At 67.8% G+C, this 227,567-nt stretch carries 198 protein-coding genes and 2 tRNA genes (1 of these 200 running past the window's edge); 100 read left to right on the forward strand and 100 right to left on the reverse strand.

Annotated elements, in window-relative coordinates; genetic code table 11:
- Together ABLE38_RS15955 and ABLE38_RS15960 are read right to left on the reverse strand one after the other, a co-directional pair.
- Positions 1-10,708, reverse strand: a 10,708-nt coding sequence (locus ABLE38_RS15955; RefSeq protein ID WP_348975233.1) for a hypothetical protein, incomplete at its 3' end; no start/stop codon positions are given.
- 301 nt (positions 10,709-11,009) lie between these two features.
- A tRNA-Arg gene (locus ABLE38_RS15960) sits at positions 11,010-11,086 on the reverse strand.
- A 58-nt stretch (positions 11,087-11,144) separates the two neighbouring features.
- On the opposite strand from ABLE38_RS15960, the gene ABLE38_RS15965 reads away from it, so the two are divergent.
- From ABLE38_RS15965 to ABLE38_RS15975, 3 genes are all read left to right on the forward strand, one after another.
- Entirely contained in the window at positions 11,145-11,894 is a 750-nt protein-coding gene (locus ABLE38_RS15965) for a queuosine precursor transporter (RefSeq protein WP_348975234.1), read from the forward strand.
- An 83-nt stretch (positions 11,895-11,977) separates the two neighbouring features.
- A complete protein-coding gene (locus tag ABLE38_RS15970; RefSeq protein WP_348975235.1) occupies positions 11,978-12,805 on the forward strand; it encodes a lysophospholipase in 828 nt (275 codons plus the stop codon).
- 159 nt (positions 12,806-12,964) lie between these two features.
- Positions 12,965-14,305 (forward strand): methyl-accepting chemotaxis protein, encoded by a 1,341-nt coding sequence (locus ABLE38_RS15975; protein ID WP_348975236.1) that lies wholly within the window; start codon positions 12,965-12,967, stop codon positions 14,303-14,305.
- 85 nt (positions 14,306-14,390) lie between these two features.
- Here the strand turns inward: ABLE38_RS15975 and purQ are convergent, their stop codons facing one another.
- The 5 genes from purQ to ABLE38_RS16000 form a co-directional block, all read right to left on the reverse strand.
- Positions 14,391-15,056 (reverse strand): phosphoribosylformylglycinamidine synthase subunit PurQ, encoded by a 666-nt coding sequence (purQ, locus tag ABLE38_RS15980; protein ID WP_348975237.1) that lies wholly within the window; start codon positions 15,054-15,056, stop codon positions 14,391-14,393.
- On the reverse strand, positions 15,053-15,283 hold the full coding sequence (gene purS / locus ABLE38_RS15985) for a phosphoribosylformylglycinamidine synthase subunit PurS (protein ID WP_348975238.1): 231 nt from the start codon (positions 15,281-15,283) through the stop codon (positions 15,053-15,055). The genes purQ and purS overlap by 4 nt, the downstream gene beginning before the upstream one ends.
- A 309-nt stretch (positions 15,284-15,592) precedes the next feature.
- Positions 15,593-16,372, reverse strand: a complete 780-nt coding sequence (gene purC, locus ABLE38_RS15990; RefSeq protein ID WP_348975239.1) for a phosphoribosylaminoimidazolesuccinocarboxamide synthase — start codon at positions 16,370-16,372, stop codon at positions 15,593-15,595.
- A gap of 190 nt (positions 16,373-16,562) precedes the next feature.
- On the reverse strand, positions 16,563-17,468 hold the full coding sequence (locus ABLE38_RS15995) for a hypothetical protein (protein WP_348975240.1): 906 nt from the start codon (positions 17,466-17,468) through the stop codon (positions 16,563-16,565).
- A 172-nt stretch (positions 17,469-17,640) separates the two neighbouring features.
- Positions 17,641-17,958 (reverse strand): UrcA family protein, encoded by a 318-nt coding sequence (locus ABLE38_RS16000; protein ID WP_348975241.1) that lies wholly within the window; start codon positions 17,956-17,958, stop codon positions 17,641-17,643.
- 114 nt (positions 17,959-18,072) lie between these two features.
- Here ABLE38_RS16000 and ABLE38_RS16005 point away from each other — a divergent pair, with 114 nt between their 5' ends.
- The 3 genes from ABLE38_RS16005 to ABLE38_RS16015 all read left to right on the forward strand — a co-directional run bounded on the left by ABLE38_RS16005 (position 18,073) and on the right by ABLE38_RS16015 (position 23,333).
- Positions 18,073-19,008: a LysR substrate-binding domain-containing protein gene (locus ABLE38_RS16005; protein ID WP_348975242.1), complete on the forward strand. Its 936-nt coding sequence runs from the start codon at positions 18,073-18,075 to the stop codon at positions 19,006-19,008.
- Between the two features lie 307 nt (positions 19,009-19,315).
- Positions 19,316-21,556: a DNA topoisomerase IV subunit A gene (gene parC / locus ABLE38_RS16010; RefSeq protein WP_348975243.1), complete on the forward strand. Its 2,241-nt coding sequence runs from the start codon at positions 19,316-19,318 to the stop codon at positions 21,554-21,556.
- Between the two features lie 160 nt (positions 21,557-21,716).
- Positions 21,717-23,333: an EAL domain-containing protein gene (locus ABLE38_RS16015; RefSeq protein ID WP_348975838.1), complete on the forward strand. Its 1,617-nt coding sequence runs from the start codon at positions 21,717-21,719 to the stop codon at positions 23,331-23,333.
- Here ABLE38_RS16015 and ABLE38_RS16020 read toward each other — a convergent pair.
- From ABLE38_RS16020 to ABLE38_RS16035, 4 genes are all read right to left on the reverse strand, one after another.
- Entirely contained in the window at positions 23,273-24,493 is a 1,221-nt protein-coding gene (locus ABLE38_RS16020) for a CCA tRNA nucleotidyltransferase (protein ID WP_348975244.1), read from the reverse strand. The genes ABLE38_RS16015 and ABLE38_RS16020 overlap by 61 nt on opposite strands.
- A complete protein-coding gene (locus ABLE38_RS16025; RefSeq protein WP_348975245.1) occupies positions 24,481-25,071 on the reverse strand; it encodes a CoA pyrophosphatase in 591 nt (196 codons plus the stop codon). The genes ABLE38_RS16020 and ABLE38_RS16025 overlap by 13 nt, the downstream gene beginning before the upstream one ends.
- Positions 25,068-25,634, reverse strand: a complete 567-nt coding sequence (locus ABLE38_RS16030; RefSeq protein WP_348975246.1) for a DUF1285 domain-containing protein — start codon at positions 25,632-25,634, stop codon at positions 25,068-25,070. Before ABLE38_RS16030 ends, ABLE38_RS16025 begins: the two co-directional genes overlap by 4 nt.
- Positions 25,635-25,942: 308 nt before the next feature.
- The gene (locus ABLE38_RS16035) at positions 25,943-26,464 is read right to left on the reverse strand and encodes an N-acetyltransferase (protein ID WP_348975247.1); all 522 of its coding nucleotides are present in this window, start codon (positions 26,462-26,464) and stop codon (positions 25,943-25,945) included.
- A 181-nt stretch (positions 26,465-26,645) separates the two neighbouring features.
- Between ABLE38_RS16035 and ABLE38_RS16040 the strand changes: the two genes are divergently transcribed.
- Positions 26,646-27,020, forward strand: coding sequence for a dihydroneopterin aldolase (locus ABLE38_RS16040; RefSeq protein ID WP_348975248.1), 375 nt, complete (start codon positions 26,646-26,648; stop codon positions 27,018-27,020).
- A gap of 33 nt (positions 27,021-27,053) precedes the next feature.
- On the opposite strand, the gene ABLE38_RS16045 is transcribed toward ABLE38_RS16040, so the two are convergent.
- Complete coding sequence (locus ABLE38_RS16045) at positions 27,054-27,890, reverse strand: hypothetical protein (protein WP_348975249.1); 837 nt, start codon at positions 27,888-27,890, stop codon at positions 27,054-27,056.
- A gap of 231 nt (positions 27,891-28,121) precedes the next feature.
- On the opposite strand from ABLE38_RS16045, the gene ABLE38_RS16050 reads away from it, so the two are divergent.
- The 5 genes from ABLE38_RS16050 to ABLE38_RS16070 all read left to right on the forward strand — a co-directional run bounded on the left by ABLE38_RS16050 (position 28,122) and on the right by ABLE38_RS16070 (position 31,248).
- On the forward strand, positions 28,122-28,799 hold the full coding sequence (locus ABLE38_RS16050; protein WP_348975250.1) for an energy transducer TonB: 678 nt from the start codon (positions 28,122-28,124) through the stop codon (positions 28,797-28,799).
- Positions 28,800-28,882: 83 nt separating this feature from the next.
- Positions 28,883-29,647 carry a MotA/TolQ/ExbB proton channel family protein gene (locus ABLE38_RS16055; protein ID WP_348975251.1) on the forward strand — a complete coding sequence of 255 codons (765 nt, stop codon included), beginning with the start codon at positions 28,883-28,885 and terminating at the stop codon, positions 29,645-29,647.
- 89 nt (positions 29,648-29,736) lie between these two features.
- Complete coding sequence (locus ABLE38_RS16060; RefSeq protein WP_348975252.1) at positions 29,737-30,216, forward strand: biopolymer transporter ExbD; 480 nt, start codon at positions 29,737-29,739, stop codon at positions 30,214-30,216.
- Positions 30,217-30,241: 25 nt separating this feature from the next.
- Positions 30,242-30,667 (forward strand): biopolymer transporter ExbD, encoded by a 426-nt coding sequence (locus ABLE38_RS16065; protein WP_348975253.1) that lies wholly within the window; start codon positions 30,242-30,244, stop codon positions 30,665-30,667.
- Positions 30,668-30,882: 215 nt separating this feature from the next.
- Positions 30,883-31,248 (forward strand): tetratricopeptide repeat protein, encoded by a 366-nt coding sequence (locus tag ABLE38_RS16070; protein ID WP_348975254.1) that lies wholly within the window; start codon positions 30,883-30,885, stop codon positions 31,246-31,248.
- Between the two features lie 108 nt (positions 31,249-31,356).
- Here the strand turns inward: ABLE38_RS16070 and dcd are convergent, their stop codons facing one another.
- Positions 31,357-31,908, reverse strand: coding sequence for a dCTP deaminase (dcd, locus tag ABLE38_RS16075; protein ID WP_086129970.1), 552 nt, complete (start codon positions 31,906-31,908; stop codon positions 31,357-31,359).
- 97 nt (positions 31,909-32,005) lie between these two features.
- On the opposite strand from dcd, the gene ABLE38_RS16080 reads away from it, so the two are divergent.
- Entirely contained in the window at positions 32,006-34,585 is a 2,580-nt protein-coding gene (locus ABLE38_RS16080; RefSeq protein ID WP_348975255.1) for a glycosyl hydrolase 115 family protein, read from the forward strand.
- On the opposite strand, the gene ABLE38_RS16085 is transcribed toward ABLE38_RS16080, so the two are convergent.
- The 5 genes from ABLE38_RS16085 to ABLE38_RS16105 all read right to left on the reverse strand — a co-directional run bounded on the left by ABLE38_RS16085 (position 34,582) and on the right by ABLE38_RS16105 (position 37,880).
- Positions 34,582-34,950, reverse strand: a complete 369-nt coding sequence (locus ABLE38_RS16085; RefSeq protein WP_348975256.1) for a VOC family protein — start codon at positions 34,948-34,950, stop codon at positions 34,582-34,584. The two genes, ABLE38_RS16080 and ABLE38_RS16085, sit on opposite strands and share 4 nt — an antisense overlap.
- Positions 34,951-34,963: 13 nt before the next feature.
- Positions 34,964-35,728, reverse strand: a complete 765-nt coding sequence (locus ABLE38_RS16090; RefSeq protein WP_348975257.1) for an SDR family oxidoreductase — start codon at positions 35,726-35,728, stop codon at positions 34,964-34,966.
- 533 nt (positions 35,729-36,261) lie between these two features.
- A complete protein-coding gene (locus tag ABLE38_RS16095) occupies positions 36,262-36,702 on the reverse strand; it encodes a cytidine deaminase (RefSeq protein WP_348975258.1) in 441 nt (146 codons plus the stop codon).
- Positions 36,699-37,391, reverse strand: a complete 693-nt coding sequence (locus ABLE38_RS16100) for a GH25 family lysozyme (RefSeq protein ID WP_348975259.1) — start codon at positions 37,389-37,391, stop codon at positions 36,699-36,701. The genes ABLE38_RS16095 and ABLE38_RS16100 overlap by 4 nt, the downstream gene beginning before the upstream one ends.
- 3 nt (positions 37,392-37,394) lie before the next feature.
- Entirely contained in the window at positions 37,395-37,880 is a 486-nt protein-coding gene (locus ABLE38_RS16105) for a UPF0262 family protein (protein ID WP_348975260.1), read from the reverse strand.
- Positions 37,881-37,963: 83 nt separating this feature from the next.
- Between ABLE38_RS16105 and ABLE38_RS16110 the strand changes: the two genes are divergently transcribed.
- A complete protein-coding gene (locus ABLE38_RS16110; RefSeq protein WP_348975261.1) occupies positions 37,964-39,457 on the forward strand; it encodes a replicative DNA helicase in 1,494 nt (497 codons plus the stop codon).
- Between the two features lie 176 nt (positions 39,458-39,633).
- The gene (locus ABLE38_RS16115) at positions 39,634-42,108 is read left to right on the forward strand and encodes an ATP-binding protein (protein WP_348975262.1); all 2,475 of its coding nucleotides are present in this window, start codon (positions 39,634-39,636) and stop codon (positions 42,106-42,108) included.
- Here the strand turns inward: ABLE38_RS16115 and ABLE38_RS16120 are convergent.
- The 11 genes from ABLE38_RS16120 to ABLE38_RS16170 form a co-directional block, all read right to left on the reverse strand.
- The gene (locus tag ABLE38_RS16120; RefSeq protein WP_348975263.1) at positions 42,105-42,869 is read right to left on the reverse strand and encodes a phosphoadenylyl-sulfate reductase; all 765 of its coding nucleotides are present in this window, start codon (positions 42,867-42,869) and stop codon (positions 42,105-42,107) included. The two genes, ABLE38_RS16115 and ABLE38_RS16120, sit on opposite strands and share 4 nt — an antisense overlap.
- Positions 42,862-43,287, reverse strand: coding sequence for a DUF934 domain-containing protein (locus tag ABLE38_RS16125; protein ID WP_348975264.1), 426 nt, complete (start codon positions 43,285-43,287; stop codon positions 42,862-42,864). Before ABLE38_RS16125 ends, ABLE38_RS16120 begins: the two co-directional genes overlap by 8 nt.
- Positions 43,288-43,377: 90 nt before the next feature.
- On the reverse strand, positions 43,378-45,015 hold the full coding sequence (locus tag ABLE38_RS16130; RefSeq protein ID WP_348975265.1) for a nitrite/sulfite reductase: 1,638 nt from the start codon (positions 45,013-45,015) through the stop codon (positions 43,378-43,380).
- Between the two features lie 2 nt (positions 45,016-45,017).
- Positions 45,018-45,314 (reverse strand): DUF2849 domain-containing protein, encoded by a 297-nt coding sequence (locus tag ABLE38_RS16135; RefSeq protein WP_348975266.1) that lies wholly within the window; start codon positions 45,312-45,314, stop codon positions 45,018-45,020.
- Complete coding sequence (gene cobA, locus ABLE38_RS16140) at positions 45,311-46,096, reverse strand: uroporphyrinogen-III C-methyltransferase (RefSeq protein ID WP_348975267.1); 786 nt, start codon at positions 46,094-46,096, stop codon at positions 45,311-45,313. The genes ABLE38_RS16135 and cobA overlap by 4 nt, the downstream gene beginning before the upstream one ends.
- Before the next feature lie 224 nt (positions 46,097-46,320).
- Entirely contained in the window at positions 46,321-46,806 is a 486-nt protein-coding gene (locus tag ABLE38_RS16145; protein ID WP_348975268.1) for a PilZ domain-containing protein, read from the reverse strand.
- An 81-nt stretch (positions 46,807-46,887) separates the two neighbouring features.
- Positions 46,888-48,171 carry a cellulase family glycosylhydrolase gene (locus tag ABLE38_RS16150; protein ID WP_348975269.1) on the reverse strand — a complete coding sequence of 428 codons (1,284 nt, stop codon included), beginning with the start codon at positions 48,169-48,171 and terminating at the stop codon, positions 46,888-46,890.
- Between the two features lie 151 nt (positions 48,172-48,322).
- Complete coding sequence (locus ABLE38_RS16155; protein WP_348975270.1) at positions 48,323-48,583, reverse strand: zf-TFIIB domain-containing protein; 261 nt, start codon at positions 48,581-48,583, stop codon at positions 48,323-48,325.
- Positions 48,580-49,290, reverse strand: coding sequence for a Bax inhibitor-1/YccA family protein (locus tag ABLE38_RS16160; protein ID WP_348975271.1), 711 nt, complete (start codon positions 49,288-49,290; stop codon positions 48,580-48,582). The genes ABLE38_RS16155 and ABLE38_RS16160 overlap by 4 nt, the downstream gene beginning before the upstream one ends.
- A gap of 365 nt (positions 49,291-49,655) precedes the next feature.
- Positions 49,656-51,071, reverse strand: a complete 1,416-nt coding sequence (gene astD, locus ABLE38_RS16165) for a succinylglutamate-semialdehyde dehydrogenase (protein ID WP_348975272.1) — start codon at positions 51,069-51,071, stop codon at positions 49,656-49,658.
- A gap of 61 nt (positions 51,072-51,132) precedes the next feature.
- Positions 51,133-52,482 (reverse strand): protein adenylyltransferase SelO family protein, encoded by a 1,350-nt coding sequence (locus ABLE38_RS16170; RefSeq protein WP_348975273.1) that lies wholly within the window; start codon positions 52,480-52,482, stop codon positions 51,133-51,135.
- A gap of 18 nt (positions 52,483-52,500) precedes the next feature.
- Between ABLE38_RS16170 and ABLE38_RS16175 the strand changes: the two genes are divergently transcribed.
- The 3 genes from ABLE38_RS16175 to ABLE38_RS16185 all read left to right on the forward strand — a co-directional run bounded on the left by ABLE38_RS16175 (position 52,501) and on the right by ABLE38_RS16185 (position 56,091).
- A complete protein-coding gene (locus ABLE38_RS16175; protein ID WP_348975274.1) occupies positions 52,501-53,373 on the forward strand; it encodes an alpha/beta hydrolase in 873 nt (290 codons plus the stop codon).
- Positions 53,374-53,489: 116 nt separating this feature from the next.
- Entirely contained in the window at positions 53,490-54,623 is a 1,134-nt protein-coding gene (locus ABLE38_RS16180; protein ID WP_348975275.1) for a glycosyltransferase, read from the forward strand.
- Between the two features lie 64 nt (positions 54,624-54,687).
- On the forward strand, positions 54,688-56,091 hold the full coding sequence (locus ABLE38_RS16185; protein WP_348975276.1) for a nitronate monooxygenase: 1,404 nt from the start codon (positions 54,688-54,690) through the stop codon (positions 56,089-56,091).
- Positions 56,092-56,178: 87 nt separating this feature from the next.
- On the opposite strand, the gene ABLE38_RS16190 is transcribed toward ABLE38_RS16185, so the two are convergent.
- Both ABLE38_RS16190 and ABLE38_RS16195 read right to left on the reverse strand, forming a co-directional pair.
- Complete coding sequence (locus tag ABLE38_RS16190; protein ID WP_348975277.1) at positions 56,179-56,649, reverse strand: PilZ domain-containing protein; 471 nt, start codon at positions 56,647-56,649, stop codon at positions 56,179-56,181.
- A 122-nt stretch (positions 56,650-56,771) separates the two neighbouring features.
- Entirely contained in the window at positions 56,772-57,770 is a 999-nt protein-coding gene (locus ABLE38_RS16195) for a D-glycerate dehydrogenase (RefSeq protein ID WP_348975278.1), read from the reverse strand.
- Between the two features lie 98 nt (positions 57,771-57,868).
- On the opposite strand from ABLE38_RS16195, the gene ABLE38_RS16200 reads away from it, so the two are divergent.
- Positions 57,869-58,345 (forward strand): SH3 domain-containing protein, encoded by a 477-nt coding sequence (locus ABLE38_RS16200; protein WP_348975279.1) that lies wholly within the window; start codon positions 57,869-57,871, stop codon positions 58,343-58,345.
- A gap of 268 nt (positions 58,346-58,613) precedes the next feature.
- Positions 58,614-59,009 carry a lysozyme inhibitor LprI family protein gene (locus ABLE38_RS16205; protein WP_348975280.1) on the forward strand — a complete coding sequence of 132 codons (396 nt, stop codon included), beginning with the start codon at positions 58,614-58,616 and terminating at the stop codon, positions 59,007-59,009.
- Here ABLE38_RS16205 and ABLE38_RS16210 read toward each other — a convergent pair.
- Both ABLE38_RS16210 and ABLE38_RS16215 read right to left on the reverse strand, forming a co-directional pair.
- Positions 59,006-59,290, reverse strand: a complete 285-nt coding sequence (locus ABLE38_RS16210) for a hypothetical protein (protein WP_348975281.1) — start codon at positions 59,288-59,290, stop codon at positions 59,006-59,008. The genes ABLE38_RS16205 and ABLE38_RS16210 overlap by 4 nt on opposite strands.
- A 102-nt stretch (positions 59,291-59,392) precedes the next feature.
- Positions 59,393-60,580, reverse strand: a complete 1,188-nt coding sequence (locus ABLE38_RS16215; protein WP_348975282.1) for an acetyl-CoA C-acyltransferase — start codon at positions 60,578-60,580, stop codon at positions 59,393-59,395.
- A 39-nt stretch (positions 60,581-60,619) separates the two neighbouring features.
- Here ABLE38_RS16215 and ABLE38_RS16220 point away from each other — a divergent pair, with 39 nt between their 5' ends.
- The 11 genes from ABLE38_RS16220 to ABLE38_RS16270 all read left to right on the forward strand — a co-directional run bounded on the left by ABLE38_RS16220 (position 60,620) and on the right by ABLE38_RS16270 (position 75,826).
- Complete coding sequence (locus ABLE38_RS16220) at positions 60,620-60,928, forward strand: hypothetical protein (RefSeq protein WP_348975283.1); 309 nt, start codon at positions 60,620-60,622, stop codon at positions 60,926-60,928.
- Positions 60,918-61,685 carry a prepilin peptidase gene (locus tag ABLE38_RS16225; protein ID WP_348975284.1) on the forward strand — a complete coding sequence of 256 codons (768 nt, stop codon included), beginning with the start codon at positions 60,918-60,920 and terminating at the stop codon, positions 61,683-61,685. Before ABLE38_RS16220 ends, ABLE38_RS16225 begins: the two co-directional genes overlap by 11 nt.
- Before the next feature lie 28 nt (positions 61,686-61,713).
- On the forward strand, positions 61,714-62,460 hold the full coding sequence (locus tag ABLE38_RS16230; RefSeq protein WP_348975285.1) for an SIMPL domain-containing protein: 747 nt from the start codon (positions 61,714-61,716) through the stop codon (positions 62,458-62,460).
- Positions 62,457-63,872 carry a coniferyl aldehyde dehydrogenase gene (locus ABLE38_RS16235; protein WP_348975286.1) on the forward strand — a complete coding sequence of 472 codons (1,416 nt, stop codon included), beginning with the start codon at positions 62,457-62,459 and terminating at the stop codon, positions 63,870-63,872. Before ABLE38_RS16230 ends, ABLE38_RS16235 begins: the two co-directional genes overlap by 4 nt.
- A complete protein-coding gene (locus ABLE38_RS16240) occupies positions 63,869-64,102 on the forward strand; it encodes a hypothetical protein (protein WP_348975287.1) in 234 nt (77 codons plus the stop codon). Before ABLE38_RS16235 ends, ABLE38_RS16240 begins: the two co-directional genes overlap by 4 nt.
- Before the next feature lie 26 nt (positions 64,103-64,128).
- Positions 64,129-64,911 carry a hypothetical protein gene (locus ABLE38_RS16245; RefSeq protein ID WP_348975288.1) on the forward strand — a complete coding sequence of 261 codons (783 nt, stop codon included), beginning with the start codon at positions 64,129-64,131 and terminating at the stop codon, positions 64,909-64,911.
- Positions 64,912-65,111: 200 nt separating this feature from the next.
- Positions 65,112-65,561 (forward strand): MarR family transcriptional regulator, encoded by a 450-nt coding sequence (locus ABLE38_RS16250; protein WP_348975289.1) that lies wholly within the window; start codon positions 65,112-65,114, stop codon positions 65,559-65,561.
- 78 nt (positions 65,562-65,639) lie between these two features.
- Positions 65,640-67,673: a malate synthase G gene (locus ABLE38_RS16255; protein ID WP_348975290.1), complete on the forward strand. Its 2,034-nt coding sequence runs from the start codon at positions 65,640-65,642 to the stop codon at positions 67,671-67,673.
- Between the two features lie 110 nt (positions 67,674-67,783).
- Entirely contained in the window at positions 67,784-70,084 is a 2,301-nt protein-coding gene (locus tag ABLE38_RS16260) for a BamA/TamA family outer membrane protein (protein WP_348975291.1), read from the forward strand.
- Positions 70,084-74,307: a translocation/assembly module TamB domain-containing protein gene (locus ABLE38_RS16265; RefSeq protein WP_348975292.1), complete on the forward strand. Its 4,224-nt coding sequence runs from the start codon at positions 70,084-70,086 to the stop codon at positions 74,305-74,307. The genes ABLE38_RS16260 and ABLE38_RS16265 overlap by 1 nt, the downstream gene beginning before the upstream one ends.
- A gap of 52 nt (positions 74,308-74,359) precedes the next feature.
- Positions 74,360-75,826, forward strand: coding sequence for an NAD(P)/FAD-dependent oxidoreductase (locus ABLE38_RS16270; RefSeq protein ID WP_348975293.1), 1,467 nt, complete (start codon positions 74,360-74,362; stop codon positions 75,824-75,826).
- A 135-nt stretch (positions 75,827-75,961) separates the two neighbouring features.
- On the opposite strand, the gene ABLE38_RS16275 is transcribed toward ABLE38_RS16270, so the two are convergent.
- The 5 genes from ABLE38_RS16275 to ABLE38_RS16295 form a co-directional block, all read right to left on the reverse strand.
- Positions 75,962-77,176, reverse strand: a complete 1,215-nt coding sequence (locus tag ABLE38_RS16275) for an NAD(P)/FAD-dependent oxidoreductase (protein WP_348975294.1) — start codon at positions 77,174-77,176, stop codon at positions 75,962-75,964.
- Positions 77,173-77,628, reverse strand: a complete 456-nt coding sequence (locus tag ABLE38_RS16280) for a MaoC family dehydratase (RefSeq protein ID WP_348975295.1) — start codon at positions 77,626-77,628, stop codon at positions 77,173-77,175. The genes ABLE38_RS16275 and ABLE38_RS16280 overlap by 4 nt, the downstream gene beginning before the upstream one ends.
- A gap of 50 nt (positions 77,629-77,678) precedes the next feature.
- A complete protein-coding gene (locus ABLE38_RS16285; RefSeq protein WP_348975296.1) occupies positions 77,679-79,607 on the reverse strand; it encodes an acetyl/propionyl/methylcrotonyl-CoA carboxylase subunit alpha in 1,929 nt (642 codons plus the stop codon).
- Positions 79,608-79,731: 124 nt separating this feature from the next.
- A complete protein-coding gene (locus ABLE38_RS16290) occupies positions 79,732-80,040 on the reverse strand; it encodes a DUF3088 family protein (protein WP_348975297.1) in 309 nt (102 codons plus the stop codon).
- Positions 80,037-80,549 carry a nuclear transport factor 2 family protein gene (locus ABLE38_RS16295; protein ID WP_348975298.1) on the reverse strand — a complete coding sequence of 171 codons (513 nt, stop codon included), beginning with the start codon at positions 80,547-80,549 and terminating at the stop codon, positions 80,037-80,039. The genes ABLE38_RS16290 and ABLE38_RS16295 overlap by 4 nt, the downstream gene beginning before the upstream one ends.
- Positions 80,550-80,625: 76 nt before the next feature.
- Between ABLE38_RS16295 and ABLE38_RS16300 the strand changes: the two genes are divergently transcribed.
- Positions 80,626-81,057, forward strand: coding sequence for an endonuclease domain-containing protein (locus ABLE38_RS16300; RefSeq protein WP_348975299.1), 432 nt, complete (start codon positions 80,626-80,628; stop codon positions 81,055-81,057).
- A 23-nt stretch (positions 81,058-81,080) separates the two neighbouring features.
- Here ABLE38_RS16300 and ABLE38_RS16305 read toward each other — a convergent pair whose 3' ends face one another.
- Positions 81,081-82,682, reverse strand: coding sequence for a carboxyl transferase domain-containing protein (locus ABLE38_RS16305; protein ID WP_348975300.1), 1,602 nt, complete (start codon positions 82,680-82,682; stop codon positions 81,081-81,083).
- A 127-nt stretch (positions 82,683-82,809) separates the two neighbouring features.
- On the opposite strand from ABLE38_RS16305, the gene ABLE38_RS16310 reads away from it, so the two are divergent.
- Both ABLE38_RS16310 and ABLE38_RS16315 read left to right on the forward strand, forming a co-directional pair.
- Entirely contained in the window at positions 82,810-84,879 is a 2,070-nt protein-coding gene (locus ABLE38_RS16310) for a M13 family metallopeptidase (RefSeq protein ID WP_348975301.1), read from the forward strand.
- 123 nt (positions 84,880-85,002) lie between these two features.
- Positions 85,003-86,181 carry an SGNH/GDSL hydrolase family protein gene (locus ABLE38_RS16315; protein WP_348975302.1) on the forward strand — a complete coding sequence of 393 codons (1,179 nt, stop codon included), beginning with the start codon at positions 85,003-85,005 and terminating at the stop codon, positions 86,179-86,181.
- Positions 86,182-86,323: 142 nt separating this feature from the next.
- Here the strand turns inward: ABLE38_RS16315 and ABLE38_RS16320 are convergent, their stop codons facing one another.
- The 6 genes from ABLE38_RS16320 to hppD form a co-directional block, all read right to left on the reverse strand.
- Positions 86,324-87,121, reverse strand: coding sequence for a helix-turn-helix transcriptional regulator (locus ABLE38_RS16320; protein WP_348975303.1), 798 nt, complete (start codon positions 87,119-87,121; stop codon positions 86,324-86,326).
- Positions 87,122-87,123: 2 nt separating this feature from the next.
- A complete protein-coding gene (locus ABLE38_RS16325; protein WP_348975304.1) occupies positions 87,124-87,492 on the reverse strand; it encodes a hypothetical protein in 369 nt (122 codons plus the stop codon).
- Positions 87,489-88,643: an isovaleryl-CoA dehydrogenase gene (locus ABLE38_RS16330; protein ID WP_348975305.1), complete on the reverse strand. Its 1,155-nt coding sequence runs from the start codon at positions 88,641-88,643 to the stop codon at positions 87,489-87,491. Before ABLE38_RS16330 ends, ABLE38_RS16325 begins: the two co-directional genes overlap by 4 nt.
- An 80-nt stretch (positions 88,644-88,723) precedes the next feature.
- The gene (locus ABLE38_RS16335) at positions 88,724-89,077 is read right to left on the reverse strand and encodes a Rieske (2Fe-2S) protein (protein WP_348975306.1); all 354 of its coding nucleotides are present in this window, start codon (positions 89,075-89,077) and stop codon (positions 88,724-88,726) included.
- Positions 89,078-89,214: 137 nt separating this feature from the next.
- Positions 89,215-90,492, reverse strand: coding sequence for a homogentisate 1,2-dioxygenase (gene hmgA, locus ABLE38_RS16340; RefSeq protein ID WP_348975307.1), 1,278 nt, complete (start codon positions 90,490-90,492; stop codon positions 89,215-89,217).
- A gap of 238 nt (positions 90,493-90,730) precedes the next feature.
- Positions 90,731-91,768 (reverse strand): 4-hydroxyphenylpyruvate dioxygenase, encoded by a 1,038-nt coding sequence (gene hppD, locus ABLE38_RS16345; protein WP_348975308.1) that lies wholly within the window; start codon positions 91,766-91,768, stop codon positions 90,731-90,733.
- A 114-nt stretch (positions 91,769-91,882) separates the two neighbouring features.
- Between hppD and ABLE38_RS16350 the strand changes: the two genes are divergently transcribed.
- Both ABLE38_RS16350 and ABLE38_RS16355 read left to right on the forward strand, forming a co-directional pair.
- A complete protein-coding gene (locus tag ABLE38_RS16350) occupies positions 91,883-92,380 on the forward strand; it encodes a hypothetical protein (protein WP_348975309.1) in 498 nt (165 codons plus the stop codon).
- 95 nt (positions 92,381-92,475) lie between these two features.
- Complete coding sequence (locus tag ABLE38_RS16355) at positions 92,476-92,820, forward strand: hypothetical protein (protein ID WP_348975310.1); 345 nt, start codon at positions 92,476-92,478, stop codon at positions 92,818-92,820.
- A gap of 25 nt (positions 92,821-92,845) precedes the next feature.
- On the opposite strand, the gene ABLE38_RS16360 is transcribed toward ABLE38_RS16355, so the two are convergent.
- Together ABLE38_RS16360 and ABLE38_RS16365 are read right to left on the reverse strand one after the other, a co-directional pair.
- A complete protein-coding gene (locus tag ABLE38_RS16360; protein ID WP_348975311.1) occupies positions 92,846-94,192 on the reverse strand; it encodes an FAD/NAD(P)-binding protein in 1,347 nt (448 codons plus the stop codon).
- A gap of 4 nt (positions 94,193-94,196) precedes the next feature.
- A complete protein-coding gene (locus ABLE38_RS16365; protein WP_348975312.1) occupies positions 94,197-94,463 on the reverse strand; it encodes a DUF6356 family protein in 267 nt (88 codons plus the stop codon).
- Between the two features lie 281 nt (positions 94,464-94,744).
- Between ABLE38_RS16365 and ABLE38_RS16370 the strand changes: the two genes are divergently transcribed.
- The 5 genes from ABLE38_RS16370 (at position 94,745) to ABLE38_RS16390 (ending at position 100,372) form a co-directional block, all read left to right on the forward strand.
- On the forward strand, positions 94,745-96,373 hold the full coding sequence (locus tag ABLE38_RS16370; protein ID WP_348975313.1) for an MFS transporter: 1,629 nt from the start codon (positions 94,745-94,747) through the stop codon (positions 96,371-96,373).
- Positions 96,370-96,834: a YbaK/EbsC family protein gene (locus ABLE38_RS16375; RefSeq protein WP_348975314.1), complete on the forward strand. Its 465-nt coding sequence runs from the start codon at positions 96,370-96,372 to the stop codon at positions 96,832-96,834. Before ABLE38_RS16370 ends, ABLE38_RS16375 begins: the two co-directional genes overlap by 4 nt.
- A gap of 73 nt (positions 96,835-96,907) precedes the next feature.
- Positions 96,908-98,626 (forward strand): hypothetical protein, encoded by a 1,719-nt coding sequence (locus ABLE38_RS16380; RefSeq protein WP_348975315.1) that lies wholly within the window; start codon positions 96,908-96,910, stop codon positions 98,624-98,626.
- Positions 98,627-98,748: 122 nt separating this feature from the next.
- Complete coding sequence (locus ABLE38_RS16385; protein WP_348975316.1) at positions 98,749-99,282, forward strand: hypothetical protein; 534 nt, start codon at positions 98,749-98,751, stop codon at positions 99,280-99,282.
- A 34-nt stretch (positions 99,283-99,316) separates the two neighbouring features.
- Positions 99,317-100,372 carry an OmpA family protein gene (locus ABLE38_RS16390; RefSeq protein WP_348975317.1) on the forward strand — a complete coding sequence of 352 codons (1,056 nt, stop codon included), beginning with the start codon at positions 99,317-99,319 and terminating at the stop codon, positions 100,370-100,372.
- 68 nt (positions 100,373-100,440) lie between these two features.
- Here ABLE38_RS16390 and ABLE38_RS16395 read toward each other — a convergent pair whose 3' ends face one another.
- Complete coding sequence (locus ABLE38_RS16395) at positions 100,441-101,052, reverse strand: hypothetical protein (RefSeq protein WP_348975318.1); 612 nt, start codon at positions 101,050-101,052, stop codon at positions 100,441-100,443.
- A gap of 42 nt (positions 101,053-101,094) precedes the next feature.
- The gene (locus ABLE38_RS16400) at positions 101,095-101,253 is read right to left on the reverse strand and encodes a hypothetical protein (RefSeq protein WP_348975319.1); all 159 of its coding nucleotides are present in this window, start codon (positions 101,251-101,253) and stop codon (positions 101,095-101,097) included.
- Between the two features lie 129 nt (positions 101,254-101,382).
- Here ABLE38_RS16400 and ABLE38_RS16405 point away from each other — a divergent pair, with 129 nt between their 5' ends.
- Positions 101,383-103,809: a serine/threonine-protein kinase gene (locus ABLE38_RS16405; protein ID WP_348975320.1), complete on the forward strand. Its 2,427-nt coding sequence runs from the start codon at positions 101,383-101,385 to the stop codon at positions 103,807-103,809.
- Position 103,810: 1 nt separating this feature from the next.
- Here ABLE38_RS16405 and ABLE38_RS16410 read toward each other — a convergent pair whose 3' ends face one another.
- On the reverse strand, positions 103,811-104,353 hold the full coding sequence (locus tag ABLE38_RS16410) for an ECF-type sigma factor (protein WP_348975321.1): 543 nt from the start codon (positions 104,351-104,353) through the stop codon (positions 103,811-103,813).
- Between the two features lie 275 nt (positions 104,354-104,628).
- On the opposite strand from ABLE38_RS16410, the gene ABLE38_RS16415 reads away from it, so the two are divergent.
- Positions 104,629-107,232: a hypothetical protein gene (locus ABLE38_RS16415; RefSeq protein ID WP_348975322.1), complete on the forward strand. Its 2,604-nt coding sequence runs from the start codon at positions 104,629-104,631 to the stop codon at positions 107,230-107,232.
- A 45-nt stretch (positions 107,233-107,277) separates the two neighbouring features.
- On the opposite strand, the gene ABLE38_RS16420 is transcribed toward ABLE38_RS16415, so the two are convergent.
- From ABLE38_RS16420 to ABLE38_RS16445, 6 genes are all read right to left on the reverse strand, one after another.
- The gene (locus ABLE38_RS16420) at positions 107,278-108,819 is read right to left on the reverse strand and encodes a DHA2 family efflux MFS transporter permease subunit (RefSeq protein WP_348975323.1); all 1,542 of its coding nucleotides are present in this window, start codon (positions 108,817-108,819) and stop codon (positions 107,278-107,280) included.
- The gene (locus ABLE38_RS16425; RefSeq protein WP_348975324.1) at positions 108,816-110,081 is read right to left on the reverse strand and encodes an HlyD family efflux transporter periplasmic adaptor subunit; all 1,266 of its coding nucleotides are present in this window, start codon (positions 110,079-110,081) and stop codon (positions 108,816-108,818) included. Before ABLE38_RS16425 ends, ABLE38_RS16420 begins: the two co-directional genes overlap by 4 nt.
- Positions 110,078-111,508: an efflux transporter outer membrane subunit gene (locus ABLE38_RS16430; RefSeq protein ID WP_348975325.1), complete on the reverse strand. Its 1,431-nt coding sequence runs from the start codon at positions 111,506-111,508 to the stop codon at positions 110,078-110,080. The genes ABLE38_RS16425 and ABLE38_RS16430 overlap by 4 nt, the downstream gene beginning before the upstream one ends.
- Positions 111,505-111,915 carry a MarR family transcriptional regulator gene (locus ABLE38_RS16435; RefSeq protein ID WP_348975326.1) on the reverse strand — a complete coding sequence of 137 codons (411 nt, stop codon included), beginning with the start codon at positions 111,913-111,915 and terminating at the stop codon, positions 111,505-111,507. Before ABLE38_RS16435 ends, ABLE38_RS16430 begins: the two co-directional genes overlap by 4 nt.
- A 161-nt stretch (positions 111,916-112,076) precedes the next feature.
- Positions 112,077-113,435 (reverse strand): HAMP domain-containing sensor histidine kinase, encoded by a 1,359-nt coding sequence (locus tag ABLE38_RS16440; RefSeq protein WP_348975327.1) that lies wholly within the window; start codon positions 113,433-113,435, stop codon positions 112,077-112,079.
- Positions 113,428-114,099, reverse strand: a complete 672-nt coding sequence (locus ABLE38_RS16445) for a response regulator transcription factor (protein WP_348975328.1) — start codon at positions 114,097-114,099, stop codon at positions 113,428-113,430. The genes ABLE38_RS16440 and ABLE38_RS16445 overlap by 8 nt, the downstream gene beginning before the upstream one ends.
- Before the next feature lie 156 nt (positions 114,100-114,255).
- Here ABLE38_RS16445 and ABLE38_RS16450 point away from each other — a divergent pair, with 156 nt between their 5' ends.
- The 4 genes from ABLE38_RS16450 to ABLE38_RS16465 are packed head-to-tail and all read left to right on the forward strand — an operon-like array spanning position 114,256 to position 120,741.
- Positions 114,256-115,599 (forward strand): TolC family protein, encoded by a 1,344-nt coding sequence (locus ABLE38_RS16450; protein ID WP_348975329.1) that lies wholly within the window; start codon positions 114,256-114,258, stop codon positions 115,597-115,599.
- A complete protein-coding gene (locus ABLE38_RS16455; protein ID WP_348975330.1) occupies positions 115,596-116,624 on the forward strand; it encodes an efflux RND transporter periplasmic adaptor subunit in 1,029 nt (342 codons plus the stop codon). The genes ABLE38_RS16450 and ABLE38_RS16455 overlap by 4 nt, the downstream gene beginning before the upstream one ends.
- Entirely contained in the window at positions 116,621-119,674 is a 3,054-nt protein-coding gene (locus ABLE38_RS16460) for an efflux RND transporter permease subunit (protein ID WP_348975331.1), read from the forward strand. The genes ABLE38_RS16455 and ABLE38_RS16460 overlap by 4 nt, the downstream gene beginning before the upstream one ends.
- A gap of 5 nt (positions 119,675-119,679) precedes the next feature.
- Positions 119,680-120,741, forward strand: a complete 1,062-nt coding sequence (locus ABLE38_RS16465) for a hypothetical protein (protein WP_348975332.1) — start codon at positions 119,680-119,682, stop codon at positions 120,739-120,741.
- A gap of 63 nt (positions 120,742-120,804) precedes the next feature.
- Here ABLE38_RS16465 and ABLE38_RS16470 read toward each other — a convergent pair whose 3' ends face one another.
- From ABLE38_RS16470 to ABLE38_RS16500, 7 genes are all read right to left on the reverse strand, one after another.
- Complete coding sequence (locus ABLE38_RS16470) at positions 120,805-121,470, reverse strand: hypothetical protein (RefSeq protein WP_348975333.1); 666 nt, start codon at positions 121,468-121,470, stop codon at positions 120,805-120,807.
- On the reverse strand, positions 121,467-122,270 hold the full coding sequence (locus tag ABLE38_RS16475; protein WP_348975334.1) for a hypothetical protein: 804 nt from the start codon (positions 122,268-122,270) through the stop codon (positions 121,467-121,469). Before ABLE38_RS16475 ends, ABLE38_RS16470 begins: the two co-directional genes overlap by 4 nt.
- Positions 122,263-123,582 carry a hypothetical protein gene (locus tag ABLE38_RS16480; protein ID WP_348975335.1) on the reverse strand — a complete coding sequence of 440 codons (1,320 nt, stop codon included), beginning with the start codon at positions 123,580-123,582 and terminating at the stop codon, positions 122,263-122,265. Before ABLE38_RS16480 ends, ABLE38_RS16475 begins: the two co-directional genes overlap by 8 nt.
- The gene (locus tag ABLE38_RS16485) at positions 123,579-124,310 is read right to left on the reverse strand and encodes a hypothetical protein (protein ID WP_348975336.1); all 732 of its coding nucleotides are present in this window, start codon (positions 124,308-124,310) and stop codon (positions 123,579-123,581) included. Before ABLE38_RS16485 ends, ABLE38_RS16480 begins: the two co-directional genes overlap by 4 nt.
- A complete protein-coding gene (locus ABLE38_RS16490; RefSeq protein ID WP_348975337.1) occupies positions 124,307-126,055 on the reverse strand; it encodes a hypothetical protein in 1,749 nt (582 codons plus the stop codon). Before ABLE38_RS16490 ends, ABLE38_RS16485 begins: the two co-directional genes overlap by 4 nt.
- A gap of 215 nt (positions 126,056-126,270) precedes the next feature.
- On the reverse strand, positions 126,271-126,651 hold the full coding sequence (locus ABLE38_RS16495) for a hypothetical protein (RefSeq protein WP_348975338.1): 381 nt from the start codon (positions 126,649-126,651) through the stop codon (positions 126,271-126,273).
- 35 nt (positions 126,652-126,686) lie between these two features.
- The gene (locus tag ABLE38_RS16500; RefSeq protein WP_348975339.1) at positions 126,687-127,586 is read right to left on the reverse strand and encodes a hypothetical protein; all 900 of its coding nucleotides are present in this window, start codon (positions 127,584-127,586) and stop codon (positions 126,687-126,689) included.
- Positions 127,587-127,870: 284 nt separating this feature from the next.
- Here ABLE38_RS16500 and ABLE38_RS16505 point away from each other — a divergent pair, with 284 nt between their 5' ends.
- The gene (locus ABLE38_RS16505; RefSeq protein WP_348975340.1) at positions 127,871-128,965 is read left to right on the forward strand and encodes a hypothetical protein; all 1,095 of its coding nucleotides are present in this window, start codon (positions 127,871-127,873) and stop codon (positions 128,963-128,965) included.
- Here ABLE38_RS16505 and ABLE38_RS16510 read toward each other — a convergent pair.
- The gene (locus ABLE38_RS16510) at positions 128,944-130,722 is read right to left on the reverse strand and encodes a CHAT domain-containing protein (protein WP_348975341.1); all 1,779 of its coding nucleotides are present in this window, start codon (positions 130,720-130,722) and stop codon (positions 128,944-128,946) included. The two genes, ABLE38_RS16505 and ABLE38_RS16510, sit on opposite strands and share 22 nt — an antisense overlap.
- A 236-nt stretch (positions 130,723-130,958) precedes the next feature.
- Here ABLE38_RS16510 and ABLE38_RS16515 point away from each other — a divergent pair, with 236 nt between their 5' ends.
- From ABLE38_RS16515 to ABLE38_RS16525, 3 genes are read left to right on the forward strand one after another with little or no spacing between them, the layout of a single operon-like run.
- On the forward strand, positions 130,959-131,657 hold the full coding sequence (locus ABLE38_RS16515) for a VWA domain-containing protein (RefSeq protein WP_348975342.1): 699 nt from the start codon (positions 130,959-130,961) through the stop codon (positions 131,655-131,657).
- Complete coding sequence (locus ABLE38_RS16520; RefSeq protein WP_348975343.1) at positions 131,658-132,572, forward strand: PP2C family serine/threonine-protein phosphatase; 915 nt, start codon at positions 131,658-131,660, stop codon at positions 132,570-132,572.
- A complete protein-coding gene (locus ABLE38_RS16525) occupies positions 132,572-133,831 on the forward strand; it encodes a hypothetical protein (protein WP_348975344.1) in 1,260 nt (419 codons plus the stop codon). The genes ABLE38_RS16520 and ABLE38_RS16525 overlap by 1 nt, the downstream gene beginning before the upstream one ends.
- 94 nt (positions 133,832-133,925) lie before the next feature.
- On the opposite strand, the gene ABLE38_RS16530 is transcribed toward ABLE38_RS16525, so the two are convergent.
- From ABLE38_RS16530 to ABLE38_RS16560, 7 genes are all read right to left on the reverse strand, one after another.
- On the reverse strand, positions 133,926-135,107 hold the full coding sequence (locus ABLE38_RS16530) for an SGNH/GDSL hydrolase family protein (protein ID WP_348975345.1): 1,182 nt from the start codon (positions 135,105-135,107) through the stop codon (positions 133,926-133,928).
- A gap of 32 nt (positions 135,108-135,139) precedes the next feature.
- Positions 135,140-136,615 (reverse strand): alkaline phosphatase family protein, encoded by a 1,476-nt coding sequence (locus tag ABLE38_RS16535; protein ID WP_348975346.1) that lies wholly within the window; start codon positions 136,613-136,615, stop codon positions 135,140-135,142.
- Between the two features lie 88 nt (positions 136,616-136,703).
- Positions 136,704-139,283, reverse strand: a complete 2,580-nt coding sequence (locus tag ABLE38_RS16540) for a glycoside hydrolase family 95-like protein (protein ID WP_348975347.1) — start codon at positions 139,281-139,283, stop codon at positions 136,704-136,706.
- 4 nt (positions 139,284-139,287) lie between these two features.
- Entirely contained in the window at positions 139,288-140,172 is an 885-nt protein-coding gene (locus ABLE38_RS16545; protein ID WP_348975348.1) for a glycerophosphodiester phosphodiesterase family protein, read from the reverse strand.
- Positions 140,173-140,365: 193 nt separating this feature from the next.
- Positions 140,366-141,502, reverse strand: coding sequence for an ROK family protein (locus tag ABLE38_RS16550; protein WP_348975349.1), 1,137 nt, complete (start codon positions 141,500-141,502; stop codon positions 140,366-140,368).
- A gap of 62 nt (positions 141,503-141,564) precedes the next feature.
- On the reverse strand, positions 141,565-142,809 hold the full coding sequence (locus tag ABLE38_RS16555; protein ID WP_348975350.1) for an MFS transporter: 1,245 nt from the start codon (positions 142,807-142,809) through the stop codon (positions 141,565-141,567).
- A 125-nt stretch (positions 142,810-142,934) separates the two neighbouring features.
- Positions 142,935-145,619: a TonB-dependent receptor gene (locus tag ABLE38_RS16560; protein ID WP_348975351.1), complete on the reverse strand. Its 2,685-nt coding sequence runs from the start codon at positions 145,617-145,619 to the stop codon at positions 142,935-142,937.
- A gap of 615 nt (positions 145,620-146,234) precedes the next feature.
- Between ABLE38_RS16560 and ABLE38_RS16565 the strand changes: the two genes are divergently transcribed.
- From ABLE38_RS16565 to ABLE38_RS16670, 22 genes are all read left to right on the forward strand, one after another.
- Positions 146,235-149,432, forward strand: a complete 3,198-nt coding sequence (locus ABLE38_RS16565) for a hypothetical protein (protein WP_348975352.1) — start codon at positions 146,235-146,237, stop codon at positions 149,430-149,432.
- Between the two features lie 484 nt (positions 149,433-149,916).
- Complete coding sequence (locus tag ABLE38_RS16570) at positions 149,917-151,143, forward strand: FAD-dependent oxidoreductase (protein WP_348975353.1); 1,227 nt, start codon at positions 149,917-149,919, stop codon at positions 151,141-151,143.
- A 138-nt stretch (positions 151,144-151,281) separates the two neighbouring features.
- Positions 151,282-153,672, forward strand: a complete 2,391-nt coding sequence (locus ABLE38_RS16575) for a TonB-dependent receptor (protein ID WP_348975354.1) — start codon at positions 151,282-151,284, stop codon at positions 153,670-153,672.
- The gene (locus ABLE38_RS16580; protein WP_348975355.1) at positions 153,624-154,448 is read left to right on the forward strand and encodes an SDR family oxidoreductase; all 825 of its coding nucleotides are present in this window, start codon (positions 153,624-153,626) and stop codon (positions 154,446-154,448) included. Before ABLE38_RS16575 ends, ABLE38_RS16580 begins: the two co-directional genes overlap by 49 nt.
- Positions 154,449-154,568: 120 nt before the next feature.
- The gene (locus tag ABLE38_RS16585) at positions 154,569-155,810 is read left to right on the forward strand and encodes an MFS transporter (RefSeq protein WP_348975356.1); all 1,242 of its coding nucleotides are present in this window, start codon (positions 154,569-154,571) and stop codon (positions 155,808-155,810) included.
- Between the two features lie 97 nt (positions 155,811-155,907).
- Complete coding sequence (locus ABLE38_RS16590) at positions 155,908-157,056, forward strand: amidohydrolase family protein (protein WP_348975357.1); 1,149 nt, start codon at positions 155,908-155,910, stop codon at positions 157,054-157,056.
- 83 nt (positions 157,057-157,139) lie between these two features.
- On the forward strand, positions 157,140-158,009 hold the full coding sequence (locus ABLE38_RS16595; RefSeq protein WP_348975358.1) for a CoA-transferase: 870 nt from the start codon (positions 157,140-157,142) through the stop codon (positions 158,007-158,009).
- Positions 158,010-158,019: 10 nt separating this feature from the next.
- A complete protein-coding gene (locus tag ABLE38_RS16600; RefSeq protein ID WP_348975359.1) occupies positions 158,020-158,811 on the forward strand; it encodes a ketoacid CoA transferase in 792 nt (263 codons plus the stop codon).
- 121 nt (positions 158,812-158,932) lie between these two features.
- Entirely contained in the window at positions 158,933-159,823 is an 891-nt protein-coding gene (locus ABLE38_RS16605) for an enoyl-CoA hydratase (protein ID WP_348975360.1), read from the forward strand.
- On the forward strand, positions 159,820-160,908 hold the full coding sequence (locus ABLE38_RS16610; protein ID WP_348975361.1) for a nitronate monooxygenase: 1,089 nt from the start codon (positions 159,820-159,822) through the stop codon (positions 160,906-160,908). The genes ABLE38_RS16605 and ABLE38_RS16610 overlap by 4 nt, the downstream gene beginning before the upstream one ends.
- Complete coding sequence (locus ABLE38_RS16615; RefSeq protein WP_348975362.1) at positions 160,908-161,657, forward strand: enoyl-CoA hydratase family protein; 750 nt, start codon at positions 160,908-160,910, stop codon at positions 161,655-161,657. Before ABLE38_RS16610 ends, ABLE38_RS16615 begins: the two co-directional genes overlap by 1 nt.
- A gap of 2 nt (positions 161,658-161,659) precedes the next feature.
- The gene (locus ABLE38_RS16620) at positions 161,660-162,820 is read left to right on the forward strand and encodes an acyl-CoA dehydrogenase (RefSeq protein ID WP_348975363.1); all 1,161 of its coding nucleotides are present in this window, start codon (positions 161,660-161,662) and stop codon (positions 162,818-162,820) included.
- 2 nt (positions 162,821-162,822) lie between these two features.
- A complete protein-coding gene (locus tag ABLE38_RS16625) occupies positions 162,823-163,851 on the forward strand; it encodes an acyl-CoA dehydrogenase family protein (protein ID WP_348975364.1) in 1,029 nt (342 codons plus the stop codon).
- The gene (locus ABLE38_RS16630; RefSeq protein WP_348975365.1) at positions 163,838-165,463 is read left to right on the forward strand and encodes a class I adenylate-forming enzyme family protein; all 1,626 of its coding nucleotides are present in this window, start codon (positions 163,838-163,840) and stop codon (positions 165,461-165,463) included. Before ABLE38_RS16625 ends, ABLE38_RS16630 begins: the two co-directional genes overlap by 14 nt.
- Entirely contained in the window at positions 165,460-166,257 is a 798-nt protein-coding gene (locus ABLE38_RS16635; RefSeq protein ID WP_348975366.1) for an enoyl-CoA hydratase/isomerase family protein, read from the forward strand. The genes ABLE38_RS16630 and ABLE38_RS16635 overlap by 4 nt, the downstream gene beginning before the upstream one ends.
- A 5-nt stretch (positions 166,258-166,262) precedes the next feature.
- A complete protein-coding gene (locus ABLE38_RS16640) occupies positions 166,263-167,420 on the forward strand; it encodes an acetyl-CoA acetyltransferase (RefSeq protein ID WP_348975367.1) in 1,158 nt (385 codons plus the stop codon).
- Between the two features lies 1 nt (position 167,421).
- Positions 167,422-167,841 carry a Zn-ribbon domain-containing OB-fold protein gene (locus ABLE38_RS16645; RefSeq protein WP_348975368.1) on the forward strand — a complete coding sequence of 140 codons (420 nt, stop codon included), beginning with the start codon at positions 167,422-167,424 and terminating at the stop codon, positions 167,839-167,841.
- Between the two features lie 2 nt (positions 167,842-167,843).
- Positions 167,844-169,235, forward strand: coding sequence for a hypothetical protein (locus ABLE38_RS16650; protein WP_348975369.1), 1,392 nt, complete (start codon positions 167,844-167,846; stop codon positions 169,233-169,235).
- 11 nt (positions 169,236-169,246) lie between these two features.
- Entirely contained in the window at positions 169,247-169,414 is a 168-nt protein-coding gene (locus tag ABLE38_RS16655; RefSeq protein WP_348975370.1) for a hypothetical protein, read from the forward strand.
- Entirely contained in the window at positions 169,411-170,181 is a 771-nt protein-coding gene (locus ABLE38_RS16660) for a glucose 1-dehydrogenase (RefSeq protein WP_348975371.1), read from the forward strand. The genes ABLE38_RS16655 and ABLE38_RS16660 overlap by 4 nt, the downstream gene beginning before the upstream one ends.
- A 12-nt stretch (positions 170,182-170,193) precedes the next feature.
- On the forward strand, positions 170,194-170,979 hold the full coding sequence (locus ABLE38_RS16665; RefSeq protein WP_348975372.1) for an SDR family oxidoreductase: 786 nt from the start codon (positions 170,194-170,196) through the stop codon (positions 170,977-170,979).
- Positions 170,980-171,005: 26 nt separating this feature from the next.
- Positions 171,006-171,359, forward strand: a complete 354-nt coding sequence (locus tag ABLE38_RS16670) for a Rieske 2Fe-2S domain-containing protein (RefSeq protein WP_348975373.1) — start codon at positions 171,006-171,008, stop codon at positions 171,357-171,359.
- On the opposite strand, the gene ABLE38_RS16675 is transcribed toward ABLE38_RS16670, so the two are convergent.
- Both ABLE38_RS16675 and ABLE38_RS16680 read right to left on the reverse strand, forming a co-directional pair.
- The gene (locus ABLE38_RS16675; RefSeq protein ID WP_348975374.1) at positions 171,356-172,117 is read right to left on the reverse strand and encodes an SDR family NAD(P)-dependent oxidoreductase; all 762 of its coding nucleotides are present in this window, start codon (positions 172,115-172,117) and stop codon (positions 171,356-171,358) included. The two genes, ABLE38_RS16670 and ABLE38_RS16675, sit on opposite strands and share 4 nt — an antisense overlap.
- The gene (locus ABLE38_RS16680; RefSeq protein ID WP_348975375.1) at positions 172,114-173,244 is read right to left on the reverse strand and encodes an LLM class flavin-dependent oxidoreductase; all 1,131 of its coding nucleotides are present in this window, start codon (positions 173,242-173,244) and stop codon (positions 172,114-172,116) included. Before ABLE38_RS16680 ends, ABLE38_RS16675 begins: the two co-directional genes overlap by 4 nt.
- Before the next feature lie 203 nt (positions 173,245-173,447).
- Here ABLE38_RS16680 and ABLE38_RS16685 point away from each other — a divergent pair, with 203 nt between their 5' ends.
- From ABLE38_RS16685 to ABLE38_RS16705, 5 genes are all read left to right on the forward strand, one after another.
- Entirely contained in the window at positions 173,448-174,041 is a 594-nt protein-coding gene (locus tag ABLE38_RS16685) for an NAD(P)H-dependent oxidoreductase (RefSeq protein WP_348975376.1), read from the forward strand.
- Positions 174,042-174,193: 152 nt separating this feature from the next.
- Entirely contained in the window at positions 174,194-175,396 is a 1,203-nt protein-coding gene (locus ABLE38_RS16690; protein ID WP_348975377.1) for an acetyl-CoA C-acyltransferase, read from the forward strand.
- Positions 175,396-176,538 (forward strand): 3,4-dihydroxy-2-butanone-4-phosphate synthase, encoded by a 1,143-nt coding sequence (ribB, locus tag ABLE38_RS16695; protein ID WP_348975378.1) that lies wholly within the window; start codon positions 175,396-175,398, stop codon positions 176,536-176,538. Before ABLE38_RS16690 ends, ribB begins: the two co-directional genes overlap by 1 nt.
- Positions 176,539-176,595: 57 nt before the next feature.
- The gene (locus ABLE38_RS16700) at positions 176,596-178,332 is read left to right on the forward strand and encodes an amidohydrolase family protein (RefSeq protein WP_348975379.1); all 1,737 of its coding nucleotides are present in this window, start codon (positions 176,596-176,598) and stop codon (positions 178,330-178,332) included.
- 14 nt (positions 178,333-178,346) lie between these two features.
- Positions 178,347-179,207 carry a hypothetical protein gene (locus tag ABLE38_RS16705; protein WP_348975380.1) on the forward strand — a complete coding sequence of 287 codons (861 nt, stop codon included), beginning with the start codon at positions 178,347-178,349 and terminating at the stop codon, positions 179,205-179,207.
- A 65-nt stretch (positions 179,208-179,272) separates the two neighbouring features.
- Here ABLE38_RS16705 and ABLE38_RS16710 read toward each other — a convergent pair whose 3' ends face one another.
- A complete protein-coding gene (locus ABLE38_RS16710; RefSeq protein ID WP_348975381.1) occupies positions 179,273-180,190 on the reverse strand; it encodes a dihydrodipicolinate synthase family protein in 918 nt (305 codons plus the stop codon).
- 102 nt (positions 180,191-180,292) lie between these two features.
- Here ABLE38_RS16710 and ABLE38_RS16715 point away from each other — a divergent pair, with 102 nt between their 5' ends.
- Positions 180,293-181,078 carry an FCD domain-containing protein gene (locus tag ABLE38_RS16715; RefSeq protein WP_348975382.1) on the forward strand — a complete coding sequence of 262 codons (786 nt, stop codon included), beginning with the start codon at positions 180,293-180,295 and terminating at the stop codon, positions 181,076-181,078.
- 107 nt (positions 181,079-181,185) lie between these two features.
- Here ABLE38_RS16715 and ABLE38_RS16720 read toward each other — a convergent pair whose 3' ends face one another.
- Positions 181,186-181,779, reverse strand: a complete 594-nt coding sequence (locus ABLE38_RS16720) for a nitroreductase (protein ID WP_348975383.1) — start codon at positions 181,777-181,779, stop codon at positions 181,186-181,188.
- A gap of 132 nt (positions 181,780-181,911) precedes the next feature.
- On the opposite strand from ABLE38_RS16720, the gene ABLE38_RS16725 reads away from it, so the two are divergent.
- Together ABLE38_RS16725 and ABLE38_RS16730 are read left to right on the forward strand one after the other, a co-directional pair.
- The gene (locus ABLE38_RS16725; protein ID WP_348975384.1) at positions 181,912-182,211 is read left to right on the forward strand and encodes a hypothetical protein; all 300 of its coding nucleotides are present in this window, start codon (positions 181,912-181,914) and stop codon (positions 182,209-182,211) included.
- 55 nt (positions 182,212-182,266) lie between these two features.
- Entirely contained in the window at positions 182,267-183,226 is a 960-nt protein-coding gene (locus ABLE38_RS16730; RefSeq protein ID WP_348975385.1) for a LysR family transcriptional regulator, read from the forward strand.
- Here ABLE38_RS16730 and ABLE38_RS16735 read toward each other — a convergent pair.
- The gene (locus tag ABLE38_RS16735) at positions 183,223-184,134 is read right to left on the reverse strand and encodes an alpha/beta hydrolase (RefSeq protein WP_348975386.1); all 912 of its coding nucleotides are present in this window, start codon (positions 184,132-184,134) and stop codon (positions 183,223-183,225) included. The genes ABLE38_RS16730 and ABLE38_RS16735 overlap by 4 nt on opposite strands.
- 147 nt (positions 184,135-184,281) lie before the next feature.
- Here ABLE38_RS16735 and ABLE38_RS16740 point away from each other — a divergent pair, with 147 nt between their 5' ends.
- The 4 genes from ABLE38_RS16740 to ABLE38_RS16755 are packed head-to-tail and all read left to right on the forward strand — an operon-like array spanning position 184,282 to position 188,671.
- Positions 184,282-186,021 carry an acyl-CoA dehydrogenase gene (locus ABLE38_RS16740; protein WP_348975387.1) on the forward strand — a complete coding sequence of 580 codons (1,740 nt, stop codon included), beginning with the start codon at positions 184,282-184,284 and terminating at the stop codon, positions 186,019-186,021.
- Between the two features lie 18 nt (positions 186,022-186,039).
- A complete protein-coding gene (locus ABLE38_RS16745; RefSeq protein WP_348975388.1) occupies positions 186,040-187,080 on the forward strand; it encodes a phosphotransferase in 1,041 nt (346 codons plus the stop codon).
- 3 nt (positions 187,081-187,083) lie between these two features.
- Positions 187,084-188,322 carry an acyl-CoA dehydrogenase family protein gene (locus ABLE38_RS16750; RefSeq protein WP_348975389.1) on the forward strand — a complete coding sequence of 413 codons (1,239 nt, stop codon included), beginning with the start codon at positions 187,084-187,086 and terminating at the stop codon, positions 188,320-188,322.
- On the forward strand, positions 188,315-188,671 hold the full coding sequence (locus tag ABLE38_RS16755) for a RidA family protein (RefSeq protein ID WP_348975390.1): 357 nt from the start codon (positions 188,315-188,317) through the stop codon (positions 188,669-188,671). The genes ABLE38_RS16750 and ABLE38_RS16755 overlap by 8 nt, the downstream gene beginning before the upstream one ends.
- Here ABLE38_RS16755 and ABLE38_RS16760 read toward each other — a convergent pair.
- Together ABLE38_RS16760 and ABLE38_RS16765 are read right to left on the reverse strand one after the other, a co-directional pair.
- Positions 188,632-189,849 carry a PLP-dependent aminotransferase family protein gene (locus ABLE38_RS16760; protein ID WP_348975391.1) on the reverse strand — a complete coding sequence of 406 codons (1,218 nt, stop codon included), beginning with the start codon at positions 189,847-189,849 and terminating at the stop codon, positions 188,632-188,634. The genes ABLE38_RS16755 and ABLE38_RS16760 overlap by 40 nt on opposite strands.
- Positions 189,850-189,907: 58 nt before the next feature.
- On the reverse strand, positions 189,908-191,155 hold the full coding sequence (locus tag ABLE38_RS16765; RefSeq protein WP_348975392.1) for a cytochrome P450: 1,248 nt from the start codon (positions 191,153-191,155) through the stop codon (positions 189,908-189,910).
- A 68-nt stretch (positions 191,156-191,223) separates the two neighbouring features.
- Between ABLE38_RS16765 and ABLE38_RS16770 the strand changes: the two genes are divergently transcribed.
- The gene (locus ABLE38_RS16770; RefSeq protein ID WP_348975393.1) at positions 191,224-191,787 is read left to right on the forward strand and encodes a TetR/AcrR family transcriptional regulator; all 564 of its coding nucleotides are present in this window, start codon (positions 191,224-191,226) and stop codon (positions 191,785-191,787) included.
- Between the two features lie 934 nt (positions 191,788-192,721).
- On the opposite strand, the gene ABLE38_RS16775 is transcribed toward ABLE38_RS16770, so the two are convergent.
- From ABLE38_RS16775 to ABLE38_RS16800, 6 genes are all read right to left on the reverse strand, one after another.
- On the reverse strand, positions 192,722-193,315 hold the full coding sequence (locus tag ABLE38_RS16775) for a hypothetical protein (RefSeq protein ID WP_348975394.1): 594 nt from the start codon (positions 193,313-193,315) through the stop codon (positions 192,722-192,724).
- Between the two features lie 94 nt (positions 193,316-193,409).
- Positions 193,410-194,060, reverse strand: coding sequence for a type II toxin-antitoxin system antitoxin SocA domain-containing protein (locus ABLE38_RS16780; RefSeq protein ID WP_348975395.1), 651 nt, complete (start codon positions 194,058-194,060; stop codon positions 193,410-193,412).
- A complete protein-coding gene (locus tag ABLE38_RS16785; protein WP_348975396.1) occupies positions 194,050-194,340 on the reverse strand; it encodes a BrnT family toxin in 291 nt (96 codons plus the stop codon). The genes ABLE38_RS16780 and ABLE38_RS16785 overlap by 11 nt, the downstream gene beginning before the upstream one ends.
- Before the next feature lie 363 nt (positions 194,341-194,703).
- Positions 194,704-194,778 (reverse strand) — tRNA-Glu (locus tag ABLE38_RS16790).
- Between the two features lie 72 nt (positions 194,779-194,850).
- Positions 194,851-196,614: a single-stranded-DNA-specific exonuclease RecJ gene (gene recJ / locus ABLE38_RS16795; RefSeq protein ID WP_348975397.1), complete on the reverse strand. Its 1,764-nt coding sequence runs from the start codon at positions 196,612-196,614 to the stop codon at positions 194,851-194,853.
- Positions 196,615-196,672: 58 nt separating this feature from the next.
- Positions 196,673-196,834 carry a hypothetical protein gene (locus tag ABLE38_RS16800; protein WP_348975398.1) on the reverse strand — a complete coding sequence of 54 codons (162 nt, stop codon included), beginning with the start codon at positions 196,832-196,834 and terminating at the stop codon, positions 196,673-196,675.
- Between the two features lie 167 nt (positions 196,835-197,001).
- Between ABLE38_RS16800 and smpB the strand changes: the two genes are divergently transcribed.
- The 5 genes from smpB to ABLE38_RS16825 all read left to right on the forward strand — a co-directional run bounded on the left by smpB (position 197,002) and on the right by ABLE38_RS16825 (position 203,226).
- Positions 197,002-197,481 (forward strand): SsrA-binding protein SmpB, encoded by a 480-nt coding sequence (smpB, locus tag ABLE38_RS16805; RefSeq protein ID WP_348975399.1) that lies wholly within the window; start codon positions 197,002-197,004, stop codon positions 197,479-197,481.
- Entirely contained in the window at positions 197,474-198,025 is a 552-nt protein-coding gene (locus ABLE38_RS16810; RefSeq protein WP_348975400.1) for a DUF2062 domain-containing protein, read from the forward strand. Before smpB ends, ABLE38_RS16810 begins: the two co-directional genes overlap by 8 nt.
- A gap of 219 nt (positions 198,026-198,244) precedes the next feature.
- Positions 198,245-200,236, forward strand: coding sequence for a M13 family metallopeptidase (locus ABLE38_RS16815; protein ID WP_348975839.1), 1,992 nt, complete (start codon positions 198,245-198,247; stop codon positions 200,234-200,236).
- A gap of 184 nt (positions 200,237-200,420) precedes the next feature.
- On the forward strand, positions 200,421-202,820 hold the full coding sequence (locus ABLE38_RS16820) for a response regulator (protein ID WP_348975401.1): 2,400 nt from the start codon (positions 200,421-200,423) through the stop codon (positions 202,818-202,820).
- Positions 202,821-202,863: 43 nt separating this feature from the next.
- Positions 202,864-203,226, forward strand: a complete 363-nt coding sequence (locus tag ABLE38_RS16825) for a response regulator (protein WP_348975402.1) — start codon at positions 202,864-202,866, stop codon at positions 203,224-203,226.
- Between the two features lie 3 nt (positions 203,227-203,229).
- Here the strand turns inward: ABLE38_RS16825 and ABLE38_RS16830 are convergent, their stop codons facing one another.
- From ABLE38_RS16830 to ABLE38_RS16840, 3 genes are all read right to left on the reverse strand, one after another.
- Positions 203,230-203,892: a hypothetical protein gene (locus tag ABLE38_RS16830; RefSeq protein WP_348975403.1), complete on the reverse strand. Its 663-nt coding sequence runs from the start codon at positions 203,890-203,892 to the stop codon at positions 203,230-203,232.
- 57 nt (positions 203,893-203,949) lie between these two features.
- Positions 203,950-204,666 carry an MOSC N-terminal beta barrel domain-containing protein gene (locus tag ABLE38_RS16835; protein WP_348975404.1) on the reverse strand — a complete coding sequence of 239 codons (717 nt, stop codon included), beginning with the start codon at positions 204,664-204,666 and terminating at the stop codon, positions 203,950-203,952.
- Between the two features lie 341 nt (positions 204,667-205,007).
- Positions 205,008-205,130 carry a hypothetical protein gene (locus ABLE38_RS16840; RefSeq protein ID WP_348975405.1) on the reverse strand — a complete coding sequence of 41 codons (123 nt, stop codon included), beginning with the start codon at positions 205,128-205,130 and terminating at the stop codon, positions 205,008-205,010.
- A gap of 230 nt (positions 205,131-205,360) precedes the next feature.
- Between ABLE38_RS16840 and recA the strand changes: the two genes are divergently transcribed.
- The 4 genes from recA to ABLE38_RS16860 all read left to right on the forward strand — a co-directional run bounded on the left by recA (position 205,361) and on the right by ABLE38_RS16860 (position 209,186).
- On the forward strand, positions 205,361-206,440 hold the full coding sequence (gene recA / locus ABLE38_RS16845; protein WP_348975406.1) for a recombinase RecA: 1,080 nt from the start codon (positions 205,361-205,363) through the stop codon (positions 206,438-206,440).
- A gap of 249 nt (positions 206,441-206,689) precedes the next feature.
- The gene (locus tag ABLE38_RS16850) at positions 206,690-208,084 is read left to right on the forward strand and encodes an RNB domain-containing ribonuclease (RefSeq protein ID WP_348975407.1); all 1,395 of its coding nucleotides are present in this window, start codon (positions 206,690-206,692) and stop codon (positions 208,082-208,084) included.
- Complete coding sequence (locus ABLE38_RS16855; RefSeq protein WP_348975408.1) at positions 208,081-208,563, forward strand: hypothetical protein; 483 nt, start codon at positions 208,081-208,083, stop codon at positions 208,561-208,563. The genes ABLE38_RS16850 and ABLE38_RS16855 overlap by 4 nt, the downstream gene beginning before the upstream one ends.
- A complete protein-coding gene (locus tag ABLE38_RS16860; protein ID WP_348975409.1) occupies positions 208,560-209,186 on the forward strand; it encodes a glutathione S-transferase in 627 nt (208 codons plus the stop codon). Before ABLE38_RS16855 ends, ABLE38_RS16860 begins: the two co-directional genes overlap by 4 nt.
- On the opposite strand, the gene ABLE38_RS16865 is transcribed toward ABLE38_RS16860, so the two are convergent.
- Both ABLE38_RS16865 and ABLE38_RS16870 read right to left on the reverse strand, forming a co-directional pair.
- Positions 209,177-210,028: a rhodanese-related sulfurtransferase gene (locus tag ABLE38_RS16865; protein WP_348975410.1), complete on the reverse strand. Its 852-nt coding sequence runs from the start codon at positions 210,026-210,028 to the stop codon at positions 209,177-209,179. The genes ABLE38_RS16860 and ABLE38_RS16865 overlap by 10 nt on opposite strands.
- Entirely contained in the window at positions 210,015-211,328 is a 1,314-nt protein-coding gene (locus ABLE38_RS16870) for a dicarboxylate/amino acid:cation symporter (protein ID WP_348975411.1), read from the reverse strand. Before ABLE38_RS16870 ends, ABLE38_RS16865 begins: the two co-directional genes overlap by 14 nt.
- A 248-nt stretch (positions 211,329-211,576) precedes the next feature.
- Between ABLE38_RS16870 and ABLE38_RS16875 the strand changes: the two genes are divergently transcribed.
- Entirely contained in the window at positions 211,577-212,824 is a 1,248-nt protein-coding gene (locus ABLE38_RS16875) for a Xaa-Pro peptidase family protein (RefSeq protein ID WP_348975412.1), read from the forward strand.
- Positions 212,825-213,085: 261 nt separating this feature from the next.
- On the forward strand, positions 213,086-213,634 hold the full coding sequence (locus ABLE38_RS16880; RefSeq protein WP_348975413.1) for a site-2 protease family protein: 549 nt from the start codon (positions 213,086-213,088) through the stop codon (positions 213,632-213,634).
- Here ABLE38_RS16880 and ABLE38_RS16885 read toward each other — a convergent pair.
- The gene (locus ABLE38_RS16885; protein WP_348975414.1) at positions 213,631-214,626 is read right to left on the reverse strand and encodes an aldo/keto reductase; all 996 of its coding nucleotides are present in this window, start codon (positions 214,624-214,626) and stop codon (positions 213,631-213,633) included. The two genes, ABLE38_RS16880 and ABLE38_RS16885, sit on opposite strands and share 4 nt — an antisense overlap.
- A gap of 131 nt (positions 214,627-214,757) precedes the next feature.
- On the opposite strand from ABLE38_RS16885, the gene alaS reads away from it, so the two are divergent.
- Positions 214,758-217,397 carry an alanine--tRNA ligase gene (alaS, locus tag ABLE38_RS16890; protein WP_348975415.1) on the forward strand — a complete coding sequence of 880 codons (2,640 nt, stop codon included), beginning with the start codon at positions 214,758-214,760 and terminating at the stop codon, positions 217,395-217,397.
- Positions 217,398-217,412: 15 nt separating this feature from the next.
- Here the strand turns inward: alaS and ABLE38_RS16895 are convergent, their stop codons facing one another.
- The 10 genes from ABLE38_RS16895 to ABLE38_RS16940 all read right to left on the reverse strand — a co-directional run bounded on the left by ABLE38_RS16895 (position 217,413) and on the right by ABLE38_RS16940 (position 226,538).
- Complete coding sequence (locus ABLE38_RS16895; protein WP_348975416.1) at positions 217,413-217,919, reverse strand: hypothetical protein; 507 nt, start codon at positions 217,917-217,919, stop codon at positions 217,413-217,415.
- Entirely contained in the window at positions 217,919-218,434 is a 516-nt protein-coding gene (locus ABLE38_RS16900; RefSeq protein WP_348975417.1) for a hypothetical protein, read from the reverse strand. Before ABLE38_RS16900 ends, ABLE38_RS16895 begins: the two co-directional genes overlap by 1 nt.
- A 72-nt stretch (positions 218,435-218,506) precedes the next feature.
- Positions 218,507-220,306 (reverse strand): cation:proton antiporter, encoded by a 1,800-nt coding sequence (locus ABLE38_RS16905; protein WP_348975418.1) that lies wholly within the window; start codon positions 220,304-220,306, stop codon positions 218,507-218,509.
- Between the two features lie 87 nt (positions 220,307-220,393).
- A complete protein-coding gene (locus ABLE38_RS16910; RefSeq protein WP_348975419.1) occupies positions 220,394-220,999 on the reverse strand; it encodes a hypothetical protein in 606 nt (201 codons plus the stop codon).
- Entirely contained in the window at positions 220,999-221,457 is a 459-nt protein-coding gene (locus ABLE38_RS16915; RefSeq protein WP_348975420.1) for a hypothetical protein, read from the reverse strand. Before ABLE38_RS16915 ends, ABLE38_RS16910 begins: the two co-directional genes overlap by 1 nt.
- A 26-nt stretch (positions 221,458-221,483) precedes the next feature.
- Positions 221,484-222,605, reverse strand: coding sequence for a TPM domain-containing protein (locus ABLE38_RS16920; RefSeq protein ID WP_348975421.1), 1,122 nt, complete (start codon positions 222,603-222,605; stop codon positions 221,484-221,486).
- Entirely contained in the window at positions 222,605-222,994 is a 390-nt protein-coding gene (locus ABLE38_RS16925; protein ID WP_348975422.1) for a lysozyme inhibitor LprI family protein, read from the reverse strand. The genes ABLE38_RS16920 and ABLE38_RS16925 overlap by 1 nt, the downstream gene beginning before the upstream one ends.
- A 125-nt stretch (positions 222,995-223,119) precedes the next feature.
- Complete coding sequence (locus ABLE38_RS16930) at positions 223,120-224,340, reverse strand: NADP-dependent isocitrate dehydrogenase (RefSeq protein ID WP_348975423.1); 1,221 nt, start codon at positions 224,338-224,340, stop codon at positions 223,120-223,122.
- 81 nt (positions 224,341-224,421) lie between these two features.
- Positions 224,422-225,039 (reverse strand): methyltransferase, encoded by a 618-nt coding sequence (locus tag ABLE38_RS16935; protein WP_348975424.1) that lies wholly within the window; start codon positions 225,037-225,039, stop codon positions 224,422-224,424.
- Between the two features lie 119 nt (positions 225,040-225,158).
- Positions 225,159-226,538, reverse strand: coding sequence for a cytochrome P450 (locus ABLE38_RS16940; protein WP_348975425.1), 1,380 nt, complete (start codon positions 226,536-226,538; stop codon positions 225,159-225,161).
- Positions 226,539-226,647: 109 nt separating this feature from the next.
- Here ABLE38_RS16940 and ABLE38_RS16945 point away from each other — a divergent pair, with 109 nt between their 5' ends.
- Both ABLE38_RS16945 and pssA read left to right on the forward strand, forming a co-directional pair.
- Entirely contained in the window at positions 226,648-227,376 is a 729-nt protein-coding gene (locus ABLE38_RS16945) for a phosphatidylserine decarboxylase (protein ID WP_348975426.1), read from the forward strand.
- A gap of 35 nt (positions 227,377-227,411) precedes the next feature.
- Positions 227,412-227,567: the 5' portion of a CDP-diacylglycerol--serine O-phosphatidyltransferase gene (pssA, locus tag ABLE38_RS16950; protein WP_348975840.1), read on the forward strand. The gene runs 639 nt beyond the window's last position; only the first 156 of its 795 coding nucleotides appear in the window; its start codon is at positions 227,412-227,414; its stop codon lies beyond the right edge, outside the window.

A 227,567-nucleotide genomic window follows, 5' to 3' on the forward strand; every position in this document is an offset into this window, starting at 1 on the left:
TCGCCGCGCCCAGCGCCAGCGTGCCGCCATTGACCGCGACGGCCGTCGCCGCCGACGTGCCGTTCAGCACCGAGCTGCCGCCCAGGTTGAAGACCGTGCCCGTGCCCAGATTGGCGTTCACCGCCGCGCCGGTCAGGTCATATTCGGCAGCGGTGAGCGTGCCGGTGCCGGCCAGCGTGCCGTTCAGCGCGAGCGCGCCGACGGTATCGTTGAACGCGCCCAGGTCGAGCGTCGCGCCGGTATTGACTGCAACCGTGCCGGTGTCGGCGAGGCGATTGGCCGCGCCCAGCGCCAGCGTGCCCGCCTGCACCGAGACGTTGCCGCCAGCGGTGCCGTTCAGCACCGAGCTGCCGCCCAGGTTGAAGACCGTGCCCGTGCCGAGGTTGGCGTTCACCGTCGCGCCGGTCAGCTGAACCTGCGCGGCGGTCAGCGTGCCGCTGCCGGCCAGCGTGCCGTTCAGCGCGAGCAGGCCAACCGTGTCGTTGAACGCGGCGACGTCGAGCGTCGCGCCGGTGTCGACCACCACGGTGGCTGCATCGGCCAGGCGGTTCGAGGCGCCGAGCGCCAGCGTGCCGCCCAGGACCCGGACGTCGGTCGCTGCCGCAGTGCCGGCCAGCGTCGAGACGCCGTCGAGCTGGAACAGGATGCCCGCACCGAGATTGCCGGTCACGCTCGCATTGTGCAGCGCATATTGGCTCGCGCTCAGCGTGCCGGTGCCGTTCAGCGTCCCGCTCAGGTCCAGCGTCGCGACCGTGTCGCTGTTGGCGCCGAGGTCCACCGTGCCGCTCGTCTGGACGATCAGCGTCGACGCATCCGCCAGCGCGTTCGACGCGCCGAGCGTGAGCGTGCCCGCGACGATCGTCTGGCCGGTATAGGCATTGGCGCCAGCCAGGGTCACGCCGGCACCGCTGGCGATGGCGAGATTGCCGCTGCCCGCGATCGTGCCGCCGAAGCTGCCACTCGCGCCGGTCAGGACCAGCGTGTTCGCGCCGATCTGGACGGTGCCGGTGCCGGCCAGGGTGCCGATCGTCTGGTCGCTCAGGATCTGGAAGGTGCCCCGCGCTGCGATGGTCACCAGCGCGCCGTCGCCGACTGCGCTGTCCGTCGAAGCGGCAAGCGTGCCCGCGTTGATCTGCCAGCCCGCGTTCGCGCTGTCGGTGCCGGTGAGCGTCCACACGCCCGTGCCGTTCATCGTGCGGCTCTCGAAATTGGCCGTGGTGCTGATATCGAGGCTGGCATTGCCGGTGCCCGCGAGCACCAGGCCGTCGATGCCGGCGCCGCCGTCGAAGGTCGAGCCCGCGCCGATCGTCGCGCCGCTGTCGAGGGTCAGCGTGTCGTTGCCGCCGCCCAGGGTCACCGCGCCCGTATAGTTGCCCGCGACCGTGATGATCGAGGCAGCCGTGCCGCCGACCACGATCGCGCCGGCCGTCGTCGAGCCGAACTGCAGGTCGATCGCCGTCGCGCCGTTGCTGGAGATCGCACCGCCACCGCCGCCGATCGTGCCGCCGGCCTGGTTGGTGAAGGCCAGCGCGCCGGTGGAGCTGATGCCCCAGCCGCTGACGCCGGTGCCGCCCTGGATGCTGCCCGCGTTGGCGATCGTGCCGCCGGCGCCAAGGCTGATGGCGGCGTCGGTGAAGGTGTTGTGGATCGTGCCGGCGTTGATGATGTTCGCGCCGCCATTGGCGACGATCGTGCTCTTGCCCTGGATCGTCGCGCCCACGGCGTTGTCGAGGGTCAGCGCGCCGCTCGCGGTAATTGCCGAGCCGAATCCCGCGCCGGTGATCGTGCCGCCGGTCTGGTTGGCGACCGTCATCATCCCGGTGCCGTTGTTGACGATGGAGCCGTTGATCGCGCCACTGTTGGTGACGTTGGTCGCGGCCGCGCCGGTGCCGAGGATCCGACCCGAGACCGTGCCGCTGTTGCCGAACGTACCGCCGTTCGACAGCGTCACGCTGGTGCCGCCCGAAGCGCTCAGCGTGCCGGTGTTGGCAACCGCCGAGCCGTCGAGCACGACGATGCCGCCCGCCACGTTGCTGGTGCCGGTGAAGGTCAGCGTCCCGGTGGTCGGGAGACCGGAGACGTTCACCTTGCCGCTGCCGGAGATGTTCTGCGTCACCGTGCCCGAGAAGGACTGGTCATAGGCCAGCGTGCCGTTGGCGACGATGGCGCTGCCCGAGATCGTGTCGCTGGCGCCCTGGAGGGTGGCGCCGGCGTTGATCGTGGTCGTGCCCGTCCAGCTGTTCAGGCCGTTGGTGAGGATGATCGTGCCCTGGCCGCCGATGACCAGGTCCTGGTTCGGGTCGACGCCCGCGCCGGTGCCGGTGGTGATCGCGCCGGTCAGCGTGGCGACTACGCCCGCATCGGTGTTCAGCGTCGACGGGTTCGCCGAGGAAGGGGTGGCGACCTCGAGGCTGATGTCGTTGGCATAATTGCCCGTCGCCCCGAAGGTCGCGGTCGGATCGATCATGTGGATCGTGCCCGAGCCGAACGCGCCTGCGGTGTCCGCACGGATGTTGCCGCCGTCGACATAGATGTCGCCGCTATTGCCCTCGGTGCCGCTGAAGGTGACGGTGCCGCCGTTCTGCGCATAGATGTCGGCGTCGGGCGAGGCGCTCGGGCCGGTGACGGTCACGTCGCCCGAGGTGAAGCCGAACTTCTCGAAGCCGGTGAAATTGGCGAGCGTGACGGTGGTGTTGGTGCCCGACCCGAAATTGCCGTTGAGCGTGTCGATGCCGGCGCCGCCGTTCACCATGCCGGTGATCGTGCCGCCATAATAGTTGAACACGTCGTCGCCGTCGCCAAGGTCCGCGCCGGTCAGCGAGCTGCCGGCATTCATGGTCACGGTGTCGATGCCGGTGCCGGTCGAGACATAGCTGCCGTCCAGCGCGCCATCGATCACCAGGGTGCGCGCGCCGTCGCCGGTCGAGACGATGTCGCCGGTCGTGGTCGAGCCGGCCAGCAGGTTGAGGTTGATCGTGCCCGCGCCGCCCAGCGCCATCGCGCCGGCGCCGCCGCCGGTGATCGTGCCGCTGTTGTCGATCGTCGCGTCGCCGCCGACGATCTCGATGCCCCAGCCCGTCGTGCTGCTGCTGCCGCCCTGGATGCTGCCCGCGTTGGTGACGGTGCCGCCCTCGACCAGGCGTACGGCGGCGTCGGTATCGGTGCCGATCGTGCCGGTGGCCTGGTTGGTGAGGGTGAGGGTGCCCAGCTCGGCGTTCACGCCATATTGCGCGCTGGTGATCGAGCCGCTGTTGGTGACGGTGAAGGTTCCGCCCGTGGCCTGCAGCCAGAGGCCGGTGCTGGCGTCGATCGAGCCGGTGTTGGTGATCGTGGCGCCGCCCTGGGCGGCGATGCCCCAGGCGCCGGCGCTCCCGACCGCGGTGATCGTGCCGCTGTTGGTGACGGTGCTGCCCGCACCGACCGTGACGCCGTTGTCGACCGTCGCGGTGATCGTCCCGGCGTTGATCACGGTGCCGTTCGTGCCGAGCGCCACGCCGCGCTGGCCGGTGACGACCGAGTCCGCGCCTTGGTTCTCGAAGATGCTGCCCGTGCCGGTCATGCCGACCGCGGCGTTGTAGTTGGCGCCGGTGATCACGCCGGTGATGGTGCCGCTGTTGACCGTGTGCGCGCCCGCGCCCTGCATCCAGACGACCGAGTAGTTGCCCGAGGGGTTGGCTACCTCGATCGTGCCGGTGTTCGCCAGATAGTTGTCGCTGCCGAACAGGTTGAGCGCCGCACCGGATCCGGTTGCGCGCATCGTGCCGTCGTTGAAGACGCTTGTGGCGGCCGAGCTGCCGGTCACGCCGAAGGCGCTGAAGGACACGGTGCTGCCCGCCGCGACGTTCACCGTGGCGTTGGCGCCGGACACGGTCACCGCGGTGCCGTTGACCGTCCAGTTCGCTGCATTGGACGCGGTGCCGAGAGTCAGCTCGGTGCCGGCCGTAAGCGTCCAGCCGGCCTGGCCGCTCTGCGTGCCGATCAGCGTCAGGTCGCCCGCGCGCAGATACTGCGCCTCGAAGCCCGTGAGGCTGGCGAGGTTGAGCGTGGCAACGCCGATATTGGCGTTGAAGGTGTCGACGCCCGCGCCGCCGTCAGCGCTGGTGAAGGCGCCGCCGCGCCAGTTGAGCGTGTCGATGCCATCGCCCAGGTTGATCGCGCCGTTGGTGGTCGAGCCGGCGTTGAGCGTCACCGTGTCGTTGAAGTTGCCGACCAGGTTGATCGCGGCGCCATTGCCGCTGATCGTGCCCGAGTTGACGATGGTGGTCGCACCCAGGCTGTAGACGCCGATATTGGTGGCCGAGCCCGTGGCCGAGATGCTGGCCAGCGCATCGTTGGTGACGGTTCCGCCCTGCAGCAGGCGGATGCCCGTGCCGGTGTCCGTCGCGCTGTTGTTGCGGTTGCCGCCGGTGATTACCGCGCCGCCGTAATTGTGCACGGTGCCGGCGCGCTGCAGCTCGATCGCGGCATAATTGTTCGCGCTGATCGTGCCGTAATTCTCGACATTCACCGCGCCGGCGCCGTTGCCGAACACGCCGTCCGACTGTCCCGAGATGCGCCCGCCCGCACGATTGGTGACCGTGCCGCCGGCGATGCGGATCGCGTCCACGCCGGTAACTGTGGCGGCGCCACCCAGCGCGTTGCCGGCGACGCTGCCGGTGAGGATGCGGCCGCTATTGTCGATGCTGTTCGACAGGCTTGCGTTGGTGGCGGCAACGGCGACCCCCGTGCCCACGATGTCGCCGCTGTTGGTGAGCGTCAGCACGCCGGAGAGATTGATCGCCGTGTTGGAGGTGCCGATCAGGCCGGCATTGCCGATCGTGACCGCGCCGCTCGAGGCGATCGTGTTGGCTGCCGCGCCGCCGCGAATGATGCCGCTCGCATTGTTGGTGATCGTGCCATTGCCGAGCACGATCGCCGCGCCGAGCGCACCGGCGGTGAAGGTGGTCCCCGAGACCGTGCCCGTGCCGATCGTGCCGCTGTTGGTGATCGTCGCGCTGCCCGCGGCGTTGATGCCGTTGGTCTGGCCGACGATGAGGCCGCTATTGCCGGTAAGCGTGAAGGTGCCGCCGGTATAGATGCCCTGGTCGAGGCCCTTGATGACGCCGGCATTGCTGACGGTGAGCGCCGCATCGACGTTCAGGATGCCGCTGCCGCTGCCGGCAGTGACATTGCCCCGGCCGTCGATGACGCCGGTGGCGTAGTTGTTTACGGTCAGCGCCCCCGTGCCGGGCAGGTTCTCGATGCCGTCGCGCAGGCTGCCGGTGATCGCGCCGTAATTGTTCACTGTCAGCGCGCCCGTGGCATTCGCCACGCGGAAGATTCCGTCGTTGCTGCCCAGGATCGAGGCGCTGCTGTTGCCCGCGGAGCCGTTGGTGATCGTGGTGGTGCCGCTGGTCGAGGTGATGCCGATGGCGGCGCCATAGCCGTTGTCGCCGCCGGCGCCGCTGTTGGTGATCGCGCCGAGGTTGGTGAGGTTGTTGCCGGTGCCGTTGATCTGGAGGCCGAGATACTGGCCGCCAGCGACCGAACCGGTCGAGGCGACCGTCAGCGCCACTGAGCTACCGCCCAGCGTCACTGCACTGGCGCTCGCGCCGCTGCGCGCGCCCGCCAGCGTGACGGTGCCGCCATTGCCGTTGGCCAGGATCGTGCCGCTGGTGGTGATCGCGCCGCTCAGCGTCTCGGTGCCGATCGCGCGGACCGTGGCGCCGCCGCTGATCGCGCTGGCGAAGTTGTAATTGTCGGAGCGCGAGAAGACGACCTGCGAGCTCGGGCCGGTCGAGATAGCGCCCGTGATCGTGCCGTTGGTGCCGCCGTCGCCGACCTGGAGGGTGACGCCCGAGCTGATGCTGGTGCCGCCGGTGAAGCTGTTGGCGCCGAACAGCGCGACGGTGCCGCCGCCGTCGATCTGCAGCCCGCCGCTGCCCGAGATGCCGGCGTTGACCGTGCCGACAAAGCCCTGCGAGTACCAGAGCGTGCCATTGTCGACGATGCTGCCGCCCGAGAGCGTCTGGGTAGTGCCGAACAGCGTGGTGCCGGCATCGATCGTGGTCGTGCCGGTCCAGCTGTTGAGCGCGTTGGTCAGGATGAAGAAGTTGCCGCCCCGGAAGGTGACGTCCTGCGCCGCGGCGTTCGGCTGGAGGTTGGCGTTGATCCCCGCGCTGGTGGTGATCGTGCCCGACAGGGTGATGTTGCCGCCGGAGGTGTTCTGGAAGATTGTCGGGTCGGCGCTCGCCGGCGCCGCGACGTCGAGCAGGAAGGGGTTGGAATAGGTGCCGGCCGCCGCGAACTGGACGGTCGGATCGACCATGTGGACCGTCGCGGTGCCGAACGCGCCGGCGCTGGCGGCAACGACCGTGGCGCCGTTGACATAGATCGAGCCGGACAAGCCGCTGGTGCCGTTGAAGATCAGCGTGCCCGCGGCGGTGCCGCTGGAGCCGGCGTTGATGCGCATTGCAGGCGTGATCGCCGAGCCGGAAAGCGTCCATGTGCCGGCATCGAGCTTGGTCAGCGTCTCCAGGCCGCTCGCGGAAAGGAGCGAGAAGCTGCCTGCCTGCGCGCCGGTGCCGGTGCCACGCAGCACCAGCGTGTCATTGCCGCTGCCGAGGTCGATCGCGCCATAGACGGCCGCGGCCAGCGTGCCGGCATTCTGCAGCGTCAGGCTGCCCGTCGCGCCGCTCACCGGATCGGTATAGCTCTGCGTGACTGCGCTGCCGTTCACCTGGCCGGTGTAGATCGCCAGAATGTCGTTGCCGCTGCCGGTGTGGATCGTGCCGGTGGTCGAGCCGGCGAACAGGTTGATCGTTGCTGCCTGCGTTCCGGAGCCCAGCACGCCACCGCCGCCTCCGGTCAGCGAGCCGTAATTGTTGAGCGTGCCGCCGACCTTGAGCTGGACGCCGACACCGACGGTCCCATCGCTGCCGCCGGCGATCGTGCCGCCCGCCGCGTTGGTCAGCGTGCCGCCGCCCGCGAGAACAATGCCGCTATAGGTCGGCGCGGTGATTGCGCCGGCGTTGAGGATGTTCGCCGCACTCGTCGACCAGACGGTATCCAGGCTCCCGCTACCGGTGCCGAGCGTCCCGAGCGTGCCGGTGTTGACCAGCGTCAGCGCGCCCTCGCTTCGGACCGCCGCGGAGGCGGAGAGGATGTTGCCCGAGTTGAAGACCGAGACCGCGCTTCCCCGGACGCCATAGGCGTCACCGCCCGAGCTATAGTTTCCGCCCGCGTCGATCGTGCCGCTGCCGATCGTGCCGGTGTTGGAAAGCTTCAACAGACCGTTGCCGAACACCACCGCGTTGTTGCTGCCGACGATCTTGCCGGCGTTGGTAACGGTCAATGCGCCGGTGCCGGTGTTGAAGGCGCCGTAGGAGCCGGCGCCATAGACGATCGAGGCGGTGCCGAGATTGTTGAGCGTGAAGGTGCCCGTGCCGGTGATCTGGCCCGCGCCCGCCGCGGTGCCGTCGATGCGGCCGTAATTGGTCACGGTAAGGGCGTTGACGCCGCTGTTGTTGATGGCCGACCCAGCCGAGGCGCGGATCAGCGCGCTGGTATGCGTGGCGTCACCATTGGCGATCGTGCCGCCGCCGACGAGCGAAATTGCCAGGGCTACCTGCCCGGTGATGCTGCCGGTGTTGGTGATCGCCACCGCCAACGAGCCGCTGGAGCGCACCGCCGCGATGGCGTTGGTGGCGTCGCTGCCGCCCGTGATCGTGCCGCTGTTGTCGAGCGAGCCGCCGAGCGCGAAGGTGATCGCGCTGAACAGGGTCGGCGCGATCGTGCCGGTGTTGGTGATCGTCATCGCGCCGCTGGTTGATTGGATGCCGGTGCCCACCGAATTGATCGTGCCGGCATTCGAGATCGTCGTGGCGGTGGAACTGTTGTTGAAGATACCGTTCTGGCTGCCGCCGATGACGCCGCCGGCCAGAATCGACGCCGTGGCGCCATTGCGCAGTTCGAGCGCCTGGCCGTTGAGCGACGCGCCGAGCGTGCCCGCGACCGCCACCGAGCCGCCGGTAGCGAGCCACCCATAGCCGCTGGTCCGCGAGCCGGTGAGCGTCAGCGCGCCCGACTGGTGGATATAGTTTTCGAAGCCGGTGAGGAGGGGCAGGTTCAGCGAGCCGGTGCCGCTCGTGCCGAGCGCGCTGATGAACACGTCGTTGGTGCCGGCGCCGGCGTCGATCGCGCCGGTGATCGAGCCGCCCTGCCAGGTGAAGGTGTCGTTCGCCGAGCCGAAGGTCGCGGCCTGCATCGATCCGGTGGCGGCGAGGGTGAAGTTCTGGGCCCCGGTGGCAGTGCCGGCATTGTAGTTGCCGTTGAGCGCGCCCGCGACCACCGTGGTCACCGCGCCGCTGTCTTCGACGAAGATGTTGCCGACCACGGTCGAGCCGGCGTTGAGGTTCAGCGTCTGCGCGCCGGTCGAGCTCAGGCGGATTGCGCCTGTCGCGCCCGCGGCGCCGATCCTGCCGCCGAAATTGTTGGTGATCGTGGCGCTGCCGGCATCGATGCTGATGCCATAGCCGAAGGTGGCGTCGGTGCCGCCGATGATCAGGCCGCCATTGTTGTTGGTGATCGCATGCGTGCCGGCGGCATTGATGTAGATGCCCGCTGCCGAGCCGGCGCCCTGGTTGGTCTGGATCGTGCCGCTGTTGGTGACGGTCAGGTTGCCGGACTGCTGGTTGATACCGTCGATCGCGCCGGTGATCGTGGCGGCGTTGTTGACCGTCGCGGCGCCCGCGGTGTTGTAGATACCCCAATGGCCGATGAGGGACTTGCCGCTCGAGGTGTTGAGCGTCGCGCCGGCGCCCATGCGCACTGCCGCGCTGCTCGCGTCCGCAGTGACGTTGCCGAGCGTCACGGTGGTACCCGCATCGATATCGACGCCACCATTGGCGGTGAGCGCACCGGAGAGCGTGGCGTTCGACGAGACGCGAACCGTGCCGTTGCCGCCGACGGCGTTGGAAACCGTGCCCGTGCGGTTGACCTTGAACACGCCGTTGCTCGCCAGCGTGACAGCGCCGGCGACCGAGCCGGTCGCGCCGCCATTGCCGAGCTGCAGCGTGCTGCCGGTCACGGTGGTGGTGCCGGCATAGGTGTTGGCGCCGGTCAGCACGAGCGTGCCGCCGCCGGTCAGCGAGACCGCCGCACCCGCGCCGGTGCCGGCCGTATAGCCGCCGCCGACGAGGCTCGTCGCCGAATCGTCGGCGATCGTGTCGCCGATCGTCGTGGTGCCGGTGACATTGAAGCCGGTGGTGGTGCCCGTGGTCAGGAACAGTGCCGAGCCGGCGGCCGCGCCGTCACCCACCGTGCCCGTGGCACCGCCGGTGCCGCCGGTCGTCGTGCCGCCGGTGAAATTGGTGCTGCCCGAGACCGTGAACGAGCCGCTGCGCACGAACACCGCGCCGCCGGCGCCCAGGCCGCCGCCGCCGGTCGCGCTGGTGCCCGAACCCGCGCCCGCGCCACCGGTGCCTGGGGTCGCGCCGCCGCCGGCACCACCGCCGCCGCCGAAGCCGCCATTGCCGCCATTGCCGCTGCCGGTACCGCTGATGATGTAGCCATAACCGCCTGCACCACCGCCGCCAAAGCCGCCATTGCCGGCATTATAGGCGTAATAACCGCCGCCCCCGCCGCCAAAGTCACCGCCATTGCCGCCCGCGCCAGCACCGGCGCTGCCGCCGCCGCCGCCGCCGATCCCGCCACTGGTGCCGCCGGCATTGTTGCTGCCGCCCGTGCCGCCGCCGCTGTTATAGCCGGCGCCGCCGCCGCCGCCGCCCTGGTGGTCGCCGCCAGCGCCGCCATGGGCGCCGCCGCCACCGCCGCCGCCGCCATAGTTGACGGTGGCGCCACCGGTCTGGGTGACGAGGTTGCCGCCCGCGCCGCCATTGGTGCCGGCGCTGCCATTGGCATTCGCGCTACCCGCACCGCCGCCGCCGCCCGGACCGGCGCCGCCGGCACCGGCATCCGTCCCGTTGGGATTGCCGTTGAAAAGCTGCGAGCCGCCGCCGCCGCCGCCGCCGCTATAGCCGCCGCCGCCGCCGCCCGCATTGCCGCCCTGACCGCCCGAGCCGCCCAGGCCGCCGCCACCGCCGCCGCCGCTGCCGTTGCTGTTCAGGGCCGCGCCGTTGCCGCCTGCCGCCGCATTGCCGCTGAACGCGACGTCGGTCGCCGTCACATTGCCGCTGTTGACGAAGATCGCGCCGCCGGCACCCATGCCGCCGGCGCCACCGCCCACGCCGCCATTGCCACCCTGCGCCTTGCCGTTGGCAAGCACGAGCCCGGTGAAGTTCACCGCGCCGGTGCCCGCATCGACGAAGAACAGGCGATACTGGGTGTTGCCGCTGATCGTGAAGGTGTTGCCCGCCGCGCTCTGGATCGTCGTCGCAGCCGTGACCACGGGCAGCAGGTTGAAGATCGTGATGTTTGCGCCGACCACGATCGTCGAGCCCGGATTGCCGTTCGCAGCGACGATCGCCGAGGCGAGCTCGGCCTCGGTCGTCGCGGTATAGGTGGTCGGCACGGGGCTGGGCGAGGGCGTGGGCGGCGGGGTCGGCGCGGGCGAGCCGCTGCCACCGCCGCCGCCGCTGCACGGATCCGGCGTGGGCGTGCCTTCGACGGGGAGGAACGTGCACGCCACGACCTGGGCGTGCGCGGCGGTTCCGGTCAGAGAGACGCCGATCAGCGCGGTCGAGGCGAGCAACGCCTTTCGCAGCAGCATTTCCCGCCCAACCCGCGACGAAGCCATCTTGGACGCACGCGCGCCGTTGCTGCGGTTAACCATGATCTTGGAAGCCCCCGAAAAAGGTAGTGCCGCCTAGGTCATGTTACGTGAGTGCAACGTCTTGGCGGTAAATGCTTTTTTCACCTTACCCGAGTGCCGCCCATTTCTCTTGAACGGGTGTGTCAGCGCTTGTTCGTGCGTGTCATCTTTACGATACCTTCGCTGATTTTTTTGCGTTTGGCGGCGCGCGAGGGCCGTAAAGATGAGGGGAGGGGCCGAAGCCGAGTCGTGCAGGAAATGGCGCGCCCGGCTGGATTCGAACCAGCGACCACGAGCTTAGAAGGCACGTGCTCTATCCAACTGAGCTACGGGCGCGCACGGCCTCGCCCTAGCGTGGATTGCGCGGCAGCGGAACCGGCATCATAATTGCCGCATGAGCCAGGGGGACGCGAAGCCGGCGCAGGTCGCCGCGAACACGCTGCGGGGCGGGCATTTCCGCTACTACGACTTCGTCATGGCCGCCTTCGTCGCGATCATCCTGCTGTCGAACGTGCTCGGCGCGGGCAAGGTCTCCCAGGTCTGGCTGCCGCTTTACAACGGCTATTGGCCGTTCGGCGCCGGCATCCTGTTCTTCCCGATCTCCTATGTCATCGGCGACGTGCTGACCGAGGTCTATGGCTATGCTCGCGCCCGCCGGGTGATCTGGGCGGGGACCGGCGCGGTGCTGTTCATGGCGTTCATGTCCTGGGTGGTTGTGGCACTTCCGCCGGCACCGAGCTGGGGCAACCAGGCCGCCTATGAGACGATCTTCGGCCAGGTGCCGCGCATTGTCCTCGCCTCGGTTTGCGCCTTCTGGGCGGGCGAGTTCGTCAACAGCTATGTCCTGGCGCGGATGAAGCTGCTGACCGGTGGCAAGATGCTCTGGACCCGCACGATCGGCTCGACGATCGCGGGCGAGGGCATCGACAGCCTGATCTTCTATCCGCTGGCATTCCTGGGCGCGGAGGGCTGGACCAGCGCGCTGGTCATCCAGGTGCTCTTCACCCAATGGGCGCTCAAGGTCGCCTGGGAAGTGATCCTCACGCCCGTCACTTATCTGGTCGTCGGCTTCCTCAAGCGCCGCGAGGGCGTCGACGTGTTCGATACCGACACCAACTTCACGCCCTTCGCCACCCGGGTATAGGCGCCGCGTCTACCCGAAGGAGTAGCTGACGCAGCGCCGCATCGCTGGCATCCTCCGCGCGAATCTTCGGAAAAGGGCAGGGCATGACCGCGACGGAAGAGACCTTCGGCAGCACCGATCACATCAACATCTTCCTGCGCAGCTGGCTGCCCGAGGGCGATCCGCGCGCCGTGGTGGTGATTTGCCACGGATTCAATTCGCACAGCGGCCAGTATCAGTGGGTCGCCGAGCAGTTCGTCGCGAAGGGCTATGCCGTCTACGCCGCCGATCTGCGCGGGCGCGGGCGCTCGGATGGCGAGCGCTTCTATGTCGAGAAGATCTCCGAATATACCGACGATCTCGGCGGGGCGATCGCGATCGCCAAGTCGCGCCACCCCGGGCTCAAGACCTTCCTGCTCGGCCACAGCGCCGGCGGCGTCACCAGCGCCACCTATGTGCTCGACCATCAGGACCAGCTCGCCGGCTTCATCTGCGAGGACTTCGCCTTCCAGGTGCCCGCGCCCAGCTTCGCGCTCGCGGCGATCAAGGGGCTCAGCCACATCGCGCCGCATCTCGGCGTGCTCAAGCTCAAGAACGAGGATTTCTCGCGCGACCCGGCGCATGTCGCGATGCTCAACGCCGATCCCTATATCAAGGACGAGAACCAGCCGGCGGCTACGGTCGCGGCGCTGGTCCGCGCCGACGAGCGGCTGCACGATGCATTCCCGACGATCACCCTCCCGCTGCTGATCCTGCACGGCACCGGGGATCGGGCGACCGTCTACCACGGCAGCGAATTCTTCCAGCAGACCGCGGGATCAAGCGACAAGACGCTCAAGCTCTATGAAGGTCACTATCATGACCTCCTCGCCGATCTCGGCAAGGAAAGCGTGATGCGCGATATAATCGATTGGATCGATGCGCGCGTGTAATGTCCTGATGTGGCGCGAAATTACGGGATTTGCGTAATTGCTATCAAAATGGATATTTTTCTCTACAGATAATTGAGGTGGCGGCAAAAGCTGCGTCGGCGTTCTCTATAATTGGCAAGTGGGCAACCATATTGTTGCCAACTCGCTGAGAGAATTCCCATGCACTGGTTTACCGCCAACGCGCCTATCCGCCTCAAGCTGCTGATCGTCGTTATCGCGATGACGACGCTCGTCGCGCTCACGCCGCACGCCATCCTGATCGCGCCGGACAGCGCTATCTGGGTCGGCCTGGTCGCTACGCTCGTTGCCGCCGCAACCGGCATGTGGTGCCGCCATGCGATCGCCACGCCCTATGTCACCACTGTGGTGCGCATGGAGGCCCTGGCTGCCGGCGACCTCGACAGCCCGATCCAGTACACCGAGTACAAGGATTGCGTCGGCCGCATGACCAAGGCGATGCACACTTTCCGCGACAATGCCCGGGCGCAGATCCTCGCGAACCAGGAAGCGGAAAAGCATGGCGAGATCGTGCGCGGCATGACCGCCAATCTGCGCAAGCTCGCCGAGGGCGACCTGACCGCCGACATCACCGAGAATTATCCGGCCGCCTATGCCGGCCTGCGCGACAATTTCAACGCCGCGCTCGGCTCGCTGCGCACGCTGCTCGGCGCCGTGACCGAGAGCACCGTCGCGATCCGCGGCGGCTCGGGCGAGATCGCCCAGGCCTCCGAAACGCTGGCCCGCCGCACCGAAGCCAATGCCGCCAGCCTCGAGCAGGCCACTGCTGCGATCAGCCAGATGGACGAGCGCCTGCGCGCGACCGCCGCGGCTGCCGGCCGCACCGTGGCGCGCGCCGATGGCGCCACCGCCACCGTCTCGGGCGGCCGCGAAGTCGTCGATGAGGCCGTGCAGGCGATGAACCGCGTCAATGACAGCGCCAAGGGCATCGACTCGGTCATCGAGGGTCTCGACAAGATCGCCTTCCAGACGCGCGTTCTCGCGATGAACGCCGCCGTCGAGGCCGGCCGCGCCGGCGAGGCCGGCCGCGGCTTCGCCGTCGTCGCTGATCTCGTCTCCGCGCTCGCGATGCGCGCCGAGGAAGAGGCGGGCCGCGCCCGCGAGCAGCTCACCGCCACCCAGGTCGACATCGTCGCCGCGGTGGAGATGGTCCAGAAGGTCGATGGCGCGCTCGCGCATATCGCCGAGGACGTCGAGGGCGTGCACAGCCTGCTCAACCAGATGGCGTCGGACAACCAGGCCCAGTCGACTGCGATCAGCGAGATCAGCAGCACGGTCAGCACGATGGACCAGTCGACCCAGCAGAACGCCGCGATGGTCGAGGAAACCTCGGCCGCCGCGCGCAACCTCACCGTCGAGGTCGCGACGCTCGCGGAGCAGGCTGCGCGCTTCCGCACGACGGGCGCTGGCCGCCCGATCTCCTATCCGGCACCGGGCCTCGCCGCCTCGTCGGCGCGCGAGCACGCGTTCGCGATGAACTGAACGGTTGCATTAAGCTGAAGCGAAGTAGGCTTCGGACAGGGCGGTCGCGGCGTATCTCGCGGCCGCCCTTTTTCGTCTGCGCGGCTTAGGCGACTGCTTCGAGCAGGCCCTCGAACATCCGGCGGCCGTCGGTGCCGCCATGCGCGGCTTCGATGCGGCGCTCGGGGTGCGGCATCATGCCCAGCACATTGCCTGCTTTGTTGAGCACGCCGGCGATGTTGCGGGCCGAGCCGTTGATGTCCGCGGCATAGCGGAACGCCACCCGGCCTTCGCCCTCGAGCGCGTCGAGCGTCTCGGCATCGGCGAAGTAATTGCCGTCGTGATGCGCCACAGGGATCGTGATCTGCTCGCCCGAGCGATAGCCCGAAGTGAAGATCGACTGCGAATTGTCCACGGTCAGCGGCACGTCGCGGCAGACGAAGTTGAGGCCCGAGTTGCGCATCAGCGCGCCGGGCAGCAGCCCGGTCTCGGTGAGCACCTGGAAGCCGTTGCAGATGCCGATCACCGGCATGCCCTTGTCGGCCGCCTCGACCACGGCCTTGACGACCGGGGAGCGTGCCGCGATCGCGCCGCAGCGCAGGTAATCGCCGTACGAGAAGCCGCCGGGCAGGGCGATCAGGCCTAGCCCAGAGGGCAGCTCGCTCTCGCCGTGCCACACCATGTGCGGCTTCACCCCCGTCACCGCCTCCAGCGCGACTGCGATGTCGCGATCGCAGTTGGAGCCCGGGAAGACGATGACTGCGGTCTTCACAGCGTTTCCACCCGGTAGTTTTCGATCACCGTGTTGGCGAGCAGCTTGCGGCACATCTCGTCGATGGCCTCGTCGCTGGTGCCGTCGGCGAGCTCGAGCTCGAAGATCTTGCCGGCGCGCACATCCTCGACGCCCTCGAAGCCGAGGCCGCCCAAAGCGTGCTGGATGGCCTTGCCCTGGGGGTCGAGCACGCCGTTCTTCAAGGTGACGATGATGCGGAGCTTCATGGGCAGCGCCTATGGCGCGGAGCGCGCCGGGCTGCAACCCCATCCGGGTGCGATGCTGTGAGAGAATGCCGTCATCCCGGCGAAAGCCGGGGCCTCAGGCGGCTCCAGTCCACTCGTCACCCCGGCCTTGTGCCGGGGTCCACCGGGAGGCGTGTCATGGACACGAGGCGAAAGGGCATTGCGTGCCGCGCAGTGGGCCCCGGCACAAGGCCGGGGTGACAATAGAGGTGCGGCCCCGTTCGCGCGCCAGCTCCCGAGGACCCGGCTTTCGCCGGGATGACGGTATCGGCTTGGGGTTAGCGGTAGGGCTTACTTCCCCCGGCGCTTCCGGTGGCTCTCGAGGTCCAGCACCGCCGAATCCTCGCCCTCCGGGAACAGGCCCAGCCGGCGCGCGACTTCCTGATAGGCTTCGACTTCGCCGCCCAGGTCGCGCCGGAAGCGGTCCTTGTCGAGCTTCTCGCCGGTTGCCATGTCCCACAGGCGGCAGCCGTCGGGGCTGATCTCGTCGGCCAGGATGATCCGGCCGTAATCATTGTCCCAGATCCGGCCGAACTCGAGCTTGAAGTCGACCAGGCGGATGCCGATTCCCGCGAACAGGCCCGAGAGGAAGTCGTTCACGCGGATGGCCATGTCGGCCATGTCGTGCAGCTCTTCCTGGCTCGCCCAGCCGAAGCACAGGATGTGCTCGTCGGTGACCATCGGGTCGCCGAGCGCGTCGTCCTTGTAGTAATATTCGACGATCGTGCGCGGCAGCGGGGTGCCTTCCTCGATGCCGAGCTTCTTTGCCAGGCTGCCGGCGACGACGTTGCGCACCACCACTTCGATCGGGACGATCTCGACCTGGCGAATCAGCTGCTCGCGCATGTTGAGGCGGCGGATGAAGTGAGTCGGGATGCCGATGCCGGCGAGCAGCGTGAAGACATGCTCGCTGATGCGGTTGTTCAGCACGCCCTTGCCGTTGATCGTGCCCTTTTTCTGGGCATTGAAGGCGGTCGCGTCGTCCTTGAAATACTGGATCAGCGTACCGGGTTCGGGACCCTCGTAGAGGATCTTAGCCTTGCCTTCGTAAATCTGCCGGCGGCGTGCCATCGGGTGCTCGTTCCCCTGGAAAGTCATTGCCCCGGCGGCGCGGGGAATCCGCGCGGTGCCGGGGCGAGAGGCGCGCTATACCCAAAGGGGTCTCGGCGCGCAATCAGGCATCCTCGTTAACGGGCGTCAAACCGGCACGGTGCAGCCGGCGCAGGCGGGGAGGCGTCTGCCGTCCCCGCCTGCCAAAGGATCAGTGCGCGTGCTCGTCCTCGTCGTCGCGCGAGAACCAGCGCTGGATCAGGTTGCGGTTGTCGCTGCGCGTGCGGTGCTCGTGCCCGTCATGATCATAGCTGTCGTCGTGCCGCGGCTCGACATCGGGGCCAACGGCGCGGCCATGGATGATCCAGCGCAGGATCAGCACCACCACCAGCATCAGCAGGCACCACGGCCCGATGCTGGCGAGCACCTGGACCAGCTGGGCCACCGAATTTTCCAGCGTCGCGCCGGCCGCGTGGAAATTCGCCTCGGACGAGCCGAGCCCGGTAAGCGCGCTGCTCGATTCATAGGTGAACAGCATCGGCGCATTGGCCAGCGTCTGCCCCTGGCTCGCCTCCACCTCGGCGATCGTCGACAGCGCGTTCTGGATGCGGGCGGCGCGCGCCTGGCCCTCGGGCGTGGCGGTGGCGCGGGCATTCTGCAGCTGGTCCTGCAGCCGCTTCACCACTGCGACGCTGCGCGCGGTCGCGGTCGAGTCGGCGCCGGTGATCTCGGTGTCGGTCAGCACGCCGTCCGATCCGGTGACGTTCTTGGTCACCGCGTCGCCGAACGCGCGCGCGATCGAAGGATCGATGCGGATGGTCAGCACCGCGCGGGTCTTGTTGCTGTCGTCCACCTTGTAGCGCATCGCCAGGATGCGGCAGCGCGCCGATCCCATCCGGTCGCAGGCGTCGGCATTGGACTGGAGCACGCCCTTCACCCGGGCGCCGGGCAGGCGATAGGCATAGCGATAGTCGAAGCCCGTGCCGGTCGAGGCGAATGCCTCCGCATTGGCCGCCGAGGCGAAATCGGCCTGGCCCTTGCCGTCGGCGGGCGTCCGGTTGATGTCATCGCATCCCGCGAGCAGCACGAATGCCGCCAATGCCCAAACGACTCGCATCGGGTTCTCCCTGTTCCTTGCCCAAGGAGTAACCATATTTTGTTGCAGTCCCAACCCGGCTGGATCGCACCGGCTTTCCCTTTTCGGGATGGCGTCCCGCAATATCAGCAAGGCTTATGGGTCGGCGGGCGGCGTTGCAGGCCGCCCGCCTCTTCGCCACGCGAGGGATCACTCAACGTACGGCGGAGATCCGGACAACTGCGCTGCCGTGCTGCGCGAGTGCCTGCTCGCGGGCCACGGTGATCTGCTTTTCGGCCGAGGCACGGCAGCGCAGCCCCTGGGGGGAGGGGGTGACGAAGCCCGGCCGCGCGGTCGGGCAAACGGTGTCGAGCGCAGCAGCCAGGCGACGGTCGAGCGTCTGGCGGCCGGCATCGGTGGAAAGGTCGAGATCGGCATAGCGCACGTGCACGCTCGCCCCGGCCTGCTGGGCGGATGCGGGTGCGGCGGCGGATGCGGCGAGCAGCGACAGGGCGATCAGGGACTTTATCATGGCTTCCTCCTGGGGTGATGCGCCATGCTTGGCACCCGGTTCATTTGCGCCGGAACGCCGCGCCAGGCCAACAAATCATTGGCACCCACACATAAGTCATGCTTATATATCGCGATGCGCCGTCTTCCGCCCCTTGCCGCCGTCCGCGTGTTCGAGGCGGCCGCGCGCCACGGCAACTTCACCCGCGCCGCCGAAGAGCTGGGGATGACCCAGGCGGCGGTCAGCTATCAGATGAAGCTGCTCGAGGAGCGGGTGGGGGCGCCGCTATTCGCGCGCAGCGGCCGCGGCATCATGCTCACCGATACCGGCCGGCGGATCGCGCCGCAGATCACCGGCGCGTTCGATGCGATGGGCGAGGCGTTCGCCGCGGTCCATGCCGAGAGCGAGAGCGTGATCAGCATCACCGCGCCGCGCACGCTCGCCACCAACTGGCTGGCGAGCCGGCTCGGCTCGTTCCAGCTCGCCCGCCCCGATCTCGCGGTGCGGCTGCATGTCGGGGACGAGATGGTCGATCTCGCCGCGGGCGAAGCCGATATCGGGCTGCGCGGCGCGTCGGGGCCGATGCCCGGTCTGTGTTGCCACTTCCTGATGCGGATGCCGGTGACCCCGCTCGCCAGCCCGGCCTTCCTCGCCAAGCACCCGCCGGTGCGCACGCCCGCCGATCTGCTCGATCTGCCCAGGCTCACCTATCGAGACGATTGGTGGGACCTGTGGTTCGCCGCCGCGATGGGCGAGGCGCCGGACACCAGCCAGGTCGGCATCCGCTTCGATTCGCAGATCCTCGACGGCAACGCCGCGATCGCCGGCCACGGCTTCGCGATCCTCAGCCCGCCGATGTGGCAGCCGGCGATCGATGCCGGGCAGCTCGTCCAGCCGCTCCCCCAGGTCGCCCAATATCGCAACAGCTTCTGGCTGATGTACGCCGAGGGCAAGCGCAACCAGCCCAAGATCCGCGCCTTTCGCGACTGGGTGCTGGAGGAAGTGCGCGTCGCGCTGCGCGACGATCCCTGGGGTGCCGGCATGCCGCCCCGGGAATGCGGCGGGGAATAGGGCATGGACGAGGTTGCGTTGCGTAGCGATCCGGGCTGGCAATGTTGGAAATGTTCTGCTTTGGTTCCGGAATGACCCCTGGCTTCGAACCAACTGCCCCTGCCGCGCCCCGGCTGCGCTTCCCGCACCCGCGTAGCGAGTCAAGGGATTCAACATTTTCCGGTGCGTATTTCGATCAAATCCAGGAAAATCAAAAACTTATACTTTCAACCAATCGGTTGAGCATCCGGGCGCTCAACCATCTGGTTGAATGTCGCCGCCACCCGGCTTGGCGCATCGCCTCCGCTGCTGCTATCCGGGGGTGGAAATGAGCTTAGATACCGATCTCGCCGAGCCCGGCACGCCTTCCGACGTTCCCTTCGATAGCGCGCTGTCCGAGCGCTATCTCGTCTATGCGCTCTCGACGATCACGGCGCGCTCGCTCCCCGATGTCCGCGACGGGCTGAAGCCGGTCCACCGCCGCCTGCTCTGGGCGATGCGGCTGCTGCGGCTCGATCCCGCCAGCGGCTACAAGAAATGCGCCCGCGTCGTCGGCGACGTCATCGGTAAATACCATCCGCATGGCGATCAGTCGGTCTATGACGCGATGGTCCGCCTCGCCCAGACCTTTGCGCTGCGCTACCCGCTGGTCGACGGCCAGGGCAATTTCGGCAATATCGACGGCGATAACGCCGCGGCCTATCGCTACACCGAGGCGCGGCTGACCCAGGTCGCCATCGACCTGATGGACGGGCTCGACGAGAATGCCGTCGATTACCGCCCGACCTATAATGGCGAGGACGAGGAGCCCGAGCTCTTCCCCGGCCTGTTCCCCAACCTGCTCGCCAACGGCGCCGCCGGCATCGCCGTCGGCATGGCGACGAGCATCCCGCCGCACAACGCCGCCGAACTGATGACCGCCGCGGTGGCGCTGATCGACAATCCGGCTGCCAATGTCCTCGACTATGTCCAGGGTCCGGACCTGCCGACCGGCGGCATCATCGTCGACAGCCCGGCGGCGATCGCGGAGGCCTATACCACCGGCCGCGGCGGCTTCCGGGTGCGGGCGAAGATCGAGAAGGTGAGCGAGAAGGGCGGCGGCTGGCACCTCGTCGTCACCGAGATCCCCTACGGCGTGCAGAAGGGCAAGCTGATCGAGGGGATCGCCGATCTCATCAACGAGAAGAAGCTGCCGATCCTCGGCGACGTCCGCGACGAGAGCGCCGAGGATATCCGCATCGTCCTCGAGCCGCGCAGCCGCACCGTGGTGGCCGAGGACCTGATCAACAGCCTCTACCGCCTCTCGGACCTCGAAGTCCGTGTGCCGCTCAATTTGAACGTGCTCGACAAGCACCGCACGCCGCGGGTGATGAGCCTCGGCGAGGCGCTGTCGGGGTGGCTCGAGCACCAGTTCGTGGTGCTGCGCCGCAAGTCCGAGCATCGGCTCAACAAGATCGCCGACCGGCTCGAGCTGGTCGGTGGCTACATCATCGCCTTCCTCAATCTCGACCGGGTCATCGAGATCATCCGGACCGAGGATGAGCCCAAGCCGATCATGATGGCGGAGTTCGAACTGACCGATCGCCAGGCCGAGGCGATCCTCAACATGCGGCTGCGCTCGCTGCGCCGCCTGGAAGAGATGGAGCTCAAGCGCGAGCAGGCCGGGCTCGAGAAGGAAAAGGCCGAGCTCGAGCTGCTGCTGTCGTCCGATGCCCGCCAGCGCACCCGGATGAAGCGCGATCTCGGCAAGATGATCGAGCGCTACGGCCCGGAGACTGCGCTCGGCAAGCGCCGCACCCTTGTCGAGGAAGCGGCGCCGGCCCGCGAGATCCCGCTCGAGGCGATGATCGAGCGCGAGCCGATCACCGTCATCCTCTCCGCCCGCGGCTGGATCCGGGCGATGAAGGGGCATGTCGAGGATCTGTCGGGCGACGCGCTGAAGTTCAAGGAGGGCGACGCCGCATATCTGGCCTTCCATGCCCAGACCACCGACAAGCTGCTCCTCGCCGCCGACAATGGCCGCTTCTACACGCTGGCGGCGGACAAGCTGCCCGGCGGGCGCGGCTTCGGCGAGCCGGTGCGGCTGATGATCGACCTGGAGGGCGAGCGCAACATCATCGCCCTGTTCCCGGCGAGCTCGGCGCCGCGGCTGCTGGTCGCGGCGGATGACGGGCGCGGGTTCGTGGTCAAGGCCGAGGATGTCGTCGCCGAGACCCGCAAGGGCAAGCAGGTGGTGACACCGCGCGCCGGTGCGCATCTCAAGCTGGTCCGTGCCATCGGCGCCGAGGACGATGCGGTGGCGGCGGTCGGCGACAATCGCAAGCTGCTGGTCTTCCCGCTCACCGAAGTCGCCGAGCTGGCGCGCGGGCAGGGCGTGCAGCTGCAGCGCTACCGCGACGGCGGCTTGAGCGACGTCCGCACCTTCAGGATGGCCGAGGGATTGAGCTGGGCGATGGGCGGCGAGAGCGGCCGGACGCGCACCGAAACCGACCTCACGCCCTGGCGTGCGGCCCGCGGTGCGGCGGGGCGGATGGCGCCCAATGGCTTCCCTCGGGACAATCGTTTCTGATCGGGTCGTAAATCGCTGTTGTTTCAGCCGCTTTTAACCAATCGCGGCTAGGCGGGACGGGATGGTGTTCGCCAGATCGAAGAAAGCCCGTGTCGTGGCGCCGCTGCCCGTGCCGCAGCAGCCGGACCCGCTTGCCTTCGGCCCGGGCGCCTCGGCGATGATGCTCGACATGCTGCCGGTGCCGGCGGCGCTGATCGAGCTACGCGAGGACGGCTTCGTTTTCGACGCGGTGAACCGGCCGTTCCGGCTGGCGGGGCTGGGCACGGTGGCGAGCGAATCGCCGCTGATCCGGCTGCTCGGGCCGCGGCTCAAGAAGTTCATCGAATCGAGCGAGATGCAGTGCGAGATCGGCTGGCAGTTCGGCGACGAGGTCGATGCCCGCCACTTCCGGGTGATGCTCGCCAAGCGCGCCGACCGCCGTTCCTTCCCGCGCTGCATGGTCACCCTGGTCGACCACACCTCGGAGCTGCGCACCGAATACAGCCTGCGCCGCGAGATGGCGACCGACAGCCTCACCGGCCTGCCCAACCGCGCCGGCTTCTCCGACGCGCTCGAGCATGCGATTTCGCCCGAGAACAGCCGCGACTTCGCGGTGCTGGTGGTCAATCTCGACCGGTTCAGCCGCATCAACGCCTGCATGGGCGGGCTTGCCGGCGACGAGCTGCTGATCACCGTGGCGCGCCGGGTGAAGGGCGCGCTGCGCAGCCGCGACACGCTGGCCCGGATGGGTGGTGACGAGTTCGGCGTGCTGCTGACGCTCGACGAGGGGCCGAGCGATGCGCTCCATGTCGCCAAGCGCATCCAGGCGGCGCTCGCCAATCCGTTCCGCCTCTCGGACTTCGAGATCCGCGTCGATTGCTCGATCGGCATCGCGCTCGGCCAGGATAATGACGGCGATCCCGAGGATCTGGTCCGCAATGCCCAGTTCGCCGTCAAGCGGGCGAAGAAGAGCGGCCGCACCGAGATCTACCAGACCCACACCTTCGACATCGCCCGCGAGCAGTTCGGCATCGAGACCGAGCTGCGCCGGGCGATCGAGCATGGGCAGATGACGCTCTGCTACCAGCCGATCTGCGATCTCGCGACCGGCAAGATCACTTCGTTCGAGGCGCTGGCCCGCTGGACCAACGAGGAGGGCGTGGCGCTCTCCCCGAACGACTTCATCCCCGTTGCCGAGGAATCGGGCCTGATCATCCCGCTCGGCCGCTGGGCGATGGAAGAGGCGGCGCAGACGATCGCGGCCTGGGACCGCGCGGCGGGCGGTGATTGCGGCATCAAGGTCGCCGTCAACCTCTCGGCGATCCAGCTGCAGCGCGATCATATCCCCGCCATGGTCAAGAGCGCGCTCGAGCGCCACGGGGTGGAGGGCAACCGCCTGACCCTGGAGCTCACCGAGAGCGCGATCGTTACCGATCCGGACCGCATCGCCCAGACGATGAATGCGCTCAAGGACCTCGGCGCCACGCTGGCGATGGACGATTTCGGCACGGGCTATTCAAACCTCGCCTATCTCCAGAAGCTGCCGATCGACCTACTCAAGATCGACCGCAGCTTCGTCTCTGGCATGCTCGCCGACCGCGACAAGGTCGCCATCGTCCGCGCCATCCTCAGCCTCGCCCAGGCGCTCGGCATGCAGACCACCGCCGAGGGCATCGAGACCAACGAGCTCGCCCAGACGCTGGCGGCGCTGGGCTGTACCTATGGCCAGGGCTTCCTCTATTCGCGCGCGCTCGAGCGGGACGCCGCCTGGGCACTGCTCGCCGAACGCAGCGCCTGAGCCACTGCCGCGTCGGCCAGCTCGGCGACGCGGTCCTCGCCCGGGAACCCCTCGGCGATCCACGCTTCCTCGATGGTCTTCATCAGCCGCGCCACCTCGGGCCCGGCCTTGATCCCCCGCCCGACGATCGCCCCGCCGGTGAGCGGGAAGCGCGGCGGCTGCCAGCCATCGACCTCCAGCGCCTCGGCGAGTGGGCGTTCGGAGGGTAGCAGCCGGTCGAACGCAGCATCGGCGCCGATGCGATAGGCGAGAATATGGGGCGGTTCCTCGGGCGGCACTACGGCCGAGGCGAGGCGCTTGCGCTGGGCATTGGAGAGCTTGAGCCGCGCGCCGATCTGGTCGGCAAGCGCGGGATCGGCGGGGATCAGCGCAGCGAGGCGGCGAATCGCACTGGGCGCCACTTCCGCCGCGGCCTCGCGCGCGGCGAGATGGGCCAGGCGCTCCGCCGAGGCGATCTCGGGCAACACCGGCGCGAAGATGCCGCGCTCGATCATCAGCTCCACGACGCGCACGGCGTCGCGCGTGACCAGCAGCTTGAGCAGCTCGTCGGCGATGCGCTCGCGGCTCAGGGCCATCAGGTCCCTGGCGCGGGCGGTGCAGGCCTCCAGCCCGGCGGCGTCGGCGACTTCGCCGAAACGGGCGAGGAAGCGGAAGAAGCGCAGGATGCGCAGGTGATCCTCGGCGATGCGCTGCAGCGGATCGCCGATGAAGCGGACATGGCGGGCGTCGAGATCCGCCTTGCCGTCGAAATAGTCGAAGATCTCGCCCGTCGCCGGATCGGCATAGAGCGCGTTCATCGTGAAATCGCGGCGGGCGGCATCCTCGCGCCAGTCATCGGTGAAGGCGACGGTGGCGCGGCGGCCGTCGGTGGAGACGTCGCGGCGCAGCGTGGTGACTTCCACCGGGCCGCTCGGCAGCACGGCGGTGACCGTGCCATGGTCGATGCCGGTGGGGACCGCGCGGATATGCGCGGCCTTGAGCAGCTCCATCACCCGCTGCGGCGGCAGCGGCGTGGCGACGTCGAGATCGGAGACCGGGAGGCCGAGCAGCGTGTCGCGCACCGATCCGCCGACGAAGCGGGCATCGCCAAGGACTGCGACCAGCTCCGCCAGCCCCTCGCGGTGGCGCCATTCGGCGTCGGGCAGGATCATGCCGCCCATTTCAGCCGCCTCGACAGATTGACCAGCATCGCCGCCGTCGCTCCCCATATCCGGCGCTCCTGCCAGAGTATCTCGTAATAGCGCCGCTCGCGGCCCTGATATTGCACGCGTTGCTCGCGCTGGTTGACGCTGTCGAGCAGGAAGTCGAGCGGCACCTCGAACACGCTGGCGACCTCGGCTTCCGACGGGGTGAGCTGCAGATCGGGCGGTACCACGCCGATCACCGGGGTGACGACATAGTTGGTGACGGTGCGGTAGCTGTCGGTCATGCCGACCACGTCGACGGCGGAGGGCGGCAACGCGATCTCCTCATTCGCTTCGCGCAGCGCGGCACCCACCGGGCCGTCGTCGCCCGGATCGATGCGGCCGCCGGGAAAGGCGACCTGACCGGCATGGGCGCGCAGCGTCTCGGTGCGCTGGGTGAGGATCACGCCGGGCGCGGCGCGATCGGTGACCGCGATCAGCACGGCAGCGGGGTTGCCCCGGATCGCAGGATCGAAGTCATAGTGATCGCCCGGCAGCAGCAAGGGCGTGTGATCGACCGCGAGCGCGGTACGCAGGCGATCGGCCAGGCTCACGCGCCGGGCTCCAGCGCGAAGAAGGCGCCGTTGCTCCACACGCCGGGCGGCGTGCTGCCATTGGCGAGCGCGATCTCGGCCAGCTCGTAATAGACGCTGCGCGCGACCAGCGCCTCGAGCCCGCCACGGACGTGGAGATAGGGGCGGGGGCCGTCCTCGCGCTCCTCGAAGCGCAGGCCATGGTCGGGCCCAGCCGAGACGAGATCGCCGGTGTTGAGCCGGAAGGCGAGCTTCATCGCCGCGCCTTCGCCTTCGCGCTTCATCTCCACCGCGGTGAAGGGCGCGTCCTCGACATCGATGTCGAGCTTCTCGACCGGGGTGACCAGGACGAAGCGGCCATCGGGCTCGCGGCGCAGGATCGTCGAGAACAGGCGGACCATCGGCAGCCGGCCGATCGGCGAGCCCTGGTGGAACCAGGTGCCGTCGCGGGCGATGCGCATGTCGCTATGCCCGCAATGCGACGGGTTCCAGCTGTCGACGGGCGGCAGGCGGTTCTCCTCGGCGAGCCGGGCGATCTCGGCGAGCGACAGGCTGGCGAAGTCGGGCGGGGGCGTGGACGGCATCGATTCGCCTCAGTTGATCGGCCGAACGGCGCGGAAAGTCACAAAGGCCATGACATTCACGCGCGCGAGGCTCCCCAGTGCCCTTTCGGCACGCGAACGCCGCTGCGAGCAAAGCGGGAGCGGGAAAGGCGGTGCGCGATCGGTCATGCCGGGAAACCCAAGCAGACAAAATCCTACATTGGAAGGGGTTCGGCGCGCATCGGTGCAGTGGAGGGCTGTTCCCCGGCGAAAGCCGGGCCCCAGAGTCCCAAGCGGCACGGCAGGGAAACCTGGCCCCCGGCTTCGCCGGGGAACAGAGAAACTACTGCCTACGCTGCCCGTCGAAGACGTGCCCCCAGCATGCCAGGGCCAGCGGGGACGCCGGCGCCGCGGGCGAGCAGGCGACGTGCCTCGAACGGGCCGGGAAGGCGCCAGCCGCCGGTCCTGTCCGCAGTGAAATCGAAGAAGCGGCCGTAATATTCGGGGTCGCCGATCAGCATCAGCGCGTCGGCACCCGGAAGCGTCGAGGCAGCCGCTGCCTCGAGCATCCGCTCCATCAGCATGCGGCCGATGCCGCCCTGCTGACGATCGGGCTGGACCGCGACCGGGCCGACCATCACCATCGGCACGCTGCCGCCGCCATCGCATTCGAGCGCCACCGGCCAGCTCTGGATCGAGCCGAGCAGGCTGCCATCCTCCGCCACCGCGGCGAAGCTGAGTTCGGGAACGGGCGAAGTGCCAAGGCGAACCTTGTACGCAGTGCGCGCGCGTCGGCCCGGACCAAAAGCACGGTCGAGCAAAGTCTCGACGGCCTGAGGATCCACGGTCTCGAGCGGGAGCAATGCGATCACTTCATACATTCCTTTCATAACGCCCGACACGCGCATCGGGGGCCGCGCGCAATAGCGCCGATCGGCGCTTTCGCAAGTCTGAATATAAGGCGCGGATGGCGCAGGAGGAGGGGCGGGGTTCCCCCGGGGCGCGCTTCTGCTATGGGCGCGGCCTGTTTTTCCCTGAAAAGGCCCTGGCCACTTGCCCGATTCCCTGAAGCTCCAGGTGCACGACCTGGAAGTCGAAGTCCTCACCGGCGTCTATTCGGAAGAGACGCACCTGCCGCAGCCGCTGCGCATCTCGGTGACGGTGGACATCGACATGCCCGAGCGCTTCGCGCCGGACACGCCGCTCAAGGCCTCGAAGAACTATATGGACGTCAAGCACGCGGCGACCGACGCGTTGCCCAAGGACGTGCACTTCACGCTGGTCGAGGCCGTGGCCGAGCATATCTGCGACACGCTGTTCGTCGGCGATGCGCGGGTGCGCCGGATCGAGGTACGAATCGTCAAGCTGGCGATCGCCGAGCAGGGCGAATCGATCGGAATCACGCTGGTGCGCGAGCGGAAGGCGTAATTCCCTCTCCCGCTTGCGGAGAGGGAAAGATGCTCAGGCACAAGGCCCCAGCGAGCGCAGCACGAAGGCATAGTCCTCGCGCGCCTTTGCGGCGTTCTGCGGATCGTCCGATTCGACTGCTTCGGCGGGCAGCGTGCGGGGCAGGCCGCAGGCGAGGCGGTACCAGAGGAAGCTGTTCGGGGCGGGGGCACCGGCGGATTCGTCGACAATGTCTCCCAATGACACACTCCAGCGCGTCTTCTCGCCCGGGCGGCGCAGGATCTGGAGCGACACCGGCGCGCCGCCCGCGGTCTGCAGGAAGACCTGGGTCTCGCCCTCGCCGGGCAGCGATCCGGGCACATGGAACGCGTTGCCGATCCCGGTGATCGCCGGCGGCGCATCGGCGGCCAGCGCATCGCGGGTGATCGCGCGGACCTGGGCATCGAGCTCGGGCAACCAGTTCATCTGGCTCGCCAATCCGGTGAGCTGAACCATGGCCGGGCGGCCGGGCACCGGGCGGGCGAAGAGCAGCACGCGCTGCTTGGCGAGCTTGGGCGGCTTGCCCTTCGCACTGAGCGGCACATCGGCCGTGTAGGTGATGCGCGAGGTCATCGCCTGACTGCCCCGAATCAGGGCAGAAACATCCGCCTCGACCAGGAATCGGGCCATCCCGGCAGCCAGGCCGCCCGATTCTTCGGGCCGCAGGCGATCAGCTTTGCGGATGCGGGCATCAATAATGAGCGGGGCCGCAACGACCTGTTTTGCCAGGGTGGCGTAGCTGGGCAATACAGCGGTTGTTTGTGCCTGCGTTTGCTGGGGTTTAGCGCCTGCATCTAAGGGTGCGGCCAGCGCAATCGCGCAAGAAAATGTGGCGGTGAGCATGCGGTTCATGCCGTTCGCGATACCGGATCGAGCGCCCGGTATACAGAAATAATTATGTCATTGGGGGACTGTACGCCCTGATTGTCCGACAAAGGGTTTGCGTCCTCCCGGTGCGCGCGATAGAGACTCGCCCGCTGCCGATTAGGACGCATATAGCGCACGGCGGGCAGGCTTGTGCACGGGTCGCAATATCCGCCGCATCGGGCTTGCATGTCAGGATTAGAGGAGTGACGTTGCCGAATGTCTTACGCTGACCGTAATACAAGTGGCAGTCGCGTTGTCGCGATCGTACTGGTCGCGATCATCGTGGCTGGCATGGGGTACGCCTTCGTCACGGGCCTTGCATATCAATATATCAAGAAGCAGGCGGAAAAGCTGAACACGTTCGACGTGCAAGAGCCGCCGCCCCCGCCCGAGGAAGTGCCGCCGCCGCCGCCGCCGCCGGATACCCCGGTTCCGCCGCCGCCCACTCAAATCGCTGTTCCGCCGTCGCTGGTGCAGGTGCCGACTCCGGCCCCGCCCATCCAGACGACGCCGAACATTCCCACCATCGCACCGCCGATCACGCCGCCGGCTCCGCCTGCGCCTCCGGCTGCACCGCAGCCGCCGGCTCCGCCGCGGATCGCCAAGAAGCTCACGCCGCGCGGCTCGCCGCAGGGCTGGGTGACCGACGACGATTATCCTGCCGCCGCACTGCGCGCCGAGCAGGCCGGTACCGTCCGTTTCCGCCTCGACGTGGATCCTACGGGCAAGGTGACCAACTGCACCGTGACGGGTTCGAGCGGCGTGTCCGTTCTCGACTCCACGGCTTGCTCGCTGCTCAAGCGCCGCGCCCGGTTCAACCCGGCCGAGGACGAGAGCGGCAACAAGATCGCGGCACCTTACAACGGCAGCTTCACCTGGAAGATTCCGAGCTAAGCCGTGTGATCGAATTGGCCGGCGCGCCGCGGGGCGCGCCGGATGTGGAAAAAGCGCTATTTAGTTAGAGGAAAGAACCGACAATGCTCACGACCATTCTCGCCGCTGCGGCGCCCAAGGGCGAAAACCCGTACGGCCTCATCCCCGCGCTCCGTGAGGGCGGCCTGATCTCGCAGACGGTGTTCGGCATTCTGGTGCTGATGCTGTTCTTCTCGCTCTACATCCTGTTCACCAAGCTGTTCGAGCAGCAGAAGATCCTCAACCAGGCGAAGCGCGTCCGCGCCGGTTTCTGGAACGCCAACAGCCTGCGCGAAGGCGCTGCCAAGCTCGAGAAGAACTCGGCCTATCGCCAGCTGGTCGATGACGGCCTGGCCGCTCAGGAGCAGCACTCGAAGCTGACCGATCCGGTCGAAGCCCATGACTGGCTGCACGGCTCGCTCGCCCGCTCGGAGGACCTGATCAACTCGCAGCTGAAGAGCGGCCTGTCGTTCCTCGCCACCGTGGGTTCGACCGCTCCGTTCATCGGTCTGTTCGGTACGGTTATCGGCATCATCCGCGCGCTCGTGAAGATCGGTGCCGCTGGCCAGGCGTCGATCGACGCGGTCGCCGGTCCGGTCGGTGAAGCGCTGATCATGACCGCCGTCGGTCTCGCCGTCGCCGTTCCGGCCGTGCTCGCCTACAACTGGCTGCAGGCGCGCAACAAGAAGATCAACGAGAGCCTCAGCGCTTTCGCGAACGATCTGCTCGGCTACCTCGCTTCGGACGGCCGCGTGCGTCCGGTCGTTGGCAAGGCTGCTCCGGCCAAGGCCGCTCCGGCCGCGACGACCAGCACCGCGCCGCGCGCCTAAGCGACTATATGGGCCCGGCGTCCTCGGACGCCGGGTTCCGTCTCCAGCCCGCGGGCTGGAGCTAGGATTAAAGGATAGGATAGCGCGCAATGGCGATGAGCGTAGGCGGGGGCGGTGAAGACGCCCCCATGTCGGACATCAATACCACGCCGCTCGTCGACGTGATGCTGGTGCTCCTCATCATCTTCCTGATCACGGTTCCGGTCGTGATCCAGACGGTGAAGCTGGAGCTGCCGAAGGTTCAGTTCGAACCGACCATCACCAAGCCCGAGAACGTGGCCCTTTCGGTCACGGCCGAAGGCGGTCAGTGCAAGGTTTTCTGGGGCATGACCCCGGTGACGAGCAAGGAACTGCTCGATAAGGCGGTCAAGAAGCTTCAGGACGAGATCAAGAAGCAGGGCGGCATCAACGCTGCCGGCCTCGAGCTGCCCGAAGTGCACATCCGCGGCGACGTGAATACCCCGTACCGCTGCATCGGCGGCACGATCTTCACGATGCAGATGGCCGGGTTCGTCAAGGTCGGCTTCATCTCCGAGCCCCCCGCGGGCTCCGCCACGGTCCGTCTCTGACGGCCTGCTCATAGGAGTTTAGACAATGGCAATGAGCATGGGCGGTGCCGACGACGGCCCGATGATGGAAATCAACACGACGCCGCTGATCGACGTCATGTTGGTGCTCCTGATCATGATCATCATGACGATCCCGATTCAGACGCATGCGGTGAAGGTCGACCTTCCTCAGTCGAACAACCAGCCGCAGAACATCGTCGAGCCGGAGAAGAACAAGGTCTATATCGACGCCCAGGGCCAGGTTTTCTGGAACAGCGCGCCGATCGACGACGTGACGCTTCGCCAGTATCTGGATCAGACGCTGCAGATGTCGCCCGAGCCGGAGCTGCACTTCCAGCCCGACCCGCAGGCACGCTACGAAGTCGTCGACCGCGTTCTCGCGATCATCAAGCGCGCGAACGTGAACAAGCTCGGCTTCGTCGGCAACGAGCAGTATCGCAACGATTTCTGATCCGCCGCCCCTCGGGGCCTGGCATCGGAACAAGGAAAGGCGGTCCTTCGGGGCCGCCTTTCTTTTTGTCCCTGCGCGACCCGATCTCCTCGGCTCGGCGCATTCCTGCGGGCGGGTGCAATTGCGTGCTTGTGCGTGTGACACGAAAGTGTCACAAAATAGTCTCCAAACAGTAACGCGAATTACCTCGTACTGTAACAAAAGGAGTAGGAGTTATGCGCACCGCGCTCATTGTCCTTGCAGCCGCCCCGTTCGCGCTCGCCGCGCTTCCCGCGCAGGCCCAGGCCCAGAACGGGGACCCCGTTGCCAGTGCCGCGATTTTCGACGGTAACTATTCCCAGGCCGAGCAGCAGCTCAACGCCAAGCTTCGCCTCGATCCCGGCCAGCCCGAGCTCCTGCTCAATCTCGCCGCGGTCTATGCCCAGACCGGACGCACCGCCGAGGCGCGGGCGCTCTACATCCAGGTGCTCCAGCAGCGCGATGTCGAGATGGACCAGTCGGCCGACCGCATGGCGATGTCGCATGCGATCGCCAACAAGGGTCTTCAATATATCCGCACGCTCCAGCTGAGCGCGCGCTGAGCCCATTTCCTGCCGCCTGGCTGCGCAGAAGCGCGGCCGGCGGCGAACACCGGCGCCGCCCCACGCGGCGCCGTTTCCATGTTCAGCGCAGATGAATCGAAATCGCGATCAGAGCCGGGGCAGGGTGACGCCGCGCTGGCCCATATATTTGCCCGCCCGGTCGGCATAGCTGGTCTCGCAGGGCTGGTCGCCCTTCAGGAACAGGAACTGGCACGCGCCCTCGTTCGCATAGATCTTGGCGGGCAGCGGCGTCGTGTTCGAGAATTCGAGCGTGACATGGCCTTCCCATTCGGGTTCGAGCGGAGTCACGTTCACGATGATCCCGCAGCGCGCATAGGTCGACTTGCCGAGGCAGATGACCAGCGTGTCGCGCGGGATGCGGAAATATTCGACGGTGCGGGCGAGCGCGAAGCTGTTGGGCGGGATGATGCACACATCGGTCTTGCGATCGACGAAGCTGTTCGCGGCGAAGTCCTTGGGATCGACCACCGCCGAATCGACATTGGTGAAGATCTTGAACTCGTCGGCGACGCGCGCGTCATAGCCATAGGACGACAGGCCGTAGCTGATGCAGCCCTCGCGGCGCTGCGCCTCGACAAAGGGCTCGATCATGCCCGTCGAGAGGGCCTGTTCGCGAATCCAGCGGTCTGAAAGGATCATGGGCGACGGTTTCGCCGGAAGCGGGCGGCGGGGCAAGCCGCTTGTCACTTTGGATAGGCTGTGCGCATAACACAGACAAATAAGCACGGAGAGGGCGATGCGCGGACTGGCGGCGACAGCGATGATGTGTGCGATGTTCGCCATAAGACCGGCGCTGGCCTGCGAGGGCGCCGTGACGATCTGCCCAAGCGCCGGTGCCGGCAGCTTCGCGCTGATCGCGGGTGGCAGGCCGGCAAGCGTGCTGGTCGATCCCGGCGCCGATCCGGCGGTGCGCCATGCGGCGAACGGCTTTGCCGGTGATCTCGAGCGGGTAAGCGGCAGCAAGGCCGCGCGGGCGGCGACGCTGGCAGGCCTGAACGGGCCGGTAGTGCTGATCGGCGTGCTCGGCCAGAGCCCGGCGATCGATGCGCTGGTCCGTGCCGGCAAGATCAAGCCGCAGGACATTGCCGGCGAATGGGAAGCGTTTCGCCAGATCGTGGTCGACAATCCCGTGCCGGGCGTGACCCGCGCGCTGGTGATCGTCGGATCGGACCGGCGCGGCGCGGTCTATGGCGCATACGACATCTCGGAGAAGATCGGCGTGTCGCCCTGGCACTGGTTCGCCGACGTGCCGGTGGCGAAGCGGTCGAATGTCTTCGTCACCGCGGGCGCCCGGCGCGACCAGCCCAAGGTGCGCTATCGCGGCTTCTTCATCAACGACGAGGCGCCGAGCTTCTCGACCTGGGCGCAGAAGAAGTTCGGCGGCGCGAACGCCAAGGCCTATGCGCATATCTTCGAGCTCGAGCTGCGGCTGAAGGGCAATTACCTGTGGCCGGCGATGTGGGCGCCGCGCGCCTTCAACGACGACGATCCGCAGAACAAGATCCTTGCCGACGAGATGGGCATCGTGATGGGCACCTCGCACCACGAGCCGATGACGCGGGCGCAGGACGAGTGGCATCGCAACACCGCCGGCGGGGTCACCGGCGGCAAATGGGACTATGCGAGCAACGCCGCGAACCTGCGTGCCTTCTGGCGCGGCGGGATCGAGCGGACGATGTCGAAGGGCGACGGCAAGAGCTATGAGAGCCTGATCACCGTTGGCATGCGCGGCGATGGCGACGAGCCGATGGCCGAGGGCACCGCGACCAAGCTGCTTGAAGGCATCGTCGCCGACCAGCGCAACATCATCGCCGAGGTGACCGGCAGGCCGGCGGACCAGCAGCCGCAGGTCTGGGCGCTCTACAAGGAAGTGCAGGACTATTACGACCACGGCATGCAGGTGCCGGACGACGTCACCCTGCTGTTTTCCGACGACAATTGGGGCCAGATCCGCCGGCTGCCGGACCTGGGCAGCGCGCCGCGCAAGGGCGGCTACGGCGTTTATTATCACTTCGACTATGTCGGCGGCCCGCGCAACTACAAATGGCTCAATACCAACCAGATCGAGAAGAGCTGGCAGCAGATGGACCTGGCCTGGCAGCGCGGCGCCCGGGCGCTGTGGATCGTCAATGTCGGCGACCTCAAGCCGATGGAATATCCATTGAGCTTCTTCCTCAAACAGGCCTGGAACCCCGAGGCGATGACGCCCGCGGCGCTGGCAGCGTTTCCGGAGCAATGGGCGGGCGCGCAGTTCGGGCCCGCGCAGGGCAAGGCGATCGGCGCGTTGCTGACGCGCTATTCCCAGCTGGCGGCGCGGCGGAAGCCCGAGCTGATCGATGCGGGGAGCTTCGCGCTGGGCAGCGGCGCCGGGCCGGTGCTCGACGGGGGCGAGTTCGGCGCGATGCTGGGCGAATGGGATATGCTGGAAGCGGCGATGCTCAAGGCGAAGGCCGGCGTGCCGGCCGAGCGGCAGGATGCGTTCTTCGAGCTGGTCGAGCATCCGATCGCCGCGATGGCGAACCTCTATCGGCTCTATTACGCGGTCGCCTGGAACCGTCGCCTGGCCGCGGCGGGCGATGCCCGGGCCAATGCGTTCGCCGACCAGGCCGAGGCGGCCTTCGCGCGCGACCAGGCGTTGAGCGACCGCTATCACGCGATCGCCGGGGGCAAATGGGACGGGATGATGCTCCAGACCCATATCGGCTATACCAGCTGGCAGCAGCCCGACACGCAGGTTATGCCTGAGGTCAAGCGGGTGGCGGGGACGGCGGGCGCGATCCGGTTCGCGGCGCCCGCGCGGGCCAGCGAAGCGACAGTCATCGAGGCGGGCGGCTATGCCCGTGCGGTGGGCGGCAAAGGGCTGACCTGGCGCGTGATTCCGCATCTGGGGCGGACCCAGGGCGCGGTGCTGGCGCTGCCGCAGGGGCGCCCGGCGACCAAGCTGGAGGATGGCGTGCGGCTCGAATATGCCGTGCCGGTGGCGAAGGCCGGCGCGCTCGAAGTGCGGCTGATCCTTGCGCCGACGCTGGGCACGGGCGCGGACGGCAAACTGCGGGTCGGCTTGTCGCTCGATGGCGGCCCGGTGCAGGTGCTGAGCGACCTGCTCACGCCGTCGCCCAATGCCGCCGACAGCCCTGCGAAGCGCGACTGGGAGCGGGCGGTGGAGGACAATGCCCGCGTGCTGGGGGCGCGCTTCCCGGGGGTCTCCGCGGGCAAGCATGTGGTGAAGGTCTGGCGGATCGACGACAATGTCGTGTTGCAGCGGATCGTGGTGGGGACGGGGCCGCTGCCGGAGCGCTATCTGGGCGGGAGCTAGGCCTGCGCCACATGCCAGAGCTCGCCGCAGGGGCCGACGACAAAGGCGATGGTGAGCCCCCAGGGCATCAGTGCGGGCGGCTTGGGCGCGGGTACGCCGAACTGGTTCGGCAGGTCGAGCGACTGGATATGCGCCCACCAGGCGTCGAGATCCTCGACCACCAGCTGCATCATGAAGTTGCCGGCCCAGCCTTCGTCATAATGGTTCTGGAGCAGGAACGCGCCCGAATCGCAGGCGAACCCCGCGATATCGGCGGCCTCGAAGGTGAGGCGGAAGCCGAGCGCCAAATAGAAGCGCTTCGACAGGGCGAAGTCCTTGCCGCCGGGGACGAAGGGGCGGAGCGTGGTGGTGGCGAGGTTGGGCATGCCGCGATCCTACTCAACCCGCCGTCCAGCCGCCATCGACCATCACTGCGCTGCCGGTCATCAGGCTCGAGGCGTCCGAGGCGAGGAGCAGCAGCGGGCCGCTGAGCTCGTCCATCTGGCCGAGGCGGCCGAAGGCGATGCGGCCAAGCACGCGCTCGCGGGTGCCGGGCATGTCGAGGATTGGGCGGGTGAGCGCGGTCTCGATGAAGGTCGGGCAGAGCGTGTTGACCCGGATGCCGTGCGGGGCGAGGTCGATCGCCATGCACTTGGTCAGGCCCTCAAGGGCGAATTTCGAGGCGCTGTAGAGCGAGCGGCCCGGGCCGCCGACATGGCCCATCTGCGAGGACAAGTTGATGATCGAGCCGGGTTTTCCGGCATCGAGCAAGCCCTGGGCGACGGCCTGGGCGACGAACAATGCCGCCTTGAGGTTGAGATCGAGGACGGCGTGATAATCCTCCTCCGTCACCTCGGTGATCGGGCGGATGCGGTTGGCGCCGGCATTGTTGAGGAGGATGTCGAAGGGGCCGCGGGCAGCGATCTCGCGGCGGACGGCTTCGGTGTCGGTGACGTCGAGGGCGAAGGCATCGGCCTGGTGGCCGGCGTCGCGGAGCGCGGCGGCGAGGGCCTCGACCTCGTTTCCGCTGCGGGCGCAGAGGGTTACCGCTGCGCCGGCCTGGGCGAGGATCGCCGCGCCATGCGCCCCGATGCCGCGGCCCGCGCCGGTGACCAGGGCGCGCTTGCCGTCGAGGCGGAGGCTGGGGAGCGGGGGCAGCGGCATCGATCTCTCCGGTCACTTTGGGTTTGGCAGGAATAGTCCCACGCGGCCGCCAACGGGTCAATATTGGCTGGCTGGTGAGTGAATGTTGCGGTCGTTTGGGGTGACTGTGGGGCGGCGCGGTGGGGATATTGGCGGTTGTCTTGGAGGCGGCTTGAGGCGGGTCGACGTCGCCGGCGGGGCCTGACCGCGTGGCGCCGTTCGGGCGACGCGGGTGGCGGAGCGATGTGCTGCTTGGCTCTGGATCCCCGCCTTCGCGGGGATGACGGGGACGGGCAGGGCGAGAGAGGATGACGGAAAGGCCTTGGCGCCGTTCAAGGTTGCTGTTTCCCGGCGAAAGCCGGGGGCCCAGCCCCGGTGCAGTTGGAGGGGCGGTCAAACCTCTCGCACGACATTGCAACTGGGCCCCGGCTTTCGCCGGGGAACACCTGGGGGATCGCTCCGTAATGCAGATACGCCGGGGAGGTGCCCTTCGCGAGCTGAGAAGCCTGTTGAAGCCCAACCACCCCTAGCCCTTCCCTTGCAGGGAGGGGAATTCAGGCCATCCCCAGGTCCTTCGGGCCGAAGGCGGCGGGGAGCAGCTCGCTCAGCCTGTACTCCGCGATCGCGTCGCCGGTTGCGCCGCCGCAATAGACCGGCAGGTCGCGGCCGCTCAGCTGGGCGGCTTCGTTGATGACCTGGCGGCAGCGGCCGCAGGGGCTGACCGGAGCCGTGTCGGCATGGCCCATCCGGCCGCCGATCACGCCGATCGCGACGACGTCCTTGAGCCGGCCCTCGCTGCTGGTCCGGGCCAGCGCCACCGTCTCGGCGCAGAGCGACAGGCCGTAGCTGGCGTTTTCGAAGTTCGCACCGGTCACCACGGTCCCATCCGTCAGCAGCACCGCCGCGCCGACGGCGAAGTTCGAATAGGGCGCATAGGCATTTTTCGCTGCGTTTCGAGCAGCTTCGACAAGTGCCTTCGGATCGATTTCGCTCATTTGACCATCACGTCCCAATTGACCGGAGCGTCGACCCCCTCGATGCGGCGGTGGCGCGTTGCCTGCCATATCGACCATGGCCGCGCGAAATACGAGGGGGGGAAGAAGCTCTGCTGCGCCCAGAGCAGGCGCGGGAAGGCGTCGCTGAGCCGATACTGGCTTTCGAAGGCCGGAGAGACCAGCAGGATCGCCGGCTTGCCGATATGCGTCTCGACATCGTGGAGGAAGCGACCGAGCTCGCCGATCACCACTTGGCGCTCGGGGCGGGCCGGGCAATCGGGCTGGAAGTCGATCTCGACCGCGGGCGGCAGCTGATCGTCCGAGCGCGGCACGGTGATCATGAAATTGCCCGACTGGTCGGTGGCGAGCTGGCAGAGCGAATAGACGTGGAGCGCGCCTCGGCGGATGCCCGCCTCGAACGTCCAGCGCCAATTCTCGGGGAAGCGAAGATCGCGTGCGGTGGCGCCGGTGGTGGCGCGGATATAGGCGAAGTCGATCCCCGACTTCTTCGCGGTCCACCATTCGATTGGACCGGTCTCTTCGGACACATCGACGCCCTGGACCGGGAAATCGCCGGGCGAGGGGCGCCAGCGCGAGGCGAACAGCCAGGCGCTCCAGCCGAGCAGCCCCAGGAGGATCAGCCCCGGCACGACGAAGCGCAGCCGGCGCATCCAGATGCGCGCGTGCATTCGTCAGCCCTTGATGTGGAGGACGCAGATCAGCGTGAACAGGCGGCGGGCAGTGTCGAAATCCACGTCGATCTTGCCTTCCAGCCGTTCCTTGAGCAGCGTCGCCGCGTCGTTGTGGATGCCGCGCCGCGCCATGTCGACGGTCTCGATCTGGGCGGGCGTGGCGTTGCGAATCGCGGCATAATAGCTGTCGCAGATCGCGAAGTAATCGCGGATCGGGCGGCGAAAGGCGGCGAGGCCGAGGATCAGCGATTCCTGGTGGGTGCCGTCCGCCCGGTTGATCTCGAGCGCGAGCCGCCCTTCCTGCACCGCGAGATGGAGCTTGAACGGGCCGGCATAGCCGTCCGCCTGGGGGCGCTGCGGCGCGAAGTGATTGTCCTCGAGCAGGTCGAAGATCGCGATGCGGCGCTCCTGCTCGATATCCGCCGAGCGCCACAGAATGGTGCGCTCGTCCAGCGTTACGTCGATGATGCGCGGATCGGCGGCCATACCGGCGTTGCTTTGCGGCCAATCAACGCTTTCCACAAGCATGTGCATTGCCGGAAGCGCCGGCCCGCGCGCATAGGGACCGCATGGTGCAACCGATCCCGCTTCCGATTCCCGATTCTCCCGAAGGCACGACCCTGCCCGCGAACGTGGAGGCGGAAGCCGCGCTGCTCGGCGCGATGATGATCGACAACCGCGTGGCGGAGGACGTGCTCCAGAAGCTGCGCCCCGAGCATTTCTACGAGCCGCTGCACGGGCGGATCTATGACGCGATCTCGACCTTGGTGGGCGACAACCGGCTCGCCACCCCGGTGACGCTCAAGCCGCTGTTCCAGGCCGATGCGGCGATGAAGGAGCTGGGCGGGCCGGCCTATCTGGCGCAGCTGACCGGCAACCCGGCCAGCCTGATCGGCGCGCGGGCGTTCGCGGACCAGGTCTATGACCTGGCCGTGCTTCGCGCGCTGGTGGGGGTGGGGCGCCACCTGGTCGACAGCGCGCTCGACACCAGCGAGGAGATCAATCCCGCCAAGCAGATCGAACAGGCCGAGCTCAAGCTCTACGAAGTCGCGGAGAAGGGCGGCGAGGATACCGGCGCCAAGAACTTCATGCGCGCGGCGACGGTGGCGGTGCGCAACACCGAGCGGGCGATGAACTCGGGCGGCAGCGTGTCGGGTATCACCTCGGGCCTGACCGACTTCAATGCGATGACCGGCGGCCTCAACCGTTCCGACCTTCTGATCCTCGCCGGCCGTCCGGGCATGGGCAAGACCTCGCTCGCGACCAACATGGCGTTCAACGCGGCGAAGCGGTACCTCGACGACATGGAGGCCGGGATCCCGGAGGAGAAGTCGATCGGCGCGCCGGTGGCGTTCTTCAGCCTCGAAATGTCGGCCGACCAGCTGGCGCTGCGTATCCTGTCCGAACAGTCCGAAGTGTCGTCGGAGAAGCTGCGTACCGGCAACATCTCGGGCCCCGAATTCATGAAGTTCGCGCGCGCTGCGGGCGATCTCGAGCGGCTGCCGCTCTATATCGACGACACGCCGGGCCTGACGATCGCCGCGCTGCGCACCCGCGCGCGGCGTCTCAAGCGCCAGCACAAGATCGGCTTCGTCGTGGTCGACTATCTCCAGCTGCTCACCGGCTCGGCCAAGGCGTCGGGCGACGGGCGCGTGCAGGAAATCTCGGAGATCAGCCGCGGCCTCAAGACGCTCGCCAAGGAGCTGCACGTGCCGGTGCTGGCGCTCTCCCAGCTGAGCCGCGCGGTGGAAAGCCGCGAGGACAAGCGCCCGCAGCTCTCCGACCTTCGCGAATCCGGCTCGATCGAGCAGGACGCCGACATCGTGCTGTTCGTCTACCGCGACGAATATTATCACGATTTCAAGGCGCCCAAGGTGCCCGACGGCAATTCGACGCCCGACGAGATCGCCAAGTACCAGGCCTGGCAGGACCACCAGCTCCAGGTGGCGAACAAGGCGAGCGTGATCATCGCCAAGCAGCGCCACGGCGCGACGGGTACGGTCGACCTGCGCTTCGACCGCCAGTTCACCAAGTTCAGCGACCTGGTGCCGGGGGGGTATTGAGGCGGTCCCTTGTTTGCGCCTTTGCTGTTCCCCGGCTTTCGCCGGGGAACAGTTTAGGGCGTTCTCCCTGTCACCCACAGCTTTCAGTCGCCAACCGAAACCAAATCGGGCACGATGCGTCTTAGCGAGGCGCGGCCGACGGGCCGCGCGCGGAATAGAGCGGCGACCGGGGCCTGATGACTGAAATGACGCCGGAGGAGCGCGAGCGGCAACGACTGAAGGCGCTCGAGGCCTACGACATCCTCGATACCGAGACCGAGCCGGCGTTCGACGAGATCGCGCGGCTGGCGGCGGATATCTGCGGCACGCCGATCGCGGTGGTGAACCTGGTCGCGAGCGACCGGCAGTTCTTCAAGGCCGAGGTGGGGCTGGGCGTGCGCGAGACGCCGCTCGACACCAGCTTCTGCGCGCATGCGCTGCTCGAACCCGAGTTCCTCGAAATCCCCGACGCGACGCAGGACAAGCGCTTCGTCGGCAATCCGCTGGTGACCGGCGAGGCGCATCTGCGCTTCTATGCCGGCGCGCTGCTCAAGGGCGATGACGGCCTGCCGATCGGCACGCTGTGCGTGCTCGACACCCAGCCCAGGCAGCTGACCGAGCTGCAGCGGCGCACGCTGCAGGTGCTGGCGCGCCAGGTGATGGGGCAGCTCGACCTGCGCCGCGAGCTGCGCCAGCGCGACGAGGCGGACCTGCGCTACCAGACGCTGTTCGATTCGATGGACGAAGGCTTCTGCATCATCGAGTTCTTCGATGGGCCGCACGGGCCGCTGAGCGACTATGTCCATGTCGAGGCCAATGCCGCCTATGCGCGGCACGCCGGCATCCCCAATGTCGTCGGGCAGAAGCTGCGCGAGATGGTGGCGGACGAGGCGGACGACTGGGTGGCGCGCTATGGCGGCGTGCTGCGCACCGGCGTGCCGATCCGCTTCGAGCGAGAGCTGGAGGCGACCGGGCGCTATCTGTCGCTCTCGGCGTTCCGGATCGAGCCGGCGAGCCGCAAGCAGGTCGCGGTGCTGTTCCAGGACGTGACCGCGCGGCGCGTGGCGGAGGAGAATCTGCGCGAGCTCAACCAGACGCTCGAGGCGCGCGTGGCGGAGGCGCTGGCCGAGCGGGCGGTGCTGGCGGACATCGTCGACGGCACCGAAGGCTTCGTCCAGGTCGTCGACATGGAGGGCCGCTGGCTCGCGGTGAACAGCGCGGCGATGGCCGAGTTCGAGCGGATCTTCGGGGTGCGCCCGGTGATCGGCGCGCGGCAGGTCGACATGCTCGAAGGGCATCCGCACCAGGAAAAGGTGCGCGGCGTGTGGGACCGCGCGCTGGCCGAGGACGGCTATTCCGACGTGATCGAATATGCGGCGCCCGACGGGAAGCTGCATTTCTACGAGCAGCGCTTCAGCTCGCTGCGCGATGCCGAGGGACGCAAGATCGGCGCCTTCACCTTCGTGTTCGACGTGACCGAGCGGCTCGACGAGCAGCAGCGGCTGCACCAGGCCGAGGAGGCGCTGCGCCAGGCGCAGAAGATGGAAGCGGTGGGCCAGCTGACCGGCGGCATCGCCCACGACTTCAACAATCTGCTCGCCGGGATTTCGGGCGCGTTCGAGATGATCGGCACGCGGCTCAGCCAGGGGCGCAGCCGCGACGTGGAGAAATATCTCGCGGCCGGCCAGGGCGCGACGCGGCGCGCGGCGGCGCTGACGCACCGGCTGCTCGCCTTCTCGCGGCGGCAAACGCTGTCTCCCAAGGCAGTGGTGATCAACCGGCTGCTCGCCGACCTGGTCGAGCTGGTCCAGCGCACCGTCGGGCCGGGGATCGAGGTGGAGACGATCGCGGCGGGCGGGCTGTGGCCGACCTTGGTCGATGCCAACCAGCTCGAGAATGCGATCCTCAATCTGTGCATCAACGCGCGCGACGCGATGCCGAGCGGCGGCAAGATCACGATCGAGACGGGCAACAAATGGCTCGACCAGCGCACTGCTCGCGAGCGGGGGCTTGAGCCGGGGCAATATGTCACCGTCTGCGTGAGCGACACCGGCTCGGGCATCGAGAAGGCGATCCTCGAGCGGGTGTTCGACCCGTTCTTCACCACCAAGCCGCTGGGCGAGGGGACGGGACTGGGCCTCAGCATGGTCTATGGCTTCGCGCGGCAGAGCCATGGCCATGTGCGGATCTATTCCGAGGTCGGGCAGGGGACGATGGTCTGCGTCTACCTGCCGCGGCATCTCGGCGACGAGGAAGCGCCGTCGCTCGATCCGGCGAGCGCGGTGGCGAGCGCCAGCCATGAGGGCGAGGTCGTGCTGGTGGTCGACGACGAGCCGACGGTGCGGATGCTGATCGTCGATGCGCTAGGCGAGCTGGGCTATTCGTGCCTGGAGGCGGCGGACGGCCCCTCGGGCCTGAGACTGCTCGAAAACGCCGATCGGATCGACCTGCTGATCACCGATGTCGGGCTGCCCGGCGGCCTGAACGGGCGGCAGGTGGCGGATGCGGCGCGAGTGCTGCGGCCCGAGCTGAAGGTGCTGTTCATCACCGGCTATGCCGAGAACGCGGTGCTTAACCACGGCCATATCGAGCATGGCATGGAAGTGCTGACCAAGCCGTTCGCGGTGGACGATCTCGGCGCGCGGGTCGAGCGGATGATGCGGGAGCGCTAGAAGCTCGGCTGGTTGGGGTCGCCGTCTTCCACCGCGGTGTGGATGCCGCATTCGGTCTTGTCCCAGCCGCGCCAGCGGCCCGAGCGCGGGTCTTCGCCCGGCTTGACCACCGAGGTGCAGGGCGCGCAGCCGATCGAGAGATAGCCCTGCGCCTCGAGCGGGTGGCGGGGCAGGTCGTGCTCGACGAAATAGGCTTCGATGTCGTCCTTGGTCCAGCTGGCGAGCGGGTTGAACTTCAACCGGTCGCCCTCGACCTCGAAGCGGGGCAGCGCGTTGCGGGTCGATGCCTGGAACGCCTTGCGGCCAGTGATGCTGGTGTCGAAGCCGGCGAGCGCCTTTTCGAGCGGGATGACCTTGCGGATCTCGCAGCAGCCGTCCGGGTCGTAGGACCAGCGCAGGCCGGTGGCGTCGCGCTTCTCGATCGCCTCGGGGTCGGGGGCGATGATCTGGAGGTTCTTGAGGCCGATAAAGTCCACGAGTTGGTCGCGATAGGCGAGCGTCTCGGGGAAATGCTTGCCGGTATCGAGGAAGATGACGGGCACGTTCGGATCGGCCTGGGCCACCAGATGGAGCAGCGCCGCGCTCTCGGCACCGAAGGACGAGACCAGCGCAACGTCGCCGAGCATGTGGTTGCCGAGCACCTCGCGCAGCATCTCGGGCGTGTCGGTGCCGCGGAACAGGTTGTTGAGGCGGATCGCGTCGGCCGCGGTCCAGCGCGGGGCGACGTCCAGCCGGTCAATCTTGCGGGCGAGCTCAGCCATGCCGGCGTTTCCATACCGGCACGGCGGGGTCGGCGGCAGCCTGATAGTGGAACTCGTAGCGGGCGAGCGAGGCGGCGAGGACGGCTTCGTCGACGGGTGCCTCGGGCGCGAAGCTGTCGAAGCCGCAGCGGCGCATCAGCGGGATCTGGTCGACCAGCACGTCGCCCTGGGCGCGGAGCTCGCCCTTGTAGCCTGCCTCGCGCAGGATGCGGCCGGTGGAATAGCCGCGGCCGTCACGGAACTTGGGGAAGCTCACTTCGACCAAAGCGAGGCGGCCCAGATGGGGGAGGAGGACGCGCGCGTCCTCGCCGCTCTCGATGCGGACGGCGGTGGCGTTGGACTGGCCGAGGAAGGAGTCGAGCGTGACCGCGGGCTCTTCGTGCGCTTCGTCGTCGCGGAAGCGGAGGACGTCGCTCATGCCCCAATCTCCGTTCGCCCTGAGCTTGTCGAAGGGCAGGTTTGCGATTGCGGGGTGTGCTTCGACAAGCTCAGCACGAACGGGCTCTTGTCACCCATAGATCGCCTCCTTGAACGGGGCCATGCCGACGCGGCGATAGGTGTCGAGGAAACGCTCGCCGCTCTCGCGCTGCGCGAGATAGACGTCGGTGGCCTTCTCGATCGCGTCGACGATGCCGTCCTCGCTGAAGCCGGGACCGGTGATCGTGCCGAGCGACACGTCCTCCGCGCCCGAGCCGCCGAGGAGCAGCTGGTAGTTCTCGACGCCCTTACGGTCGACGCCGAGGATGCCGATGTGGCCGGCATGGTGGTGGCCGCAGGCGTTGATGCAGCCGCTGATCTTGAGCTTCAGCTCGCCCAGTTCGCGCTGGCGGCCGATGTCCGAGAAGCGCGTGGCGATCTTCTGCGCGAGCGGGATCGAGCGGGCATTGGCGAGGCTGCAATAATCGAGGCCCGGGCAGGCGATGATGTCACTGATCAGGTCGAGATTGGATTCGGCCAGGCCGGCGGCGTCGAGCGCCTGCCACACCTTGTGGAGATCGGCCTGCGACACGTGCGGGAGCACGATGTTCTGCGCATGAGTGACGCGGAGCTCGTCGAAGCTGTAGCGCTCCGCGAGATCGGCCATCACGTCGATCTGGTCGGCCGAAGCGTCGCCGGGGATGCCGCCGATCGGCTTCAGGCTGACCGTGACGATCGCATAGCCGTTCTGCTTGTGGGCGCTCACATTCTGCTGGACCCAGGCCGCGAAGCGCGGGTCGCTCGACGGCGACGGGGCGTAGGTCTCGGCGGCCTGGTCATAGGCGGGCGGCGCGAAATGGGCGGCGATGCGGTCGAACTCGGCCTGGGGCGGATCGATGCCGAGCGCCTTCACCGCGGCGAACTCCTCCTCGACCTCGGCGGCGTATTTCTCGGCGCCGATCTCGTGGATCAGGATCTTGATCCGCGCCTTGTAGATATTGTCGCGGCGGCCATAGCGATTGTAGACGCGCAGGCAGGCCTCGAGATAGCTGACGAAATCGTCGAAGGGCACGAAGTCCTTGATCAGCGGGGCGATCATCGGGGTGCGGCCCATGCCGCCGCCGACATAGATCGCGGCGCCGAGTTCGCCGTCCTTCTCGACGATCTGGATGCCGATATCGTGGAGGCGCATCGCCGCGCGGTCTTCCTCGGCGGCGATCACGCAGATCTTGAACTTGCGCGGCAGGTAGCTGAACTCGGGGTGGAAGGTGCTCCACTGGCGCAGCAGCTCGGCCCAGGGGCGCGGATCGGTCAGCTCGTCGGCGGCGGCGCCGGCGAACTGGTCCGACGAGATGTTGCGGATGCAATTGCCGCTGGTCTGGATGGCATGCATCTCGACCGTGGCGAGATCGGCGAGGATGTCCGGCGCGTCCTCGAGCTTGATCCAGTTGTACTGCAGGTTCTGGCGCGTGGTGAAATGGCCATAGCCGCGATCGTACTTGCGGGCGATGTGCGCGAGCATGTGCATCTGGCGGCTGTCGAGCGTGCCATAGGGCACCGCGACGCGCAGCATGTATGCGTGGAGCTGGAGATAGAGGCCGTTCATCAGCCGCAGCGGCTTGAACTGGTCCTCGGTGATCTGGCCGGCGAGACGGCGGTTCACTTGGTCGCGGAACTCCTCGACGCGCGCGGCGACGATGGAGTGGTCGTATTCGTCGTACTTATACATGATCAGATCACCCAGCTGCCGGCATTGGGGTCGGCGGGCTTGAGGGTCAGGTCCGGGCGCACGGTGGGGCCGAGCGCGCGGATGCGGTCCTTGATGTGGGCGGGGCGCGGGCCCTCGGGGGTGGCGGTGGCGTCGATCACATAGGGGCCGTTGACGCGGCGGGCGCCTTCCTCGGCATGGGCGATCGCCTCGCCCTGGTCGACGACATCGACGGCGTCCTCGACATGGCGCGACCAGCCCGACCCGGTCCACCAGGTGACGTCGCCGCTGGCGAGATCATTGCCGGTGAGCAGCTTCATGCCAGCGCCTCCGAAGCCTTGGCCCAGGCGGCGAGCTTGTCCTGCGCATCGGCGAGCAGCACGACTTCGCCGACGACGATGATCGCCGGGCTCTGCACCTTCTCGCGATCGACCATGGGGCCGAGATCGGCGAGGATCGTGCGCAGCGCGCGGCTGCCCTCGAGTGTGCCGCGCTCGAGCACGGCGACGGGCATGTCGGGCGAGACGCCGTCGTTCATCAGCTTCTCGCTGATGTCCGGGCAGGTGGCGACGCCCATGTAGATCACCAGCGTGCGGCCCTTGCCGGCGAGGCCCGACCAGTCCTGCTCGCTGAGGCCCTTGCACTGGCCGGCGACGAAGCTGACCGCGCTCGACCAGTCGCGGTGGGTGAGCGGCAGATTGACCTCGGCTGCGGCGCCGAGCGCGGCGGAGATGCCGGGGATGACCTCGACCGGAAGGCCGGCGGCGCGCACGGCTTCGACTTCCTCGCCGCCGCGGCCGAAGATGAAGGGGTCGCCGCCCTTCAGCCGGACGACGATCGCGCCGGTCTTCACATGCGCGACGATCAGCGCGTTGATCGCATCCTGCGGTACGGTGTGCTTCGAGCGGCTCTTGGCGACCGAGATGCGGTGCGCCTGGGGGGCGAGATCGAGGACGCGCGGATCGACCAGCCCGTCATGGACAAGGACGTCGGCCTGCTTGAGCGCTTCGACGGCGCGCACGGTGAGCAGGCCGGGATCGCCGGGACCTGCGCCAACCAGAATCACGCGCCCGCGCGCGGTGGGATCGAGGAGCGTTGCCATGCCGTGGAGATGGGCTCGCGGGGCGCCAGGGGCAACGGACGGTTGCTTGGGATGGCGGTAGGGAAACTTTCCCGGGCGCTTCAGGGATTATCGCCTTTTCCCCGGCGAAGGACGGGGCATTGGGTCGGGGTGCGCGCGAGGACGCGCTGCCGCGCGTGTTTTCTGAAGGGCTGGGCCCCGGCCTTCGCCGGGGAAAGCTATTTTGAGCGCGCGAAACACGCGGCCTAAAGGTGCGTGGTGATCTGGTGGGTGAGGCCGGCCAGTGCCTCATAGCCGGCGAGCGCAAGGAAGCCGGCGATCAGGGTGACGCCGAGCGCGAGGAACAGGAATTCGGTGATGCGGCCGGTGGCGCGGGCGTCGCTGCGCGAGCGGGCGATGGCGACGCTGCTGGGCGCCATGCCCAGGCGGGAGACCGGGCCGCTGCCGCGCTCGACCGGCGAGGGGCGGCCCATCAGCCGCCAGATCGGCACGCGATCGCGCGTCCGGATGCCGAAGCGGCGCTCGCTGGCCCAGACGACCTGGCCGACAACGGTTTCGTCGGGCAGTCGCACCTCGACAAAGGTGCCGCGCTCCGGCGCTTCGGGCGCCTGGAGCATCATGCCGTTCTTCGAGACGTTGCGGATGCAGACATCGACCATCGGCCCGCCGGCGCGCATGCGCCCGCGGATGAGCACGGAATGCCGTTCGTCTCTTTGTCTCACCTTGCCCACCTGAGTTTCATAGCGGGGAAAACCCGTAGTTATTCAGGTGGTTGCAGATATTTCGCGGTTAATGTTACGCTACCAATCCGATTAAGCGAGCGCGGCAGCGTGGGCCTGGATCACGGCGCGGGTGGAGGCGTCGCTGTCGAACACGCCGTACCAGCCCTGCGGCTCGTGCGGCGGGTCGCCGAGCCAGGCGGTGTCGCCAGGGCGGAAGCGGTGGTCGCCATGGACAGCGCGGCCCTCGCCGTTCCAGGCCCAGAAGTTCGAGCCGGAGATGATGCCCGGATTGGCTTCGACCGCAGCGTAGATCAGTTGGTAATACAGATCCTTGTAGCCGGTTGCTGACTCCGGATCGTAACCGCCGCCGTCGCGCGGATAGCCGAACTCCTCGATCACCAGCGGCTTGCCGAGATCGGTGGCGAGCTGGATGTGCTGGGCGATGTATGCACGCACCTTGGCGAAGCTCGCCGCATTGGTGCCGGCGATGTCCTTCGCATCGACCCAGCCCCAGTTGAGCGGCCAGATATGCGCGGTGCAGTAATCGATCTCGGGAAAGGCGTGCGCCGCCTTGTAGACCTGGGCGCGCTCGATCGAGCCCTTGAGCCCCTCGCTGCCGGTCGAGACCATGTGCCGGGGCGAGAGCGACTTGATCAGCCTGGCAGTGCCCTGGATCCAGCCATTATAGGCGGGAAGCAGCGGCTCGGCGGCCCTGGCGCTGCCGCCGGGGCGGGGCTCGTTGGCGAGCTGCCAGGCCATGATCGCCGGGTCGCCGGCGTGGCGGGTCACGGTGGCGCGGACATAGTCGTGGAAGAGGCCGACCGCCTCGCTGCTGGCGTAGAATTGCGCGGCCATGTCGGGGAATTCGGGCCAGGGATGGGCGGGGTCGTTCATGTCGAGATATTTCCCGCCATTCACCCAGCTGAGATAGGTCATCATCCCGCCCGACCATTCCCAGAAATTGGTGAGGTAGAGCACCGCCTTCATGTCGCGCCTGGCCAGCTCGGCGAGCGCGTAGGCGAGGCCGTCGATCAGCGCGGGGTTCAAGGCAGTGCCGCGAGTGCGGAAGGCCGGCTTGACCGAGTTCTTGAGCGGCGAATCCTCGGCCGAGGCGGCGATGCGCAGGTTGCGGACGCCCATGGCGGCGAGCGTATCGAGCTCGCGGCGCAGCCGGTCGCGATTGCCCCAGGGGGCGTCGGCGCCGAGCCAGGCGGCGTACCACATGTTGCTGCCGGCGAAGCGATAGGGCTTGCCGCCGAGGACCAGCCTGGTGCCTTGGGCGGAGACGAAGCCGGCGGGGGCAGCGGCGGCGGGGAGCGCTGCGGCCCCCGCGAGCGCGGCGGCGGATCCGAGCATGGACCTGCGGGTGATCATGGTCTTCCTCCCCTGTTAGCGGTCACATCATAACCGCCGCACGGCGCGGAGAGGAAGTGGTTTGGACGGGTGCGGCCCAGCAGGGAGGGGGAGACAAAGCCGCACCCGTCCGCCCGCGTGACTGCGCCTTGCACGCGGGCCGGGAAGGGGTTCAGTCGAACAGTTCCTCGAGGAACGACTTGCGCTTCTTCGGATAGCCGTGGCGATCGTCGTAGCGCGGGCGCTCTTCGCGATATTGCTGCGGGGGTGGCGCCGGCGCGGGCGCCGCGCTGCGCTCGAGGATCTTGTCGAGCTCGCCGCGATCGAGCCACACGCCGCGGCAGCTCGGGCAATGGTCGATCTCGATCCCGGCGCGCTCGACCGGCACCAGCATCGTGCCGTCGACGGGGCAGGTGAAGCCGGCCATGGTCATTCCTCCCGCTGGCCGATCAGGCCGAGCAGCAGCTGGAACATGTTGATCAGGTTGAGGTAGAGCGACAGCGCGCCCATGATTGCGAGCTTGTCGGCCGCCTGGCTGCGGCCGAAATGGGCGTATTCGCTCTTCAGGCGCTGCGTATCCCAGGCGGTGAGGCCGGCAAACACGACCACGCCGACGATCGAGAGCAGCATCTGCAGCATCGACGAGCCGAGGAAGATATTGATCACGCTCGCCAGGATCACCGCGATCAGGCCGACCATCAGGAAGGTGCCCATGCCGGTGAGGTCGCGCCTGGTCGAATAGCCGAACAGGCTGAGCGCCAGGAACATCGCGGCGGCGGCGAAGAAGGCCATGGCGATGCTCTCGCCGGTGAAGACCAGGAAGATGCTCGCCATCGACACGCCCATCACGCCGGCAAAGGCGAAGAAGGCGGTGCGGGCACCCGCGGTGCTCATCCGGTCGATGCGGAACTGGAAGAAGAAGATGAAGGCGAGCGGCGCGAACATCGCCACCCATTTGAGCGGCGTGCCGAAGATCAGCGCGACCAGCGCCGGCGTGCTCGCCACGCCGAGCGCGACGAGGCCGGTGATCGCCAGGCCGATCCCCATGTTGCGATAGATGCCCAGCATGTGCTGGCGCAGCCCCTCGTCAAAGCGCGCCGCGGCGGCGCCGGTGCGGGGGATCTGGTAGAGAGGGTTCACGTGACAGACTCCAATCGAAGCAAAAAGCATTCGATCGAGCGGCCCGGTGAAGCCTCGGTGGAGGAAGGGGGGACTTTGACCGTCCGAACCTGCACCGAGCGCGCTCGATGCGGTCCGACATCACGTGGGCTTGGTAAAGCCCTCGCCAGAGGGGCCCGGTCCGCAGAAACAGAACTAACGATTCAGGGAGAAGGTTTCAAGAGGGTGCCAATTCCTCCCCCAGACGAGCTGAGGGAGGGGGACCGCCGCCGAAAGCGGTAGTGGAGGGGCACGGCGGGCCATCGCCGCGTTGCGGCGGCCCCTCCACCACTCGCTTCGCGAGCGGTCCCCCTCCCCGAGGCAAGCTCGGGGAGGAATGAATTGGGTCAGGCGTCGCGCAACCCCACGCCCATCGACGCGCGGGCCGAATCGCTCTCCGACGAGACCACCGGATAGGCGCAGTAATCGGCGGCGTAATAGGCGCTGGGGCGGTGGTTGCCCGACCAGCCGACGCCGCCAAAGGGTGCCGCCGAGGACGCGCCGTTGGTGGGGCGGTTCCAGTTGACGATGCCGGCGCGGATATTGGCCCAGAACTGGTCGTAGAGCTTGGGATCCTGCGCGACGAGGCTGGCGGACAGGCCGTAGCGCGTGTCGTTCGCCTCGACGATCGCTTCCTCGAAGCTGTTTACCCGGAAGACCTGGAGGATCGGGCCGAACAGCTCGACATCGACCTTCTCGGCCACGCCGGTCATGTCGATCAGCCCGGGAGTGAGGAAGGGGCGGCCCTCGATCGGGCGCTCCATGTGGCGGATCGGGCGGCCGCCCATCGTCAGCAGCGCCAGGAAGCTCTCGGTGAGCATGTCGGCGGCGTCGTTGTCGATCACTGGGCCCATGAACGGCGCGGGATCGGCATGCGGCTCGCCGATGATCAGCCGGCCGATCAGCTTGTTCAGCTCGACCATCAGCGGATCGTAGAGCTTCTGGTCGACGATCAGCCGGCGCGCGGCGGTGCAGCGCTGGCCGGCGGTGGTGAAGGCCGACTGCACGATGAGGACCGCGGCGGAATAGAGGTCCGGCGTGTCCCATACCACGATCGGGTTGTTGCCGCCCATCTCGAGCGCGAGGATCTTCTCGGGCTTGGTGGCGAACTGGCGGTTGAGCGCGATGCCGGTGTTCGCCGAGCCGGTGAACAGCAGCCCGTCGATGTCCGGATGGCCGGCGAGCGCCTTGCCTTCGTCGGGGCCGCCGACCAGCAGGCGGACGCAGCCCGCCGGGATGCCGGCGGCGTGATAGCAATCGACCAGGAACGCGCCCGAGGCGGGGGTCTTTTCCGACGGCTTGAAAATCACAGCGTTGCCGGCGAGCAGCGCCGGGACGATGTGGCCGTTGGGCAGGTGGACCGGGAAATTATAGGGCCCGAGCACCGCCAGCACGCCGTGCGGCTTGTGGCGCAGCGCCAGGCGGGTGTTCATCGGCGCATCGATCCGGCGCTGGCCGGTGCGCTCCGAAAAGGCAGTGATCGAGATGTCGACCTTGGCGATCACCGTCTCGACTTCGCTGCGCGCTTCCCAGAGCGGCTTGCCGGTCTCGCGGGCGAGCAGATCGGTGAAGGCGTCCGCCTTTTGCCGCACGACATTGGCGAAGCGGCGCAGCGCCTCGATGCGATAGGCGAGCGGATGCGCGGCCCAGGCGGCCCAGCTGGCGCGCGCGAGCGCGACTTCCTTGTCCGCGTCTCCGCTCATCTGGCGCCACAGGACGGCGCCGGTCGCGGGTTCGGTCGAGATGATTTCCGTGCCGGGCATTCGATGTCGGGGGGATTGGCTTTCAGGAAGGATGGTGGGGGTATTGCACCAATTCTGGCGGCTAGGCCAGTGCCTCTGCCATGTTCCGGATCGCGGCGACCTTGGCATTGAGCGGCGCCCAATCGTCGCGCTCGGCGATCGCGGCCCAGATCGCCTCGACCTCGTCGATCAGCATCGAGCAGGGCGTGCCCGACCAATAGGCGTGGTCGCGCGGTTTCCGGGGGGCGTAATGCGCGAGCTGACTGCGCAGATCGTCGAACGCTTCGCCATAATGGGCAGGAAGGTTGCCGCCGAACGCTTCGAAGAAGAACTCGTCGAGCGGCGCCAGCGTGGTGGCAAGCGCCTTTTCGAGCGTCTCCGCCAGCACACGGTCCGCCGGGGTGCCGCGCGGCGCGACGCCGAGCCGCCACAGCAGCGCCGCGGTGACTTCCTGCCGATAGGTTTCGGCGAACCCTTCCATCGCCTCGATCAGCGGTTCTTCCTCGGCGATCGGGCGCAGCGCGATGGCGAGCTGCATCGCGTCCCAATAGATCGCCTCGGGCTGGCGGCCAAAGGCGTAGAGCCCGGCATGATCGAAATAGGCGGCGGTGAAGCCCATTTCCCAGAAGGGGGCAAAGCGCCAGGGGCCGTAATCGAAGCTCTCGCCGGTGACGTTGATGTTGTCGCTGTTGAGCACGCCGTGGACGAAGCCGGCGGCCATGAAGCGGCCCGCCATCCGGGCGGTGCGGCGGACGACATGGCCGAGCAGGCGGGCGGGCGCGTCCTCGCCCGGTTGCTCGCCATAATAATGACGCAGGACATAGCCGGTGAGCTGCGCCAGCGCGTCCCTGTCGCCGAGATGGGCGAGGCGCTGGAAGGTGCCGATGCGGATATGGCCATGGCTCATCCGCACCAGCACCGCGGCGCGGGTGGGCGAGGGCTCGTCGCCGCGGTGGAGTTCCTCGCCGGTCTCGATCAGCGAGAAGGTGCGCGAAGTCTCGACGCCCAGCGCCTCGAGCATCTCGGTGGCGAGGATCTCGCGGACGCCGCCCTTGAGGGTGAGGCGCCCGTCGCCGAAGCGGCTGTACGGCGTCTGGCCCGATCCCTTGGTGCCGAGGTCGATCAGCCGGCCGCCGGAATCGCGCATCTGCGCGAAGAGGAAGCCGCGGCCGTCGCCGATCTCGGGATTGTACACGCGGAACTGGTGGCCGTGATAGCGCAGCGCCAGCGGGGTGGGGAGGCTGCCCTTCAGCGGCTCGAACCGGCCGAAATGCGCGATCCATTCCGCGTCGCTCAGCGTGTCGAGCCCGACCTGGGCCGCGGCACGATCATTGCGGAAGCGCAGGATCGTCTGCGGGAAGCGCGCGGCGGCGACGCGATCATAGAATGGATCGCCGAGTTCGAGGATCGCCTGTTGCGGAGTGAAGTCCATGCAGCGATATGGGGAAGAATGGCCGAGCGACGCAACTATTCCGACGGATTCTGGTGGTCGCGGGACGGGATTCGTCTCCACTATCGCGAATATGCCGGGCCGGCGGACAAGCCGCCCGTGCTCTGTTTCCCCGGGCTGACCCGCAACGCGCGCGACTATGAGGCGCTGGCCGAGCGGCTGGCGGGGCAGTGGCGCGTGCTGTGCGTCGAGTTCCGCGGGCGCGGCGAGAGCGGCTATGCCAAGGACCCGATGTCCTATGTGCCGCTCACCTATTTCCAGGACGTCGAGGCGCTGCTCGAGGAGCTGGAGATCGACAGGTTCGTCGCGGTCGGCACCTCGCTGGGTGGGCTGGTGACGATGCTGCTGGCGGCGACCGAGCGCGACAAGCTGGCGGGCGTGGTGCTCAACGATGTCGGCCCCGAGATCAATCCGGCCGGGCTGGCGCGGATCCGCACCTATGTCGGCAAGGCGGTGTGGTTTCCGACCTGGATGCACGCGGCGCGGGCGGTCTCGGTGAGCAATGCCGATGTCTATCCCAATTTCGGGATCGAGGACTGGCTGGCGATGGCCAAGCGGCTCTACCGGGTGAACAGCTCGGGGCGGATCGTGCTCGACTATGACATGAAGATCGCAGAGCCGTTCCGCGTGCCGGGTGGCGAGGCCGGGCCGGACATGTGGCCGACGATCGACGCGATGGCCGGGCTGCCGCTGCTGGTCGTGCGCGGCGGGCGCTCGGACATCCTGAGCGCCGAGACCGCCGACAAGATGGTCGCGCGGGTGAAGGGCGCCGAGCTGGTGACGCTGGCCGATGTCGGCCACGCGCCGACGCTCGACGAGCCCGAGGTGGTGGCGGGGATCGAGCGGCTGCTGGCGAAGGTCAGCGCTTCCTGAGCCCAATTCCGTCATCCCGGCGAAAGCCGGGATCGCGTAAGGCTCTTGTCGCGCGCCTTCGCCTGAGATCCCGGCTTTCGCCGGGATGACGATTTGGCTAAGCACCGCTCCCAACGATGCCGATCCACATCCTCCACCTCCATTCGACCTTCAACCTTGGCGGCAAGGAAGCGCGCGCGGTTCGGCTGATGAACGCGTTCGGCGACAAGGCGCGGCATACGATCGTCTCGGCGATGCCCGACCAGCTCGCGGCGCGGGACATGATCGCCAAGGGGATCAAGGTCGAGATCGCGCAGGATCCGCCGCCGCTCTCGGGCAAGCCCTCGGTCAAGCGCTATGAGGCGATCGCGCGCTACATGCGGCGCTTCGACCTGGTGCTGACCTATAATTGGGGCGCGATCGACGGGGTGATGGCGGCGCGGGTGTTCGGCAAGGGGCTGCCGCCGGTGATCCATCACGAGGACGGCTTCAACCAGGACGAGGCCGAGAAGCTCAACCCGGTGCGCAACATGTATCGCCGGCTCGCGCTGCCCGCCGCCAACGCGCTGGTCGTGCCCTCGACCGTGCTCGAGAAGATCGCGCTGCGGCACTGGCGCCAGCCCGCCGACCGGCTGTTCCGCATCGCTAACGGCATCCCGACCGCGCTCTTCACCGGCAAGCCGGATGCCGAGCTGATCCCCGAGCTCAGGAAGAAGAAGCCCGGCACGCTGGTGGTGGGCTGCGTGGCGGGGCTGCGGCCGGTGAAGGACCTCCCGATGCTGGTCCGCGCGGTGGCCGGGCTCAACGGGCGCTTCAAGCTGGTGATCGTCGGCGAGGGCCCCGAGCGGCAGAATATCCTCGATGCCGCCGAGGCGATGGCGATCGAGGACGACGTGATCCTCACCGGATTCCTGCCCGAGCCGCACCGCTACATGGGGCTGTTCGACGTGTTCGCGCTCTCGTCGAAGAGCGAGCAGGCGCCGCTCTCGGTGCTCGAGGCGATGGCGGCGGGGCTGCCGGTGATCGCGCCGCGGGTGGGCGACATCCCGACCATGGTCGGCCCGCGCAACCAGTATTTCCTGCCGCCCGAGCGCACCGAGGTGCTGCTGCGCGACTATCTCAACATGTTCGTCAAACACCCCGAGGAGAAGGCGCTCGTCGGCGAAGAGAACCGTGCGCGCGCCCGTGCGTTGTTCGATGAAGGCGAAATGATTGCCGCATATGCCCGGCTGTACGGCGCCGCGATGGGACGGCCTGACGCACTGCAATAACGAATGTTGCTCGCTTGTTGTCGCCGATCCGTCTAGCGTCGCCCGAATTTTTATTGGAGGTACTGTGTTCAAGGGTCTGTCTCCCATCCTGTACAACGGCCGCGAGGTCTGGCCGATCGTCGAGGGGGGAAAAGGCGTGGCTGCCACCAACCACGCCAGCGCAGGCGCCTGGGCCGCCGCGGGCGGCATCGGCACGGTCTCCGCGGTCAATGCCGACAGCTATGACGCCGAGGGCAAGATCATCCCCCAGATCTATCGCGCGCTCACCCGCCGCGAGCGCCACGAGGAACTGATCCAATATGCGATCGAAGGCGCCGTCCAGCAGGTCAAGAAGGCCTTCGAGATCGGCGACGGCAAGGGCGCGATCAACATCAACGTGTTGTGGGAAATGGGTGGTGCGCAGCGCGTGCTGCACGGCGTGCTCGAGCGCACCAGGGGCATGGTGGCGGGCGTCACCTGCGGTGCGGGCATGCCTTACAAGCTCAGCGAGATCGCGGCGTCGTACAACGTCAACTACCTGCCGATCGTCAGCTCGGGCCGCGCCTTCCGTGCGCTGTGGAAGCGCGCCTATTCCAAGGCGAGCGAGTGGCTGGCCGCGGTGGTATACGAGGATCCCTGGCTCGCCGGCGGGCATAACGGCCTGTCAAACGCCGAGGACCCGCTCAAGCCACAGGATCCCTATCCGCGCGTCAAGGAACTGCGCGAGGTGATGCGCGAGGGTGGCATCGCCGATACCGTGCCGATCGTGATGGCCGGCGGCGTCTGGTATCTGCGCGACTGGAACAACTGGATCGACAATCCCGAGCTCGGCGCGATCGCCTTCCAGTTCGGCACGCGGCCGCTGCTGACCCAGGAAAGCCCGATCCCGCAGGGCTGGAAGTCCAAGCTGATGGAGATCGAGGAAGGCGAGGTGCTGCTCCACCGCTTCTCGCCGACCGGCTTCTATTCGAGCGCGGTCAAGAACCCGTTCCTGCGCAACCTCGAGGCGCGCTCGGAACGCCAGATCCCCTATTCGACCGAGGCGGCGGGCGACCACACCTTCCAGCTCGATGTGGGCGTGAAGGGCAAGAATTTCTGGGTGACGCGCAACGACCTGCTGCGCGCCCGCCAGTGGTTCGGCAACGGCTTCACCTCGGCGCTGAAGACGCCGGACAACACGCTCGTCTTCGTCAACGAGGAAGAGAAGGGCATCATCCGCAAGGACCAGGCCGATTGCATGGGCTGTCTCAGCCAGTGCGCCTTCTCGTCCTGGGCGGATACCGAGACCAATTCGACCGGGCGGCTGGCCGATCCGCGCAGCTTCTGCATCCAGAAGACGCTGCAGGACATCGCGCATGGCGGCCCGACCGACGAGAATCTGATGTTCGCGGGGCACGCTGCCTATAACTTCAAGCGCGATCCCTTCTATTCGAACGGGTTCGTGCCGACGGTGAAGCAGCTGGTGGACCGGATCCTGACGGGCGACTGATCGCCGGCCTTGCTGGAATGGGGTGCGAACCCTTGGGGTTTCCGGTGCGGCTTCGGCCGCATCTCGGGGAGTCTCGGTTGGTTTCGGTCAGACTTGCCAGAGCGTGATCGCGGCGCAGGCGCCGGCGAAGACGATGGTGACGCCGGCAAGCAGCCAGCCGATCATCGCGCCGGAGCTGTCGGCATCGGGCGGGGAGGCGGTTTGGGCAGTGGCGTGCGTGGCGGACGGCGCGTGGACCTGGCTCGCCGCCCAGCCTTCGTTCGCGGCGCGGAGCAGCGCGTTGAAGTTCAGCCGCTCGATCAGCTGGATGCCGAGCGTCTTGCCCTTCACCCAGATCACCCGGCCGACCAGCGCCAGCGATGCCTTGCGGACCTCGACGACGGAGCCCGGCTTGGGCGGGAAGGGTGCAAGCAACATCATGCCGTGCGGCGAGATGTTGCGGATGGTGACGTCGCTCCATCCACTTTTACTGCGCATCTGGGCGGGGATGACGACTTCCCGCCGGGATTCTCTTGGTAGCATGTCGGTGGTCCCCCAACCGCGTGCCCTAGGTGGCATTGCGTAGGGAGAATTACGCAGTCCGGCGGTTTCCAGCTGCCTACCGACCCTGGTTAACGCGAAGGATGCTGATCCGTATTGGATGCTTCTCGGCAAGTAGTTCCAAGTATTTATAAGATAAACTAGAGCCAGCCATCGAGGACCTGGTCGGGCGGGCGATGCCCGTCGGACCAGGCGCGGATATTGGCGATCACCTTGACCCCCATGTCGTCGCGGCCCTCGAAGGTGGCGGAGCCGAGATGGGGGAGCAGGACGACATTGTCGAGCGCGACCAGCCGCGGATCGACCGCGGGCTCGTTCACATAGACATCGAGCCCGGCGCCGGCGATGCGGCGCGTCGTGAGCGCGGCGATCATCGCGTCATTGTCGACGATCTCGCCGCGGGCGGTGTTGATCAGCCATCCCGCCGGGCCGAGCAGGTCGAGCCGACGGGCGTCGATCAGGCCGGCGGTGGTCCCGGTATGCGGGGTGTGGATCGTCAGGATGTCGGCGGCCTCGAGCAGGCTGTCGAGCTCGGCATGCCAGGTGGCGCCGAGCTGCGCCTCGGGCACCTGGGGCAGGCGGTGGCGGTTGTGGTAGTGGATCTGCAGCCCGAAGGCGCGGGCGCGCATCGCCACTGCCTGGCCGATCCGGCCCATACCGAGGATGCCGAGCTTCTTGCCGCCGATCCGGTGGCCGCGCATCGAGGTGGGCGACCAGCCCGTCCAGCCCCCGGCGCGGACCAGCTCGTCGCCCTCGACCAGCCGGCGCGGCACGGCGAGGATCAGTGCCATCGCCATGTCGGCGGTGTCCTCGGTGAGCACGCCCGGCGTGTTGGTGACGGTGATGCCGCGCTCGCGCGCCGCCTTGAGGTCGATATGGCCGACGCCGGCGCCGTAATTGGCGACCAGGCGGAGGCGGTCGGGCGCGGCGGCGAGCAGCGCGGCGTCGATCCGGTCGGTGACGGTGGGGACGAGCACGTCGCAATCGGCCATCGCCGCGGCAAGCTGCGCCTGCGTCAGCGGCGTGTCGGTGGGATTGTGGACGACGTCGAACAGCTCGGCCATCCGCGCCTCGATGCCGTCGGGCAGCGCGCGGGTGACGATCACCCGGGGACGGGAGGGGCGCGGGCCATGTGCCATAAAGGGCGGCTTGGCGGGTGGCGCGGCGCCAGTCAACGGTTGATGGCGAGGCGCAGGTCAGGGTAAATGGTCCGCACACACGAATTGATGGGGGTCGCATGGGTTTGGGGAAATGGGTCGTGCTCGGCGTCGTCGCGCTGGGGCTGGCCGTTCCTGCCTTCGCCCAGCGCAAGACGCCCTATTTCGTCTCGATCAAGGCCGAGAAGGCGCGGATGCGCACCGGCCCGGGGCGCAACTACCCGTCGAACTGGCTCTACCAGCGCCGCGGCCTGCCGCTGCGGGTGATCGCCACCTACAGCGAATGGCGCAAGGTTGAGGACCCGGACGGCACCCAGGGCTGGATGCTCGCCAACCTGCTCGACGACGTCCGCACCGCGATCGTGATCGGCACGGCGACCGAGATGCGCGACTCCCCGCGCTTCAACGCCCGGATCAGCTGGCGCGCGGCGCCGGGCGTGGTCGGCCGGGTGAGCCGCTGCGCGAGCGGCTGGTGCTGGTTCGACGTCGCCGGGCGTGGCGGCTATGTCGAGCAGAGCCATATCTGGGGCACCGACCCGGGCGAGACGCTGAATTAATTACCCAGATCGGGTGCGAAAGGTCACGAAAGCCTCGACGCGCATGGGGTGAAGATCCTGTCCCTAGCGGTGCAGGCTTTTTACCCGAAACGGGTTTACGTTTGCGCACGAGATCCCGGGTTCGCCAGGACAATGGGCGACGAGTGAGAATCTTCGCGATGAGAAAGAGCCCGCCAAGGGTGACAGGCAAAATGCTACATTGGAAGCCCCCAGGGCATCGGCTGGCACTGAGAGGGTTCGCACGCGTTCGACGAATGAGGAGATGCGAATGACCTTCCGACTTGCCGCTGCCGTTCTTGCCGCGTTGCTTATCGCGGCGGGCGCCCATGCGCAGAGCGCCGGTGCCTTCATGCACAACCCGGCCTTCAAGGATCCCGCGCCGGCGAGGTGTGAGACGACCTTCGACATGCAGCATTGCGCGGCGCACGAGCTGCGCATCGCCGATGCCGCGATGAGCGCGCGCTATTCAGCGCTGCGGGCGCGGCTGGGCGCCTCGGCCCGGCAGCGGCTGCTGGTCGAGCAGCGCCAATGGCTGGCAGCGCGCGACCGTGACTGCGTGGCGATGGGGGACCGCTATCGCGGCGGGACGATGGCGCCGGTTGTGGTGGCGCAGTGCTGGGTAGAGCGGACCAAGGCGCGCGCGAAGATTCTCGCGCGGCGCTAGGCCAGCTTGTGGGGCGTCGGATCGCCGCGTTCCTCGATCAGCTGGCGACGGCCCTCGGTACGAGCCTCCTCGAACCAGGCGCGGGCTTCGTCGGGCAGGGTGGCGAGGATCGCTTCGTCCGATTCGGTGGCGATGCGCGGGACCAGCGCTGCGGCCTCCACGCCGAGCAACGGCGCGAGCAGGCGCAGGGTGCGGGCGCGCAGACGGAATTCGAAATCGTCGAGGCGCGCCGATTCGACCTCGGCCTTTTTGAGCAGCGCGCCTCGCAAGTCGAAGACCATGTCGCTCTCCTCGCGTCATCCCGGCGAAAGCCGGGATCTCGTGCGACTCCTGTCCTGGCCATCGCCTGAGATCCCGGCTTTCGCCGGATGACGGGCGTGTTTCTAGTCCAGCAACTCCACCGCCATTGCCGTCGCTTCGCCGCCGCCGATGCAGAGCGAGGCGAGGCCGCGGCGGGCGCCGCGGGTCTCCAGCGCGGAGAGCAGGGTCGCCAGCACGCGCGCGCCGCTGGCGCCGATCGGGTGGCCGAGCGCGCAGGCGCCGCCGTTGACGTTGAGTATGCCGTGATCGAGCCCGAGCTCCTTCATCGCGATCATCGCCACTGCCGCGAAGGCCTCGTTGACTTCGAACAGGTCGACATCGCCGGTCGACCAGCCCGCCCTGGCCAGCGCCTTCTTCATCGCGAAGACGGGCGCGGTGGTGAAGCGCGCCGGGGCATGGGCGTGGGCGGCATGCGCGACGACGCGGGCGACCGGGGTGAGGCCGAGCTTTTCGGCGACGCTCATCCGCGTCATCACCAGCGCGGCGGCACCGTCCGAGATCGAGGAGGCGTTGGCCGCGGTGATCGTGCCGTCCTTCGAGAAAGCGGGCTTGAGCGTCGGGATCTTGGCCGGATCGCCCCTGGCGGGCTGCTCGTCGAGCGTGACCGAGACCAGGCCCTTGCGCGTCTTCACTTCGACGGGGGTGATCTCGCGGTCGAACGCGCCGCTCGCCTGGGCGGCCTTGGCGCGCTCGAGGCTGGCGATGGCGAAATCGTCCTGCTGGCCGCGGGTGAACTGATATTCCTGCGCCACTTCCTCGGCGAAATTGCCCATCAGCTTGCCGGGCTCATAGGCATCCTCAAGCCCGTCGAGATACATGTGGTCCTTGAGCACGTCGTGCCCGATGCGCGCGCCGGCGCGGTGGCGCATCGAGAGATAAGGCGCGTTGGTCATGCTCTCCATGCCGCCCGCGATCAGCAGGTCGACCGAGCCGGCGGCGAGCGCCTCGGCCGCCATGATCGCCGCCTGCATGCCCGATCCGCACATCTTGTTCACCGTGGTGGCCTCGATGTGGTTGGGCAGGCCTGCCTTGAGCGCGGCCTGGCGGGCGGGCGCCTGGCCGAGGCCGGCGGGGAGGACGCAGCCCATGTAGATGCGCTCGATCGCGTCGCCCTTGAGCCCGGCGCGCTCGACTGCGGCGCCGACGGCGGCGGCGCCGAGATCGGTGGCGCTGGCGTCGCTCAGCGCGCCCTGGAAGCTGCCCATCGGCGTGCGGGCATAGGAGGCGATGACGACATCGTCGGCGGACATATTGGATCCTCTCGGTTGTTGGGGCCGATCTAGTAACTGATGCGACGGTTTGCAAAAGCCGTGGCACCCGGCATGACAGGCGCCAACATGAACCTGGTCGAGATTCTCAAATGGTATGCCTCGATCAGCGGGATCATCGCGGCCTTCCTCGTGTCGCTCGATCTCGGGCGGCGCTGGACCGGGCGGGGCTTCCTGCTGTTCGTCACCTCGAGCATCGCGTGGATCGCCGGTGCGCTGATGACCAAGGACGAGCCGCTCTGGACGCAGAATATCGTGCTGTTCGGCGTCAATTGCTTCGGCGTGTGGCGCTACCTGATCCGCAAGCGAAAGCCGCGGCATGACGATTGATCCCGCCTGGGGCTGGGCAGTGCTGCTCGGCGTGCTGGGGCTGGTCTTCGGCAGCTTCATCGCGACGCTGGCGATCCGCTGGCCCGAGGGAAGGGCGATCACGCGGGGCCGATCGGAATGCGACCGCTGCGGCAAGGGGCTGCGCGCCGGCGAGCTGGTGCCGGTGCTCTCCTATCTGCTCCAGCGCGGGCGTTGCCGAGGCTGCGGCGCGCCGATCCGGATGAGCCATGTGCTGACCGAGCTGATCGGCGGCGCGATCGGCGTGGCCGCGGCGATCGTCTCGCCCGATCCGGCAGGCGCTGCGGGCGCGGTGTTCGGCTGGCTGCTGCTGACGCTGGCGGCGCTCGACGTCGCGGCGCTGTGGCTGCCCAATGCGCTGACCGCGGCGCTGGCGGCGGCGGGGCTGGTGACCGGCCTGCTCGGGCTGGGGCCGCCGCTCGAGGAGCGGCTGATCGGCGGCGCGGCCGGGTTCGGCGTGCTGTGGCTGGTCGCCTGGGGCTATCGCCGGCTGCGCGGGCGCCAGGGGCTGGGCGGCGGCGACCCCAAATTGTTCGGCGGGATCGGGCTGTGGCTCGGCTGGCACGCGCTGCCTTTGGTGCTGCTCGCCGCCTGCCTGATCGGGCTGGCCGGCGTGCTGGGGCTGATGCTCGGCGGGCGGCGAGTGACCGCGACCGACCGACTGCCCTTCGGGGTGATGCTTGCGGCGGCGGCGTTCGCGGTGTGGCTCGGCTTGGCGATCGGGCCGTTGCCGGTCTAGGCTCGCGACAAAGCAGGAGGAGAGGGTGATGCGGAGCGTGATGCTGGGGGCGGGCGTGCTGTTGGGGGCGTGCCTTGGCGGCGGCGCAGCGGCGCAGGACCGGCCGCGGATCGACATCGGTGCGACCGGAATGGTCGAGGTGCCGCCCGAAGTCGCGACGATCTCCTACATGGTGCGCGGTGAGGGCCAGACCCCAGACGACGCCACCCGCGCGCTCAACAGCCGCAAGCAGGCGATCGAGACGATGCTGGCGGGGCTGCGCGGCACCAAGGTCGAGCTGCACACCGACAATATGCGCGTGCGCGAAGTGCGCGGCCCGGAATGCCGGTCGCCCGAGATGACCCAGTCGCGCAGCGCGACCGGCCTTTGCGCGGTGCAGAGCTATATCACCGAGCTCCGCGTGGTGATCCGGGTTTCGCCGCCGGCGAGCGCGGGGACGATCACCGGCGCGATCGCGCAGGCGGGAGGCAGCGAGGTGACGCTGGGCGGCTTCGACTTGATCGATCGGGCGGAAGCGCGGCGCAAGGCGGTGGCGATGGCGCTCGCCAATGCCAAGGCGCAGGCCGAGGTGATTGCAAGCGCATCGGGCGCGAAGCTGGGGCCGATCCTGCGCGTCGTCGATGGCGACCAGCAGCGCTATTCACTGGCGTCGAGCGACATCGGGGCGATGCCGAGCGTGTCCGGCTCGGTCTCCGCGCCGGTGGCGGTGAAGCTCGCACCCGACACGGTGAAGGTCTATGCGCAGCTGACGGTCAGCTACGAGATCGTGCGATGACCATGCGCGAACTGCTCGATGCCCAGCGGGCTGCCTTCATGGCCGAGCTGCCGGTCTCGCTCGAGGCGCGGCGCGACCGGCTGAAGCGCGCGATCGCGATGGTCTCGGACAATGCCGGGCGGCTGTGCGACGCGCTGAGCGAGGATTTCGGGCATCGCAGCCGCGAGCAATCGATGATCACCGATGTCGCTGCCTCGGTGGGGCCGCTGCATCATGCGCTCAAGCATCTCAAGGCCTGGTCGAAGCCGGCACGCAAGCCGGTGATGTTCCCGCTCGGGCTGCTCGGCGGGCGCGGCTCGATCGAATATCAGCCCAAAGGCGTGGTGGGGATCATCGCGCCGTGGAACTTCCCGGTGCAGCTGGTGATGAGCCCGCTTTCGGGCGTGTTCGCCGCGGGCAACCGGGCGATGGTGAAGACCAGCGAATATACGCCGGCGGTGGCGGCGCTGATGGCGGATCTGGCGGCGGGCTATTTCGATCCCACCGAGCTGACCTTCGTCAGCGGCGGGCCGGACGTGGGCAAGGCCTTTGCCGAGCTGCCCTTCGACCATCTGCTCTTCACCGGGGCGACCGGGATCGCGAAGCACATCCTGCACGCGGCGGCGGACAATCTGGTGCCGGTCACGCTCGAGCTGGGCGGCAAGTCGCCGGTGGTGGTGGGGCGATCGGCCGATGTCGCGCAGGCGACCGAACGCGTGGCACTCGGCAAGATGCTCAACGCCGGGCAGATCTGCCTGGCGCCCGACTACATGCTGGTGCCCGAGGAAAAGGAAGGCGCGGTGGTCGATGGGCTCGTCGCCGCGGCATCGCGCATGTATCCGACGCTGCTTTCCAACCCCGATTATACCGCGGTGATCAACGACCGGCATTATGCGCGGCTGACCGACTGGATCGAGGATGCGCGGGCCAAGGGTGCCGAGGTGATCGCGGTCAATCCGGCAAACGAGGATTTCACCAGCTCGAACAGCCGCAAGCTGCCGCTCCACATCATCCGCAACCCGACCGACGACATGATGGTGATGCAGGAGGAGATCTTCGGACCCGTGCTGCCGGTGCGCAGCTATCGCGGCGGGATCGAGGAGGCGATCGGCGAGGTCAACCGGCGCGACCGGCCGCTGGCGCTTTATTATTTCGGGCAGGACAAGGCGGAGAAGCGCGCGGTGCTCGACCGGACGATCTCGGGGCGCGCGACGGTGAACGACGTGATCTTCCATGTCAGCCAGGAGGAGCTGCCGTTCGGCGGCATCGGGCCGTCGGGCATGGGCGCCTATCATGGCGAGATCGGTTTCCGCACCTTCAGCCATGCCAAGGCGGTCTATAGCCAGCCGAAGATCGACGTGGCCAAGCTCGCGGGGATGAAGCCGCCCTATGGCAAGGCGACCCAGGCGACGATCAGGCGGCAGATGAAATGACCCAGTGGCTGGTGGCACTTGGCGTCGTCTTGCTGTCGTTCGCAGCGATGCCGTGGATCGTGCGCTGGGCGAAGAGCGCGGGCGGCAAGGGCAAGATGGGCGGCATCGCGATGGGGCTCGGGCTGGTCTTCGCGATCCTGTTCGATCCCGCAAAGCGCGAGGCGATCGAGAATATCGAGGACCAGAAGGCGCGGCGCGAGGAAGCCGGACAGGGAGAGAAGCTCGAGTGAGGCCGTTCTGGCGAAAGCGCCCGCGATTGGAACTGATACCTTTCGCCGATCAGAAGCCGCACAGCTTCAACGAATTGCTGTGCGACGGCGTGGCGGCGCGCAACCTCGGCTCCTTCGCGGCGCTGCTTGCGCTCCACGCGCAGCTGCAGGCGGAACACCCCGAGATGCGCGTGCTCGCGTCGCTCGATGACCGGGGGCAGGCCGAATATACCTCGGCGCATACGAGCGAGACGAACGATCTCGACAATGTCGAGGGCCATGACCTCTCGGCGCTGACACCCGAGGCTTTCGAAAATGGCGTGCATCGCGGGTATCTGAGCACGCCTGCGGAGTTCCCGATCCGCCTTGCCAATCTGCGCGCGCGGGCGGTGCCGGTCGAGGAGGTGCGGGGATGCCTGGCCTGGGCGACCGACGGGGACCGCAACGACCCGCTCGTGGTCAATCGCGATCCCGACGCCAAGCTCCGCATCGACATGGAAAAGGAAGTGCTGTTCCAGTTCGTACCCGTTGCGGCGGCGGCGGACGCGCTTGCCGCATTTCCCAACGCCTATTTCACCTCCGACCTCGATCCGTTCGAGACGCACGCGCTGGCGCGGCACATGGAGGCCGAATATGGCCTGGCGCTGTTCGGCGTAGGCGCGGCCTATCTCGGGTTCCGGCGGGCGGACCCGTTCGATGCGGCGACGGCGCAGCGGCTGGCGGAGGATATCGGCACCTTCTACGCGCATGCGCAAGGGCATGCAGTGGCTGCGCTCGCGGCGCTGCTGACCGGCCGGGACTGGCTGCTCTTGCGCTACACCGAGAGCTGAGCGATTCGATTGGCGCAAAAAAAGGCCGCCCCGAAGGACGGCCGTGAAAGTCTTAGGAGAGGATGCCTGAAAGGCCCGATCTTTGTGCATCGCAGCGGATCATATCGCAAGTGCGTAATGTTACCGGTAGCAGTGCAAAAAATGCAACTGTCCAGCGTTGTCAGTTGCGCGCGACAAAATACGATAAATAGGTTCACCATATGACCGCACTGACCCTCGACGATTTCCTGCCCTATCGCCTGTCGATCGCGTCGAACGCGGTGTCCGATGCGGTAGCGAGCGCCTATCGCGCGCTGTTCGGGCTCAAGATCCCCGAATGGCGGCTGGTGACGATCCTCGCCGAGGGTGGGGCGATGAGCCAGCAGGCGCTGTGCGGACGGACGCGGATGGACAAGGTGACCGTCAGCCGTGCCGCGATCGCGCTTTCCGAGCGCGGGCTGATCAGCCGGGCGAGCAACCCGGGCGACCAGCGCTCGCACCTGCTGGCGCTGAGCAAGGCGGGCTGGGAACTGTACGAGGAGATCGCGCCCAAGGCGATCGAGCTCGAGCGGCAGGTGTTCGCCGGCTTCACCCGCGAGGAGCGGCTGCAGCTGCGCCAGATGCTCGATCGGATCGAGGCGGCGGTCGAGGCGCTTGAGGAGAAGCCTTGATCCGGGGCACGGCTATCGCCTAAGCGGGGCATGCCCTCCCCAGGCGACGCTGCAGTATCGTGCCCAGGAGGATTTTTCATGACCGTCATTCGTTCCGGCCTGTCCGTCGCCGAGCCGCTCGCGCGCTTTGTCGAGACGCAGGTGCTGCCGGGGCTCGACATCGCGGCGGAGGGCTGGTGGGCCGGCGTGGCGGAGATCTTCGCGCGGTTCGCGCCGGAGAATCGCGCGCTGCTGGCGACTCGCGATGCGCTGCAGGCGATGATCGACGTCAATCCGGAGCTGTCGGGCGACGAGGCGTTCCTGCGCGAGATCGGCTATCTGGTCGACGCGCCGGCGCCCTTTGCGATCGGCACGCAGAATGTCGATGCCGAGATCGCGACGATGGCCGGGCCGCAGCTGGTGGTTCCGGCGCTCAACGCCCGCTTCGTGCTCAATGCGGCGAACGCGCGCTGGGGCAGCCTGTATGACGCGCTCTACGGGACGGACGCGCTGCCCGGGGCGGCGACGCCGGGCGGCTATGATGCGGAGCGCGGGGCGCAGGTGATCGCCTATGCCAAGGCGTTCCTCGACCAGGCGGTGCCGCTGGCAAGCGGAAGCTGGGCCGATCTTTCGGGCGAGCCGGTGCTGGCCGATCCGGGCCAGCAGATCGCACCCTGGCTGTTCCGGCATAACAGCCTGCATATCGAGGTCGTGATCGACCGCGATCATCCGATCGGCCGCGATGACCCCGCCGGCATCGCCGATGTCGTGCTGGAGAGCGCGCTGACCGCGATCGTCGATCTCGAGGACTCGGTCGCCGCGGTCGATGCCGAGGACAAGGTCGTCGCCTATGCCAATTGGCTCGGGCTGATGCGGGGCGACCTGGAGGAAAGCTTCGACAAGGGCGGCAGGGCGCTGACCCGGCGGCTCAACCCCGATCGCGGCGGGCTGCCGGGCCGCTCGCTGCTGTTCGTCCGCAATGTCGGGCATCTGATGACGACGCCGGCGCTGCACCTCGCCGATGGCCGCGAGGCGCCCGAGGGCGTGCTCGACGCGATCCTGACCAGCACGATCGCGCTCTACGACATTCGCGGGCTGGGCAAATATCGCAACAGCCGGGCGGGCTCGATCTACATCGTGAAGCCCAAGATGCACGGGCCCGAGGAATGCGCCTTCACCGACCGGCTGTTCGATGCGGTCGAGGACCTGCTGGTGCTGCCGCGCCACACGATCAAGGTCGGCGTGATGGACGAGGAGCGGCGCACCTCGGCCAATCTCGCGGCGTGCATCCACGCGGTGAAGGACCGCATCGTCTTCATCAACACCGGCTTCCTCGACCGTACCGGCGACGAGATCCACACCAGCATGCGCGCCGGGCCGATGGTGCCCAAGGGCGAGATGAAGGGCGCCGCCTGGATCAAGGCCTATGAGGACCGCAACGTCCGCATCGGCCTGGCCTGCGGGCTCTCGGGCAAGGCGCAGATCGGCAAGGGCATGTGGGCGGCGCCCGACCGGATGGCCGACATGCTCGAGCAGAAGATCGCGCACCCCCTGTCGGGCGCGAACACCGCCTGGGTGCCGAGCCCGACCGCGGCGACGCTGCACGCGCTCCATTATCACCAGGTCGACGTGTTCGAACGCCGCCGCGCGATCGCCGAGGAGGCCATTCCCGGCCTGGCGCCGCTGCTCAGCGTGCCGCTGGCGATCGGGCGCAACTGGGCGGCCGAGGAGGTGGCGCAGGAGCTCGACAACAATGCCCAGGGCATGCTCGGCTATGTCGTGCGCTGGATCGACCAGGGCGTCGGCTGCTCCAAGGTGCCCGACATTCACGATGTCGGCCTGATGGAGGATCGCGCGACGCTGCGCATCTCCTCGCAGCACATGGCGAACTGGCTGCTCCACCGGGTAGCGAGCGCGGAGGATGTCGACGCGGCGCTGACCCGGATGGCGGCGAAGGTCGATGCGCAGAATGCCGGCGATCCGCTTTACCGGCCGATGGCGGGGAATGCGGATACGAGCCTGGCCTTCCAGGCGGCGCGCGCGCTGGTTTTCGAGGGGCTGGAGCAGCCCAACGGCTATACCGAGCCACTTCTCCACAGATTTCGCGCTGAAGCGAAGGCCGTAGCACGCTGAAATCCCAGCCCTTTCGCAAATAGCGGGACCCAAAGTCCTTTTGGGTCGTTACGCATGCGAGAGGGCCGGGCTAGGAACACGGCTCGAAAGGGAGCCAGTTGCGTAAAGGGGTGAAGCGGATTTGGCTGGCGGCGCTCGCCGGCACGGCATTCGTGCCGGGCATTGCGCATGCCCAGATTTCAGACCCCAAGCCCGGGCAGGGCGCGCCCACGTCCGGCCTCGCGCCGGCCCCTTCCGCCACGCCGACGCCCACCCCGATGCCCGACAGCAGCGTCGTCGTGGCGCCCGCGCCGGTGGACGAGAGCCCGATCGTGCCCGACGCCCAGTTCGAGGCGGCGATGCCGAAGATCGAGGGCGACATCAACGCGCCGCTCGAAGCCTTGCCCAAGCCGACCGGCGGCACCCCGCCGCCGGTGCCGACCACCCAGGGCCAGGCCACCCAGCAGGTCCAGCAACAGGCGGAGGAGACCTTCGCCGCCGCGCCCGCCGAGGATGCCGAGTTCGCCAGGCCGCTGCCGCCGCTCGCCGATTTCAAGGTCGAGCCGGCGGTCGAAGACAAGGTGGCCGACAAGAAGGCCGTGACGATCCGCTACACCACGGCGGAGGAGGGGCTCTCCGCCGTCGGGCTCGACGACCTATTCGAGGATCTCTCGGCGCTGAAGAATGGCGGCGGGCGCGCGGCGAACGCAGCGATGGTCGCGGCGCGGGCGCGCGAGGACGAGAAGCTGGCGATCCGCCTGCTCAGCTCGCGCGGCTATTATGACGCGACCGCACTCTCGACGATCGACCAGGAGCCCGGCAACACCGGCCGGGTGAAGGCGACGGTGAGCGTGACGCCGGGGCCGCTCTACCGGCTGGGCGACGTGAAGGTGGACAGCGAGCCGACGATGCCCACCGGCCTGCTGCTGCGCGAGCTCAACCTCAACCCCGGCGACCCGATCGAGGCCGAGCGCATCCAGGGCGCCGAGGCCAATGTGGCGCTGCGGCTGCCGCAACAGGGCTATCCCTTCATCAAGGTCGGGCAGCGCGACATCCTGCTCGATGAGGAAACGCATATCGGCGACTATACGCTGCCGATCGATCTCGGCCCGCGCGCGGTGTTCGGCGATGTGCGCACCGAGCTCGGCTCGGTGAACATGGCCGGGCGCGGCGACGGCAATGCGCGCAATTCGGCCCGCAATGCGCAGAACGGCGAACGCCGCCAGCGCCGCCAGCGGCGACCGCGCGCGCTCGCCTTTGACGCCGATCACATCCGCGTGCTGCGCCGCTACAAGCCGGGCGAGCTCTACGACGTGCGCGCCGTGGACGACCTGCGCGCGGCGATGATCGCGACCAGCCTGTTCTCCACCGTCTCGGTCGAGCCGGTGCGCACCGGCCAGCCCGGGCCGGACGGCACCGAAGTGGTCGACCTGCTGGTGCGGCAGAACCCGGGGCCCGCCCGCACGCTCGCCGCCGAGATCGGCTATTCGACCGGCGAGGGCATCCGCCTGACCGGCAGCTGGACGCACCGCAACCTGTTCCCGCCCGAAGGCGCGCTGATCGTCTCGGGCGTGATCGGCACGCAGGAACAGGGGCTGACCACGACCTTCCGCCGCTCCAATGCCGGGCAGCGCGACCGCACCTTCCAGGTCAGCGCGGCGGCGAACCACAAGGATTACGACGCCTACGAGGCCTATACCGGCACGCTGGCGGTGCGCTGGTCGCGCGATTCGACCCCGCTGTGGCAGAAGCGCTGGACCTATTTCTATGGCGCCGAGCTGATCGGCACCAATGAGGACCGCTGGAACTACAATACCAACCAGCGCGATCGCGGCACCTGGCTGATCGGCGCGCTGCCGCTGTTCCTTGGCTATGACACGTCGGACAACCTGCTCAATCCGACCCGCGGCTTCCGGATCAAGGCCAATGCCAGCCCCGAGGCGTCGGTGCGCGGGGCGACGCGGCCCTATGGGCGCTTCATGCTCGAGGGCACCTATTACCAGCCGCTCACCAACAAGATCGTGCTCGCCGCGCGGGCGCGGGCCGGATCGATCGTGGGCATCGCGCGCGACGACCTGCCACCCTCGCGGCGCTATTATGCCGGCGGCGGCGGATCGGTGCGCGGCTTCGGCTATCAGGAGCTCGGCCCGCATTCGCCCGACGGCAAGCCGGTGGGCGGGCGTAGCCTCAACGAATTCGCGCTCGAGGCGCGCTATCGCTTCGGCAATTACGGGATCGTGCCGTTCATCGATGCCGGCCAGGTCTATGAGGGCATCTACCCGACCGGGCAGAACATGCGCTTCGGCGCGGGCATCGGCGGGCGGCTCTACACCAATTTCGGCCCGATCCGCGTGGACGTGGCGACGCCGATCCACCGCAAGCCGAACGAGTCCAAGATCGCGCTCTACATCTCGATCGGGCAGGCCTTTTGATGGCCGAGGACGCGCCCGAAGCCGTGGCCGAGCAGCCCGAAGTCGTCGTGGTTCGCCGGCCGCTGTGGCGGCGCGCGGCGAAATGGGCGGGGATCACGCTCGCCGGGCTCTCGCTGGCGGTGACCGCGCTGCTGTTCGGAGTCGATACCCAGCCGGGGCGCCGCTTCGTCGCCGATCGGATCGCGGCGCTGACGCTGGGATCGGGGCTCAATTTCCGGATCGGGCGGATCGACGGGTCGATCTATGGCGCGATGATCCTGCGCGACGTGCAGGTGCGCGACACCAAGGGCGTGTTCGCCACCTCGCGCGAGATCCGGCTGGACTGGCGGCCCTTCGCCTATCTCAAGAACCGCATCGACGTGCGCAGCGCCACCAGCCCCGAAGTGAAGCTGCTTCGCCTGCCGGCGCTCAAGCCCTCGGGCGATCCCAACGCGCCGCTGCTGCCGGACCTCAACATCGATGTCGGGCATCTCGACGTGGCGCGGATCGACATCGCCAGGGAAGTCGATGGCCGCGCGCGCTATCTCGGCCGGCTGGCGGGCAAGGCGCATCTGGCCGACGGGCGGGCGCAGCTGGTGCTCGACGGCGGCACGCTGAGCGCGCCGGGCGTGGCGGGCGGCGACAGGCTCGCGCTCCGGCTCGACGCTACGCCGGACAAGAACCTGCTCGACATCGACCTCAAGCTCGCCGCACCCGCCAAGGGACTGGTGACCGGGCTGGCGGGGCTCGACGCACCGCTGACGCTGGCGGTGGCCGGCAAGGGCGATTGGGCGCGCTGGCAGGGCAAGGCGCTCGGCACGCTGGGCGGGGCGGAGCTCGCCAATCTCGACCTGGTCGCGACCAACGGCCGCTTCCAGCTGCGCGGGCCGCTGCATCCGGGGCTGTGGCTCAAGGGTCCGGTCGAGCGGCTGGCCGCGCCGCAGCTCGCGCTCGACCTCGACGCCAAATGGGCGGACCGTATGGCAGACGGCACGCTCAAGCTGCGCTCCGATGCGCTGTCGGTCGAGGCGACGGGCAAGGTCGATCTCGGGCACAACCAGTTCCATGACCTGAAGGTCGATGCGATGCTGCTCAAGGCCGGATCGATCGCGCCGAACCTGGTCGGGCGATCGGTGCGCGCCTCGCTGGCGCTGGACGGCGCGTTCAACCGGCCGGTGGTCGACTACAAGCTGTCCGCCGCCGCGCTCGGCTTCGGCGAGACGGTGGCCGAGAAGCTCTATGCCGAGGGGCGGGCGCGGGTGGATGCCGATCGCATCCTGGTGCCGGTGCGCGCGCGGGCGGCGCGGGTCTCCGGGCTGAACGCCGCTGCCGGAGGCCTGGTGACCAATCTCACCGTCAACGGCGACCTGGCGATTTCGGGGCAGCAGATCCTCTCGGACAATCTGCGCCTGCGCTCGGACAAGATCGACGCGACCGCGATCATTGCCGCCGATATCGGCACCGGCCGCTATACCGGCGCGCTCAAGGGGCGGGTGAACGACTATCAGATCGACGGTGTCGGCGTGGTCGACCTCAAGACCGATGCGCAGCTCTACGCCGCGCGCGGTGGCGGCTGGGGGATCAAGGGGCATATCGCAGGCACTTCGCGCAGGATCTTCAGCGACGGCGTACGTCAGTTCCTGGGCGGCAATGCGGTTGCCTCGGCGCGGCTGGTGCTCGATCCCAAGGGCGTGATCAGCATCAGCGACGTGCGGATGAAGGCGCCGCAGTTCCGCGTGCTGCGCGGCTCCGGGCGCTATGATCCGGCGGGGCCGATCCTGATCAACGCCGATGCGGTCTCCGACAAATACGGCCCGCTCACCGCGCGGGTGACGGGGACGCTCAACGCACCGGTGGTGCTGCTCAAGGCGGCCAAGCCGGGGCTGGGGATCGGGCTCGCCAATCTCGAGGCGCAGGTGCGCGGGCGCGGCAATGCCTGGGCGGTGCTGGCCAAGGGCGACACCGATTACGGCCCGTTCAACGCCGATGTGCTGGTGCGCACCGGCAACCGGCTGGCGATCGACATCAATAGCGGGCGTTTCGCCGGCATGGATATCACCGGCAAGCTCGCGCAGACCGCCGCCGGGCCGTTCGAGGGCGAGCTGGCGTTCAACGGATCGGGCGTGGTCGGCAAGGCGGCGCTGTCGGCGCAGGGCAAGCTCCAGCGCGCGGACGTGCATGCGACGGCCTCGAACGCCAAGATCCCCGGCCAGGCCGGGCTGACGATCGGCCGGGCGCTGATCGACGGCAGCGTCGTGCTGGCCGACACGCCGGAGGTCACCGGCGACGTGCAAGTGGCGAACCTGCGCCAGGGCAAGTTCGTGCTCAAGACCGCGCGGGCCAAGATCGCCTATGCCGGCGGCAGCGGCACCGCGCAGGTCTTCGCCAATGGCTCGACCGGCGTGCCGTTCGAGGTCGCCGCCAACGCCCGGCTGACGCCGAGCGAATGGCTGGTCGCGCTGCAGGGGCAGGGCAGCGGGGTGAAGTTCCACACCGCCGATCCGGCGCGCATCGCGATCCGCGACGGCGTCTATCACCTGCTGCCGAGCAAGGTCGATTTCGACCGCGGCAGCGCGCGGCTGGCGGGCAGCTATGGCAAGGGGCTGGTGCTGCAGACGCGGCTCGACAGCCTCGACCTGGCGCTTGTCAACGCGTTCGTCCCGGATCTCGGCATCGGCGGCTCGGCGAGCGGCAGCCTCGATTTCGCCCAGACCTCGCCCAGCGCCTTCCCGAGCGCCGATGCGCGGCTGGAGGTCAAGGACTTCACCCGGGCGAGCCTTTCGACCGTGTCGACCGCGGTGGACATCAGCTTCGTCGGCAAGCTTCTGCCCAATGGCGGCGACGCGCGTGCGCTGATCCGTCGCGGGAGCACGACGATCGGGCGGGTGGTGGCGACGCTGAGCCCGCTCGGGCCGGAGGCGGGGCCGTGGACCGAGCGCATGCTCGCCGCGCCGCTCTCGGGCGGCGTCCGCTACAACGGGCCTGCGGCGGTGCCCTTCTCGCTGGCCGGGCTCTCGGGCCAGCAGCTCGACGGGCCGATCGGCATCGCGGCGGACTTCTCGGGCAAGGTCGCGCAGCCGCGCCTCGCCGGCGTCGTGCGCGCGAGCAACCTCCATTACGAGAACGAGAATTTCGGCACGCGGCTGACGGCGGTGCAGATCGACGGCACCTTCTCGAACGACGAGTTCCTGCTCAATTCGCTCTCCGCCAAGGCCGGCGACGGCACGGTGAAGGCGCAGGGCAAGGTCAGCCTGTCTTCCGCGAACGGCTATCCGATCGCGATCACCGCCGATTTCGCCAATGCCCGGCTGGCGCGCAGCGACGCGCTGGGCGCGACCGCGACGGGCAGGATCACGATCACCAAGAACCCCCAGGTCTCGAAGATCGAGGGGCGGCTGACCATTCCCGAGGCGCATTACCAGATCATCCGCCAGGGCGCCGCCGAGGTGCCCGAGCTGACCGGCGTGCGGCGCAAGAGCCCGACGGGGGAGGTCGAGGAGCCGAGCAAGGTGATCGCGCGGGCGTTCGGCGACTTCGACCTCAATCTACGCATCGATGCCGACAACCGGCTGTTCGTCAGCGGCATGGGGCTCGAATCGGAGTGGCGCGCCACGGTGCGGGTGGGCGGAACGACGCTGGCGCCCGATGTGCGCGGCAACCTCGACATCGTGCGCGGCACCTACAGCTTCGCCAGCCGGCGCTTCACGATCAGCCGCGGCACGATCCGCTTCCAGGGGGCGCAGATCAGCAACCCGACGGTGGATATCGAGGGTACCACCACCGCGGAGGGCGTCACTGCGATCCTCAACGTGTCGGGCACCGCGCAGCAGCCCCAGATCGCGTTCACCTCCTCGCCGAGCCTTCCGCAGGAAGAAGTGCTGTCTCGCCTGTTTTTCGGCACGAATGTGACCAATTTGACCGCAACAGAGGCCATTCAGCTCGCCGCCGCCCTCCAGTCCCTGAGCAGTTCAGGGGGCGGGCTCAATCCGCTTGGGCAGCTCAAGTCGGCGACCGGCATCGACCGGCTGCGCATCCTCGGTGCCGACGATGTCAGCGGGCGCGGCACCGCGCTGGCGGCGGGCAAGTACATCACCGACAATATCTATGTGGAGATCATCACCGATGCGCGTGGCTTCACCGCCACGCAGCTGGAGATCTCGCTGAGCCGCACGCTGAGCCTGCTCTCCTCGGCCGGCACCTTCGGCGGATCGAGCGCCAGCCTCAAATATTCCAGGGATTATTGAGCCCGGGCGTTTTCTGTTTACACTGGTGTAAACAGACCGCCAGGAGAGACGCGTGGCCGAGCATTTCGACGTGGTGATAGTGGGCGCCGGCATCTCAGGCGTCGGCGCGGCCTATCATCTCCAGGCGAACAGCCCGGACCGCAGCTTCGTGGTGCTGGAGGGGCGCGAGCGGCCCGGCGGCACCTGGGACCTGTTCCGCTATCCGGGCATCCGATCCGACTCGGACATGTACACGCTCGGCTTCTCCTTCCGGCCCTGGACCGAGGCCAAGGCGATCGCCGACGGCCCTTCGATCCTCAATTATCTCGACGAGACGATCGCGCATTACGGCATCGGCAAGCATATCCGCACCGCGACGCGCGTGACCGCGGCAAGCTGGTCGAGCGCGGAGGCGCTATGGACCGTCACCGCGGAGCGGGGCGGGGAGGTGCTGACCTTCACCTGCGCGTTCCTGTTCCTGTGCACCGGCTATTACAATTACGACCGCGGCCACACGCCTGACTTCGCCGGGATCGCGGATTTCCAGGGCCGGATCGCGCACCCGCAATTCTGGACGCCCGATATCGACTATCGCGGCAAGAACGTCGTGGTGATCGGCAGCGGCGCGACCGCGGTGACGTTGGTGCCCGAGCTCGCCAAGCAGGCGAAGCATGTGACGATGCTCCAGCGCTCGCCGACCTATATCGTCTCGCGCCCTTCCGAGGATGCCGTGGCGAACTGGCTGCGCAAGCGGCTGCCGGCGATGACGGCGTACGGCCTCACGCGCTGGAAGAACGTGCTGCTCCAGCAATTCTTCTTCCGGCTGGCCCGCAAGAACCCGGACAAGGCCAAGGAGCGCATCGTCGACATGGTCCGCCAGGAGCTGGGGCCGGACTATGATGTCGGCACGCATTTCACGCCCAGCTACAATCCCTGGGACCAGCGGCTGTGCCTGGTGCCCGATGCCGACCTGTTCGCCGCGCTGCGCGACGGCAAGGCCGAGGTGGTGACCGATAGGATCGACCATTTCACTCCCGCCGGCATCAAGCTGGGTTCCGGCAAGGAGCTTGCGGCCGACCTGGTCGTCACCGCGACGGGGCTGGAAGTGCAGCTGTTCAGCGGCATGCCGATCACGATCGACGGCAAGGCGTTCGAGCCCGCCAGGGCGATGACCTACAAGGGCATGATGTTTTCCGACGTGCCGAACCTGGCGATCTCGTTCGGCTACACCAATGCCAGCTGGACGCTGAAGAGCGACCTGACCGCCAACTACGTCACGCGGCTGCTCAATGCGATGAGGAAGCGCGGGATGCGCCAGGTGACCCCGCGCCTCGCCGCGCCGGTGGAGGAGGCGCCGTTCCTCGACTTCACCTCGGGCTATATCCAGCGCGTGGCGGACAAGCTGCCGCGGCAGGGCACGCGCAAGCCGTGGCGGCTCAACCAGAATTATGCACGCGACGTAATGGCGCTGAAGTTTGGCGGGATCGACCAGGAGATGGAATTCTCCAATCCGGTGCCGAAGATGGGGAAGGCGGCATGAAAGCCCTTTCCCTTTGGGAGAGGGTTGGGTGAGGGCGACCTCTCCGCAAGCGTTGTCATTCGAGGCGCGCCCACCCTCATCTTTCGCACCCGCTTTGCGGGCCGGCCCCTTCCTTCTCCCAAGGGGAGAAGGAGCTTAGCCGAGCAGCGCCTTCGCCGCTGCGACGCCGGTGTTGTACGCCCCGTGCGCCGTCGAGAATTCGCCGTCCGAGGTGGCTTCCCCAGCAAAGCGGATGCGCGGGTCGACGCCTTCGCGCAGAACCGCGCGCGCGCCGTGCTGGCCGGGGCGGGCCTGGCTGTAGCCGCCGAGCACATGCGTCTCGCGGCCCCAGGCCGATCCGGCGACGAAGCGCAGCCGCTTGCGCCACTCGCTGCCGAGCAGGCCGGTGAGCTCGCCGAGCGCGAATTCGGCGGCGCCGTTCAGCCCTTCCTTCTCCATCGCCCGTGCGCCCTCGCCGCCGAGCATGCACTCGACCACCGGGCGGCCGAAGGGCCTGAGCGTGTAGGTGCCGGTGATCGCGCTGCGCGGGTGGCCGAGGATATGGGCGTTGTCGGGAATGTCGCCTTGCGTTTCGAGCGTGAAGAACAGCTTGTCGGCCAGGCCCAGCGGGAGTTCTGCGGCGGCGTGGAGGATCGCGTCATGCCTTGGCAGGCGGATCGCACCGCTGGCGAGGACGTTGCTCGAGACCGTGACGATCGCGGCATCGGCAGTGATCGCGCCGCGCGGCGTCTCGATGCGGAGCTGCTTGGCCGAGGTGTCGATCGCCGAGACCGGGGTGGCGAGCGCCACCGGCACCCCGGTCGCATGCGAGGCGACCAGTGCGCCATAGCCGTCGCAGACCCGCCAGTTCACGTCCAGCGAGGCCTCTTCATAAGCCAGCCAGTCGGTCACCGACATCTCGCGCATCGGCGCGCCGTTGATGAAGCCGGAGAGCGCGTCGAGATAGGGCGCCCATTCGCTGTCCGCCGGGATCAGGTCGGTGGCGAGATCGCTCGGCGGGGGCGTGTGCATCGCCTGCATGAAGGCGCCGAACGCCGACCAGGCGGCCTGCTGCTCGGCCTTGGAGAAGCCGAGGTCGCGCCATTGCTCGCCCCAGCGCGCCGGGCTGCGATAGACGGCGAAGCCACGCGCCTCGGCGATCTCCACCCAGGGGTTCTTGGGCGCCGAATGGAGCCAGCCGGCACCCATGTCGATCGGCATGCCGGCAATGTGGACGGTATGGGCGCGGCCGCCGAGCCGGTCCTGCGCCTCGAGCAGCAGCACGCTCTTGCCGGCATCCGCCAGCGTGCGCGCGGCGCCAACCCCGGCCGCACCGCCGCCGATCACGACGATGTCGGCATGGTCCTTCATGCGGCGGTCCGGCTCTTGAGCAGGGCGGTGCGGGTGCACTCGCAGACGACTTCGCCCCGCTGGTTCAGCATGCGGTGCTTCCAGGTGACGATGCCCTGGCCGGGGCGCGACTTGGACGGGCGCAGCTCGGTCACTTCGCTTTCCGCGCGCAGCGTGTCGCCGATGAAGACCGGCTTGGGCATGCGCAGTTCGTCATAGCCGAGATTGGCGACGAGCGTGCCGGCGGTGGTGTCGCCCACGGTGATGCCAACCATAAGCGCGAAGGTGAAGGTGCCGTTGACGAGGATCTGGCCGAACTCGCTCGCGCGCGCAGCCTCGGCGTCGAGGTGGAGCGGCTGGGTGTTGTGCGTCATCGTCGAGAACAGGAGGTTGTCCGTCTCGGTTACCGTGCGGCGCAGCTCGTGGACGACCGTGTCGCCGACCTGCCATTCGTCGTAGAACCTGCCTGCCATTTTTCCTCCAGATCCCGCCGCACCTGTTCCCCAGCCTTCGCCGGGAACAGCTAGTCGCTCTTCTCGACCTTCACCAGCAGCGTGCCTTCGCTTACCTGGCTGCCGGCCGCAACGTTGAGTTCGGCGACGGTGCCGTCGAACGGCGCGGTGAGGCTGTGTTCCATCTTCATCGCCTCGAGCGTGACGAGGCGCTGGCCCTTGGTCACTGTCTCGCCTGATATGACCTCAACGGCAGTGACCCGGCCCGGCATCGGGGCGAGGATCGCGCCGTCGCCGGCAGCAGCGCCGGTGGAGCCGGAGGCGCGGGGCAGCGAGGCAAGGAAGGAAAGCCCGTCGTCGTTCACCGCCACGCCGTCGGATAACGGCTCGCCGACCACCGAAGCAGACTGCCAGTCGACGGGAAGCTCGGTAACATGGAGCTTGCCCTCGACATTCACTGCGACCTTGCGGTTTGCGGGAGCATTCAGGCGGAAGCCAAGCGCGCCGCGCCAGGGATTGGGTTGAGGGCTGGACAGCAGATCCTCGTCCCAGAAGGACAGCATCGTCGGCTCGCCATAATATTCCTGGACGAGGATCGCCGCAGCGGCTTGCCTGACCATGTCTTCGGTCGGCTCCGCAGGAGGAAGCAACGCCTCACCCCGGGCGGCAATGAAGCCGGTGTCGATCTGTCCGGCGCGGAAATCTGGATCGTCGAGCGCCCGCCACAGGAACGGCGCGTTGGTCTTGACCGGATAGATGTCGGTGGACGCACAGGCGCGGGCCAGCGCTTCGCACGCCTCGTCGCGGGTTTCCTCGTGCACGACGATCTTGGCGATCATCGGATCGTAGAAGGGGCTGATCTCGGCGCCTTCATAGACCCCGGTTTCGAGCCGGACATCGCTATGCGGACGGAATATCTCGAGCGTGCCAATGCTCGGCAGGAACCCCTTGGCCGGATCCTCGGCGTAGAGCCGCGCTTCCATCGCCCATCCGTCGATCGCGAGTTCGCCCTGCCGCTTCGGCAGCGGCTCGCCGCTCGCCACCCGCAGCTGCCATTCGACCAGGTCCTGGCCGGTGATCTCCTCGGTCACCGGATGCTCGACCTGGAGGCGGGTGTTCATCTCCATGAACCAGATGCGGTCAGCGCGCAGGCCTTCGCTGGCATCGGCGATGAACTCGATCGTGCCGGCGCCGACATAGTCGACTGCCCTGGCGGCGCGGACCGCAGCGGCGCAGATCGCCTCGCGGGTTTTGGCGTCCATGCCGGGGGCAGGGGCTTCCTCGATCACCTTCTGGTGGCGGCGCTGGAGCGAGCAGTCGCGCTCGAACAGGTGGACGACGTTGCCGTGGCTGTCGCCGAACACCTGCACCTCGATGTGGCGCGGCGAGAGGATGTACTTCTCGATGAGCACGCGGTCGTCGCCGAACGAGGACGCGGCCTCGCGCTTGCAGCTGGCAAGGGCATCGGCAAAGTCGTCCGCGGCATCGACGCGGCGCATGCCCTTGCCGCCGCCGCCGGCAACGGCCTTGATCAGCACGGGGTAGCCGATCTGATCGGCCTCGGCCTCGAGGTGGGCGGGATCCTGGTCCTCGCCAAGATAGCCGGGGGTGACGGGCACGCCGGCGGCGATCATCCGCTCCTTGGCGGCGTCCTTGAGGCCCATGGCGCGGATGCTGTCGGGCCTCGGGCCGACCCAGACCAACCCGGCGGCGATCACCGCCTCGGCGAAATCGGCATTCTCCGAGAGGAAGCCATAGCCGGGGTGGATCGCCTCGGCACCGGTCGCCTTGGCGGCGGCGATGATCTTCTCGCCGACGAGATAGCTCTCACGGGCGGGCGAGGGGCCGATATGCACCGCCTCGTCGGCCTGGCGGACATGGAGGGCCCGGGCGTCGGCATCGGAATAGACCGCGACGGTGCGGACGCCCATGGCGCGGGCAGTGCGGATGATGCGGCAGGCGATCTCGCCGCGATTGGCGATGAGGAGGGACTGGATCATCGAGATTCAACCGACTGGTTGCGCATTTCGTTGACTCCGTTGACGCGCGCTTCGTGTGGCTTCCTGACCCCGGCCATCGCCGCAATGTTCGACTCGAGCATGAAAAATCCTACATTTCCAGCGCTTAAGGGTGGCGTTCCGGAAAACCGTGACGCTCGGCCAATGCGGCGAGCAACGCCTCTATCTCATTGGCGAAACCACCGTCCCACACGAGCGCGGGCAGGTTCTGGTTCTCCTCGCCGAGCGCTTCGACCACCGCGGCGCGGGGACGAGGCCAGGCGACGCGGACGACGTCGATGTGCTTCGCGCGCTCGGGGAAGGTGGCGAGCAGGCCCTCCACGATCATCGAGTCCTTGCAGTAGAAATGCCGCTCGCCGCCCAGCGCCGGATCGGCCCAGTCGGTGTCGAGCAGGAAGAGCGTGTCGCGGTTCATTGGGCAGGGCAGCCGGTCTTGCGCTGCGTCCAGGTGACGCTCAGCACCTTCCAGGCGCCCTTTTCGCGGACCAGGTCGAAATGATCGACGCCGCAATGCTGCACCTTGCCGTCGATCAGGAAGACATAGGGCGACCAGACCATCGCGATGTCGCCGTCGACTTCGATCGCCGGCATGGTCAGGCGCTCTTCCATGCGCTCCGGGCCGGGCTTGATGCCGGCAGTGAACTCGTCCCAGCTGAGATGGCGGAGCGTGCGCGCGCCATCGGCCTGCTCGATCGCGACGGTGGCGCCGCCTTCGGGCCGCACCTGGGCGAGGATCGCGGCGCCGTCGCGCGCGGTGAGGCCGGCGAACATCGCGTTGATCGGCGCGAGCACGGCGGCGGCCTCGGCGTCCTCATAGGGAAGCGGGTTGGCCGGGGGGAGCTTGGGGGTGGGGGTGGTCGGACCCGATTGCGCGAGCGCGGGGAGGGGAGCGAGGAACAGCGCAGCGGCGACAACAAACTTCATAGCGGACCTTTCAATTCCTCCCCGAGCTAGTCTCGGGGAGGGGGACCATGCGAAGCATGGTGGAGGGGCGGGCGCGATGTTCAAGGATCATTCGCCGAAGGGAAGCAAACGGGCCGTGCAACGGGCGCGAGCGCGGCGGCGCGAGATGAGTTTGCCCGAGGGACCGCTGTGGCGGGAGCTTCGCAAACGGCCGGCTGGCCTCAAGTTTCGGCACGAGCATGCGACGGGCGAATTCAGCCTCGATTTCTATTGCAGCGATGCGCGGCTGGCGGTCGAGGTGGATGGCGAAGCGCACGATTTCGGGACGCGGCCCGCGCGGGATGCGCGGCGCGATGGGTGGCTGGCCGAATGCGGGATCGCGACGTTGCGCGTGCCTGCGGCTGAGGTGTTGCGCGATCTCGACGGGGTTTTGCGTGGGGTTGTGGCTGAAGCGCTGTCGCGCTTGCCCCTCCACCACCCGGCTGCGCCGGGCGGTCCCCCTCCCCGAGACAAGCTCGGGGAGGAATGAAGAAGGGGCAGTCTCGCCCTCCATCACATCCGGAACACGCCGAAGGCGGGGCGCTCGGGGATCGGGGCGTTGAGCGTTGCGGCGAGCGCCAGGCCGAGGACGTCGCGGGTCTGGGCCGGGTCGATGATGCCGTCGTCCCATAGCCGCGCGGTGGCGTGCCAGGGATTGCCTTCGTCCTCGTAGCGCTGGCGGATCGGGGCCTTGAAGGCTTCGGTTTCCTCCGCGCTCCACTTGTCGGCGTCGCGGTGGACCGTTGCCAGCACGCTCGCCGCCTGCTCGCCGCCCATCACGCTGATCCGGCTGTTGGGCCAGGTGAACAGGAAGCGGGGACTGTAGGCGCGACCGCACATGCCGTAATTGCCGGCGCCGAAGCTGCCGCCGATCAGCACGGTGAGCTTGGGCACGGTCGCGGTGGCGACGGCGGTGACCAGCTTTGCGCCATGTTTCGCAATGCCTTCCGCCTCATATTTGCCGCCGACCATGAAGCCGGAGATGTTCTGGAGGAAGAGCAAAGGCACGCGGCGCTGGCAGGCAAGCTCGATGAAATGCGCGCCCTTCTGCGCGCTCTCCGAGAACAGCACGCCGTTGTTGGCGATGATGCCGACCGGCATGCCCCAGATATGCGCGAAGCCGCAGACCAGGCTGGTGCCGTACAGCGCCTTGAACTCGTGGAACTCGCTGCCGTCGACGAGCCGCGCGATGACCTCGTGCACGTCATAGGGCGCGCGGACGTCCTCGGGGATGATGCCGTACAGCTCCTCGGCAGCATATTTGGGCGCGCGCGGATCGCGCAGCGTGAGGTCGGGCGTTCGATCGGCGGGAAGGTGGCTGACGATGTCGCGGACGATGGTCAGCGCATGCTCGTCATTCTCGGCGAGATGGTCGACCACGCCGGACTTGCGGGCATGGAGATCGCCGCCGCCGAGATCCTCGGCGGTGATGACTTCGCCGGTAGCGGCCTGCACCAGCGGCGGGCCGGCGAGGAAGATCGTGCCCTGCTCGCGGACGATCACTGTCTCGTCGCTCATCGCCGGGACGTAAGCGCCGCCGGCAGTGCAGCTGCCCATCACGCAGGCGATCTGCGGGATGCCCTTGGCGGACATGTTGGCCTGGTTGAAGAAGATCCGGCCGAAATGCATGGCGTCCGGGAAGACATCTGCCTGGTGGGGCAGGTTGGCGCCGCCGCTATCGACCAGGTAGATGCAGGGCAGGCGGTTCTGCTCGGCGATCTCCTGGGCGCGGAGATGCTTCTTCACCGTCATCGGATAATAGGTGCCGCCCTTCACCGTCGCGTCGTTGCAGACGATCATCACCATGCGGCCCGAGACGCGGCCGATGCCGGCGATCACGCCGGCGCCGGGCACTTCCCCTTCGTACATGTCACAGGCGGCGAGCTGGCCGATCTCGAGGAACGGTGCGCCGGGATCGAGCAACCGCTCGACGCGCTCGCGCGGGAGGAGCTTGCCGCGCGCGACATGGCGCTCGCGGGAAGCAGCGCTGCCGCCCAGTGCCGCCTCGGCGACATCGGCGCGGAGCTTCTCCGCCAGGGTGCGGTTATGTGCGGCGCGCGCGCGGAAATCCTCCGCGTCCGCCGCAACCCTCGAATCGAGCACCGGGGCGCTCATAGATAGGGCATCCTTCCTGTCCTAGTTTTCCTCTCCCTACACCGGCGAGACTGGCATGGGAAGGTGCTGGCGCAAAGGGATAAGCAGGAGTAGCACCCCAGCCATACAGTAATACAGGAGAGTCGCCTTGAAGACCCACGCACTCCTCGTCGCGGCATTGCTCGCGACCACCGCCTGCACGCCCTCGGGGCCCGGCACGGGCACCACCGCTTCGGCGGGCACCGGACTGGGCGTCGACATGGCCGGGCTCAACAAGCAGGTGAAGCCGGGCGACGATTTCGACGAATATGCCAATGGCGGCTGGCGTGCGAAGACCGAGATTCCGGCGGACCGCAGCTCGACCGGCATGTTCCTGACCGTGTTCAACAAGGCCGAGGCGAACAACAAGGCGATCATCGATGCCGCGCTGAAGGCCAATGCCGCGGTGGGCACCGACCAGCGGCGCATCGCCGACTGGTATAACGGCTTCACCGACACCGCGGGGATCGAGGCGCGCGGGCTGGCGCCGCTCAAGCCGCAGCTCGATGCGATCGCGGCGATCAAGGACGGCAAGGGCCTGTCGACGATGCTCGGCGGCAATGTCCGCGTCGATGTCGATCCGCTGAACGCGACCAATTTCCACACCGAGAACCTGTTCGGCCTGTGGGTGACGCAGGCGCTCGAGAAGCCCGACGTGACGGTGCCCTATGTGCTGCAGGGCGGTCTGGGCCTCGAGGACCGCGACTATTATCTGTCGCAGACCGACGCGATGAAGAAGGCGCGCGAGGGCTACAAGGCATATCTGCTCAAGATCTTCACGCTCGCCGGGATGAGCGATCCGGCGGCGCGCGCGGCGCGGGTGTTCGACCTCGAGACCAAGATCGCGACCGCGCATACCGATCTCGTCGCCAGCCAGGACCCCGCCAAGGCGAACAACTGGTGGAAGAAGGCGGACTTCGCGGCCAAGGCGCCGGGGATCGACTGGGACGCGTTCTGGAATGCCGCTGGCCTGGGCAGCCAGCAGGACTTCATCATCTGGCATCCCGAGACCACGGTGAAGCTCGCCAAACTGGTCGCCAGCGAGCCGATCGCAGCCTGGCAGGACTGGCTGGCCTTCCACCAGATCAACCAGGTGACCGCGGTGCTGCCGACGAAGTTCGACCAGGCGAGCTTCGACTTCTTCTCCAAGCAGCTGCGCGGCCAGCAGGTGATGCGCCCGCGCGACAAGCGCGCGATCGCCAGCGTGAACGGCAATCTGGGCGACGCGGTCGGCCAGCTCTACGTGAAGGACTATTTCCCGGCCTCGTCCAAGACCGACATCCAGAACATGGTGAGCAACATCAAGGCGGCGTTCGACAAGCGCGTTGCCGGGCTCAGCTGGATGGACGAGGCGACCAAGGCCGAGGCGCGCAAGAAGATCGAGACGATGCGCGTGGGCGTGGGCTATCCCGAGACCTGGCGCGACTATTCGGGCCTGGTGGTGAAGGCCGATGATCCGGTGGGCAATCTGCTGCGCGCCGACCTTGCCGAGACCCGGCACCAGCTCGCCAAGCTCGGCAAGGCGCCGGACAAGGGCGAATGGTGGATGACGCCGCAGACGGTGAACGCGGTCAATTTGCCGCTGCAGAACGCGCTCAACTTCCCGGCGGCGATCCTGCAGGCGCCCTTCTACGATCCGAAGTCCGATGCCGCGGCGAACTATGGCTCGATCGGCGCGACGATCGGCCATGAGATCAGCCACAGCTTCGACAATACCGGTTCGAGCTTCGACAGCGCCGGCAAGCTGCGCAACTGGTGGACGCCGGCCGACCTCAAGCACTTCCAGGAGGCGAGCGCGGCGCTGGCGGCGCAGTATAGCGCTTATGAGGTGCTGCCGGGGTTGAAGCTCAACGGCAGTCAGGTGCTGGCCGAGAACATCGCCGACGTCGCCGGTCTCACCGCCGCGTACGAGGCCTATCACGCGTCGCTCAACGGCAAGGAAGCGCCGGTGATCAACGGGCTGACCGGCGACCAGCGCTTCTTCCTCGCCTTTGCCCAGAGCTGGCGCGAGAAGCAGCGCGAGGAGGCCCTGCGTGCCGAAGTGGCGACCGACGGGCATGCGCCGGGCCGCTGGCGCGCTATGACGGTGCGCAACCTCGACGCCTGGTATCCGGCGTTCAACGTCCAGCCGGGCGAGAAGCTGTACCTGGCGCCCGACAAGCGCGTGAAGATCTGGTGAGATGTAATTCCTCTCCGAGTCGAGCTCGGGGAGGGATTTCCCAGCGTGCCCGCGCCATCACGGAGGCGCTGGTAAAGTAAGACTGATCTGATAATAGTGGCGGCAAACAGGCAGGAGAGAGCCATGCGCCGGAAGTTGCTGGGAGCGGTTTTCGTACCGCTGCTATTTGCCGCCACCATTGCCGAGGCCCGGCCAGGCCCCGACGGCTGGACCCCGGCCTGGACTGCGAGCATGTGGCAGGCGACCCAGCCTGCCCAGCGCGTCTCGGTGGAGAATGCGACGCTGCGGATGCAGGTGCGCGTGGGGGCCGCGGGCAGCAAGATCCGCATCCGGCTGGCGAACGACTATGGCCCGCTGATGAAGATCGGCGGCGCGACGGTGCGCCTGCCCGGCGGCAAGCCGGTGCGCGTGACGTTCGACGGGCAGGGCGCAACCAGGCTGCGCGCGCTGGCGCCGCTGGTGAGCGATCCCGTTGCACTGCCGGTCAAGGCGTTCGACCTGGTCGAAGTGTCGATCTACCTGCCCGAAAAGGTCGATATCGACACGGTGCACGGCGCGGGCGGCGCGAAGACGGCGATCTCGCCGGCAGGGGATTTCACCGACAGCGATTTCACGCCGGCCAGCCAGTCGAACCCGCGCCCGCTGCTCGCAGAAGTCGATGTGCTGGGCGCGAAGCAGCGGCCGGTGATCGTCGCCTATGGCGATTCGATCACCGACAATACCAACTGCGCGAACGACGCGGTGCCGGTGTGCCGCTGGGGCGACGTGCTCGGCCGGCGGATCGCGGCGGCGGGCATGCCGCACGTGGTGGTGACCCAGGCGATCTCGGGCAACCGCATGCTGCAGACCGGCGCCGGCCCGAGCGCGGTCGCCCGCTTCGACCGCGACGTGCTGGCGCTGCCGGGGGTGACGCATGTCGTGATCCTCGAGGGTGTCAACGACATCGGCAATTCGGGCAAGAAGGACAATCCGGTGGTGACCGCGGACGAGATGAAGGCGGCCTATCGCCAGCTCGTCCAGCGCGCGCACAGCCGCGGGATCAAGATAATCGCGGCGACGATCCTGCCCTATCAGGGCGCCGGCTATCACACCCCGGACGGCGAGGCGCTGCGCGTCGAGATCAACGGCTGGATGCGCACCTCGGGCACGTTCGACGGGTTCGTCGACATGGAGAAAGCCGTGGCCGATCCCGCCAACCCCAAGGCGCTGACGACGGCGCTGCAGGGCGGCGACCATCTTCACCCGAACGGCGCCGGCGAGACCAGGATGGGCGAGTCGATCCCGCTTTCTCTTTTCAAGTGAACTGAAATTCCCGCTCGCCTTGTGGGAGGAAGCGCAAGGCGCGGACGGGTTAGGGGGAGTGAGACTCACGTCCCCCTCATCCTTCTCGGCTTCGCCTCGCGGGCCCCTTCCTTTTCCCACAAGGGGAGAAGGAGCTTGGGAATTAGCTCGCCAACCGCCTGCACACTTCGGCGGTGTGCGCGTCGGCGGGGAAGGCGCAGTCGATGCGGAGCTCGTCGAGCGTGACGTCGCGCGGGGCGGCGAAGGTGGTGATCGTCTCGAAGAAGCGCAGCGGCCCCAGCGGGCTTGCAAAGGCGAGCGTGACGATCGGGGAGGGCGTCGCGGCGATGTCGCGGGTGCGCCAGCCCTGTGGCACTTCCGGATAGGCGAGCACGTCGTCGAGCAGCGCGCGGGCGCGGGCGTCGAACGGGGTGGCGAGCAGCTCCTCGTGGAGCTGGCGGATGAAACGCGCGGCAACCTCGGGCCAGTTGAGGATCACGCGGCGAAAGTCGGCGGGATCGAAGATCTGGTGGAGCAGGTTCGCATGGACGCTGGGCCTGTCGCCCATGACCAGCGCGTTGACCCGCATCGCGGCCTGGTTCGCGCCGAGCACGTCGAAATGGCGATTGAGCACGAAGGCGGGATAGGGCTCCTGATGCGCCAGGATCAGGTCGATCGCCTGGCGCATATGCTCGAGCGCCGGGGTGGCAAGCGGACTCTCCGGATGGTGCGGGGCATAGCCGGCGGCGAGGAGCAGCGCGTTGCGCTCGCGCAGGGGTACGCGCAGCGCATCGGCGAGGCGCGCGACCGTCTCGCGGCTGGGCTGGGCCTTCCCCGTCTCGATGAAGCCGAGATGCCGCGCGGAGAGATCGGCCTCCAGCGCGAGGTCGAGCTGGCTCATCCGCCGCGCCCCGCGCCATTCGCAAAGCAGCATGCCGAGCGGAGGGCGGTTCGCGTCCATTGCTAGTGGCGTGGGCCCGGCAGCAGGATGCTGGCGATCAGTCCGCCGATCGCGAGGACGAAGGCGATGCCGATCAGCCAGGTGAGCAGGCCAATCGAGAAATTGCCGGGGCTGCTGGTCGCGGGATAATAGAGCTTCCCGAAGAAGCTGCCATAAAGCATGCCGACCGCGACGCCCCAGCTTGCCGAGAAGAAGCTGCGCGTCGCGAAGCTCTGGCGGCGGACCAGGATCGCGGCGGCGATCATCATCGCACCCGCCAGCATGTCGTCCATCCAGAACGCCGCCGGGCGGCCGGCACCCCAGGAGCGATAGCCTTCGCCTGCCATCAGCAGGATCGCGCCGATCACGCCCAGGATGCGGAGCGCCTTCATGCCGCGCCGATCAGCTCGCGCCCGATCAGCATGCGGCGGATCTCGTTGGTGCCGGCGCCGATGTCGAGCAGCTTGGCGTCGCGGGCGAAGCGCTCGACCGGCCAGTCCTTGGTATAGCCGGCGCCGCCCAGCGCCTGGATCGCCTCGAGCGATACCTTCACGGCGTTCTCGGAGGCGAGCAGGATCGCCCCGGCTGCGTCGAAGCGGGTGGTCTTGCCGGCGTCACAGCTTTTCGCGACGGCATAGACATAGGCGCGGGCGCTGTTGAGCGCGACGTACATGTCCGCCACCTTGGCCTGAATCAGCTGGAAATGGCCGATCGGCTGGCCGAATTGCTTGCGCTCGCGGATGTACGGCAGGACGACGTCGAGACAGGCCTGCATGATGCCGAGCTGGATGCCCGAGAGCACGGTGCGCTCATAGTCGAGGCCCGACATCAGCACGCCGACGCCGCCGTTGAGCGGGCCCATCACCTGCTCCTCGGGCACTTCGCAATCGTTGAACACCAGCTCGGCGGTGGGCGAGCCGCGCATGCCCATCTTGTCGATCTTCTGGCCGATCGAGAAGCCGGGCATGTCCTTCTCGATCAGGAAGGTGGTGATGCCGCGCGAGCCGTCGCCGGTCTTGGCGTAGACGACGAGCGTGTCGGCATAGGCCGCGTTGGTGATCCAGAATTTGGTGCCGTTGAGGACATAGCCGCGGTCGGTCTTCTCGGCGCGCAGCTTCATCGAGACGACGTCCGAGCCGGCGCCGGCTTCGGACATGGCGAGCGACCCGACATGCTCGCCCGAGATCAGCTTGGGGAGGTACTTGGCCTTCTGCTCGGGGTTCGCCCAGCGGCGGATCTGGTTGACGCAGAGGTTGGAATGGGCGCCGTAGCTGAGGCCGATCGAGGCCGAGGCGCGGGCAACTTCCTCCTGCGCGATGACATGCTCGAGATAGCCGAGACCGAGGCCGCCATATTCCTCTTCGACAGTAATGCCGTGCAGGCCGAGCTCGCCCATCGCCGGCCACAGCTCCTCACGCGGGAACCAGTCGTCCGCATCGATCTTCGCAGCGAGCGGCTCGATCCGCTCCCTGGCGAAGCGCTGCGTCGTCTCGCGGATCATGTCGGCGGTTTCGCCAAGGCCGAAATCGAAATCGGGAGTCATGGCCTCTCTCCAAAGATGGTCAGTAGTGCTGACTTATTATCGCTTCTAATCCCGCATTTCACCGGCGGGTGCAAGCGCGATCAGGCAGTGACGATCTTGCCGTCGACCAGCGCCACCGGCCAGGTGCGCAGCCGCGCGCCGGTGCACGGGCCGCCGACGCAGACGCCGTCCTCGATCCGGTAGAGCGCGCCGTGCCAGCTGCACTGGATGTGGCTGCCATCGGGGGTGAGATAATCGTCGAGCTTGTTCGAGAGCGGCAGTGCCATGTGCGCGCAGAGATCGAGATAGCCGTGCACCTGTTCGCCCTGGCGGACGACGAAGCCGTGGAAGCGGCCTGCGCGCATCTCGAGGACGAAGTTGCGCGCCTTGCCGTCGGGGATGAGCTCGAGCGGGCCGAGGGTGACGTTGGCTGGGGTTTCGGTGAGGCGTTCCATCTAACTCCTCCCCGGAACGGGGAGGGGGACCGCGACGCGAAGCGGCGTGGGGGAGAGGGTGTGCCTGTTGGGGAATCGCTCGCGGAGAGCCCCCTCCACCATGCGGCGCATGGTCCCCCTCCCCGTGCCGGGGAGGATCAAGGAAGCTGCGCCTTCGGAAACCCTGCCCACGCAGCGTCGTAATCGGGCTGGGCGCGGTCGAGCGCGTACTGCGTCGGCTTGTAGGGCCAGCAGGTCTCGACCATGAACGCCATCGTGCCCGCGATCTTGTGCGGCTTGAGTTCGGCGTTGCTCGCGCCCTGCCAGCTGGTCACGTCGGGGCCATGGCCGGCCATGAGGTTGTGCAGCGACAGGCCGCCGGGGGCGAAGCCTTCGGCCTTGGCGTCATAGGCGCCGGTGATCAGGCCCATCGCCTCGGACATGATGTTGCGGTGGAACCAGGGCGGGCGGAACGTGTCTTCGGCGACCATCCAGCGCGGCGGGAAGATCACGAAGTCCGCATTGGCGCGGCCGGGCACGTCGCTCGGCGAGGTCAGCACGGTGAAGATCGAGGGGTCGGGATGGTCGAAGCTGACCGTGTTCATCGTGTTGAACCGGGCGAGATCGTAGCGCCAGGGGGCGAGATTGCCGTGCCAAGCGACGACGTCGAGTGGGCTGTGATCGAGCGTCGTGGTCCACAGGCTGCCCAGATGCTTCTGGATGACCTCGAAGGACACGTCGCGATCCTCGTACCACGCCACCGGCGTCTCGAAGTCGCGCGGGTTGGCAAGGCCGTTGGCGCCGATCGGGCCGAGATCGGGCAGGCGGAACAGCGCGCCGTGGTTCTCGGCGACATAGCCGCGTGCCTCGCCATCGGGCAGCAGCGCGCGGAAGCGGACGCCGCGGGGCACGAGCGCGACCTCGCCGGGCTCGATGTCGATCCTGCCCAGCTCGGTGAGCAGCGTCAGCCGGCCGGCCTGCGGGACGAACAGCAGCTCGCCGTCCGCGTCGAAGAAGACCCGCGTCTCCATGTCCTGGTTGGCGGCATAGACATGCACTGCGACGCCCTCCAGGTCCGCGGGATCGCGGTTGGCGAGCATGGTGGTCATGCCGTCGATCAGGTCGGTGCCGGGGGCGGCGGCCTCCACGGGATTCCAGCGCAGGCGATTGGGGGGGAGGGGACCGTCGACCGTGCCCGGGGCGAAGTTCTGCGCGCCCTGGTAGCGGGTGAAGGGCGGATGCTCGGCACTCGGGCGCAGGCGATAGAGCCAGGAACGGCGGTTCTCATGGCGCGGCGCAGTGAAGGCGGTGCCGGAAAGCTGCTCGGCATAGAGTCCGAAGGCGGGCTTCTGGGGCGAGTTGCGCCCGACCGGTAGCGTGCCGGCCACCGCTTCGGTCGACACATGGTTGCCGAAACCGGGGAAATAGTCGGTCATCGGCCTCTCCTAATCCATCCGACCGTGCGGGGGAACGGATGAGGGGGCGTCACGCGAGCCCCCTCATCCTCCTGCGGTGTGTGGGCCAGGTTGGTCCCGGCTCCCCTCTCCAAACTCTACAACTCGCGAGCCCGTCGGTCCCGGCAAAGCCGGGCCCTCTGGGCCCGCTTGCCGTGCCGTCCGGTCGACGGCGGCGCCTTCGCGCCGCATCGCGGATCAAGCACGGCTTGATCCTTGATCAGGCGTCGACCTTGATCACGCCGCGGCGGATCTGGTCGAGCTCGATGCTCTCGAACAGCGCCTGGAAATTGCCGTTGCCGAAGCCTTCATTGCCCTTGCGCTGGATGATCTCGAAGAAGATCGGGCCGAACATGTTCTCGGTGAAGATCTGCAGCAGGATGCCCTCGTCGCCGACATTGCCGTCGATCAGGATGCGGTTCTTGCGCAGGCGCTCCAGGTCCTCGCCGTGGCCGGGGACGCGCTTGTCGACCAGCTCGTAATAGGTCTCGATCGTGTCCTGCAGCTTCACGCCCCTCGCACGGAGCCGCTCGACCGTGTCGAAGATGTCCGGGGTGGTCAGTGCGAGGTGCTGGATGCCTTCGCCCTTATACTCGCGGATGAATTCCTCGATCTGGCTCTTGTCGTCCTGGCTCTCGTTCAAGGGGATGCGGATCGCCTTGTCGGGCGCGATCATCGCCTGGCTGAACAGGCCGGTCGCCTGGCCCTTGATGTCGAAATACTTCTGCTCCTCGAAGCCGAAGAGCGTCTTGTAGAACTCCGACCATACCCGCATCTGGCCGCGGCGGACATTGTGGGTGAGGTGGTCGAGCAGGTCGAGGCCGACATGGTTCTTCGCTTCGGCTTCCTGCCAGCCCGGGAACTCGGCCCAGCTTTCGTACAGGTCGATCTCGTCCTGAATGAAATAGAGGTAGGAGCCGCCGATGCCGAGGATGACGGTGTCGTCCTCGTCGGTGCGCTTGGCGCCGTGCTCCAGCGCCCATTCCATCGCCTTGGCCGGATCGGCGACGCGGAAGGCCATTGCGCTGGCCGAGGGGCCGTGCTCGCCGCGGAAGGCGGCCACGCGGCCGGCCTCGTCGCGGTTGAGCATCAGGTTGATGCGGCCCTGCTTGTAGCGGGTGACGTTCTTGGTCGGGTGCCGGTGCGTCGGCACGAAGCCGAGCATCTCGAACTGCTTCCCCATCGCCTCGGGATCGGGCGAGGTGAATTCGACGAACTCGAAGCCGTTGAGGCCGAGCGGGTTTGCAGGATCGGTCATGGGTGCACGCTCCAAGGATGTAACGCGCGGGCTAGTCCCAAGTGCAGTTAGTGTCAATTGATACTAGTTGCCCGGATGCTTGCAGGCGATCCGACGAGCGGGCAGGGCGCGTGCATGCAAGCGAAGCGATATCGCCCGATTCCGGGCACCATCGGTCTGTTTTTCGGCGGCGTCTGGGGCGTGTTCGGCGCGCAGGCGCTGTCGCAGGACTGGCGATCGGCGGGGATTGCCGGCGCGGTGCTGGTGACCGCTGTCCTGATCGCGCTGCTCTGGCGGAGCGGCGGTGGCACAGGAGGTGGGCTGTTCCGGAAACGGACCTATTATCTCGCCGTCGCGCTCGAGGTCGCGGCGATAGCCGCTGCCAACCTGCTGATGCCGCGCCTTGGTCTGACGGGGTACGCGCTCCAGATACTCGGCCTGATCATCGGGCTGCATTTCATCGGGCTGTGGAAGGCGAGCGACATGGCGCGCTTCCTCGGCATCGCGGCGGGGATGACGGTCCTCTCGCTCGCCGCCTGCGCGTTGCCGGCACCGCTGCGCGACATGGTGACCGGCTTCGGAAACGCGCTGGTGCTGTGGATCGGCGCGGCACGGGTGCGGCCCGAGCGCTAGGGTCCGTACTCGAGGCCTGCCCGCAAGGCCGTCCGGAGCCGTTACCTCCGATTGCGATCAGATTCCCGCCGGAGTTACCGTCAAGTCTGCTAAAGATGAGCGGCGCGATGCCGCGCGTCGAGGAGCGGGAGGTTGCAATGGTTGCAGATACTGCCGAAGCCGGTTTTCAAGTCGTCGAGAATACTCTTGACTGGCAGTTCCAGATCGGGCCGACGATCAACGGTAACCTGGATGGCGTAATTAATTCGACCCGGGGCTATTTCTACGTTTCGGCGCCCGGACCGAACATCACCTACGTCAAGCTCTCGCTCGATAATGGCGGCAGCTGGTATTCGATGCCCAATAACGTAAACGTCAGCGCTTCGGGCAATGCCGACATCATCTACACCGTGCAGGTGCCGGCCGGCGAGACGATCAAGTTCCTGATCGCGCTGAATTAGCGGAGGCGGGGCTGTATCCGCGCGGCTACAGCCCTTCGCCGCCGACCCAGTGCGCGTTGGAGAGGCGCCGGGCGACGCTCCAGGTCTGGGTGCGGATGTCGGGCACCGCGACGATCTCCCAGAAGGCGCCGCGAGTCATCGGGCCTAGCGCGTAGAGATTGCCGTTGGGCTTGCCGCTCGCGTTGATCGTCTGGCCCTGGTTGTCGACATCGATGCCGAGATGCGCCGCGTCGGGGCGGATCACGCCGCGTGCGGCTAGCTTCTGGAGCAGCGGCTCGTCGGTGCGGTTGAGGTCGCCCAGCGGGCCGGTGCAGTTGACGATGCGCTGGACGCACAGCGTCTCGGTCGCGTCGGCGCCGCGGCGGCGGAGCTGGACTGCGATGCCTTCCGCCGTCTCTTCGAAGCCGAGCGTCTTGCCGGCGATGACTTCGAGCTGACCGCGCTCGATCACCGCCATCAGGCGGGCATGGACTTCGGGAGCGAGGCGGTGACGATGGACGTCCCACCAGGGGCGGAGATGGCGCAGGAAGCGGCCGCGCTCGGCCTCGCTGGCATTGCCCCACATCGCCTGGGTGAAGGGGCGCAGCTCGTCTACGGCGTTGCGCCAGCCGATCGCTTCGCCGCGCGCGCGCAGGTCATGGACGAGCTGCGAGGCGACCGTGGCGGGGCGCTCGGCGATCTTCTTCCAGTCGCTGCCCGGCGCGTGGCTGCGCGGAAGCAGGCCGCGGCGGGAGAGGGCAATGATCTTGCCCTTGAAGCCGCGCGCATCGAGCAGCAGCACGACGTCGATCATCGTCAGCCCGGTGCCGATCACCAGCACGGTGTCGCTGTCGCCCAGACCCTCGGGCACGCTCGCGGCCCAGGGATCGCCCTTGTAGCGTTCCGCCGAGAGCCTTTCGGGGTCGAGGCCGGGCGGATCGTGCGGCGGCAAATTGCCGACGGCGAGCACTGCGGCGTCGGCGGCGATCGTACGGTTCTTGAGGCGCACCGTCACGCCGTCGGCGAATTCGAGATCCTCGACTTCGTCGCGCACCAGCTTGAGCCGGTCGGGATGCTCGAGCAGCGCGGCATCGAGCAGTTCGCGCAGATATTCGCCATAGGTGACGCGCGGAATGAAGGCACTGGGCGCGTTCTCGACGCCGCGGGCCTCGAGCCAGCGGACGAAATGTGCAGGATCGTCGGGAAAGGCGCTCATGTTGGCGGCACGGACGTTGAGCACATGGCTCGGATGCGCAGCGCCATAGGCGAGGCCGAGGCCGGCGACCGGCGCGCGCTCGATCAGCGTGGCGCGGGGGCCTTCGTGGCGGAGCAGGTTGATCGCCTGCAGCGTGCCCGAAAAGCCCGCGCCGATAATGGCGACGTGCTCGATCATTCGCTCAGATTTCGTATTCGATCTGCCACTCGGGCTGTTCATAGGCGGGCTTGCGCGCGGCCATGCCCGGCTGTCGGGCGAGCATCTGCCCATAGAGCCGCTTGACTGCGTCGCTTGCGGTGCGGGCGAACAGCGCCGGGAAGATCGAATGCACGACGCAGGCCGCGCCGCCGATGATCATCGTGAAGCCGAATCGCGCGGCGGTGGCGGCATGCTCGCCATAGCTTTCGCCGACGGCGCGCGGATGGGAGAGGAAGAAGCGATCGAACATGCGCGCGGTCTATCGCACCGCAGCACGCGTGTGAAGTAGAGCTTTTGCCTGCCCAAGCTGGGCTTTGCCCGCATTGTGCTTGCAATCGCATGCCGCAATGGCCGAACCTGCGGGCGAGGCATGCCGAAGAGCATGCGCAGCGACGGGGATATCCACCACAGGGGAAATGTGGTTGGTTAGCGCTAACAATAAGAGGGGATGACAGCTTGAACCAGGATGCAGGGACCGACACCCCGTCGGCGCCTTTGGGCGAACATCATGTAGCCACCGGCAAAGAGAAGATGGTGATCGCGGCATCGTCGCTGGGCACCGTGTTCGAATGGTATGATTTCTACCTCTACGGGTTGCTCGCCACGACGATCTCGGCGCAGTTCTTTGCCGGGGTGAACGACACCACTGCCTTCATCTTCGCGCTCGCCGCCTTTGCCGCGGGCTTTGCCGTCCGGCCGTTCGGCGCGCTCGTCTTCGGGCGGATCGGCGACCTGGTCGGGCGCAAGAACACCTTCCTGGTGACGATGGGCATCATGGGCGGATCGACCTTCGCGGTCGGCCTGCTCCCCAATTTCGCCACCGCCGGCGTGTTCGCGCCGATCCTGCTGGTGACGCTACGCGTGCTCCAGGGCCTGGCGCTGGGCGGCCAATATGGCGGCGCCGCGACCTATGTCGCCGAGCATGCGCCCAACCACAAGCGCGGGCTCTACACGAGCTGGATCCAGACCACCGCGACACTGGGCCTGTTCGCCTCGCTGCTGGTGGTGATCGGCACGCGATCGGCGGTGGGCGAGGCGGCGTTCAGCGCCTGGGGCTGGCGGATCCCGTTCCTCGCCTCGGTGTTGCTGCTCGGCGTGTCGCTCTGGGTGCGGCTGCAGCTCAACGAGAGCCCGGTCTATGCCCGGATGAAGGCGACCGGCAACACCTCCAAGGCGCCGCTGACCGAGGCGTTCCTGCGCTGGGGCAATCTGCGCATCGTGCTGATCGCGCTGTTCGGCGCGGTCGTCGGCCAGGCGGTGGTCTGGTACACCGGGCAGTTCTACGCGCTGTTCCTCCTCGAGAAGACGCTCAAGGTCGACGGGATGACCGCGAACGTGCTGATCGCCATCGCGCTGGCTCTGGGCACGCCGTTCTTCGTGTTCTTCGGCTGGCTGAGCGACAGGGTCGGCCGCAAGCCGATCATCCTGGCGGGATGCCTGCTGGCCTCGCTGACATACTTTCCGCTGTTCCATGCGCTGACGGAAGCGGCCAATCCGGCGCTGGCGGAAGCGCAGAAGCGGGCGCCGGTGCTGGTGGTCAATTACGGCACGCATTGCTCGTTCCAGTTCGATCCGATCGGCAAGAACAAGTTCGACGGCAGCGCCTGCGATGTCGCGAAGTCCTACCTGGCCAAGGCCGCCATTCCCTATCGCGATGCGCACGACACCGGGACGACCTGGGCCGGGTCGAGCGGTTGGGTGGGCGTGAAGGTCGGCGACGAAGTGGTGATGATCACCGATCCGGCCAAGACGGGTCCCTCGGTCCGCAAGGCCACGATCGCTGCGCAGACGGAGGCGATCAAGGCAGCGGTGACGCGCGCCGGCTATCCCGCCAAGGCCGACGACGCCCGGATCAACAAGCCGCTGGTCATCGCGATCCTGTTCGCGCTCGTCGTGCTGGTGACGATGGTCTACGGCCCGATCGCGGGCATGCTGGTCGAGCTCTTCCCCAGCCGCATCCGCTACACCTCGATGAGCTTGCCCTATCACCTGGGCAATGGCTGGTTCGGCGGCTTCCTGCCGGCGACGGCCTTCGCAATGGTCGCGGCGACGGGGGATATCTATTACGGGCTCTGGTACCCGGTGGTGGCCGCTGCCTGCACCTTCGTGCTCGGCCTGTTGCTGCTGCCCGAGACCTTCCGGAAGAGGATCGAGGATTGACCGTCGAAACCGTGCGCGCGTGGCTTGCCGAACATGCTCCCGATCTCCGTCTGATCGAACAATCGGCAAGCACCGCCACGGTGGCGGAGGCGGCAGCGACGCTCGGGGTCGAGCCCGGGCGCATCGCCAAGACGCTGGCGCTCCGGGTGGGCGGCGAGGTGATCCTCGTCGTCGCGCGCGGCGATGCGCGGCTCGACAATGCCAAGACCAAGGCCGAGTTCGGCGGGCGCTCCTCGATGCTCGGCGCCGAGGAGGCCGAGGCGCTGACCGGCCATCCGGTGGGCGGGGTCTGCCCCTTCGGGCTCGCGACGCCGATCCCGGTCTATTGCGACGTCTCGATCCGCGATTTCGCCACGGTATTCCCTGCGGCGGGATCGCGCACCGCATCGGTGGAGATCGCGCCCGAGCGCCTCGCGGCGCTGGTTTCGCAGCGCTGGGTGGATATCTGCAAGCTGGCCTGAGCTTGCCTGGCGCAGTTGAATTGACGTCGCGCGATGCTAGAAGCTTCGGCGCCGCGCACTTCCAGGGAATAGCATGATACGAGAGTCCGCGGGGCCCGCGCCTGCACCCGAGCCTGCATTGCGCCATGGCCGATCGTCGCTTCCCGCCAAGCTTGCGCTGGCATTCTGCGCCTGGGCCGCGTCGATCCTGATCGTCTTCCGCGACAGCTTCGCAAGCGGGTTCGACCTGGGATTCGGCAATCGCGGGGATGCGCTGATCGAGATCAGCATCCTCGAGCATTGGCGGGCAGTGTTCACGGGCCTGGCAGCGTGGAACCAGCCGATCTACTTCCATCCCTATGGCGACACGCTCGGCTATAATGACGGCTATTTCCTGTCGGGCCTGATCTATGCGTTCTGGCGGATCTGCTTCGATCCGTTCGTCTCCGACACGCTGACGGCGATGACCTTCCGCACGATCGGCTTTGCGGCGGCGCTCTGGCTGGTGCGGGGCGTGCTGCGCTGGAGCTGGGGCACGGCGATCCTGGTCGCTGCGCTGTTCACCATCTCGAACAACATGTTCCTGCAGGCCGGACATGCCCAGATCAACAGTCTGGCGCTGTTGCCGCTGCTCGCTGGGCTCGCGGTCCTGGCGGTGCGCGCCGAGATCTCTGGACGGCCCGTCGCGCTCCTGTTCGCGGCGCTGGTGGCGCTGGTCATGGGCCTCTGGCTGATCACGGCATTCTATTTTGCCTGGTTCACGATCTATTTCACCGTGGTGTTCGTGCTGTGCTGGCTGTGGGTGTCGGGCAATTACCGGCCCCGGCGCCTGGGCGCGCTGCTCGCGGCGCATTGGCGGACCTTGGCGACCTTCCTGGCCGTCGCCGCGGTGTCCGCGATCCCGTTCCTGCTCGTCTATTTGCCCAAGCGGCTCGAGACCGGCGGCCATGGCTATATGGTCTCCTATCTCGTCCAGCCGGTCGATCTGGTGAATGTCGGCGAGCGCAACGGCCTGTGGGGCTGGATCGCCACCGGCATCCGGCTGATCGTCCAGGCAGTCGCGACGCCGGGGGGCAAGTTCGAGAAGTCCTTTCTCGGCTGGGAGCACCATTCCGGTTATCCGCTGCTGCTCTTCGCGCTGACCTGTGCCGCTGCCTATCGCTTGATCCGCGACCCGAAGCGGGTGGTGGAGCGGGCGGTCGCGCTGGCGGTGGTGGTGAGCTGGGCGCTGACGCTGCGGATCTGGCAGATCTCGCCCTGGATCCTCGTCCATGCCCTGTTCCCCGCGGCCAGCGGCGTGCGCGTCGTGCTGCGCTACCAGCTCTTCCTCGTCCTGCCGGTGCTGCTGCTCGTCGGCCTGGCCTATCGCGACAGGCTGCGCGACTTCCGCCAGCGCCATCCCTGGCTGGCGGTCCTGCTGGTCGTGCTGCTCGTCGGCGAGCAGATCAGCTTCGCCCAGCCCGCCGAGCTGAGCCGGCGCGCGCAACGCGCCGAGCTCGACGCCATTCCGGCGCCGCCGGCCGGGTGCAGCGCCTTTTACGTGGTGACGGTGCGATCCGGCGAGGCTGCCTTTGTCGATGACCGTGTCGATGCGCTGTACCCGCACAATGTCGATGCGATGTTCCTGGCGGAGAAGTGGCGGGTTCCGACCGTCAACGGCTATTCGACCTTCAATCCGCCGGACTGGGATTTCGCCGCGCCCTACGCCAGCGACTATGACGCGCGCGTGCGCAGCTATGCCGGCAAGCATGGGGTGCGGGAGCTGTGCCGACTGGATACCCGCTCGCCACAAGCCTGGACGCGAATGGATTAGATCGCGCGCATCGCCGCCCGGCGATCTGCGTGTCCGCTTCGGCGATCGTCTCCCGTTTCCCTCTTCGATCGCCCCTTTCCGGGGCGGATGCGGCGAGGGAGCACGGGATGTCGAGGAGAAGCATGTCGGCGATAGGGCTGGGCCTGTGCGCCTTGCCCCTGCTCGGAATGGCGGTGCCACCGGTGCCGGCATCCTCCGCGGCCTGGACGCTCGCGGCGGACGGGCTGATCCACAAGGACGCAGACGGCAAGCCGCACAAGCTGGCGTTCGGGCAGACGCGCGGGGCGGCGATTGCGGCGGTCACGGCGGTATCGGGCAAGCCGCTCGTGACCGGCATCTATCCTGATTGCGGGCAGGGCACGCCGATGGGCCATGCCGATTTCCGCGGCGGGCTCTCACTGTTGTTCCTCAAGGGGCGGTTCACCGGCTGGGAAGTCGGCGACAAGGGCGACCCGATGCTGCGCACCGCGCGCGGCATCGGCATCGGATCGACCCGCGCGGCGCTGAAGGCCGCCTATCCTGGCGTCGAGATCGCCGAGGATTCGCTCGGCGTGCTGTTCAGCGACGAAGGTGCGCCCTCTGGCTTTCTCGATGAGGACAGCCCGAAGGGGCGTGTCGCCTCGCTCTATGCCGGCGAAACCTGCGCGATCTCCTGATTTCGCGCGCCGAATTTCCATCGAAAGGTCCCACATGACTCATATCCGTATCGCCCTTGCCGGCGCCGCGCTTTCCGTGCTCGCTGCGTGCGGCAGCGGCTATGATGCCGCCGGCCCCACCAATGCCAGCGTCGCCAACACCACCGCCACCGCGGCGCCATCTCCGTCGCCGAGTGCGACGGCCAGCCCGGTGCCGACAGTCGCGGGGTTCGATCCGGAAAAGGCACCGGTCGCCAACCCGACGCTGGGTGCCTGGCCCTATTTCGGGATCATGGACGGCTATGAACGGCTCGACGCCGTCAACATCGCCGGCAGCGAGCAGAAGCGCTTCCTCGAGGATGTCGCCTATGATCGCTGGGAGTTCTTCGACGGGACCAAGCTGATCCCGGTCGAGGGCCGCACGATGACCACCGGGGGCAAGGGCGACGGCGCGTCGTTCTTCCAGGTCCAGAAGACCTATGAGAAGCTGGTCCATGATCTGGGCGGCGTCACCGTCTATGAGGGCAGCGGCAAGCCGCTCAAGGACAAGGGGCTGATGTTCGCCGACAAGCGCTTCCGAGCGAATTACATCGTCGAGGAAGACCAGATGGGCGTCTACATGCTGCGCACGCCCAGCAGCCAGATCTGGGTCGAGGTCTATCATCCCTGGGAAGACAATAGCCGCAACTACTGGCTGACCATCGTCGAGAAGAAGGCGCTCGAGGTGAAGGTCAAGCTGATCCCCGCGGCGGAGATGAAGCAGGGGCTGGATACCGCCGGCCATGTCGCGCTCTACCTGAACTTCGACACCGACAAGACCGCGATCAAGCCGGATTCGCAGCCGGCGATCGCCGAGATCGTCAAGCTGATGAAGGCCGATCCGGCGCTCAAGCTGACGATCGAGGGCCATACCGATAATGCCGGCGCGCCCGCGCACAACCAATCGTTGTCGGACGGGCGCGCCGCTGCGGTGATGGCGGCAATCGTCGCCCAAGGCATCCCCGCCAGCCGGCTCCAGGCCAAGGGCCTCGGCCAGAGCAAGCCGATTGCCGACAATGCGACCGAAGACGGCAAGGCGAAGAACCGCCGCGTCGAACTCGTGAAGCGCTGAACGGGCGGGCACGCAAAAAAGGGGGGCGGCAGGTTGCCGTCCCCCTTCTCGTTTCCAGCAGCAGTTCGTTACCGGGCGGGCAGCTTCTCGAGCAGCTTGGTGGCGACGGCGACGGCGATCGCGCGCTTGTCCTTGGTGGCGATGAGCGGATAGCCGGAGTGATTGGCCGGATCGTGCATGAACGGCGGCGTCACTTCGATATAGGCGTCGCCCTTGCGCACCACCAACGTGTTGTTGGCAGACCACATCGCCTCGTCGCCGAGCGCCGGCGTGGCGGACTTGTCTTCCTTGAGCTGGTTGGCGACATCCGCGCCGGCGCCGCCCTTGTCGGCGACCGAGGCGCCCATGCCGCCGAGCAGCTTGGCGCTGCGGTGCATGATCTCCATGTGTTTCGCGCCCTCGGTGACGTAGACCGTCGTCTGCACGCCGTCATCGGGATTGGCCTTGTAGGTGCAGCTCGCGTCGCGGCGATCGAGGCTGTTGACCTTGTCGGTGGTGATTGCGGTCATCTCTTCCGCGGTGATCAGGCTGCAAGGGTTGAAGTCGGCAGCCGCGACCGCCGTCGTACCTTCGCTTGCCGAGCCCGTCTCGCTCCCGTTCGCAGCCTTGCCCCCGCCACAGGCAGACAGTGCCAGACCGGCAGCGGCCACCACTGCGCACATCTTCATCGAATCCCGCATCGATACCCTCCTCGCTTGTTCGGCAGGATTGCCGTCACCGCGTTAGACGCGGTGGGCGTCGCGGACCGGACAGGCAGCACGGCGCTTCATTTCGACCGATCCGATCGTCGACGTGCCGTTCAGCACCACCATTTGCGCAGTTGCCTGGCTGGCCAGCAGCGCGAGCGGCGCCAGCCGAAGGACATGAAGCGTCTTGGCCATGATAGTCTCTCCGTCTTTTCAAGGAGAAAGACGGGCGCGCGCCAATGAAACGAACAGTACCAAAATATTTCTTCGGCGGCGTCCGCTCTCGCGGTTAGGCTGCGTCTAACGGGGCATTGGGGGGTAGATATGCAGGCAAGTGGCGAGCCGGATCTGGCACAGGTTCTCGAAGCATTCGATGCGATCGAGCCGCTCGAAAGCGCCGCACGACAGGCAGCGCTCGCGCGGCTTTCGCCGGCGATCGCCGAGCGGGTGAGCGCCCTCCTAGAAGCCTCCACCCGGCGCGGCATCCTGGATGCCCCGGCGCCGACGCTGGAAGATGCGCAGCCGCTGGCACGTGCGTCGCTGGCAGCGGGAACGCGGGTCGGCGGGTTCGAGCTCGAAGCGCTGGTCGGCCGGGGCGGGATGGGCGAAGTCTATCGTGCGCGCCGCGCCGATGTCGGCTTCGAGCAGCAGGTCGCGCTCAAGCTGCTCCGCATCGACGCCATCCCCAACGAGGCGCTGTTCGCGCGCGAGCGCCGCATGCTGGCGCGGCTCGACCACCCCGGCATCGCCCGGCTGATCGACGGCGGCGTCACTCCGGAGGGGCGCCCCTGGATGGCGATGGCGTTCGTCGAGGGGCAGCCGATCGACCAGTGGGTCAGGGCCGAGCGGCCGTCGCTCGAGGCGCGGTTGCGTGCGTTCCGCGATATCTGCGACGCGGTTGCCTATGCGCACGCCAACCTGATCGTCCACCGCGACCTCAAGCCCTCGAATATCCTGATCGACGCCCGGGGCCGCATTCACCTGCTCGACTTCGGCATCGCCAAGCTGGTGGAAGAAAGCGGCGACGATGCGCGGACCGTCACCGGCGCGCTGATGACGCCCGACTACGCCGCGCCCGAGCAACTCGGCAACGGCGTGGTGACGGTCGCGACGGACGTCCATGCCCTGGGTGTGATCCTCTACCAGCTGCTCGCGGGCGCGACGCCGTGGAGCGGGGAGGGGGGCACGCTGTCGATGCTCGTCCGCCGCGTGGCGCAGGAGGATCCGGCACCGCCGAGCCGCACCGCGGCGAAGCAGGATGCGGCGGTCGCGCCGTCGCGCATCCGCGGCGATCTCGATGCGATCGTACTCAAGGCGCTGCGCAAGGATCCGGCGGCGCGCTACGGATCGGTGCCGGAGCTGGCCGAGGATATCGAGCGGTTCGAGGGCTCGTTGCCGGTGCGCGCGCGGGCGGGTTCGCGGCGCTATCGCTTCGGCCGCTTCCTGCGCCGCAATCGCTGGTCGGCCGTTGCAGCAGGCGCGGTGGTGCTTGCCCTCGCCGGCGGCGCCACCGGCATCGCCGTGCAGGCGCATCGCACCGCAATCGAGCGCGACAATGCAGTGGCTGAGGCGGCGCGCTCCGATTCGATCGTCCAGACGCTCACCCTGATGTTCGCCCAGGGCGGCTATTCGCGCGACCTGACGCTCAAGCATACGCTCGACGAGTCCGCGCTGCGCATGCTCGCGACGCTCGATCGCACCGCGCGATCGGGCGCCGCGGTCAATGCGCTGAGCGACCTCTACGTCAACATGCAGGATGCCAAGGGCAGCTATGACCTGCTCAAGAGCGCGCTCGAGCACGGCATCGGCGCGGACAGTCCGGACACCACCGCCAAGATGCAGGCCAATCTGGCCGACGCGGCACTCGCGATCGGGGCGAAGGAGGATGTCGCGGCGCTGCTCGACAAGGCGCAGGCGACGCTCGCGCGCAATCCCGAGCGCAACGGTGCCGACCTGTTGCAGATCGTGCGCACCCGGGCGGCGATGGCGCGGCGCAAGGGCGACTATCCCACTGCGATCAAGCTGCTGACCGACAATCTGCCGCAGGCGGAACACGCGCTCACCGCAAACGAGAGCGCGCTGCTGACCATGTACAACAATTTGCTGGTCTACATGATCGAGGCGAACCGGCTGGCCGACATGGACGCGATCTTCGCGCGGGTCGATCGGGTGCTCGCACACCCTGGGCAGCGCGATACGATGCAGGCGCTAGGCATCGACCAGCTGCGTGGCGCCGTCCGGCTCCGGCTGGGGGATGCGGCGGGCGCGGAGCGGATTTCGGCGAGCAACGTCCAGCGCCGCCGCCGCCTGTTCGGCGATACGCCGGGGCTCGCGGCCGATCTCTCGCAGCTCGCCAAGGCGCAGATGGCCAATGGCCGCTTCGCCGACGCACGGGTTTCGCTGCTCGAGGCCCGGCCGCTGGCCGTCCGCTTCCTTGGCGAGCATGCGCTGCCGGTGATCGTGATCGACTTGGCATTGGCGCAGGCGCTGGCGGAGCTGGGCGAGACCGCGGATGCGGCGAAGCAGCTCGGCGAGGCGCGTGCCGGGATCGACCTGATGCCCAAGCCCAACCCGCTGATACCGCAGCTTGCGCTCACCGAGGCGGTGCTGGCGGTGAAGCAGGGCGACAAGCCGGCGGCAAGCGCTGCGGTTGCGCGGTCGCGGGCCGGCTTCGCGGCGATGGGGCCAGCGGGCGCCTATGGGATGCAGGCCATCTCCAGGGTTGCCATGCGGGTCGCCGCGATGCGCTGAGCTAGGCGGCGGGCTCGCGCATCTGGTCGTAGATCCAGGCGCGCGCGCGAGTCCACCAGCGGCGGACGGTGCGATCGGTGATTCCCAGCACCTCCGCCGTCTCCACTTCGTCGAGCCCGATGAAGAAGCGGCAATCGACGACCTTGGCGAGCAGGGGATCGTGGCGCGCGAGTTCCGCCAGCGCGTCGCCCAGGCAGAGCAGCTCCTCGTCGTCCCTGGCGCCGCTGGCGATCTCGGCGAGGGCTACGGTGAGGCTCTCGCGCTCGCCGGAACGCTTCGCCGCCAGCCGGGCGCGTGCAGCATCGACCAGGACGTGCCGCATCGCCGTCGCCGCGCAGCCGAGGAAATGCGACTTGCTCTGCCAATCGGCGCGGTTCTGGATCCGGAGATAGACTTCGCCGACCAGCGCGGTCGGCTGGAGCGTCATTGGGCTCCCGGCCCTGCGATATTCGCGCCGAGCGATCTGGTGGAGCTCGCCATAGAGCTGGTTGACCAGCTCGTCGGAGGAACCGAGCGCGCCGGACTGGATCGGGTCACTCGCCATCACGCCCCCCAAAGCACGCGTGCAGCCTATCATGAGAAACCGCCCGCAAGCTACGAAAAGATCAGGCCGGACGAGAGCGTGAGCCCGGTTGTTTCGCCGCATCCGGCACCGCCTGCATAAATATTTCGTCCGGCCTGTCCGGTCTTCCCCGCAAATTCCCGTCTCCGCCTTCGACACGGGAATGCGTGACCGGCTTGGGTCGTCGGCATGCCGGGCGGCAATCGCCCGATCATTTCCCGCACCGTCGCCAGGGATAGCTACGAAGGGGAACAGCAATGACGATCAACCGGATCAACAGCCGCACCGCGCTGCGCGCACTTGTCAGCGTATCGATGGGCGCCATCGCCATGATACTCGCCACCGGGCAGGCACACGCCCAGAACGTCCAGTGCCGCGACGCCGCCAACAATCCGGTGGGCACGCTGCAGCCCGGATCGGACGACAATGCGGTGTGCGGCGACGCCACCGTCAACGGCGATTCGAACGTGGCGATCGGCGAAGCGGCGGTCGTGCAGGGGCCGGGCAATACCGCCGTGTTCGGTTCGGTGGCGATCGGCTATTCGGCCGACGCGACCGCCAGCACCTCGGTGGCGATCGGCGCGGTTGCGGAAGCGACCGGCGCCAGTTCTACCGCCGTCGGCTTCGGGGCCAATGCCTCGGGCACCGAATCGCTTGCCCTCGGCCTGGTCGCGCAGGCGGCTGGCAACCAGTCGCTGGCATTGGGCGCGGCGAGCGTCGCCAATGGCAATTCCTCAATCGCGCTCGGCCGCGCCGCCGCCGCGCAGGGCGCCTTCTCGATCGTGATGGGCGATGGCGCTTCGTCGGTGCTGGGCGACAGCATCGTCCTCGGCCGCAACGCCAAGGGCACCAACTACGGCTCGATCGCGCTGGGCTATAGTTCCGAGGCCGGCGACCAGGCGACCGCAGTGGGCTTCATCTCCTCGGCGACCGGTGACAGCGCCTCGGCCTTTGGCCTCGCCGCCTGGGCGGTGACAGACTACAGCACGGCGATCGGCTCCTCGACCTATGCATCGGGCGCTGCCTCGGTCGCGCTGGGCTTCGCCTCGACGAGCAGCGGCGCCAACTCGATCGCGCTCGGCACGACCAACGCTGCCGGCAACGCCTATACCACCGCGAGCGGCGCCAACAGCATCGCGATCGGATCGGCGAGTTCCGCGGGCGGCCTCGGCTCGATCGTCCTCGGCGCCAATGCGACGACCAACGACCAGGACTCGATGGCGCTGGGCTACAATGCCTTTGCCGACAGCTTCAATTCGACCGCGGTGGGCTCAGGCGCCTATTCGATCCGCTCGGCGACCGCGCTCGGCCAGAATGCCTATGCCGGCGGGCAGGGCAGCGTCGCGCTCGGCCTGGGCGCGACCACGACCAACCCGTTCGCGGTCGCGATCGGCTTCACTTCGGCGGCGAGCGGCGAGCGCTCGGTGGCGCTGGGCCTCAATTCCACCGCGCTCGGCACCCAGTCGATCGCGATCGGCGGCCAGGACGGCGGCGGCGTCTCGACCATGGCGACGGGCGTGCGCAGCATCGCGATCGGCTCGACCGCACAGGCGAGTGGCACCGACAGCGTCACGCTCGGCTATGGCAGCTTCGCCTCGGCCAACAGCGCCGTCGCGCTGGGCGCCGGATCGGTGGCGGACCGGGCCAACAGCGTCTCGGTCGGTGCCGTGGGCGCCGAGCGCCAGGTGACCAACGTCGCGGCCGGCACGGCGGCGACCGACGCGGTCAACTTCGCCCAGCTCAACGCGGTATCCGCGACGGCGAACACCGCACTCGCCAACGCCGCCACCGCGCAGGCAACCGCATCCAACGCGCTGGCGGCAGCGACCGCAGGCGGCGCGACCGCGAACCAGGCGCTCAACGCAGCCAATGCGGCGCAGGGCACGGCGAATACTGCGCTGGGCAACGCGGCGACCGCGCAGGGTACTGCCAACACCGCGTTGGCGAACGCGGCGACGGCACAGGGCACTGCCAACAGCGCGCTCGCCAATGCGGCGACCGCGCAGGCGACTGCCGACACCGCGGCGGCAAACGGCGCCTATTTCCGCACCAACATGAGCGGGGCAGGGCCGCAGGCGACCGGGGCGAACTCGATCGCGGTGGGTAGCAACTCGGTCGCGGGCGGTGAATCTTCGGTGGCGATCGGCAATGGCGCGCGCGCGGTGACCGGCCAGGCCGTGTCGATCGGCGCGGGCAACACGGCGAGCGGCAACGGCGCGGTAGCCATCGGCGATCCGAACACCGCCACCGGCCAGGGCGCGGTGGCGCTCGGCCGCAACAATACCGCGACGGGCCAGGGTGCGGTGGCGCTGGGCAATGCCAGCACCGCCAACGGTGCCTCGGCAGTGGCGCTGGGTGACGGCGCCAATGCCGGGGCCGCGGGCAGCGTCGCGATCGGCCAGGGCGCCGTGGCGACGCGCGCCGGGCAGGTGGCGCTGGGCACGGGCAGCTCGACCTATACGATGGCGGGGATCAACTCCTCGGCGAGCCGCGCGGCGCAGCAGGGTGCGCTCAGTGTGGTGACCAGCGATGCTGCCGGCAACCTTGCCACGGCGTCGATCGACCTGACCGAGCTCGGTACACTCGGCACCCGCATGACCAACGCGGAAGGGCGGATCGATCTGAACGCCCGCCGCGCCAATGGCGGGATCGCGGCGGCGATGGCGCTGGCGGGCACGACGATCCCGTCGGACATGCACGTGGCGGTGTCGTTCAACCTCTCCACCTATCGCGGCGAGCAGGGCTTCTCCGGCGCAGCGGTCGCCAAGGTCGACGACCATGTCTGGGTCAGCGGCGGCTTCGCCGGCTCGACGGTCAAGGGCTCGACCGGCGGCCGGGTCGGCATGACCTTCGGCTGGTAAGGGCTGGGGCGGCGCTGCCATCGGGCAGCGCCGCCCCGCTTTTCGTCAATCCGCGGCCACCGTGTGCTGGCTCGGCATCGGCTTGCGCGCCAGCCAGGTCACCAGGATCAGTCCCAGCGCGAGCCAGCCGCAAATCCAGAACAGCTCGAGCGACGAGAGCAGATAGGCCTGGTTTACCACCTGCCGCATCACCGCGCCGGCCGCCTGCAGCGGGCTCATCCCCGCCGCCTGGAGCTGGTCGACGGTCTGTCGATAGACGGGGGAATAATCAGTCCCCACTTCACTCAGCCGGGTCTGGTGCAGCGCCTCACGGCGGTCCCAATAGGTGGTGATGATCGACGCGGCGAAGCTGCCCGCGGTAATGCGCGCGAAGTTGGAGATGCCGCTCGCCGAAGGGACACGTTGCGGCGGCAGTCCGTCGAACGAGATGGTGATCAGCGGCACGAAGAACATGCTCATCGCCAACCCCTGGAGCAGCAGCGGGAACATCAGCGTCCAGAAGCTCGCATCGGGCGTATATTGCGAACGCAGGAAATAGGACGCGCCGAACGCCAGGAACGCCACCGTGGCGAGCCAGCGCATGTCGACCTTGAGCCGCGTGACGAACGGGGTTGCGAGGACCGCCACGATGCCGCTCGGCGCGGCGACGAAGCCCGCCCAGGTCGCGGTGTAGCCCAGATGCTCCTGCAGCCAGAGCGGCAGCAGCAAATTGTTGGCGAAGAACAGCGCGTAACCCAGGCACAAGGCGAGCGTGCCGAACAGGAAGTTGCGGCGCAGGAACAGGCTGAGGTCCACCGCCGGCGCGCCGTCGGTCATTTCCCAGATCACCCAGGCGATAAAGCCGACCACCGCGCAGATCGCGAGCGCCACGATGAACGGGTTGTGGAACCAGTCGCGGTCCTTGCCGAGGTCGAGCATCGTCTGCAGGCTGAACACCCAGAAGGCGAGCAGCATCAGCCCGACGGTGTCGACCTTGAGCTTGCGCGTCGGCGTTTCGCGGCTGGCGAGCGAACGCCAGCTGATCCCGGCGGCGATGATCCCCACCGGCACGTTGATCAGGAAGATCCAGCCCCAATGGTAATTGTCGGAGATATAGCCGCCGAGCACCGGGCCGAGCACGGGCGCGACCAGCGTGGTCATCGACCAGATGCCGAGCGCGGTGCCACGCTTGTGATCGGGGAAGATCGCGATCAGCAGCGCCTGGCTGCCCGGGATCATCGGGCCGGAGACCGCGCCCTGCAGGATGCGGAAGCCGATCAGCGAGGGCAGGCTCCAGGCGATGCCGCACAGGAACGAGGCGATCGTGAACAGCACCACCGACGCAGTGAAGGTGCGCACCACGCCGAAGCGCTGCATCAGCCAGCCGGTCAGCGGCACCGTCACGCCGTTGGCCACCGCGAACGAAGTGATCACCCAGGTGCCATTGTCGGTCGACACGCCGAGATTGCCGGCGATCGTGGGCAGCGAGACATTGGCGATCGTGCCGTCGAGCACCTGCATGAAGGTGCCGAGCGCCAGCGCGACCGAAGTTACCGCCAGGGCGAGGCCGGCCAGCGGCGCGGCCTGGCCGCCCGCCGGGCCGCTCACCGCGCCCGTCCCAGATTCTCGGCGATGATCCGGCGGATGCGGGCCTCGACCGCGGGGCCGCCGTCGAGGCTCTGCTGGATGCCGCCAGCGGGCGGCGCGCTGCCGGCCACCATCGGGCCCGAGCGATCGCTGGTGTCGACCGTCACGTCGGCCGAGAGGCCAACGCGCAGCGGGTTCCGCTTGAGCTCGTCAGGATCGAGCGCGATGCGCACCGGCACGCGCTGGACGATCTTGATCCAGTTGCCCGAGGCGTTCTGCGGCGGCAGCAGTGAAAAGGCGTTGCCGCTGCCGGCACCCAGGCCGAGCACCTTGCCGTGGAACGTGACGTCCTTGCCATAGACATCGGCGTGGATCGTCGCGCGCTGGCCGACGCGCAAATGCTGAAGCTGGGTCTCGCGGAAGTTCGCGTCGATCCACAGGCTGTCGAGCGGCACCACCGCCATCAACGGCGCGCCGGCGGCGACCTTCTGGCCGAGCTGGACGGTGCGCTGGGCGACGACGCCGGAGACGGGCGCGACGATCTTCATGTGGCTGGAGTTGATCGCGGCCTGGCGCAGCTCGGCGATCGCCGCGAGCACCTGCGGGTTCTCCGAGACGCTGGTGCCGGCAACGGTGCTCGCTGCCTGGGCCTGCTTGGCGCGGGCGAGGTTGAGCGCGGCGCGCGCCGTGGCGACGGCGTCGGCCGCGTGGCTGACCTCTTCGCCCGACACCGCGCCGTCGGCAGCGGCCCCGCGGCGGCGGGCATAGTCGTTGAGTGCCTTCGATAGATCGGCGCGCGCCTGGGCGATTTCCGCCCCAGCCTGGTCGACTTCGGCATTGTTCGAGCGGACCGCGCGGACCGCACGGCCTAGCGCGGCCTCGGCGGCGGCGAGCTGGACGTCGGTCGAGGCCGGATCGAGGTCGATCAGCGGTGCGCCCTGCGTCACCTGCTGGGTATTGTCGGCGTGCAGCGCCAGCACCGTGCCGCCATCGCGCGCGGTAACCGCGACGATGTTGCCGCCGACATAGGCGTCGTCGGTTTCCTCGCTCGGCGGCGCGGTGAGCACCATCACGGCATAGGCGATCACACCGATCAGGATCACCGCGCCGAGGATCAGAAAGCCGATCTTGCGCGCGCGCGACTTGGTCTGGGGCTGGGGCGGGGCGGGCGGAGGCGGCGGTGGCGCGGCGGCGGGTTCCGCCGGCTTGGCGTCACCCTTTTGCGCCGGCGTTTCGGCGCTGTCCGCCTTGGTCTTCCAATCGACGGGGCTGTTGTCGGTCATAGGTGCGTGTCCGCTGGGGCCGCGGAGAGCGGCGGGTTTGGAACGAAGCCACCGCCCAGGGCGGCGATCAGCTGGATGCGGCGCGAGAGCGCGTCGGCCTGGAGCCCGACCAGCGCCTGCTCGGCCTCGAGCAGGCGGAAACCGGACTCGATCGTGTCGAGCCGCGAGCCGAGCCCAGTCGAGACGCGTACGCTGTCGAGCCGCGCGGTCTCGCGCAGGCCCGCGACGACGCGGTCCTGGTCGGCAAGGTCCTTGTCGGCGGCGCGGACCAGGGTCAGCGCGTCGGCGGCATCGCGCACCGCGCCGAGCACTGCGCCGTCATAGTCGGCGACGGCCTGGTCGAGATCGGCGGTGGCGCCGCGATATTGCGCCTTGAGCTTGCCGCCCTCGAAGATCGGCAGGTGGATCGCCGGGCCGGCGCCATAAGTCCGCGCCCCGGGATCGAAGAAATTGCCGAGGCCGAGCGCGGCGAAGCCGGCGAGCGCGGTGATGTTGACGTTGGGCAGGAAGTCGGTCCGCGCTACCTGGCGCCCCGCCATCGCGGCGTCGATCCGGGCCTGGCCGGCGAGCAGGTCGGGCCGGCGGCCGAGCAGGTCGGCGGGCAGCGCATCGGGCACGCTTGGCGGCGTGTTCAGCGCGAGGCTGGGCGTCGTGATCTCCGGGTAGAAGTCGGCGCCGCGGCCCACCAGCGCGGCCAGGCTGTGGACGAGCAGCTCGCGCTGCGCCTGCGCGCGGGTTCGGGCCTGTTCCGCCTCGGCGAGCAGCGTCTCGGCCTGGCGCAGCTCGAACTGGCTGGCGAGCTGGTTCTTGATCCGCGAATGGACGTAGCGCAGCGCCTGCTGGCGCGTCTCGACAAAGCCGTTGGCGACCTGGACCAGCCGTTCGGCCCGCGCGAGCCCGACATAGGCCTGGGCGATCGAGGTCGAGATTGCCAGTCGCGCCGCCGCCGCATCGAGCCGGGCCGCCTGGGCGCTCGCCTGGGCTCCAGCGACCAGCGCCTTCTGGCGGCCGAACAGGTCGAGGTTCCAGCTCAGATTGGCTTGCAGCGTCGTGATCGGCCAGGCCGCGCCGGCATAGGGCGGCGGATAGATGTATTTCTCGGGGAAGCGCTGATAGGTCGACTGGCCGTCGGCGGTGACTTGCGGGAGCTGCTCAGCGTGGCGGATGTCGACAGCCGCCTCGGCGGCGCGGACGCGGGCGAGGGCGCCGTCGAGCGTCGGGTTTCCGGCCAGGCCCATCGTGATCAGTCGATCGAGTTGCGGATCGCCGAACGCCGTCCACCAGGCGGCGTCGATCGTCGGCGTATCGGTGCCGAGGCCCAACGACTGCGGTTGGAGCTGCGCTACCTGCGGCGGATCGTGCGGCACGGTGGCACAGCCGGCGAGAAGCAGCGCGGTCAGCGCCGCGAGGCCCACGGAGCGCGTCATGCCTCGATCTCCCGGTTCGCGAGCGCACTGTCCGCCACGCGCTCGGCGGCGCCGAGCAGCCGGGTCAGCAGGCTCACCAGCGTCGCGGCTTCCTCCTGCGTGAAATCGGCGACCACTTCGTTCCAGGAGGAAACGACATGGCCCTGGAGGCTGAGCACTGCCTCTCTTCCCGCCGGCGTGATGACGAGCTGCACCACCCGCCGGTCCTCGACGCTGCGATCGCGCGCAATCAGTCCGCGCGCCTCGAGCACGTCGATCATCCTGGTGGTGGCACCCGTGGTGATGCCGAGCTCGCGCGACAGCTCGCCGGCATTGCTCACCGTGCCGTCACGCACGACCTTGAGCGCGATCCATTGCTGGAAGCTCAGGTCGTGCCCTTCGAACTTCGATTCGACATAGGTCGACATGATCTTGTCCAGTCGCCGTACGAGGCGGCCGGGGGACCGACTTGCGGCACAGTCTTCAAGGTTGAATACAGCCATTCATCTCACCGGGCATTATCTGCATCTGCAGATATTACGCGCTCGTGATCTGTCAAGGGGCGCAAGCTTGGCTGTGTCGAATATCGCTACCGCACGCGCGCGAAAACCAGACTGACGCGCAGGCCCGGGCCTGCGTCGCCTATCTCGAGCCGGGCGCCGTGCAGCTGCGCGATTGCGCTCACCATGGCGAGTCCGAGCCCCGCGCTCCCGGCGCTCCGGCTCGGATCGACCTGGTAGAAGCGGCGGGTGAGGTGGGCGCGCTCGGCGGCGGAAACGCCGGCACCGTTGTCGATCACCGAGGCACGAAACCCTTCTTCCACGGCTTCGACGTCGACGCGGACCTGCGTGCCGGCCGGGGTGTGGAGGATCGCGTTTTCGATGAGGTTGGCGAAGAGTTGGGCAAGCAGTTCGGCGTCGCCGGAGATCGGCGCCGTTTCGGCTATCGGCGCGGTCAGGACGTGTTCGGCGTCATGGGCGACCGGCTCATAGGTTTCGACCAACCCATGCAGCAGCGCGCCCAGATCGACCGACTCGAACGGCGCCCGGCGGCCGCCGCCTTCGATCTGGGCCAGGCGCAGGATCGCGCGGAAGGTCGCCAGCAGCTGATCGGCCTGGGCGATCGCCGCATCGATGCCGGACACGGCCTCATCGCGCTGCGCCGCTTCGCGTGCGGCCTCGAGCATCTGGCGCAACCGCGTGAGCGGGGTCCGCAAGTCGTGCGCGACGTCGGTGGAGACCTGGCGCAGGCCCTCCATCAGGCCATCGATCCGTTCGAGCATGCGGTTGAGGTTGCGCGCGAGATCGTCGAGCTCGGGGGCGAGGCCGATCATCGGGATGCGCTGCTCGGTGCGGCCGGCCATGATCCGGTCGATCGCCGAATTGGCCGCGCTCAGCCGCTTCAGGAACAGCCATGCGGCAGCCCAGCCCGCCGCCAGCGCGAGCAGCGTGACGGTTACCGCCCAGGCGATCATGAACCGGATCATCTGCCCACGGATCCAGCCGATGTCGAAGCTGTCGGTCGCGACGACGAGCAGCGCGCCGTCGGGCAGGCGCGTGCCCAGGGTAGCGAGCTCCTCCGGCTCGAACCGGCCCGGCTCGCGCATCGAGATCCGGCCCTGGCCCGGCCTGGCAGCCGACATTGGTATCGTGCCGACAAGCTGCCGGCCGTGCGGATCGACGAGAAGATAGAGGAACGTGCCGTCCGGCGTGGCGGCGGTGCGCAGACGGATCTCTGCGGGAAGGTCGGCGCGATTGCCGGCGGTCAGCGACGCGGTCTCGGTTTTGAGCGCCCCGATCGTTGCCTGTTCCGCATAGCTGCCAATCTGCTGATAGACCTGGTCGAGCAACAGGAACGACGCGCAGGCGAAAACGGCAGCGAAGATCAGCGCGAAACGGAAGGCGCCGCTGTTGAGCGCGCTGCGGCGCCGTTGCACCGGCTCAGCCATCGATCCGGTAACCAGCGCCGCGCACCGTCTGGATCAGCTCCTTGCCGAAACCGCGATCCACCTTGGCGCGCAGCCGGCTCATATGGCTTTCGATCACGTTGGTCTGCGGGTCGAAATGGAAGGACCAGACATTCTCGAGCAGCATCGTTCGCGTTACGACGGCGCCGGCATGCTGCATGAGATAGTCGAGCAGCTTGAACTCCTGCGCCTGCAGTTCGATGCGCGTGCCGGCACGGGTGACGGTGCGCTTGAGCCGATCGATGACGAGGTCGCCGACGGTGAGAGTGACCGCGACGTCGGCGATCGGCGGGCGGCGCGAGAGTGCGTTGATCCGGGCGAGCAACTCGGCGCCGGCAAAGGGCTTGACCAGATAGTCGTCGGCGCCGGCCTCCAGGCCTTCGACTCGGTCGTCGATCCCCTCCATCGAGGTGAGCAGCAGCGCCGGCGTACGGATGCCCGCGGCGCGCAGTGCCTTGAGGACCGACAGACCGTTCAGCCCCGGCACCATCCGGTCAAGAATCAGGACGCCGTAGTCGCCGTCGCTCGCCATGAAGAGCGCGTCGTTCCCCGAGCTGCACGCCTCCACGACATGCCCGGCCGCAGTGAGCATGCGCACCGCCTGCGTTCTCGTGGCCTCGTCGTCTTCGAGCAACAGCAGCTTCATATCGCCTGAGGTCCAGTTTCCACGCCGCAAATGGGTCCGATCGCCAGCGACCGGCAAGTTGGCGATTCCCAATGTTCGGCCAATGCTGGGCCAATAGCCACCCGTCCATAGTCCGCCGCTATCGAGAAGTGGGAGCGCGAAGTGCGGCGAGGCGGAATGCGGGTGTTTCTCTGCGCGAGCGCTGCTGCACTGCTGGCGAGCGGCTGCGCATCCTATCGCGCGGCGCCGCTCGCCGAACCGGCGGCAGTGCTTGCAGCGCCGGACATGGCCATCCTCTCGGCGGATGCGCAGAAGATCGACCGGCCCTATCTCACGCCCGAGCCAATCGATTGGACTAGGCCGCTGACGCCCAATGCGCTGGCGATCGTCGCAGTGCTCGAAAATCCCGATCTCAAGGCACAGCGGGCAAAGTTGGGTGTCACCGACGCGCAGGCCTTTGCCGCGCGGCTGCTCCCTGATCCGACCTTCCAGGCCAATTTCGACAAGCTGGTGTCCGGCCCGGACCCGTACAACGCATTTGGCGGCCAGCTGGCGTTCGACCTCAACCAGCTGCGTACCGCCAAGGTGTCGCGCCAGAATGCCGAGGCGAGCAAGCGGCAGGTCCGGCTCGATCTGGCCTGGGCCGAGTGGCAGACTGCCGGCCAGGCGCGCCTGCAGGGCGTGCGGATCGTCGCGCTCGAGAAGCAGCTGGCGCTCGCCAGGGCCAGCGCGGCTTCGGCGCAGACGCTGTTCGAGCATGCGCGGCGCGCGGCAGGAAGGGGCGATATCGCCGCTGCCGATCTCGATACCCGCCGCACGGCCCTGACCGATGCAAGCGAGCGACTGGGCACCGCCGAGACCGAGCTTGCCGCCGCACGGGGAGACCTCAACAAGCTGCTCGGCCTGCCGCCTGAGACGGTACTGCTGCTTGCCCCGCCGCCCGAGCCCGCGGTCGCGCCTGCCGCGGCGACGCTGGTGGCGCAGGCGCTGGAGCGGCGGCTTGACCTCCAGGCACTCCGCGCGGGCTATGCGGTCGGTGAGGCCGAGCTGCACAAGGCCGTGCTCGACCAGTTCCCGACGCTGGCGCTCACCGTCGCCGGCGCCCGCGATACCAGCGGTAACACCACGTTAGGCCCGGCGATCGATTTCACGCTGCCGCTATGGAACCGCAATCGCGGTGGCATCGCCGTCGCCAAGGCGACGCGCGAGCAGTTGAAGGCCGAATATGAAGCGCGCCTCTTCCAGACGCGCGCCGAGATCAGCGCCGCGGCGGAGGCGATCGGCCTGCTGCGGCAGCAACGCGCCGCACTGCTCGCGCAGATGCCCGCCAGCCACGCCTTCGCCGATAGTGCGGCAAGGGCAGCGAAGCGCGGCGATCTTGCTCCGGCCACCGCAGCTACTGCCGAGCAGGCGCTGCGCGACCGCGAACTGCGCCTGGCCCAGCTCGACCAACAGATCGCCGAACAGACTATCGCCCTCGAGCTTCTCTCGGGCGGCCCCAGCGAAGGATGGACCCGATGATGCGGATGACCGCGCTGCTTCCGCTCGCCCTGCTTGCCGGCTGTGGCGGCCCTGCGGCCGATGGCGGCGAAGAGGCGAAGGCCGAGCCGGTCGCGCAGGTGAAGACCGCGCCGGCGGAGCTGGGGGCGACGGCATCCGAAGTCGCGGTCTACGGTGTGGCCGAAGCCGGACCCGGCGGCGAGCATGCGCTGGTCGCACCGGCAGAGGCGATCGTCGATCGGATCGTCAGCCCGAACGGCACGGCGGTGCGCGACGGACAGGTGATCCTGACGCTGCGGCCCAGCCGCGCGACCGCCACCGACCTCGCCAAGGCCGCTTCCGACGCGCAGGCCGCCGATGCCGCCCTTGCCCGCGCCAAAAGGCTGCGCGCCGATGGCCTGGTGTCCGACGCCGAGGTCGAGACGGCGCGCGCCGCCGGGCAGGTCGCCCACGCGACGCTCGGCAATCTCGGCATGTCGCGCGGCGGCGTGGCGCTGCGCGCGCCGGTATCGGGCGTCGTGCAGGGCTTGACGGCGAAGAATGGCGACCAGCTCGCGGCGGGCACCACTGCTGCGGTCGTGGTGGCGCAGGGCAATCTGCGTGCGCGCCTGGGAGTCGATCCCGCCCTCGTCCAGCGCGTGCATCCGGGCCAGCCGCTCCAGCTTCAGAGCGTTTCCGGCGATGCGCGGGCGAGCGTGACCGTGGCTGGTGTCGACGGCCAGGTCGATGCGACGACCCGGCTCTCTGCCGTCTACGCCAATCTTCCCGCCGCCTTCCCGGTCGCGCCGGGCGAGGCACTGCGCGGTTCGCTCGTGCTGGCGCAGCAGGCGAGCGGGATCACCATCCCCTATGCCGCGCTGCTCGACGATGGCGGCAAGAGCTACGTCTTCGTCGTCAAGGGCGGCGTGGCGCACCAGCAGGACGTGCTGCCGGGCAGCTCGTCGGGCGACCGCATCCGGATCCTGAATGGGCTGGCCCAGGGCGACAGGGTCGTCACCGAGGGCGGCACCGCGCTCGAGGACGGTGCCAAGGTGCGCGAGCAATGAGCGACCTGATGCATCGCCACGCGCGCTCGATCTGGCTGGGCGTCTTCCTGATCACGCTCGCCGGCCTGTTCGGCGCGCTGAAGCTGCCGGTCACGCTGTTCCCGCACATCGACTATCCCCGCGTCGTCGTCTCGATCGATGCCGGCGAACGCGACGCGACGCAGATGGCCGCAGATATCTCGCGCCCCACGGAGATCGCGCTGCGCGAGATCCCGGGCGTCACCCAGATTCGCTCGACCACCAGCCGCGGCGCCGCCGAGATCGCGCTGAGCTTCGGCTGGGGCGACGACATGACCAACGCGACGCTGGCGACGCAGGGCGCGCTCGCCACGATCCTGCCCGATCTGCCGGCTGGCACCCGGTTCAGCGTGCGCCGTTCCGATCCGACGATCTTCCCGGTGCTCGGCATCTCGCTGACCTCCGACAAGCTCGACGGCGTGGCGCTGGCCCAGCTCGCCCAGCTTCGCCTGCGCCCGCTGCTTTCGACAGTGCCGGGCGTCGCTGGCGTCGATGTGCTCGGCGGCGCACCGCTTGAAATGGAAGTCGAGGTCGATCCGGCCCGGCTGCAAACGCTTGGCCTCACCCTGGCCGATGTCGCCACCGCGATCGGTGCGGCGAACAGCGTTTCGGCGGTCGGGCGCATCGAGGATCGCCACCGGCTCTATCTCGCGCTAGTCGATGACCGGCTGACCAGCGAGGCCGATATCGCCGCGATCCCGGTAAAGGCCGGCACGGCGGCGGGCGCCGGGGTGGTCACGCTCGGCCAGGTCGCAAACATCCGCCGCGCCCCGGCGCCGGCGTGGGTGCGCGTCACCTCGAACGGCACCAACGCCGTGCTGGTCAATATCCGCCAGGCGCCGAGCGCCGATGCGGTGAAGCTCGTCCAGGAGATCACCGATCGGCTGAAGGGCGCGAAGCTGCCCGCCACGGTCAAGGTCAGCCCGTTCTACGATCAATCGGAGCTGGTGGTCGGCGCGGCTGATGCAGTGCGTGAAGCTATTCTGCTCGGCGCATTACTTGCGGGCGTGGTGTTGTTTGTGTTTTTGCGGTCGTGGCGGCTCATGGTGATCACCGCGCTGCTGCTCCCGGCGGTGCTTGCAGCGACCTGTTTGGCGCTATTTGCGCTCCATATGAGCTTCAACATGATGACTTTGGGCGGCATGGCCGCTGCCGTGGGCCTGGTCGTCGACGATGCCGTGGTGATGCTCGAGCACCTGATGCGGCGGCTGCAGGACGGGCGCGGGGAGGCCGAGCCGCCTTCGATCCTCGCCAGCGCGCGCGAGATGTCGCGCCCGCTGTTCGGATCGACCCTGGCGACGATCGTGGTGTTCCTGCCGCTCGCCTTCATCTCCGGCGTGACCGGGGGATTCTTCAAGGCGCTGGCCGTGACGATGGTCGCCGCGCTGGGCGTGTCGCTGCTCTACGCGCGCTATGTGCTGCCGCTGGTCGCGCAGCGCTGGCTGACGCTCGGGGACGTGGCGGCCGCCGACAAGGCCGAGCGGATGACCGGTACGCTGGCGCGCTGGTACGGCAGGTTCGGCGCCCGCGCGCTGGCCCGCCCGGCCCTCGCCGCCGGGCTGACCGCGGCGCTGCTCGTCGCGGCGGGCGGCTTCGCCTGGACCCGCCTCGAATCGGGCTTCATGCCGGTGATGGACGAGGGCGGCTTCATCCTCGACTACAAGGCCAAGTCGGGCGCGGCGCTGTCCGACACCGATCGCCTGCTGCGCCAGGTCGAGACGATCATCCGCGAGACCCCCGAGGTCACCAGCTATTCGCGCCGCACCGGCGTCCAGCTCGGCGGCGGCCTGACCGAGGCCGACGAAGGCGACTTCTTCATCCGCCTGAAGGGCGGGAGCCGCCGGCCGATCGGCGAAGTGATGGCCGAGATTCGCGACAAGGTCGACAAGCAGGTGCCCGGGCTCGAGATCGAGACGGCCCAGCTGATGGAAGACCTGATCGGCGACCTGACCGCAGTGCCCGAGCCGATCGAGGTCAAGCTGTTCGGCGACGACGATGCCGAGCTCGTCGCGTCCGCGCGGAAGGTCGCCGGGGCGATCGGCAAGATCGGCGGCGTGGTCGAAGTCGTCGACGGCCTGCGGGTTGCGGGCGATGCGATCGAAATCCATGTCGACCGCGCCGCGGCGGCGCTGGTCGGGCTCGATCCCGATGCCGTTGCCAAGCAGGTCGAGGCGCAGGTGGGCGGCACCGTCGCCACCCAGATCCTCGCGGGCGAGCAGGTGCTCGATGTGCGCGTCCGGCTGCCCCAGGACCTGCGCAGCCGCGCCGATGCGCTGGGCCAGCTCCTCGTCCGGGCAGCCGATGGCCGCACCACTGCGCTGGGCTCGATCGCGACGATCCGCATCGCGGCGGGGCAGCGCCAGATCACGCGCGAGGACCTTGCGCCGTTCATTCCGGTCACCGCGCGGCTGGAAGGCAAGGATCTCGGCACCGGCATGCAGCAGGTGCAGGCCGCCGTGGAGGCGCTGCATCTGCCGCCCACGATCCGCGTCGATTATGGCGGCCTCTACGCGCAGCAGCAGCAGAGCTTCTCGGACCTGATCGCCGTGTTCGTCGCCGCACTGTTGCTGTCGGCACTGCTGCTGACGCTGCTGTTCGAGCGCTGGGCCTATACGATCGCGGTGATCGGCACCGTGTTGCTGTCGACAGCGGCGGTGTTCCTCGGGCTGTGGCTGACCGGGACCGAGCTCGACATCTCGGCGCTGATGGGCCTGACCATGGTGGTCGGCATGATCACCGAGCTTGCGATCTTCTATCTTGCCGAACTGCCGACGGGCGCCACGCTGACCATCGAGGAGCTGCTCGAGGCGGGCAGGGCGCGGCTGCGGCCGATCCTGATGTCGGCGCTGATCGCGGTGCTGACGCTGCTGCCGCTGGCGCTTGGCATCAGCCGCGGCGCCGGGCTGCAGGCGCCGCTCGCCACCGCGATCATCGCGGGGCTCGTCATCGGCGCACCGCTGGTGCTCGCATTCCTGCCGACGCTGCTCTTCGCGATCAGCCGCCGGCCATCGACCAACCAAAACGGGGAGTGAAGCGGATGAAGTTTCTGGGACGATTGCTGACCACCACGATCGCATGCACCGGCATGTTCGCGCTCGCCGCGACGGCCAGTGCGCAGACCGCTGCCCCGGCGCCCGCGCCCGCCGCCAGCGCCGCGCCGGCACCCGGCTATCATATCGTCGATCGCATCCCGATCGGCGATGGCTGGTGGGACTATGTCAATGTCGAGCCGGTGCATCACCGTCTGTTCGCGGCGCGCGGCAACGGCGTCTTCGAGATGGACCTGGACAGCGGCCTGATCGACAACCGCTTCATCCCGGGTTCCGAAGGCCGCGCGGTGATCCCGCTGCCGGGCGGCGATGCGATGCTGACGACGATGGCCGGCTACAGCTCGGCAATCCTGTTCTCGACGGTCGAGGGCAACATCATCAAGCTGGTCGAACTGGACCAGGCATCGGATTCTGCCGTCTACGAGCCGGTCGGCAAGCGCGTCTGGGTGATGGGCGGGCACGGCAAGGCCGCGGCGATCGATCCCGCGACCAAGGAAGTCGATGGCACGATCGAGCTCGGCGAGCCGCTCGAATTCTCGCAGACCGACGGCCGCGGCCGCGTGTTCGTCAACGCCTCGGAATCCGCTTCGGTGATCGTGTTCGACGCCGTGAAGCGCAAGCTGGTCGGCAAGTGGAAGATGACCGGGTGCGAGGATCCCTCGGGCATGGCCTATGTCGAGGGCGCCGATGTCATCCTGTCGGTGTGCTTCAACAACATGCTCAAGGTGCTCGACGCGAAGACCGGCGAGGAACTCGCCACCCTGCCGGTAGGCAAGGGCGCGGACGCCGTGATCTACGACAAGGTGCGCAAGCGCGCCTTCGTGCCTTCGGCCTATGACGGCGTGCTGACCGTCCTCAAGGTCGACGGCAGGCGCGACATCCATGTCGAGGAAGTGGTGCCGACGCAGATCGGCACGCGCACGGGTGCGGTCGATCCGACCACGGGCACGCTCTATCTGCCGACGGCGCGTTTCGGCCCGTTGAACAAGCTGGGCTGGCCCGAAGCCATTCCCGGTACCGTCCAGATGCTGGTGATGAAGCCGAACTGAGCGGCACCCGGGCGGCGGATCCGAATGGTCTCCGCCGCCCGAGGCCCGAACTCGCGATCGCGTTCAGCCGAAGCGCAGCCAGCCGCGCGTGCGCGCTGCGTCGAGCAAGACCGCATCTGCCTGTCCTATACTCGCTCGCATCACCGATGTGCCGAGCAGCGGCGCGATCAGCTGGGCAAATTCCAGCGCGCGTGATCGGCCGAGCGCGGCAACGAGCGGGCGTGCCTGGATTTGCGGGGGAATCGACGCGGCGATTTCGCCGGCTATCCGGTCGAGGACATGATCGACCGTGTCGAGCATGTCCTCGACCAGCGGGCGCAGCGCGTCGCCGGCCGGCGGCTGCGGCCAGTCGGGGCGATCGTGCGGGCTGTCGAGCAATGCCTGGAAGCGCGCCCGGGCTTTGGCGCCCAGCGCGATGGCTGGCGGGGGCGGCGGCTCGCGTTCGAACGGTACGCGCGCCTCGAGCGTCCTGGGCCGCGTGCCGAGGAGCGGGGCGAGGAATTTGTCGCGGTTGCTCGGGGAGGTATCGGGCAGCTGCACTGGCGGGTCGAGCCGCGTGGAAATCGCTGCGACGGGCGCCAGCGGCGCCTTGCGCCATCGCCAGCGAAACCGCGCCAGATACCGGCGCAGGCGTTGCCATCGCCTGGCGATCCGGCGACCGGGAAACAGCCGCCGCCTAAGCCAGCGCCACCGGCGGCGGCGTTGCGCGCGGTGCGCTGCGGCAATCATGCCGGGATGTAGAAATATTGGGAGATGAGGTTCCGCTGCTTGTCGCTTAGGTCGGGATTGGCGTGCAGGCGCTCCCACTTCGCGCGGAAGCCACAGGGGATCGGGCGCTGATTCATGCCCCATTGCTTGATCTGCCCGGCATAGGACCTGAATTTGGCCGGCGTGAGCGCACTCGATCCGGTCAGGTCGGTGAGCCCCGGAACCGCGGCCAGCCCGGCGGCTTCGCTTGGCGCCCAGGCGGGGTGGACCCGGAAGTTGCCATTGCCGAGCATGTCGATCGTCAGCAGGAACTTGGCGTTGACTTCGCAGGGGGGCAGGTCCTTGCCGTGGCTGTTGGGATCGGCATCCAGCTTCGCCTGAAGGAACTTGCTCTGCGCCTGGCTGGCGTCCAGCTGCAGCGCCAGGGCGTTGAGCCTCTCCATCACCTGGTCATATTGCGTCCTGGTCAGCATGATCCGGTCATTGGCGACGGCGGTGCCGGTGACCTGGTTGATCAGCCGGCGATTGGCTTCGGCGACTTCCTCATATTTGCGCTTGAATGCCTCTCGCTCGCCGCGCAGCCGCGAAATGTCAGCCTTTGCGTCCTTGAGCTGGCTCTCGAGCTTGTCGATCTGCGAGCGGAGCTGATCGACCGCGGTGTGCCGCGGGTCCTTCTGGAAGAAGGCGAAGGCGATCGCCAGGAACACCAGCAGCACGAACAGCTCGATCAGCATCGTCGTATGCACCCGCTCGCGGCGGATGCGGAGCATCGCTTCCGCGGCGGCGGCGCTGCGGCGATCGGCATCGGCGCCCTCAGTCACGCAGGCGGGCCAGCTCTTCGCGGAATGCGGTGACGGCCTTTTCAAAGTCGCCGAACGACGTCTGCAACTGGTCGGAGAAGGCCGCGGCCCGGGCCTGCGCATCCCCCACAACCCGCTGGCCAGCCGTGCCGAGCTGCTGGCCGACATCGTCGGCGGCGGCATCAAGCGCCTGGGTGAACTCGGCTCGCGTGCGCTCGATCTGCTCGGACAGCTCCCTGGCGCCGGTTTCCAGCCGCGTCCCGATCTCCGACGCGTGGCGAACCGCCCCGTCGCTCGACTCGCGCACGGCATCGAGCCGCGGGCCCAGCGCGGCGATATCGCTGCCGATCCCGTTGATCGACTGCAGGATCTGCGCGCCGTCCTTCATCCCCGCGGACAGGCCGTGGAGCATCTCCAGATTCTGGTCGAGATTGGTGCGGTAGGATGCCGACAGGCTCCGCACCGCGTTGCCCGCATCGGTCAATTCCTCGCGCAGCGCCTGGTTCTGGGCCGCCATCCCCGCTGCGGCGTCGGCGACGCTCTTGTCGAACGCGTCGCGCCGTTCGGCGAAGGAGCCCATGCCGGTGCGCACCGTGGCGTCATAGCCGTTCAGCGTTGCGCCGACGCTGTCGAGCTGCGTCGCCAGCCGTGCGTCGATCTGGCTCGGGATGTTGCGGAACTGTCCGATCAGCCCGTCGAAGTCGCGCACCACTTCGCTGATGGTGCCGGTGAGCTGGCGCGCGACGCGGGTCAGCTCGTTCTGCGCGGTCTCGCTGACTTCGGCCGTGGCGGACGAGGTCTGGATGAAGAAGGTGCGGGCGATCAGGCCGATCAGCGACGCGCCCACCGCCATGCCGAAGAAGCGCAGCACCGTCTCGGGCGTGATCTGCGTCGCGTCGGAGAAGGTCGCCGGCGCGAACGAGAAGAGCAATGCCGCCTGGGTGAAGATGAAGCCGAGATAATAGCAATTGTCGGCGAAACGCTCGATCAGCGCCGGCCGCCGGGGCCAGCCCGCCATCACGCCGATCAACGGATAGGCGATCACCGAAAGGAAGATGCCGAAGACCGAAACCACGTGGAGCAGCGGCGCGGTGCTCATCCCCAGGCTGGCGAAGACCAGGCCGATAACCATGCAGATCAGGAAGGCGAGGCTGACCTGGCGCTGCCCCGGCACCCCCAGCCCGGGGATCGCAGGGCCGCTGGCGGCGGGTGCGCCGGGCGCCTCGAAGGACTCCGCGGTCGCGGCATCGCCGGGCGGTGGGGGCGCAGCGGCGGCGGTCCTGACGCTGCGCTTGCGGCGAAGGGGAGGGGCGGGATCGGCGGCGTCGGTCATTTGCCGATTCCCTTGATGAGATAGTCTGCGATCAGCTGGCGCGACAATGCCGTGTCGGGGACCTTTTCCACCTTCGCGTGGCGCTCCGTCATGAGCTGGCGCCATTCGTCCATGCGGATCCGCATCGATGCCGGCATCGCGAAGTCGGCACTGACCGGGCGGTAGATCAGCAGCACTTCGAACCCGGTCATGTCCGCGGGCAATTCGCTCGGCGCGTCGGTCTCCTCCAGGAAGTCGCTGAGGACGAGGAGGATGCGGCGCTTCGCGCCCCGGCCCGGCCAGTCGCCGACCGACAGCAGCGCGCTGGAAATCTCGGTGTCCTGCTCCGGCGGCAGGCCGAGCACCTTGCCGTTGCAACTGTCGCCGTTGAGATAGGATGCGAGCTTTCGGGTGTTGTTGACTTCGTTGGGCGCCGACGAGGCGATCGGGGCAATCGTGGATTTCAACCGGACATGGCAGAGCAACAGGCGCTCGAGGCTCCCCGATCCGATCGCGCGCTCCTGCACTTCGATCGGCTGGTCCACGCTGCTGTCGTTGGCCGCCTGGACGATGCCGGCCATGGTCTCGGTCAGCGCGTTGCGGTTGCGCTCCTGCTGGCCGGGGTTGAGCCAGGTCTTCGACAGATCGACGAGCACGAAGATCTGCGTGGCCGCTACCGGCGACGAATCGCTGCAGCTTGCGGCAAGCAGGAACGCCAGCGCTGCCGTGCGGAGCCAGCCCCGGCTCACGCCGCACCGATCGACGAGAGCGCGGCATGTTCGGGGCGAAGCCATTTGCGGATCTGCTTCCACGGCAGCGCCAGCACTTCGAGCAGCCCCAGGAACAGCGCGATGAGCAGCCAGGCGAGCGCCATCAGCGCATAGGTCAGCACGGCGCCGGACAGGAAGAACGCCGCGAGCGCGATGGCGAGGGCGGTCGCCGCGGCATCGACCAGGCCCATCAGCGCCCGCTCGATCGAATAGCCGAGCACCGCCAGCACACCGGCCGAGGCGACCATCAGCAGGCTGAAGGGAAGGGCGTTCGTCCCGCCCCAGCGCAGGCCGAGCCAGATCAGCGCGGTCACGATCATCGCACCCAGTGCCCCCGCTGCCGCTTGCTGCCAGGGTTCGCTCCGGTGCGAGAAGACCCGGGTCTGGCGGTGATCGACCATCTGGATGCGCGCGAGAACCGGCAGTCCGAGCAGATAGCAGCCGATCGCGCCGAGCAGGCCGATCGCCCAGGCGGGATAGCCTTGCAGCCCGGAATAGACGCCGCCCACCTGGATCGACAGGCCCCAGGCGAATGCGCCGATCACTGCGATGCTGAGCGCGGCGATGCCCACGCTGGCGGCGCGATAGAGCCGGGCGTCGCCGGCAGCGCCGTCCAGCCATTGCCGCCAGTCGTCGGTGCGCGCGTTGGCGAGCGCCTCGAGCACCGCATCGCGCTCGCGGGTGACGGCGTCGACCGAGCCGGTCAGCGCCCCCGATTTGTTGCCGAGCGAGGCGACATATTGGCTGATCGCCGATTCGGCGCCATGCGCCTTGGCGCGGATCTGGTCCCAGTGGCGCGGCAGCTCGCCGGTCAGCTTGTTGAGCGCGCGGATCTCGCGGCGCAGGCGAAGCGCCGCCTTGTTCGCGGTGATCGCGTCATGGGACTGGTGCAGGAGATATCCGATGATGAACGTCGCGGTGACGAAGATCAGCCCCAGCGGCGCCATCCAGAATTTGAGGATCGGATAGGTGTCGAAATACTCGATATCCAGATCGAACCCGCTGCTAACCAGCCCGAAGATGATGGCTTCGAACAAGGCGGCGAGCACGACGGCGAAGCAGCACAGATACTGTAGCGCGGTCTGGCTGCCGTGCTTGAAATAAGCGGCGCCGAACCCGAGCGATATCTCGCCGAGGATAAACCCCGTCGCGACGAGGACCGACGCCGGGATGCCGGCCACACGGTTGTGGAACACGTCCTGGAAGAACAGGTTGAGCAGGTTGCCGTTCACGGCGCACGCGGCGATGCCGAACAGCACGCTGGCCCAGAACACGAAGATCGCGTTGGCCCGGCCCTGGTAGGATTTGAAGAGATCCTCGTCGATCTCGCCGCCCATTTCGGCGAGCTCCTCGAGCCGGCGCTGCATCCCGGTGACTTCGCGCGACAGTGCGCCCGGTCCCGCAGTTCCGCCCAGCCCGGCGATCCGCGAGGTCGCTTCGCGCATCGACTTGGCGACGCGGCGCATCGACTGGGTAACCTGGGCGAGCCGCTGGTCGACGATCACGTAGACGACCGGGTCTTCGCCGCGATAGCGCTCCGGCAGCGCATAGCCCGTGCGCCATGCCCAGATCGGCGAAAAGGGCCGAAGCCATCCGATTGCGTTGGCACGCCATTCCTTCAGCCGCGGCTCCAGCGCTTCCTTGGCTGCGCAGGCAAGCCAGGAAAGCGGCAGCAACAGCAGGAGACCGACTGCGATCAACGCCAGGATCATCAAGGCGCTCATCAAAAATCCGTTGAGCGAATTCTGATTCATCTTTTTGCCCCCCTCTGGGCTTTGCTAGCGAACGGCGTCGGACGGGGGATCGTCAAGCCAAAATTAACCGAACGACCATTTCGGATCACTTTCCGCCCCGTCGACGCCGCGTGCACGAGAGCGCGCGCGAGGAGTCCCGCCGGGATACCTCGCGCGCGAAGCGGAATTGGCGGGCGCAAACGCATCTAGACGGTGCCCGAATCGGACGAATCGCCCGAATAGTCGAAACCGCCGCCGGAATCGGATGGAGCGGAATAGTCGAATCCGCCGACAGGGTCGGGAGCAGCCGCGTCCGGATGATCGGAGCCGAAACCGGGCGGAGAGTCGTGTGCCGGATCATAGCCGATCTTGCCGTCGATATAGGAGGGCGGCGGCCCCAGATCGATCCCGCCGTTGCAGACCGCTTCGCCGACAAGGTGCGTGCCGAGCGCGAGGGCGCCGGCTAGGGCGCCCGGGGCCGACGGGTGCGCCGCGGCCCAGATGCCCATCGCGGCGGCGCCCGTGTCGTAGATTTCGGTGCAGTGGTGCGCGTCGAGAGCGCTGTCGTCATGGTCGTCGGGGGACATGGTCGTTCTCCTGGATGAAAGGGTTCGGGAAGGGTTCAGAGGGTGAGGCCGAGCGGTGCGCGGTGCATGCGCAGGGTGGCGTCGAGCGCCGGAGCGGTCAGCGCCAGACGGAACTTGGTGTTCAGGATGCTGGCGAGCACGCCGACTTCGGGGTCCTGGGAGATGCCGCGAAGCAGAAGCCGCTCCTGCGTGCCGGACATGCCGCGATAGACCAGCTCGATCGAGCGCGCGCCGCCCAGCATCTCGAGCCTGCCGAAGTCGCGGGCATTGGCCTGTTGCAGATCGTCCTTGCTGATCGTCAGCCGGCTCCCCAGCCGAAACAGGCCACCCGACAACACGATGCGGTTCGACCAGCCCATGTTCTGATCGAGGAACACGGCCATCGCGGTGCGCGCCTCGGGAACGAGCAACAGCCAGACCGCGGCCGACAATAGCGAGAGCCCGAACACTTCGGGGACGACCGAGAGCAGCGGCAGGCCGATCGCAGCCAGGAACGCGCCCGCCATGAAGGCAAGGATCGCCAGGCCGGCGGGGTTGGCCGCCACCCAGCGCGATTGGCGGCGGAAGAAGATCAGCTCCTCGGTCGGCAATTCGGGCGGCTTGCGCGCCGCGCCGAACCAGGCGGAGGCGGCGAAGGCGAAAGCGAGCCCGCCGAAATGCGCGAACTCCAGCGCAGACACCAGCCAGCCGCCCGGCCAACCGCCGGCCTGGAGCAGCGCGGCCAGCCTGCCGAAGCCCAGGCCGAGCACCGGGGTTGCCGACTGGGCGCTGAGATCGCGCCAGGCGAGCGCCAGCGAGACTGCACCTGCAATCAGCGCGGCGAGCGAGAATGCCAGCCGCGTGACGATCCGCACATCGCCTTCCCGCGTCAGATAATAGGGGGTGAAGCAGCGGACTCGCGCCCCGGGCGGCGCACCCGTTGCGGCGCGCGGCACCGCGCTGCCTCCAGGCAGGACGCCAGGCGGGTTGATGCCGGGCCGGGGGGGCGGGCGGTTTGCGGTGCGCGGGGCGGCATGGCCTTGTCCGGCGCGGGGCGGGCTGGATTTCATGCATGATCCTCGTCGTCGCCCGGAATTGGGCACGCGCTGGTCTGTCACGCCGGTAATCGTTCGTCGGGTGCACGGGATTGCACGGCGACCCGACCGTGCCGTGAAGCCTACAATCGGGCTTGCCTTTGGCCGGGGCTTGCCGTCAGGTTTGGCGGTCGGGGAGTTGAGGCATGGCTGACGAGGAAGCGTTCGTTCCGCTCAAGCTCGACGATAGCTTTTATCGATCGACGATGGGGGACCGCGCCTATGCGCTCGCGGGTGCCGGATTCGACAAGGCCACGGTCCTCGATCTCGAGGAGAAGCTCGAGATCTTCCGAGCGATCGCTGGGCTGACGCATAGCGAATGGCCCGATGCGGCGCTGGCGCGCTTCGTCATGGGGGATGACGGCGATGGCTTCGGCCCCGCCTTCAACCGCAAGAAGCTCGGCAAGGTCGCGCTGACCGCCAGGGATGGCGCGATGCTGGCGCAATTGCTCAATGCACTGGCGGCGCAGGCGCCGGAAGCGCGCGCGCACTATGCGCCGGGCACGCATGACGGCTGGATCACCAGCCATATGGCGAACACGCATCCCGGCAATGCCGGCTTCACGGCGCCCGACCTGCAGCGCTCGCTGCTCGAGTTCGCCGGACGTGCGGCGGTGCTGATCGAGGGCGCGCAGGAGGGGGCTAGCCTGGAGACCGCGCATGTGCGGTTGATGGCGATGCTGAACGGGCTGAGCGCGCACAGCGATGCGGCACGGCCGGTGGTGTTCTGCGGCCGGCAAGGCGAGGGGCAGGCTTCCGAACGCTTCGGCGACGAACAGGTGATGCCGCTCCGGCGCGTGTGGGACTGGGAGCCGTTGCCGCTCCAGCCCGAGCAGCAGCTATACGCGACGCTCGACTTCGAACTGGCGCCGCCTTGCGAAATATGGGCGGTCACGGTGCGCGACCCGCGCCCGAGCTCGCCCTATGGCGCCAGCGGTTCCTATTGCTGGGAAGAGGATTGGGACCGGCTGGTGCGCTGGACCGTTCCTGGCGGGCCGATCGAGAAAGCGGGGCCGCCCAGGATCGCGTTCGGCAAGGTCGCCAGGCTGCGCGGGCTCTACAGCCTGTTCGTCCTGGTCGATCGCAGCGCGAGCGGGATGGTGCGCGACGCGATCGGCGGCGATTTCGGCAAGCCGGTCAGCGTGGACGGCCTTTTCGGACTGCTGCGGGCGGCCGGCAGGCCGAACGGACTGGCCGGTGTCGACTGTTTTGTCCGACGCTATCGTATCGAGACGCCCTGACCGGCGGGCGGATCGATGCGGAGGGTGATCGGACCGGCGGCGCCCGTGAGCCGGAACGCCGCCCAGATGCGCGGATGCGACGTGCCGATCGCGAGGCCGGGCTCGGCATCTTCGGAGGGTTCCAGAAAGCGCTCGGCACCGGCCAGCACGTGCGTCTCCGCCAGCATCGCCCGCTGCGCGTCCGCCAGCGCGGCAGCGCGGCCGGCGCCTGCGAACAGGTGCGCGTAGAAGCGATCCGCCAGTGCCGGCGTGTGACGGTCGTCGATCCGCCATAGCGTGGCGACCACCGCCTGCGCGCCGGCAAGGCGCCACGGCGTGGTGCCGTCGCTGGCAGTCTCGCCGTCTCCCTCGATCGGCGTGCCCGATTCGCATGCCGCCAGGAACAGGAGTTCGATGCCGCGGCAGGCGGTGGCAGCGATGTCGATTTCGAGCCAATCGCCGTCCGCCAGCTGGAGCCGTCCGCGGCGCGCGTCGTGGGGATGGCCGATATAATGCGATGCGATATGGAGCACGGTGGCGGTTTCGAGCGCCGCGTCCAGCGTCGTGCGGCTCAGCGGGGCGGCGTCGCCGGCGGGGAATCCGGCGGCGCTTGCCTGCTCGACGACCCGGCGTGCCTCGATCGCCATGTTCGGGCTGACACCCCACAGCGCGGCCACGCGGGGCGCGCGGCCCTTGTCGGCCGGGATCTCGATCCCATCGTCGGTGACCAGATCGAACCGCTCGACCAGGTTCTCGCCATCGACTTGCAGCGCCGGCCATGGCAGCGCGTGGAACACCCCCCCGCCTTGCACGTGCAGCAGCCGATCCGCGCCGGCCGAACCGAGCCGCCGGAGCGCCTCGCCGACGAGAAGCCCGCCGAGCCGCAACAGCGTGGCGGGGCCCGTCAGCGCCTCCGCGGTCCGGGTCCGCCCGATGCGATGGAAATCGTAGAGCGCGAGCGCGATATGGTGCGGCGGCGTGACGAACAGGCCCTTGCCGTCCCATCCGGTCGGCCATTTGCGGGGGCCTTCCAGGTTGCCGGCCACCGATTTCGCGCCGTCCGAAGCGCGAAAGACGATGTCGCCGGAGGCCGGCACGATTGCCAGGCGCAGGCCGGGGGGAAGCTGCGCCGCCGACACGCCGCGCCATTGCGCCCATCGCCGTCGCATCCAGCGCAGGACCAGCGGACCGGTATCGAGGCCGTGGATTCGGCGCGGGGTGGGATGCACCTCGATCAGAAATTCGTTCAGGGCGACGAGCCAGAGCGGTGCCAGCAGGTCGGCCGCGGCGGGGGGCAGCCATCGCAGGCGGTCGACGCTCGCGACGATGCCGTCCGAGACGATCGTGCGCAGCACCGGCGCGCGCGAATAGACCCGGCGATAGTTGGTGACCTCCCGCCCTGCCGCCGCTTCGCGCAGCGCGGTTTCGATATGCGCGCTGGTGAAGGGGCCGTTCGCTTCGATCGCGCCGGCATGTTCGGCCAGCCGGACCGCCTCGGCCCAGCTTCCGCGGCGCAGCGCGAAATCGGCCATGTCCTCCAGGTTCTGGACATGGTGCATCCGCGTTTCGCGCCGCCCGGCATGCGCCATGCCGCGCGCCGCCAGCGGCAACAGGATGCGCCACCCTCCTTCCACGGCGACATCGGCGACGATCGCGAGCGAATAGAGCTCGTCCCAGCCGTCGCCATGCAGCCTGCGATGCCGCGCGACCGAGGCGAGGACCTTCCAGCGGCGCGCGACATGCCATAGCGCCGGCCGCCAGGCGCGGAGGCGGGTCATCGGTTCGTTCGAGGCAGCCATCGCGTCAGCCTCCGTCCTGCCGCCGTCGTTGCGAACAGCATCCCAAACCTGCCCGGACCGATCAAGCTCCGGCCGACGCGCGCCGTGCAATCCGGTGCAATCGCCAGCCTGCTCCACGACCCTAGACAAGGGGGCGAGCCGAGCGCGGCCGGGCTTTGCCCCATGCGGCCCGGGCACGCCGGCTCAGCGTGGATACCATAGCAGGAGCCTTGATCATGGACACTATCTACGACCAGGACGACAGCGTCCCCCAGGTCAGCAATATCGCCGTCAACAACACCGAACAGCGGACGCCCTGCGTGCTGCTGATCGACTGTTCCGCCTCGATGCAGGGCAGGCCGATGCAACAGGTCAACGCCGGATTTCGCGACTTCGAGCGCGCGATCAAGGACGATCCCTTCACCGCCTCGCGCGTGCTGGTCAGCGTCATCGCCTTTGGCGGTGACAGCGCGCGGATCGTGATGGACTGGACCGAGGCGGAAGACTTTGTCGCGCCGACGTTCGACGCCAGCGGCCTGACCCCGATGGGCGGCGCCGTCGAGATGGGCCTCGACGAGATCGACCGCGTGAAGCAGAGCCTGCGGCTGAACGGCATCACCTGCACCCGGCCCTGGATGTTCATCCTGACCGATGGCGAGCCGACGGATGCCGGCTGGGAAGCCGCGGCCGATCGCTGCGCCACCGCTGCGGCGAACAAGAAGGTCGTCGTCTGGGCGCTGACCACCGAGCCCGGCCAGGCCGGCAAGCTCAGCCGGTTCGTCGGGCCCGGAATGGGCGTCTTCGACATCGAGGGCGCCGATCTCCAATCGATGTTCGTCTGGCTGAGCAGCTCGCTCTCGGCCGCTTCGGAGCCGGGGGCCGGCGCGACGCGCAATATCCCCGCGCCGGGGCAGATGATCGCGGTGGAGGTCTGAATGGCCCCGGCGAGCGAAGTGCGCCGCGTGCAGAACGACGGCCTCGCCGTGCGCCACTGGCGCGCGGCGGGCTGCTCGCTCGTCGGCCCAAGCCATGTCGCCCGCGGCGCCGGGTGCGACGACGCCTTTGGCTGGGCGCTGGCCGATCCGGGGCTGGTCGCGTGCGTCTGCGACGGAGCGGGCTCGGCCCGGTTCGGCGCAGATGGCGCGACCGCGCTCGCGGCGTCGGTCAGCAAGGGGATCGCAGCAGCGCTAGTCACGCCCGACGCCCGGCAAGACGATGCCGGGTGGCTGGAGGCGCAGGTGTGCGCAGCCGTCGCCGCGGCGCGCGGCGCGCTGGAGGCGCTTGCGCTGGACCGCGGCGCGGCGCTTCGCGATTTCCACGCGACGCTGGTCGGCGCGGTGCTTTCAGGCGGACGCGCGCTGCTCTTTCACATCGGCGATGGCGCTGCGCTGGCGATGCGCCGTGGCGAGGGCGGCGCATGGGCCGCGGCGGCGATCTCTCCGCCCGAGAACGGCGAATATGGCAACGAAACCTACTTCGTGACCCTGTCGGACTGGCGCGAGCGGCTGCGCTTCACCTGGGTCGACGGTTTCGACGCCCTGTTGCTGATGACTGATGGAGTCACGCCCTTCGCGCTCGATCGCTCGCACGCCGCCGCCGACAGCGATTTTCTCGCTCCCTTGCTGACGATGCTGGCCGGGCTGCCGCCCGATACCGGCGCCAAGGTGCTGCGCAATCTGCTCGCGCGCGAGGATGTTCGTGCTGCCTGCGACGATGACAAGACGTTGTTGTGGATCACCGGCGGCGGGGCGCGCGTCGCATGTCAGGCCGGCATGGACCTGGCTGCGCGGATCGTCTGCCGGCGGCGCCGGCGGTGCCGGCATTGGCGCCGTCGGCAGGGGAGGCTGTGATGCGCCTCTATGTGCAGGATCGGCAGGGCCCCCGCCGTCCGATCGCCATCGACCAGGCCCCGCTCGGCCAGGGCGGCGAGGGCAGGATCCACGCGGTGCGCGGCGACCGCACGCGCGTGATCAAGCTCTATGCCGACCCCAGGCCCGAGCGGCGGGCGAAGGTGGAGGCAATGCTCGCATGCCCGCTCGCAACGCCCGCGGGCTCGGCGGGGAGCGCTGGCTTCGCGTGGCCGCAGGGGATCGTGACGGACAGCCTGGGCGCGTTCCGCGGCTTCACGATGCGGCGCATCGACACCGCCCAATATTTCGCCCTCGAGACGCTGCTGATCCCCGCCGCGCGCGCGAAGGCCGGACTGCCCGGCGATGGCCCGACCAGCTATCGGTTCCGGGTCAAGGTCGCGCGCAACATCGCCGCCGTCATCGCCCAGGCACATCGCGCAGGGCAGGCGGTGGTCGATATCAAGCCGATGAACATCTTCATCCACCGCGTCTCTGCGCAGGTCGTCATCGTCGATTGCGACGGCTGCAGGATCAACGGGCCCGGCGGCGTGTTTCCGGCGGCGGTCGCGACCGAGGAATATCTCGCCCCGGAATTTCACGGCAAGGTGCATCTGGCCGACAGGCGCCAGGATCTGTTCGCGCTGGCGATGGTCGTCTTCCGCCTGCTCAACAACGACCTCTATCCGATGAACGGCATTCCGACCGACGCCGACGCGCCGGCAAGCCATGCCGAGCGGATCCGTGCCAACCTGCTCACCGTCAATCCCGCGGCGCCGATACGCCAGCATGCGAAGAGCATCCAGGACATGCTCCCGGCCGAGCTGATGCAGATGTTCCGCAACGCCTTTTCGCATGTCCAGCCGTTGCGGCCATCCGCGCAGCATTGGGCCGACCATCTCGCGAAGTTCGAGCAAAGCCTGACGCGGTGCAAGCGCGTGCGCGGGCATGTCGCGCTGCCCGCCGGTTGTCCCTGGTGCATTATGGCGGACCCGGCGGCTGCGTCCGTTATCGGTACGCAAGGCTCGGCGCGACCGCGGCGCCGGGCAAATTGGGCCGCGGCGACCGCGCGATTGCTCGGCATTCCGGTTGCGATCCTGCTGTGTCTGGGACTGGCCGTCGCGTTGTACGCAGCGCCGCTCGCGGCGCGCGACCGGTCGTCGTGGCATGGTACGGCGCCAGCGGAAAATAGGGTTGAAGGTGGGGGCGACTCCGGGGGCGTCAGGCGCACGCCTCGGCTCGTTTCGGGGCACGAGCACTGAGATGGGGGCTCGCCAGGGGATGGATCGGGCTGGCGGGGCCAGGACGCGGAGTCGATTGCACCTGCGCTGGCCGGCTCCCGCGGAGCCGCCAAGCTCAGCGGAAGAGCTTCAGGTCGACGGCCTCGCCCATTGCGCGATACCCGGCGTCGTTCGGATGGACATGATCGCCGCTGTCATAAGTGGCGGCCATGCGCAGCGGATTGTCCGCATCGGCAACCGCGCGATCGAAGTCGATGAAGCCGTCAGCCTCCTTGTTGGTCCGGATCCACTGGTTGACCGTTCGGCGCAGCTGGTCGGCCTCCGGCTTCCACGAGCCACCGCCGCCAAAGGGTAGGATCGTGGCGAACAGGATCTTCACGCCGCGCGCATGGGCGCGCTTGATCATCTGGCGATAGGCGCCGACGAGCGCCTCCGGCGTCAGGCTGGGCGGGTTCTGCCGAAAGCCCTGGCCGATATCGTTGATCCCCTCCAACACCAAGACATGGCTCGCGCCGGGGACCGACAGCACGTCGCGGTCGAAGCGGGCCAGCGCATTGTCGCCGGTGCCATTATGCAGCACCCGGTTGCCGCTGATGCCGGCATTGGAGACACCGACATCGATCCCGGCTGCCTGCAGCCGCTCGGCGAGAACGTCGGGCCAGCGCCGATCGGAATCGCGGGTGATCCGGGCGCCGTCGGTGATCGAATCGCCCAGCGTCACCACGGTGCGGCGGGCCCGCTCGCTATCCACTTCCACGCCGGTGAGCGCGACACCCGAGCGATAGGCCGCGGCATCCTTGAGCTTGTCCGCACCGGTCTGGTCGCCCGGCGCGACCCACAGGCTTGCCTCCGGCCGCTCGTGGATCGTCGGGCGGGGCACGTCGCCTGAGAAATGGATGCTGACCTGGAGGCGCGACAGCGGCGCGACGGGCAGGTCGATCGGGTCGCTCAGCAGCGGCGCACCGGCCGGGACGAACAGCGCCGCCTGCCCGCCGAAGCGCACAACCCGGTCGGTGCCCGGCACGACATTGCCCTTGGCGTCGACGAGCGCAACGTGGACGGCGCCGATATCCATGTCGAGCGGCGAGCATTCGTTCGACAGCCGCAGCCGCAGCCGATTGCCGCCGGCGCTCAGCCGCACCACTTGGCGCAGCGTCTGGTCGTGCAGCGCCAGCGCCTGCTGATCGGGGCCGCTACGCACCGGCATCGGGCTGGCGGACCAGCTCCGGGTCCAGTGCTGCGCGGCGGCGGGGGAGGCGGTGGCCGCAAAGACCAGGGCGGCGGCGAGAAGTCGCATCGTTCGCATCGTCGATCCTTTGATGAAGTGGCTCAGCGCGTGTGCCGCGCGGGACGACCCGGCGGCTGCCGGGGCACGATCTGATTGGCGAGGGGGGCGGCAGGGGGCGGCAGCGTCGCCACCTGCTGCTGCGCCTCGACGAAGCGCTTCGCCGTATCGGGCAGCGCCGGGATTTCGCCCGGCGCTGCGTCGAAGCGGAAGGCGGAGGTGAGGTCGCCGAAGGCCTGGCGGCGCCACGGCGTGACGTTGGGCGCCTCGACGCCGGTGACCTTCTCGAGGAATTGGAGCTGCGACGTGTGGTCGAACGGCTGGCTGCACACCCAGCCGCCGGCGGTCCAAGGCGAGACGATGATGCACGGCACCCGGAAGCCCGCGCCGATCGGCCAGCCCTTGGGATCGACGCCGGTGGGCGAGCGCTTGCTGGGGAATTCATCGTCCGTGCCCGCCGGCGGGGTGGGCGGCGGGACATGGTCGAACAGCCCGTCATTCTCGTCATAGGCGAGAATGAACACGGTCTTGGCCCAGACCTCCGGGTTGGAGGCGAGCGCTTCGAGCTTCGACGCGATGAACTTGGCGCCGGCAGCGGGCATCGACTGGGCGGGATGCTCGTTCTGCCAGATCGGCGCGAACAGCCAGCTCACCGTGGGCAGCTTGTCGTCGCGCACGTCCTGCTCGAACTGGTCGAGCGCAGCGGTGCGCGCATTGCGGCGCAGCGGCGAGCTGTCGGGCGCGTCGTGATAGGATTTGAAGTATTTGAGGCTGCTCGTCATCCCGTCGGGCACATGGTAGCAGCGCCAGCTGACCCCTGCCTCGGTGAGGTTCTCGGCATAGGTGCGCCAGGTGCGCGACGTCACTTCGTTGCTCAGGATCGGGCCGGTGGCGAGGCCGTGCGGATCGATCGTGCCGGTCTCCCAATAGAGCCGGTTGGGCGCCGTCGAGCCCAGCATCGAGCTGTGATAGCGGTCGCAGATCGTGAAGGATTCGGCGAGCGCGCGGTGAAAGGGAATGTCCGCCGCTTCGTAATAACCCATCGAGAGCGGCACATCCTCCTTGCTGCCGTCGAGCCGGTAATGCGCGGTGAGCCAGCTATCCATCGCGCCGCCGTTCCAGGCTTCGTGCAGCACGTCCCAGCCATGGCCGGTCGAGGGGATGCGCTGGGCGGAAGTGGTGCGGCTGTCGAGATGGAAGGGCAGGAGATAGCCGTCCGGATGATGCTCGGAAGGCTGGTGGAAGACGTTGCGCCCGGTCGGCAGCATGATCGCATTGGGATCGGAGAAGCCGATCACCCCCGGCATCGTGCCGAAATAATGATCGAACGAGCGGTTCTCCTGCAGCAGCAGGACGACGTGCTTGATGTCGCGCAGCGACGGGTCGCGGCTCGGCGGGGCGGCGGCGAGCGCGCGGCGCAGGTTGGGCGGCAGCGCCACCATGCTCGCCGCGCCGGCGGCCGCCGCGGCGCCGAGCAGGCGGCGGCGCGTGAAGGACTGGTGGAGGTTTTTTCCGCGCATCGGCGTTGCGTTCCCGTCAGGCGGCCGCTGCGGGTTGCGAGCGGCCACTGTTCGCGAACGCCCTAGGAATCGCGTGTGACATATTTAATTACTTCCCTGGAATTAAAGCGATGGTTTCGCCCATCCGCGTCGGGAAGCTCAGCAGGCTGCCGGTGAGCGTCTCTGCCGGGCGTCCGTCGCGCTGCAGCGTCACGGCCGCGGGAAATGGATTGCGCAGCCGGCACGGCGCCCCCGCCTTTGAGCGGAGTTCGAGCCGGGTCACCGCGCCGCGCGTCATCGTCGCCTCGACCACGAAGCCGCCGCGGGCGTGCAGGCGATAGTCGGCGTCCCAGTCGGTCGGCCAGGCGGGGAAGAGATGCAGGATCGGATCCTCGCCCGGCGCAGGTGGAGCGCTCTGCAGCAGCGCGAGCTGCAGCGCCTCGGACGCGCGGCCGAGATGCTGGGCGCTCATCGCCTGCGCGCCTTCGCCCAGGCTCAGCCGGTTGCGCAGCAGCGGCGTGTTGGCGAGCGCGCCGGGTGCGGCGAGGGCGCCCATCTGGCGCGGCACAAGGTCGCGGACCAGCTCGGCGCGGCCGAGCAGCGCCGCGGCGATCGGCAGCTTGGTGAGGCCGTTGTTCCAGGTCTTCGAGGCTGGGCCATGGCTTTCGACGAGCCTGTCGAGCGTCGCCTGGGCGAGGTCGCGCAGCGCGGTGTCGCGCGCCTCGACGCCGCACAGGTCGAAGAACCACACGGGCAGCGTGTGTGGCTCGGCGCGGACATAGTCGGGATTGAAATATCGCGCAGGCCCGCGTGCCGCCGCGAGCGTGCGAGGTCCGTGCAGCAGGTCGGCGCCTAGCACGTCGGGATCGTCGCTGCAGGGCAGCGGTGCGAGCCGGTCGAGAAAATCACGCCACGCCGGTTGCAGCGCCTTGTCGCGGTCGAGCAATGCTGCCGCGCGCAACAGCGCCGGGATCACCGCACGCAGCGCCGCCAGATCCTCGCTGGCGTCGCGCGCATCGCGGATCGGCTCGCTGTTGTTCGATCCCTGGATGTGGAACCTGCCGTCCGCTTCCAGCCGCACCATCGGGTGGTGGCGATAGAATTCGACCGCGCCGCGCAGCATCGGATAGGCGCGCTCGGCCAGCCAGGCGCGGTCCTGGGTGAATTCGTAGCGCAGCCAGAAATGATAGGCGATCTTGGCGGTGGTCGCGAAGATGTGGCTGGTCGGGCCATAGGGGCCGTGGCCGCGCTCGCCGAACAGATAGCGCCCCTTCTCCCAGCGGCCCGGCGTCTTCCAGTTCCAGACGCTGGCATAGGGATGCTTGGTCGTGGCGTAATCGAGAAAGGCCGGCGATTTCTCCGCCCAGGGCTTTCGCGACAGATAGAGCGCGCGCATCTCCGCCGCGATTTCGGGCGGCAGCGGCTCGGGCCCGTCGAACGTAACGGTCTCGGGGATGAAGATGCCCTGCGAGCCCCATTGCGCCTCGGCCGCCGCGCGGCAGGCCGGCAACATGGCGGAATAGAGGTCGAAGAACGGATCGGTCAGCACCAGCCGGCCCGATGCCGGCAGCGCTTCCTGATAGCAGCTGGTGTTGGTGTACCAATGCTGCGCGCCCCAGGCGCGCGGGTCGCCGCCGGTGTTCCACAGCATGCCGTTGAACTTGGGCGGGAACTTGCCGCCCGATGTGGCGGCCATCAGGTACAGATAATAATGATAGTCGCGCTGCACGCGTTCTGCGGTGCCGTCGGCGCTGTGCAGGGCCAGCGATCCCTGGTCCCAGAAATCATGCCACCAGGCGCGCGCGGCCTGGGCCAGCGCGGGCATTCCCGCGGTGCGTGCGGTCTCGAGCGCCCGTCGCGCGGTGGCGAGGCTGTCGCCATCGTCACCGAAGCCCGCCGCCGAGCTGACGAACAGCGTCGTGGCATCGCTCGCGATGAGCGCGACGCTGGCTTCGTCGAGCAGCTCGCTCTCCGCCGCGCCCGAGGCGAAGGCCGCCATCACCGCGGTGTGGCTGCGGAACGGCACCTCGCGAAATTCCTGCGACAGCGCGATCGCGGCATCCTCGGCATGCAGGCGCGTGACGGCGAGATGGCTCCTGGTCCGCAACGTCGTGGCATGCGTGTCGGCGGCACCGTTCGCGTCGGTGGAGCTCGGCGCATAGCGGAGCGCACGGAGCGTGGCGGTCACCGCGCTGCCGCGCCGATCCTGGATCGCGATCGCGAACACGTCGGGCTCGCGCGCCGCGACGATCTCCACCTTCACCCCGTCGCCGGTGATCGTGACGATGCCGTCATAGACCGAGAGGTGGAGCGCCACCTTGCCCTTGCGGAACGGGCGCCCCTCGAAGCGCAGGTCGAGCCAGGCGCAGCCGCCGCAATAGTCGTTGTGCGCCTCGTTGAAGCTGTTCGAGGCGGAGCCGGCCGGATAGGCATCGACGCGGTTGATCTGCAGCCGGACCTGCGAAGCTGTGGTCCAGACCAGGCTGCCCATCCGGCCATTGCCGATCGGCAGTCCTTCCTCGCTGCGCCGGGGCGGCTCGGCATAATGGAGGTCGGACAGCGCGATACGGTCGCGGATCGCCTTGGCGGGGTCGTCGGCCGCTTGTGCGGCATGACCCAACGCCGGGAGCCCGCCCGCGGCGACGCTCGCGGCCTTGAGGAAGCTGCGCCGGGAGAAGGGGTGCGCCATCGATCTATAGCCGTTGCGTGGCCCGGAAGGCGAGCAGCGCCTCGGGCTCGTCGGTCTGGAAGATGCTGATGCCGGCGCGGTACATGCGGCCCCATACCTGGTCCGGATCGCGCAGCGCCGCGGCATCTCCGCCCCAGCCGGTGATGAAGCCGCTCCACAGCGTATTGACCCACAACCGCACGCCGTTGGCATGCGCGACGACCGCGGGAAGCTGCTCCGGCGACATCTGCGGTAGCTCGATCGCGATCGGCCGCTTGCCGGCGGTCTGCCGCAGGGCGATCGCGCCAAGGTCGGCATCGCCGTGCGGGTTGAGCAGGATCGGCGCGAAGGGTACCCGGTCATAGGGCGAGAGTGCCGCGAGCGCGGGCGAGTTCGGCCCGGCGACGGTCTTGACGATCACCTGGTCCTGCATACCCGCCCGCTCCACCGCCGCGATCACTTCGACGTAGATGGCGTCCTTGACGTCGAGGTTCAGGTGCATTCGCCCGTGTGCGGCGGCCAGCATCTCGTCCAGCGTCGCGATCCGCTGGTCGGTGGGGGCGGCATCCTTGCCGCCGAGATTCTCGCGCAGGCGCAGCGTGCGCAGCTCGGCAAGCGTCTTGTTGCGCACCCGGCCGCTGCCGGTGGTGGTGCGCTCGAGCGTGTCGTCATGGATCATCACCAGCTCGCCATCGGCGGTCTGGCGCACATCGGTCTCCATCATGTCGGCGCCGATCCGCACGCAATTCTCGAGCGCCGCGATCGAATTCTCCGGCGCGGAGGGCAGGCCGTGGCCGGGCGCCGCATTATGGCAGCCGCGATGCGCCACCACGAGGATGCGCGCGCTGGTGCCGCCGAAGCGGTCGCGGACGCCGGGTGCGGCGGCAACGGATGTCGAGACGAGAGCCATCGAAAAAAGCAGGGAAAGTCCGGCGGAAGCCCGGAATCGCATCATCGTCTATCCTTGACCGACTGCATCTGGAGGGTGCGATCGACCGAGCCATGCTGAAGCGCGAACAATATCATCAAGCCTTCCCGGCGCGGTCGTTATCGATAGCCCGGTCTGGGTCGCGACGATGACAGATTTACTTAATTACAGAGAATTAAACCGGACTGCCGTGCACCGATGCGGTTATTTCGTGGATCGGGATCAGCGCGGCGCCGATCGCCGCCGCCCAGCTGCCCAGCCGCGACACATGGAAGCGGACCGAAGGCTGGGAGGGGTGCTCGATCATGTCCTTTCCGCGCGTGACGCGGTCGCCCAGTGCCTGGAGGATCGACGGCGGCAGGCCGCCCGACAGCACGATCGCGCCGGGATCGATCCAGCCGATGCCGGCATCGACCGCGAGCCACAGCTGGTCGCCGGCGCGCACGGCCCAGGCGGCGATGGTCTCGGCATGGCTTTCCAGGACCTGGTCGATCTCGTTGAGCGTCTCGATCGCAGCACCGGCCTCGCGTAGCGTCTTGAGCAGGTCGATCGCCGAGGGGCGCGCACGGTCGAGCGGGAAGAAGCCGCCAATCTCGCCGGCATTGCCATGCTCGCCGCCGAACACGTTGCGGCGGCTGATCACGCCCGCGCCGACGCCGTGGCCGAGGAAGAAGACGATCGCCGAATCGCAGCTGCGGATCAGGCCGCTGTCGTAGAATTCCGCCAGCCCCGCGCAGGTCGCCTCATTCTCCACGAACACGGGGACGCCCAGATAGTCCTCGAAATAGTCGGGCAGATCGACATCCTGCCAGCCGCGCAGCCATTCGACGGTGCGCCGGCGCCGGGGCGACCATTTGGTGACCGGCCCCGGCACCGCCAGGCCGAGTCCGAGGAAGCGCGTGCGCATCAGCGAGCGCTCGCCGGCCATGGCGCGCAGCCGCGCATCGATCGCCTCGGCGAACACGCGGGGATCGGGGCTGGCGAAAGGCTGCGCCTCGCGCGCGATCAGGGTGCCGGCAAAGTCGACCAGCACGATCTCGAGCCAGCCGGGATGCACCGTCGCGCCTGCCGCATAGCCGCCGCCGCCCGCCACGGCGAGCGGGATCGACGGGCGCCCGCGCTCGGCGAGTACCTGTTCGCGTTCCTCGATCAGGTCCAGCGTGATCAGCTCGCGCGTCAGCCGCGTCATCGGCCCGGCATGGATGCCGAGCTGTTGCGCGATCTCCGCACGCGGCGCCGCGCCCTGGATGCGCAGGTTCCACAGGATTCGCTTGTGCTGGTCGGTCAGCAGCCTGGAGAGATCGGAACGCATGGATTTCCTTACCGCGAGCGTTCCTACATCGGGTTGGCGGGGCTTGATAGGCATGGCCCGCCTCACCGCAGCCCGCCGCGCCGGCCGTGGCTTGCAGCCAACGCCGCGATCGACAGCAGCCCGCCCGCGATCGTCGCTGCGGCGATCGTGCCGAGCGCGGCGGCGCTCCGTGCCTGATAGCCGTCGAGCAGCTGCCCCAGGAAAAGGCCGGTGCCGCCCGAGCCGAGCTTGATCGTCGCGGTGAGCAGCGCGAACGAGGCGAGATCCGCACGGCGGCCCGTTGCCTGGGCGTGGCTGCGGACGACGTCGGACAGCTCGTTCCACACCAGTACGCTGATCGCGCCGCCGCCGACGCTGAACACCGCGGCGGCGGCGATCATCTGGAGCGTGCTCTGCCCCGCGACCAGCACCAGCGCGCTGGCGACGCAGACGATCGTGAAGCCGATATTCGCCAGCGCGAACCGCTCGCCCCCGCGCATCAGCCAGCTGGCGAGCATCGGCCCGAACATCCCGCCCGCCACCGAGGCGAGCGCGAGCGCGGCGCCGATCGGGGCGCGGGTCTGCGGATCATGCGCGAAGGGCAGGAATCGGCCGACCAGCCCGAGCAGGCAGACCTGTCCCGCAACCGCGACGAGCACGGGAAGCAGCAGGCGGATCGGCGGCGGCGAGCCGACCGAAGTGGCGGTGTCTTCCGCGTCCGCATGCCTGCCGATCCGGTAGTTCGCCATCGGCACGGCGGCACCGACCGCCATCGCCGCGATCGGCAACAGGATGAACAGCGCCGTGCCTTGCCGATCGCCGGTGCCGATCACCGCGAAGCTGGCGAGCGCGACGATCACCTTGGCGAGATAGGAGAGGGTAGTGCGGGTGGTGACATAGTGCCGCGCCTCGGCATCGTCGCGGGGCAGCAGCGAGACCAGCGCATTCTGCGAGACGTCGTAGATCGCATAGCCGGTGCGGAACATCAGCGAGACGATCAGCAGCCAGGCGAACAGCTCGCCGCCGGAGATCGACAGGGGGGAGAAGAGCAGCACGCCCGACACTGCGGTGAGAAGCGCGCCGGCGAGCTGTGCGCGGGGCACCCGGTCCTCATGGCCGGGAAACACGCTCAGCAGCACCGCGGCCAGCACGTCGAGCGCGCCGCTATAGACGAGCGAGAAGAACAGGATCCAGCCGATGTCGCTCGCCGGCAGGCCCATACGCTCATGCGCGAAATAGGCGAACAGCAGGTCGCTGAACGCCCAGACCAGGCTCTTGGCGAGGTGGCCGGCGGCGTAGATGCTCAGGGTCTTCGGAGGGGCTCGCATGGGAGGGGCCGATCCTTAGGGCCGATCTGAAGCAGTTTCATTACAAGGGCGCACGATCCGACGGACTGGGCAAAAAGCAGCCCGGAGCCAGTGTTCAGGGGCTCCGGGCTAGAGGGAGAGGGAAATCAGAACACGAAGCGGACGGCACCCGAGATGGTGCGGCCGACATAATAGACACGGTCCGAGATGAGCGGCGTGCCGAGATAGCCTGCCTGGAAGTTGCCGAGCAGGTTGGTGCCGTCGATCGAGAGCGAGATGTTGCGGGTGAACCGGTAGTTCACCGATGCATCGAGCTGGGTGATCGGCGAATAGATCTGGTTATAGGCCAGGTTGGCCGTGTTGTAGCGCAGCAGGAAGGCGCTGCGGCGCGTGTAGGAGGCGCGGGCGCGGAACTTCTTGTCGTCGTAGAAGAACGAGATCGTGCCGGTATATTTGGACGCGTTGGGGATTGGCCCGCTGGTGCCGACATTCGCCCCGGTGGTGGGCAGGACCTGGTTGGTGTCGAGATAGGTGTAGGATCCCGACATGCCGAAATTGTGGAGCAGGCCGGGCAGGAACTCGAAGAAGGTGTTGCCGGAGAGCTCGACGCCCTGGAAGCGACCCTTGCCCGCGTTGACCGGCCGGGTCACGTCGACGACTCCGCCGGCCCCTGGCACTTCCTCCTCCAGGATGGTGTTGACGATGAAGCCGTTCACGTCGCGGCGGAACACGGCCAGGCTGGCGGAGCCGGTGCGCCCGAAATACCATTCGAGCGAGGCGTCCCAGTTGGTCGAGCGCGTCGGCTGGAGGTCCGGATTGCCCGCCGTCGCGGTGCCGGTATAGCCGCCCGCGCTGGTCGTCTCGGTCAGCGTCAGGTTCGGGTTGAGCTGCGAGAAGTCCGGGCGGGTGAAGGTCTTGGACCAGGCGAAGCGCAGCTGCACCTGGCGGCCCAGATGCGCGACCAGGCTCGCGCTGGGATCGACGTCCAGATAGTTCTGCCGCCCGCTGATCGGGCTGGTGGTCACCACGCCGGTGGTGCGGTTGGTAAGCTGCTTGGTGCCGCTGATGTCGAGCGCGGTGTTGACCAGCCGCGCGCCGACAACGCCGTCGATCGGCACGCCGCCGAGCTCGAGGCCATATTTGAACTGGCCATAGACGGCATAGGTGTTCTCGTCCGCCTTGAACGACGGGAGCACCTGCAGCGGGCTGCCCCAGAGCGCGGCCTGGCCGGGAAGCGTCGCCAGATATTTGGTCAGCGCGGCATAGGTGGCGGAATCGAAGAGCAGCTTCGAATCATAGCCGGTCCAGGTCCGCGGGATGTTCGCATCGTCGCCGTAGAAGCCGGGATCAACCGCGGCCAGCTGGTCGCCGCCCGGCAGCGCGGAGACGGGCGTGCCGGCAGGCAGCGAGATCGAGCGCGAGCCGGAGCGATAGTCCGCAGTGCGGTTGGTGTAGCGGAAGCCGGCCTTCAGCGAGCGCAGCAGCCCGTCGCCCAGGTTCAGGTCGAGGTCGGTGCGCCATTGCAGGCCATGGCCTTCCGCGATGGTCAGCGAGTCCGAATAGGTGCGCGCGACGAAGTTGTTCGGGTCGTTCATGTCGACGCCGACATATTCATAGGCCAGGCCGCCATATTTGCTGTCGCTCTCGAAGTCCGCGTGGATCGTCGGCGCGGTCTTGAACCCGAACAGCATCGCGCGGGCGGCAGAGGAGTTGCGCGAGCTGGTATATTTGGCCTGGGTGCTGATCCGGGCGATGCCGGTGCGGTATTTCGCGCCGAACTCGACCAGCGTCGTGTTGGTGTTGATGTCGTTGTGCGAGGAATAGGGGCCGGTCGCGCCGGTCGCGCGCCAGGTCCCGCTCTTCATGATGTTGGTGCCCGGGATCACCTCGACCTCGGTGAAGACGTTGGTCGCCCCGATGCCGGTGTTGAGATAATTGTCGTCGCGCTGGTTGTTGTCGGTGATGTGGGTGACGCGCAGGTCGAGCGCCAGGTTGCTGCTCGGGTGCCACTGCGCCGCGGCGGTCACCACCGGGCGCTGATAGGCGCCGGGCTGGTGGCGGATCAGGATGCCGCCGGGGAAGACCAGGCCGGCACCCAGATGATTGCCGGCGCCCAGCACCGGCGTCTGGTTCTGCCGGTAATATTCGAAATAGCTGCGGCGCAGATAGGAGGCGTTGATCAGCACGCCGAACTCGCCGATCCCGGTGTCCCAGCGCCGCGACAGCAGCAGGTCGGCATTGTAGAAGCCGGTCTTGCGTTGCGTGTCATAGGTCCCGCGGATGCTGCCGACGGCGGTGAGGCCGCGCGGGAAGTCCAGGGGCTTGCGCAGGTCGATGTTGATCGCGCCGGCGATGCCGCCCTCGATCATGTCGGGGGTGAGCGCCTTGTAGATCTGCGCGGAGGCGATCAGGCTGGCGGGATAGCTGTTGAGCAGCGTCTGGCGCGAGACGCCGGTATAGTCCTCCTGCCCGTTGACCGTGGTCATCACCTGAGTGAGACCGCGGACGGTGATGCCCTGCTTCTCGCCGCGGGTCTGCAGCGTCTGCGCGCCGGGCAGGCGGGAGAGCGCTTCGGTCGCGCTGTTGTCTGGCAGCTGGCCGATATCCTCGGCCGCGACGGCGTCGAGGATCGCGTCGGAGTTGCGCTTCTGCTCGCGCGCGGTCTCGAGGCTGGCGCGATAGCCGGTGACGACGATGTCGCCGTCCTTGACCTGGCCGTCGGGGCTTGCCTGCGCGTCTTCGGGTGCCTGCTGCGGCACGGTCTGCGCCGCGGCGTCAGTGATAAAAAGGGTGGCCGCCAGAGCGGTGCCGAGGAGGAAGGTGGTCTTCATATTGCGTCCCCGATTGATTGCGAGGCCGCCGCTAAGTGCTGTCTATGACAGATTTAATTTATTCATTGGAATTAAAGCGGCGGGGCGAATGCCGGTGCGCCGATTTCGCGATAGGTGAACTGGCCGTGCCCGTGCAGGGTATGCCCTGCCCGCGGAGATCGCGGCATTGGCAAGTCGACCGTCAGATCGCGCCGCCCGGGTCGGCGGGCCGCTCCCGCGATCGTATGCAGATTGCGCCTGCGTACGCGCGCGAGGCGCGTTGCGGGATTAAATTCCTCAGAAGAAATTAAATATGTCACAATGGGAATTTATCCGGCCGACATCGCAACACACCAAATCGGATGGCTTGTGATGTCCTGATCCCATGATCGGCTTCTGCGCCGATATTCCTAGTAACAGGTCAAATACTCGGCGGGTGACGCAAATACCGGAAGCGGCTCTTCCTGTCGCTTCCTGAGGACATGCGTTCGCCCGGCGCGGAAATAGCCCCTTCTTCGCGGCACTGTCGCGCGAATTTCACCGCCAACTCTGTCGATGCGGCGCGGGTCGCACATACGCGCCGCCGAAACACGGCACCGGCCCGCATCCGGCACGTAAGATGAAAGGAAAAGCGAAATGTCACGCCGTAACGCGAGCTCTGCCCTGGGCCTGTCCGCCGGCCTTCTGGCCCTGGCCTCCGGCCTTGCGGCCAGCCCCGCGCATGCATCGGACGAATGCGGGCCCCAGACCGGCACCACGGTGACCTGCACGAGCGCGACCAATCCCAATTCCGCCGGCATCACCTATGCCGCGACGCAGAATCTGACGCTCAAGATCGCACCCGACGTGGTTGTCGATACCACGGCGACGCATGCGCGCGGGCTGACGATCGGCGGGACGCGCAATACCTCCAATGTCGAGATCGACGCCGCCGGATCGACGATCGTGACGGCGGGCGCCGCCGCGGCCACCGTCGCGACGGGAACGGGCAATCTCACCCTCAGCTTCGGCACGATCAAGACCTCGGGCGACAATGCGGCCGGCATCAACGCGGCGAGCGCCTCGGGCAATGTTTCCGCGTCTGCCCAGTCGATCGCCACGACCGGCGCCGGCGCGACCGCGATGCTGCTGGCGTCGACCAGCGGCAGCGTCGCGGTTACCGACTATGGCACGATCTCGACCACCGGCGCGACGGCCTACGGCATCTCCGCGCGCGGTGTCGGCGTGGCGATCGACGGCAAGGGCAGTATCGGGACGACCGGCGCCAACGCGACCGCCGTCCTCGTCACCGCGACGACGGGCGACACGCGCCTCAATCTCGGCGCGATCACCACCGCGGGTATCAATGCCGTCGGCGTCAATGCGACGAGCACGACGGGGAACATCGCAGTGTCGGCCCAATCGGTGACCACGACGGGCTCGGGCGCCACCGCGATCCTCACCTCGTCGACCAGCGGCGCCATCTCGGTCACCAACAGCGGTCCGATCTCGACGGGAGGCGCGTCGGCCTATGGCATCTATGCGCGCGGACCCGCGGGCGTGACGGTCGGCGGGCGCGGGAGCATCACGACGACCGGCGCCAGCGCCACCGCCGTCCTGATCGCCTCTACGGCGGGCGACATCGCGCTCGATCTCGGTGCGATCCAGACCTCGGGCGACAATGCGCCGGGCGTCAACGCGGCGAGCTCGGCGGGCAACATTGCGGTATCGGCGCAGTCGGTCACCACGACCGGCGCGGGATCGAGCGCGATCCTCGCCCAAGCGACGGCGGGCACTGCCTCGGTCGCCAATGCCGGTGCGATCTCGACGACCGGCGCGACCGCGTACGGCATCTATGCGCGCGGCGCCGCCGGCGTGACGATCACCGGGCAGGGCAGCATCACAACCAAGGGCGACGGCGCCAATGCCATCGACGTGATCAGCGCCGCAGGAGCGGTCGATGTCACGCAGGGTTCGGTCTCGACGGCAGGGAAGGGCGCGATCGGCATTCGCGTGTCCGCAACGAAGGATGCGCGCGTGACCGTCGGCAGCGTCAGCACGGCGGGGGTGGACGCGATCGGCATTTCGGCGCTCAGCTCGACCGGCGCCGCGACGGTATCGCTCACCGGGGCGGTGCGGTCCGCGGCCTCGATCGGCGTTGCGATCAACGCCAAGACCAGTGCGGCGCTGAACCTCGTCGCCGGCGCGTCGCTCGACGGCGGACTCGGGGCGGTGTCGATCGCTTCGGTCACCGGCGCGATGATCAACAATGCCGGCACGATCGGCCCGTCCGGCACCGCCAAGCTCGCCGCGGTGACGATCACTGCGACCGGCGGGCCGGTGACGATCAACAACAGCGGCACGATCAACGGCAACCTGCTGCTCGGCGCCGGGAACGACGTCGTGACCAACACCGGCGTGTTCAACGCGGTCGCCAATAGCGACTTCAAGGGCGGCACCGACCTGTTCGACAATCGCGGCGCGTTCAACGTCGCGCCGTCCGCGGCTGCGGCGACGACCGTCACGCTTACCGGTCTCGAGAGCTTCCGCAACGCCGGCGTGATCGATTTCCGCAACGGTCATGCCGGCGACCAGCTGGTCGTGCCGGGCGACTATGCCGGCGTGAACGGCCGGATGATCGTCGATATCGATCCGACGAACCTGACCGGGAGCGACCTGATCCAGGTGAGCGGGACGGCATCGGGCACCACCATCGTCTCGCTGAACCGGATCAACGACGGGACGCTGGCACTGAACTACGGCACGCCCTTCATGAAGGTCGGCGCGGCATCGGATGCCGGCGCGTTCACGCTCGATCCCGCCGAACAGAATGCCTCGGGGCTCATCGGTTTCGGCATCAAATATGATGCGGGAAATCTGAGCTACGACCTGGTCGCGATGCCCGGCGACGCGGCCTATCGCACGCTGGCGATCAGCGCGGGCGTGCGCAATCTCTGGGCGCAATCCGCCGATGCATGGTCGGCGCGGATGCAGCAGATCCGCGACCTGCAGCTTCTGTCCTCCGGCCAGTCCAAGCCCGGCATCTGGGGCCAGTTCATCGGCCAGCGCCAGACCCGCGACGTCAGCCAGACCGCCACGGCCTTCGGGGTCACCCGCCCGGTCCGCATCGGCTATGCGCAGAACGAGGTCGGCGGCCAGCTCGGCATCGATCTGCGCTCGAGCCTCGACGGCAAGCCCGTCTACGGCATCACCGGCGGCTACCTGCACTCCACCCTGTCCTATGACAGCCAGGCCGATCGCGCACGGTTCGACGACGTCAACCTGGGCGCCTATGTCGGCTTTCGCTCGGGCGCGCTGTTCTTCAACCTGCTCGGGAAATACGACCTCTATTGGGGGCATGTTTCCAGCGTCTCGGGCGGCTATTCCAGCAAGCTGAAGGGGTCGGGCTACGGCGTCCAGGCCGAGCTGGGCGGGCGGCTGGGCGGCAAGGCCCTGTTCCTCGAGCCGCATGTCAGCGTGGCGGCGAACCACGGCCGGATCGACGATTTCGCCGTCACCGCCGGGCGGTTCCGCTTCGACGATCCCGATGGGCTGACGCTCAAGGCGGGCGGCCGGGTCGGCTCCTCGTTCGCCTTCGGCGCGGGTGCCAAGGGCACTGTCTTCATCCGTGGCGACTATGTCGACAACGTCATGGGGAAGGATCGCGTGGTCTTCTCGAGCGGTGGCACCAACGCGGCGCTGCAGATGGACGCCACGTCGCCCTATGGCGAAGGCGCGATCGGCATGACCTTCGCCGGCAAGTCGGGGTTCGGGCTGAGCCTGGAAGGCCGCTATGCCAAGGGCGGCGATACGGATGGCCTGGGCGGACGAATCACCCTCAGCACCGCTTTTTGAGTTGAGATCGGCGTAACCAGCGGGTCGGCGGCGCTTCGCGGTGCCGTTCGACCTGCTGGTTCGCATAGGGTCCGAAGCCAGCAAGGGCACAGCTGTGCTGTCCGGCGGCGCGCAGTAGATTAAAGTATCGGGAGCGTCGGTTTCGGCGTTTGGAAGAGAGGAACTAGAGACGCTCGCAGCAGACTGGAAATAGGTGGAGCGCAGCCAGAAAGCGCTATCACTGGTGCTTCGAAGCCAGATGCCCAGACCACGCGGCTGCATTGCAAGCCCGATACGATCGTCGCCGATGGCGACGGAATCCGGCCCTGGCGAACGCCATCAGGCGCGGTATGCGGCAAATCCGGGTTCGGGCAGCCAATGTCTGGCCGGATTAGAGTCGAACGGGATCGCATCTTGACCGGCACTATATATGCTAAGATTATAAGGATGATGTCTCTGCGGGTTCTGTCACCTGACGCGGGGCGAACGTTGGAGAGACGATCCCATGCCTGATCCCGTGGACGTCCTGATCGTGGGTGCCGGCCATGCCGGCGCGGCGGTCGCGATCGCGCTTCGTCAAGGCAAGTTCGAAGGCACGATCCTCGTTATCGGGGCCGAGCCCGAGCTTCCCTATGAGCGACCGCCGCTCTCGAAGGAATATCTGGCTGGGGACAAGCCGTTCGAGCGCCTGCTGATCCGCCCGGAAGCGTTCTGGGCCGAGCGTGAGGTGACGTTCCGGCTGGGCACGACGATCGTCTCGGTCGATCCGGCCGGGCACGGCGCGACCACCGATGCGGGCGACACGATCCGCTATCGCCGCCTAGTCTGGGCGGCCGGTGGCGCACCGCGGCGGCTGGACTGCGGCGGCCATCAACTGGCGGGAGTGCACACCGTCCGTACCCGCGCAGACGCCGACCGGATGATGGCGGAGCTTCCGGACGTCACACGGGCAGTGGTGATCGGCGGCGGCTATATCGGGCTCGAGGCCGCCGCGGTGCTCGCCAAGTTCGGCAAGAAGATCGTGCTGCTCGAGGCGCTCGACCGGGTGCTGGCGCGCGTCGCCGGCGAACCGCTGTCGCGCTTCTTCGAGGCGGAGCACCGCGCGCACGGAGTAGACGTGCGGCTGGGCGCGGCGGTCGACTCGATCTTGGGCGATGCGCGGGTGGCCGGGGTTCAACTCGCCGATGGCAGCGTGCTGGATGCAGACATGGTGATCGTCGGCATCGGGATCGTGCCCGCTGTCGCGCCTCTGCTCGCCGCAGGTGCAGTGGGGGGGAATGGTGTGGCGGTCGATGGACAGTGCCGCACAAGCCTTCCCGATGTCTTCGCGATTGGTGACTGCGCGCTGCACGCCAATCGCTTCGCCGATGGCGCGCGGGTGCGAATCGAATCGGTGCAGAACGCCAACGACCAGGCGGCCGTCGCGGCCGGCGTGATTCTCGGGAAATCGGTCGATTATGATACGGTGCCGTGGTTCTGGTCGAACCAGTATGACATCAAGCTCCAGACCATTGGGCTCGCGATCGGGCATGACGAGCTGATCGTTCGCGGCGAACCGGCAAGCCGGAGTTTCACGGTCATCTATCTGAAGGCGGGAAGGGTGATCGCGCTCGACTGCATCAATGCGGTCAAGGACTATGTCCATGGCCGCAAGCTGGTGGTCGAAGGCCATAAGGTCGATCCGGCACGCCTCAAAGATCCTGCCGTGCCGCTCAAGGAACTTGCCGGATAGCAGCGGCTGTCATCGCAAAGCAGCGTCGGCAGATGCTGGATTTGCATTGGTGCTGTGCCCGTTTCAGATTTGTCCTTCTCCGGACGGCTCTTAAAACTCCATCAGATAAAAAAACGTGATGGGAGAGGAATCGTGAACATGGAGACCGGTCGCGCGCCGGTACGGCGCCATTGCGTCGTGCTGCTTTCAACCGTCGCTGCCACCGCGTTGCTATCCGCAGCGCCGGCGATCGCGCAGGACCAGGTTGCCGCGGCGACGCCCGCGCAACCCGTCCCGGCGCAGGCGACGCCCCCCTCGCCCGACGTGCAGGCGACGCCGGCCCAGTCGGGCGATGCCGCTTCCGATCTCGATCGCCTCGAGCAGATCATCGTCACTGCTCGCCGCCGTGCCGAAAGCGCACAGTCCACGCCGCTCTCGATCAGCGCGGTCTCGGGTGACCAGCTCCAGCAGCTCAACATCGTCCGCATCGAAGGAATCACCCAGCTGGCCCCCAGCTTGCGCGTGACTCAGGCGAGCGGCAGCGGCAACGCGCCAGCCATCTATATCCGCGGCATCGGCACGCTCTCGACCGCGCTCTATGTCGAGCCGGCGGTCGGCATCTATGTCGACGGCGTCTATACGCCGCGCCCGAGCGGCAACACCTTCGACCTGCCGGACATCTCGGGCGTCGAAGTGCTGCGGGGTCCCCAGGGCACGTTGTTCGGCCGCAACACCACGGGCGGCGCGATCCTGCTTTCGACGCGCAACCCGACCGCGGATTTCGGCGTGAAGGCCGATTTCTCCTATGGCTCGAACAACGAGATCGTCGCCTCCTCGGTGGTCCAGCTCGGCCGGATCGGCAATTCGCCGTTCATGGCCAAGGTCTCGGCCCAGGTGCATACGCGTGACGGCTGGGTGGAAGCGCCCGGCTATTCGCCCAGTAAATGGGGTGGTGCGCTCGACAGCTTCGGCTTTGGCGGTGCGATCCGCGGCGAGATGGGCAAGTTCACGGTCGACCTGCGCGCGCGCTACAACGACCTGATCTCCTATACCGGCTGGGAAGCACTGGCCGGCACGGCAGTGGGCGATGCCTATTTCGGCAATTCGGGCATCGCCAATGGACGCCCGTTCCCGATCGGCATCGGCCCGCGCGACTATAGCTATCGCGATCCGCGCACCGACGGGAAGTCCGAGGTCAAGACCTGGGGCGGCGTGGGGACGCTTGAATATGATTTCAGCCCGGCATTCCAGATCAAGTCGATCACCGGCTACAACACGATCGACCAGAATCTGCGCGGCAATATCGGCGGCGGATCGACGCTCGGCGTTGTCGCCAATCCCGCGGTCGCCGGCCAGTTCATCGAGCCGGTGACGGCACATGCGACGCCGAACAATCCCGGCAAGCAGAAGCAGTTCACCGAGGAGCTTCAGCTTCTCGGCGACCTGGGCGACTTCAACTATCTGGTGGGCCTGTATTACTACAAGGAGAATGTCGACGAGACGATCACCACGATCCTCGACTCGCCGCTCTCCGCCACCACCGCGATCCGCCTCAACCGCAGCACCAGCTATTCGATCGACTCCAAGTCGGTCGCCGGCTTCGCCCAGTTGGGGTGGAAGCCGAGCTTCGCGGACGGCAAGCTCGAGATCGTCGGCGGTCTGCGCTATACCGAGGACGACAAGACGCTGAATTCGAAGTCGATCTCGACCACGATTGCGACGACGACGACGACCCAGGTACGCAGCGACAAATGGCACAATCTCGGCTGGATGGGATCGATCAGCTACAAGATCACCCCGGACGTGCTGTTCTATGGGCGCGCTTCGTCGGCCTATCGCTCGGGCGGCTATAACGCGCCGACCGTGGGGGCGCCGCCCTTCGGTCCCGAAACCGCGCGCAGCTATGAAGTGGGTCTCAAGAGCGATCTGCTCGATCGCCATCTGCGGCTCAACCTGTCCGCCTATCAGACCGATTATGACGACCTTCAGGTCAATGGCTATAACATCGCCACCAATACCAACCAGCTGACCAATGCCGGCAAGGCGCGCTATCGCGGCGTCGAAGTGGAGGCGCAGGCCGTGCTCGGCGGGTTCCGGATCGACGGCAATGTCGGCTATGTTGATCCCAAGTACAGCGAATATATCATCGCCGTCGCGGGCGTGCCGACCAATGTGGCGAGCCAGGCGAAGTTCGCCAACGTGCCCAACTGGACCTATCATGTCGGCGCGCAATATGCGCTGGAGACGCCGTCCTCGGGCAAGTTCACGCTGCGCGGGGATTTCACAGGCAAGGGCAATTCGCCGACCTATGTGCTGATCTCGCAGGCGCCCAACACGGCGCAGGTGCCGAACTATGGCGTCGAATCCAATTTCAGCGCGCGGCTGATGTGGGACTTCCAGGTCCAGGGGCACAAGATGCGCGCGCAGGTGTTCGGCGAGAACCTGACCAACAACCGCTATCTTACCTTCGCCTCCGATTTCGGGGCGATCATGTCCGGCGTGTGGAACCGGCCGCGCTATTACGGCATCTCGATCGGGACCGAATTCTGATCGAACTCCCGAAACCGTCAGGCGCGCCCGGCGATCAGTCGCTGGGCGCGCTCTGGCGTCTCGACGGCAAGGTGGCGATGGTGACCGGTGCCGCCTCGGGGATCGGACGCGCGGTGGCCCGCCACCTCGCCGATGCCGGGGCGCGGCCGATCCTGGTCGACCGTGCGCCGATCGACAGCCCCGGCGCGCTGGCGATCACGGCCGACGTCTCGGATTGGCAAGGGCTGGAACGCGCCCTGTCCGAAGTCTTCGCGCAGATGCCACCCGATATCCTGGTCAACGCCGCTGGCCTGTTTCCCTCCTGCGGTGTCCTGGATCTGGACGAGGCGCATTGGGACCTGCTCCTCGACGTCAACCTGAAGGGTGCGTTGCGCATGTCGCAACTGGTCGCACGAGCGATGCGCGCGGCGGGCAAGGGCGGGGTGATCGTCCATATCGGCTCGGTCCAGGGCAGCCGCCCGACCGCCGGCAAGGCAGCCTATGCCGCGTCCAAGGCCGGGCTGGAGGCGATCACGCGCGTGCTCGCGCGTGAGCTTTCCGACTCGGGGGTTCGCGTGAATGCCGTTGCGCCGGGGCCCGTGCTAACCGAGGCGGCGCTGGCGCGGATCGCCGAGATCCGCGCCTCGGGCGGCGGCTTCCCGCCGCGCGCGGGCGGGCAGGTGGCACCGGGGCACCCGGACGAAGTCGCCCGGATCGTCCATTTCCTCGCCAGCCCGGCCGCCTCGCTGGTCACCGGTGCGGTCTGGGTCGCCGATGGCGGCGCGACGCTGGACTGACGGCTGCTCCGGCCAACGATGCAGCTTCGGCACCGCAGACATGCCGGATCGGAATGGGCAGTTGCAGAGCGGCGGTGCTAGCTTCAAACTAGCCGGATAAAGATAGAGAGGATTGCAAGCATGGCCACGATATCGGTCCTCAGTCAGAATCCGCCGGTGACGGCGCCGGCGGAGGAATTGCCTGCCTGGCGGCGCATCCTGATCATCGTCATTCTGTTGACCGGCGGCATCAAATCCGCGCTCGCCTTCACCAGCGTCGTCCCCGGGCTGCAGCTGATCGCCCAGGAATATGGCGGGGCGGGGGGCGATGCGGTGCTGCGCGCCCAGTTCGTGGTCACGCTCGCGCCGATCGGCATGGCGCTCGCCGGGCTGATGGCCGGGCTGATCGTTTCCCCGACCAACCTGCGCGGCATGATGTTCGCCAGCCTGGCCATCTCCACCGTCGCGGGGCTGCTCCAGCTCGTGCCGATGGGCTATTATCCGCTGCTCGCGAGCCGCTTCGTGCTCGGGTTCAGCGCCGTGATTGCCGATGTGGCGATGACCAGCATCCTCGCGGCACAGTTCGGTGGCGCGTTCCGCTCGAAGCTGATCGGCTATCGCCAGGCGATCTCCTCGATCGGCACGGTCGGCACGATGCTGCTCGCCGGCGCGCTCGCCCAGAAATATGGCTGGCGCGCGCCCGGCGTGATGTTCGTGCTGCCCGCGATCATGCTCCTCGTCGCCTTCCTGGTGTTCGACAAGCCGATCACGCTCGATCGCCCCGCCGCCGGCGCGAACGACGATGGCGCCCGCTTCTCGATCTGGCAGCTCTGGCCGCTGTTCCTGCTCTCGCTGCTGATGTCGATCGGCCACACCATGCCGTCGTTCCAGATGCCGTTCCTGCTCAAGGACAATGGCATCACAAGCGCGGTGCTGGTGTCGCGGGTGCCGGCGCTCAGCTCGGCGGTGTCGATCCTTGCGGCCTTCGCATTCGGCTTCATTTATGCCCGGCTGGGCGCCTGGACGCTGGTGATCTCGGCCACGCTGATGGGGCTCGGCTTCATCGGCGCCGGCCTGGCGCCCAGCTATGAGCTGATCCTGTTCTGCGTGGTGATCGAGGGAATCGGCGCCGGCTGGACGATGCCTTTCTTCCTCAACCGCGTTCTCGATCGGGTCAGCCCCGGCGCGCGTAACCAGTCGATCGGGATGGTTCAGGCGTCGCTGTTCCTCGGCCATTTCCTCAATCCGATCCTCACCGCGCCGGTCCGGCTCAACCTCGGCATCCACGGCACCTTCATCACGGTGGGCGGCGCGCTGATCACGGTCGGGGTGCTGATCGGGGCATGGACCCTGTCCACGCGGGGGACCCGCCGGGCGATCTGAAAAGCCGCTTTTCGGGGTCGGAAGCAGCGCCTTCCGCATTGACCGGTTTTGCGCGCGACGCTAACATATAAAAGATAGCAATATAGGAGTTTGGAACATGCCTTTGGGAAGCTCGCGACTGATCTCCGGCGATAGCCACTTCAATGAACCTGGCGACCTGTTCACCAAGCGCGTTGCCGAAAAGTTCAAGGACCGCGCGCCGCGGATGGAGAGCTTCCCCGAGGGGGACGGCTGGATCTTCGAGGGCCTGGAAGGGCCGCGCAATTTCGGCTGGAACGCCTGTGCCGGCCTCGAGCCCGAGCAGATGAAGGCGTGGATGCGCTTCGAGGACATGCGCAAGGGCGGCTGGGATCCGGCCGAGCGCGTCAAGGAGCAGGACCGCGACGGCGTGACCGCCGAGGTCATGTATCCGACGCCCTCGATCCAGGCGGCGATCGCGCTGGTCGAGGACGAGGAATTCCACCTCGCGCTGGTCCGCGCCTATAACGACTGGGTCTCGGAATATGTCGCCTATGATCCGGCGCGCTTCTGCGGCCTGGTCTATCTGCCCAATCGCGGCGGCGTGAAGGTCGCGGTCGACGAGATGAACCGCGTACTCGGCCGTCCCGGCATGCGTGCGGTGATGGCGCAGGCCTATCCGACCGGCACCACCGTCATGACCGACGAGCATGACTATCTGTGGGCGGCGATCCACGAGCGGGATGTCAGCTTCAACATCCACGTCGCGCTGGGCATCTACAAGCCGAGCCCGCACAAGGCGAAGCTGCCCGGCTATGGCCGCTTCTTCGATGCGCCGAACCGCTGCATCGAGTTCATCTTCAACGGCGTGTTCGATCGCTATCCGAACCTCAAGGTCGCCTTTGCCGAAGTCGATTTCGGCTGGGTACCCTATGTGAAGGAGCAGATCGACAACAACTATCAGCGCCTGGAGAAGGTCAACCAGTTCGGCCTGCAGCGCCTGCCCAGCGAATATATCGATGAGCATTTCTACTTCGGCTACATGACCGACAGCTTCGGGCTCAAGAACCTCAATTTCATGAACCCCGAGCGCGTGCTGTGGTCGACCGACTATCCGCACATCAGCGCCGACTATCCCTATAGCTGGCGCACCATCCAGGCCTCGATGGCGGGAGTGCCCGCGCCGACCAAGGCCGCGATCCTCTACGGCAATGCCGAGAAGCTCTACGGTTTCCCGACCGCTGCGGAAGCCAGCGCCACGGAGCGGCCGGCGCTCGCCGCGGAATAGTTTGACCGTTCGTCCGTGCGGGGGTGCGAGTATCGCCTCCGCACGGGCGATCCGCGCGCAACGTGCGCGCCCGAGGGAAATTTATGTTGGACAAGAGGATGTCGGTCGACGCGATCGTCGACCAGCTCCGCGATGGCATGACGATCGCCATCGGCGGCTGGGCGACCCGTCGCAAGCCGATGGCGCTGGTACGCGCGATCGCGCGTTCCGATCTCAAGGACCTGACCGTGATCGCCTATGGCGGCCCCGATGTGGGCATGCTGGCGGCGAGCGGGAAGCTCAAGCGGCTGATCTTCGCCTTCGTCTCGCTCGATCACATTCCGATCGAGCCGCACTTCAAGGCCGCGCGCCAGGCGGGGCTCGAAGTGTGGGAGATGGACGAGGGCATGCTCCATTGGGGCCTGCGCGCCGCGGCGATGCAGCTGCCCTTCCTGCCGACCCGCGTGGGCATCGGCACCGCGATCGCCGAGAATCCGCGCTTCAGGACGATCACGAGCCCCTATGACGATGGCGAGACGCTGATCGCGATGCCCGCGATCCGCCCCGATGTCGCGCTGCTCCACGTCCATCGCGCCGACGAGAGGGGCAATGTCCTGACGCTCTCGCCCGATCCGTTCTTCGACGAACTGATGGCGCGCGCCGCGGGCCGGACCTTCGTCACCACCGAGAAGCTGGTGACGACTGCGGAACTCGATCTGCCGGCCAATGCGCGCTTCCATCTGGTCGAGCGTCCGCTGATCAGTGGCGTGGCCGAGGCAGCGTTCGGCGCGCATCCGACCAGCGCCGCGCCCGACTATCAGCTCGATCTCGGCCATCTGCGCACCTATGCCGCGGCCGAGGGCGAGGCATGGGACGCTTATCGCGCGCAATTCATCGACGGGGACGCGCAATCCTATCTGGCGGCGGTCGGAGGGGCGGACGCGATCCGCGCCATCCCCGCGCCGGTCTATTGAGGAGCGGCGCATGGCCGACACCGACGCCACGCTCGCCGAACTGCTGATCGCCCAGTGCGCCGAGGTCTGGCGCGACGATCCCGAATGGCTCGCCACGGGCATCACGCCGATCCCGCGGCTGGGCGCGAGCCTGGCCAAGCTCAGCTTCAATCCGCGGCTGATGATCACCGATGCGGAAAACATGTTCCTCGAGGAACCGGCGCCGATCGGCCCGCGCGAGGGCTCGCCGACCGTCGAGGGCTGGGCGCCCTATGCGCGGACCTTCGACAATCTCTGGGGCGGACGCCGGCATGCGCTGGTGGCACCCGTGCAGATCGATCGCTTCGGCCAGACCAATATCAGCGTGATCGGCAGCCATGACGCGCCCAAGGCGGCGCTGCTCGGCGCACGGGGTTTTCCGGGCAACAGCATCTCGCACCCGAACAGCTTCTTCTTCCCCCAGCACAGCAAGCGCGCGCTGGTCGCGGGCGAAGTCGATTTCGTCTGCTCGGTCGGCTATAATCCGGCGCGCTGGCCCGATGGCCGCAAGCCGCATCGGCTCGAGTTGCGGCGGATCGTCACCAACCTTTGCGTGCTCGATTTCGGCGGCCCGCAGCACGCGATCCGGCTGGTCTCGCTGCACCCCGGCGTGCCGCTCGACGAAGTCCGCGACAATACGGGCTTCGATATCGAGGCTGACGGGGAGATCGCGGAGACGCCGCTGCCCGGCGCCGAGGCGCTGGCGATCATCCGGCGGCTCGATCCCTACGACATCCGCGCGACGCTGCTGAAGGGCAATCCTCCGGCCGTTCGCACAGCGTGATCGCTCCGCCCGGTGCGATGTCGGCAAAGCACCAATGACTTGCCGCGACACTATCGGCGATCCGGTTGACGATCCCCAAGATTATAATGATTGATAGTCGAAAGACCGAGAGGAGCACGGGATGAGCGCGGGCACGCCGGAAGCGGCGGACATCGTCTACGAGACCGACGAACCGGTCCTCTACGAGGTACGCGACGGCGTCGCCTGGGTGACGATGTCGCGCGAGCGCTACAACAATGCGCAGAACAGCCAGATGACCTATGCGCTCGACGCGGCGTTCCGGCGCGCGGTCGACGATCCGGACGTCAAGGCGATCGTGCTGGGCGGGGCGGGCAAGCATTTCTCCGCGGGGCACGACATCGGCACGCCGGGCCGCGACATCGCGCGGAGCTTCGCGCGTGCACATCTGCTCCCCGATCATGTCGGTCGGCCGGGCGCCGAACTGCTCTACACCCGCGAGCAGGAAGTCTATCTCGGCATGTGCCGCCGCTGGCGCGACATCCCCAAGCCGACGATCGCGATGGTGCAGGGCGCATGCATCGCCGGCGGGCTGATGCTCGCCTGGGTATGCGACCTGATCGTCGCTTCCGACGACGCCTTCTTCCAGGATCCGGTGTCGCGGATGATGGGCATTCCGGGCGTGGAGTATTTCGCGCACGGCTTCGAGCTGCCGCCGCGCGTCGCCAAGGAATTCCTGTTGCTCGGCGAGCGGATGCCGGCCGAGCGCGCGTATGGCTTCGGCATGGTCAACAAGGTCGTGCCGCGTGCCGAGCTGGCGCAGGCGACGGCGGAGATGGCGGCCAAGCTCGCGGCGCAGGCATCGCTCGGCATGTGGCTGACCAAGCAGGCGATCCACCAGGTCGAGGAATTGCGCGGCAAGCGCAGCGCGATGGATGCGGTGTTCCACATGCACCATTTCGCCCATGCCCAGAACGATCTGGTCACCGGAAACGCGCTGGGCGGCGTCACCGGCAAGAGCGCCGCTGCCGACAACAATAAGAACGCGGGATGAGCGATCCGCTCGCCACCCCGCTGACCGCCATGCTCGGATGCAGGCTGCCGGTTATCCAGACCGCCATGGGCTGGGTTGCCGAGCCGGTGCTGGTGGCGGCGACGGTGGAGGCGGGCGGCTTCGGGTTCCTGGGCGCAGCGGTGATGTCGCCGGTGGAGGCCGGCGCCAAGATCGCCGAGGTGCGGCGGCGGACCGCGCGCCCCTTCGGCGTGAACTTCCACATGTTCCAGCCCGGTGCCGCCGAACTGGTCGACATCGTCATCGCCAACCGCGAGCAGGTGCGCGCGGTGAGTTTCGGGCGCGGTCCGGATGCGAAGATGATCGCGCGGTTCCGCGATGCCGGCATCTGCTGCGTGCCAACCGTGGGAGCGCTCAAGCACGCACGAAAGATGGCCGAGCTCGGCGTCGACATGCTGGTGGTGCAGGGCGGCGAGGGCGGGGGGCATACCGGCTCGGTGGCGACGACGGTGTTGCTGCCGCAGGTGCTGGACACGGTCGACCTGCCGGTGGTCGCAGCGGGCGGTTTCGCCGATGGGCGCGGGCTGGCGGCGGCGCTCGCCTGGGGTGCCGCCGGAATCGCGATGGGAACGCGCTTCCTGATGACGCGTGAGAGCCCGGTGCCGGCGCTGGTCAAGCAGGCCTATCTTGGTGCGGGGACCGACGACATCCTGGTTACCGACCAGGTCGATGGCATGCCGCAGCGGATGATCCGCAACGCCGCACTGGCGCGGATCGACGGGCGCGGGCCGATCGGCTCGTGGATGGCGGCGCTGTCCGCCGGGTTCGCGACGAAGCGCGCGACCGGCGCGTCCTGGCCGGAATTGCTGAAGATGGCGCAGGGGATGCGCAGCCATGGCGGGCTCAGCCTCTCGCAGGCGATGCGCGCCGCCGCCGCGCCGGCGCTGATCCAGCGCGCGGTGGTGGGCGGTGACGCCCAAGGCGGCTTGATGGCGACTGGCCAGGTCGCCGGCCGGATCGAGGATCTCCCCAGCGTCGCCGAATTGCTCGAGGTGATCGAGCGCGACGCGCGCGCGCGGATTGCATTGCTCACCGCAGCCCCGTCGCGCCAGCGAAAGCTTGCCTGATGCCGATACGTACCCAGATCGCCGACCGGATCGGCGAGATCATCCTCGATCACCCGCCAGTCAACGCGCTCGACAGTGCCGGCTGGAATGCCATGCCCGATATCGTCACCGCCATGGGCCGCCGGCCGGACGTCCGCTGCGTGCTGATCCGCGGCGAGGGGCGCGGCTTTTGCGGCGGCGTCGACATCAAGGAGATGCAGGCGCATCCCGAGCGGATCGTTGCGCTCAACCGTGGCAATTACCGGACCTTCCAGGCGGTACGCGCCTGCGAAGTGCCGGTGGTGAGCGCGGCGCACGGCTTCATCATCGGATCGGGTATCGGCATCTGCGGCGCGTCCGATGTGGTGATCGCTGCGGAGGATGCCTTCTTTTCGCTGCCCGAAGTCGATCGCGGCGCGATGGGCGGGGCGAGCCATCTGATGCGGATGTTCCCGCTGCAAAAGGTGCGCGCGGCATTCTTCACCGGCGGCCGGATCGACGCGGCCGAGGCCTATCGGCTCGGCGCGGTCGAGAAGGTGGTGCCGCGCGAGGCTCTGGTCGAGGAAGCGCGCGCCTTTTGCGCGGTGATCGCATCCAAGAGCCGCAAGGCGCTGACCACCGCCAAGGAAGCGCTCAACGGCATCGAGCCGCGCGACGTCGATCACGGCTATCGCTTCGAGCAGGGCTTCACGCTGGAGATGTACCTGCACGAGGACAGCCAGCGCGCGCGCGATGCCTTCGTCGAGACCGGCAAGACGGCGGACTATTAAGCATGGACCTGAACTACACCCCCGCCGAACAGGCCTTCCGCGCCGAGGTCCGCCAATGGCTGGCCGCGCATGTGCCGTCCGAGCCGCTGGCCGATTTCGATTCCACGCGCGAAGGGTTCGAGGCGCACCGGGAATGGGAGCGCACGCTGCATCGGGGCGGCTGGGGCATGGTGACCTGGCCGATCGAATATGGCGGGCGCGGGCTCGACCTGATCCGCTGGCTGATCTTCGAGGAGGAATATTACCGCGCCGGCGCGCCGCTACGCGTCAACCAGAACGGCATATTCCTGCTCGGCCCCACGCTGATCGAATATGGCACGCCCGAGCAGAAGGCGCGCTTTCTGCCGGCAATGGCGTCGGGCGACGAGATCTGGGCGCAGGCCTGGTCCGAGCCGGGCGCGGGCAGCGATCTCGCCGGCGTGCGTGCGACGGCCGTGCGCGATGGCGACGACTATGTCCTGTCCGGCCACAAGATCTGGTCGTCGCGCGCGGTGCATGCCGATTGGGCGTTCGGCCTGTTCCGAGAGCCGGGCAGCGAGCGCCACAAGGGGCTGTCGCTGGTGTTTTTCCCGCTGGATGCGCCGGGCGTGACGGTGCGCCCGATTGCGCGGCTCGACGGCAAGCCGGTGTTCGCCGAGCTGTTCCTCGACGCGGTCCGTGTGCCCGTTTCCAACCGGCTGGGCGAGGAAGGGCAGGGCTGGTCGGTCTGCATGTCCACCGCAGGCTTCGAGCGCGGGCTGATGCTGCGCAGCCCGGCGCGCTTCCAGGTCGCGGCGGCGAAGCTGGTCGCGCTGTATCGCGGCCGCGCAGACGGCGTCGAGCCGGAGGTGCGCGCGCGCGTGCTCCAGGCGTGGATGGATGCCGACGCCTATGCGCTGTCGATCTACGCCACCGCGAGCCGGCTGATGGCGGGCGGTGCGATCGGGCCGGAGACGAGCACCAACAAGATATTCTGGTCCGAGCTCGATCTCGATCTCCACCGGACCGCGCTGGCGATCCTCGGTGCCGAGGCCGAGCTTACCGGCGCCGCGCCCGATGCCGCTGCCGATATCGGCGACTGGCTCGACGGCTATGTCTTCTCGCTGGCGGGCCCGATCTATGCGGGCGCGAACGAGATCCAGCGCAACATCATCGCCGAGCGCATGCTCGGCATGCCGAGGTAGTCATGGATTTCCGCCTCACCGACGAGCAGCAGATGCTGGCCGAGATGGTCGGCCAGATGCTGGCGGAGAACTGCTCGGGCGCGGACCTGCGCCGACTGCTGGAGAGCGGCGAGTCGCGCGATGCGGCGCGTTGGGAACAGATCGTCGGGCTGGGTTTACCCGGCACGATGGCGCCGGAGACCGCCGGCGGAAGCGGCCTGGGTGCAGTGGAGATGGCGCTAATCGCTACGGCCTGCGGCTATGCCGCGCTGCCCGAGCCGCTCGTCGAGCATGCCGGGGTAGCGATTCCGCTGCTCGTGGCGGCGGGTGCCGATCTGGGCGAGGCGCTCTCTGGCGCGACGATCGCGGTGGGGCATCCGATCAACCCGTTCGTTGTCGACGCCGATAGCGCGACGGCACTGCTGCTCGCGGATGCGGACGCGTTGCACCTCCTACCGCGCGATGCAGTCTCGCTGACTCGCCAGGCCAGCATCGATCCGTTCCGGCGCCTGTTCCGCGTGCATTGGCGCCCTTCGGCGGAGACGCGCATCGGTGCCGGACTGTGGGACAAGGCGCTCGACCATGGCGTGCTGTTCGCCGCGGCGCAGCTGCTGGGACTGGCCCAGCGCGCGGTCGATCTCTCGGTCGCCTATGCCAGCGAGCGCCAGCAGTTCGGCAAGCCGATCGGATCGTTCCAGGCGATCAAGCATCACCTCGCCACTGCGCAAGTGAAGGTCGAGTTCGCCCGTCCAGTGCTCCTCGCTGCCGCCGCGAGCGCATCGCCGGTGCGGATCAGCCACGCCAAGATCGCGGCCACCGCCGCGGCCGAGGCGGCGACGCATGCAGCGGTCCAGGTGCACGGGGCGATGGGCTATAGCTGGGAAGTCGACGTCCACTTCCTGCTCAAGCGCAGTCTCGCGCTCGGTCAGGCCTGGGGGACACCCGGCTTCCACCGCGCGCGCGTCGCCGAGCATGTCCTGTCCGCGCCGCTCGGCGCCGACCGGACCTTCGGCCTGGGGGCCATCGAGGAGATCCGTAGTGAAGCCGCTTGAGGTCGCACGCAGCCTGCGCGCTGATCCGGAAGCCGCCGCCCGCTATCGTGCCGCCGGCTGGTGGAGTGACCGCGCCCTTTCCGACCGGGTGGCTGAGCTTGCCGCGACGCGTCCCGAACAGTCCGCCTGGATCACGCCCGAGGGCAGCTTCACCTGGGGCGCCTATGACCGCGCCGCCTGGCACATCGCCGCGCTGATCGCCGCCAAGGGGCTGGCACCCGGCGCGCGCGTCGCGGTGCTGTTGCCCGACGGGCCGGCGGTGCACGCGGCGCTGCTCGGCGTCGAGCGTGCAGGGATGGTCGCGGTCGGCATCGGCGCGCGTGCCGGCGTCGCCGAGATCGTCCATCTGCTCAAGCGCACCGGCGCGTCGCTGATCATCGCGCACGAGCAGATGCGCGACCGCACGCTGCCCGAACTGGTTGGGGCGGTGCAGGCGCAGGGCGCGCCGGTCGCGGACTGGCTCGCGGTTCCCGACCTGATCGCTTTCCGCAACTGGAGCGCGGGTGAGGCGCCCGCACATGCACCGTTCCCGCCCGCCGATCCCGATGCGCTGTTCCTGATCAACTCGACTTCGGGCACCACCGGCATGCCCAAATGCGTGATGCACACGCAGAACCGCTGGTTCTATTTCCACCAGCTGGCCGCCGAGGCGGGCCGGTTCGGCCCGGATGAGGTGTTCCTGGGCGCGGTGCCGATGCCGTTCGGCTTCGGGTTGTGGACCGCGCATTTCTCGCCGACGATCCTTGGCTGCCCCACGGTCGTGCTGCCCAAATTCGACGCGGGCGTCGCGCTCGACATGATCGAGCGCGAGCGCGTGACGGTGCTGTGCTGCGTCTCGACGCAATTCATCATGCTGCTCAACGAGCAGGCCGAGCGCCCGCGCGACCTGTCCTCGCTGCGCTCGATGTTCACCGGCGGCGAGGCGGTGCCCTATCGCCGCGCGGCCGAATTCGAGGAAGTGACCGGCGCCGCGGTGCTGCAATTCTACGGCTCGAACGAGACCGGTGCGCTCAGCCGCACCACCGCCGCCGATACGCGCGACCGGCGGCTCAACACTGCCGGTCAGGTCATTCCCGAGATGGAAGTGCGCCTGTTCGATCCGGTCACGGGCGAAGAGGTCCAGGGCCGGGGGCAGCCCGGTTGTCGGGGCCCTGCAACCTGCCTCGGCTATTGGGACGATGACGCGGCCAATGCCAAGCTGTTCACCGAGGATGGCTGGATGATGATGGGCGACATCGTCGAGCTGGATGACGCAGATTATCTCCGCGTCGTCGGACGCACCTCCGAATTCATCATCCGGGGCGGCAAGAACCTGTCGGCGCCCGCGATCGAAGCCGAGGTGGCGACGCATCCGGCGGTGGCGCTGGTCGCCGCCGTGCCGGCGCCCGATGCTGTGTTCGGCGAGCGCGTCTGCATCTATGTCGCGCCGCGTCCGAACCAGGAAGTGACGCTGGAGGCGATCACCAGCCATCTCAAGACGCGCGGCGTCTCGCGCGAATGGTTTCCCGAATATCTCGTCCTAATGGACGATCTGCCCCGCTCGTCGGGCGGCAAGGTCGCCAAGGGCGAACTCACTGCCGACGCGAAGAAGCGCTGGGCGGTGCCGGCATGACGTACCAGAACCTCACGCTCGCCTTTGACGGCCGCATCGCGCGCGTCACGCTCGCCCGGCCCAACAAGCTCAATCCGCTCGACTGGGCGACGGTCAAGGAACTCAAGGCGGTGGTCGCCGAGGTCGAGGCCACGCCCGGCATCGACTTCGTGCTGCTGACCGGTGCGGGGCGGAGCTTCTCGGCAGGTGGCGATCTCGACGGCTATATCCGCCTCTATCAGGATCCCGCGGCGTTCCAGGCGTTCCTCGACGATTTCTTCGCGATGCTGACCGGCATCGAGAAGGCGCGCGCGATCTGGATCGCCGCCGTCAATGGCGTGTGCGTCGCGGGCGGGATCGAGTTGCTGCTGGCGTGCGATATGGCGATTGCCGCCGAGAGCGCGAGGATCGGCGACGGCCATCTCAATTTCGGGCAGCTTCCCGGCGCGGGCGGATCGCAGCGCCTGCCGCGCGCGATCGGGCTGCTCCGCGCCAAGCATCTGATGCTGACGGGCGACCTGCTCGACGCACGCGCTGCCGAGAGCTGGGGGCTGGTTACCAGGGTCGTGCCCGATGGCGAACTGATCGCGGCGGCGCAGGGCTGGATCGAGGGCATGTCCGCCAAAAGCCCTGTCGGTCTCGCCGGCGCCAAGCGGCTCGCCAACCTCACGCTCGAGACGACGTACGAGGAGGGCCTCCGGCAGGAGATCGCCTTCGTCCACAACTACGCCACGACCGAGCCCGACGCCACCGAAGGCCTGATCGCCTTCAAGGAAAAGCGCGCCCCTCGCTTCGGCGCGCGCAAGGAAAACTGAAACCTATGTTCAAGCTGCGTGACAAATACGCCATCGCCGGGATCGGCAATACGGACTACACCAAGGCCTCGGGCCGCACGGTGCGGAGCCTGGCGACCGAAGCCTGCCTCAAGGCGATCGAGGATGCCGGCCTCACCGTCGCCGACATCGACGGTATCGTCAGCTTCAACTTCAACGACAGCGCCCCCGCGATCGGCGTGGCGACCGAGATGGGCATCGAGAACGCCGGCTATGCGGTCGACTATGCAGCCGGCGGCAATGGCGCGAACCTGATCACGCTGGCGGCGACCGCGGCGATCGAGGCGGGGCTGGCCAAGAACGTCGTCTGCTTCCGCGCGATGAACGGGCGCTCCGGGTTTCGCCTCGGGGGCGGGCGCGACCTGTCGGCCTATGGCGTGACGCAATACACCGCGCCGCTCGGCTGGATCACCTATCCGCAGGCGATGGCGATGTGGGCGCGGCGCCACATGATCGATTATGGCACGACCGAGGAGCATTGGGCGGAGATCGCCACGACGTTCCGCGACAATGCCGTGATCAACGAGCGGGCGATGCAGCGCACGCCGATGACCAAAGACGATTATTACAACTCGCGCTTCATCGTCGATCCGTTCCGCATGTACGACATCTGCCTGGAGAGCGACGGCGCGTGCGCGGTCGTCATCACCTCCGCCGAGCATGCCCGCGACCTGAAGCAGAAGCCGGTCTACATCATGGGCGGGGCCTATGGCGGCGGGCCGAGCCAGGGCGACGACCTCTTCGACGCGATCCGCTGGCCGAGCCATTCGCACAATTGCTTCAAATATCTCGCCGACGATCTCTGGGGCAGCGCCGGCATCGGCCCCGAGGATGTCGACGTTGCCGAGATCTATGACTGCTTCACCTACTCGGTGCTGATGGCGCTGGAGGGGCTCGGCTTCTGCAAGGAAGGCGAGGGTGGCCCCTTCGTGATGGGCGGCCGCATCGCGCGCGACGGCGCGCTGCCGCTCAACACGCACGGCGGCCTGCTCTCCGAGGCGTATATCCACGGCTTCAACCATGTGATCGAGGCGGTCGAGCAGCTGCGCGGCACCGCCGGCGCGCGCCAGATCAAGGGTGCCGAGATCGCGCTCACCACTGCGGGTGCGATGACCTGCGGCAGCGCCATGATCCTGAGGAACTGAGATGCAACAGACCGCCTATACCAAGCCGCTGCCCGTTCCCGATTCGGAGAGCACGCCGTTCTGGGACGGCATGCGCGAGGGCAGGCTGATGCTCCAGCGCTGCGCGTCGAGCGGGGAGTTTCTCTTCCCGCCGGTCACCTTCTGCCCCGGATCGCTCGAGCGGCCCGAATGGGCGCAGGCGAGCGGCAAGGGTACGGTGTTCAGCTGGATCGTCGTCCGCCACCCGGTGCCGCGCGACATCTATGCCGATGAGGTGCCCTATGTCGTCGCGATCGTCGCGCTCGACGAGGGCTGCCGGATGACTGGCAACCTCATCGGCATCGCGCCCGAGGATGTCCGTGCGGGCATGCCGGTCGAGATCGCGTTCAACCGCGTCACGCCGGAGATCACACTGCCGGCATTCCGGCCCTCGGAGGGTTGAGCGTGCTCGCCGATCCTTTCGCCGCCTCGCCGTTGCTGCGCCGCTTCGGCGAAGCGACGCGTACGGAGTTGGAGGCGCATCAGCTGCGAAAGATCCAGGCGCTTTGCCGCCGGCTATACGCGAAGAGCAGCTATTATCGCGCAAAGCTGGATGCGGCCGGGCTGCCGGGCGGCGAAGTCGGCAGCCTAGATCGCTTCACCAAGGCGATGGGCACCTCGGCCAAGGCGGACTTCCTGCAGGACCAGCAGGACGCATCGCCGTTCGGCACGCGGCTGGGCGTCGACCACGACGAGGTCGTGCATATCAGCATGACCAGCGGCACCTCGGGACAAGGGCAGGAGATCTATGGCCGCACCCAGCGCGACGTCCATATGCTCGGCTATCTCCACGCCTTGCCCTGGTACATGGCGGGCTTGCGCAAGGGCGACACCGCGATCAACTGCGTGCCGGCTGGCGGCATGACCACCGGCGGCTGGGGCCCGGGCGAGGCGATCCGCATCCTGGGGGCGACCGGCTTCCATGTCGGCGGCGCGACCTCGACCGAGTCCAAGATCGACCTGATGCTCAAGCTCGGCGGCGTCCATTTCATCTATGCCTCGACCAACTATCTCCACACGCTGACCGAGGCGCTGCTCGCCCGCGGGATCGTGCCGCGCGAGGCGTTTCCGGACATGCACGGCCTGTTCATCGCGGCGGAAGGCTATCCGCTCGAATGGGCGGCGAAGATCGAGGAGCATTGGGGCTGCCGGCTGCAGGAAGGCTATGGCAGCACCCAGCTCAACGGCTTTGGCGGCTCGACCGCGTCGGCCGGCGTGTTCGGCGCTAACGGCGCGCGCGGGCTGATCCGGCTGTTCGAATGGGAGCATCTGATCGAGATCGTCGATCCCGGGACCGGTTCTCCCGTGGCGCCGGGCGAACTTGGCGAGATGGTCGTCACCAATCTCTCGGTCGAGGGCAGCCCGGCGGTGCGCTTCCGCACCGGCGACGCGGCACGCTTCGTGCCTTGGCAGGAATGCGGCGGCGGCGCGTGGAACGCGATCGAATGCGGCACGATCGGCCGGTTCGACGACATGATGAAGATCCGCGGCAACAATATCTGGCCGTCGATGTTCGACGCCGCCGTCTTCGCCCACCCGGAGATCGGCGAGTATAAGGGCCGCGTCTACACCCGTGACGGCAAGACCGAGGTCGAGGTGAAGATCGCGGTGGCCGAGCACCAGGCCGCACTCTCGGTCGAGGAGCGGACCCGTCTGTGCACCTCGGTGCGTGCGGCGATCAAGGAACGCAGCAACATGTGGGTCGACGTGCACGAGGTGCCGCGCGCCGAGTTCCAGGGCTTTGCCTACAAGGCGCGGCGCTGGAGCGACGAGCGGCAGGATGGCTATCGGCTGTGAGGGAAAGCGAGATGCGTGAGGGGGATGAAGCCGCGATGCTGCTCGAGATGCTGGCGATCGCCGATCGGCTGGCGCTCAGCGAGGATGCCCTGCTGGCGGGGCAATATGCCTATCTGCGTGCGCGCGTCGCGGCGCTGATCGAGCTCCGGTCCTTCGTCGACTGGTCGGACGCGGCGTGAGCGGGATTGGCCGCTTCGCGCTTGATGGGCAGGTGGCGGTGGTCACCGGCGGCGGCGGCGGGCTCGGCTCGGCGGGCGCACGGGCGCTGGCCGAGGCGGGCGCTGATGTCGCGCTGATCGCGCGCAACCGTGCCAAGCTCGAAGCGGCGGCCGCAGCGGTCGAGGAGACCGGAAGGCGTGCCCTGATCGTCGAGGCGGACGTGTCGGATGCGGCAGGCATCGTCGCCGCGGCGAAGCAGGTGGAGACCAGCTTCGGGCGGATCGACATCCTGTTCAACAATGCCGGCATCACCAACCCGCAGGCTTTGCTCGATGTCGATCCGGCGGAATTCCTGCGCGTGCTCGAAGTCAACGTCGCAGGCGCCTTTCATGTCATCCGCGCCTTCGCGCCGGCGATGATCGAGCGCCGCTATGGCCGGATCATCAACATGGGATCGATCCTGTCGGGGCGCGGCATGGCGAACCGCACCGCTTATTGCGCGTCCAAAGCCGGGCTCGCCAATCTCGGCGCGGCCTGCGCGTTCGAGTTCGGCGGCGACGGCATCACCGTCAACACGCTCGGCGCCACGGTGATCGTCACCGATCTCAACCGCGAGCTCGTCCGCACGCAGCCGCAGCTCTATGCGCGGATCGTCGAGCGCACTCCGCTCGGCCGCCTCGGCGAGACCGAGGATCTGATGGGCGCGCTGCTGTTCCTCGCATCCCCCGCGTCCGGCTTCATCACCGGCCAGACCCTGTACGTGGACGGCGGCTACACCGCCGGCTGAAGAAGGACTTTCATGACCACCACATCCCTCAAGACGCTTTTCGACCTGACTGGCCGCACCGCCCTGGTAACAGGCGGCTCGCGCGGGCTCGGCCTGACCATGGCCGAGGCACTGGGCGAGTTCGGCGCGAAGATCATCCTGACCGCGCGGAAGCAGGCCGAACTGGACCAGGCCGTCGCGCATCTCCAGACTCTCGGCATCGAGGCGAGCGCGATCGCGGCGGATGTCGGCAAGCCCGAAGAGGCGACGCGCATCGCCGAGACGGTGAAGGCCGCGGGCGGGCGGATCGACATTCTGGTCAACAATGCCGGCACCTCCTGGGGCTCAAAGACCGAAGAGATGCCGCTCGACGGCTGGAACAAGCTGATGGCGGTGAACCTGACCGGCCCGTTCCTTATGGCCCAGGCCGTCGCACGCGAGTTCATGATTCCGGCCGGCTGGGGCAGGATCCTCAACATTGCGTCGGTGGAGGGACTGCTCGGCCATCATCCGCGGATGATCGGCACGATCGCCTATAACGCCAGCAAGGGCGGCCTGATCAACTTCACTCGTGCGCTGGCGGCGGAATGGGGACCGCTCGGGATCAACGTCAATGCGCTGGCGCCGGGCTATTTCCCGTCCAAGCTCACCGGCTATGTCCTCGACAAGCATGGCGACGACCTCAGGAGCGATACGCCGCGCGGCAAGCTGGGCACCGACGACGACTTGAAGGGAGCCACGCTGCTGCTCGCCTCGGATGCCGGCGCGCACATCACCGGCCAGGTGCTGGCGGTCGACGGCGGCGCGTCGATCATCTGAGCGGGGCGCCCGATCCGATCGGCTGGGTGCGTGCCAGCCCAAGCGCGGACTTGGCGCCAGGTGTCCTGCTGCCGCTCCGCCATGCTGGCCGCGAATTGCTGCTGTTCCGCACCAAGCGCGGCGTTGCGGCGGTTACCGATGCGCATTGTCCACATGCCTATGCCTATATGGGCGACCGCGGCTGGGTGGAGGGTGAGACGATCGTCTGCCCCTTCCACCAATGGCGCTACGGTGCGGATGGTATCTGCTGGAATGCCCCACATCGCCCGGGCATGCCGCGCCCGCGCTTGCGCAGTTGGCTGACCGTCGAGCGCGAGGGAATGATCTTCTTCTGGTACGACCTGTCCGGCGGCGAACCGTCTGGAGAGCCGACTGCCTAGTCGTGCATATCGCCTGACAGTTCGACCACCACCTGATCGAAGCGCTCGCGGGCGCGCCGGACATAGGTGGGATGCGTAAGGATCTTCGGCAGGCCCTGCGCCGCGCCGGCAAAGGCGATCTCGGCTGCACGCTCGGGGGTGATCGAATTGGCGGGGACCTCGCGCTCGGGATCGACGTCCTTGAAGATGTGCGTCGCCACCGCGCCAGGCATTAGCAGCGATGCGCCGACCGGCGTCCCCACCAGCTCGCCCGCGAGTTCCTCGACCAGCGGCCAGAGAGCATGCTTGGTCGCGCAATAGGCGGCGAGGTCGGGCGCGGTCACCATCGATCCGGTCGAGCCGGTCACCACCACACGCGCCGGCTCGCCCTGGGCAACCATCGTGGGGACGAACGCCTGGAGCGTGACGACCACGCCGAGGACGTTCACCTCGAACAGCGCGCGCCATTGGTCGAGCGGCATGTCCAGCACGCTGCCGAGCCGCAGCAACCCGGCATTTGCGAACAGCAGCGTGACCGGCGCGAGTTCGGCCGTCTCGCCGGCGAAGGCAGCCATACTCGCCGCGTCGGTCACGTCGAGCGCGCGGAGCCGATGCGGGACCCCTGCCGTCGCGAACGCGCCGCGAAGCTGTTCCAGCCCGGCCGCATCGCGGTCGCACGCCGCCACCGCCATGCCCAGGCTGGCGGCATGCCGCGCCAGCGCCGCGCCGATCCCGGAAGCGGCGCCGGTGACGACCGCGGTCCTGCCCGCGCTAATCACCGGAAGTGCGGGATCACATGCGTGCCGATCTTGCGCAGCGTCTCGAGCTGCGCCCATTGCGGCACGGTGCCCATGTTGGTCATAAACAATATCTCGTCGGCGCCGGCGGCGGCGAGCTGCTCGACATAGTCGATGCAGTCCGCGACGCTGCCATAGGCATTCTTCGCGCTGAGGATGCCTTCGCTCGGGCGGCGGCCATTCTCGTCGGGGCGCAGGTCCATCGTCACCGTCTCGGAGGCGAGCTTGGTGGTGATAATCGTGTCTGTGCCTTCCTCGACCAACTCGTCTCCCCACGTCTCGGGATCCGGGCGCGGGCCGCCGCCGTACCAATAGTTGAGCGATTCGTAGAAATAGCGCTGGCCGCGGATGCCGATCTCGCGCGCCTTCGCCGCATCATCGAGCACGATCGTCGGGCACAGCGCGGCGAGATGCTGGATCGGGCGATAGCCGACCTGGTCGGCGGGATCGCGGCTGGCCCAGGCGTCGCGGTAGATCTTGTTCTTCTTGGCGACCTCCTCAGGCCCGCCAAAGCCGAGCACCAGTGCGCCCAAGCCGCGATTGCCGGCGCGGGCGAGCGTATCGAGATTGGTGCACGCCAGGTACATCGGCGGATGCGGCGCCTGATAGGGCTTGGGATGGATCGGCCGGGCCGGGATGTTGATGTGCGGGCCGTTGTGCTCGATCTCGTCCTGTACGAACATCTTTGGGATGAGGTACATCGCCTCGTCGATGATCGGCTGGAGCTGCTTCAGATCATAGCCATAGGCGCCGGCCTCCTGCTGGCTGCCGCCCTTGCCGACGCCGAAATGCAGCCGCCCCTTGGAGAGGATGTCGAGCGTTGCGATGCGCTCGGCGACCTTGATCGGGTGGTTCATCGCCGGCATCAGGCAGACGACGCCGTGGCCGATGCCGATCCGGCTGGTCTTGCCCGCGACATAGGCAAGGAAGGTCTCCGGCGCGCTCATATGGGCATAATGGGTGAGCGAGGTGTGCTCGACCGCCCAGATCACGTCGAACCCGAGCTGCTCGGCGAGCAATGCCTGCTCGACCAGTTCCTCGAAGACCTGGCGTTCGCCGCGTGGTGACGCATCGACGATCTGCGCTTCGACAATCAGGGAAAAACGCATTGTTTGAGAACTCTCTAGTCAGGGCTGTTTTCGCGTTCGACCCTCGACTTGGGGACTTCCCGTTTCAAATGCCGTTTGGCGGCGCGACCGTTAGCCTAAGGGCATCGCTGGTCTTCTTTGTTGCCCGATTGTGATCGCTGGCATCGGGACTGGGCACTCGACCCGCTGCCCGGGCGGGGCGTACCCGAAGCGCTCGAAGAACAATGGAGCGGAACATGGGCGGCGCGATCAGGATCATCGGCATCGGAGGCACGGCGCGGCACGATTCGAGCAGCGAGCGCGTGGTGCGCTGCGCGCTCGACGCGGCCGCCGCGGAAGGCGCGGAGACCGAGCTGTTCGATGGCCCATTCCTGGCCAGCCTGCCGCTCTATATCCCCGGCCGCACTGAGCGGACCGTGGATGAATGCCGCTTCGTCGAGGCGGTGCGTGGGTGCGACGGCATCATCGTCGGCTCGCCGGGCTATCACGGCAGCCTGTCCGGCCCGATCAAGAACGTCCTCGACTTGCTCGAGGATCTGGCAAGCGACGAACGCCCCTATCTCGACGGCCGCGCCTTCGGCTCGATCGTTACGGCCTATGGCTGGCAGGCTTGCGGCACCACCCTGGTGGCGATGCGCTCGATCGCGCATGCGCTGCGTGCCTGGCCGACGCCGTTCGGCGCGGCGGTGAACGCCTCGGGCCCGATCTTCGATGCCGAGGGCGCGTGCCTCGATCCCAAGGTGGCGGAGCAGTTGGCAACGGTGGGCAAGCAGGTGACCGAGTTCGCGCGTTGGCGCCAGGCCGGCCTCGCGGCCTGATACTGGTCTTGCGGGTCGATGCCGCATGGCCCGTTCGCGGCTCGATGCCGCATGGCGACGTGCCTGATCCCCCATCGGCAATAGAGGGCACGGGGGCAGGGGAATAGATCGGCTCGAACCACGGCGCCCGGGCGCCGGCAACAGGACAGCCCATGCGCGAAGCTCTTATCGTCTCCACTGCCCGCACGCCGATCGGCAAGGCCTATCGCGGTGCCTTCAACGATGCCGAGGCACCCTTGCTCTCTGGCCATGCCGTTGCCGAAGCGGTCCGCCGCGCCGATATCGATCCGGCGCGGGTCGAGGACGTGATCATCGGCTGCGCGGCGCAGCAGGGGACGCAGGGCTATAATATCGGCCGGCTGACCGCGGCGGCCGCGGGACTGCCCGCCAGCGTCGCCGGCATGTCCGTCGACCGGCAATGCGCCTCCGGGCTGATGGCGATCGCCACCGCGGCCAAGCAGATCGTCGACGATGGCATGGAAGTCGCGGTGGGCGGTGGGGTCGAGTCGATCAGCCTCGTCCAGAACGCGCTCAAGAACAGCTATCGCGCCCAGTCGCAGGCCGTGCTCGCGCACAGCCCGCAGATGTACGTCCCGATGATCGAGACTGCCGAGCTGGTCGCCGAGCGCTATGGCATCAGCCGTGAGGCGCAGGATGCCTATGCGCTGCAGAGCCAGCAGCGCACTGCCGCCGCCTATGCCGCCGGCCGCTACGATGCCGAGCTAGCGCCGCTGGCCACGCGGATGATCGTCACCGACAAGGCGACCGGCGAGAAGACCGAGCACGAAGTCACCCTTGCCCGGGACGAGGGCTTCCGCGCCGACACGACGCTCGAAGGCCTGTCGAGCCTGAAGCCGGTCTGGTCCGGTGGCGATCTGGTCGGGCAGGGGCGCTATGTCACCGCGGGCAATGCCAGCCAGCTCTCGGACGGCGCCGCCGCCTGCGTGCTGATGGAAGCCGGCGCCGCCGCGCGCGAGGGGCTGGCACCGCTCGGTGCCTATCGAGGCATGGCGATCGCCGGCTGCCCGCCCGAGGAGATGGGCATCGGCCCCATCTACGCCGTGCCGCGCCTGCTTGAACGTCACGGCCTCAAGGTCGACGATATCGGGCTGTGGGAGCTGAACGAGGCCTTTGCCGCCCAGGTGCTGCCCTGCCGCGACCGGCTCGACATCCCCGACGAGCGGCTCAACGTCGATGGCGGCGCGATCGCGATCGGCCACCCCTTCGGCATGTCGGGCGCGCGGATGGTCGGCCATGCGCTGATCGAAGGGAAACGGCGCGGTGTGAAGTACGTCGTCGTCACCATGTGCGTCGGCGGCGGCATGGGTGCTGCCGGCTTGTTCGAGGTGCTGTGATGGCCAGCCTTTCCCCGATCGCGCTGCCGCATTCCTTCCTCGCCAGCCCCGAGGAGATCATCGACGAGGCGCGTAACGGCCGCATGTTCATCCTGGTCGACGATGAGGACCGGGAGAATGAGGGTGACCTGATCATCCCCGCACAGATGGCGACGCCCGCCGCGATCAACTTCATGGCGACGCACGGGCGCGGCTTGGTCTGCCTGGCGTTGTCCAAGGCGCGGGTCGACCAGCTCGGGCTCGAGCTGATGAGCCGCAACAATGGCACCCAGTTCGAGACCGCCTTCACCGTCTCGATCGAGGCGCGCGACGGCGTGACCACCGGCATCTCCGCTGCCGACCGTGCCCGGACGATCGCGGTGGCGATCGATGCGAGCAACGGCCCCGAGCACATCGTCACTCCCGGCCATGTCTTCCCGCTGATCGCGCGCGAGGGCGGGGTGCTCGTCCGCGCCGGCCATACCGAGGCGGCGGTCGACGTCGCGCGGCTCGCGGGGCTCAACCCGTCGGGCGTGATCTGCGAGATCCTCAACGAGGACGGGACGATGGCGCGGCTCGACGACCTGATCCCCTTCGCACGCCACCACAAGCTCAAGATCGGCACGATCCGCGACCTGATCGCCTATCGCCGCCGTCACGATCAGCTGGTCGAGCGGCGCGCGGAGATGCCGTTCAAGAGCCGCTGGGGCGCTGACTGGCGCGTCGTCTCCTATCGCAACGTCATCACCGGCGGCGAAGTGGTCGCGCTGGTAAAGGGCAATATCGACACCGGCCGGCCCGTGCTGGTGCGCATGCACGTGCATTCGCCGCTGCCCGATTTGTTCGGCGAGGAAGGGGGCCGCAGCGGCATGCTCGATCGCGCGATGAAGACGATCGCCGAGGCCGGCAGCGGTGTGGTGGTGGTGCTCAGCTCGACGGCGCCCGACCTGGTCGCCTGCGTCATCCGCGCCCGGCTGGACGGCCGCGAGGAGAGCGGCGCCCGTAAGGTTGCGCTGCGCGAATATGGCATCGGCGCGCAGGTATTGACCGATCTCGGCGTCCACCGCGTCACGCTGCTGAGCAACAGCGACACCCTGTATGTCGGCCTCGATGGCTACGGCATCGAGATTGTCGATCAACGGTCGCTTGAGAGCTATATCTAACCTTGCAATCTTAGATATCATATGGCGTTATCGCCGGGATAAAAGATGGAGAGAGCCATGACGGACATTCTGATTCAGGGCGGCACCGTGGTCGACGGCACCGGCGCCTCCTCCTATGCTGCGGACGTGCGCGTGAAGGGCGGCGTGATCGCGGAGATCGCCGCCGGCCTCGCGCCGGTCGAGGGCGAGCGCCTGGTGGACGCCAGCGGCTGCATCGTCTCGCCCGGCTTCATCGAACCGCACACGCATATGGACGCCGTCATGTGGTGGCAGCCGAGCCTCGATCCGCTGCCCGGCTATGGCGTCAGCACCGTCGTGATCGGCAATTGCGGCTTCACGGCCGCGCCGGTCCACCCTGATCCCCAGGTCCGCATGGAGATGGTCAACATCTTCTCCTTCTTCGAGGAAGTGCCGCAAAAGCCGTTCCTCGAGATGCTGCCCTGGGATTGGTCGACCTGGTCCGAATATCGCGCCTCGATGGAGGCCAAGTGCAAGACCTCGACCAATGTCGCGGGCTATGCCGGCCATATCGCGATCCGCCTGGCGGTGATGGGCATGGACGCGTGGGAGCGCGTGGCGACGCCGGACGAGATCCGCAAGATGTGCGCGCTGCTCGAGGACGCGATCGACGGCGGCGCTCTCGGCATGTCGTCCAACCTGATGGATCATGACAGCAAGGATCGTCCGGTTCCAAGCTTGGTCGCCGATGATGCCGAATGGTCCGCGCTGATCGGCGTGCTTGCCAGCCGTCCGGGCAGCCAGCTCCAGGTGATCCTCGACACCTTCTTCAAGCTGCGCGCGCCCGAGCAGATGGAACGCCTCGGCAATCTCTGCCGCGATCGCGGCGTGCGCGTGCAGATGGCGGGCGCTGGTGGCCTGCTCCGCTTCCAGGACTCGATCCGCGAGAAGATGTGGGCGATCACCGCGAAGCAGAAGGCAGAGGGCTTCGACTTTTGGCCGAGCTTCGCGCATGTGCCGCCCACGACCGCGCTCAACTTCTTCAGCAGCTCGTCCTTCGCCCAGGCCAATGAATATGTCTGGCACGAAGTCGTCCAGGCGCAGACCGAGGAAGAGAAGCTCGCACTGCTGCGCGATCCCGATTTCCGCGCCCGCGCCCGCGACAGCTGGGACAACAAGGCGTTCAAGCAGTCGCTCGTCGCCAATCCGCACATGATGCTGCTGATGGACTCCGAGACCGGCGCCGGCCCGCTCGACCTCAACCTCAAGGAGCTGGCCGAGCAGACCGGCAAGCATCCGTCCGACGCGCTGGCCGATTGGGTGATCGCCAACGGCGTGCAGTCGATCATCAGCCGCGTGCCGCATCCGATGGCGCAGGAAGAGACGATCGAGATGCTCAAGGACAAGCAGACCGTCGCCAACATCTCGGATGCCGGTGCGCATGGTCAGATGCTATGCGGCGGCGGCGAGAACATCCTGCTGCTGACCCAGTTTGTGAAGAACGGCGAACTGACGCTGGAGGAAGCGATCTACGTCCAGACCGGCAAGCAGGCCGAGCATTTCAACTTTGGCGATCGCGGCGTACTCAAGCCCGGCTACCGTGCCGATATCGCGGTGTTCGATCTCGACGAGATCCAGCAGCGTCCGCTCATGCGCGCCTTTGACGTGCCGGACGGCAAGGGCGGCTTCACCTGGCGCTTCAGTCGCGACGCCGCGCCGATGCGCCTGACGCTGGTGAACGGTGTTTCGACCTTCGAGAACGGCGCGTTCACCGGCGAGCTGCCGGGCGAATTCGTCAGCCCGGTCATCACCAGGGTCGAAGCGGCCGCAGCCTGAAGGGAGAGAGCGACATGAACGAAGACGATCTCCCGTACCTGCAGCGGGGCCGCCAGAAGGTCGAGACGACGAGCAGCGTGCTCATTAGCTCGTCCAAATACATGAACGATTATCGCATTCGGGAATGGGTCAACACCCAGTGCCTGAAGCGCAACGGCCGCGACTACCCGCCGACCTATGGCATTCCGATGCTGATCGAAGCGGTGCGCGAGGTGCAGGACCATGGCCGTATCGAGGAACTGTTCAACGATGCCCGCAAGGACTGGCCCGAATTCGACAAATGGCTCGACGAGCGCTGGCTTGCCCGGCTGACGCGCGAGGACATGAAGTCGTGCCCGCCGGGCTCGGTCGGCGGCATCTGGTACAACCAGCTCGTCACCGCCGGCATGCAGGTGGACATCATCCCGACCTTCGAGCCGCGCTCGAGCTTCGAATATTTCTTCCTGCGCGGCGTGCAGATCCACGACATCATGCACATCCTGAGCGGCGGCGGGTTCGATGCGCTCGGCGAGATCATGCCCGCGTTCCTCAAGTACGGAAACCTGTTCCGCCACTTCAATCCGGAACTCGCCGGATTGCTCAACGTCCAGAACACGCTGCTCACCATCCCGATGTTCATGCGCGGGCCGCTCCATTATCCCGAGCTGTTCGTGCAGATGTGGGACCTCGCCCATTACGCAATGAAGGTCGGCCAGGATTCCGATGCGCTGTTCATCCCGCGCTACGAGGAATGGCTCGACCTGCCGCTGGAGGAGGCGCGCGCCAAGTTCGGCGTGCGGGGCGCGAGGACGATCGACACGTCACGCGAATCCGATTTCTTCGACGAGCGGACCGCCTCGCTGGAGCCGGCGCCGCAAGCGGTGGCGGCGGAATAGCGTTCCCCTCGGTCGCAATGCTGGGGCCGGAAAGGGCGAGGGAGCGATCCCTCGCCCTTTTTGCGTCACCAGCCTTCGATCTCCGCAAGCTCGATCTGCTCGACCACGGCCAATGCCTTGGCGAGCGAGTCCGCTTCGGCGTGGAGGCGCGGGGGGCGGGGCAGACCGCCGGCAAGCCCGAAATGCTCGAGCAGCGCCTTGGTCACCCGGATGCCGCCATTGCCGTAGAGCACCATGAACAGCCGCATCAACTTGCCCCAGCGTTCGAGGAACGCCGCATTGTCGCCAGCCTTGGCGGCATCGATAATGCTGCGGCAGAGCTTCGGGGCGATGTTGCCCTCTGAAGACAGAAATCCTTGCGCGCCGAACGCCAGCGCCATCGGGGCCTGGTGCGGCCCGCCTACGCAGATATCGATCCGGTCGCCCAGCGCATCGGCGAGCGTGCGGAGATAGTTCGGATCCTGGTGGCTGACATTGAGGCCGATAAGCTGGCTGTGGCGGCCGAACAGATCGATGATGACTTGCGCCGGGATGACATAGCCGACCGACTGATGGGTCGAGAGTATCGAGGGCATGTCAGTATTCGACAGGACTTCGCTGAAATAGGCGTCGAGCTCGCGGGGCGTCGGCGTGTGGCCATGGCCGACATCGAGCGAATAGACTTGGGCAGCGTCGACGCCAGCGCGGGCTGCCATGTCCAGGAACGCGATCATCTGCTTCGCGGTGCGGGGCTCGACGCCCATCGCGCGGACGGGCACGCGACCCTTGAGCTCCTCGACCGCGATCGTCAGCAGCCGTTCGGTTTCCTCGGGCGCCAGCGTGTAGCCCTCACCGCTGCCGCCGCCGCCGACATAGACGCCGACCCCGGCATCGCCAAGCTTGCGCAGATGCCGCCGCATCGCCGCCTCGTCGATTGCGCCATCCTCGGCAAAGGGCGTGATGCTGATGGTGAAGGTCTGATAGCGCGAGGTATCGGCATTCATCCATTCTCTCCCGGGTTTTTCCGTTTCTGTGGCTGGACTTGCAAAGATCTAGCGTGCGCGTATTGCAGCATGTTCATCTTTGACAGGATGCTGAGGGGCAATGTGAGCGAAGACAAAGCGAAGAAGCGGCGCCTGCGCCAACCGCGTGTGGCGGAGATCGTCGCGTCCAGCCTGCGCGCGCGCATTCTCTCCGGCGCGCTCGCCGATGGCGACATGCTGCCCAAACAGGAGGATCTGCTCGCCGAGTTCGGCGTCAGCCCTCCCTGCATCCGTGAAGCCTTCCGCATTCTCGAGACCGAGGGGCTGGTCACCGTGATCCGCGGCAATGTCGGCGGTGCCATCGTCCATGTCCCGCATCCCGGCACCGCGGCCTATATGCTCGGGCTGGTGCTCCAGGCGCGTTCCGTCTCGCTCTACGACCTGCTCAATGGCATGCGCCTGCTCGAGCCGGCCTGCGCCGCCGAGGCTGCGCTGCGCCCCGATCGCGAGACCACGGTACTGCCGAAGCTGCGCGCCAATATCGATGCGAGCATGGAAGCGATCGACGATCCCGCGACCTTCATCGGCCTGGCGCGCGCCTTCCATACCGAGCTGGTCAGCAATTGCGGCAACGAGACGATGAGCCTGGTCGTCGGTGCGCTGGAACGGCTTTGGTCGGCGCAGGTCGAGGCGCTGGCGGTCGATCGTTCTGTGCATGGCAGCTTCTCCGATCGGGCGGTGCGGCTGTCGCTCGCCCGCGAGCATGAGCGGATCTATCGCGCGATCGAGGAAGGCGACGCGCAGAGCGCCGAGCGGGCGATCCGCGAGCATTTCTCGAGCGGTGGCGGCGAACGCCGGCACGGATTCGACACCGACCTGACGGTCAAGGCCGACATGCTGCGGGCTTAGAGAGGCGCTGGGTTCGAGGCAGCCGGAAGGGTTTCCCGGCAAGGGCCGGGGCCCATCTCTCTTCGCTTCATCCGATCGTGTTGCCACGCGGAGCCGCCCGCTTCCGTTCAGAGCGTCAGCCAGCGCGCGACGTCCTCCGCGCCGACCCGCGGGCGCGGCGTGGCCGGCTCGGCAATGCTGCCTACCAGTACGACGCCCGCGACCTTCTGCCCTTCCTCCAGCCCGAGCAGCGCGGTTGCCTGTGCATCATAGGCGTGCCAGCCGGTCAGCCAGTTGGCGCCATAGCCCATCGCGTGCGCGCCGTTGAGCAGGTTCATGCACATTGCGCCGGCCGAGAGCCATTGCTCCCATTCGGGCACCTTGTGGCCGGGGATCGCCGCGGAGACGACGACCACCACTAGCGGCGCGCAGGCGAGCTTGCGCGTGCTGACGCGCACCTTGGCTGCATCTTCCCGGGTATCCGCCAGCGCCAGCAGTCGCTCGACCCAGCGATCCTTGGTTTCTCCCGCGACCAGTATGAGGCGCCAGGGGCTCAACCGGCCATGATCGGGCACGCGCAGCGCAATCTCGACCAGCCGGTCGATCTCCGCGCGGCTTGGTCCCGGGCCGACCAGCGCGTCAGGCACGATCGAGCGGCGTGAGGCGAGGAGGTCCGCGGGCGAGAGCGCGTCCGAAGCCGGGTTGATCGCTGTCGAAGCCATGAATCGTCTCTCCCGTTTATGGACGGCTGGCCGCCGATCCCGTTTGACGCTCCTAATCGAATCCACTAACATTTAAAAGATAGCAGTTATAAGAAATGCCGCGGGAAGAGCCCGCGGGTGGGAGAGATGTCGATGACGGCAACGATACGCTTCAAGGACATTGCGCTTGGCCAGCCGGTCGAGCTGGACGCATGCGCCGAGGGGGGTGCCTCGCTCGCCGAACGAATGTGCGCGATGGTCCGGCAATGGTCGGGGGCTCCGGCGGCCAGCCTGGTGTCGATGCACATGCTGGAGGACGCCTCGCCGCCTGACCGGGTGTCAGGCCGCGTGATGGCGCGGCATCTCGATGGCAGCAACCGCGCCGATGTCGAAGTCCTCATGCGCGCACAGGAAGGCTGTGCGAGGGCGGTCGTCCGTGTGGCGCTCGGGTGAGGGCGCCGCGCCGGGGAACGGGCCCGGCTCCACGGATCGTGGCGTAAGCGCGGGCATGTCGAGTTCGCTTCCTCCGTCCGTCCCGCGCGAAGTGGCGACGCTGCGCACGCTGCGGATCGCCAAGCACTTCCCGTTCTTCCTCGCCGTTGCGGAAGAACAGAATCTTCACCGTGCCGCCGAGCGGCTCAACATCGCGCAGTCCGCGCTGTCGCGCCGCATCGCCGATCTTGAGCGTGAGCTCGGCAATATCGAATTGTTCGAGCGCCAGGCGCGCGGGGTGACGATCACCCCGGCGGGCGAGATGCTGGCGCACGACGTGCGGCGCATCCTGCTCGCGATCGAAGAGGCGCGGCGCAATGTCGGGCGGATCGCCCAGGGTGAGCTGGGGACGCTGCGCGTGTCCTTCTCCGAAGCGATGCTGCGACGCCCGGTGCTGCCGGCGGTGCTGCGCGAATTCCGCGCGGCGCATCCCGAGGTGGAACTGCGTGCCTTTCCGCTGACCTCGGATGCGCAGCGCAGCCGATTGCTGGCGGACGAGATCGACGTCGCGTTCGTCATAGAAGAGGCGACCGACCGTGAGCAGTTCGAGACGTTGCATGTCGGTCAGGACAAGTTCGTGCTGGTCCTGCCCGCCGATCACCCGCTGGCGGCGAAGCAGATCGTGTCACTGCACGAAATCGCCGGCGAACCGCTGCTCTGGCCGGCGCGGCACACCTCGCCGCGCCTGTTCGACCGGATGATCGCGGCGTTCGACGCGCGGGGAGTCTCGCCGAACATCGCGGTCGAGGTGTCGGCCGTCGATATCGGCTATGAATTGACCGCCTCGGGGATCGGGCTGGGGATCGTCACCGCCGCGCGCGCGGACCGGACGCCGCCGGGCGTGGTGCTGCGCGATCTCGCCGATCTCGACCTGCCGTTGCCGCTCAGCATGTTGTGGCCGAAGGGTAGCGGCTCGCCGCTGGTTCGCCAGTTCGTCGAGCTCGTGCGGCAGCGTGTCGCCGAGAGCGAGGGCTAGGCGCGGGCGAAGGCCTCCGCGACCAGCCTGCCGACGGCGGCGACTTCGGCATTGGCTGCTGACAGCAGGTCGACCAGCGTGAAGAAGCCGTGCGCCATGCCGGGATGTTCGCGCAGCGTGACCGGCACGCCGGCCGCCCGCAGCGCCTCGGCATAGGCCAGGCCCTCATCGTGCAGCGGATCGCAGCCGCCCAGCACGAGGATCGCCTCGGGCAGGCCGGCGAGTTCGGCTGCCAGCGGCACCGCCTCGGGATGCGCGCGATCGGTGGCGGGGGCATAGTGATCCCAGAACCAGCGCATGTCTTCGGCGGAGATCAGATAGTCGCCGCGGCCGAATTCCCGGTAGGAGGGGCGCTCGAAATCGGGCGATAGCACCGGATAGAGCAGCACCTGCAAGTCGATGCGCGGGCCGCCGCGATCGCGCGCGCGGATCGCCAGCGCGGCGGCTAGGTTGCCGCCCGCGCTGTCGCCCGTCACTGCCAGCGGGCCGGGGCCGGCGAGCGCCTCCAGCGCTGCCCAGCTATCGTCGAGCGGCTGCGGGAAGGGATGCTCGGGCGCGAGCCGATAGTCGATGCTGACCACTTCGGTGCCCGATGCGTGCGCGAGCTGGCGGCAGACCGGATCGAAGGCGTCGAGCGTCCCGAAGGTCCAGCCGCCGCCGTGCAGATAGAGGATCTGACCGTGCGGCGTGCCGTGGGGAATATAGCGGCGCACGGGGACGGGGCCGTGCGGTCCTGCGATTCGGAAATCCTCGATACGTGCCATTCGGGCGCCGCGATCGCGCGGCAGCGCGGCCTGCGATACGGCGAAGGTCCGGCGGACATCGTCCACTGTGCCCGCGCTGAATCCGGGCAGGCCGAGCGCATTGCGCCGGTCGAGCATTGCCCGCATCTCGGGATCCAGCGCCATTCGTCTCTCCTGAAAAGGGCCCCGGACGATGCTGGGCCGCTGCCGGCTGCGCGCGCAATTGCCCAATTGCGATGCCATCGATCCGGCTTTGACATTCGACGCTGCGCGCTCGCCGCGCTTATGGCCCGCTCCGGGAAATGGAGTGGAATGAGCGAGAATCTGATCGCGCGCGAGGAGCTGGATTTCCTCCTCTGGGACTGGCTGGGCCTTGCGGAAGACTGCGGTGACGCGGTCGATCGCGAGAGCGCCGATGCGATCCTCGACCTGTCGACCCGGCTCGCCGCCGATACTTTCCTGACGCATTACAAGACCGCCGACCAGATCGAGCCCCATCAGGATGCCGAAGGCGTGCACGCGCTGCCGCAGATCGGTGCGGCGCTGCGCGAATATGCCGAGCTTGGGCTGTTCTCGGCGAGCTTTCCGCCGGAGCTGGGCGGGCTTGGCCTGCCGGGGCTGTTGGCCAATGCGTCCTTCGCCCAGTTCCTCGCGGCCAATGTCGCCACCGCCGCCTATCCGATGCTGACGACCGCGAATGCGCGGCTGTTGGCGGCGTTCGGCAGTCCCGCGCAGATCGAGCAGTTCGCGCTGCCGCAGATCGCCGGGCGCTGGTTCGGCACGATGTGCCTGTCCGAGCCGCAGGCGGGCTCGAACCTCGCCGACGTCGCGACGCGCGCGGTGGCGGACGGCGCCGATGCGCTGGGGGACCGCTATCGCCTGGCCGGCAACAAGATGTGGATCTCGGGCGGCGACCACGACCTCGCCGAGAACATCATCCATCTCGTGCTGGCCAAGGTCGCCGGTCCGGACGATGCGACCGAATCCGGCACGCGCGGGCTGTCGCTGTTCGTCGTCCCCAAGATCCTGCCGGACGGCACCCGCAACGACATCGCGGTGGCGGGCCTCAATCACAAGATGGGCTATCGCGGCACGGTGAACTGCCTGCTCAACCTGGGTGAGTGCGAGGGGGCAATCGGCTGGATTGTCGGCACGCCCGGCCAGGGCCTGCCGCAGATGTTCAAGATGATGAACGAGGCGCGGATCGGCGTGGCGCTGGGCGCGGCGGCGCTTGGCTATCGCGGCTATCGCCACGCGCTCGGCTATGCCCGCGAACGGACCCAGGGCCGCGCCCCGGGCGCGGGCACCGGCCCCTCGCAGCCGATCATCGACCATCCCGACGTGCGCGACATGCTGCTCGCGGCGAAATGCTATGCGGAGGGCGCATTGGCGCTGGTGCTCTATTGCGCCAAGCTGGCAGACCAGGCGGATCGCGACCCGGATGCCGAGCTACTGCTCGGGCTGCTCACGCCGATCGCCAAGACCTGGGCCTCGGAACAGGGGCTCGCAGCGAACGACATCGCGATCCAGGTCCATGGCGGCTATGGCTATACCCGCGACTTCGATGTCGAGCAGCTCTGGCGCGACAACCGCCTCAATCCGATCCACGAGGGGACGACCGGCATCCAGGCGCTCGATCTGGTCGGGCGCAAGCTGCGCGATGATAGCGCGCTGGACCTGCTGCGCGCGCGCATCGGGCAGACCGTCGCCAAGGCCGCATCCAGCGCGTCTTTCGCCGTACATGCCCTGGAGCTCGATCTCTGGTGGCAGAAGATCGTCGAGGCGGTCGAGACGCTGCGGAGTGCCGGGCCGCAGGTGATGGCGTCGAACGCGACCGCGCTGCTCCGCGCCTTCGGGCACGGCGTGGCGGGATGGCAATGGCTCGATCGCGCGCTGCTCTGCGCCGACGCGCCCGAGGATCCGTTCCGCGGCGGCAAGCTCTGGGCCTGTCGTTATTTCTTCGAGCACGAGATGCCGCGGATCCATGCCTGGCTGTGCCCGGTCGCGGCGCGCAGCGATCTGGCGGCAACGGTGCCGGTCGAATGTCTGTGAACGGGCAGGGAAGAGAACATGGCTGAGGCACTGGCCGGTGTCCGCGCGGCGCATCGTTTCGACGAAGCGGGCCTGCGCGGCTGGATGGAAACGCATGTTCCGGGTTTCGCCGGGCCGCTCCTCGTCGAGCAGTTCGCTGGCGGCCAGTCCAACCCGACCTATCGCCTGCGCACGCCGGCGCGCGACTATGTGCTGCGTCGCAAGCCGCCGGGTATATTGCTCAAGGGTGCGCATGCGGTGGACCGCGAGTATCGCGTGATCTCCGCGCTGCACGGCGCCGGCTTCCCGGTACCGCGCACCTTCGGGCTGTGCCTCGACGAGAGCGTGATCGGCACCGCCTTCTACGTGATGGAGATGGTGGAGGGGCGCAACTTCTGGAACACGGCCTTCCCGGAAGTGCCGGCCGAGCAACGCCCAGCCTATTTCGACGCGATGAACGCGACGATCGCGCAGCTCCATTCGATCGATCCGGCGGCGATCGGGCTCGCGGACTATGGCCGGCCCGGCAATTATTTCGAGCGCCAGGTGGGGCGCTGGTCGCGGCAATATCTCGAGGACGCCGATGCCGGCCGGGTGCCGGCAATGGACGCGCTGATCGAATGGCTGCCGGCGAACATCCCGCCGGGTGACGAGACCAGCATCGTCCATGGCGACTTCCGCTGCGACAACATGCTGTTCCACCCCAGCGAGCCGCGCGTGATCGCGGTGCTCGACTGGGAGCTGTCGACGCTCGGCCATCCGCTGGCCGACTTCGCCTATCACCTGATGGTCTACCACATGCCGCCAGGCTTCTCGACCGGGCTGTCGGGGCTCGACCTGCCGGCGCTGAACATCCCGAGCGAGGCGCAGTACATCGCCGATTATTGCCGCCGCACCGGCCGCGAAGGGATCGACCGGCTCGACTTCCATTTGTCGTTCAGCCTGTTCCGGCTGGCGGCGATCATCCACGGCATCAAGGGTCGGATGATCCGCGGCACCGCCTCTTCGCCGCAGGCGGCCGAGGCAATCGAACAGCTCGAGCGGATCGCCAATCTCGCCCTCGCGCAAACCAAAGGCTGACCGATGGACTTCACCTATTCCGAGCGCCAGACGCATTGGCTGGAGCGCATCCGCGGCTTCATGGCCGAGCATGTCGCGCCGAACGAAGCGCGCTATCATGCCGAACTCGCAGAGGGGCCGACGCGGTGGCGCGTGCTGCCGGTGCTCGAGGAACTCAAAGGCAGGGCGAAGGCCGAGGGGCTGTGGAACCTGTTCCTGCCCCCCGCGGCGCATGACGAGGGCGACTATCGCGGCGCCGGCCTCTCTAACCTCGAATATGCGCCCTGCGCCGAGGAGATGGGGCGCTTTCCCTGGGCTTCGGAGATCTTCAACTGCTCGGCGCCCGATACCGGCAACATGGAAGTGCTCCACCGCTACGGCACGCCAGAGCAGAAGGAACGCTGGCTCAAGCCGCTGATGGCGGGCGAGATCCGCTCGGCCTTCGCGATGACCGAGCCCGGCGTGGCGAGCTCGGACGCGACCAACATCGCGACGCGCATCGAGCGGCAGGGCGATGATTATGTCCTCAACGGCAGGAAATGGTGGATCTCCGGCGCCGGCGATCCGCGCTGCAAGTTGCTGATCGTGCTCGGCGTGAGCGACGCCCAAGCCGAGCGGCACGCGCGGCACAGCCAGATCTTCGTGCCCGTCGACACGCCCGGCGTGACGATCGGCCGCGCGTTGCCGGTGTTCGGCTATGATGATGCGCCGCACGGGCACTGCGAAGTCAGGTTCGAGGATGCCCGCGTGCCGGCCGCCAATATCGTGCTCGGCGAAGGGCGTGGCTTCGAAGTCGCGCAAGGGCGGCTCGGCCCAGGGCGCATTCATCATTGCATGCGCGCGATCGGACTCGCCGAGATGGCGCTAGACGCGATGGTCGTGCGGCTGCTCGGCCGCGAGGCGTTCGGCAAGCGGATCGCCGACCAGTCGATCTGGGAGCAGCGCGTCGCCGAGGCGCGGACCGAGATCGAGATGACCCGGCTGCTCTGCCTCAAGGCCGCGGACATGATGGACAAGGTCGGCAACAAGGTCGCCCAGCGCGAGATCGCGATGATCAAGGTCGCCGGGCCGCGCCTCGCGCTCAAGGTAATCGACGATGCGATCCAGGCGCATGGCGGGGCGGGGGTGTGCAGCGACTTCCCGCTCGCCGCCGCCTATGCGCTGGCGCGGACGCTGCGGCTCGCCGACGGGCCGGACGAGGTCCACAACCGGGCGATCGCGCGGCTCGAATATCGGCGCTTCAAGGAGACGGTGCGTGGCTGAGATCAAGCGGTTCCAGACCAATCCGCGGATGAGCGGCGCGGTGGTGCATGGCGGCGTCGTCTCGCTTTCGGGGCAGGTGGCGATCGATCATCGCGGTGGCACGGTCGCCAACCAGGCGCGCGAAGTGCTCGAGCGGATCGACCTGCTGCTCGCCGATGCGGGCACCGACAAGTCGAAGCTGCTCACCGCGAACCTCTATCTGACCGACATCGCGTCGCTCCAGGCGCTCAACATGGCCTGGGACCGCTGGGTCGTGCCCGGCTGCGCGCCGACGCGCACGACGATCCAGGCGGTGCTCGCCTCGCCCGACTATGCGCTGGAGATCGCGGTGACCGCCGCGGTCGACTGAAGCATCTCGCGGACCAGCGCGCCGAGCCGGGCCACGCCCTCACGCGCGGGTTCGGAATCGATCATCGAGAAGCTCAGCCGCAGCGTGTTGCGCTCCGCCGGCACGCCCCTGGGATAGAAGGCGGCGCCGGCGATCGCCGAGACGCCCTCCTCGGCGAGCGCGCGTTGCGTGAGCAGGGTGGCATCGAGCTGTTTCGGCAGCTCGACCCAGATGTAAAGGCCGCCTTCGGGCCGCGTCCAGCGGACGCCTTGGGGCATGTGCTCGGCCAGCGCCGCGAGCATCGAGTCACGGCGTTCGCGATAGACGGCGCAGGCGGTCTCGGTCGCGGCGGCGAGCTGGCTCCGCACCACCTCGAGCAGCAACATCTGGTTGAGCGCGCTGGTCGCCAGGTCGCTGGCCTGCTTGATCAGCACCAGCTTGCGGATCGCCGCTGCCGGACCCGCGATCCAGCCGACCCGGAGCGAGGGGGCGATCGTCTTGGAGAAGGTACCGGTATGGAGCACCGGCGTGTCCTCGATGCTGCCGTGGCGCGCGATCGCCATCGCCAATAGCGAAGGGAGCGGCGCACCGTCATAGCGGAGGCGCTCGTAACAGCCGTCCTCGAGGATCGCCATGCCGTTGCCGGCGGCCAGATCAAGCAGCTCCTCGCGCTCCTCCAGCGTCATCGTCGTGCCGGTGGGGTTGCGGAAATCGGGGCCGACATAGCAGAATTTCGCACCCACTGGGTTGCCGCCGGGATAGGCTGCATAGACCGGTTCATAGGCATCGAAGGCCCGCAGCGCGCCGATGAAGCTCGGTACCTCGACCATCGCCTTGTCGCCGGGCGAGAGCAACAATTTGGCGACGAAGTCGAGGCCCTGCTGTGATCCGTTGGTGATCAGGATATTGTCCGGATCGCAAGGCGCGCCGATGCCGGTCATATAGTCGGCGATCCAGGCGCGCAGCGCCGCATGGCCCTCGCTCGGCGCATATTGCAGCGCGGTGCGGGCCAGCGCGGGGTCGCTCCAGATCCGCGCGGAGGCTTCAGCGAGCGCGGCATAGGGAAAGATGTCCGGATCGGGCAGGCCGCCGCCCAGATGGATGATCTGTCCGGCCTGCAGGAGTTTCATCCGCTCGCGGATATCCGAAGCGACGACCTCGCCCATGCGCGTGGCAAAGAGCCTGTTCCAATCGGCCATCCTGCTCTCCTTATCTTATAAAGATAGCTCTAATAAGGAGCGGAGAAGGTGTCGAGCGCTACCGCGAGAGCACCACCGGCATATGCTTGATCCCGCCGACGAAGTTGGAACGAAGCCGGCTGACCGGCCCGGCCAGCTCCAGCCCCGGGAAGCGCGCGAGCAACTCGCTCAGCACCGCGCGCAGCTCGATCCGCGCCAGGTCGTTGCCCAGGCAGCTGTGCCGGCCGAAGCCGAAGGTGAGGTGGCGATTGGGCCGGCGCGCCAGATCGAGCGTGAACGGCGCCTCGAACACGCTGTCGTCGCGATTGGCTGAGGGATAGAACAGCACCACCTTCTCGCCCTTGCGCACCGTCTGGCCGCCGATCTCCACGTCGGTGGTCGCGGTGCGCGCCATATAGACGATCGGCGTTACCCAGCGGAGTAATTCCTCCACGGCGGTGGGCATCAGCGCGGAGTCCGCGGTGAGCGCGGCGCGGGCCTCGGGATGCTCGATCAACGCGAGCATCGCGCCGCTGGTGGCGTTGCGCGTGGTCTCGTTGCCGGCGATGGCGAGCAAGAAGCAGAAGCCGAGGATCTCGCGGTCGGTCAGCGGCTCGCCGTCGATCCGCGCCTCGACGAGCAGGCTGACCAGGTCCTCACGCGGGCTCGCGCGGCGCTCGGCGATGAAGCGCGCGAAATAGCCGAACATCGCCTGCTGCGCGCCGACGATCGCCTCGCGCGGCAGGTCGACGCTGCCATATTCGGGGTCCTCGCTGCCGATCACGGCATTGCTCCACAGATACATCTGGTCGCGGGCTTCGGCGGGGACGCCGAGCAGTTCGAGGATCACGTCGAGCGGCAGCCGCATCGCGATCGCCTCGACGAAATCGATCTCGCCGTCGCCAGCGGCTGCGATCCGTGCGGCGGCGACATCGTCGGCGATCTCGCGGCAGCGCGCGACGATATGCTCCTCGAGCGCGCGCATCACGCTCGGCTTGAACCGCTCGCGCAGCACCATGCGGTTCTTGTGGTGCTCGGGCGGATCCATGGTGAGCAGCAACGGCACGCGCGGCGCGTCCGCGGCGATCATGTCCTTGCGCAGGATGGTGACGCCTGGCGCGCTGATGAAGTTGTCGCTGTCCTTCCCGATCGCCGTGATGTGCTCGTAGCGGGTGAAGGCCCAGAACGGCTCGCGGATGCCGTCCTCGTGCCAGGCGGCCGGCATGTCGCGGCGCATCCGCTCCCAGACCTCGTGCGGATAGCCATGGTTGGCGAAGCGATCGGGATCGAAGCAGGCCGGATCGGCCAGCGGACGCGCAGTTGCCATGGAGTGACTCCTTAAGTGAACGATCGTTCACTAGCATTGGACGGGCGGGGCTGCTAGGGGGAAAGCCGATGAGCAAGGTGCGAACGCGGATGGCGCCCGACGAGCGGCGCGCGGTGATTCTGGCGGCGGCGGCGGCGATGTTCCAGGAGCGCGGCTATGCGGCCTCAAGCATTGATGCGATCGCCGCGGCCTCGGGGATCAGCGGCCCGGCGATCTATCGCTATTTCGCGCGCAAGACCGAGCTGCTCGTCGCGCTGCTCGAAGGCGCGGCGGCGTCGGCGATGACCGAAATCGAGCAGGCGACTGCGCAGGCCCCGGCGGACGGGCAGCTGGCTGCGATGGCCGACGCGCTGCTGCGCCACGGCCGGCGCGAGGGCGCGGTGATCGGGCTGTTGCAATCGACCGTGGCGGAAATGGACGCGGCGGACCGGGGCCGGTTGGAGGCGATCCGCCTGCATCTGGTCGCGCAGCTTGCCGGTCTGCTCGGGGCGGCGCGGCCCGAACTGGCAGCGGGAGAGGTGCGGATCCATGTCGAGGCGGCGCTCGGCGTGATCGGGCAGCTCGCGCGACGCCCCGAACAGGAACATACTGCGCGGTTCCACAGGCTGCTGCTGGCCGTGCTGGCGGCGTGATGCCGTATCCCTGCGAGCGCTGGCCAGGTCAGGGGCTCGATTATGATCCGCCTCGGTCTGGTTTTCGCGAACCGGACGGCATGGTGAATCGCTTGCAGCGTCCGATCGAACTCTTGAACCAGGTTCGTAACCAAGCCGCGCACCCCTTCGAGCTCGATTTTAAGCGCAACCACCTGGCTGCCGCTTGGAGTCGAGCCCGACGTCTAGGGGCCACTAAGCAATTCAGGTCATTCCCGATTCGCGTCGCTCGCCTGCGCGTCAGCGGGGCGGGTCGATATAAGGCCGGAGCGACCCCAGCGAAAAACGTCCAGAAACGTCCGCTGACATCCTGCCAGGAATAGTAGAGAAGTTTTAGAGAAATTGCAGTTCTTGCAACTGCAGCGTCAACTAAGTCTTTGAAAAGACTTGGTGACCCCTACGGGAATCGAACCCGTGCTTCAGCCGTGGAGACCAGAAACCGCAGATTTCTGCGGTTCTTAGGGGTCAATTTTACCTAACTCAGTCCAATGCCGTCCAATGTCGTCTAATCCAAATTACCTAACTTGAAAGCACCGGTTCGGCTGGGAAGGGGTGCAATGCAGGACCATTATCCGGTTGAGATCGGGCACGAGAAGGGCTTCTCTGGCAGCCGGGTGCCGTGGGAGGGTCGGGATGGTGAGTGGAGAAGGGGGCGGAAAATCTAGCCGGATAGCGGCCGACCACGATGGGGCTGCTACGAGGACGCAGTTAGTTCGACCGCCGGAGCCGCGCTTTTTTGACCAGGCGACCGCCGCGGCCTATTTCAGCATCAGCGAGCGAACCTTTGAGGCGCAATGGCGTAGCTATCGGATGCCGCACCCGCTGCGGATTGGTCGACGGTTGCTCTGGGATAGGAAGATTTTGGATCGCCATGCGGACTCCATGTCGGGTGTCGATTCGTTCAATAAAAGCGACCTTACGTCTCCCTGAGCGTTTTGATCACCTCGTTGAGAGCAGAGCTGTATCTGGAGAATTGCTCTTGGAGCTGCTGATCGGTCAGGTTGGCATATTCTCGAACCGACCAACTCTTCACGATGCGGATTTCGGTCTGCTTGTATCTAGGGGTGCAGATGATTCTTGCATCGGATTTGTCGAAATCTTGCTGGGTCAGAATGGCATTGCGGATGATCGTAGAGAGAAGTTCTTTTTGATAGCCATTCAGCCCAGGCGATGACCAGCCGATCACGAATACCGGCTCAAGCTTATTCTCATGGAGCCTGATGAACGTCGGAGTGACCGGAACAATTCTAGTAGTCCCATCGGGATTACGTCCAATCGGGTAGGGGGTGCCAAAGCCCTTGAACGCCGATAGCCCTTCGACCTTCTCTCGTTCGGCATAGTTGAAGAAGGCCGGGATGATCTCTCTCGCGGCCTTCTTGGTCATCGGATGCTTGATGCCGTCAGCGCATTTGAGCGCCTGCTCGAGGCTGATGCGATCGGTGACAATGGCTTCGCATATGACGTAAACCTCGGCCAATGAATGAATCGGTGGCGACGCAGCGAACCGCATCAGGCCCCGTTCCGTGTCATCAGCACGTCGGAAGTTGAACCGCGCCCAGTTAGTTACGCTAGGCGGCCTTAGAAGGCGCTGTATTGCCTGCTCGCTATTCTTCATTCTCGTAGCGCGGTCTTCCCGCGCAATGATAGATGATCTGAGGTGTTATCTCCATACCCGGATTGGACTTTCCACGGTAATGCCAAACAGCATGCCAAGGACTGCCTCGTTGATGTGAAACAGCGCGCAACTGCGCTGCTGTTTGGGATCCGAACCGGCGAAGTGTTTCCTCGAGTAGCTCCTGGTCGCCCGCATCAATGGGGTCTTCTGCTTCGACCATCTGCCTATTCTCTATAGAGAATTTCGAGGCCAAATTTTCTATTGGTTGGTCGCCTGCGCCCTTAAATGCCTGATAAAGCTCTCGGAAAACGGGACCGTGATCCCATGCTTCCACTCGAGCAGAGGTCAAGAGCACGCCCCGCTCAACGAGCGAGCGCTCAAGGGCGAAATAGACAAGCTTATTGAGCGACATATTGGAGAACTTTAGGCCAAGCTCGCGCCCGCGCTTTACTAACCAGTTGGCGATCGATCGGACGTCATAGCCGCGCTCAGCAATCTGAGCGCCCGAGAAAGCGCCGCGTTTGGCACCTGACCAGTCCGACACTTCGGGCTGATCATCGGTATCAATATCGGCCTCTGTGAGCAGCGAAAGCCGAGACAGCTCGGCGAGCAGCTCCGGGGTTAGTCTGTTATTCGCCATATTCGTATGCCCGGCGCTCCCGCGCCGTCGCCTTCCTAGCACTGATGATGCGGCCCGCTGGCGGTCCCGATTCGTCGTTGGAGAATGTGTGCACGACGAAAAGGAGAACATCGCTCACCATGCCGACTGTGCGCCATCTGTGCTCAGTTTCGTGGGGGTCTAGCGAAGAAAGATGGAAAGGATCGGCGAACACCAGCGCGGCGAGTTCAAACGAAACAAGATGCTTTCGCTTGTTCAAATCTGCTTTGTGCGGATCCCAGATCCAATCTGGAGGCTTCACGTTTTCACCGGATGACCGGCCAGCTGTTTCGCGAAGTATCTAACCCGATCCGGGGACGTTTTGCAACGGATAAGCAGGACGTGTGTGTGTTGACATTTCGTCCGATCGCATTTCGCACTAGCTCTCATCTGAGGGTGCGAGCACCCGCTGAACCGGCCCTTTCGCAGGGAAAGCACAGGTTCCTAACCGCTTTTTGGCGCAAAAACCGCAGAAAACCGTGCATTTTTGAGAGGTGCGAGAGCGCATTGGGGCGCATTAGAGCGCAGGGGAAACGCAAAAGTTAGGTAAAAAGGCATCGCGAGATTTCCGCCGAATTTTTACCTAACCGCCGCCGATCTCGCGAAAAACCTAGCGAAATCAAGGTGGTGACCCCTACGGGAATCGAACCCGTGCTTCAGCCGTGAAAGGGCCGCGTCCTAACCGCTAGACGAAGGGGCCATGCCGTAGCGTGGAGGCGGCCAGTTAGGGAAGGATCGGCGGCGGGTCAAGCATCAGATTGCGCCTCGATGCTTAATCTGCCCAGGCAGCATCCTCGACGTGCAATTCCGCCGCGGGGCGGCTGCCCCAGTCGTCGATCTTCGCGCGTCCGGCGAGCCACAGCTTGCGGTGGCGTGGCGCGGAGAGCAGGGCCTGGCCGAGCTCGGTATCGGCCTGGCGGAACGCCACCGCCTTGATGCTGCGCCCGTCCTGGCCGGCGACGATCAGCCGGACATGTCCGCCCGCACCGACCACATCGGCCTTGATCACGCTCACCGGCCCGGCGACGACGCGCGGCGCCGGCCAGCCCATGCCATAGGGGCCGCCGGCCTCCATCGCATTGACCAGGTCGGGGCAGACCCCGCCCGGTGCGACCACCGCATCGAGCAGCAGCGCGCGCTCGCCCATCGCCTGGGTGACGCGCTCGGCAAGCCGCTCCTCGAGGAATTCGGCGAACGCATCGAGCTTGTCCGCCTCGATCGTCACGCCGCAGGCCATCGCATGCCCGCCGCCGGCCAGGAGCAGCCCGGCATCCTTGGCGGCGATGATCGCGGCACCCAGGTCGACGCCGGGGATCGAACGGCCCGATCCCTTGCCGATGCCGTCCTCGTCGAGCGCGATGACGATCGCCGGCCGGCCGAGCTTTTCCTTCAGCCGTCCGGCGACGATGCCGATCACCCCGGCGTGCCAGCCCTTGCTGGCGATCACCGCTACCGAATGATTGGCCTTCAGGAGGCTGATCTCCTCCGCTTCGGCCTGCACGCCGGCTTCGATCGCGCGGCGCTCCTCGTTGAGCAGGTTGAGCTCCTCGGCGATCGCGCGCGCTTCCTGCGGGTCGCGCGTGATCAGCAGCCGCACGCCCAGGTCCGAGCGCCCGACGCGTCCGCCGGCGTTGATCCGCGGGCCCAGCGCGAAGCCGAGATCGGTGCAGGTCGGTGCGCGGGTGAGGCGCGAGGCCTCGATCAACGCGTTCAGCCCGATATTGCGGCGCTGTGCCATCACCTTGAGGCCCTGGGCGACAAAGGCGCGGTTGAGCCCCTTGAGCGACGCGACGTCCGCCACCGTGCCGAGCGCGACGATATCGAGCAGGTCGAGCAGCTTGGGCTCGGGCCGGCTCGCGAAATAGCCGCGCGTGCGCAGCGTGCGCACCAGCGCCGCACCGAGCAGCCAGGCCATGCCGACCGCCGCGAGATGGCCATGCGCGGCGCCTTCGCCTTCGTCGAGCCGGTTCGGGTTGACCAGCGCCAGCGCCACCGGCAGCTCGGCGGCGCATTTGTGGTGATCGACCACGATCACCTCGGCGCCGGCGTCCTGCGCCATCTGGAGAGCCTCGAAGGCCATGGCGCCGCAATCGACGGTGACGATCAGGCTGGCGCCTTCGCCCTTGAGCCGCACGAGCGCCTCGCCCGAGGGACCATAGCCTTCCATCAGCCGGTCGGGGATATAGGGGCGGGCCTCGAGCCCCAGGTCGCGCAGGAGCAGGATGAGCAGCGCCGCCGAGGTCGCGCCGTCCACGTCGTAGTCGCCGAAGATCGCCACCTGCTCGCGCTTCTCGACCGCATCGGCGAGCCGTTCGGCCGCCTTGTCCATGTCGCGGAAGATCGAGGGGTCGGGCATGAAGGCGCGGATGCTGGGCAGCCGGTGCATGTCGAGGTCCTCGCGCGGCACGCCGCGGGCGAGGAGGAGCTGCGTCACCAGGTCGTCGGGCACCAGCCCGCCGCGCGAGTCGCTGGCCAGACCTCGCCAGTGCCAGGGCTGGCCGGAAATCGAACGCTGGATGTTGAGCACGGCGGACATGCAGGCGGCTATGGCGCAGCGGGGAGGGGGCTGTCCATTCCTCCGCTGCCCCGCGCGCCTAGTCGGCGAGGAGGAAGGGGCGCTCCGCGAGACGGCGGGCATAGAGCCTGGCGAAGTCGCCATGGATCCTTGCGAGGCCCCGATCGGTGGCGTTGCGCGACTTCTCGGCGCTCAGAAGCTGGCGACGTTCGAGATATTCGCGGTCATTTTGCGAGGTCATGGCTAAGCTCCGGCATCAAGCGGCAGCTTTCCAGAATGCTGTCAGTTCGCGCCGGCTTGGTTCGGGGGGCGCCAATAACGTTTCCCTACGCGCATTTGATCCCGATAGCGAACAAATACGGACCGGGCTGGCGCTTCGGCATTTCCGCGCCTACATCGCATCGCCTTATGGCCCGTCCGCGTCCCGCCCAGGAAAAAGTGAAGACCGTCGCCGAGAACCGGCGCGCGCGGTTCGATTATTTCATCGAGAACACCTATGAGGCGGGCATCGCGCTCACCGGCACCGAGGTGAAGTCGCTGCGCTTCGGCGAGGGTTCGATCGCCGAAGCATATGCAGAAGTGAACGACGGCGGCGTGTGGCTGGTCAATTCGAACATTCCCGAGTTCAGCCACGGCAACCGCTTCAACCACGAGCCGAAGCGGCCCCGTAAATTGCTCCTTCATGAGCGCGAGATAAACAAGCTTCACGGCGCGGTCGCGCGCGAGGGCATGACCCTCGTGCCCCTCTCCATCTATTTCAACGGGCGGGGCAGGGCGAAGGTCGAGCTGGCGCTGGCGAAGGGCAAGAAGACGCATGACAAGCGCGAGACGATCAAGGAACGCGACTGGAAGCGGGAGCAGGGACGCATCCTCCGCGACCGTGGCTGATCCCGTTCGGAAATCGCGCTTCGGCCACTGGCTCGACAAGGCGACGCCCAGCCGCGAGTCGGTCGAGGGCAATCGCTGGCTGCGCCCCGTCGCCCACCGCGTGATGCACAGCGCGCTGTGGCGCTTCACCCGGCGCTCGGTGCCGCGCGGCGTTGCGCTGGGCGTGGTGACCGGCGTGCTGGTGCCGATGGGGCAGATTCCCGCCTCGGCGATCCTCGCGCTGCCGCTGCGCGCCAATATCCCGGCCGCCGCGGCGACCACCTTCATTACCAATCCCTTCACCACGCCGCCACTCTGGGTGGCCGCCTATTGGCTCGGCAGCTGGATGCTCGGCACGGGCAGGGCGGTCGAGGCGCAAGTGCAGGCAGTCGAGCAGGGCTGGGGCGACTGGCTGCTCCACCAGGCCGGCCCGGCGACGCTGACGGGCCTGGTGACGATCACCGGCGCGCTCGCGCTGATCGGCTATTTCGGCACTGCGCTCGCCTGGCGGCTGTGGATCGCGCGCAAATGGAAGCGGCGGGCCGAGGCGCGCGCCGCGCGTTGAGCTCTCGGCGCGGAAACAGGATGGAAACAGATTACTGCGCCAGGGCGTAATAATCTTGCGTCGGATCGATTGACGGAGCGTATCAAGCGTCTAAGACAGCGCGGTTCAATCATCTGGGGGTCTCCCATGCGCCTGTCGCTCCTTGCCACCACTTTTCTCGCCGCGCCCGTGCTGCTCGCCGGTTGCGCCGGCACCCATGAAGACGTTGCCAGCACGCCGATGCCGGTCCAGGCCGAGCCGGTGAGCGAGCCCGCGCCGCAGCCCGACAAGCCCAAGCCGGTCTACGGCACCTATGGCTTCGACACGGCCGGCATGGACGCCTCGGTCAAGCCGGGCGACGATTTCTACAACTACGCGAACGGCGCCTGGGCGAAGAACACGCCGATCCCCGCGGACAAGTCGAACTACGGCGCGTTCAACATCCTGGACGACAACGCCAAGAAGCAGACGCACGACATCCTCGAGGCGGCGAAGGCCGATCCCAGCTCGAAGATCGGCACCGCCTATGCGACCTATCTCGATACCGCCGCGATCGATGCCAAGGGCCTCGCGCCCGCCCAGGCCTGGATCGACCAGGTCAAGGGCCTCAAGTCGAAGGCCGGCTATCCGGCGCTGATCGCCGCTGCCCGCCGCAACGGCGTCGGCGTTCCCTTCGGCGCCTATGTCGGCCAGGACGACAAGGATCCCGACGTCTATGCGCTGAGCCTTGGCCAGGCCGGCCTCGGCATGCCCGACCGCGACTATTACCTGTCGAAGGACGCCAAGTTCGTCGAGACCAAGACGGCATATGAGAAGCACCTTGCCGCGCAGCTGACCAATGCCGGCGAGCCCAACGCCGCTGCGCGCGCCAAGGCGATCGTCGATTTCGAGACGCAGATCGCCGCGGTCCAGTGGACCCGCATCGAGAGCCGCGACGCCAACAAGACCTACAACAAGATGACCGTCGCCGCGCTGCAGAAGTCGGCGCCGGGCTTCGACTTCAAGGCGTTCTTCGCTGCCGGCAAGGTGCCGGTCGATAGCGTGATCGTTGCCCAGCCGAGCGCGATCACCGGCATCGCCAAGCTGGTCGGCGCCGCGCCGCTCGGCGTGCTCAAGGACCAGCTGCTCGTCCGCACGCTCGACAATTTCTCGGACGTGCTGCCGAGCAAGTTCGACAAGGAGCAGTTCGCTTTCTACGGCACCACCCTCTCGGGCACGCCCGAGCAGGAGGAGCGCTGGAAGCGCGCGGTCGACTTCACCACCGGCGCGCTGTCGGACGATGTCAGCCAGGTCTATGTCGCCAAATATTTCCCGCCCGAGACCAAGGCGGCGGCAGACCAGCTGGTGAAGAACATCATCGCCGCGATGGACGCCCGCATCGACAAGCTCGACTGGATGGCGCCCGAGACCAAGGTCAAGGCGCACCAGAAGCTCGCCGCCTTCACGCCCAAGATCGGCTATCCCGATCGCTGGCAGGATTACGGCGCGCTGACGATCACGGCTGGTGACGCTTTCGGCAACAACGTGCGCGCCAACAATTGGCAGTATGACGACAATGTCTCGAAACTCGGCCAGCCGATCCGCCGCTGGGAGTGGGGCATGACGCCGATGACGATCAACGCCTATGCCAATCCCGGCATGGTCGAGATCGTCTTCCCGGCCGCGATCCTGCAGCCGCCCTTCTTCGATCCGAACGCCGATCCTGCGATCAACTATGGCGGCATCGGCGCGGTCATCGGCCACGAGCTGAGCCACCATTTCGACGACCAGGGCGCCAAGTACGACATGCACGGCCGCCTGACCGACTGGTGGACGCCGGCGGACGTCAAGGCGTTCAAGGAGCGCACCGACGCGCTGGTCGCCGAGTATGACCAGTATGAGCCGCTGCCGGGCATGCATGTGAAGGGCGCGCTGACGCTCGGCGAGAACACCGCCGACCTGGCCGGCCTGACCGTTGCCTATGACGCCTACAAGAAGTCGCTGAACGGCGCCGAGGCGCCCGTGCTCGACGGCACCACCGGCGATCAGCGCTTCTATCTCGGCTGGGCCCAGGTGTGGCGCCGCAACTATCGCGAGGCGAACCTGCGCCAGCGCCTGCTCACCGATCCGCACTCGCCGTCGGTCCAGCGCACCTGGGTCGTCCGCAACCTCGATCCCTGGTACGGCGCCTACAACCCCGATCCGGCGACCAAGCTGTTCCTGGCGCCCGGCAAGCGCGTCCGGATCTGGTGATCTGAAGAATTCCCGCTCCCTTTGGGAGCGGGAAGGGGCCCGCGAGCGAAGCGAGTGGGAAGGGTGAGGGTCGACATTTCCGTTCGACCCTCACCCTTCCGCGCCTTCGGCGCTCCCTCCCTCTCCCAATGGGAGAGGGAATTGGCGGCTTGACCCGCGCCCTTTGACCGAACATCGGTGGCGCATGGCCACGCTGCCCGCCCATTCCAGCCCGATATCGCCGTCCCGCCGCTGGCTGCCCTTTGCGGCGGCGATCCTCGCGGGCATCCTGGCGGGCGCGCTCATCCTGCTCACGCTAAACGATCGCGCCGTCGCCGTCGGCTTCGTCGCGGCCGGGCTGCTCGCCGCCGGCACTTTATGGGGGGCGCGCAAGCTCTTCCACGCCGATGCCGTTGCCGACCAGCCGGTCGACTGGTCGGTTGCCCAGGCGCTTGCCGCCGCGAGTGACGATGCGCTCGCCGTCACCGACCGCGCCGGCCGCCTGGTCTGCGCCAACAGCCGCTTCGAGGCGCTGTTCGCCGGCTGGCCGACCCCACCCAACCTGCCCTTGAGCGACGCCGCGGTCGCCGCGCTCGGCACCGCCGCCCGCACTGCCTGGCGCGACGGCGAGGCGCGCGAGGACAATATCCAGGTGTTCGGCGCGCCCGTCTCCACACGCATTCAGCGTGTCGGCGAGGAGTCGCTGGTCTGGCGTTTCATCGGCGTCCAGGCGCTCGACCTTGCCAGCCAGACCCAGGCGCTGATCGACGGCCATACCGGCGACCGGCTCGGCTCCTCCGGCATCATGGCCGCGATGGTCTCGCCCGAGGGGCGCGTCCGCGCCGCCAACCGCGTGTTCCGCCTGCGGGCAATGGGCAGCGGCGAGGCGGCGGTCGAGGGCCGCGACTTCGCGCGCTTCCTGATCACCGACTCGATGGGCCTGGTCCGCTTCGAGCGCGAGGGGCTCGAGGGCACGCCGCTCCGCGTCCTCCAGATCCCGTTCCTCGACGGCGAGGATGCGCCGCTGCTCGTCGCGCTGCTCGACGAAGAGAAGGGCAACGCGACGACCCCTGCGATCGGCGCGAGCGCCGGCGCGCATGTCCGCTCGCTGATCGCCTTGCTCCCGCTCGGGCTCGCGCTGGTCGATCGCGACGGCCGCTTCGTCAGCATGAATGATGCGTTCGTCCGTGCCACCCGCGTCAATGCCGCCGCGCCGCCGCTCTACCCCGGGGACTTGATGGTGCGCGAGGACAAGGCGGCGCTCGCCGATGCGGTCCGCCGCTTCGCCGGGGGCGCGCCGCAATCGGCCGAGATGACCGTGCGCCTGGCCGATGCGCCCGAGGAGCCGGTGTCGATCGGCCTCGCCGGCGCGCGCGGCCTCGGCGATGCCGCGGTGCTGATCAGCCTCAAGGATTCGGGCGAGGAGTCGAAGCTCAAGCGCCAGGTCGCGCAGGCGACCAAGATGCAGGCGGTCGGGCAGCTCGCCGGCGGTGTCGCGCACGATTTCAACAACATCCTGACCGCGATCATCGGGCACTGCGACCTGATGCTGATGCGCCATTCGCCCGGCGACAGCGACTATGACGACATCCAGCAGATTCGGGCGAACTCGAACCGCGCCGCCTCGCTGACGCGCCAGCTGCTCGCCTTCTCGCGCCAGCAGACGCTGCGCCCGCAGCTGCTCCAGCTGCCGGACGTGATTTCCGAGGTATCGAACCTGCTCAAGCGCCTGCTCGGCGAGACGGTGCGCCTCGAGGTCAAGCATGGGCGCAACCTGGGCCCGGTGCGCGCCGATCCGGGGCAGCTCGAGCAGGTCGTGGTCAATCTCGCGGTCAACGCGCGCGACGCGATGCTGTCGAAGAATCCCAATGGCGGCGGCACGCTGATCATCGAGACCAGGGCGGTGCCCGCCTCGGATGTCCGCCGGATGGACGACGACGTGCTCCCGGTCGGCGACTATACCGCGCTGCGCATCGCCGACACCGGCACCGGTATCCCGCCCGAGATCCTGCCCAAGATCTGGGAGCCCTTCTTCACCACCAAGGAAGTGGGCAAGGGCACCGGCCTCGGCCTCTCCACTGTCTACGGCATCATCAAGCAGTCGGGCGGGTTCATCTTCGCCGACAATCCGCCGGAGGGCGGCGCCGAGTTCACCATCTACCTGCCCGTCCATGCCGCGACCGAGGCACCCGTCGCCGCCAAGCTGCCCGGCATCAAGGAGAAGCCCGCCGACACCTGGGGCACCGGCACGATCCTGGTGGTCGAGGACGAGGACATGGTCCGCGCCATCGCCGAGCGCGCGCTGGCCCGCCAGGGCTATACCGTGCTCACCGCGGAGAACGGCGAGGCGGCGCTCGAGCTGCTCGAGACGATCGACCGGCCCGACCTGCTGATCTCCGACGTTGTCATGCCGGTGATGGACGGGCCCAGCATGGCCCGGAAGGTCCGCGTCAAATATCCCGACCTGCCGATCCTCTTCATGTCGGGATATGCCGAGGAGCAATTGCGCAAGTCGATTGATCTGGAGCAAGTTTCCTTCCTGCCCAAACCCTTTTCGGTACAACAACTTGCCGAAGCGGCGCGGGATGTGCTGCCCCCGAAATAAACCCTTGGCGACGGGCGGTTTTCCTGCGATGTGATCGGCCACTATGCCGCAGTCGCAAAAGATACTGATCGTCGAGGACGAGCCGCTCATCGCGATGATGCTCGAGGATTTTCTCGATGCGCTCGACCGCGGCGTCGCCGGCACGGCGGACAGCGTCGCCACTGCGCTCGAAGTGATCGAGGCGGGCGGCGTCGATGCCGCGATCATGGACGTGAACCTGCGCGGCGGCGAGACCAGCTGGCCGATCGCCGATGCGCTGACCGCGCGCGGCATCCCCTTCGTGCTCGCCACCGGCGGGGCAGGGGACATGATCGCCGAGGCCTATCGCAACCGCCCGGTGCTCTCCAAGCCGTTCACGATGGACAGCGTCGAGAAGGCGCTCGACAGCCTCTTCGCGGCGAGCTGAGCCTCACTCCCGTAACAGCTGATCGACGCTCTTGCCCGAGGCCAGCGTCGTCGCGACCTTCCGCCGCGCATCATGATAGGCCAGCCCGGGCGTCTGCGTTCCCGCCGCCTTCAGCGAAGCGGCCTGCGCATCGGATAGGCTGCTCTCCTGCGCCACGAAGTCGCAATAGCCCTCCACCTTCCAGGTGGCGAAGCTGCGTGCCGCCAGCCCGTAGCGCCGGTTGATCAGCAGGTGGACGGTCTCGTGCGCGATCGTGCCGCTCAGCGTGCGCCGGTTGCCGATCGCGGCGCCGTTGCGGACCGCGTCCTCGGCGCTCGACGCCTGGTTGAGCACGATGCTGCTCGAGAAGGGCCGCGTCACGGCAAAGGCGCCGTGCGAGCTCGGCAGCGATAGCAGTGCCCAGCGCCAGCCGCCATCGGTGAGATAGATCGCGCGCGGCCCCAGCGGCGCGGCGATCGCGCTGGCTGCGTCGAGCCTGGCAGCGCGATCGAGGATCGCCTGCATCCGCGGCGCGATCGGATCGACCGAATAGACGGTGACCTCGCCGAACTGCGCGCGGTGCGGGAAGGCGAGCACCGACGGCGCGTAGAGCATCGTGCCCAGCGCGGCGGCGGTCCCGACGGCGATGCCGCCCAGCCAGCGGTTCCAGGTGCGAAGATCGGCCATGATTCCCTCCCGTGCGGCCACGCTGCCCAAGCGCGCCGGGTATGTCGAGGCCGAAAGCTAGTCCACCAGCCACACCGGATCCCCGATCCGGATCAGCCCCGGCCGCGCCGGCCCCGCATAGACGCCGTATGCATTGCCGAACGCCTGCGCGACCGTGCGCAGCACGCGCGGCTCCTTGGCGCCGGTCACCGGGTCGATCGTCACGATCACGCAGCGGGCGATCGGGTCGGCGCATTGCACCACGGCCCCGTCCTCCTCTCCGCCGAACGCCAGCCGCCGACCCTGCCACTGCGTCGCCGGCAGGTCGCTCTCGACGATCACGTTGATCCGGAAGCGGGCGATGTCGAGCGTGCAGCCATGCGCCGCCTCGAGCGCGGCGTGTCCGGCAGTCGACTGGATCGAGACCGGCATCGAATCATAGCAGCCGCGCGCCACCTGGATCAGCGATGCCGGTTCGCCTGCGCCCGCCTCGAGATGCCCTTTGAGCAGCGGGTCGTGGAGCGAGAGCGTCGCGCCGTCGGGCGTCTCCACCAGCACTGCGCTCGTCTTGGGCTTGCCGGGATCGGCGAAGCGCGCGCGGTGCAGCACCATCGCCGGCACTTCGCGCGCCGTCAGCCAGGGAAAGCGCGTGCCGTTGGCGGCGCGGACGAAGGCATATTGCCGGTCGCCCTCGATTCCCTGCCAGTCGAGCTCGGCCACGCCGAGCTGCTCGCCGGCCATCGACTTGACCGGAAAGCGATTGAGCGCGCGAACATGGCCGACGATGCGGGGCATGCGCGCCGGGCTAGCGGCGCTTCGCTCCCGCGGCAATCCGCCTCAGTGCATCCCCCACAGCGCCACATTGGCGGCGCCGCGTCCGCGCCCCCGCGCGTGTCGTACCAGAAATCGACGCGCCGCAGGCTCCGCCGGCCGGCGCCGCGCAGGTCGATCACGCGGCTCTCTCCGCCCTGGGGGATGTTATAGCGCACCGGAATGTTGTCGGGTGCGCCATTGTCATAGGTCACCACCAGCTTGGCCAGCTGCAGCGGCGCGTCGCGCACCTTGAACTTGATCCGGCGGAAATTGTCGTACGGACCCTGCACCCGGATCGTATCGTGATCGGCGGTGAACCGTGCCTAGGTGGCGCCGAGGAAGCGCCAGCTGCCGGCGGGGCCGGGGGCGGGGCGGCTGACCTGCTGCGCGGCGATCGCGCCGGAAGCGGTCATGCCGGCCAGCAGCAGCAAGGGAGCGAATTTCATGAGCGCGTCCTCCGTGTCGCTTGGCCTAGCCGTGCATGCCGGCGCGCGGCATCGGGGATAGCCTTGGCCGCGCCGCGATTTTCCCCCGATCCGCGCCTGGGGGAACGAGAAGAACGATTATGGAACAAAAATTTTCGTTCCGCTCTTGTTCCGTGAGAACAAACGCGATACATGCCGTTCCAACACAGGTTGATGCAGCGTGCTAAACCTTCTAGCGACGGGGACTTCCAATGGCAGCTTCGCTCAAGGTGATTGACGGCAACATGGCGATTTCTTCGGACAAGCAGAAGGCGCTCGACGCCGCACTCGCGCAGATCGACCGCGCATTCGGCAAGGGGTCGGCGATGAAGCTCGGCTCCAAGGAGGCGATGCAGGTCGAGGCGATCTCGACCGGCTCGCTCGGGCTCGACATCGCGCTCGGCGTCGGCGGCCTGCCGCGCGGCCGCGTGATCGAGGTCTATGGCCCGGAAAGCTCGGGCAAGACCACGTTGGCGCTGCATGTCATCGCCGAAGCGCAGCGCACCGGCGGTGTCGCAGCCTTCGTCGATGCCGAGCATGCGCTCGATCCGGTCTATGCCAAGAAGCTGGGCGTCAACATCGACGAGCTGATCGTCTCGCAGCCCGATACCGGCGAGCAGGCGCTCGAGATCGTCGATACGCTGGTCCGCTCGAACGCGATCGACGTGCTGGTGGTCGATTCAGTCGCCGCGCTGGTGCCGCGCGCCGAAATCGAAGGCGAGATGGGCGACAGCCATGTCGGCCTCCAGGCCCGGCTGATGTCGCAGTCGCTGCGCAAGCTCACCGGCTCGATCAGCCGCTCACGCTGCATGGTGATCTTCATCAACCAGCTGCGCATGAAGATCGGCGTGATGTACGGCAATCCGGAGACGACGACCGGCGGCAACGCGCTCAAGTTCTACGCTTCGGTCCGCCTCGACATCCGCCGCACCGGCCAGATCAAGGACCGCGAGGAGATCATCGGCAACACCACCCGCGTGAAGGTGGTGAAGAACAAGGTGGCGCCGCCGTTCAAGCAGGTCGAGTTCGATATCATGTACGGCGAGGGCATCTCGAAGATCGGCGAGATCCTCGATCTCGGCGTCAAGGCCGGGCTCGTCGAGAAGTCGGGCGCCTGGTTCTCGTATGACAGCGTCCGCATCGGCCAGGGCCGCGAGAATTCGAAGAATTTCCTCAAGGACAATGACGAGCTGCGCGAGCGCCTCGAAAAGGCGATCCGCGCGCGCACCGAAAAGGTCGCCGAGGGACTTATGACCGGTCCCGACGCCGATGACGGCGACGACGATCTATAATGGATTTACAGGCCGCGCCCGCGTGCGACGCGTGAGGCAGCGATCACGGGCTCAGACCCATTGGAAGACCCGGCGCGTTGCCCCGCGCCGGGTCTTTCCCGTTGGGGGCCTCGCGCGCACGCGCGTGAATGTCGCGGCTTTTGTGACCTTTCGGACTCCGCGCCGTGTTGGATTGCTTGTGCGGCGGAGCGCGCTTTGGCGTGAACTTCGTGGACTTTGCAGCGGCGCCTGGTGCGGTAGGATGGCCCGATGAAGGCGGTTCTCGATCCCGATCGCGTGCTGGCTGGCGGGCTCGCCGCCATCCGCGGCCAATTCCATGTGCCGGAAGGTTTTCCGCCCGAGGTCCTGGCCGCCGCCGAGGCTGCGGCGCGGCGAGTCCCGGACGCGCATGTCGATCGGACTGCGCTGCCGCTGGTCACGCTCGATCCGGCGCGCTCCACCGATCTCGACCAGGCCTTCACGATCGAGGCCAGCGGCAGCGACTTGCTGCTGCGCTATGCGATCGCCGATGTCGCCTGGTTCGTCCGGGATGGCGACCCGGTCGATGCCGAGGCCTGGCGGCGCGGCGCCACGCTCTATCTGCCCGATGGCAAGGCCGGTCTCTATCCGCCGGTGCTGAGCGAAGGCGCGGCCAGCCTGTTGCCGGATGGCCCGCGCCCGGCGGTGCTGTTCACCGTCCGCGTCGCGCCGGATGGATCGGCGACGCTCGAGGATGCCGAGCGCGCCTTGGTGGCGAGCCGCGCCAAGCTGGGGTACGAAACCGCCACCGCTGCGGACCTGCCGCCGCAATTCGCCGAATTCGCCTGCCGCATCACCGTTGCCGAGGCGCGTCGCGGCGCCGCCCGCGTCGATCCGCCCGAACAGGAAGTCGTCCAGCGCCCCGACGGCGGCTATGCGCTCGCCTTCCGCGCCCGCCACGCTTCCGAGGACCAGAATGCCGCGCTGTCGCTCGCGGCCAACCTCGCCATCGCCGACGTGCTGCGCGCGCACCGAACCGGCCTGTTCCGGGTGATGGCCGAGCCCGATGCCGCGGCGGTGCTGCGCCTGCGCAACACCGCCCGTGCGCTCGGTGTCGCGTGGCCCGAAGCCCAGCCGCTCGCCGCGTTCCGCACCGGCCTCGATGCGGCGGACCCGCACCAGGCCGCGTTGATGCTGGCCATCCGCCGCGCCGGGCAGGGGGCGAGCTATGCGCCGTGGCGCGCGGACGCGCCGCCCTGGCATGCCGCGGTCGCCGCGTCCTATGTCCACGCCACCGCGCCGTTGCGTCGCCTGGCGGATCGCTATGTCATCCGCGCGACGCTGGCGATCATGGCCGGTGACCCGGTGCCCGAAGCCGTCACCCAGGCGTTCGAGCGCCTGCCCCGGGTGATGGGCCGCGCCGATGCGCTCGGCGGCCAGATCGACCGCGCCGTGATCGACCTTGCCGAGGCGGTGATGCTCGACGGCCGCGAGGGCGAGACCTTCGCGGCCGTCGTCACCGATATCGATGCCCGCGGCGCGCGGATGCAGCTCGCCGACCTGCCGGTGGTCACGCGGATCGATGCGCCGGGCGCCGCGCCGGGCAGTCCGCTCAGCGTCCGCCTCGTCGATGCCGATCCAGCCAATCGCGCGGTCCGGTTCGAAGCCGTGGGAGCCCAGCCATGATCCCTGCCGATCCCGCCGACATCGACGCGACCGGGGCGCAGGTAGAGGCTTTCATCGCGCGCTTCACGCCCGACATCGCCGAGCGCGTCCGCGCCGGCCGCGCCGTGCTCCGGGCGCGGCTGCCCGGTGCCAACGAGCTGGTCTATGACAATTACAACGCGCTTGCGATCGGCTATGCGCCCGGCCTGAAGAGCACCGGCGCGATCCTCAGCCTGGCGGTCTATCCGCGCAACATCCTGCTCTATTTCCTGCCCGGCATCGGCCTGCCCGATCCGGAAGGCATGCTCCAGGGCGACGGCCGGCAGGGTCGCTATGTCTGCCTCACGCAGGTCGCGCTGCTCGACGAACCCGCGATCCGCGCGCTGATCGCCGCCGCGTTCGATCAGGCGTCGGCGCCCTTGCCGCCGGCCGGCGGACGTACCATCGTCAAGTCGATCGCGGCCCGGCAACGCCCGCGCCGCCCAGGGGAGCCTGCATGACCGTCATCGTCCACCATCTCGAAAATTCCCGCTCGCAGCGCGTGCTCTGGCTGCTCGAGGAGTTGGGGCTGCCCTATGAGGTCAAGCGCTATGAGCGGAACAAGGCGACGATGCTCGCCCCGCCCGAGTTGCGCCGCATCCATCCGCTCGGCAAGTCGCCGGTGATCGAGCATGGCGGCAACGTCATCGCCGAGACCGGGGCGATCGTCGAATATCTCGTCGAGCTCGGCGACGGGCGGCTCGGCAAGCCCGGCCACCGCGAGGATGCGCTGCGCTGGCGGCACTTCCTCCATTATGCCGAGGGTTCGCTGATGCCGCCGCTGTTCACCAAGCTGGTGCTGAGCCGGGTGCCCTTGTTCGGCAAGATGGCGCAGAAGAAGTTCCAGCCGATGATCGACGTGCATCTCGACTATGTCGAAGCCGAGCTGGCCGCGCGGCCCTGGTTCGCCGGACCCGACTTCACTGCGGCCGATGTGATGATGAGCTTCCCCCTCGAAGCCGCGGTCGCTCGCGCCGGCGCCACCCAGGGCCGGCCGAACCTCGCCGCCTGGCTCGACCACATCCACGCCCGCCCGGCCTACCAGGCCGCCCTCGCCGCCGGCGGGCCCTATGCCTATGCCTGATCGCGGAAGGCGAGATCGTCGCAGGCGGGGCAGGGGGCGTCCTCGCCGGCGATCAGCCCCTGGCAGCGCGGGCAGAGGCTGCGGTTGCGGGGCTGGAGCGCGTGATCGACGGTGACGCGCTGGTCGAACACGAAGCACTCGCCCTGCCAGCGGCTCTGCTCGGGCGGGACCTGCTCGAGATAGGCGAGGATGCCGCCCTTGAGGTGGTAGACCTCGTCCAGCCCCTCGGCCTTGAGGAAGGCGGTAGACTTCTCGCAGCGGATGCCGCCGGTGCAGAACATCGCGACGCGCGGCATCGCCCCGGCCTTTTCGCGCTCCTCGCGGAAGCGGCGGAACCAGGCGGGGAACTCGCGGAAGCTGCGCGTCTCCGGGTCGATCGCGCCGCTGAAGCTGCCCAGAGCGACCTCATAGGCGTTGCGGGTGTCGATCACGATCGTATCGGGGGCGTCGATCAGCGCGTTCCAGTCCTCTGGCGCGACATAATGGCCGACGCCGGTGAGCGGATCGATGTCGGGCTCGCCCATCGTGACGATCTCGCGCTTCAACCGCACCTTCATCCGGTCGAAGGGCAGTGCCGCGGCGCGCGATTCCTTCACGTCCAGGCCTGCGCAGCCGGGCAGGGCGTGGATATGGTCGAGCAGCGCGTCGATCGCCGCGTCGCTGCCGGCCACCGTGCCGTTCAGCCCTTCGTTGGCGAGCAGCAGCGTGCCCTTGATGCCCAGGCGCTCGCACAGCGCCAGCAGCGGCGGGCGCAGGCTTTCGACATCGGGGAAGCGGGTGAACTGGTAGAGCGCGACGACGCGGATGGGCGCCGCCGCATTGTCGGGGTCAGGACTTGCCATAATCCTCGAAGCTGTCGACCTCGGTCGCGGCGCCGTCAAGCGGCTTGACCGCGGGTTCGGCGATGCCGGGCGCATCGAGCTGGCCCTCCCAGCGCGCCACGACGGTGCTGGCGACGGCATTGCCGATCACGTTGGTCGCGGTGCGGCCCATGTCGAGGAAATGGTCGACCGCGAGGATCAGCAGGACGCCGGCCTCGGGGATGTTGAAGTGGCTGAGCGTGCCGGTGATCACCACCAGGCTGGCGCGCGGCACGCCGGCGATGCCCTTGCTGGTGACCATCAGGATCAGCAGCATCTGGATCATCGTCATCCAGTCGAGATGGATGCCATAGGCCTGGGCGATGAAGATCGACGCGAACGTCATGTACATCATCGAGCCGTCGAGGTTGAACGAATAGCCGAGCGGCAGCACGAAGCTGGCGATCTTGGGCGGCACGCCGAACCGGTCGAGCGCATCAAGCGTGCGTGGATAGGCGGCTTCGGACGAAGCGGTCGAGAAGCCGAGCAGGATCGGATCGCGCAGGTAGCGCAGCAGCGTGGCGGTGCGCGGACCGACGATCAGGAAACAGGCGCCGATCAGGCAGGCCCAGAGGATCGCCAGGCCGAGATAGAAGCTCGCCATGAAGAAGGCGAGGTCGCGGACGATGTCGAGCCCCTGCGTCGCCAGCGCCTTGGCGACGGCGCAGAACACTGCGACCGGCGCGAACAGCATGACATAGCCGGTGACGGTGAGCATCACCTGGACCAGCGCCTCGAGCCCGCGGACGAGCGGCGCGCCCTTCTCACCCACCGCGGCCAGGCCGACGCCGAAGAAGATCGAGAAGATCACCAGCTGGAGGATGTCGTTGGTCGCCATCGCGTCGACGCCGCTGGTCGGCACGATGTGGATGAAGAACTGGGCGATATCGAACGGCTTGACGTCGACGGCCTCGGTGACCGCGGGCAGCGGCAGGTTGATGCCGATGCCGGGGTGCAGCGCGTTGACCAGGATCAGGCCGAGCGTAAGCGAGACGAGGCTGGCGCTGACGAACCAGAGGAACGCCTTCAGGCCCACCCGGCCGATCGCGCCGCCGCCGCCCATATGGGCAATGCCGACCACCAGTGTCGAGACGACCAGCGGGGCGATGATCATCTTGATCAGGTGGAGGAACATCTGGGTGGGGATGTCGAGGCCATAGGCCCAGCGCTCGATCGCCTTGGCGCCCTCGGGCGAGCCGGCATAGGCGGTGTTCAGCCCCCAGCCGAGCAGCCCGCCGAGCAGCAGCGCCGCCAGAATGAACCAAGTAAGTCGCTTGCCCAAGATCAGGCCCCCCTAAAAATCCGTCGCGCAGGCAAAGGGGATTGCGTGCGCCGGGTCAAGTCCTCGCGCTCAGCCAAGCATGCGCCGGTTGCCTCGCCAGCCGGCCAATGCGGCTTTCCGGTCACGCTGCGCAGCGGCGTTATTGCCGGGCGTCCAATGCGTTTTGGCGCCCGTTACGCAAGGCCGAAGCTATTGCGCGGCGCCGGTCAAGGACCGTATCGCAGGCGAAAGCCTTTCCGGAGAACGCCATGCGCCTCGATCGCCGCACCCTTGTCCGCGCCGCCGCCGCGATGCCGCTGCTCACGCTGCCAAGCGTGCTGCGCGCCGCCGAGCCGGACCTCTCGGCGCTGCAGGACATGACCAAGGGCGCGCAGCCGATCGGCAATGACGAGCGCGCCGCGCGGCTTGCCCGGGCGCAGAGGCTGATGCGGGCCCATGGCATCGGCGCGGTGCTGATCGAGGGCGGATCGTCGCTGGTCTATTTCGCCGGGCTCAACTGGGGGCGCAGCGAGCGGCTGACCGCGATCCTCCTGCCGGCCGAGGGCGAGCCCTGCATTGTCACGCCGTTCTTCGAGGAAGCGCGCACCCGCGAGCGGCTGGCGATCCCCGCCGAGGTCCGCGTGTGGAACGAGGACGAGGATCCGCTCAAGACCGTCGCCGGCTTCCTCAAGGACCGCAAGCTCGCGCATCTGCCGGTCGGCATCGAGGAGACGGTGCGCTATTTCGCCGTCGACGGGTTGCAGAAGAACGGGCTCAAGGTGGTCTCGGCCAATCCGGTCGTGCGCGGCTGCCGGATGATCAAGACGGCGCCCGAGATCGCGCTGATGCAGCTCGCCACCGACGTGACGATCGCCGCCTATCGCTTCGTCTATCCGCGGGTCGAGAAGGGGATGAGCCAGCGCGACGTGTCGGCGCTGATGGACGCGGCAACGCGCAAGCTGGGCGGCGATCCCGAGTTCAGCCTGGTGCTGGTGGGCGAGGGCGCGGCCTATCCGCACGGCACCAAGGTGCCCTCGCCGGTGGCCGACGGGCGGATCGTGCTGATGGACTGCGGCTGCACGGTGCAGGGCTATCAGAGCGACGTGTCGCGCACCTGGGTGCATGGCGGCGCGAATGCCGAGCAGCGCAAGGTGTGGGGCCAGGCGGCGCAGGGCCAGCAAGTCGCGTTCGCCGCGGCCAGGCTCGGCGTGCCGGCAGGCAGTGTCGACGATGCGGTACGGCGCTACTACGCCTCGCTCGGCTGGGGACCGGACTACAAGCTGCCGGGGCTTTCACACCGCACCGGGCACGGCATCGGGCTGGACGGGCACGAGCCGGTCAACCTGGTGCGCGGCGAGAAGACGCTGCTCGCCCCGGGCATGTGCTTCTCGAACGAGCCGGGCATCTACATCCCCGGCAGCTTCGGCGTGCGGCTGGAGGACTGCTTCCACATGACCGAGAGCGGGCCGGCCTGGTTCAGCCAGCCGCCCAGATCGATCGACGCGCCGATGGGGTGAAGGGGCGCGATCCTACATTGGTGGCGAGGCCCGCACGGCAAAGGTCACAAAGGCCGCACCAATGGCGGTTTTCGCCGCGTGCCATTTCCCTGTTTTCCGGGAAATGCGGCGCATTTCGCAACATTATTGCTCGTGCGGAATCCTATATTTCCAACAAGTTGAAAGAGCGGCCGACGCCATTCCGGCGGGACAAGCCAAGCAGGTGAAATCCTACATTGCAACCCCGGCCGTTGCCCGGCAGCTTGGCCGCCGATCGGGGGAATGATGCGGGCGCTGGCGATATCGATCTTCTTCGTCACGGCCTTTGGCGTGGTCGGGTTGCTGAGCGAGCATTTCCATGGCGATTCCGGCCTGGTGCTGCGGCTCCTGATCGATGCGCTGCTCTCCTTCGTCGCGGTGCTGATGCATGAGCTGGGCCATGCCGGCGCAGCCCGTCACTTCGGCGCGCAGATCGGCGCGATCGTCGTGTTGCCCTTCGAGCTCAAGATGAAGCCGCGGCGGCTGCGAGTGCGGTGGCGGGCAGGCGGGGGCGACCTTGGTGGCTATGTCACCTACCGGCTCGACCGGATCGATGCGCGGCGCAAGCATATGGCGATCTCTGCCGCTGGACCCGTCGCCAACCTGCTGCTCGCGCTGGCAGCAGGGGCCGTCGCGGCGCAGCTGGGCACGGCGACGCTGGCGGGTACGCTGCTTGGGGCGCTGGCGATGCTCTCGGTGGGGATGGGGCTTGCCAATCTGGTGCCGTTCAGGGGCAGCGACGGCGCCCATATTCTCCAGGGCTTCCGGGCGGGGCGTCGGGCGCGGAGCTAGCGTCGCGTCATCTCGAGGACGGCTTCGGGGAGCCGCTCGCCGGTTACGTCGAACGCGGCGGTGCCGGCGTCGATCTCGGCGAGGTCGTCGGGCGTGAGCGTCACATCCACCGCGCCGAGATTCTCCTCGAGCCGTGCGAGCTTGCTGGTGCCGGGGATCGGCACGATCCAGGGCTGCTGCGCGAGCAGCCAGGCGAGCGCGACCTGGGCGGGCGTGGCGCCGTGGCGATCGGCGACGCGCTTCACCAGCGTGACCAGCGCCATGTTGGCCTTGCGCGCCTCGATCGAGAAGCGCGGCACGATATTGCGGAAGTCGCCGGGGGCGAAGACGGTGTTCTCGTCGATCTGGCCGGTGAGGAAGCCGGCGCCCAGCGGACTGAACGGGACGAAGCCGATGCCGAGTTCGGCGCAGAGTGGCAGCAATTCCTCCTCGGGCTCGCGCCAGAACAGCGAATATTCGCTCTGCAGCGCGGCGACCGGCTGGACGGCGTGCGCGCGTCGGATCGTGTCGGGGGCCGCTTCCGACAGCCCGAAATGCGCGACCTTGCCGGCCTGGATCAGCTCGGCCACCGCGCCGGCGACCTCCTCGATCGGCACGGCGGGATCGACGCGGTGCTGGTAGAACAGGTCGATCCGGTCGGTGCGCAGGCGCTTGAGCGCCGCATCGGCGACGGCCTTGATATGCTCGGGCCGGCTGTCGACGCCGGGCCGGCGCTCGCCTGTGACCAGATCGATGTCGAAGCCGAACTTGGTGGCGATCACCACCTGCTCGCGCACCGGCGCCAGCGCCTCGCCGACCAACTCTTCATTGGTGAACGGGCCATAGGCCTCGGCGGTGTCGAAGAAGGTCACGCCGGCTTCGACCGCCCTGCGCACCAGGGCGATATTGTCCTGGCGATCCCCGCCCGGCCCATAGGCACCGGCGAAGCTCATGCAGCCAAGGCCCAGCGCCGATACCTGCAGGCCCGAAGAACCGAGGTGGCGATGCTGCATGGGAATTCTCCTCGGCTGGTGGCCGCCACGAGATAGGGTGCCGATTGCACCCGCGCCACAGTCCCGCGGTCAATCACGCTCGGCGAAGTGTTTCGCTTGAGGAATGCGCGGCGCGCAACTAAGTCGCCGATATGACGTCCACCAACGATATCCGCCGTTCGTTCCTCGACTATTTCGAGAGCCAGGGTCACGCCCGTGTCGCCAGCGCGCCGCTGGTGCCGCACAACGATCCGACCCTGATGTTCGTCAACGCGGGCATGGTGCCGTTCAAGAACGTGTTCACCGGGCTTGAGAGCCGGCCCTATTCGACCGCGACCAGCTCGCAGAAGTGCGTCCGCGCCGGCGGCAAGCACAACGACCTGGACAATGTCGGCTATACCGCGCGCCATCACACCTTCTTCGAAATGCTGGGGAATTTCTCCTTCGGCGACTATTTCAAGGAGCAGGCGATCACGCACGCCTGGACGCTGCTCACCAAGGTGTGGGGCATCCCCGCCGAGCGGCTGACCGCGACCGTCTATCATACCGACGACCAGGCATTCGACCTGTGGAAGAAGATCGCCGGCCTGCCCGAGAGCCGCATCATCCGCATCCCGACCAAGGACAATTTCTGGGCGATGGGATCGGACGGTCCGTGCGGGCCGTGCTCGGAGATCTTCTACGACCATGGCGACCATATCTGGGGCGGCCCGCCGGGATCGCCTGAGGAAGATGGCGACCGCTTCGTCGAGATCTGGAACCTCGTCTTCATGCAGTTCGTGCAGGAGAATGACGAGATCATCGGCGACCTGCCGCGCCCCTCGATCGACACGGGCATGGGCCTGGAACGCGTCGCCGCGGTGCTGCAGGGCGTTCACGACAATTACGATACCGACACGTTCAAGGCGCTGATCGCCGAATCGGGCGCGCTGACCGGCGCCGCGACGACGGGCGAGAACCAGGCGAGCCACCGCGTGATCGCCGATCACCTGCGCTCGGCCGGCTTCCTGGTGGCGGACGGCGTGCTGCCGGCCAATGAGGGCCGCGGCTATGTGCTCCGCCGCATCATGCGCCGCGCGATGCGCCACGCGCACCTGCTCGGCGCCAAGGATCCGCTGATGCACCGGATGGTGCCGTCGTTGGTCGCCGAGATGGGCGCTGCCTATCCCGAGCTGGTCCGCGCGCAGCCGCTGATCGAGGCGACGCTGCTGCAGGAAGAGACGCGCTTCCGCCAGACGCTGGCGAACGGGCTGCGCCTGCTCGACGAGGCGACGCAGGGCATGACCGAAGGCGGGGTGCTGCCCGGCGAGACCGCGTTCAAGCTCTACGACACGTTCGGCTTCCCGTACGATCTGACCGAGGACGCGCTGCGCGGCCAGGGCATGACCGTCGATCGTGCCGGCTTTGACACGGCGATGGCCGAGCAGAAGCGCGCGGCGCGGGCGGCCTGGAAGGGCTCGGGCGAAAAGGCTTCGGAAGAGCTGTGGTACGACCTGGCCGACGAGCTGGGCGGCACCGAGTTCACCGGCTATGCGGGCACGCAGGGCGAGGGCCAGGTGCTGGCGATCGTCAAGGACGGCGCGCGGGTCGAGAAGGCCGGGGCGGGCGACAGCGTCGTCATCCTGACCAACCAGACCCCCTTCTACGCCGAGAGCGGCGGCCAGATGGGCGATGTCGGCGTGATCTCGAACGACAAGATGAGCGCGGCGGTGGACGACACCTCCAAGCCGCTCGGCCGGCTGCATGCGCATCATGCCAAGATCGAGACCGGCGAGGTCGCGGTCGGCGACGCGGTGCAGCTCACCGTCGATGTCGATCACCGCGACCGGGTGCGCGCCAACCACTCCGCGACGCACCTGCTGCACGCGGCGCTGCGCAAGCGGCTGGGCGGGCACGTGACGCAGAAGGGCAGCCTGGTGGCGCCCGACCGCTTCCGCTTCGACTTCTCGCACCCGAGCGCGCTGAGCGCCGACGAGATCGCCGATGTCGAGGCCGATGTGAACGCGCAGATCCGCCACAACGGCGCGGTCGAGACGCGGCTGATGGCGCCCGAGGACGCGATCCAGGCGGGCGCGATGGCGCTGTTCGGCGAGAAATATGGCGACGAGGTCCGCGTGCTCTCGATGGGTGCGGGCGACGATGCCTTCTACTCGGTCGAGCTGTGCGGCGGCACGCACGTGAACGCCACTGGCGACATCGCGATCTTCAAGATCGTCTCCGAGAGCGCGGTGTCGAGCGGCGTGCGCCGCATCGAGGCGCTGACCGGCGAGGGCGCGCGGCTGTGGCTCAACGCCCGCGACGCGCAGCTGCGCGAGGCGGCGGCGGCGCTCAAGACCAATCCCGACGACGTCGTGGCGCGGGTCGCCGCGCTGGTCGAGGAGCGGCGCAAGCTTGAGCGCGAGCTGGCCGAGGCCAAGAAGGCGCTGGCGCTGGGCGGCGGCGGTGCCGCACAGGCGGCGGGGCCGGAGCAGGTGGCGGGGATCAACTTCCTCGGCCAGGTGCTCGACGGGCTCGACCCCAAGGCGCTGCGCGGCGCGGTCGACGAGGCCAAGGCGCGGATCGGCAGCGGCGTGGTCGCGCTGGTCGCGGTGAACGAGGGCCGGGCTTCGGTCGCGGTCGGCGTGAGCGAGGGCGTGGCGGCGAGCGCGGTCGACCTGGTCAAGGTCGCGGTGGCGGTGCTGGGCGGGCAGGGCGGCGGCGGCCGTCCCGACATGGCCCAGGGCGGCGGGCCGGACGGCGACAAGGGTGCCGAGGCGCTCGAAGCGGTCAAGGCCGCGCTGGCGGCGGCGTAAGCCGCTACGCCGGGGTTACAGCCCCGGCGCCCAGCCTTCCTCGGGCGAGACCCAGATCGCGCGCTGGTTCATCTCGCTGCGCACCAGCCCGTCGATCGTGATGTCGGAGACGAGGCCCTCGCCATCGACCCGGTCGCGGTAACAGCGCTTGTGGCCGGCGAGCGGCTGGAGCGCGAGCATCAGCCGCTGGCGCACCGCGGTCTCGGTGGCGGGCGTGAGCGCCGCGCCGTCCCTGGTGAGCTTGCCCGAGCTGAAATCGATCGGGCGGACCGTCGCGCAGACGGCGCCGTCCTCGATCTGGCCCGAGGTCTGGTACTCGAGGACGACCACCGGGTCGCTCGAGACGACGCCGTTCACCACCGCATCGAAGCGGCCATCGGGATGCACCGTGTAGCGGACCATCGTCGCGCAGGTGCGCGCCTGGCTGTCCGGGCCGACGCAGCGGACCTTGCCCGCACGGGCAGGGTCGAGCGCGTCGGGCGCGGCCGGGGCGGCGAGGAGGAGCAGGGCAGCGAGCATCATCACATTCCCAGGCTGTAGCCGTCCTTCGCGCTCACCCAGATGAACTTCTGGCTGAGATCGGCGCGGGCGGTGCCGTCGATCGAGACTTCGTTGAGCAGCAGGCCGCCATCGGCAGGCTTGAATTCGGAGCAGGCGGCCTTGCCGTCGAGCGCGCTCACCGCGGCGGTCATCTGGCTCTTCACGGCGTTCGAGGTGGCGTCGTCAGCCGGCTTGCCGTTGAGATAGACGATGCCCGCCTGGAAATCGGCGAGCTTGATCGTCTCGCAGAGCTTGCCGTCCTTGGTGCCGCCCCTGGTGTGCAGCTCCATCGTGATCAGCGGGGTGGGCGCGAGGAACAGCTGGGTGGTCGATTCATACGAACCGTCGGCCCCGGGCTTGTAGCTGGTGGTGCCGAGGCAGGTCTTCTTCTCGAGATTGGGCACGACGCACTGATATTTGCCTTCGCGCGCAGGGGCGAGGGGATCGGCGGCCGGGCCCGTAGCGGCGGTGGCGAGAAGCAGCAGGCTGAAGATCATCGTCGAAACTCCCAGGAAAAGCAGGCGGCAAGAGATGCGCCGGGCCGCGGCGCCGGGCAAGCGCAATCGCCGTCAGGCGGGCACATCCGATTCCTCATTGCCCCGCTCGACGCGGACGCGGCGGAAGCGCGGCTCGCGCTCCATGCCGGCGACTTCCTTGATCTTCTTGCGCATCTCGTCGCGCTTCTCGTGGATCGAGGCGATCACCGGGCCGACGCCGAGGCCGAGATCGACCAGCACCACTTCGGAGAGCTGGAGCGAGCTCTCCAGCGCCTCGGGCACCGCCTCGCTGGCGCCGGCACGGTAGAGCTCGGCGGCATGGGCGGTATCGCGCGCGCGGGCGATGATCGGCAGCTCGGGCACCCAGCCGCGCACGCGCTTGGTGAGGCGCACGGTGAGCACGGGATCGTCCATCGTCAGCACCAGCGCCTTGGCATGGCCGAGGTTGAGCTGGTCGACCAGCTCGGAACGGGTGACGTCGCCGAACAGGACATTGTAGCCGCCGCGGCGCGCGGCGTTGACGTTGTCGATATCGGCATCGACGCCGATATAGGGCAAGCCGTGGCGGCGCAGCATGTCCGCCACGGTGCGGCCGACGCGGCCGAAGCCGATGATCACGGTGCCGGCATGGACCTGCGCCTGGGCGGCATCGGGCACATCCTCGGTCTTCGAGCGCTCGATCAACTGGGCGATCAGCCGCCCGGCCTTGGCGAGCAGCGGCGTGGCGGTGAGCCCGATCGCGGTCACCGTGGTCCAGAAGGCGGCGGTGCTCGGCGAGATCAGACCGGCCGCACCGGCGACGCCGAGCACGATCAGCGTGGTCTCGGACGGACTGGCCATCAGCACGCCGGCCTCCGCCGCAGTGCCCATGCGCGCGCCGGAGAGCTTGAGCAGCCCCATCGTCACCGCGGCCTTGACCAGCATCACCAGCAGCGAGGCGGCGAGCAGCGGCGCCCAGTTGTGCAGGACGAAATTGAGGTCGAGCCGCATGCCGACGGTGATCAGGAACACACCGAGCGCGAGGCCCTTGAACGGCGCGGTGATCGCTTCGACCTCGCCGTGATATTCGGTCTCGGCGATCAGCAGCCCCGCGATCAGCGCGCCGACGATCGGCGAGAGGCCCGCCGCGGTGGTGGCGAGGCTGGCGACGATCACGACGAGCAGGCTGGCGGCGAGGAACAGCTCGGGGCTCTTGGTGCGCGCCGCCTGGGCGAACATGCGCGGGAGCAGCAGCCGGCCGCCGACGAACAGGATCGCGACCGTGACGATGCCGAAGCCGAGCGTCGAGGCGAGCTTGATCCAGCCGGCCTCGCCGCCCGCGGCGCTGGGCGCGAGCGCGCCGAGCAGGAAGATGATCGGGACGAGCGCGAGATCCTCGAACAGCAGCATCGCGAAGCTCGCCTTGCCGACCGCGCTGGTGGTGCCGGCGATCGGGAGGACGAGCGCGGTGGAGGAAAGAGCGAGCGCGAGGCCGAGCCCGATCGCGCCGCCGGTGCTCAGCCCGGTGAGATAGAGGACGGCGCCAAGGATCAGGCCGGCGCCGAGCAGCTCCGCCGCGCCGACGCCGAAGACGAGGGTGCGCATCGACCATAGCCGCTTGAACGAAAGCTCGAGGCCGATCGAGAACAGCAGCAGGATGATGCCGAACTCGGCGAACGGCTCGATCGCATGCGCGTCCGATATGGTGATGTGGTAGAGCCAGGGATTGCGCGGCACCAGGCTGCCGAGCCCGAACGGACCGACCAGCGCGCCGACCAGGATGAACCCGATGACCGGGCTGATGCGGAAGCGCGCGAACGCCGGGATGACGAGCCCGGCCGCGCCGAGGATCACCAGCGCATCGCTGAGTCCGCTATTGGTGAGGGTCAGCATGGAGCGGCGGGTCGGAGCGTGATGAAAATCATGAGCCTAGGCAGCATGGGGAGGCAGCCATTGCAAGACTTTGCGGTCGTTTTCGCGTCAATGCCCGCCAGGAAATGGGGCACAGAGCTGTTCGGCGCGGGCCTTGCTGAGCGCGGGGACGATAGCGAGCAGCGCGTCGGGCGTGAGCGCGGCCAAGTCCGGGCATGCGGCGCGGATCTTGCGGACCGCGCCGGGATCGATGCCGATCAGCGCAAGCACCGCCTGGATCGCATCGAGATAGGGGCCGGGGCCGACCCCGACGCCGAGTTCCGCCATCGATGCCATTTCGAGCTGGAACACGCCGGCCATGCCCTCGAGCAGGCAGTTGCTCGCGCTCGGGTTGGCCGAGGGCGAGAGGAGATGGACGATCTCGTGGGCCAGCTCGAAATGGGCGAGCCTTGGATCGGCCGCGGCGGCACGGGTGAGCCGGATCGCGACGTGGAAGGGGCGATCGGCCAGCGGATAAGTGACGTGGTTGACCCCGTCGGCAAACTCGACCCCGGCGAAGAACCAGCGCGGATCGCGCGGGCCGAAGCGACGCTCGGCCTCGATCAGCATCCAGCTCACCAGATCGGGCCAGCTCGCCGTCCAGCCATCGGGCAACGCGGCCTTGTGGAAACCCAGCGCGGGAATTTCGCTGGACGGGGTGGCCGAGAAGGACATCAGAACCGTTTGCCGGCAGGCGTCGGGGCGCCGGCATGGGGACGGAGCGGCGCGCCCTGATAGGGCGTGAAGGGCTGGGCGGTGCAGCTGCCATGCTCCTCCACCGACACCTTGGGGTCGCGCCCGTCCGCGCTCGGATGCGGATCGAAGTCCCAGAGATAGCTGTATTCGCCCGTGCCGCGATCGAGGGTGAGGCTGTAGTTGCGCTTGGCCTCGGGATCGTCGGCCGTTGCGCTCAGCCCGTCCTCGTCGCCGCTGAACGGCTGGAGCTGGCAGGCGCCGTGCGCGGCGTCGCGGAGGCACCAGCGGTCCGCGCCGGTATCGATGCTCAGCCAATGCTTGGCCGGCTTGCCCGAGTCGGTCTTGCCCGCGCAGTGGAGGTCGAACTGGCGCGCCGCCTGCTGCGCCTTAGCAAGCGCAGGGGTGAGCAGGGCGGCGGCGAGCAGCAGCGTCTTCATTCGGGTCCTCGCGTCAGGGAAAAGGGCTACCAGCGATCGTCGGCGCCGCCGCCGCCGGCCGAGCCGCCGGTATAGTTGCCCGAATCATCGGCCGGGGGCGGCGGCGGGGCGGGCGGATCCGGCCAGCTGGTATCGGGCACCGGCGGCGGGGGCGACGGGTCCCAGCCCCATTGGGTGGGATCGGTGGGCGGAGTCGGGGTCCAGCTCGTGTCCGGGGCGGTCCAGCCCGTATCGATCGGTGGCGCCGGCGGCTCAGGCGAGATCAAGGGCTCCGGTGACGTGTCGCTGCCTTGCGGCTGGGGCGCGCCGGGCCTGGCGGGGCGGCGGGCGGCTTCGGCTTTGGCCGCTTCCATCCGCGCGATTGATTCGGCGCGGTGCCGCTCGATCGTGGCGGTATTCTCTGCCCAGCTCCTGTCGAAATCGGCCTGCATCGATTGCTGGAATCCCGCGAGCGGATTGGCGTGCGGAAAATTCCCCGCCGCCAGTCGCCGCGCACCGCGTGCGGCGCGGATCGCGGCGCGCACCGCGATGAACACAATCCAGAAGATGCCGGCCATGAAGCCGAGGAAGCCGATGAGGATCGCCCAGGCGACCCAGTCCATCTCGGGCGCGGGTGGCGCGGGTACGGGCGGGGGCTGGATCGGCTTGCCGTCCACCGGCGCCGAGATGCGCGCGACGATGGCGCGCTCGCCGGCCAGCATCGCCGCGTCATAGTTGCCGGCGACGAGCTGGGGCCGGATCTGCCGGATGATGTCCGACGAAGCGGCATCGGTCAGGATCGGCTCGAGCTTGTAACCGACTTCGATGCGTTCGGCGCGGTGACCGGGGCGCTCGCGCGGGGCGATGAACAGGATCGCGCCGTCATCCTCGCCCTTGCGGCCAACCTGCCAGGTGCGGAAGAGCGCGATGCCATAGTCGTTCGGCTCCAGCCCCTCGAGCGAGGCGATAGTGGCGACGACCAGCCGGTGGCCGGTCTTGTGGCGCAGGTCGGCCAGCTCGCGGGTCAGCGTCGCGCGGGTCGCGTCGGAAAGGACGTGCGCATCATCGACCACGTCGCCGGTGAGCGCCGGGAATTGCGGGCCGCCCTTGGCCGGCGCAGCGGCGGGTAGGCCTAGCGCGAGCGCGGCGGCGAGGGCCAGCCGGAACATCAGCGGCCGGCCGCTTCATTGAGTTCAGGGTAATCGGCCAGGCCCATGCGGCGCTCGATCGTGCGGTGGAGGCGGCAGCTGGCAACGTAATAGGCGGCATCGCCGGCGCCCAGGTCCATCTTGCCCGGCACCGCGCAGTCGAGATCGCGGAACTGGCGCCACGCCGTCTCGGCCTTGCTCGCTTCCGGGCGGACCGGGACGGGCAGCTTGGCGAGCGCCGCCGCCCACTCCTTGGCGAGCAGCGCATCCTGGCGGCTGGCCTCGACCTCCGCGCAGCCGGCGCTGACGATCGGCTCGGTCGCCTTGGCGTCGCAGGCCTTGAAGGCGGCCGTCTCATAGGCGGCATAGGGATCGGGCGCGGCGGCAAGGAGGGCGAGGGCGATCAGCATGGGATCCTGGCTAGCGAGGCTGTGCTACACGCTAGCTACACCAGCATCTGCGGAATCCTGCATGAAAAAAAGGCATCCCGGACTGGCCGGGATGCCCCAGATCACCTGGCCGATGGCCGGGGGGCTCAGCCCCAGGCGGCCATCTTCTTCTCGAGGTTCTCGCGGATCGCCTCGAAGAACTGCTCGGTCGTCATCCAGGCCTGGTCCGGCCCGATGAGCAGCGCGAGGTCCTTGGTCATCTTGCCGCTCTCGACGGTCTCGATGCAGACGGCCTCGAGCGTCTCGGCGAACTTGACCACGTCCGGCGTGCTGTCAAACTTGCCGCGGAACGACAGGCCCTGGGTCCAGGCGAAGATCGACGCGATCGGGTTGGTCGAGGTCGCCTTGCCCTGCTGGTGCATGCGATAGTGGCGCGTGACGGTGCCGTGCGCGGCTTCCGCCTCGATCGTCTTGCCGTCCGGCGACATGAGGACCGAGGTCATCAGGCCGAGCGAGCCGAAGCCCTGCGCGACGGTGTCCGACTGGACGTCGCCGTCATAGTTCTTGCAGGCCCAGACGAACTTGCCCGACCACTTGAGCGCCGAGGCGACCATGTCGTCGATCAGGCGGTGCTCGTAGACGATGCCGGCAGCCTTGAACTTGTCGGCGAAGTCGGCGTCGAAGGTCTCCTGGAACAGGTCCTTGAAGCGGCCGTCATAGGCCTTGAGGATCGTGTTCTTGGTCGAGAGATAGAGCGGCCAGCCGCGATCGAGCGCGTAGTTCATGCTCGCCTTGGCGAAGTCGCGGATCGACTCGTCGAGGTTGTACATGCCCATGGCGACGCCGGCGCTCGGGAAGTCGAACACTTCGTACTCGAGCTCGTTGCCGTCGGTGCCGACCCACTTCATCGTGAGCTTGCCGGCGCCGGGCACCTTGAAATCGGTCGCGCGATACTGGTCGCCGAAAGCGTGACGGCCGACGACGATGGGATCGGTCCAGCCCGGAACCAGGCGGGGGACGTTCTTGATCACGATCGGCTCGCGGAAGACGACGCCGCCCAGGATGTTGCGGATCGTGCCGTTGGGCGACTTCCACATCTTCTTGAGGCTGAATTCCTCGACGCGCGCCTCGTCCGGGGTGATCGTGGCGCACTTCACGCCGACGCCGTACTGCTGGATCGCCTTGGCGGAATCGATCGTGACCTGGTCGTCGGTCGCGTCGCGGTTCTCGACGGAGAGGTCGTAGTATTTCAGGTCGATATCGAGATAGGGCTTGATCAGGCGCTCGCGGATCCATTCCCAGATGATCCGCGTCATTTCGTCGCCGTCGATCTCCACGACGGGCGTTGCAACCTTGATTTTCGCCATTGCTCGCTGTTCCTATGAAAGGGGTTTGGCGAGCGTCTAGGAGCATGAAGCGGGGGGATCAAGTCACCCCCGACACCGGTTTCAGTCGTTCCAGGCCCACCAGAGCTGCGCGGGCGGGATGTTGATCCACTCCATCGCATGATCGATGTGCGACCAGTGCGGGGTGAGGAAGTTCTTCACGCGCGGGTTGTACTGGTAGACTAGGAAGGCGCCGCCCTTGCGGATCACTTCGCGCGTCGCCTTGGCGATCGCATCGCCCACGCCCGGCGGGAGAGTGGAGAAGGGCAGGCCCGAGGCGATGTAATCGGCATGCTCGAAGCCATGCTCGGCGACGATCTGCTTCACGTCCGCGGCCGAGCCCTGCACCGCGATCAGGCGGGGATCGGGGATGCTCTGCTTCAGGTAGCGGATGAAATCGGGGTTGGTGTCGATCACGATCAGCTTGGCATCGGGGGCCAGGCGATCGAGGATCGGGCGGGTGAAGGTGCCGACGCCCGGGCCATATTCGACGAAGAGCCTGGTGCTTTCCCAATCGACGGGCGCGAGCATCTTGTTGATCGTGAAGCGCGACGAGGGCGCCACCGCGCCGACCATCACCGGCCGCTTGAGGAAGCCGCGGAAGAACATGCCCCAGGGCGAAGGCGTGCCGGCAGCGCGGCGGTTACGCGTACGGGCCTTGGCGGCAGTCGAAGCGGGCATGGGCAACCTTATTGCAACTTTAAGACAAGCCCCCGGCATTTGGGCAATTCGAACGAACATGCAAGCGCGCCAGTTGCATTTCACCGCATCGGCGGGCGTTGAGCTGTGGGCAAAGGTGGTTACGCGGCGGTGAAGGAGACCCGCATCGGCAGCCCGCCGCCGGGCCGGATGCTGGTAGATGCGACCGGCCAGGGCGTCGACAGCGGCGTGAAGCGAGCGCTCCGGGCCAAGGTCGCGAGGATCACGACCAGTTCGGTCATCGCGAAGGCGGCGCCGAGGCAGATGCGCGGGCCGGCACCGAAGGGCAGGTAGAGGTGCCGGTCGGGCTGGGGCTCTCCCGGGGCGAAGCGGTCGGGATCGAAGGCGTCCGGGGCGTGCCAATGCGCGCGGTGGCGGTGGAGCGCGTACACGGGCACCAGGATGCGCGTGCCGGCACGGATCGCGCGGCCGTCGATCACGGTGTCGTGCATACAGACGCGAGTGAGCTGATAGCCCGGCGGATAGAGGCGCAGCGTCTCCTGGATCACCTGGCGAGTGAAGACGAGCGCATCGATATGCCCGGCATCGACCGGTGCGCCGGCGGTGACCGCCTCGACCTCGGCGCGGATGCGCGTGCCGGTGGGGGCGTGCATAGCGGTGAGCCACAACGCCCAGCCAAGCGTGACGGCGCTGGTCTCGTGCCCCGCCAGGATGAAGCCGAGCAGATTGTCGCGCAGCAGGGCGTCGTCCATCGGGCGGCCCGTTTCGGGGTCTGTAGTGCCAAGCAGCAGATCGACCAGGTCGCCGCGCGGCGGGGCGCTACGGCGACGGGCGATCATGCGGTCGACATCGGCGCGGAGCAGCGCCGCCTCTGGCGCGGGCTTGTTGTGCTTGCCGCGATGGGCACGGTCCGGAAGGAAGAGATAGCTCAGCCGGCGATATTCGAGCTGGCCTAGAAAGGCGCGAACCCGAGCTTCGGTCTGCGCGCGCTCGAAATCTTCCCCGCCCGAGAGGACGGTGTCGAGGATGACGTCGAAGGCGATGCGGCCGGTCTCGACGGCGATGTCGATCGGCTGGAGCGCGGTTCGCCAGCGTGCGAGCGCGGCTTCGGCGGCGGCGCGCATGCGCGGGGCGAGCGCGGCCATCTGGGCGGCGCGGAACGGGGGTGCGGCGGCGCGGCGCTGCCAGCGCCATTCGGGCCCTTCCGAGGTGACGAGGCCCTCGCCCCAAGCCGGGTGCATCACCCGGCGCCAGAGCGCCCCGTGCGGGAAATCCTCGGCATGATCGACCATCGCGGCGCGCACGCCGGCAGGATCGGTGAGGAATATCGGCGCGCCGGGGAAGGGCGGGCGCCAGCTCGTGCCCTCGAACAGGGCGCGAGGCCAGGCCTCGATCGGGTTGCGCATCGCACGGGCGAGGACCTGCCAGGGCAGCATGCGTTCGAGCGGCTCGGGATGCGGCGGGGAAAAGGGCTGCGGCGTGCGTTCCGCGAAGGCTCCAGGCGCGTCGTCCGTCAACATCCCGGTCCCTCCGATGACGATGCCTGCTCCTAGGCCGGAACGGCGCTTCGGGAAAGACGCGCCGCCACGTGCGTTGTGTTGGCCGCAACACGCAGCTACAGGCTTTGCGATGGCATCTTTGGACAAACCGCCGCTCGGCACCCCCACGGTGAAGTGGCGCTTCCCCGACATTCACCCGGAAGGCCGCAAATATGTGGCCATCGCGGCCGCGATCGCGCTGCTCAGCCTGTTCGTGTTCGACTTCATCACCTGGCCGCTGGTGTTCCTGGCGTTCGGCGTCGCGGCGTTCTTCCGCGATCCGATCCGGGTGACGCCGCAGGCCGAGGGCATCCTGGTGGCGCCCGCCGACGGGCTGGTCACGATGATCCAGCCGGTGGAGCTGCCGCCGGAGCTGCGCGGACCGCAGGCGCTGGGCGAGGCGCCGATGGTGCGCGTGTCGATCTTCATGAGCGTGTTCGACGTCCATGTGAACCGCACCCCGATCACCGGCACGATCCGCCACGTCATCTATATCTCGGGCCGCTTCCTCAACGCCGATCTCGACAAGGCGAGCGAAGAGAATGAGCGCCAGCACTTCATCGTCGAGGACAAGAACGGGCTGCGCATCGGCTTCACGCAGATCGCCGGCCTGGTCGCGCGGCGCATCGTGAGCTTCACCAAGCCGGGCGACATGGTCGTTGCCGGCCAGCGTGTCGGCCTGATCCGCTTCGGCAGCCGGGTCGACGTGTTCCTGCCCGCGGACTATGTCGCGCAGGTCACGCTCGGCCAGCGCACGATCGCCGGCGAGACGATCATCGCCAAGAAGGGGGCTGCCGCCGTCAGCGGCATCTCGCAGTGACGGGGCGCGAGCCGCGGACGCTCCGCCCGCGCCGCATGCGGCGGATGCGGCGCCAGGTGCGCGGCATCCCGCTGCGGGCGATCGCGCCCAATGCGATCACGGCGCTGGCGCTTTGCTCGGGCCTGACTGCGATCCGGTTCGCGATCGATGCGAAATGGGAACTGGCGGTGCTGATGGTGCTGATCGCCGGG

The sequence above is a fragment of the Sphingomonas sp. KR3-1 genome, assembly GCF_040049295.1.
Taxonomy (GTDB): Bacteria; Pseudomonadota; Alphaproteobacteria; order Sphingomonadales; family Sphingomonadaceae; genus Sphingomonas.

Excerpts from the sequence above, each read along its gene's own strand:
- ABLE38_RS15965 (WP_348975234.1), top strand. The coding sequence starts at position 11,145 with ATGAGCCAGGGGGACGCGAAGCCGGCGCAGGTCGCCGCGAACACGCTG.
- ABLE38_RS15970 (WP_348975235.1), top strand. The coding sequence starts at position 11,978 with ATGACCGCGACGGAAGAGACCTTCGGCAGCACCGATCACATCAACATC.
- ABLE38_RS15975 (WP_348975236.1), top strand. The coding sequence starts at position 12,965 with ATGCACTGGTTTACCGCCAACGCGCCTATCCGCCTCAAGCTGCTGATC.
- purS (WP_348975238.1), bottom strand. The coding sequence starts at position 15,283 with ATGAAGCTCCGCATCATCGTCACCTTGAAGAACGGCGTGCTCGACCCC.
- purC (WP_348975239.1), bottom strand. The coding sequence starts at position 16,372 with ATGGCACGCCGCCGGCAGATTTACGAAGGCAAGGCTAAGATCCTCTAC.
- ABLE38_RS15995 (WP_348975240.1), bottom strand. The coding sequence starts at position 17,468 with ATGCGAGTCGTTTGGGCATTGGCGGCATTCGTGCTGCTCGCGGGATGC.
- ABLE38_RS16000 (WP_348975241.1), bottom strand. The coding sequence starts at position 17,958 with ATGATAAAGTCCCTGATCGCCCTGTCGCTGCTCGCCGCATCCGCCGCC.
- ABLE38_RS16005 (WP_348975242.1), top strand. The coding sequence starts at position 18,073 with ATGCGCCGTCTTCCGCCCCTTGCCGCCGTCCGCGTGTTCGAGGCGGCC.
- parC (WP_348975243.1), top strand. The coding sequence starts at position 19,316 with ATGAGCTTAGATACCGATCTCGCCGAGCCCGGCACGCCTTCCGACGTT.
- ABLE38_RS16015 (WP_348975838.1), top strand. The coding sequence starts at position 21,717 with ATGCTCGACATGCTGCCGGTGCCGGCGGCGCTGATCGAGCTACGCGAG.
- ABLE38_RS16020 (WP_348975244.1), bottom strand. The coding sequence starts at position 24,493 with ATGGGCGGCATGATCCTGCCCGACGCCGAATGGCGCCACCGCGAGGGG.
- ABLE38_RS16030 (WP_348975246.1), bottom strand. The coding sequence starts at position 25,634 with ATGCCGTCCACGCCCCCGCCCGACTTCGCCAGCCTGTCGCTCGCCGAG.
- ABLE38_RS16045 (WP_348975249.1), bottom strand. The coding sequence starts at position 27,890 with ATGAACCGCATGCTCACCGCCACATTTTCTTGCGCGATTGCGCTGGCC.
- ABLE38_RS16050 (WP_348975250.1), top strand. The coding sequence starts at position 28,122 with ATGTCTTACGCTGACCGTAATACAAGTGGCAGTCGCGTTGTCGCGATC.
- ABLE38_RS16055 (WP_348975251.1), top strand. The coding sequence starts at position 28,883 with ATGCTCACGACCATTCTCGCCGCTGCGGCGCCCAAGGGCGAAAACCCG.
- ABLE38_RS16060 (WP_348975252.1), top strand. The coding sequence starts at position 29,737 with ATGGCGATGAGCGTAGGCGGGGGCGGTGAAGACGCCCCCATGTCGGAC.
- ABLE38_RS16065 (WP_348975253.1), top strand. The coding sequence starts at position 30,242 with ATGGCAATGAGCATGGGCGGTGCCGACGACGGCCCGATGATGGAAATC.
- ABLE38_RS16070 (WP_348975254.1), top strand. The coding sequence starts at position 30,883 with ATGCGCACCGCGCTCATTGTCCTTGCAGCCGCCCCGTTCGCGCTCGCC.
- dcd (WP_086129970.1), bottom strand. The coding sequence starts at position 31,908 with ATGATCCTTTCAGACCGCTGGATTCGCGAACAGGCCCTCTCGACGGGC.
- ABLE38_RS16080 (WP_348975255.1), top strand. The coding sequence starts at position 32,006 with ATGCGCGGACTGGCGGCGACAGCGATGATGTGTGCGATGTTCGCCATA.
- ABLE38_RS16085 (WP_348975256.1), bottom strand. The coding sequence starts at position 34,950 with ATGCCCAACCTCGCCACCACCACGCTCCGCCCCTTCGTCCCCGGCGGC.
- ABLE38_RS16090 (WP_348975257.1), bottom strand. The coding sequence starts at position 35,728 with ATGCCGCTGCCCCCGCTCCCCAGCCTCCGCCTCGACGGCAAGCGCGCC.
- ABLE38_RS16095 (WP_348975258.1), bottom strand. The coding sequence starts at position 36,702 with ATGAGCGAAATCGATCCGAAGGCACTTGTCGAAGCTGCTCGAAACGCA.
- ABLE38_RS16100 (WP_348975259.1), bottom strand. The coding sequence starts at position 37,391 with ATGCACGCGCGCATCTGGATGCGCCGGCTGCGCTTCGTCGTGCCGGGG.
- ABLE38_RS16105 (WP_348975260.1), bottom strand. The coding sequence starts at position 37,880 with ATGGCCGCCGATCCGCGCATCATCGACGTAACGCTGGACGAGCGCACC.
- ABLE38_RS16110 (WP_348975261.1), top strand. The coding sequence starts at position 37,964 with ATGGTGCAACCGATCCCGCTTCCGATTCCCGATTCTCCCGAAGGCACG.
- ABLE38_RS16115 (WP_348975262.1), top strand. The coding sequence starts at position 39,634 with ATGACTGAAATGACGCCGGAGGAGCGCGAGCGGCAACGACTGAAGGCG.
- ABLE38_RS16120 (WP_348975263.1), bottom strand. The coding sequence starts at position 42,869 with ATGGCTGAGCTCGCCCGCAAGATTGACCGGCTGGACGTCGCCCCGCGC.
- ABLE38_RS16125 (WP_348975264.1), bottom strand. The coding sequence starts at position 43,287 with ATGAGCGACGTCCTCCGCTTCCGCGACGACGAAGCGCACGAAGAGCCC.
- ABLE38_RS16130 (WP_348975265.1), bottom strand. The coding sequence starts at position 45,015 with ATGTATAAGTACGACGAATACGACCACTCCATCGTCGCCGCGCGCGTC.
- ABLE38_RS16135 (WP_348975266.1), bottom strand. The coding sequence starts at position 45,314 with ATGAAGCTGCTCACCGGCAATGATCTCGCCAGCGGCGACGTCACCTGG.
- cobA (WP_348975267.1), bottom strand. The coding sequence starts at position 46,096 with ATGGCAACGCTCCTCGATCCCACCGCGCGCGGGCGCGTGATTCTGGTT.
- ABLE38_RS16150 (WP_348975269.1), bottom strand. The coding sequence starts at position 48,171 with ATGATCACCCGCAGGTCCATGCTCGGATCCGCCGCCGCGCTCGCGGGG.
- ABLE38_RS16155 (WP_348975270.1), bottom strand. The coding sequence starts at position 48,583 with ATGACCATGGCCGGCTTCACCTGCCCCGTCGACGGCACGATGCTGGTG.
- astD (WP_348975272.1), bottom strand. The coding sequence starts at position 51,071 with ATGCCCGGCACGGAAATCATCTCGACCGAACCCGCGACCGGCGCCGTC.
- ABLE38_RS16170 (WP_348975273.1), bottom strand. The coding sequence starts at position 52,482 with ATGGACTTCACTCCGCAACAGGCGATCCTCGAACTCGGCGATCCATTC.
- ABLE38_RS16175 (WP_348975274.1), top strand. The coding sequence starts at position 52,501 with ATGGCCGAGCGACGCAACTATTCCGACGGATTCTGGTGGTCGCGGGAC.
- ABLE38_RS16180 (WP_348975275.1), top strand. The coding sequence starts at position 53,490 with ATGCCGATCCACATCCTCCACCTCCATTCGACCTTCAACCTTGGCGGC.
- ABLE38_RS16190 (WP_348975277.1), bottom strand. The coding sequence starts at position 56,649 with ATGCCACCTAGGGCACGCGGTTGGGGGACCACCGACATGCTACCAAGA.
- ABLE38_RS16195 (WP_348975278.1), bottom strand. The coding sequence starts at position 57,770 with ATGGCACATGGCCCGCGCCCCTCCCGTCCCCGGGTGATCGTCACCCGC.
- ABLE38_RS16200 (WP_348975279.1), top strand. The coding sequence starts at position 57,869 with ATGGGTTTGGGGAAATGGGTCGTGCTCGGCGTCGTCGCGCTGGGGCTG.
- ABLE38_RS16205 (WP_348975280.1), top strand. The coding sequence starts at position 58,614 with ATGACCTTCCGACTTGCCGCTGCCGTTCTTGCCGCGTTGCTTATCGCG.
- ABLE38_RS16210 (WP_348975281.1), bottom strand. The coding sequence starts at position 59,290 with ATGGTCTTCGACTTGCGAGGCGCGCTGCTCAAAAAGGCCGAGGTCGAA.
- ABLE38_RS16215 (WP_348975282.1), bottom strand. The coding sequence starts at position 60,580 with ATGTCCGCCGACGATGTCGTCATCGCCTCCTATGCCCGCACGCCGATG.
- ABLE38_RS16220 (WP_348975283.1), top strand. The coding sequence starts at position 60,620 with ATGCGACGGTTTGCAAAAGCCGTGGCACCCGGCATGACAGGCGCCAAC.
- ABLE38_RS16225 (WP_348975284.1), top strand. The coding sequence starts at position 60,918 with ATGACGATTGATCCCGCCTGGGGCTGGGCAGTGCTGCTCGGCGTGCTG.
- ABLE38_RS16230 (WP_348975285.1), top strand. The coding sequence starts at position 61,714 with ATGCGGAGCGTGATGCTGGGGGCGGGCGTGCTGTTGGGGGCGTGCCTT.
- ABLE38_RS16235 (WP_348975286.1), top strand. The coding sequence starts at position 62,457 with ATGACCATGCGCGAACTGCTCGATGCCCAGCGGGCTGCCTTCATGGCC.
- ABLE38_RS16240 (WP_348975287.1), top strand. The coding sequence starts at position 63,869 with ATGACCCAGTGGCTGGTGGCACTTGGCGTCGTCTTGCTGTCGTTCGCA.
- ABLE38_RS16250 (WP_348975289.1), top strand. The coding sequence starts at position 65,112 with ATGACCGCACTGACCCTCGACGATTTCCTGCCCTATCGCCTGTCGATC.
- ABLE38_RS16255 (WP_348975290.1), top strand. The coding sequence starts at position 65,640 with ATGACCGTCATTCGTTCCGGCCTGTCCGTCGCCGAGCCGCTCGCGCGC.
- ABLE38_RS16265 (WP_348975292.1), top strand. The coding sequence starts at position 70,084 with ATGGCCGAGGACGCGCCCGAAGCCGTGGCCGAGCAGCCCGAAGTCGTC.
- ABLE38_RS16275 (WP_348975294.1), bottom strand. The coding sequence starts at position 77,176 with ATGAAGGACCATGCCGACATCGTCGTGATCGGCGGCGGTGCGGCCGGG.
- ABLE38_RS16280 (WP_348975295.1), bottom strand. The coding sequence starts at position 77,628 with ATGGCAGGCAGGTTCTACGACGAATGGCAGGTCGGCGACACGGTCGTC.
- ABLE38_RS16285 (WP_348975296.1), bottom strand. The coding sequence starts at position 79,607 with ATGATCCAGTCCCTCCTCATCGCCAATCGCGGCGAGATCGCCTGCCGC.
- ABLE38_RS16290 (WP_348975297.1), bottom strand. The coding sequence starts at position 80,040 with ATGAACCGCGACACGCTCTTCCTGCTCGACACCGACTGGGCCGATCCG.
- ABLE38_RS16295 (WP_348975298.1), bottom strand. The coding sequence starts at position 80,549 with ATGAAGTTTGTTGTCGCCGCTGCGCTGTTCCTCGCTCCCCTCCCCGCG.
- ABLE38_RS16300 (WP_348975299.1), top strand. The coding sequence starts at position 80,626 with ATGTTCAAGGATCATTCGCCGAAGGGAAGCAAACGGGCCGTGCAACGG.
- ABLE38_RS16305 (WP_348975300.1), bottom strand. The coding sequence starts at position 82,682 with ATGAGCGCCCCGGTGCTCGATTCGAGGGTTGCGGCGGACGCGGAGGAT.
- ABLE38_RS16315 (WP_348975302.1), top strand. The coding sequence starts at position 85,003 with ATGCGCCGGAAGTTGCTGGGAGCGGTTTTCGTACCGCTGCTATTTGCC.
- ABLE38_RS16320 (WP_348975303.1), bottom strand. The coding sequence starts at position 87,121 with ATGGACGCGAACCGCCCTCCGCTCGGCATGCTGCTTTGCGAATGGCGC.
- ABLE38_RS16325 (WP_348975304.1), bottom strand. The coding sequence starts at position 87,492 with ATGAAGGCGCTCCGCATCCTGGGCGTGATCGGCGCGATCCTGCTGATG.
- ABLE38_RS16330 (WP_348975305.1), bottom strand. The coding sequence starts at position 88,643 with ATGACTCCCGATTTCGATTTCGGCCTTGGCGAAACCGCCGACATGATC.
- ABLE38_RS16335 (WP_348975306.1), bottom strand. The coding sequence starts at position 89,077 with ATGGAACGCCTCACCGAAACCCCAGCCAACGTCACCCTCGGCCCGCTC.
- hmgA (WP_348975307.1), bottom strand. The coding sequence starts at position 90,492 with ATGACCGACTATTTCCCCGGTTTCGGCAACCATGTGTCGACCGAAGCG.
- hppD (WP_348975308.1), bottom strand. The coding sequence starts at position 91,768 with ATGACCGATCCTGCAAACCCGCTCGGCCTCAACGGCTTCGAGTTCGTC.
- ABLE38_RS16350 (WP_348975309.1), top strand. The coding sequence starts at position 91,883 with ATGCAAGCGAAGCGATATCGCCCGATTCCGGGCACCATCGGTCTGTTT.
- ABLE38_RS16355 (WP_348975310.1), top strand. The coding sequence starts at position 92,476 with ATGAGCGGCGCGATGCCGCGCGTCGAGGAGCGGGAGGTTGCAATGGTT.
- ABLE38_RS16360 (WP_348975311.1), bottom strand. The coding sequence starts at position 94,192 with ATGATCGAGCACGTCGCCATTATCGGCGCGGGCTTTTCGGGCACGCTG.
- ABLE38_RS16365 (WP_348975312.1), bottom strand. The coding sequence starts at position 94,463 with ATGTTCGATCGCTTCTTCCTCTCCCATCCGCGCGCCGTCGGCGAAAGC.
- ABLE38_RS16370 (WP_348975313.1), top strand. The coding sequence starts at position 94,745 with ATGGTGATCGCGGCATCGTCGCTGGGCACCGTGTTCGAATGGTATGAT.
- ABLE38_RS16380 (WP_348975315.1), top strand. The coding sequence starts at position 96,908 with ATGATACGAGAGTCCGCGGGGCCCGCGCCTGCACCCGAGCCTGCATTG.
- ABLE38_RS16385 (WP_348975316.1), top strand. The coding sequence starts at position 98,749 with ATGTCGGCGATAGGGCTGGGCCTGTGCGCCTTGCCCCTGCTCGGAATG.
- ABLE38_RS16390 (WP_348975317.1), top strand. The coding sequence starts at position 99,317 with ATGACTCATATCCGTATCGCCCTTGCCGGCGCCGCGCTTTCCGTGCTC.
- ABLE38_RS16395 (WP_348975318.1), bottom strand. The coding sequence starts at position 101,052 with ATGCGGGATTCGATGAAGATGTGCGCAGTGGTGGCCGCTGCCGGTCTG.
- ABLE38_RS16400 (WP_348975319.1), bottom strand. The coding sequence starts at position 101,253 with ATGGCCAAGACGCTTCATGTCCTTCGGCTGGCGCCGCTCGCGCTGCTG.
- ABLE38_RS16405 (WP_348975320.1), top strand. The coding sequence starts at position 101,383 with ATGCAGGCAAGTGGCGAGCCGGATCTGGCACAGGTTCTCGAAGCATTC.
- ABLE38_RS16410 (WP_348975321.1), bottom strand. The coding sequence starts at position 104,353 with ATGGCGAGTGACCCGATCCAGTCCGGCGCGCTCGGTTCCTCCGACGAG.
- ABLE38_RS16415 (WP_348975322.1), top strand. The coding sequence starts at position 104,629 with ATGACGATCAACCGGATCAACAGCCGCACCGCGCTGCGCGCACTTGTC.
- ABLE38_RS16425 (WP_348975324.1), bottom strand. The coding sequence starts at position 110,081 with ATGACCGACAACAGCCCCGTCGATTGGAAGACCAAGGCGGACAGCGCC.
- ABLE38_RS16430 (WP_348975325.1), bottom strand. The coding sequence starts at position 111,508 with ATGACGCGCTCCGTGGGCCTCGCGGCGCTGACCGCGCTGCTTCTCGCC.
- ABLE38_RS16435 (WP_348975326.1), bottom strand. The coding sequence starts at position 111,915 with ATGTCGACCTATGTCGAATCGAAGTTCGAAGGGCACGACCTGAGCTTC.
- ABLE38_RS16440 (WP_348975327.1), bottom strand. The coding sequence starts at position 113,435 with ATGGCTGAGCCGGTGCAACGGCGCCGCAGCGCGCTCAACAGCGGCGCC.
- ABLE38_RS16445 (WP_348975328.1), bottom strand. The coding sequence starts at position 114,099 with ATGAAGCTGCTGTTGCTCGAAGACGACGAGGCCACGAGAACGCAGGCG.
- ABLE38_RS16450 (WP_348975329.1), top strand. The coding sequence starts at position 114,256 with ATGCGGGTGTTTCTCTGCGCGAGCGCTGCTGCACTGCTGGCGAGCGGC.
- ABLE38_RS16455 (WP_348975330.1), top strand. The coding sequence starts at position 115,596 with ATGATGCGGATGACCGCGCTGCTTCCGCTCGCCCTGCTTGCCGGCTGT.
- ABLE38_RS16460 (WP_348975331.1), top strand. The coding sequence starts at position 116,621 with ATGAGCGACCTGATGCATCGCCACGCGCGCTCGATCTGGCTGGGCGTC.
- ABLE38_RS16465 (WP_348975332.1), top strand. The coding sequence starts at position 119,680 with ATGAAGTTTCTGGGACGATTGCTGACCACCACGATCGCATGCACCGGC.
- ABLE38_RS16470 (WP_348975333.1), bottom strand. The coding sequence starts at position 121,470 with ATGATTGCCGCAGCGCACCGCGCGCAACGCCGCCGCCGGTGGCGCTGG.
- ABLE38_RS16480 (WP_348975335.1), bottom strand. The coding sequence starts at position 123,582 with ATGACCGACGCCGCCGATCCCGCCCCTCCCCTTCGCCGCAAGCGCAGC.
- ABLE38_RS16490 (WP_348975337.1), bottom strand. The coding sequence starts at position 126,055 with ATGAGCGCCTTGATGATCCTGGCGTTGATCGCAGTCGGTCTCCTGCTG.
- ABLE38_RS16495 (WP_348975338.1), bottom strand. The coding sequence starts at position 126,651 with ATGTCCCCCGACGACCATGACGACAGCGCTCTCGACGCGCACCACTGC.
- ABLE38_RS16505 (WP_348975340.1), top strand. The coding sequence starts at position 127,871 with ATGGCTGACGAGGAAGCGTTCGTTCCGCTCAAGCTCGACGATAGCTTT.
- ABLE38_RS16510 (WP_348975341.1), bottom strand. The coding sequence starts at position 130,722 with ATGACCCGCCTCCGCGCCTGGCGGCCGGCGCTATGGCATGTCGCGCGC.
- ABLE38_RS16515 (WP_348975342.1), top strand. The coding sequence starts at position 130,959 with ATGGACACTATCTACGACCAGGACGACAGCGTCCCCCAGGTCAGCAAT.
- ABLE38_RS16520 (WP_348975343.1), top strand. The coding sequence starts at position 131,658 with ATGGCCCCGGCGAGCGAAGTGCGCCGCGTGCAGAACGACGGCCTCGCC.
- ABLE38_RS16525 (WP_348975344.1), top strand. The coding sequence starts at position 132,572 with ATGCGCCTCTATGTGCAGGATCGGCAGGGCCCCCGCCGTCCGATCGCC.
- ABLE38_RS16530 (WP_348975345.1), bottom strand. The coding sequence starts at position 135,107 with ATGCGACTTCTCGCCGCCGCCCTGGTCTTTGCGGCCACCGCCTCCCCC.
- ABLE38_RS16535 (WP_348975346.1), bottom strand. The coding sequence starts at position 136,615 with ATGCGCGGAAAAAACCTCCACCAGTCCTTCACGCGCCGCCGCCTGCTC.
- ABLE38_RS16540 (WP_348975347.1), bottom strand. The coding sequence starts at position 139,283 with ATGGCGCACCCCTTCTCCCGGCGCAGCTTCCTCAAGGCCGCGAGCGTC.
- ABLE38_RS16545 (WP_348975348.1), bottom strand. The coding sequence starts at position 140,172 with ATGGCTCTCGTCTCGACATCCGTTGCCGCCGCACCCGGCGTCCGCGAC.
- ABLE38_RS16550 (WP_348975349.1), bottom strand. The coding sequence starts at position 141,502 with ATGCGTTCCGATCTCTCCAGGCTGCTGACCGACCAGCACAAGCGAATC.
- ABLE38_RS16555 (WP_348975350.1), bottom strand. The coding sequence starts at position 142,809 with ATGCGAGCCCCTCCGAAGACCCTGAGCATCTACGCCGCCGGCCACCTC.
- ABLE38_RS16560 (WP_348975351.1), bottom strand. The coding sequence starts at position 145,619 with ATGAAGACCACCTTCCTCCTCGGCACCGCTCTGGCGGCCACCCTTTTT.
- ABLE38_RS16565 (WP_348975352.1), top strand. The coding sequence starts at position 146,235 with ATGTCACGCCGTAACGCGAGCTCTGCCCTGGGCCTGTCCGCCGGCCTT.
- ABLE38_RS16570 (WP_348975353.1), top strand. The coding sequence starts at position 149,917 with ATGCCTGATCCCGTGGACGTCCTGATCGTGGGTGCCGGCCATGCCGGC.
- ABLE38_RS16575 (WP_348975354.1), top strand. The coding sequence starts at position 151,282 with ATGGAGACCGGTCGCGCGCCGGTACGGCGCCATTGCGTCGTGCTGCTT.
- ABLE38_RS16585 (WP_348975356.1), top strand. The coding sequence starts at position 154,569 with ATGGCCACGATATCGGTCCTCAGTCAGAATCCGCCGGTGACGGCGCCG.
- ABLE38_RS16590 (WP_348975357.1), top strand. The coding sequence starts at position 155,908 with ATGCCTTTGGGAAGCTCGCGACTGATCTCCGGCGATAGCCACTTCAAT.
- ABLE38_RS16595 (WP_348975358.1), top strand. The coding sequence starts at position 157,140 with ATGTTGGACAAGAGGATGTCGGTCGACGCGATCGTCGACCAGCTCCGC.
- ABLE38_RS16600 (WP_348975359.1), top strand. The coding sequence starts at position 158,020 with ATGGCCGACACCGACGCCACGCTCGCCGAACTGCTGATCGCCCAGTGC.
- ABLE38_RS16605 (WP_348975360.1), top strand. The coding sequence starts at position 158,933 with ATGAGCGCGGGCACGCCGGAAGCGGCGGACATCGTCTACGAGACCGAC.
- ABLE38_RS16610 (WP_348975361.1), top strand. The coding sequence starts at position 159,820 with ATGAGCGATCCGCTCGCCACCCCGCTGACCGCCATGCTCGGATGCAGG.
- ABLE38_RS16615 (WP_348975362.1), top strand. The coding sequence starts at position 160,908 with ATGCCGATACGTACCCAGATCGCCGACCGGATCGGCGAGATCATCCTC.
- ABLE38_RS16620 (WP_348975363.1), top strand. The coding sequence starts at position 161,660 with ATGGACCTGAACTACACCCCCGCCGAACAGGCCTTCCGCGCCGAGGTC.
- ABLE38_RS16625 (WP_348975364.1), top strand. The coding sequence starts at position 162,823 with ATGGATTTCCGCCTCACCGACGAGCAGCAGATGCTGGCCGAGATGGTC.
- ABLE38_RS16635 (WP_348975366.1), top strand. The coding sequence starts at position 165,460 with ATGACGTACCAGAACCTCACGCTCGCCTTTGACGGCCGCATCGCGCGC.
- ABLE38_RS16640 (WP_348975367.1), top strand. The coding sequence starts at position 166,263 with ATGTTCAAGCTGCGTGACAAATACGCCATCGCCGGGATCGGCAATACG.
- ABLE38_RS16645 (WP_348975368.1), top strand. The coding sequence starts at position 167,422 with ATGCAACAGACCGCCTATACCAAGCCGCTGCCCGTTCCCGATTCGGAG.
- ABLE38_RS16655 (WP_348975370.1), top strand. The coding sequence starts at position 169,247 with ATGCGTGAGGGGGATGAAGCCGCGATGCTGCTCGAGATGCTGGCGATC.
- ABLE38_RS16665 (WP_348975372.1), top strand. The coding sequence starts at position 170,194 with ATGACCACCACATCCCTCAAGACGCTTTTCGACCTGACTGGCCGCACC.
- ABLE38_RS16680 (WP_348975375.1), bottom strand. The coding sequence starts at position 173,244 with ATGCGTTTTTCCCTGATTGTCGAAGCGCAGATCGTCGATGCGTCACCA.
- ABLE38_RS16685 (WP_348975376.1), top strand. The coding sequence starts at position 173,448 with ATGGAGCGGAACATGGGCGGCGCGATCAGGATCATCGGCATCGGAGGC.
- ABLE38_RS16690 (WP_348975377.1), top strand. The coding sequence starts at position 174,194 with ATGCGCGAAGCTCTTATCGTCTCCACTGCCCGCACGCCGATCGGCAAG.
- ribB (WP_348975378.1), top strand. The coding sequence starts at position 175,396 with ATGGCCAGCCTTTCCCCGATCGCGCTGCCGCATTCCTTCCTCGCCAGC.
- ABLE38_RS16700 (WP_348975379.1), top strand. The coding sequence starts at position 176,596 with ATGACGGACATTCTGATTCAGGGCGGCACCGTGGTCGACGGCACCGGC.
- ABLE38_RS16705 (WP_348975380.1), top strand. The coding sequence starts at position 178,347 with ATGAACGAAGACGATCTCCCGTACCTGCAGCGGGGCCGCCAGAAGGTC.
- ABLE38_RS16710 (WP_348975381.1), bottom strand. The coding sequence starts at position 180,190 with ATGAATGCCGATACCTCGCGCTATCAGACCTTCACCATCAGCATCACG.
- ABLE38_RS16720 (WP_348975383.1), bottom strand. The coding sequence starts at position 181,779 with ATGGCTTCGACAGCGATCAACCCGGCTTCGGACGCGCTCTCGCCCGCG.
- ABLE38_RS16725 (WP_348975384.1), top strand. The coding sequence starts at position 181,912 with ATGACGGCAACGATACGCTTCAAGGACATTGCGCTTGGCCAGCCGGTC.
- ABLE38_RS16730 (WP_348975385.1), top strand. The coding sequence starts at position 182,267 with ATGTCGAGTTCGCTTCCTCCGTCCGTCCCGCGCGAAGTGGCGACGCTG.
- ABLE38_RS16735 (WP_348975386.1), bottom strand. The coding sequence starts at position 184,134 with ATGGCGCTGGATCCCGAGATGCGGGCAATGCTCGACCGGCGCAATGCG.
- ABLE38_RS16740 (WP_348975387.1), top strand. The coding sequence starts at position 184,282 with ATGAGCGAGAATCTGATCGCGCGCGAGGAGCTGGATTTCCTCCTCTGG.
- ABLE38_RS16745 (WP_348975388.1), top strand. The coding sequence starts at position 186,040 with ATGGCTGAGGCACTGGCCGGTGTCCGCGCGGCGCATCGTTTCGACGAA.
- ABLE38_RS16750 (WP_348975389.1), top strand. The coding sequence starts at position 187,084 with ATGGACTTCACCTATTCCGAGCGCCAGACGCATTGGCTGGAGCGCATC.
- ABLE38_RS16760 (WP_348975391.1), bottom strand. The coding sequence starts at position 189,849 with ATGGCCGATTGGAACAGGCTCTTTGCCACGCGCATGGGCGAGGTCGTC.
- ABLE38_RS16765 (WP_348975392.1), bottom strand. The coding sequence starts at position 191,155 with ATGGCAACTGCGCGTCCGCTGGCCGATCCGGCCTGCTTCGATCCCGAT.
- ABLE38_RS16770 (WP_348975393.1), top strand. The coding sequence starts at position 191,224 with ATGAGCAAGGTGCGAACGCGGATGGCGCCCGACGAGCGGCGCGCGGTG.
- ABLE38_RS16775 (WP_348975394.1), bottom strand. The coding sequence starts at position 193,315 with ATGCGGTTCGCTGCGTCGCCACCGATTCATTCATTGGCCGAGGTTTAC.
- ABLE38_RS16780 (WP_348975395.1), bottom strand. The coding sequence starts at position 194,060 with ATGGCGAATAACAGACTAACCCCGGAGCTGCTCGCCGAGCTGTCTCGG.
- recJ (WP_348975397.1), bottom strand. The coding sequence starts at position 196,614 with ATGTCCGCCGTGCTCAACATCCAGCGTTCGATTTCCGGCCAGCCCTGG.
- ABLE38_RS16800 (WP_348975398.1), bottom strand. The coding sequence starts at position 196,834 with ATGACCTCGCAAAATGACCGCGAATATCTCGAACGTCGCCAGCTTCTG.
- smpB (WP_348975399.1), top strand. The coding sequence starts at position 197,002 with ATGGCCCGTCCGCGTCCCGCCCAGGAAAAAGTGAAGACCGTCGCCGAG.
- ABLE38_RS16815 (WP_348975839.1), top strand. The coding sequence starts at position 198,245 with ATGCCGGTCCAGGCCGAGCCGGTGAGCGAGCCCGCGCCGCAGCCCGAC.
- ABLE38_RS16820 (WP_348975401.1), top strand. The coding sequence starts at position 200,421 with ATGGCCACGCTGCCCGCCCATTCCAGCCCGATATCGCCGTCCCGCCGC.
- ABLE38_RS16825 (WP_348975402.1), top strand. The coding sequence starts at position 202,864 with ATGCCGCAGTCGCAAAAGATACTGATCGTCGAGGACGAGCCGCTCATC.
- ABLE38_RS16830 (WP_348975403.1), bottom strand. The coding sequence starts at position 203,892 with ATGGCCGATCTTCGCACCTGGAACCGCTGGCTGGGCGGCATCGCCGTC.
- ABLE38_RS16835 (WP_348975404.1), bottom strand. The coding sequence starts at position 204,666 with ATGCCCCGCATCGTCGGCCATGTTCGCGCGCTCAATCGCTTTCCGGTC.
- ABLE38_RS16840 (WP_348975405.1), bottom strand. The coding sequence starts at position 205,130 with ATGAAATTCGCTCCCTTGCTGCTGCTGGCCGGCATGACCGCTTCCGGC.
- recA (WP_348975406.1), top strand. The coding sequence starts at position 205,361 with ATGGCAGCTTCGCTCAAGGTGATTGACGGCAACATGGCGATTTCTTCG.
- ABLE38_RS16850 (WP_348975407.1), top strand. The coding sequence starts at position 206,690 with ATGAAGGCGGTTCTCGATCCCGATCGCGTGCTGGCTGGCGGGCTCGCC.
- ABLE38_RS16855 (WP_348975408.1), top strand. The coding sequence starts at position 208,081 with ATGATCCCTGCCGATCCCGCCGACATCGACGCGACCGGGGCGCAGGTA.
- ABLE38_RS16860 (WP_348975409.1), top strand. The coding sequence starts at position 208,560 with ATGACCGTCATCGTCCACCATCTCGAAAATTCCCGCTCGCAGCGCGTG.
- ABLE38_RS16865 (WP_348975410.1), bottom strand. The coding sequence starts at position 210,028 with ATGGCAAGTCCTGACCCCGACAATGCGGCGGCGCCCATCCGCGTCGTC.
- ABLE38_RS16875 (WP_348975412.1), top strand. The coding sequence starts at position 211,577 with ATGCGCCTCGATCGCCGCACCCTTGTCCGCGCCGCCGCCGCGATGCCG.
- ABLE38_RS16880 (WP_348975413.1), top strand. The coding sequence starts at position 213,086 with ATGATGCGGGCGCTGGCGATATCGATCTTCTTCGTCACGGCCTTTGGC.
- ABLE38_RS16885 (WP_348975414.1), bottom strand. The coding sequence starts at position 214,626 with ATGCAGCATCGCCACCTCGGTTCTTCGGGCCTGCAGGTATCGGCGCTG.
- alaS (WP_348975415.1), top strand. The coding sequence starts at position 214,758 with ATGACGTCCACCAACGATATCCGCCGTTCGTTCCTCGACTATTTCGAG.
- ABLE38_RS16895 (WP_348975416.1), bottom strand. The coding sequence starts at position 217,919 with ATGATGCTCGCTGCCCTGCTCCTCCTCGCCGCCCCGGCCGCGCCCGAC.
- ABLE38_RS16900 (WP_348975417.1), bottom strand. The coding sequence starts at position 218,434 with ATGATCTTCAGCCTGCTGCTTCTCGCCACCGCCGCTACGGGCCCGGCC.
- ABLE38_RS16905 (WP_348975418.1), bottom strand. The coding sequence starts at position 220,306 with ATGCTGACCCTCACCAATAGCGGACTCAGCGATGCGCTGGTGATCCTC.
- ABLE38_RS16910 (WP_348975419.1), bottom strand. The coding sequence starts at position 220,999 with ATGTCCTTCTCGGCCACCCCGTCCAGCGAAATTCCCGCGCTGGGTTTC.
- ABLE38_RS16915 (WP_348975420.1), bottom strand. The coding sequence starts at position 221,457 with ATGAAGACGCTGCTGCTCGCCGCCGCCCTGCTCACCCCTGCGCTTGCT.
- ABLE38_RS16920 (WP_348975421.1), bottom strand. The coding sequence starts at position 222,605 with ATGTTCCGGCTGGCCCTCGCCGCCGCGCTCGCGCTAGGCCTACCCGCC.
- ABLE38_RS16925 (WP_348975422.1), bottom strand. The coding sequence starts at position 222,994 with ATGCTGATCGCCCTCGCCCTCCTTGCCGCCGCGCCCGATCCCTATGCC.
- ABLE38_RS16930 (WP_348975423.1), bottom strand. The coding sequence starts at position 224,340 with ATGGCGAAAATCAAGGTTGCAACGCCCGTCGTGGAGATCGACGGCGAC.
- ABLE38_RS16935 (WP_348975424.1), bottom strand. The coding sequence starts at position 225,039 with ATGCCCGCTTCGACTGCCGCCAAGGCCCGTACGCGTAACCGCCGCGCT.
- ABLE38_RS16940 (WP_348975425.1), bottom strand. The coding sequence starts at position 226,538 with ATGTTGACGGACGACGCGCCTGGAGCCTTCGCGGAACGCACGCCGCAG.
- ABLE38_RS16945 (WP_348975426.1), top strand. The coding sequence starts at position 226,648 with ATGGCATCTTTGGACAAACCGCCGCTCGGCACCCCCACGGTGAAGTGG.